The sequence below is a fragment of the Bradyrhizobium sp. 26S5 genome (genome assembly GCF_036923295.1).
Lineage (GTDB): Bacteria > Pseudomonadota > Alphaproteobacteria > Rhizobiales > Xanthobacteraceae > Bradyrhizobium > Bradyrhizobium septentrionale.
Genome location: NZ_CP145948.1, coordinates 8154419 through 8379036 on the forward strand (window position 1 = coordinate 8154419; position 224618 = coordinate 8379036).

Sequence of the window (224618 nt, forward strand, 5' to 3'; positions counted from 1 at the left end):
CCAGGCCCAGAACCGCTTCTACACCGACCTCGAGGACTGGCTCGCCACCACGGTGCGCGGCATTTCCGGCGACGAGACCGGCGTCACCGGCGACATGCAGGGCGCGATCGACCGTCTCCGCACTGCGCTGGAGGAAGGTGGCGGCGGCGGCGGCCGCAACACCACGGCCGCGATGGCCAATCTCGCCGAGGCGATCCAGGGGCTGGTTGCGCATATGCGCACCGAGCAGCAGATGATCCGCGAATGGGCCGACGGCCAGGGCGAGCAGAACCGCGAGATCAAGCGGCTGCTCGAGCGCCTCGCCCGCCAGCCCGAGAAGAGTTGAGGCGCGGAGGCCTGTGTGCTTGACCACGTGACCATCGGCATCAGCGATATCGAGCGATCCAAGGCGTTCTATGACGTAGCCTTGCGTTCGCTCGGCATCAGCCGCCTGTACGCCGAAGGAACGGAGTTCGCGGGTTATGGCGTTGGTCCGAAGGCGTTCTTCTGGATCGGCCGGCGCGACACGCCGCAGACCGGCGCCCACATCGCCTTCACCGCAAGCGATCGCGCCACTGTCGATCGCTTCTACGAGGACGCGATCAGGGCCGGTGGCAGGGACAATGGACGGCCCGGCATTCGACCGCACTATCATGCAAACTACTACGGCGCCTTCGTGCTCGATCCCGACGGCCACAACATCGAGGCCGTCTGTCATGCACCGCAGGACTGACCGCGTCAGAGCCTGTTCCGTTCCGATGAAGTCGGAACGGGGCTCTGGATTCTTGTTTTGACGCGTTTTCTTCACGCGAACCGGTATCCACTTCGCTTGAAAACGCTCTAGATAAAGGGAAACCGAATGGCCCTCGCCCGCTCGCGCCGCAGCGAATCCGGCTTCAACTACTGGCCCGGCTTTGTCGACGCGCTGTCGACGCTGGTGCTGTCGATCGTGTTCCTGCTGTCGGTGTTCCTCGTGGTGCAGTTCTTCCTGTCGCAGGAGGTCACCGGCAAGGACAAGGCGCTGGAGCAGCTCACCGCTAAGATCGCCCAGCTCAACGAGCTGTTGTCGCTGGAGAAGCTCTCCAAGCTGACGCTGGACGACCAGGTGTCGCAGCTCCGCGCCGGGCTCGCCTCCGCCGAAGGCGAGCGCGACCGCATGAAGGGGCTCTATGAGGGGCTCGCCAGTTCCGGCACCGACGCGCAGGGCCGCGCCAACGAGCTCAACAAGGCGCTGGAGTCCGAGAAGAGCGTGTCGTCGCGCGCGCTGGCGCAGATCGAGGTGCTGAACCAGCAGATCAGCGCGCTGCGCCGCCAGCTCGCCGCGCTCGAGGAAGCGCTCGACGCCTCCGAGAAGCGCGACAAGGAATCGCAGAGCCGGATCGCCGATCTCGGCTCGCGCCTCAACGTCGCGCTGGCGCAGCGGGTGCAGGAACTGTCGAAATACCGCTCGGAGTTCTTCGGCCGGCTGCGCGCGATCCTCGGCAACCGCCCCGACATCCGCATCGTCGGCGACCGCTTCGTGTTCCAGTCGGAAGTGTTCTTCGACACCGGCCAGGCGCTGCTGCTGCCGGAGGGCAAGACCGAGCTCGACACCGTGGCCAATGCGCTGATCGATCTGGACAAGCAGATCCCTGCCGAGATCGCCTGGGTGCTGCGGGTCGACGGCCATACGGACGTGCGGCCGATCAACAGCCCGCTGTTCAAGTCGAACTGGGAGCTGTCGTCGGCACGCGCGATCTCGGTGGTGCAATATCTGGTCTCGCTCGGCGTGCCCGCGCAGCGCCTGGTCGCCGCCGGCTTCGCCGAATTCCAGCCGCTCGACGCCGCGCAGACCGAAGACGCCTACAAGCGCAACCGCCGCATCGAGCTGAAGCTGACGGAGAGGTAGTTTGCTGGCGCCTGGCCAATCAGTCGTCATTGCCAGGCTTGACCCGGCAACCCATCGGAAAAGAGTCGTTCGAAGTAGCTGGATGCCCGGGTCAAGCCCGGGCATGACGTTCGTGTTTCGATGAGCCCTTCTTTCCATCTCCGCTCCTATCGCGCCGCGGATGAAGACGCCGCCATCGAGCTGTGGCGGCAGACCTGGCAGCAGGCCTATCCGTCGATCGACTTCGACGCACGCGTGGCATGGTGGCGCGAGCGCTGGCGCAACGAATTGGTGCGCGATGCCGCGATCGTCGTCGCGGAAGCGAGCGGCGCGCTGGCCGGCTTCGTTACCATCGACAAAACCGGCTATCTCGACCAGCTGGTGGTCGATCCCGCGCACTGGGGCTCGCCGCTGGCGAGGGCGCTGCTCGACGCAGCCAAGCGCCTTGCGCCTGAAGGCATCACGCTGCTGGTCAACAAGGACAACGCCCGCGCCATCCGCTTCTATGAACGCAACGGCTTTGTGCATGCCGGCGAGGACGTCAACCCGACCTCGGGGCGGCCGGTGCTGAAGATGGCGTGGAGATCGTAAAAAATCCTGCGCGCATCGCTGATCCATCCGTCGTCCTGGCGAAAGCCAGGACCCATAACCACCGCCTTCGGTGATGAACGGGATCGCGGCCCCAGCGTCGCGCAACAATTGAGATTTGGGGTAATGGGTCCTGGCTTTCGCCAGGACGACACCGAGAATGTTGCGCGACTTGTGAGTCATGCACTCGCATCCTCGCGGCGCGCTTCGCCCGAGTTTTGGATCTCGTTCCGCCCTCTCTTGAACAGAGGGCGCAGGGAAAGCCGGGTGCCGATCGCACCCATGGGCCCCGAGCAAAAGGTAGAAAGCTCGGGGGTAGGACCACAGGTGTAACCGGAAACACTCCGGCTTTCCCAGCGCGATGGGTTACGGCTTATTTCGTGCTCTCCCCGGCGAGACTGGGCTTGTTTGTCACCGCCTTCACAAAACGCAATTGCGTCTTACAAGGGGACACCGGCCACTAGGGCGTCAGGACCACACGACTTCACCGTCCGCTTCACATGCGTTCGTCGCTCGCATGATCAGCGTCCACCGCATCCCACACCGCGTTCGTGACGATCGCGAAGCGCCCCTCGATCGGGTGAGACCGGCGAACCATACACCGAGTTTCATTTCTGATAAAGCGAAATATTTTCGCTGAAGGGTCTTGCGCCGTCGGGCAACTCAGTGGCGCGCGCGCGTGAGGGACGCACGGGCGGCAGGGTTCCCTCTCCCCTTGCGGGAGAGGGTTAGGGAGAGGGGTGCCACACGACGAGTTCTCTCCGTATCGTCGCGGCGACAAGCGGAACAAGTTGCGAGAGCGATGCACTCATCGATCATCTCGCCCGGGGCCACCCCTCTCTCCACCCTCTCCCGCAAGGGGAGAGGGAGCCTGAGACAGTGCTCACCTCACTTTCACTCCGCGACATGCGAAGCGTGGCCTCGGACTGACAGACGAACTCCCCCTTAGCGTCCAACCATCTGTTGCAGATGCTCCGGATATCGCGCGCCCTGCACCTCGATCGCGGCCAGCGCCGTGCCGATCTCGGCGAGATCGGCGGACGTCAGCTCGATCCGCGCGGCGCCGATGTTCTCGCCGAGGCGATTAAGCTTGGTGGTGCCCGGGATCGGCACGATCCACGGCTTTTGCGCGAGCAGCCAGGCCAGCGCGATCTGGGCCGGCGTGGCGCCCTTGCCGGCGGCGATCCGGCCGAGCTGATCGACCAGCGCCTGGTTGGCGCGGCGGGCTTCCGGCGAAAAGCGCGGCACGAGGTTGCGGAAGTCGTCGCTTGCGAACGTGGTGGACGCGCTGATCGCGCCGGTGAGAAAACCTCGGCCGAGCGGGCTGTAGGGCACGAAGCCGATGCCGAGTTCCTCCAGCACCGGCAGGATCTCCGCTTCCGGCCCGCGCTCCCACAGCGAATATTCGCTCTGCAGCGCCGTGACCTTCTGCACCGCATGGGCGCGGCGGATGGTCTGTGCGCCGGCCTCCGAGAGGCCGAAATGCCGGACCTTGCCGGCGACGATCAGGTCCTTGACGGTGCCGGCGACATCCTCGATCGGCACCGCGGGATCGACCCGATGCTGATAGAACAGATCGATGACATCGGTCTTCAGCCGTTTCAGCGAGGCGTCCGCGACCGCCCTGATGTGCTCGGGCCGGCTGTTCAGCGAACGGTGCCGCTCCGCCATGGAGCCGATATCGAATCCGAATTTGGTCGCGATCACGACATCGTTGCGGAACGGCGCCAGCGCCTCGCCGACCAGTTCCTCGTTGACGAAGGGGCCGTAGACCTCCGCGGTATCGAAGAAGGTGACGCCGCGCTCGACGGCGCCACGGAGCAGCGCGATGCCGGTTGCGTGGTCGACCGCTGGACCATAGGCGAAGCTGAGGCCCATGCAGCCGAGCCCGATCGCCGATACCTCCAGATTGCTGTTACCGAGTTTACGTTTCTGCATGTCGTCTCTCCGCATCAAGGACTGGAACCTGCCGCTGCGGCATTTAGGGCGTGCACAGGCGCGCCATTAGACGTAAAAATCGGGATGGACTTATGAGCCGGATTCATCAATGCCGCGGCATGACGTCAACGACCTGATCGCCTTCCTCGCGGTCGCGCGCGACCGCAGCTTCACCCGCGCCGCGGCAAGGCTCGGCGTCTCGCAATCGGCGCTCAGCCACACCATGCGCGCGCTGGAGGAACGGCTCGGCGTGCGGCTTCTGACCCGCACCACGCGCAGCGTCGCGCCGACCGAGGCCGGAGAGCGGCTGCTGCAGGGCGTCGGTCCGCGCTTCGAGGAGATCGAGGCCGAACTCGCCGCGCTCAACGCACTGCGCGAGAAACCGGCCGGCACCATCCGCATCAACGCCGGCGAGCACGCGGCCGAGACGATCCTGTGGCCGGCGCTGGAAAAGTTTCTGCCGCGCTATCCCGACATCAAGGTCGAGCTGACTGTCGACAACGGGCTCGCCAACATCGTAGCCGAGCGTTTTGACGCCGGCGTCCGCCTCGGCGAACAGCTGGCCAAGGACATGATCGCGGTGCGGATCGCGCCGGACTTCCGCATGGTCGTGGTCGGTGCGCCCACTTACTTCAAGCGGCGGGAGCGACCGAAGCGGCCGCAGGACCTGACCCAGCACGCCTGCATCAACATTCGCCTGCCGACCCATGGCGGCATCTATGCCTGGGAATTCGAGAAACGCGGACGCCCGATCAAGGTCCGCGTCGACGGACAATTGGTCTTCAACAGCACCGCACTGCGGATCAAGGCGGCGTTGGCCGGACTTGGGCTTGCCTATATCGCCGAGGATCAGGTGCAGGCGCAATTGGCCAAGGGTCAGCTGGTCCAGGTGCTCGACGACTGGTGCGCGCCATTTCCCGGCTATCACCTCTATTATCCGAGCCGCCGGTAATCCTCACCGGCCTTCGCGCTGCTGGTCGACGCGCTGCGCTATCGGGGTTGATCGTGAATTGCAGCGCGCCGAGTGCGCTCGACACGGATAGTTTCTTCGCAGTTGACGCGGCTGCCGGGAACGCAACCAGCATGGCCGACGTTATTGACACGCAATCTTGAGAGCCTGCTTGACGGCTTGGCGGATGTCTCGTCTCCGTCACAGCTCTATATACAGTGCAGCCTCACCGCCTGATCTCGGAGTAGCGCATGCTCAGGAACAAATTCGCCATCATCATCGCCGCCGGCCTCGTGCTCGCGCCGGCCCAGCTTCTCGCGCAGAGCGCGGGCGGCAGCCCGCTGCCGCCCAGGCCCGGCGACCGGGCCGCGCCGTCGGGCGGTGTCGGTGGGAGCGCGCTTCCGACCCAGACCGGCCAGCGCGTTGCACCGTCGTCCGGCAGCAGCGCCGGCAGTGCGGCACCGGCCGTTCCGGGAGGCTCGATGGGCACGACCGGCAACGCATCAACGGGACGCTGAGGCGCGCTTGCGCGAGCCGCCGAGGTCGCGGCGATACGATCGGCGATTTGCTTCGCTGAGCCGGTCGAATACTGATCGATGAATGCTAGATAACGCCGGCCGGCTCCGCAGCCGGTTCGGCCGGCTCAGGCTCCGCCGTTACGAATTTGAGCCCGTAGGTCTTGCCGCGTCGCCACACCACCTCGCATGGATAGCGCTTGGCGTGATCGGCGAGCAATGTCAGCGCGAGGCGGTCCTTCACCTCGAACTCGACCTCGGTCGTGATCTTGGCGCCGCCGGGCGAGATGTCGACCACGGCGCAGGCGCTTTCGGTCGCGCCGTCATCGACCGTGATCCAGGCCGCACGATTGTTGAGCTGGCGCCGCGGCTCGCGACTGACCTTGATCCGTGCTCCATTGGTCGCCATCGTCGTCGTCCTCGAAGACATTGGGGACCGGGCGCGTCGATCGACACCCCCGGCACGCAACCGCACGGGCCACCATGCCGTCCCCCCGTAAAGTCCGGCTTAGCGCGATCGCTTGAACTTTACCGGAATCTTGACGTGGCTTTTAGGCAACCGGGATTCTGTAATTCCCTCAGCATGATACCGGCCGTATCGGCGGCCGTCGGCTTGACACGACGACTGCATAGTTGGTCAAGTGGCGGCCGTGGCTTTGGCCACATCCCTGCAACAAGAGCGCTTCAAGCCGCCCCCCTTTCTGACGGAAACACCCATGCTGATCCCCTTAGCCGACGTGCCGCGCTGGTATGCCGAACGCAAACCTGCAGATGCGATCGCCGTCAGTCACGGCGCTGAAGCGCTGACCTGGCGCGAGCTCGAGCGCCGCGCCAATGCGCGGGCGCGGGCGTTCGCCGCCAAGGGCGTCAAGCCCGGCGACTTCGTCGCGATCGGGCTGCCCAACAGCAACGCATTCTTCGAGACCTCCTTTGCGGTGTGGAAATGCGGCGCGACGCCGACCTCGCTGTCATGGCGGCTGCCGCGCGGCGAGGCCGCCGCGGTGCTCGAGATCCTGAAACCGTCATTGGTGGTCGGCGGCGAGGCCGACTGGAATGCGCCGAATTCGCTGCCGGTGAATTTCGTGCCGGAGGGATTTTCCGGGGAACCGCTCGATGCGCCGGTCGCGCGCTACTGGAAGGCGATGACGAGCGGCGGCTCGACCGGACGGCCGAAGGTGATCCTCGATCACAACCCCGCCGTGATCGACACCACGACGCCGCCGCTGCTCGGGATTCCGTTTGAGGCGTCGCTGCTCAATCCGGGGCCGCTCTATTACAACGCGCCGTTCATCCTGTCGCATTCCGCGCTGTTCGGCGGCGGGCGGCTGACCGGCATGGTGAAGTTCGACGCCGAGGAGACGCTGCGGCTGATCGAGCGCGAGCGCGTGCAATGGGTCAACTTCGTGCCGACCATGATGCACCGGATCTGGGCGCTGCCCGAGGAGGTGCGCAAGCGCTACGACGTCTCCAGCCTGCAGATCGTGTTTCACATGGCAGCTCCGATGCCGCCCTGGCTGAAGGAGAAGTGGATCGAGTGGCTCGGCCCGGAACGGGTCTGGGAGCTCTATGGCGGCACCGAGCGGCAGGGCGCCTGCGTGATCTCCGGCGTCGAGTGGATGGCGCACAAGGGTTCGGTCGGCAAGATCGGCGAGACCGCGAAGCTCCGCATCATCGGCGAGGACGGCAATGACGTCGCGCCCGGCGAGACCGGCGAAATCTACTTCCTGCCCAATGACGGTGCCGGCTCGACCTATCACTATCTCGGCGCGGCACCAAAGCGGCGGCCGGACGGCTGGGAATCGCTCGGCGACATCGGCCGGCTCGACGAAGAGGGCTATCTCTATCTCGGCGACCGGCTCGCCGACATGGTGCTGCGCGGCGGCGCCAACATCTATCCGGCCGAGGTCGAGGCCGCGGTCAGCGAACATCCCGAGGTGCGCTCCTGCGTCGTGGTCGGTCTGCCCGATCCGGAATTCGGCCAGCGCGTGCATGCGATCCTCGAACTCGCCGACAGCGCCGACGCGCAGCAGATCGCCGACGGCATGGCCGATTTCCTCAAGGACCGGCTCAGCCGCTACAAGCATCCGGAGAGTTTTGAGCGCGTCGGCACTGCGCCGCGCGACGATTCCGGCAAGGTCCGCCGCACCATGCTGCGCGACGAGCGCGCCGCCTGGATCAAGGAGAACCGCGCCTTCCGCATCATGCCGGCGCGCGCATCGGCGAGAACGGAGTAGCGCCTTGGCTTACCTCGCCCCGCTTGCGGGGAGAGGTCGGAACGCATCGTGAGATGCGTTCCGGGTGAGGGGGTACAGGTCTCACGGCGTTCACAGTGGCGGAAGCAGCCCCTCACCCCAACCCTCTCCCCGTGAAGAACGGGGAGAGGGAGTTTCAGCAAACTCGGTTTGAGAAACATTTCACTATACTACATTCTGAGGTAGTATCACGGATCGGCAGGCGCCGCTGACCGTGGCAGGTAGTCCCATGTCTTTTCGCAGTGACAACAAGGCGTTCGAGGCCTGGCTCGCCGGACAGTGCGACGTCGTCAGATCCGACATCGCCTACAAGCACGACCGGATGCGCAAGAGCGCGTTCATCTTCCTGCGTGCGACCTATTTCCGCTGGGCGCGCAAGATCGGCGACTGGTGCCCGGAGCTGATGGATGGGCCCGCGGTGCTCTCGGTCGGCGATCTGCATCTGGAGAATTTCGCACCTGGCGCGATGCCGACGGACGGCTGGTGTGGGGCGTCAACGATTTCGACGAGGCCGCCGTGATGCCCTATGTGCTCGACCTGGTGCGGCTTGCGACCAGCATCCGGCTCGCGCCGCGCCCGGCGATCAGCGCAAGTGAGGCGGCTGCCGCGCTGCTCGACGGCTACCGCGAAGGGCTCGACGATCCGCAACCAGCGCTGTTGTTCGAAGGCCAGACCTGGCTCAGGCCCTACGCCGAACCGGATGAGGCGAAGGTGAAGAAATTCTGGAAAGACGTCGCAGATTATCCGACCGCAGCGCCGCCGCCGAAGATCGCTGCAGCGCTGCGCGCGAGCCTGCCGCGCGATGTCGCGCGCAACAGCATCCGGCTGTGCCGCATCCTGCGCAAGGGCGGCGGCGGCCTCGGACGGCCGCGCTATGCGGCGATTGCCTATTGGCGCGGGGGCCAGATCGTTCGCGAGGCGAAGGCGCTGGTGCCGTCGGCATGGAGCTGGGCGCATGGCAGCCGCGCCCGCAGCGCGCCTCACTTCATGGCACTGGCAACCGGACGGTACCGGGCGCCGGATCCGTTCCTGCATCCTCGTCACGGCTTCATCCTGCGCCGCATCGCCGCCGATTCCCGCAAGATCGAGCTCGGCGAGGATGCCGGACGGAAGCTGCAACGCAAGCTGATCAAGGCGATGGCCTATGATCTTGCATCGATCCATGCAGCCGGCACATCCCGGGTCAGCCGGTTGCAGGAAGACCTCAAGCGGCGGCAGCGAAAACAGCGCAACTGGCTCGATGCCGCCGCCGAAATCGCCGAGGCCAAGGTGCAACGCGATTTCCGGGAGTGGCGCGGCTGAGCCGATGCTGAACGCGCGGGCAGCCGCGTGCCCGATCTGGCGTCTCGATCATCCGCCAATTGACTGTTATAAATCACGGAAGCGGACGACAGTCCGGACCGTGATCTTTTCGCCTCGCACGGCGTTATCGACGACGCATTTGCGACCCTGCGGAGACCTCCATGCCCTCCACCACCGAATGGAAAGTGCCACCGGCCTTTCAGCCTCGCCCCGAAGATTACCGCTTCGATCTCGATCGCGCGCTGATGAGTGTGGTCGGCCTGCATTCGATCATTCCGCCTGACGCCTTCAGCGCCGAGACGCTCGGCACCGAGCGCGCCGGCAACGGCGTGCTGATCGACGACGGGCTGGTGCTGACGATCGGTTACCTGATCACCGAGGCCGCAACGGTGTGGCTGCATCTCGGCGACGGCCGGGTCGTTGAGGGCCACGCGCTCGGTTTCGATTTCGAATCCGGCTTCGGTCTGGTGCAGGCGCTCGGCCGGCTCGATCTCGCTCCGCTGCCGATCGGCCGGTCCGCGGCAACGCGGGTCGGCGACAGTGTCGTGGTCGGCGGCGCCGGCGGCCGCACCCGCTCGGTCGCGAGCCAGATCGCGGCGAAGCAGGAATTCGCGGGCTATTGGGAGTACCTGCTTGACGAGGCGCTCTTCACCTACCCGTCGCATCCGAACTGGGGCGGCACCGGACTGATCAACACCTCCGGCGAGCTGATCGGCATCGGCTCGCTGCAGCTCGAACGCGAGCGCTCGGGCCGCGCCGAGCATGTCAACATGATCGTGCCGATCGACCTGCTCAATCCGGTGCTCGACGATTTGCGCAAGTTCGGCCGCGTCAACAAGCCGGCACGGCCGTGGCTCGGCATGTACACGACCGAGATCGACAACCGCCTGGTGGTGGTCGGCATCGCCAGCAAGGGTCCGGCGGCGCGCGCCGAGCTAAAGACCGGCGACGTCATCATCGCGGTCGACGGCGAGAACGTGACGAGCCAGACCGCGTTCTATCGCAAGCTCTGGTCGCTCGGCACGGCCGGCGTCGACGTGCCGCTGACCGTCTACCACGAAGGCGTCACCTTCGACGTGACGCTGACCTCGATCGACCGCATGAAGCTGTTGAAGGCGCCACGGCTGCACTAGAGCAATGAGGCCTGCATCATTATCACCGCGGGCTCGATCCACCTCTCCCGCTTGCGGGGGAGGTCACATCGCATCGAAGATGCGATGTGGGTGGGGGCTCTATCCACTCAAAGGCTCTCGCCCGCGGCGATACCCCCACCCCAACCCTCCCCCGCAGGCGGGAGAGGGGGCGCAGCTCCCGCGCGGCGACGGAATCTGATCTAGCAACCAAGAAGGACATCGGCGATGAGCGAGGCCGTGGTTGATAACATCGTGGCCGTGCTGCCGCCGCTGTTGCAGACGCTGGAATCGCTGTCCTTTGTCGCGCGCAATCTCAACCCGCCGGACTTCGATCGCGTGATGCAGATCGCGGGCGAGCCCGATGAGACCTTGCAGGCGGTGCGGCCGCTTCTCGCCGGATGGCCGGAGAAATTCGACCACATCAAGACCGCGCTTGAAGCTGCGATCGATGCGGCGCTCGCCGGCTATGCGGGCCTGCGCGCGGTGCAGAACGGCGAAGGCGATCTGGTCAGCGTGTTCCGCGCGCTGCGCTATCTGCCGCGGGCGCAGGAGGCGCTCTATCCCTTGACCGAGTTGCCGCCGGTAAGCCACTTCTTCCTCGCGCCCGACTTGCGCGAGGATGCCGGGCTGCAGGCCAGGCTCGCGGCCACGCCAAACGATAACACCGGCATTTTCCATGAGCGCAACGAACCGGGCAGCCGCGGCGGCTTCTCGATGTATGTGCCGGAATATTACACGCCTGATCGCGCCTGGCCGCTGGTGATGGCGCTGCATGGCGGCAGCGGCAACGGCCGCGGCTTCCTGTGGAGCTGGCTGCGCGACGCGCGCAGCCGCGGCGCCATCCTGGTGGCGCCGACCGCGACCGGCCAGACCTGGGCGCTGATGGGCGACGACACCGACACGCCGAACCTCAACCGCATCATCGACCAGGTGCGCGAACGCTGGCGCATCGACGAGACGCGCATGCTGCTGACCGGCATGAGTGACGGCGGCACCTTCAGCTATGTCAGCGGGCTCGACGGCGCGTCGCGCTTCACGCATCTTGCGCCGGTTGCGGCGACCTTCCATCCGCTGATGGCTGAGATGGCCGATGCTGACAGGTTGCGCGGCTTGCCGATCTTCATCACCCATGGCCGGCTTGACTGGATGTTCCCGATGCAGACCGCGCGGCAGACCCAGGGCTTGCTGTCGGCCGCCGGCGCCAAGGTCGTCTATCGCGAGATCGACGATCTCAGCCACACCTATCCGCGCGAGATCAATGCGGAGGTCTTCCGGTGGCTGAACGGCGAGCGCACCGACGGCGCTTGAGGGACTCTCTCCCCGTCACCCTGAGGAGCGCGAAGCGCGTCTCGAAGGGTGCACGGCCCGGCTGCGGCTGCGCGGCTCCATCGGGGCCGTGCATCCTTCGAGACGCGCGCAAGAGCGCGCTCCTCAGGATGACGGTGATGGACGGAGCCGCGCGGGCGCTATCCTGGATTCAGCGCGGACAACGTCACTGGTTATCTCGCGGCTTGAGCAGGTCGGAGAAGCCGACCCGGTGCAGCATCTCGTTGCGGACCCGGTCGATCACGCCGAAGGCAACCTCGGCACCGTCCTGGGTCGGATCGATGTGGACGCGGAACGGCCGCTTGCCGAACGGCGTGTCGACGACCTCGACGATCGCATCAGCAACCGACCCGGCGTCGGCATCCTCGGGCACGATCGCCGCGAACGCCTTCATGATCTCCTCGCCGAAGCCGGCATAGGGACCCGCTTCGTATTCGGCCACGCGCGCCTGGTCGGCGGGACGGCCGGAATGCGCGAAGTGGTTGGTGCCGCCGGTGAAGGCGCCGGGCACAATGATCGAGGTCTCGATGCCCCAGCGCGTGAGCTCACGAGCATAGATCACCGCCATTGCATCCATGCCGGCCTTCGCCGCGAAATACGGCGCGAGATAGGGCGGCGTGCCGCCGGCCGAGCTGCTGCTCGACACCCAGACCACAAGTCCCCTGCCCTGCTTGCGCAACTGCGGCAGCGCCGCGCGGTTGACGCGCTGGGTCGAGAGCACGTTGACGTCGTAGAGCTCGGCGATCTGTTCGGGCGTGAACGCCTCCGCCGGGCCGAACACCATGTGACCGGCATTGTGGATGACGACGTCGAGACGGCCTTCTTCAGCGACGATTTGCGCGATCGCCGCATCAACCGAGGCCTGCGAGCCGACATCGAGCTCGAGCGCGCGCAGATCGACATTGTTGTCCATGGCGAACTCCTCGATATCGGCGACCGCGGCGGCGTTGCGGCCGGTGGTGTGGCGCATCGAGGCGTAGACAATGTGGCCGGCCCTGGCGAGCGCGTTGGCGGTGAGGCGGCCGAAGCCGCTTGAGGCGCCGGTGATGATGATGACTTGTTTCATGACAAATATCCTTGTGAAGTCGATTGAGTGCGCGTTGGGTGAAGGTGTGCGAGCGTCAGACCAGGCCGCCATTGGCGCGCAGGGTCTGGCCGTTGATCCAGGAGCCGTCGGGACCGACCAGGAACGACACGGCGTTGGCGACGTCGTCGGGCGTACCGAGCCGCTCCAGCGGGACCATCTTGGCGAAGCGGTCGATCAGTTCGTCCGACTTGCCGTGCAGGAACAGGTCGGTCGCGGTCGGGCCGGGCGCGACTGCATTCACGGTGATGCCGCGGCCGCGCAATTCCTTGGACAGGATTGCGGTCAGTGACTCGATCGCCGCCTTGGTCGCGACATAGATGCCGTAGGTCTCGAGCCTGGTGCCGACGACGCTGGTCGAGAAGTTGACGATGCGCCCGCCGTCGCGCACTCGGCGCGCCGCCTCGCGCATGGTGTTGAAGCTGCCCTTCAGGTTCACCGCGACCTGCTGGTCGAACGCAGCATCGTCGCTGTCGGCGATCTTGCCGAGCTTCATGATGCCGGCATTGTTGACCAGCACGTCGACGCCGCCGAACGCCGCCTCTGCCGCGTCGAACATGCCGCGCACCGCATTGGCATCGCTGACATCGGCCTTCGCCGTCAGCGCCCGGCCGCCGGCGGCTTCGATCCTGTCGGCCACCGCCTGGGCGGGCTTGGCATCGCCGGAGTAGTTGATGACGACGGTGAAGCCGTCCCTGGCGAGGCGTTCGGCAACCGCAGCGCCGATCCCGCGCGAGGCACCCGTCACCAGAGCTACCTTGTTGGTTTGGTTCGTCATTTTCAGTCTCCCATTAGGTTGTGCGGCCGGGCCGCGTTCGATGGGAGGACGCTACGTATTGGCACTCACCGGATAATCATGCATCTTTCGGCATCACTATTCGTAAACTTCGGACAATAACATGGACCGCTTCGACGCCATGCGCGTGTTCACCCGGGTGGTGGAGCGGCGCAGCTTTTCGCTGGCCGCCGACGATCTCGGGCTACCGCGCTCGACGGTGACGGACGCGGTGAAGGGGCTGGAGGCGCGGCTCGGCGTCCGCCTGCTCGAACGCACCACGCGCACGGTGCGCCCGACGCTCGATGGCGAGGCGCATTACCGCCGCTGCCTGTCGCTGATCTCGGACCTCGAGGATGCCGAGGGCGCGTTCGGCGGCGCGCGGCCGAAGGGGCTGCTGCGGCTCGAAGTGCAGGGCACGCTGGCGCGGCACTTCCTGCTGCCGAACCTGCCGGGCTTCCTCGCCGAATATCCCGATATCGAAATCAACATGAGCGAGAGCGACCGCTGGGTCGATTTGATCCGCGAAGGCGTCGACTGCGTGCTGCGCTTCGGCCAATTGCCCGACAGCGACATGGTCGCGCGGCAGGTGACGATGCTGGAGCGGCTGACCTGCGCCACGCCGGATTACTTCGCGCGCTTCGGCATGCCGACCGATCCGTTCGCACTCGACGGCCATCGCATGATCGGCATCCGCTCGCTGACGACGGGACGCGTGCGGCCGATGGAGTTTCTGATCGACGGCGCGCTCAAGCAATTTCCGCTGGCCGCGCCGATGTCGGTGACCGGGCCCGAAAGTTATCTCGCGAGCGCCAGGCTCGGCCTCGGCCTCGTGCAGGTGCCGCGCTTCCACGCCGAGACCGATCTCGCCAACGGCACGCTGGTGCCGGTGCTGCAGCAATGCCCGCCGCCCTCGGTGCCGGTATCCCTGCTCTATCCGCGCAACCGCCAGCTCTCGCCGCGGGTTCGCGTGTTCATCGATTATGTGATGCGGGTGTTCGCGCGGGGCTGATGGGGAGCCACACGCCGTTTAACAGAGCCCGGTCTTCAGATGGAGTTCGGGCAACTCGCCTACGCGATCTCGCGCGTTCGAAAGGATATTGCGGTCGGCAACGGTCAATGAGTTCAGATCTCCATCGCCAAAGAATCCGATTGCCCGCAACACCTGCGCGGGCTCGCCGTGAAACATCTTCTTGAACCCGCTCAAGGCTGTCGGCAACGAAGCGCCCGCGGACAACATTGCAGCAATATCCCGGTAATCCTTGGCCTCGGCGCGGTCCAGCGTCGCCTTGAGCTTGGTCGCCATCAGATCGTCGAGCGACGCGACGAGCAGCACGCCATCGGAGGTCTGAAGCGGGTCGTTGATTCGGCCGAGCTTTAGGCCGCCAAAGAACGAAACCTTGACCGGGCCTGAAGGCGTCTCGGCCAGCACGACCAACGTGTCCGGCGCATCCTGCAGGATCGCAGCGCCGGCGACGAACGCGAATTCGGCGCGAAGTCGTCCTTTGTCGAGGTGCTCGGTGCAGAAGAAATCGAAGTCGAGCGATTCACGATGACCAAGCTGGAGTGCAACGGCCGTCCCCCCATACAGAACGAACTTCATTCGTTGCGCCGAAGTGAGGTCCGGCCATATCTCGCGTTGCGCGGCCGGAAGGATATCAAGTCGCGGCTCAAACTGCGGCATGGAATCCCCTGCGGGGAGCCCTGTCCGGAATTGCCGAGCGGGTGGCAAATGTCAGCCGGCCCCGCCAGAATTCCCACGAACGATCATTGATCCAGCCCGGCTCGGCGTGGCGCATGATCTCGACGAGACGGGCCTGGCCGACTGCCTCCTCAAGCAAAAGAATGTCGTCGTATGTTCCGAGATTCATCGTCTGGGCGATGACGCGTTCTTCGGAAAATGGCCGTCCGTCCACCGGCCTCCACCACAAATATTTGCGGCGAAATTGCTCCAACAGATCGCTCGGTAAGCCTGTTGCCGTCATGGCCTATCATAGCTGATTCAGGCGCCATTTTCCACGCAGAACGGCCTTTGTGGCGTACCGCAACGGAGATGAGGTTGATGATCTGCCGCGCCGGCATCCGGAACCACACCGAGCCCCGCGGCGTTATCCCGCCGACACCGGAGGGATTAAGCGATGCGGACGTTTTTCGGCATGATTTTGGGTGCGCTGCTGCTGGTTTGCGGCGTCTATGTCTACGATTCGATGCGGACGTCGAGCGTGGCCAATGGTGATGTCGCGCGGGACACGCGCACCATCGTCAATTGGGACGTCGCGGCGCATGACTGGAACCTGTTGAAGGAGCGCGCCCGCGAGCAGTGGACCAAGGTCGCCGAGAAGTAACGGTCGGTTTCAAGCCGAGACAAAAGCAAATGGCCTCTCCGGCGCCGGAGAGGCCGTGATTGTTTCTAGCGAACGTCTTACCGGATGAGGCGTTACAAGTTCTTCTCGTTGTTGCGGCCCATATTGGCCTTGCGGGCGTCGGCGATCACCTGCTCGAACTGATCCATGCTGAGCACACCCGGCACACGATATTTGCCGACGATGAACGAGGGCGTGCCGTTGAAGCCGAACGCCAGCGCCTGCTCGTTGTTGCGCGCCAGGATCGCGTCGATCGCCTTGGCGTTGGCGTCGAGATCCTTCTTGAGCCGGTCCATGTCGAGGCCGGCGCCCGAGAGCAATTCGGCGATGCGCGGCTCGGTGATGCGCGAATTGACCGAGATCATCGCTTCATGCGCGGCCTCGAACTTGTCCTGGTATTTTGCCGCCAGCGCCATCCGCGACGCGACTTTGGAGACCGGCCCGAGGATCGGCCAGTCCTTCAGCACGAGGCGGACCTTGCCGTCGTCCTGCACCACCTGACGCAGCTCCGGCGCGAGCTTGCGGCAATACGGGCAGTTGTAGTCGAACCATTCGACGATGGTGATGTCGCCCTTGGGGTTGCCGATCACCGGGATTTCCGGATCGCGCAGCACCTGGGCCTCGGTCAGGACGTTATCGTCCTCGGCGCGCGCGCCGCCTGCGGCCAGCAGCGCGATGCCGGCACCGAGCAGGCCGAGCGCGCCGCGGCGGGTCGCGCCGGCGTTGGTCAGAAGCGATTTCGTCAGATGGTTCATGGCTAGCTTTCGCAAGGGCACTTCGCCCTTCTACGTTCAGGACACATTGATGTTACGCAGCAGCATATAGATCGCCACCACGATAATCACAGTCGCAAACACAATATTGAGCGCGCCGCGCCGTTCCGACAGGTGCCGGGCGCTGCGTGTGCCCATCAGGCCGCCTGCGACGCCGCCGGCGACGAATAGCCCCGCCAGCCCCCACGACACCAGCCCGGACCACGCATAGCTCAACGCCGTGGTCATGCCGAAGGCGGTAACGGCGACCAGCGAGGAACTGACCGCGTTCATGATCGGCATGCCGGTCGCCAGCATCAGGGCCGGCACGATCAGGAAGCCGCCGCCGATGCCGAAGAAGCCGGACATGGTTCCGGTCGCAAGCCCGAGGCCGATGATCGCGGGCATGTTGGACATCGACATCTTGACGTCGGTCACCCCGACCCGCGCGCGGGTCTTCAGCATCAGGCCCGCAATCGCCAGCATCACCAGCGAGAACAGCGCGAGCAGCTTCTGCCCCTCCAGCATCTTGCCGAGGATCGAGCCGCCGAAGGCCCCGCAAATGCCTGACAGCGCGAACACCAGCGCGCAGGACCAGATCACGGTGCCGCCGCGGGCGTGGTTGGAGAGGTTGATCGCGGCATTGGCCGCGACCGCGATCGCCGAGGTGCCGATTGCGACATGCGGCTCGGGCACGCCGACCAGATAGACCATCAGCGGCACGGCAAGGATCGACCCGCCGCCGCCGACCAGGCCCAGCGAAAAGCCGACCAGCATGCCCGATGCCAGCCCAAGCACGCTTTGAGTTGCGGAAAACACCAAGGGGAACAGACTCACGTTTGAGGCCGCGACCCTAGAAGGATTTGCTGCAGAACGCCATACCAACAGCACAAAACTGCCCTGCAGCCGGAGTCAGCGCACCAGATAGGTCACGGCGAGCGGCACCAGCAGCGAGGTGACCAGCGCGTTCAGGCTCATCGCGATCCCGGCAAACACGCCGGCAACCTCGTCGACCTGGAAGGCGCGTGCGGTGCCGATGCCATGGGCGGCGATGCCGGCGGCAAAGCCGCGGCCGCGGAAGTCGGTGATCCCGGTGAAGTTCATCAGCGGCGTGACGATGATCGCCCCCATGATGCCGGTGAGGATCACCGACACCGCCGTCAGCGACGGATCGGCATGCAGGGATTCGCTGATTCCCATCGCGACGCCGGCGGTCACCGATTTCGGCGCCAGCGACAGGATGATGTCGCGCGGCAGCCCGAACGCCTGCGCCAGCAGCACCACCGAGACGATCGCGGTGAGCGAGCCGACCGCGAGCGCAACCAGCATCGGCAGGATCGCAGCCGCGACCCGCCTGCGGTTCTCATAGAGCGGCACGGCCAGCGCGACCGTCGCAGGTCCGAGCAGGAAGTGCACGAACTGCGCGCCGGCAAAATAGGTGGTGTAGGAGGTTTTCGTCACGAGCAGGAATGCGCCGATGATCCACAGCGAATGCAGCACGGGATTGGCGAGCGGATGCCGCCTTGTCTTCAGCGACACCGCATCGGTTGCGGCATAGGTCAGCAGCGTCACTGTCAGCCAGAGCAGCGGCGACTGCGAGAGATAGACCCAGAGCGAGAACGGATTATCGCTCACGGCCTGTCCTCCTCGCGCGGAAGCAGACTGCTCGCCGCAACGAAGGTGGCGACCGTCGCCAGCAGCGTCACGATGACCGAAACCGCGAGGATCACCAGGATCGCGATGCCGTGCTCGGCGAGCAGATCCAGCTTCTGCACCACGCCGACGCCGGCCGGTATGAACAGCAGCGAAAGATTGGCCAGCATGGCGCGGCTCGCGCTCTCGACACCGTCATCGCCGAGCGGCCCGCGCGCCAGCGCCGGAAAGCGGTCGCGCGCCAAGAGCAGCAACAGCAGGAGCACCAGCCCGACCACCGGCCCCGGCACCGGTACGCCAAGCGCCCGCACGCCGACCTCGCCGACCAGCTGACAGAGCAGGATCAGGCTGAGGCTGGCGATCATGACAAGACGCTCACGTGAAGCATCCGCGTATCAGGTCGTTGTGGCGGGAGCTTGTCAATGCGACGATCTCGGGAGGATGCGCAGATGCTGGGCACGACGGCTTCACAGTCCCGTCATCCCCGCGCAACGGCTTCGCTGTTGTCGCTGGACGTGCGCGCTCTTGCGCGCTTCGAAGGATGCACGGCCACCCGGGCCGTCGATGCTTCGAGACGCCGCTACGCGGCTCCTCAGCATGACGGGGATAGATTGCTCGTCACAATCTATTGCGCGCGCCGCTGCAGCGCCATCAGCGTGCCGCTCATGGTCGCGATCAGCGTTTCGACGCCGTCCTGTACTGCATAGGCGCGGCCGTCGCAGACGGTCAGCGTCCGGCCGGGCTTGACCACGACGCCGCGGAACACGAACCGCTCGCCGCGCGCCGGTGCCAAGAGATTGGTCTTGAACTCCACGGTGAGGATGTCGGCGCCTTCAGCCATCAGCGTGAAGGCGGCGATCCCGCAGGCATTGTCGAGCCCCGCCGTGATGATGCCGGCATGCACAAAGCCGTTCTGCTGGCAGAACTCCGGCGCATAGGGCATTGCGAGAACGACCTCGCCGGGCTCGATGCGCGCGATCGAGATGCCGAGCGTCTGCATCGCGCGCTGGCGCGCGAATGTCGCGGTCGCGACCGCGCGATAGTCGGGATTCTTCGGTACGAAACGCGGCATGGCGGTCACGCGATCACAGGTTCTGACGGCACGAGGTGCGGCATCGCGGCGTAGCGGATCGCCGGCGCGAACGGCACCGACTTGCGCGCCGCGCGGTCGATATGCACGGCCGCGACCTCACAGGTCGCGGCGACCTCGCCGGTCTCCGCGTTGCGCATCTCATGCAGGAAGCGGATCGACTTGTCGCGGAATTCGACCAGCCGGCTCTTGACCTCGATGATATCGCCGGCGAGCAGCTCGCGCTTGTAGGAGATGGTCTGTTGCACGGCGGCCATGCCGCAGCCGGATTCGCGGAGATAGGTCGGCGTCAGCCCGATCCGCGCGAACATGTTCCAGTTCGCCTCGTCGAACTTGCCGACATACCACATCACGTTCATGTGGCCGATGTGGTCACAGTGCCACGGATAGACCGTGCCGCGGTAGGTCGCCTCGCCCTCCATCGTACGCCTCCTCGATTTGTGATACGGTAGCGTATCAGGGACAAAGCGGGCTAGCAATACGGTACCGTATCAAAGCATGATCCGGAAAAGTGCGAAGCGGTTTTCCCTCGCGACAAACGCAACGCGTTTGCGCGGAGATCATGCTCAAACAAGAGATTAGTGCGCGATGACGCTCCCATCGCACATGAGGGTGCGCGGAGATCACATGACTGAAAGCAAGGGCGACGTCTGGGTCGCGGCCGGCTTTGCCGAACTCGCCCATACCGGCGTCGACGGCGTGCGGGTCGAGGTGCTGGCCAAGAATCTCGGCGTCACCAAAGGCGGCTTCTACCGCCGCTTCAGAGACCGCGCCGCGCTGCTCGAGGCCATGCTGACGCGCTGGCGCGACGGCCGCATCGCCGCGATCGAAAAGCAGACCGCGCTCGACGGTGCGAGCGCGCGCGAGCGGCTGAAGGCGATCATCACGCTCTATTCGGAGCGCATGAACACCGAGGCGATGGCGGTCGAGCTCGCGATCCGGCAATGGGCGCGCACCGACGAGGCCGCGGCCACTGCCGCCGCGAGCGTCGATGCCGCGCGGCTGAAGAATGTCGGCCAGCTCTATCGCGCCACCGGGCTGCCGGCCGAGGAGGCCGATGCGCAGGCCTTCCTGTTCTACTGCTTCATCTTCGGCCAGAGCCTGCTGTTTCTCGACCGCGGCCCGCGCAAGCGCGCGCAACTGCTGGCGCAGTCGGCGGACAAGCTGCTGGCGGAAGGCCAATAGAGCTCGCGCCCAAAGAAAAGCGGCCGGCTCGCGCCGGCCGCTCATCAAACTCGCTTCGGCTGACTCAGGCGCCCTTCAGGCGCTTGTTGCATTCGCTGTAATAGCCGCCGCCCTTCTGGATCCACTTCAGGCCGCCATTGCCGCCCGTGGTCTTGTTGGCGTTGTACTGGTCGACGCAGGTATGCATGCGTCCCTTGCCTTCGGACTCCTTGGCATATTTGGGATCGATGGCGTTCGGAAACACGGCGGGCCCTGCCGGCAGCGCCGGGGCTGCGGCCGGAGCGGCTTCCTTCTTGGCCTCCTTCGGCGCGGCCGGAGGGGGCGCAGCTGCAGCAGGCGGCGGAGCGGCGGGCGCCGCGGCCGGGGTCGCGTCGGCGCCGCATTGAGCCTTGCGGAAATCATTCCACTTCTGGCCGGCGAGGGTGCCGGCTGTCTTGGCCGCCTGGTACTTGGCGCTGCATTCCTGCGCGGTCAGGGCCTGCGCCGGTGCGCTCGCCGCAAAGGCTGCAAAGCCCGACACCGCAATCACACACAACAATCTGGTTTGAATGGTCATCCCTGGTCTCCCTTTGGGGGGCATTGGCATAAGACCATTATCCTAGCGCAACCCGGACTTGCGACAACGCGCGGACGCGCCTCCCCCTCAAAATATTGTGGCGGCGGGACCGCCGCACGTTCATCCACGGTTCAGCATCGCCGCGCAACGTTTCGGCCTCCTTTCCTCACGAGGTGCCTTCATGACGAAGATTTCCACGTTCGCGACCGCAACCGCCCTTGCCTCCCTGCTGCTGATGGGCGGCGCCTTCGCGCAAACTGCTGCGCCTGCCGCCAAGGACGCCGCTCCGAAGGCGGACACCAAGGCGCCGAAGGAAGCCAAGCCGCGCACCGCCGAGTCCCTGGAATGCTCGAAGCAGGCCGACGCCAAGGGCCTGCATGGCAAGGAGCGCAAGAAATTCCGCTCCGAGTGCAAGAAGGCGGGCGGTGCTGCCGCTGCGCCCGCGGCGACGAAGTAACGCTGAGGCATCTTTGATGCCCTTCACCCTCCCCCGCGGGGGAGGGTGAAAATCTGTGCGCCAGGCGAGTCGCCAGCGTTTTCCGGCGCAATGCTGCAATCGCGAGATGCATTTGTCCCGTGGTTGCGAATTTGCCATAAGGCGGCGTGACCCTGATCCGCGCTTCGATGGCAACGGCCATTCCCGACCGCAGCAAAGTTCTGAACGGGCTCGAGACACTCGTCATCGGCGCTGGCGGCGGCTTGCTGTTTTTGTGGGCAGAATTGCCGGGCGGCCTGATCTCGGGGGCGATGGCCGCGGTTGCGATCGCCGCGCTGATGGGGCGGCCGCTCGCGGTGCCGCCGGTGCTGACGCAGTCGGTGCTGCTGCTGCTCGGCATTTCGCTGGGCTCGCTGATGTCGCAGCAATTGCTGCAGCATATGAGCTCCTATCCGCTCACCATCGGCCTGCTGGCGCTGGCCACGTTCTGCTCGACCTTCGGCTCGAGCCTGTATCTGCAGCGCGTCCACGGCTGGGACCAGACCTCGGCCTTCCTCGCCGGCAGCCCCGGCGCGCTGTCGCAGATCACGATCCTGGCCGCGGAAAAGGGCGCCGACGTCGCGGCGATTGCCGTGGTGCAGACCATGCGCGTGATCATCCTGACCGCGGCGCTGCCGCTGGTGCTGGCGCTGACCGGGGTGACGCACGGCGCGCCGCCGGCATTGCCGACCTCGGTCGCCTCACCATTCGGCCTCATCGCCCTGATCGCCGGGTCGATCGGCGTTTCACTACTGCTGCGCTGGGTGAAATTCCCGGCGAGCTGGATGTTCGGCGCGATGCTCGCCTCCAGCCTGCTGCATGGCTCTGGGCTGGTCGATGGCGGCCTGCCGCCGTGGATCCGCAACGTCGCGCTGGTCGGCATCGGCGCGCTGATCGGCACCCGCTTCGCGCGGATGAAGACCTCGACCCTGCTGAGCCACGTCAATGCCGGACTCGGCTCGTTCGCGATCGCGATTCTGATCTCCGCCGTGTTCGTCGCGGTGATCGGCTTCACCACCCATGTGCGGCTCTCCGACGTCGTGGTCGCCTTCGCGCCCGGCGCGATGGATGCGATGCTGGCGCTGGCGCTGACGCTGCACATCGACCCGATCTTCGTCGGCGCGCACCATCTGTCGCGCTTCCTGTTCGTCACCATCTCGACGCCGGGCATCATCCATCTGTTCGGACGGCCGCAGGACGACGTCGACGATTAGGTTCAAAGCGTCGATTGGACCAACGCGTGGGATGGGTAGAGCCAATCCCGATCATGCCTCGGCCGTCGACTGGTTCGGCTGATCGCGGAACGATCGCGCCAACGCCGTCAGCTCCGCGGGATCGAACCACAGCTCTTCGTCCCGGTCGGTGTGCAGTTTCGCAACCGCTGCAGCGCGCCACAAGGGCCCGGTGATCCGGGCATAGACCGAATCGGGCTGTGCTTCGTTCCATTCCTCGAGCCGCTCCCTGGCGACTGCGCGCCACAACGCGGTCAGCCGGCAGCTCGCGCCATGTATCTCGGCGATCGCGTATCTCGGGCGCTGCTCGCTCATCAACGTGGCGATGAGGTTGCGCCGGCTCTTGAGACGCATCAGCGTCTCATTGGCCAACAGCAACAGCTCAACGGGGACGCGGCGCACGATGATCAGCATAGGCTCGTCTGTTGCGCAAAGTCGGGGACTGTGACGGCGGGATACACCTTGGAACACCTGACATGCATCAGGGCCTTCGCACAGGGAAGCCGCTATCTTTGCTTCCGGAAATCGATGCTGCGCAGGACGATCCCGGGCGGCGCTCCCTCGAATTCCTTCGCCTGGTACTTGCCGTCGGCGCAGGCTTCGATGCGCTCGCGCAGGCGCATGAACTGGGTCTCGCGGTGGCCCGCGCGCCCGAGCGCCCCACCTTCCAATTCATCCATGGCGGAGGTCGAGATCGCGCAATGGATCTCCTTCTGGTCGTCATGCATCGAAAACAGCACGACCATCCTGTCGTACTCGTAGCTGATGAAGCGACCCTGCCTAAGCGTCATGTGACCGGTTCCTTCAAAGCCGCGCAGTGGTCCTGGCTCATCGCGGCTCGGTGAGCCGGACAAAATCCTCGAGAATTGCCGTCACCAGATCGCGATGCCTTGTGTCCTCCGGAGGCAGGCTGGCTGCGTACAGATTCAGGACGTAGCGCGCCTTGGCGGCGACCTCCGGCCACGACGTCGCGGGTGCTGCCAGCAGGCCGGTTTCCAGCGCGGCCTGCCGTTCCCGCAGATCCCTCGCGTGGGTCTCGATTTCCGCCAGCGCGCGACGAATATCTGTGGCCTTCTGCGCCGCCATGCCGCGGTGGCGATCGAGGTCGAGCGGCTCGTCAGTCATGGGATGCGCTTGCGTCGATACGCTGGGCGTTCGCGAGATCGACCGAGCCGATCGACACCATCTCCGTAGCCAGTCCGCGCGAGCCCTGTGCCGGGACGATGATCATCGTGGCGACACGGCGGAACGCCGCGAACGAGAGCCCCTCGATCGCCTCTTCGTCGGTAATGACCTCATAGGCGCCTGCGGGCAATTCACGATCGATGCCTCTGATCCGGAATGGATGCCGGAAGGTGACGACTTCACGTTGTGAGCGGATGGTCATGGGCCAGCCTTTGCGAAACGTTTTGCGGCGGTGCGGCCCCGCGGCCAGCATGCGCCGCTTCGGCCGCAATAGCCACAGCTTTCTGGGCTTTTTGGGCTTTCCTGGCTCTATTGCCGAGACCGGAACGACGCCCCGCTTGCCCTTTGCATGCTGTGCGTCGTTGCCGCAGCACTGCCGGACACTTTCGCGCTCGCTATTTGGGGGACATCGGCCTACGCTCGACGATCATCGCGTGTCCCACGGCATCGGCCGGTGACTGAGGGCCGCGCGCTCTATCGCCGCAATGAACAGGAAGCATCTCTTGCGGCAATTTCAGCTGGCCGAATGGGTCGTGGCATCCATCGTCGTTGCGCTGTTGCCTGCTTTGGTGTGATCGCAGCGGCTCTCCTCCACACCTAACGCGTTTTCGCGAAGCCGCCATTGCTTCGCGCAGGCAAATCCACATCGACGTCAGAGCCTGCCGCCACGGCCAAGCTTTGGCGGATCGATCCGATCCTCTCGAGAAGCACAATGGAGACCGTCATGTCCAAAGGCGAGCGACGCAGCAACCGGGAAGCCAAGAAGCCCAAGAAGGAGAAGGTCAAGGTGATCGCCGCGGCTCCCAGCCTGAAGGGCGGCGGACAACCGAGCTTCGCACCGGGAAAGAAGAAATAGGTCGGTTGAGTCGGGCCTGTTCTGTCAGGCCTTCACGTCAGACCTTGGCCGCCTTCGCTACGCCCCAGCCGGCGATCGCGGCCATCAGCAGCGAGATCAGCACGTTGTAGCCGGCAAGCGAGATGCCGAGGAAGCGCCACTGCACCTCATCGCAGCGGATCACCTTGACCTTGTCGAGCTGGTCCAGCAGCGAGCCGGCCTTGCCGAAATCCACCAGCGGTCCGGTGCAATCGGTCGGCCCCGGCCAAAAACCCCATTCGACGCCGGCGTGATAGGCGCCGAGCCCGGCATTGGCGAGCGCGGCGAGGCCGAGGATCACGAGCCCTGCAAGCAGCAGCCACCGCGGCGCACCGCGGGCGGCAGCCAACGCGACCACGGCGCCGAGCGGGAGCGCGAGGTAATAGGCATAGCGCTGCTCAAGGCAGAGCGGACAGGGCATGATCTCCAGCACCAGCTGGAAGAACCAGGCGCCGGCCAGCGTCGCCGCCGCAATCACGGCAATCGCCAGGGCCGAGCTCAGCGCCGGATTGCCGGTGGCGGAAGCATGCGACGGATGGGCAGTGGCGGTCGTCACGGCATTCCTCCTGCGAGCATCGTCAGGGCGGGTCATAGCTCTGCCCATGCTCAATCCGGGTCGTATCGCGCGAAAATACCGCTGTCGAGGCGCAGGACAATCACATCCGCGCGGGTTGACCGTGACGGGCCGGCCGCTATAGTCCGCCGCGCTTCGCGACCCCCCGGCCGTTTCCCGGCCTGGAGCTGGCGAATGCCCCTGTGGCGGAACTGGTAGACGCGCTCGACTCAAAATCGAGTTCCGCAAGGAGTGCTGGTTCGATTCCGGCCAGGGGCACCAACTAGGCTGTTCAAGCCCGTTCCAAAGTGTCCGCAACCGTCCGCGCAGTGCTTGGAAACCCTTGAACAATAGGCACTTCTGCGTACATTCTTGTTCGTCACTGTTTGTTCTCCTCCGATCCCAGCCGACCGATTTGTTGGTATTTTTGCTGGTATCGTGTTGGTATCGGGAGAACAAACGTTCACGGCGACTTTCGCTTTTCCGAATGAAGGAATTGAGCAGATGGCCGGCAAGAACGACGGCGCATGCGCCAATCCCAAGCAGATCAGGACCGACGTCGACTGCCGCGCCGCCCGACCGAAATTCGACCATGGCGCGTGGAGCCCCGCTAAGATTTCCGACGTGACCGGCGGTGGCCTCTATCTCTTCGTCACGCCGGACCAGAGCCGGCCCGGCAACGCTGCTTCCAAGCTCTGGCGGATCGGCTACCGCTTCCACAGCCGTCAGAAAACCTACTCCATCGGCCCTTACGGCAACGGCAAGGATGGCACGTTCTCGCTCGCCGATGCGCGGCGCGAGCGCGATAAGGCGAAGGATCTGCTCAAGGAAGGCAAAGACCCGAGCACCGAGAAGCAGCTCGACAAGCACAGGCAGGCGGCAGTCCGGCCTTTCGAGCAATGGGCCGACGAGTGGCTCGCGAAGAAGAAAGTGGAGAAAGTCAGACGCGGCAGGATCGTCGCGGTGCGCGACCCTAAGACCATCGAGGTGCTCGAGCTGCGCGTCGCCTACGTCAAGGCTCGTTTCGGCAAGCTGTGCAGGAAGGACATCAAGCGTCCGGACGTGCTCGCTTTCATGCGTTCATACGAAGCCGAAGGAAAGCTGGAAACCCGCGACCGCGTGCGCAGCATCGGTGAGCAAATCTGCGACTATGCCGATATCGAAGGCGACGGCTACAATCCATTCCGCAACCTGAATGGGCAGATGATTGCCAACATTTCGACGCCGCGTCCCGGCGTCACGGAACCACGCGACGTGACGCGCGTGTTCAAGCTCATCAGCGCACCGTGGACGAGAGCGAGGTTTAGTGACGTTGTTGGCCTTGCCTTGCGCTTCGATGCGCTGACCATTCCCCGCCCCGGCATGGTCAATGAAATGGAGTGGAGCGAGGTAGATTGGGATGACGAACGCTGGACTATTCCAGCCGCCAAGATGAAGACCGGTTGGGACCACGTCGTGCCTTTGTCACGGCAGGCACTCGCAATCCTGCGCAGCGTTCAGAAGCTGACCGGCCATCGCCGGTACACGTTTTCCTGCTCGAAGGACGCGCCCCTATCAAACAACACGCTCAACAAGCGCTTGCGGCTGCTTGGCATTGACACCAAGACTGATCATTGTGCCCACGGATTCCGGACCACCTTCTCGACCCTGTCTCACCACGAAGAGATCAAGGACGCCAAGGCATGGGATGGCGATGTCGTCGAGCTGCAGCTCGCGCATCTCGATAACTCTACTGTGGAAGGTCTCTACAAGAAGCACGGACCGCTCGCGCTGATCGGCTCGCGCACGAAGCTGATGCAGCATTGGGCTGATCGGGTCGACCAATGGCTCGATCCCAAGAAGGTGATGCCGATCAAGTCGCGTAACTAACGGCAACGGCCTTTGTCGCACCCCTCATCTGTTTTGCTGTCGATTCGAACGATCGGATACAAGGGAGAACGGTGCTTCGGCGGAGAGAGTGTCAGTCAATCCCCGTTGATATGTATGACATTTCTGAGAAGCCGTTGGCCCGCGCCGCAGCGGTCACGGTAAGGAGCGGGCCTCCTTTGACGAGGAGCTTGCGGACCAACCACATGCGTTTCGATCGCAAATGTTGATGCAGGCTAACGCCACAGACGTGCTGCACGGCGGTCTGGAGCGTACAAACGGAAACGCCCAGCGTCAGCGCGAGGTTAGCGCTGTAGAGGTTGGCCTCTCCGACCGTGGCCACCAGCTCATCCAGGCGTTCAACCAGCTTCCGATGCCGGTCGAGCGAGCCCGGAGGCGCCCGCTTGACACTGTCCTCGACCAGGGCGCTGTCGAGCCCGGCGACAAGCGTTTCCTGCAGCCTTCCGCTCAACAGCTCGAATTCCCTGAGATCCGTGCAGTTGGAAGCCAGGCAAAACATGTCCAGAATTACCGATCGTATCGCCAGCATCTTCACCGGCGCCAGCCGGAACAGCTCGATTCCCTTGTCGAAGTCGGCCCACCCGCGATTGCTCATGTCGGAGCTGAAGCGCAGCATGAGATAGGTGTTTGCATGCCGTTCGACGACATCGACAGGCGCCCGGCCGCGAATGACGCCGATCGTGGAACCGCCGACCTCGGTCCCGTTCATCGTTGCGTGGAAGGCCAGAGGAATGACGACCCCACCCCCGCGATTTGCTCCGAGATCTCCCTCCATGCGCCGGGCGAAAGATCGCTGCAGCACGAGAAGGCAGTCGGGAAGCGCCAGAATGCTCCGCGAAGCCGAGATGGGCGACGAATCCAGCGGCGTACTTCTCATTCCGCCAATAACATCGTTGGGACGGAATTCGTCGAAACTGCTGAAGCGCTCGATACGCAGCACCGGCGATGGATCGAGCCAGCGGACGGGCATCGTAACCTCCTACGAAAGCGGATGATCCAGCAGGGCCTCGCGCGTGCGCGCAATTCCCTTCATCAGTTCGACCGCTGACCGGAAACTGCCTTCACCGAACCGTTCGGCCAGCTTCGCCTGTACCTCCCGCCATCGCGGCAGTGCGCGCGACAGGGTTTTCCTGCCCTTGGCGGAGATCGAGATGTCGCGCACGCGGCGATCTGCTCCCGGCGCAATCCTCACCAGACCGCGGCGCTCAAGAACTGTGACGTTGCGTGCGAGCGCGCTCGGGTCCATCGACATCCTCACCGCAAGTGCTCCCATCGTCACGGTTTCTTGCCGCGCACAGGCAACGAGCAGCATAAATTGCGCCCGACCGGCGCGAAGGCCTCGGCATAAAGCCGGGTGATCACGCGGCTTGCCTTCCGAACATTGAATGCGGCGCAGCAACTACCCACCACGGTCAGTTCCTCGGGTATTGGCGACACAACCTGCTTCATCGCTCACCTGCGTTATATGCATATACTGGTATTTTATCGGCATATGCCCGTTTTCAAAAGGTTAATCACGAAATTCCCGCAATTTGCCAGATTCCGATAATCGGATTGATCAAGCAATTAAGACGGCGCCCTCAATATCCCCCGAAAGGACATCGACACCGAGCACACGCCAAGGGAGAACCACCATGCCGGACATCGCGAACCTCGAGCGACGTAAGCGTCACCGCCCCGCGCCGTCGCTGGCATGCCGAGCAGCGCCGATCGATCCGTTTGAGCTTTGGAGTGTTCACCGGCGGAAAGCGCGCGAGGCGCTACAAGAGGCGGTCTTTGCTCTTCAGATCACTCATGCGCGAACATCGATCGCGATCGAAAAGATCGAAACTCTGGAGAACCGCAAACAATTACAGGCCCAATCCATGCGGATCGGTACGCTGATCGACCTCGCCCGGTGCAGACTCGGCGATATCTGAGCGCTGGCCGCCCGGTTCGGCTCGGAGGGCGTCGCACTCCCGCTGCTCATCCGATTGCAACCGCGATGCTGACGATCATTGGACATCTAAAAAGAAAACGCGCCATTCCGACGAGCGTCGAACGCGACGGCGATCACCGATCATTGAGCGGCCCGACCTGCCCTCGGGAACGCCGATGACGCAGCCTGGCAGGATACATCCTGCGTCGCTTACGTATCGTTCGAGTGCGTCGAGCGGAGAGGTTTCGCTTGCACTTCTACTCGACGCTCCAAAGAAGCTAACGGGCTCGCGCGCCTCGCTGGCTACCCGGACGCGAACATCAAGACGGCGGCGATTCCCATCACGAGCGTTGCAATCCATCCCAGGGCAAGGATCGGCCGGCCAGAGGTATATGGGCCCATGACGGACGACCTCGAGGCAAGGAGAAGAATCACGACCATCAGCGGGACGGCGACGACGCCGTTGATCACGGCACTCCAGAACAGCGCCTTCATGGGGCTGATCGGCAGTACTGGATGAGCAATCCCGTGACGACGCTGAGCGTGATGACGCCGTAGAACCCGCGCGCATCCTGCGGCGTTCTCTCGAGGCCTTCCTTCCATACCATCGCTTCAGCGAACGCGTAGGCCGCTGAACCCGCAAGAACCGGTACGCCGATCAGACCGACGCCAACGATCCCAATCGCAAACAATTCAAAGGCGAAATCCCCTGCGAGCGGCCGCAACGCCCCCGCTGCTTGGGCGGCCGTCTCGATGTTGGTGATTCCCGCCACATGTAGCGTGACCGCGGTCGCCAGGATGATGAAGTAGGCCGGTATGTCAGAGTAGAACATCCCGCTCCAGGGATCCCATTGAATCCGTCGCAACTCGCCGGATGCATTGTTCGGATCCTGCAGGAGAGGCGCGCTGCCTTGGGCGAGCATGTCCTCGACCTCTTCTGAGGCCTGCCAGAAGAAAAGGTATGGACTGATGGTCGTCCCGAATACGCCGACAACGACGGCGGCGGTATCCGAATCCAAGCGCAATTGTGGCCACAGCGTGCGCAGAGCCACCTCGCCCCAGCGAACGTGAACTGTAAACAGCACGGCAGCGTACGCCAGCAGCGAGAGAGTCAGCCACTTCAGGAAGAAGACATAGCGATGATATGGCACGAATATCTGGAGCAGGAGTGTAGCGACGGCAAAGATGATTGCCATCGCATGTCGATCTAATCCCGTGACGAGTTCGCCGACCTCCCCCATGGCCGCGACATCGGCTCCGATATTGAGTGTGTTCGCGATTAGCAGGAGCAGCACCACACCCTTCAGGACGACAGGCGGGAACGCAGTCCTGATATTCGCTGCCAGGCCACGACCGGTGACTCGCCCGATCCGCCCGCACATCGATTGAACGGCGGCCATGAGGGGAAACGCCAGCGGCATCGTCCACAGCATATTCAAGCCGAACTGGGCGCCCGCCTGCGAGTAGGTGGCAATGCCGCTGGGATCATCGTCGGCCACGCCGGTGATCAGTCCAGGCCCCAGTCGTGCCAACGGATGGTTCTTCAATCGCGCCCAGCGGGATCGAAACGTGCTTCCAGGCGCGGCAGTCTGCTCATCTGTCAGTTCGACCATGCGAGCTCCTGGCGCTCCTGTCTTGCGATGTCCATTGCGCTTTCACGCATGGCGCGGAGCCTCGCTTTTGTCGCTTGTCGTGCTCCATGGACAAACTGAATTCGCCAGGAGAGAAACATTTGGCTTGTCGAAGACGCTCCTGCCTGGCGCAGCATATCAAGAATATGCCGCTCTCCCGGTCACTGGATTGAGCTGAGTCAACCGAACCTTCTGCCGTTAGGCCCGCATGCCCGGATTGAGCGACGACAATCGCGCGAACCGCCGCACATGCGATAAATGGCAGCATCGACCGGAGGCGATGTTATATGCGCCATATATTCATCTCATGGCTTCGCCGGCTACCCCTTTTGGGATGGCGGGGTATCGCGTCGGCTCCGTTCGGCTGCGTGATCGAGCTTCGGTGATTGGTGACGAACGTCCGCCGCTTGGCATCCCCTGCGTCCGGCACGCCGAGGGATGGCTGGACGCCGCCACGATGCAGCCTATCGCAGTGTCGGCGACACACTGGCGCTACTGGCGCTACTGGCGGCCTGACGTGCTGCCGATGTGTTGCTGCTGACGACGATGCGGTTTGGCGCGATCAACCGACTGGTCGCAGTCCTGTTTCTCCGCTCGCGGGTGCCGCAATCGCGTCGAACGGATTGGACATTGGTGCTGGCGCTCGCCTGCACCGCGTTGACCATCGCATCGGCGGTCTCACTGGTGTATTTTCATTACTTGGACCCGCCCTGACCACTGACGGGCTCATCGTCGGCGATGGCGCGCCACGCCGCGCCATCGAGGTCGTCATACTGGCCGCTCTTGAGTGACCAGAGAAAGCCGAGCAGGCCGGCAAAGCCAAGCGCGAGCGCCAGCGGTACCAGAAAGACCAGAATTTCCATCAGACTGCCTCCCTCGCTCGGGCCCTCAGCGCGTTAAGCATCACAATCACCGAGGAGCCTGACATCGCAGCCGCCGCGATCAAAGGCGTGACCAGGCCGGCAATCGCGATCGGCACCGCCAGCACATTGTAGACGACGGCAAGCCAGAGATTTTGCCGCATCAGCCGCAGCGCCTTGCGGGACACCTTGACCGCGGTCAGCACCGGCGCAAGACGCTCGCCAAGGAAGACTGCATCGGCGACCGCCTGGCTCATATGCGTGGCCGTAACGGGCGACATTGAGGCATGCGCGGCGGCCAGCGCCGGAGCATCGTTCAGGCCGTCACCGACCATCAGCACCTTGCAACCCTGGCGCGCCAGCTCCTCGATCCGTGTGATCTTGTCGACCGGAGAGACCCCGGCACGCCATTCATGCACGCCAAGCATCTGGGCCGCCAGCCGGACCGCAGGCTCGCGGTCCCCCGACACGATCTCGACGGCGAGGCCGATCCGGGTCAACGCCGCCACCACATCGGCCGCGTCCGGCCGCAGCCGCTGCCGAACCGCGAAGGCATATCTGCACTCGCCAGACCTGAATGCGACGACGGACGCCTCCGGATCGCGGCACAGAAGCTCGTTGGCGAGGTCGTCCGCACCGCAGAATGACGGCCGGCCCAGTCGGATCGGACGACCTTCGTAAAAACCGTGGACGCCCTGGCCTGGTTCTTCCTGGATGTCCGGCAGGGGTGCGGCCGCCCCCGCCTTGCGCGCGACCGCGGCAGCGACCGGATGACGGCTCGAAAGTGCCAGACGGCCTGCGAGCTTAACGACCTCGTCCGGGATGTCCGCGAGATTGGCGACATCAAGCTCAGGTAGTGTCAACGTGCCCGTCTTGTCGAAGATCACCCGGTCGATCTCGGCGATACGCTCGATCGCGTCGCCAGCGTTGAGCAGCACGCCACAGCCAAACAGCGCACCGGATGCAACGGTCTGCACGGCAGGAATCGCAAGACCCAATGCGCAGGGACAGGTGATGATCAGGACTGCAATCGCTGTCACGATCGACTCATGAAAGCTCGCGCCATATGCCAGCCAGCCCAGCATCGTGAGCAACGCGGTCGCGTGCACCACCGGGGCATAGAGCCTTGATGCACGCTCCGCCAGTCGAAGATAGCGCGAGCGCGCCTGGAGCGCGCGATCGAGCAGCTGAGATATCTCATCCAGCAGCGTGCCACCCGAGGCCGCCGACGCGCGGACGCGCAATGTGCCGGAACGGATCAGCGTGCCCGCGAACACGGCGCTGCCAGGCGCCGCCATTGCCGGCAAGGTTTCGCCCGTAATCAGGCTCTGATCGACCTCCGAGCGGCCCTCGATCACATTGCCGTCGACCGCGCAGCGCTCGCCGGGCCGCAGCAGCACGATGTCGCCGGGGCGGATCGCAGCTGCCGGGACCGTTCTGATCTCGGTTGGGCTAATGAACTTCGTCGCGGTCTCCGCCTTCAGCGCTGCGAGGTTACCGGCAAACGCCCGAGTACGCCGTCGCATGTTCTGATCGAGATAGCGACCGGCGAGCAGGAACGCGATCAGCATGATCGCGGCATCGAAATAGGCGTGTTCGGCGTGATTTATCGTCTCGATCACCGAGATCGCCAGCGCAAGCACGATGCCGATGCTGATCGGCACGTCCATGTTGACACCGCGTGTCCGCAGCGCTGACAGCGCCGACGAAAAGAAGGGCTGCGCGGAATAGGCGGCGGCCGGTAACACGATCAGCGCCGACAGCCAGTGAAAGAAGTCGCGCTGTTCCGGCAGCATGTCGGAGACGTTGCCGGACCATACCGGAACCGACAGCATCATCACGTTCATCGCGGCAAAGGCCGCGACGCCCAGCCGGCGCAACAAGCCTTGCGCTCGCTGCGCTTCCAGCGTTTCGGCATCATTCCGCTCGAACGGATAGGCCTTGTAGCCGAGCTCGGCGAGCCGGCTTACGAACAGCGCCGGGTCAACTGCACCCGCCTTCCATTCCAGCGCTAGGCGACTGTCGGTCAGGTTTACGCGAGCCGAGGTGACGTCCGGTATGGTTGACAAATTGCGCTCGATCTTGGCCATGCAGCCCGCGCAATTGATGCCCTCGACTGCGAGATTGAGATGGACGAGCCCGGTGCCCGCGCTCTTCAGATAGTGAGAGAAATCGATATCCGCCTGCATGAGATTTCCCCTCAGTTCAGCAGGATTCGGTTCTTCGACAGGAACATGCGGCGGCCATCCGCGTCGCCCTCAATCACCAGGTCCCACTGCCCCGCGGCGACGCCCTCGGCTCGGCCACGATAAGTACCAACGCCCGCCTCACCGATCCCGATTTCCCGATCGGCACGACGATCGATTGGTCGTTCGAGCCGAGCGAGGAAACTCAATCCGGTCAGGGGTGCGGCGGCGTGATCGCGCACCTCGAGTGCTATTGCGGTGGTCCCGTCAGGCTGCCGATCAATATGCGCATGAACCTGCCAGTCGCGCTCGTTCTGTTGTCTTGCCGCGCCGATCTCGCGCTGATAGGCGAGGCCGGCGCTATAGTCGCTGTCGACCTCAGTGCCCGGAAGTGTCGTGATGGCAAGGCGCATCATGACCATGTTCACGCTGATCACGACAGCGAAGAACGCGATTGTCGTGACCAGGACGAAGCGTCCGGTGATGGGTCGTACGACTGAACTTGAGGCTGCCATGGCTGGATTCCATCGTTATGGAAGGACGAAGTGGTCGGTCGCGGAGGCGACCTCTCCGAGGCCGATATCAGTGACGCGGAACGTGACCGGCACCGACTTTTCCGCCTTTTCGTCGAACGCCGCCGTCACCAGCACGCGAAGCTCGGTGGTGGTGTCGCGGCCAAGGACGATCATCGGCCGGTCTGGCGTCACGGAGTCCGCACCGATGACATGCAGCTTCGCGTCGGCTGGCCCATCGACATCGATCGCGATCACGCGATCAAAGCCGCGCTTGTTGAGGAAGCGGAGCGTGTATCCATTGCGGATCGCGCCATCGCTGAGACGCACCGCGATCGGGTTGCGGTCGTGCAGCACGTTGACGTCGAGCAGGGTCCGCGACATCAACGCGTACAGCATGACCGCACAAACCACGGTGATCAGGCTGGCGTAGACGACGGTACGGGCTCGAACGGGCTTGAAAATCTCCTGCTTGCCGGCAACGCGCCGCTGAACGTTGATATCGTTGTCGTATCCGATCAGGCCGGTCTTGCGGCTGACCTTGGTCATGACTGCATCACAGGCATCGATGCACAGGCCGCACTGGATGCAGCCGAGCTGCGCGCCATCACGGATGTCGATCCCGGTCGGGCACACGGCAACGCACTGGTTGCAATCGATGCAGTCGCCGGCCTTCTCGCCGAGCGAGTGAATGTCGAACGCCTTCTTCACCGAGCAACGCGGCTCGCCGCGATCGTGTTTATAGGTGACGTTGAGCGCCCATTCGTCGGTCAGTGCGGCCTGGATCCGCGGCCACGGGCACATATAGACGCAGACCTGCTCGCGCATGTAGCCGGCCAGCAGATAGGTCGACGCGGTCAGCATCGCGATCCAGACATAGGCGATCCCCGGCGCCTGGAAGGTCGCTAGGTCGCGCACGAGGGTCGGCGCGTCGGCGAAGTAGAGCACCCATGCGCCACCGGTCCACCAGGCGATCATCAGCCAGATTGCGTGCTTCAACGCTCGGCGACCGGCGCGCTTTGCGGTCATTGGCCCGGCGTCGGCCTTCATCTGCGCGCGGCGGTCACCTTCGACCAGCCGCTCGACCGCATAGAACAGATCGGTCCATACCGTCTGCGGGCAGAGATAGCCGCACCAGATCCGGCCTCCGAGCGCATTCATCAGGAACAAGGCGAATGCCGCCAACACCAGAAGGCCTGTGAAGTAGTACACTTCCTGCGGCCACAGCTCGATGAAGAAGAAATAGAAGCGGCGGTTGGGAAAATCGATCAGGACCGCCTGATCGGGCGCGCCGAGGCCGCGATGCCAGCGCACGAAGGGCAGCAGATAGTAGACACCGAGGCAAATGGCCATCAGCCGCCATTTGATCGAGCGGAATCGGCCCGAGACGCTCTGCGGATATACCTTCTTGCGGGGCGCGTAGAGCGGCCCGTCTTCGTCGGTTATGAGTTCATCAGGCGACACGGGCTTGTTCATGGGTTGCTCGAGTGAGGCTCTGGTCGAAGCCTACATCCCTGCACCGTGTCCGGGTTTGACCTTGGTCAATGATCCCGGACGCCCTCGCGGTGGCGGCTACTTGCCGCCACCGAGCGAGTGAACATAGACCGCCAACGCCTTGACGGTGACCGGGTCGAGGCGGCCGACCCAGGCCGGCATGACACCGGCGCGGCCATTGGTGATGGTCTCGACCAGCGTCTCCTCGTCGGAGCCATAGAGCCAGATCTGGTCGGTCAGGTTCGGCGCGCCGAGTTCCGGGTTGCCCTTGCCGTTGTCGCCGTGGCAGCTGGTGCAGTTTTCGGTGAACAGCTTCTTCCCGGCGGCGGCGTCGAACTTCGGCGCGATGGAAAGGCCGGAAAGTGAGCGCACATAGTTGGCGACGGTCACGATCTCGTCCTTCTTGAGGACGCCGTCGCGGCCGAATGCCAGCATCTGCCCTTCATGAGTCTTTGCGTGTCCGGAACGTGCACCGAACTGGATGGTCTGCATGATCTGGTCAAGCGAACCGCCCCACAGCCAGTCGTCGTCGTTCAGATTCGGATAGCCCTTTGCACCCGCGCCGCCGCTGCCGTGGCAGGGCGAGCAATTGTCGGCGAATACGGTCTTGCCGCGAGCACGCGCCAGCGCCAGCAGGGCCGGATCCTTCTCGATGTCGGCCAGCGACGCGTTGCCGAGCACCGCCATCTTCTCGCCGCGCAGCTTCTCGAGATCCGCAAGGTCGGTCGCGACACTGGCGCGGGTGGAATACTGGAACAGACCGGTAGTGTAGCCCGAGACCAGCGGCCACGCCGGATAGACGACCCAGTAACCGATCGCCCAGATGATCGTTGCATAGAATGTCAGGACCCACCACCGCGGCAACGGCGTATTCAGTTCCTTGATGCCGTCCCACTCATGACCGGTCGTGCTGCGGCCGGAAACGCGGTCGATCTCATTGTGCTCGCTCATGATCGGTCAGTCCTCCCGCAGCGGCATCCGGGCTGCAGCATCGAAGAGAGATTTGTTGCGGGGCCAAAGCGCGTAGACGACGATGGCGATGAATATCCCGACAAAGACGGGGGTCCAAATTGAACCAACCAGGCTCGACGCAAAATTATCGACTTGAATGATCGCTTTCATGCTCGTGGCCTCCGCGCAGATTGGCATTTTCGTTGTAGAGTTTGAAGTCGACGAGCGTGCCGAGCATCTGCAAATAGGCGATCAGTGCGTCGAGCTCGGTCGGATTGCCGGCCTTGCCGTCGAAGTTACGGACCACTGCCTTCGGATAGCGCTTCTGGAACGCGTCGGAGCCGGGGCTGTCAGGGTCGACCTGTGCTTTCAGATCGGCGGCCGCGTTGGCGATCTGCTCGTCGGTATAGGGCACGCCGACCGCACGGTTGGTCCGCAGATGAGCCATGGCGTCGGACGGGTCGATCTCCGTCCTGGCGAGCGCCGGGTATCCGGGCATCACCGATTGCGGGACGATCGAGCGTGGATTGATCAGGTGCGTGACGTGCCAGTCGTCGGAGTACTTGCCGCCAACGCGCGCAAGCTCTGGTCCGGTGCGCTTGGAGCCCCACTGGAACGGATGGTCATACATGCTCTCGGCGGCCAGCGAGTAGTGGCCGTAGCGCTCGACCTCGTCGCGCAGCGGCCGGATCATCTGCGAGTGGCAGAGGTAGCAGCCCTCGCGGACATAGATGTTGCGGCCTGCGAGCTCGAGCGGCGTATAGGGCCGCACGCCGTCGATCGCCTCGATCGTGCTCTTCAGGTAGAACAGCGGCGTAATCTCGACCAGTCCGCCGATCGCAATGACGACGAGGATGCCGACGATCAGGATGATCGAGTTCTTCTCAAAGATCTTGTGTCGATTCCAAAGGGACATTGCGTGACCTATTCGGCAGGCTGGAGGGCCCCGGCGCCCTCGGTTTCGCTGGCCTGGCCGGCATTGACGGTCATCCAGAGGTTGACGGCCATGATCAGGGCGCCGACCAGGAACAGCGCGCCGCCGGCCGCGCGGATGATGTAGAAGGGGTGCATGGCCTCGACGGATTCGATGAAGGAGTATTCGAGGAAGCCGAGCGAGGTGTAGGCACGCCACATCAGGCCCTGCAGGATCCCCGACACCCACATCGCGGAAATGTAGAGCACGATGCCGATCGTCGCGATCCAGAAGTGCCAGTTAACGAGCTTCAGGCTGTAGAGCTGACGATTCCAGATCCAGGGGACAAGACAGTACAGCGCACCGAACGAGACGAAGCCGACCCAACCCAATGCGCCGGAATGTACATGGCCGATAGTCCAGTCGGTATAGTGGCTCAGCGAATTGACCACCTTGATCGACATCATCGGGCCTTCGAAGGTCGACATGCCGTAGAAGGCGACAGACACCACCATCATGCGCAGCACGGGATCGGTGCGCAGCTTGTCCCAGGCTCCCGACAGCGTCATCAGGCCGTTGATCATGCCGCCCCAAGACGGCATCCAGAGCATGATCGAGAACGTCATGCCGAGCGTCTGCGCCCAGTCCGGCAGCGCCGTGTAGTGCAGGTGATGTGGACCGGCCCAGATGTAGAGGAAGATCAGCGCCCAGAAATGGATGATCGAAAGCCGGTAGGAATAGATCGGACGCTCCGCCCGCTTCGGGATGAAGTAGTACATGATCGCGAGAAAGCCCGCAGTCAGGAAGAAGCCGACCGCATTATGCCCGTACCACCACTGGAACATCGCGTCCTGCACACCGCCCCAGGCGATATAGGACTTCGAGCCGAGGAAGGAGACCGGCAGCGCGGGGTTGTTGCCGAGATGGAGCACCGCGATCGTGATGATGAACGCCAGGTAGAACCAGTTGGCGACGAAGATATGCGGCTCCTTGCGCTTCACCAGCGTCATCAGGAACACGAGCAGATACGTCACCCAGACGATCGTCAGCCAGAGATCGGCGTACCATTCCGGCTCGGCGTATTCCTTCGACTGAGTCACGCCGAGCAGGTAGCCCGTGCCGGCGATCAGGATGAAGAAGTTGTAGCCGACCACGACGAACCAGGGCGACAGGTCGCCTGCAAGGCGCGTGCGGCAGGTCTTTTGCACGACATAGAACGACGTTGCGATCAGGACGTTGCCGCCGAACGCGAAAATCACGGCCGACGTATGCAGCGGCCGCAGGCGGCCGAATGTCGTCCAGGGCAAATCGAAATTAAGCGCCGGCCACGCTAACTGCGAGGCGATGATCAGACCCACGGCGAAACCCGCGATGCCCCAGAACATCGCCATGGCGGAAGCGAACTTGATCGGGCCGAGATTGTAATTGGGGCGGCCGCCGATCTCTGCCGGAGGCAGCTGAGCCGGACGGTCAAGGTAGCGATTCCCGATCATGATCACGGAGATCAGGCTGGCGGCGCAAGCAAGCGACGCGTGAAAACTGAACGCCGCATCGTGGCCCATCGCCGCGCCGAGAAAGCTAACGAAGGCAAAAACTGCGAGTGCCGACGCCAAGCCGGCCTCGCCCATCGTCATCGACTTTGAAACGGAAGATGGACCTGTCATGTGGAGGCTTTCTTTGGGTGCGACGGCGTCAGGGAAATCACAGTCTGGCTGCCAGCCGCTTGATCGGCGTCAATTCCGGCGCCATGCCACGTGCCGCCGGCACCGCGGCTCAGCGCAGTCAGGGTCATTTCATTCGGACAGTATTTTGCCGGATTGGCCCGCCGCTCCCGCGCCAGATCCTCGGCGCAGCGTGCCTTCTCGCGGCATAGACCGCACACCCGCTGCAGATCACGCAGCACATCGCAATGGGACGAAGCGAGCATCTGCTCGGACAAACCTGCATGCTCGAGACGCTTGCTGAGTAACTCCGGCGAGCCTTGCTCGCGGGCAAGCGCACGAAGGTCCGACGTCGAGAGGTTGAGCTCGTGAGCGATCTCGTCGACCTCTCGAGGCGTCATGAGATCGAATTCGTGTCGCCGAGCAAGAAATGCTCGCAAGCGGCCGAGTAGATTCTCGAATTGCGGCGAGCTATTGCCGGCTGATCGGTCGGTCATTTCTCAAGCCCCGTTCTGGTTCTCCACCTCTAGCGGAGAGATCCGATCTCCGATTTGATCTTGGTCAAATGCGCAATGTCACGGCAATCGATCGCGACCACCGCGCAAGACCATTGGCCGCCTCAGGCTGATGGCAATGCCGACGGCGTTCGAAGCTCCATGGAGTCGGCAAAGATCGTCCAGTCGCGGACACCCTTCTGTCTGCAGAAGTCGGCTTCGGCCAGTTGTGCAGCCGTGGAAAGCGAGGCGGCGTCCACCTTGAACGCTGCCTGGCAGGCGCGGTGTTCGTGGCCGGTATCGTCGCAAACCGTTTTGATGAAACGAACGTCGAATGATGGCATGGCACCCTCACGTGGGCTGATTCCTTGTTGCTGACGCTGCCATCAATGCGAGGCGCCCGTATTGATCTGTCGCAACGACGTGCTCTGCGTTGCGGGTGTCTTGTTGCGAAGAGTATCGAAAGCGAGCAGAGCTTGAACGATCTCGACCGCGCGGACCGCACGCATTTCGCGACGTGCGGCTCACGTGATCAGGAACGAAAACCGGACCGGACGAGGTACTATTCGTGGCGAGATTTCCAGTCTGCGGATGACGGCCGGACCGCCGGTATCGGCGTCGCCTTTCCGTTAACGGTCCATCCGGCGGCAACGACCGCGAAGCCCACGATCGCGCAGATCGCAAGCAGCGTTGCGGCGAATCCCCCGACATCGGCGCTGATCACTGCGGTCGCGATCAACGGGATCAGTATGATTGCGGGGCGAACGATCATCCTGCCGTCTCCCTCGCCGCTTTGGTGGCAGCCGCTCGTTCGTCTTCCGCGGATTGGATATAGAAGCCGGAATAGGTATCGACGTAGCACAGGTGATCGTGCACTTCCTTGACGCCGGCGACATTCTCCGCGGCGACAATCGCCGCCTGTCTCGCCCGCTCATCCTTGATGACTCCGCGGAGGTGCACCACGCCGTTGCGCACCGAGACTTGCAGCGCGAGCGGACACCAGTTTGCACCGTCGAGTGCCCGTACGATGCGATCGTGGATGTGCTGGTCATCCGCCGTGGGATCCGGAACCTGGTGTGCGATGGACGCTACTGCCCGCAGCAGGTCCGCGCGTGTCACGAGGCCAACGAGGCGCCCGTCGTTCATCACCGGCAGCCGCTTGACGCCCTTCTTCTCCATGAGATCGACCAGATCAGGCAGAGGCGTTTCCTCCGTCACGGTGACGGGATCGCACGACATGATCTCTCCGACCTTCCGCCCGCGCTCGTGGACGAAGTTCTCGGCTGCATAGCCGGAGCCGAGAAGGAACTGAAACCAGCGGCCACGCCGGCGTTGTGTACCGATCTCGCTTCGCCGCAGAAAATCGCTCTCCGACAGGATTCCGACCAATCTTCCAGCCGCATCGACCACCGGCAGGCCGCTGATATGGTGATCCATCATCAGCTTCGCTGCATCGAGAATGGATGCCTCGGTTCCAACGGTGATGACGTGTCTCGCCATGATCTGATGTGCGCGCATTGCCGCTCTCCTTCCATCGCCTGTCACCAAGGTCACACGCAATCGGCTCATCTGCTTTGATCTTCCTCAACGCCTGCGCTTGACGGAAATCAAGGCGACGGGACCGATGATCGACGATGCTGACGCCCTGTGGAGATCAGAATCATGTTGCAGAACCTGCTTGCCTCGATGGGAGTGCTGACGATTGTCGTCGTAACGTTCGCCAGGATGCGCTTGCCGCCAAGGCGGCCGCTCAGGCAGCCCGCCAAGTCGAGCACCCACCAGCTCCGTCGGCGCCGACCGTTCTAGGCCGCCGCCTGCCCCAATCCGACCACCCGACTGGAATTTTGACCTGCATCAAAACGGAGCGCCGCGCCACCGTTTAGGATGGTCATCCGTCAGGATCGTGCAAATGGCAAACATAAGGGCTTGGCGCCCCATCATCTTCTCGTGTCCAAATACCGGCGATCGAGTTCAAGGCCTGCTACCTGCCGACGCATCCGAGCCCCTGGCTGACGAACTGCACTCGATCTCCTGCGCTGCCTGCGACGGCGTCCACTTCATCAATCTGCGAACCGGTGCCGTCGTCAGTCCCACGGGCAGCTAGCCTGGTCACGAGAACCAGCGCGGGCCGGAAGCCACCATCAAGTTGACGCGCGTCAACGCGCAGGCGCGGCTGGCATGAGAAACAATACTTCCCTCAACGAAGGATGTTGGACATGACAGACCATAGCGAAACCCGTCCCGTCTCCGACGCCGTCCAGAGCTACGCGAAGCGGGCGATGGCGGTCCAGTCGGAATTCTCGGAGAAACTGATCGATGCAAACCAGCACTGGTTGGAGCAGATCCAGATCGAATCGAACGAAGCTTGGGAGCTTTTCCGCAGGTTCAATTCCACCGCCTCGGCGGCCGAGAAGATCACTGCTCTGCAGGACTGGGCCAAAGGCGTCACCGCGCGCGGGGCGAACGACGCGACATACGCGATCGAGACCGCACGTTCGCTGGGTACGATCGAGCTGAACCTGTTTGCACGAAAGACCAGCGGCGTCGACGAGGCTATTCAGGAGGCAGCCTGACGTGCCAACACGCGACGCTCCAGAACGCCAAGAGGCCGGCGTCAGCGCGACATGGGAGGGGGTCGCAACGGCCCCCTTCGGTCGAGATCTTGAACTCGCCGTGATCGAAGGCAACGCCATTCACAAGCTCGTCTTTCCATGCCGCCGCATCCCGGGCGGCTGGGTAAAGGCGGAGACCGCAGAACGCATCCTGGTGCAGCCGACGCATTGGCGTGTCTGGATCAGATAGACCTGTCCCCGCCGCCGTGGCCGGCTCGTGCCGAGCGGCCGGTGGCTTCGGCCGCCCGAACGTTGTAGTATCGATCCAGCTGAGGGCTTCGCCGGGGAAATATGTCCGATCGCATCTGGTACCGCTATGGCACTGCCGTGGCAGCGGCCGCGCTCGTATTCGCGGTCCGCGCGGGGCTTGATAGTTATTTCGAAGACCGGACCTTCACGATCATCTACGTGCCCGCCGTGCTGTTTGCCGCTTTCGCCGGCGGTCGCGGCCCAGCGATCGTCACCACCCTGCTCTGCCTCGTCATCAGCGCTAAATTCCTCGGGACAAGCTTGGTCACTGAACCTGCGAATCTGATGGATATCGCTTGCTTTGCGATCCTCGGCCCGATCCTCGGCTTCATGGGTGACCGGCTCTTGAGGGAAAGCGATCAGGCGCAAAATCGCCATGCCCATCTGCAATCGATTCTGGACACGGTCCCTGACGCGATGATCGTCATCGACGACCACGGCATCATTCGCTCCTTCAGCGCGGCAGCCGAGCGTTTGTTTGGCTGGAAAGCGGACCAAGTCGTCGGAAAGAACATCTCGAGCCTGATGCCCCAGCCCTATCGCGGCGAGCACGACCGGTATCTCGAACGTTACCTTACGACGGGCGAACGGCGCATCATCGGCATTGGCCGGATCGTGGTCGGAGAACGGAGCGACGGCTCGACCTTTCCGATGGAGCTCGCCGTCGGCGAGGCCAAGGTACGCGGAGAACGCTTTTTCACCGGCTTTATCCGCGATCTCACCGAGCGCCGTGCGCAGGAACGGCGGCTTCAGGAACTGCAGTCCGAGCTGGTCCATGTGTCGCGACTGACCGCCATGGGCGAGATGGCGTCCTCAATCGCGCATGAAATCAACCAGCCGCTATCAGCCATTACGAACTACATGCGCGGTGCGAGGACACTGCTGGCGTCGGAAACACCGGACGCTACCCGCATTCGGGACGCACTCGAGCGGGCCGCGCAGCAAGCGCTACGGGCCGGCGACATCATCAAGCGTCTGCGCGAATTCGTCGCCAAGGGCGAGACCCAACACTCCCTGGAGAGCCCGGCCACCCTGCTTGAAGAAGCTGTCGCATTAGCGCTGCTCGGCGCCAAGGAGCAGGGCGTCAGGTTCGCGATCCGCAGCGACCGGGACATGCCCTCGATCATCGTCGACAAGATCCAGATTCAGCAGGTCGTGCTCAACCTGATTCGCAATGCGATCGAGGCGATGGCCTCCAGCCCGCGCCGCGAATTGACCGTCGGCGTCACCAAGACTAACGGTGTAGCTACGTTCACCATTGCCGATACCGGTCCGGGCATCAGCCCTGACATCGCCGACCGCCTGTTTCAGCCCTTTATCACGACAAAGGAACATGGCATGGGCGTCGGCCTCTCGATCTGCCGGACCATCATCGAATCCCATGGTGGACGCATCGATGTGATGCCAAACTCCGGAGGCGGCACGGTTTTTCAGTTCATCCTCCCGTTCGCGGAGGACGGAGAAGAAGCATGACGACGCGGCGTACAATTCTTGTCATCGACGACGATCCGGCGATGCGGGACTCACTGGCATTCCTGCTCGATGTCAACGGCTTTGCCGTAACGACTTATGAGACGGCAACCAGTTTTCTCGACCATCTCAAGAGCAGTACGGTCGACTGCATCGTATCCGACATACGCATGCCCGGCATGAGCGGCCTCGAACTGGTCCGCAAACTCGAGGCTGGCGCAGCGGCATGCCCCGTCATTCTGATGACTGGCCATGGCGACGTCGCACTTGCGGTCGAGGCGATGAAGGCTGGCGCGGTTGACTTCATCGAAAAGCCGTTCGAGGACGACGCGCTGTTGCGTGCGATCCGCGAGGCCCTGCAAACACAGTCAGCAGCACCGGCCGACGAAACGGTCAAGCGCGACGCTGAAGCTCGTCTGGTGGACCTCTCGCCGCGCGAACGTGATGTATTGCGAGGGCTCGTGGCGGGCAAGATCAACAAGGTGATCGCCCATGACCTTGGCATCAGCCCGCGCACGGTCGAGGTTTACCGAGCGAACCTGATGGCCAAGACCAATGCGCGCAGCATGTCGGAGCTGATGCGGATCGCGATCGCTGCCGGCCTCTAGCCTTAAGCTGCTGCCGAACGCGCGCACTCGCTCGAGAGTACCGCAGCCAACTTCTGCTCGGTTTCGGGCGACAGATTCAGGTTAATCAATACCGAGCCGGGATCCATACGCGCGACGACACCGCCAAGTCGGAACGAGAGCCCATCAATCGCCAGTTCAACGGGCTCGCCTGTCGCTGCGTCCGGCAATGCGCACTCGATCGATACCGCCTCCATCGACACGTCGCGGACCTCGATACGCTTCGTCTCGCTGCGCCAGACCAAGGTACCGGATCGTCGAAGCGCAACGCGTGACGAGCGCCGACGATCAACATCGGTAATCGACGTACGAATGACACGGATAAGCGTCGTGCGCCGCTCGGCCACTTTCTCGGCAATTGCCGTTGATCCGTTGTGCATCTCCGACGCACGTCGGCCGGTTTCAACCGCTTCGGCAGACACCGAGGCAATTTGAGACGCCACCTCGCGGGCAGCGTGCGAGGTCTCTTCGACCGTCCGCGATATATCGGCCGTGACGACGTTTTGCTCCTCGACCGCGGCTGAGATTGCGGCTGATACGGATTCGACGCTGCGAATGACCTCACCAATGGTGCTCATGGACGCAACCGAAGCATGCGTTGCCTCCTGGATCTCGGTGATTTGCTGCGCGATCTCGTTTGTTGCCCTCGCGGTCTGTTCGGCCAGCGACTTCACCTCGGCCGCAACGACTGCGAAACCGCGACCAGCAGCTCCGGCCCGCGCGGCTTCGATCGTCGCGTTCAATGCCAGGAGATTTGTCTGGCCGGCAATTTCGCTGATCAGGCTCGTCACAGTTCCAACCTTCGAAGCAGCTTCCGACAGCTTGACGATTGTCGCCTGGGCTTGTGTCGATGCCGTCACAGCCTCCAGCGTCAACGAACGCGACGCTCCCACTTGATCGGCGATCTGCGATATCGAAGTAGCCAGCTGGGAAGATGCTCTTGCGACCGTCTGGGCGTTGGCGAGCGCCTCCTCGGCAGCCGCTGCAACGCTACTGCTGTTTCTCTCCAGCATCAGCGCCGTATCCCTCATCATGGACGCGTTTCTTGTCATGCGATCCGTGCCGGACGCAACTTCGCCGACAGCGACCTTGGTGGCATTTTCGACGTTCGCGGCCATCTGCTGCAGCGCCAATGCCCGGGCTTCCTCGGTAGCGCGCCGCCTTTCCTCGTCTTGCCTCGCCTCTTCGCGAACTTTCTCGGCAGCTCTGGCCCTGAACTGTTCGATCGAGCGTGCCATGTCGCCCAGCTCATCGGGCCGCCCGAGCCCAGGGAGTTTCATATCGAAGTCACCCCCGCTCAAACGGTTGAGGGCGCCCGTCATTGTAACCAGAGCTCTGGATATCCGTCGCGCAAGCAACAGAGTTATCAGCCCGACGGAAATAACGATTGCCGCAGCAACGATGACGATGCTTCGCGCCCGTTCCCAGAGCTGAGCCTGGAGATCGTCCATGTACACGCCTGTCCCGATGACCCAATTCCACGGTTGAAAGCCCGCGACAAACGACAGCTTCGGTTGCGGTGTATCCAAGCCCGGCTTAGGCCATTGATAGTCGACAAACCCCTCGCCCTTTTGCTTCACGGTTTCGACAAACTCCCCCACGATTGGCGGCGGCGTCATGTTCCTCCTGCGCGATGCTCAGGGCCAACTGAGTAAGGTGCTTCAATTCACCCTGCCGCTGCGCGCGCAACGCATCTGCCAGATTGCTTGCCTGGATAGCGGCCAGCCCGGTCAGCCCGCAAAAGCTCAGCCCAACAATTGCGTAGATGCGCTGCGCCAGAGAGATCCTGAAATTCATCGCTTTTCACCAACTGATTTAATGCAAACGGGTTACCCGATCTGACCTAGGCACGCGCAAGTCAATATGGGATCACCTGAGCCGGTGCGGACTATTGAGCCGCAAGATTTAACTCACGTAAAATCCCCTATCGGAATTCTGCAGCAGAGCTCATTTTTCGCATAGCGACGAACAGGGCGATCGATCGCCAACGATGTGAGCCGGCATCAATCGCCGATGAGCGCTCGCGCATGCTGTCGCGCGACCGCAAGGCGACCAAGCAGCCGGTCGTGCTGCTGCTGCAGCTTCGTCCTGGCCGCTCCGGCCGGATACCCGGCGACCAAGCCGCTGATCTGGAGCAGTTGCAGTTCGAGCATCAACAACACGCGGCGGACGGAATGGCGAATGTCCGCTCCCGACGCCACCTCTTCGTGGTTCGCCCGGCGCGATTCCGGAAAGTGCACGAGGTTTCCCATTGCCCTGACCAGCCCATATTCGAGACGAGGAAGCTCAATGGCAAGCAAGCCCCCCTTTCGAGGCCACCAACAGCAACGAAATGCGCCTATTCCGCCTTGATCCGGGTCAAACGAAATGAGCTGAAGCAGTTCAAGATAGCTGTCATCGCACAATGCTTTGCTGAGTGACGTCGACCGAACGAGAAAGGGGCATCAATGGACGGGATCACGCATTTCATTGCCCTGCCGTACGACCGGACCGATGGCGGGCTCGTTCCGGGCCAGCAGGCCAAGTGCGGCAGTCCTGCAGCGGCGATAGAGCATGCCAAGCACTTATGGAAGACATTCGGCCACGCTGGTGCCGCAGCTGTCGTCTGTACCGGCTATCCGGAGACGAGAACCACCGTGCTGAGGACATATGGAATGGTGCCAAACGACCTGGAGCAAGAGCAATCCGCCCCCCATTTGCGGTAATGAGCAATCTGAGATTCCTTGCGCTGGCTCAAATCGCCGCGGGCCGCTGCATGCTTACATAAAGTTACTAGGACGAGCACCCCATACTCCCGGGAGGTTGTCTCGATATTTAATGCCCGGCTCTCTTTTGCCGGGCATCTTTTTGTCCCGCCGGGTGAGCTGACGACAGAGCGCAGGCACGTCAGTGGGAACGTTGACGATCCGGTCCGAATTGGCGTGCATCTTTGAGCTGGCTCAAGCCATTCCCGTCATATTCGCCCTCTAACGTGGAACCGATAGCGGCGTCCGAGGTCATCCCTTACTCCCAGGAGAGCGACATGCAATCTGCGACCACTCCAAACGAGCAAGCACGCACGGATGATCTTGAGCTGCTCGATCGCTATTGGCGAGCCGCCAATTATCTCTCCGTTGGACAGATCTATCTGCTGGCGAATCCCCTCCTGAAGGAGCCGCTGAAGCCCGAGCACATCAAGCCGCGCCTACTTGGACATTGGGGCACCACGCCGGGGCTCAATTTCATCTATGCCCACCTCAATCGCGCGATCCGAGCCTCCGACCTCAACGTCATCTACGTCTGCGGTCCCGGCCATGGCGGTCCCGGCATGGTCGCGAACACCTATCTCGAAGGCACGTACACGGAAATTTACCCGGAGGTGACGCGCGACGCGGACGGCTTGCGCAAGCTGTTCCGCCAGTTCTCCTTCCCCGGCGGTATTCCGAGCCACGCGGCGCCGGAGACGCCCGGCTCGATCCACGAAGGCGGTGAGCTCGGCTATGCACTGGTTCACGCGTATGGCGCAGTGTTCGACAACCCCCATTTGATTGCCGTTTGCGTCGTCGGTGACGGCGAGGCGGAAACCGGCCCGCTCGCGGCGTCCTGGCATTCCAACAAGTTCTTGAACCCGGTGCATGACGGAGCAGTGCTGCCAATCCTGCACCTCAATGGCTACAAGATCGCCAATCCCACCTTGCTGGGGCGGATGGATGACGAGGAAGTCCACAACCTCTTCGCTGGCTATGGCTATGAGCCGCTATTCGTCGAAGGCGACGATCCGCATGCCATGCATCGGTTGATGGCCGACACGCTCGACACCGCGCTCGCCGGCATCCGCTCGATCCAGCAAGCCGCGCGCCAGCAGACCAGTGGCTTTAAGCGATCGCGATGGCCGATGATCGTGCTGCGCAGTCCGAAGGGCTGGACCGGACCGAAGGAAGTCGACGGGCTGAAGGTTGAAGGCTTCTGGCGTGCACATCAGGTGCCGATCGCCAACCCGCGCGGCAACCGTGAGCATCTGAAACTGCTCGAACATTGGATGAGCACCTACGAGCCCGACAAGCTGTTCGATTCGAACGGCCGGCTCGTACCTGAACTGCAAGCCCTTGCGCCCGCAGGCGACCGTCGGATGGGGGCCAACCCGCACGCCAACGGGGGCCTCCTGAAGCGGGAATTGAAGCTGCCGGATTTCCGTGCGCATGGGGTCGAGGTCACCGCTCCGGGCGACGCCGTCGCCGAAGCGACGCGAGAACTCGGCAAGTTCTTGCGGGAGGTCGTAGAGCTGAATGCGGAGGCCCGCAATTTCCGCATCATGGGTCCGGACGAAACCGCATCCAACCGGCTCGACGCGGTCTTCGGGGCCACCGACCGGGTCTGGATGGAGGGCATCGAACCTTATGACGTCCACCTCGCCCATGACGGCCGCGTGATGGAGGTCCTGAGCGAGCATCTCTGCCAAGGCTGGCTCGAGGGCTACCTGCTTACCGGCCGCCACGGCTTCTTCTCCTGCTATGAGGCCTTCATCCACATCGTGGATTCGATGTTCAACCAGCATGCCAAATGGCTGAAGGTCTCGCGGGCGCTACCCTGGCGGCGGCCGATCGCGTCGCTGAACTATCTCCTCACCTCGCATGTCTGGCGTCAGGACCACAATGGATTCAGTCATCAGGATCCCGGCTTCGTCGATCTCGTCACCAACAAGAAGGCCGACATCGTCCGTGTCTACTTCCCGCCTGATGCGAACACCCTGCTCTGGGTCGCAGACCACTGCCTGCGCACCTATGACCGCATCAATGTGATTGTCGCCGGCAAGCAACCCGCGCCGCAATGGCTCTCGATGCGCGACGCGATCACCCATTGCGAGGCGGGCATCGGCATCTGGAAATGGGCCGGAACCGAAGCAGTCGGCACCGAACCAGACGTGGTGATGGCCTGCGCCGGCGACGTTCCGACGCTGGAGACGCTCGCCGCCGTCGATCTGCTCCGCAAGGCGCTGCCGCAGTTGAAGATCCGCGTCGTCAACGTGGTCGACCTGATGACGCTGCAGCCGACGGAGCAGCATCCGCACGGCCTGTCCGAGCGCGACTTCGACAGCCTGTTCACCCGCGACAAGCCTGTCATCTTCGCCTATCACGGCTATCCCTATCTGATCCATCGCCTGACCTACAGCCGCACCAATCACGACGGAATGCACGTGCGGGGCTTTGCGGAGGAAGGCACCACCACGACGCCATTCGACATGGTGGTATTGAACGGCCTCGACCGCTTCCATCTCGCCATCGAAGCAATCGAACGCGTGCCCGGGCTCGACATCGCGGCCGCTCACGTCAAACAGCAGTTCCGTGACGCCCTGATCGGGCATACGCGCTACGTGCGCGAGCATGGCGAGGACATGCCGCAGATCCGTGACTGGGTCTGGCCCTACGGCACGACAGGCCATAAATCCGTTGACTGAGGCAGCGAATACGCGAGGGAGTCCGTCTATGTGCGACAGCGTCCTGGTTCTCAACGCCGGCTCGTCCAGCATCAAGTTCGGCCTGTTCGACGTCGCGCCGGCCGAGCCAAAGCTGCAATGCAAGGGCCTGCTTGACGAGCAGGAGAAGACCCCGCGCATCGTGGTGAGCGATGACTCGGGCAACCAGCTGTTCGAGAAGCGCCGCGCAAGCGGCACGTTGGAAGACAACGGTCTGTTCGGCGATATCTTTGCCTGGATCGAGGACTATCTCGACGGCGGCAGGCTCGCCGCGGTCGGCCATCGCATCGTCCATGGCGGGCGCGAGTTCTACGGGCCGGTCGTCATCGCAGGGCAGACTCTCGCTGCGCTGGAGGCGTTGACGCCGCTGGCGCCGCTGCACCAGCCGCGCTGTCTGGCGCCGGTCCGGGCCGTACTGTCGCTGCAGCCGGAGCTGACGCAGATCGCCTGCTTCGATACGGCTTTCCATCACCGCCTGGCGCCGCCAGTGAGCCGCTTTGCCATTCCGCGGCAATTTGAGGAGCGCGGCATCCGCCGCTACGGCTTCCACGGCCTCTCCTTCGAATACGTCGCCAGCCGGCTCGCCGCGATCGCGCCGCAATCGGCCGACAAGCGCGTCGTCGTGGCACACCTCGGCAATGGTGCGAGCCTCTGCGCCTTGCGAAAGGGCGACAGTGTCGACACCACAATGGGATTGACCCCACTCGACGGTCTCGTGATGGGGACCCGCTGTGGAACGATCGACCCCGGCGTGCTGCTTTATCTCATGCAGGAAGAGAAAATGTCGGTCGACGACGTGCAGCACCTGCTCTACGAACGTTCGGGTCTGCTCGGCGTCTCCGGGGTGTCAGCCGACATGCGCGCCCTGCTGGCGAGCCACGATCCTGCGGCTCGCGAAGCCGTCGATCTCTTCACATTTCGTGTCGCCGCAGAAGTCGCCGTGATGGCAAATACCCTCGCCGGTCTCGATGGCCTGGTATTCACCGGCGGCATCGGTGAGCACGCCCCGGAAATCCGTCAGAGCATCTGCGATCGCCTCTCCTGGCTCGGGGTCAGCATCGATGCAGCCGCAAATTCTCAGGGCGCGCAGCGTATCGCCGCGAAGGGCAGCCCGGTCGATGTTCTGGTCATTCCGACCAATGAGGAAGTCAGTATTGCCCGCCATTGCCACAGCCTGCTGGTCACAGCTCGCTAGGTCGCGACGACCTTGGCTTGGCAGCAGCCGCCGAGCAAATCTGATCCAGGACGTTCGTTGTGGGACCCTGCAACGATCTGGTTCAGTCCGTCGCCGCAACCCACATCACGAGCTCCCTTGCGAGGGCGCCGAAAGCCTTATCGAAGGCAGCGGCCGCCTCGGACGGTGTCAGCGAGCTAATTGCTTCGGATCCCTCGAGAAGCTTCGCAGCCTTTACCTGACCATTTCGATCCACGATCTTCGCGGACAGAGAGATCGTCGCGCGCGGTTGAGGCCCCTGCACAATTTCGAACCGGCGCAGGTCGATCAGCAGACGCGGCGCACCTTCTATGCCGCTGTCGGTGCGCAGTGGCGCATGCTCGACGTCATAATTCTCGAAGCTCTGCAGCAACCGCGCCTGCACCAGCACCGGGAGACTGTCGCTCCACTGCGCACCTTCGAATCCCTGGGTTTCCTCATCGGGCGTGAACAAAAAGCGCTGAGTCTGGAGGCGGGCGATCGCGGTCGGCTCCGCCATCACCAGCTGCACAGGCAGATTCGCATGGCGTTGCGCCCCGAATCCGTCCACCGCGTGAAGGTCGTACGCTACCTTGCGCGGCGCGGGCGCACCGCCGGTCATGCGCTCAAGTCCGGCCACGATTCCATCGAGCTTCGGCGTGTTTCGCGCGAGGCCTTCGGCGAGCGTGCTGAGATTGTCGATCGTGCTGTGCAGCGGCGCGGCGTTGTCGGACAGGACGGCATCGACCCTGCGTAGCGCATCGCGGGCGGCCTGCGTCATGCTCCGCCCGGCGCCCTTTTCGGCCACCAGCGGTTCGCGTGCCGGCGGCGCCTGGGAGTCATCTCCGCCTTCCAGCGCAATCACCGGAACACCGGTCAATCCCTGGAAATCGAGGCCGACACGCGTGTCGGTGTGCACGGGCGTGCGCTCGGCGACTGCGATCCTGGCGCGAACCTCGCGCGGGCGTTCCGGAACCAGTTCAAGGGCTGTGACCTCACCGACGCGGATGCCATTGAAGAGAACGCCTGCCCCGACGAGCAGACCCGGCACTGGGTCGGTAAAGACGAGCTGATATGTCTCCCGCTTTCCGATTCCACCGAAATTGTTCAGCCAGTAGACGAAGCCGAACACGGCGACGATTGCCGACAATACGAATGCACCGACGATAATGTAGGGCGCGCGGATTTCCATTTTGCGTCTCTCTCTGCCTAGTTGCCGAGGCCCAGCTTCTGCGCCCGAGCTCCATGAAAATAGGCCTGGACCCAGGGATGATCGGACTTGAGCACCGATGACAGCCGCCCGATTGCTGCGATCCTGCCGTCGGCAAGCGCGGCGACGCGGTCGCAGATGGCTTGCAGACTGTTCAAGTCGTGCGTCACCATGAACACGGTGAAACGCAGCGTCCGATGCAGCGTCCGGATCAAGGTATCGAATTCGCCCGCAGCGATGGGATCGAGACCGGACGTTGGCTCATCGAGAAACAACAGCGAGGGGTCGAGCGCCAGTGCCCGCGCGAGCGCAACCCGCTTGGTCATGCCGCCCGAGAGCTCGGACGGATACTTGTCCCCGTCTTCGCGCGTCAGGCCGACCATCTCGAGCTTGGCGTCCCCAATTTCGTCCAGCAGCCCTGGCGACAGCCGCGCGCACTCGCGCAGCGGAAACTGGATGTTCTGGCGAGCCGTCAAGGCCGAGAACAGCGCCCCCTGCTGGAACAGCACGCCCCAGCGGCGTTCGTCGTCGCTGGCGCCCGCGAAATCAATCTGCCCGCTCCGCTTCGGAAGCAAACCGACCAATGTCCGCATCAGCACCGACTTTCCGCCGCCGGACGCGCCCACGAGGCCGAGAATTTCGCCGTCGTTCACGTCGAGATCGAGATGATCGAGAATGATCTTCTCGCCGAAGCCGACCACGAGGTCGCGGATATGGATCGCTGGCGCGTCGACCATGGCTACATCCCGATCGAAGCGAAGAAGACCGCGAACAACCCGTCGAGCACGATCACCAGGAAGATCGATTTCACGACCGACGCCGTCGTCTGCTGCCCCAACGACTCCGCGCTGCCCTTGACGCTCAATCCCTCCACCGCCGCGACAAGCCCGATCACGAGTGCCATGAATGGCGCCTTGATGATGCCGACCTCGAAATGAGTGACCGAAACCGCGTCGTGAAGGCGTGCGATGAAGATCGCTGGACTCATGCCACCATAGAGCCAGGCGATGAGCCCGCCGCCATAGAGCGCTGCGAGCGAGCCGATAAAGGCGAGAATCGGCAGCGCCACCACCAGTGCCAGGATCCGCGGCAGGATCAGGACTGCGATAGGATCGAGCCCCATGGTGCTGAGGGCATCGATCTCCTCGCGCATCTTCATCGCACCGATCTCGGCGGTATAGGCACTGCCAGAGCGTCCGGCGACCATGATGGCCACGATCAGCACGCCAATCTCGCGCAGCACGAGGATGCCAACCATGTCGACGACGTAGGATTCCGCACCGAAGCGGCGAAAATGGAAGATGCCTTGCTGAGCAATGATGGCGCCGATCAGGAACGTGATCAGCACCATGATCGGCACCGCTTGCCAGCCCACCCGGCCGAACTGATAGACGGTCGACGTCAGTCGGAACGATCGCGGATGCCTGAGAATGCCGAGCAACGCTGCGCTGAAGGCGCCGAGCATATGCAGGAATGCCGCCGAATCGGACGCCAGCCGCCTGCTGCCGCGGCCAAGCTGATCGAGCCTCTGCAGCACGGGATTGACCGATCTGCGTTCGGCGGGGCCGGAACGGTTCAGTCCTCGTACCTCTTCCAGCAGGTCGCCATATGGACCATCGGCACCGGTGAGCGCTGCCCTGGTGCCACCGCCGCGGGCCAGCCTTTCGAGCAGCCAAGCCCCCACCGTGTCGAGCGCAGTGACGCGACGCAGATCAATCGCCCCAATGTCGGCGCGCGCCGCCCCCTCGCACAGCCGCTCCAGCCGCTCGACATTGGCAACGTTCCAGGCCCCACATGCGGTAAACACGCGCGGATCGTCCGCATTCGCTGAAAGTGCCGGGGCGTTGAGCAAGATTCGGACTCCAATTTACAGGTCACCTTAGGCTGCTGGAGACGGCTGTGTTTGACCCAGCGCAACCGGCCTCACCGTGTGCTCCCAGACATGCGCTTGACCCAAATCAACGGCTTGGCGAGCCGCAGGACTAGAATTGAATAGGTTGCCGGGCAGCCTCGGACATGTTCAGGGAGATTTCTGATGAATCGCGCCGCCTTCACGCCTCTCCAAAACACTGTGTTGCCGCACTCGTTCAGGCAGGATCGGCTCGAACGCGCGCGCGAGCACGATCACCCCGAGGGCGCGTCCGCGATCGGCTATATCATCGTCGCCCCGCTCGACACGGCGTCGCGGATCGATGTCGAAGCCTGGAAAGCCCACCGCGAGGCCTGCCGCGTCGTTCGCCAGCGCCCCGCGGAAGACGATCAGCTCGGTCACCTCGTTCATGGTCCGGGCAGCAACTGGCGCTTCCACTACGACGTGGCTGGTTCGACAGCCGATGAAGCCGGCCATCATTTCGGCAATGAGCGCTTCCGGCTCGGCGAGTATGTCTCCGTCCGCGAGGCGGATGGCATGCATCCCTATCGTGTCGTTGCCGTCACGCCGCTTTGATCGCGACTGCGCCGGATCAGAATGTCGGCCCCCAAGGCATCCACCACCGGAAGGGAGAGGTCGAGGACGACATTGACGATCCGGTGGTCGGTCGGCTCTGTCACGGCCGTGACCCCGAGCTCATGGCACATGTTCAGCATGGTGGTGTTCTCGGCCAGCACTTCACCTGACAGCCGCTTCAGCCCTTCCGACCGCGCATACTGAATCAGAAGCTGCATCAGCGCCCACCCAAATCCTCTGCCCTTGAGATCGGACTGCAACAGGATAGCGTACTCGGCATTCTCGTAGAGCGAGTCCGAATGAAGCTGGACTGCTCCCACCATAGCGCCGGTGCTCGGATCCAGCGCCGTAAAGGCCATCGCACGCGCGTAGTCGAGTTGGGTCAGCCGCGCAATGAACGCGTGCGAGAAATTCTTCATCGCCTGAAAGAAACGAAGCCTGAGATCTTCGGCGGTCACTCGCTTGAAGAAGCTCTCCACCATGGGCTCATCCTCCGGCCGCAACGGCCGCACCACGACGCGCGAGCCATCCCTCAGGGCAAGCTCACCCTCCCACTGCGACGGATAGGGCCGCACTGCGAGACGGGTCTGGCCGGCAAACAGCCGCGCGGGCTTACGGATTGCGACGCGCGCGTCGAGCGCCAGCACGCCGGTTTCATCCGCCAGCAGCGGATTGATATCGAGCTCTGCGACTTCCGGAATATCGGCCGCCATCTGCGCCAGCTTGACGAGGGTAAGCGGGACGAAATTTTCCGGAACGGCAGGTACGTCGCGGTAGGCGGCAAGCAGCCGCGAGACCCGGGTGCGGCCCATGAGGTCGCGTGCCAGGTTCATGTCGAGGGGTGGCAGCGCCAACGCCTTGTCGTCGATCACCTCGACCGCGGTCCCACCGCGGCCAAACACGATGACCGGACCGAAGGTCGGATCGTCGGCAATGCCGAGGATCAGCTCACGTGCCGCCCGCCGCTCGATCATGGGCTGGATCGTCACACCTTGCAGGGCAGCATCCGGCCGCGCGGCACGAGCGCGCGCCAGCACCGTTCTGGCCGCCTCTACGACGCTCTCGCGAGTCCGCAAGCCGAGAATGACACCGCCGATGTCCGACTTGTGCCTGATGTCGCGAGAGAACAGCTTCACCACTACGGCAAGCCCTTGCGCAAGAAAGGGCGAGGCCTTGTCCACGGCTTCGTCGGCATCACGGGCCACAACGGTTGGAACGATCGGAATCTCGTACGCCTTGAACAGGGCCACGATTTCAACAGGGTCAAGCCATCCTCGCCCCTCGGACAGCGCTTTCGCAATCATGCGCCGTGCTGCTACCGTCTCCGGCGCAAACGTCGCGGCGATACTGGGCGGAGTTGCGGCCAACGCGTTGGAGGCCTCGCGATATCTCACCAAGTACATGAAAGCGCGCACCGCGTCATCTTCAGTGGGAAAATGCGGGACGCGGGCAGCCTCGAAGGTTGTCGCGGTGCGCTCATCGGCACCATCCCACGATGCAAGCACCAGCGCGGCAACGTCAATCTTCCTGGTCCGACGTTCACGAACACATTGTGCCACCGCTTCGGCGATTCCTTCGGTCGGCGCGACCGCCGTTTCCACGTTCATGACCAGCACGGCGTCGCTGTTAGTGTCCTCGAGCAATGCGTCGAGCGCCGACACGTAGCGGGCAGCATCGGCGTCACCGGAGATATCGACGGGGTTGGCGCGAGACCAGCCTTGTGGCAGAACCCGATCGAGCGCCGCAATCGTCTCCGCCGACAAACTCGCCGGAACGCCCCCGAGCTCAACCAGCCGGTCGATCGCGAGGATGCCGAGCCCACCGCCATTGGTCAGGATCGACAGCCGGTTGCCGCGCGGAACGAAGCCGCGGCCAAGCAATTCGGCGCAGTCGAACAATTCCCGAAGGTCGTACACGCGCAGCATGCCGGCCCGGCGGAACGCCGCGTCATAGACTGCGTCCGAACCGGCCAGCGCGCCGGTATGGGTGGCCGCGGCCTTGGCGCCCTGCGCCATCCGGCCTGCTTTCACGACAATCAGCGGTTTGAGCCGCGCCGCGGCACGGGCGGCCGACATGAACTTACGCGCATCCTTGACGGCCTCGATGTAGAGCAGGATCGCGCTGGTGTGATCGTCCTGCGCGAAATAGTCGAGCAAATCAGCGACATCGACCATTGTATCGATCGGAGACCAGCTCGATGCGATAGTCCTTGTCCTTCTCCTTGCGCTCACTCTTCTTGTCACCCCGGATCGTGAGCGTATTGTCGGCGAGATTGAGCTGAACGTCCTTGGTCTCGAGGCCAGGCAGCTCGGCGGAGATCTCGACGGTCTTGTCGGTCTCGCTGACGTCCATGCGCAGCATCATCGCCTGCGGCGCGGCGAACGCCGGGAAATTGCGGCCGAATCCGTCGAACAGCCGGTCGATCTCCTGCTGCAGAAACGTGAAGGGGTTGTTTTCCCGCCGCGCCATGGCGCGCTCGGTTCTAACGGGGATCACTTCGTTAGCCATCAGGACCTCCTGCTTGAGTGTCGCTCGCGAAGCAAAGCTAGTCAGGAACAGCCACCCGGCCGTTGACCAGGATCAAAACCGGACCAATGTCATGTGATCAAAGGAGAGGCACATACCCAAGCGAGTTCCGTCATGCACGCCATGATCCTTCCCGCGCGCGGCGCGCGGCTGCAATATACCGAGCGACCCGATCCGATTCCCCGCCCGGGCGAGGTCCGCGTCAAGGTCGGCGCCTGTGGCGTTTGCCGCACCGACCTGCATGTCGTCGACGGAGAACTGCCCAACATCGCCTATCCGATCGTTCCGGGCCATGAGGTGGTTGGCCGTATCGATGCGATCGGTGACGGCGTAGACCATGCGCATCTCGGCACACGCGTCGGCGTTCCCTGGCTTGGATCGACCTGCGGGCATTGTCCCTACTGCCGGGAGGGCAAGGAAAACCTCTGCGACGCCCCCCTGTTCACCGGCTATACGCGGGACGGCGGCTTTGCCACCCACTTGGTGGCAGACGCGCGCTACTGCTTTCCGCTCGGTGAGGACGGCGAGGATACGGAGCTTGCACCGCTGCTCTGCGCCGGACTGATCGGCTGGCGCTCGCTGGTGATGGCTGGCGACGGCCGCAAACTCGGCATCTACGGTTTTGGCGCGGCGGGACATATCGTCGCGCAAGTGGCGCGTTGGCAAGGGCGGGATGTGTACGCTTTCACCCGTGCCGGCGACACTGAGGCCCAGCACCTGGCTTTATCGCTCGGCGCATGCTGGGCCGGCGCCTCGGGAGATCGGCCGCCGGCCGAGCTTGATGCCGCAATCATCTATGCCCCCACCGGGCCTCTTGTCCCGCTAGCGCTGCGCACGCTGCGTAAAGGCGGACGCGTGGTCTGTGCCGGCATTCACATGTCGGATATTCCGAGCTTTCCCTACGACATCCTTTGGGGCGAACGGCAGATCGTTTCCGTTGCCAACCTGACGCGACAGGATGGCGTCGACTTTCTCAAGACGGCGGCAAGCGCTGGAATCCGAACACACGTCACCGTCTTTCCTTTGGATCGGGCGAATGAAGCACTGGCGCGCCTGCGGGACGGCAAGCTCGTCGGCGCAGCCGTTTTGAAACCATGACGACGCCGACATCAGCACCCGACGCGGCCACAGGCGAGACTGGCCAAGCCGCTGTATTGTCGTTCCTGGCCAGACCTGGTCAACCGAACGCGCCGGTAAAGCGGATCGACACCCATTGTTCGATCGTCCTTCTCGAACCCTCGCGTGTCCTGAAGATCAAGCGAGCGGTCAAGCTGCCCTATCTCGACTTCTCGACATTGGAGAAGCAGCGGCGCGCTTGCGAAGATGAGATTGCGGTCAACAAGCGCCACGCCCCCGCCATCTATCGCAGGGTGGTTCCGATCACGCGCCAGCGCGATGGGCTTGTGGTCGGGGGACCGGTCCGGTTGTCGAATGGGCCGTCGAAATGGCTCGCTTCGACGAGAACAAGACACTCGATCATCTCGCAGAGCGGGATGAAATCCGCCCGGAGCTTGGCGAGAGACTGGCCGCCATCCTGCTCGAATCCCATCGAAGCGCAACTGGACGCGGAGGATCCTCATGGCTTGCCTCGCTGCCGATCATCATCGACCGAAATACGGAGCAGTTTTGCGCCGCGCCAGCTCTGTCCCGGGAGGAAATCGATCGATTGCACGAACTGAGCCATCGGGCCCTCGCGCGCAACCTCGAACTGTTGCGCCTCCGCGCCGCCGCTGGGCAGGTCCGGCACTGTCACGGCGATGCACATCTCGGCAACATTGTCCTGCTCGACGGCGAGCCCATTCTGTTCGATGCGATCGAGTTTGACCCCAATATAGCGACAACCGACGTCCTCTACGACCTCGCCTTTCCACTGATGGACCTGCTGTACTTCAGACAAGAGACCGTGGCCAACAGGCTATTGAATAGCTACACGCAAACCGCCTGGGACACGCAATCGCGCGCGTTGTGTTTGCTGCCGCTGTTCCTATCATTGCGCGCAGCGATCCGGGCCAACGTGCTCTTCACCAAGGCACGGCAGCATCAGCTCGATCAAGCGATCGACGCCCAAGCGAGGCGCTATTTCGAGCTTGCACGCCGGCTCATCGAACCGGAGCCGCCCCGCCTAATTGCAGTTGGCGGGAAGTCCGGTACCGGCAAGAGCGTGCTGACGCGCGACATGGCGCATTTGATCGCGCCGTCCCCGGGCGCCTTGGTTCTGCGATCGGATGTCATTCGCAAGCAGCTCTATCACGTCGCCGAGCACGCCACATTATCGGCGGAGACCTATACTCCCGAAGCATCGAACCGCGTCTACCAGACCATGCTCAAGCATGCCGCGCACACATTGGACCAGGGAGTTTCGGTAATACTCGATGCGGTCTTTCTGAAGCCGGTGGAACGTGGTGCCGCGGAAGCCGTTGCTCGCGACGCAAAAGTTAACTTTCGCGGCATTTTCTTGACCGCCGGGCGCGCCACACGGCTGCACCGCGTGGCATCGCGGCAGAACGACGCGTCGGACGCGACGTCCGACGTAGTCCTGATCCAAGACAACATTGAAACCGGAATGATCGATTGGCATATTGTAGACGCTTCCGGCACGCCCTCCACCACGCTTGAACGCAGTATTTCCCGCCTGCTGGCGCCCCCAACGGACGGGGCGAGCGGTACATCGCCTAAGGGGAACTCCTGAATTGGCCGATGCCGTCAGGTCTGGCAACATTCTCCCATTGACAGGAGGAGTTCCATGAAACGGCGATTAACCTTCGTCTTTGTCGGTAGTGCGATCCTCGCGGTCGTGCTCGCTCTATTCTGCAATTGGTACTTTCCGGATGTGGTACCGCTTGCCTCGACGGAGCCGGTACCCACAAGCTGGCGGCTTGACGCCGCCTTTGCCGTCTCCACCGTCAGATGGACCGCGGCATTTCTTGCTGCTGCATCTGCAATAGCCCTGATGTTCATGAACATCACCAAGGGCTCTTCCGGGCTCGAAGGACGATAGACGTTTCCATTCCGGACGCGTCGACGAAATCCGCCATCTGCTTTCCGAGGGCCGGCCTTGAACAGCCGGCCCTCGGCGCGCTCAGTCGTTTCAAGCCCTACTGCATCACCGATTCAGCGCGTACGTGAAGTGCAATATTAGCGGGGAATGGCGGATACCGGCGAACGATGGCGGACGCCCAAATCCTAAGGCCATCGACCGAGCTCGAGCTGTCACGTTTGCCGCCACAGGCTCCAGAGGCTACCGGCCAACAGGAGCCCGATCACCAGCAGGATAGCCACGAACATTTGCATGACATCAAAGTTCAGAGAATCGCGCGCGACGAACAGCGCGGTGATGGCTCCGCTAGTATGAAGAAAACGCGGAGGATCAGATTCATGGCTTCCTCGCTGCAACCTGGTGCGACCTTTTCATCGTAACGGCTCGCGGCGGTGAGGATTTGCGACAGATCAAGCCGGTGCGACGTTCAATGCTGGAGGACGTACTGTCCCGGCGCATCACCAAGCGACGATACGCCCTCGGGCGCGTGAAGCACCGATTGCGCCGGCACCCACACACCGGAATGCGCCGTGAGGAAGCGAACCCACTCCAGCCACCAGGATCCGTCGCGATTCACCGCCGTCCGCAGCCACTCGTCGGGGCCGACATAGGGTTGATCCGCCTTCTTCTCCAACAACTGATAGCTGTGCCCCTCCTCCGAGGGTGGAGCAACGATGCCGGCGTTGTGACCGCCGCTCGCCAGCACGAAGGTGATGTCGGTATCGGCCCAACAGGTGAATTTTGTGAACCGAGCGCCAGGGCGCGACGTGATCGCGGACAGTGCCGACCGCGAACATGGGGACACGAAGATCGGAAAGCGCCACCGGCTGTCCGTCCACCGAATAGCGGCCTTCGGCAAGGTCGTTGTTGAGAAACAACTTGCGCAGATAGTCCGAATGCATCCGGTAGGGCATGCGGGTCGCGTCCGCGTTCCATGACATCAAGTCGCTCGGCGCAGCGCGCTCGCCCATGAGATAATCGCGGACCAGGCGCGACCAGATCATGTCGTTCGACCGCAGCAACTACGCCCCGGCCATCTGATGAAGAGCGTCAGTTCGCCGGCGTCGGTGAAATCGACCTGGGCTGCCAAGAGCGTTACCGAGCGCAGGCAGCCGGGCCGCTCCTTCTGCAGCCGAGCTGCTGCGATTGCGAGCAGCGTCCCACCGAGGCAGTAGCCAGCGGCATGGATCGGACGTTCGGGAACAAGTTGATTGATCACGTCGATCGCAGCGTCGATCCCAAGCCTGCGATAGTGATCGAGACCAAGTTCGCGATCGGCCGGCTCCGGATTTCGCCACGAGATCATGAACACGGTGAAGCCGCGCTCGACCAGGAACCGTACGAGCGAATTCTGCGGCGAGAGATCGAGGATGTAATACTTCATGATCCAGGCCGGCACGATCAGCACCGGCTCGGGGCAAACGTCGGCTGTTGCGGGCGCGTATTGGATGAGCTCGATCAGCTCATTCCGGTAGACAACCTTGCCCTTGGTCGCGGCGACGTCCTTGCCGACCACAAATGGCGCCGGTCCGGACGGCCTGCCGCTCAACAAGTCCCTGCAATCCTCCAGCCAGTTATGCCACCCCGACACGAAGTTGCCGCCACCTGAATCCATTGCCCGCCGCAGTACCTCCGGGTTGCTGCACGCAAAATTGGACGGCGCAACAACATCGAGGCATTGCCGGACGGTGAAATCAACGACCGCTGCATTTGCTTTTGAGACGCCGTGCAGGCCCATGGTCGCCGAATGCCACCATTGCTCACCCAGCAGGAATGCCTGCGCCATGATGTTGAAGGCCGGCAATGTCCAGTCCTGGCCGGCAAATCGGTTGTCACCCGGTTGAGGCTTGACCATGAACCATGGCTGCCAGGCCGCATTCGGCGTCGACACCATGCGCGCGAAGCGCGCGCCGTCAGCTAGCGCATTCAGCGCCAGTTGAAGCCGTTTGCCGGGTGAGGCCGCAAGGTGGAGTCGCCAATCGGCGAAAGCGAGCGCGAGGCCGGCCGGTGAAAGCCCCCCGGTCCAGCGCGCCATCGCCGCGTGAACGAGTTGGTCGAGCGATTCGGCCCCCGTCAGTGACCCGACTTCGGGCTGTGCTAAAGCGGGCGTTCCGGCACCCGTCACATCGTCATTGGCAGGAGTCGTGGGCTGGTCGAGAACTGCTTGGACTGTCATCGCTCGTCTCCTTGCTCGAGCCGGATGGGCTCGGGCGCAATTTATCTTTCGGTCTGGCAGCTGCTCAGACGCCGGCCTTTGCCGCTCAGCCGAGGCGGAATCGCTTGCGACCCAGCGCCACGATCTCGGCGTCGGTGGGATGATCGCTCGGCTCGATATGCAAATTGAGGTCGGGCCGCTCCGCCTTGAGATACTGCGTCAGCTCGGTCTTCTCGGTACCTGGTCCGATGACGAGCAAATCGCTGCAACCGCTTACGGCCTCGCCCACCCTGGCAAGAAATGTCGCATCGGCCTGGACGCGACCATCGCCGATCGTATTCGCCTTGTGATGCAGATGCTGCGACAGCAGATGCGCATGGACGGCCGTTGCGCTGACGCCTGTCAACCCAATGCCGAAAACCTTCGCGATAAGGTGATCGATCCAAACGACGGCGTGTGAATGTGATTGCAGGGTCATCTCGCTCATGAAGTAACTCCGGTGCTTGCTTTCTCTGTTTCTCTCAACCGGCGCGCCAATGCCGCGAGCAGTTCCCTGCGACTGACAATACCGACGACCGTTCCGGCGCCGAGCACCGGGATCTGGGCGACATTGTAGATATCCATCTGCGCGACGACGTCCTCGATCGATGCTTCGAGATCGACGGTGATCGGCGAACTACTCATGAGCGAGCCCACCTGCAGGGTGCGCATGCGCTCGCGTTCAGGCGTATTCTCCGCGATGCCAAGCAGAGATTCCAGCCAGTTTCCTGACGGCGGGCTGATACCAAGCTCGTCGCGGTGGAGGAAATCGCCCTCGGACACCATGCCGACGAGGTCGCCGGCGTCGTCGATCACCGGCAGGCCGCGCTGATCGGTTTCAAGCAGCAGCTCGACGGCACTGAGCACTGTGGTGGTCGGCTTGATCGACGCGAATGAACTGTGCATCACATCGGTTGCGAGCATTGTCATCTCTCCCATTCAGCACATATGTTGGCCGCCATTGATCGACAGCGTCGACCCGGTGATGAACCCTGCTTCGTCGGCAGCAAGAAACGCAACGGCACGGGCGATTTCTTCCGGCTGTCCTAGCCGCCCGACCGGGATCTGCGGCAGGATGGAGTTCTGCATGACATCGGCCGGCACCGCGGCCAGCATCTCGGTATTGATGTAACCCGGGCAGATCGCATTGACCGTGACCCCAAACCGCGCGCTTTCGAGCGCGAGCGCCCGGGTGAAGCCGAGCTCAGCGGCTTTCGCCGCGGCATAATTGGTCTGGCCGATCTGGCCCTTCTGCCCGTTGATGGACGAAATGTTGATGATCCTGCCGAACTTGCGCGCCCGCATGCCCTCGATCAGCGGCCTGCACATGTTGAACAACGAGTCGAGATCGGTTCGGAGCACCGCGTCCCATTGCGGCTTCGTCATGCGGTGCAGCGTGGCGTCGCGCACGATGCCGGCGTTGTTGACCAGGATGTCGATTGGGCCCAGCGCCGCCTCCACCTCGCGGACACCGGCTGCGCAGGCCTGGAAGTTCGCGACATCCCACTGGAATACGGGAATTCCGGTCCGATCCTGAAACGACCATGCGGCCCCTGCGTTTCCGGCATAGCAAGCCGCAACCCGACATCCGGCAGCAGCGAGGGCCCGCGAGATCGCGGCGCCAATTCCCCTGCTTCCACCCGTAACCAATGCGACGCGCACCATGCCGGCTCCTCCAAGCTGGACGTAACGTTTGCGCGAAGTGCGCGTGCGATGAATTGATCTCGCTCAATCAGAATCCACGAACGCGCATGAGGCAGATCAAATTGGCCAGCCTCGACCCGTGCTCTGATGGCACTTGCTTTTCCACCCCTTTGGAGAACGGCCATGTTCAAGAACATTCTCGTCCACATTCCGACGGAGCTGTCGCCACGTCCAGCGGTCGACGGATCAGTCTCGCTCGCGCTCGGCACGGGAGCGCATCTCGACGCAATGGCGATCGGCTACGAAACTGCCAGCGTACCGTTCGTCGTCGAAGGGAGCGTGGCGGTAGCCTCGCTGTTCGAGGCTGAACATGCACAGGCCCTGGAACGCGCCGAGGCTGCGCTGCGCGTCTTCGAGATCGAGGCGCGAAATGCTGGGATATCCTACGCAACCCGCGCCGTAGGGGCGCTCCCCATCGATGCGCGCGAGATGATCTGCGCCAGCGCGCGACTGCATGACCTGACCGTGGCGGTGCAGCCGCTGGGCGAGTACAACAGCTACGACAACGTGATTCCACGGGAGCTATTATTCCAGGCCGGTGGTCCCGTCCTGTTCATGCCCTACACGTTCCATGGCGCATTCTCGGCGAAACGAATCGGGATCTGCTGGGACGGCAGCCGGCTTGCTGCCCGCGCCCTCCATGACGCGATGCCGCTGCTGCGCGCGGCTGATGCTCTCGCCATCATCACCATCGATGGCCCCGATCCGATCCCCTCAGAAAGCTCCACCGATCATCTGGTGCGCTATCTTGCGAAGGAAGGGCTTCCGGCCAAGATCACGTCGTTGGCGGCGTCCAGGTCAGAAGTTCAGTCGATCCTGCTGTCGATCGCGGCGGATGAGAGCCTCGACCTTCTGGTGATGGGCGGATACGGCCACTCCCGCCTGCAAGAAACCCTGCTCGGCGGCGTGACGCGCGACATGCTGCGTGCGATGACCGTCCCCGTCCTGATGTCCCACTAAGCGCGAGCCGTCTCGTGAAACATCCTTCCAGGACATTCGAGCGTCATGTCGCTCGCGGCCTCGCCATCATCGGCACGATCTGCGCCGCACTGACTCCGGCCGCTGCCGACCAGGAACAAGGTCGCCGCCTTGCGCAGCTCTACTGCGCCCGCTGCCATGCAATCGACAAGGTGAGCCCGAGCCCGCTGAGGATAGCACCTCCGTTCCGGACATTGCACGAACGCTATCCGGTCGAGATGCTTCAGGAATCGCTGGCGGAAGGGATCGTCACCGGCCATCCGACCATGCCCCAGTTCAGCTTCGAGCCGGACCAAGTGGGCGACTTCATGCTGTTCTTGAAATCTCTGGAGCGCGGCCCCGCGGACCGTTGAGCCAGGTCAACGTGCGGGGCACGCGAAGCTTTATGGTTCGTTTCTCAACACGGAGGTCCAAACATGCGCGCGCATCAGATCATGACCAAGCATATCATCGCCGTCAGCCCGCACACGAAGATCCTGGATGCGGCAAACATCATGCTGCGATGCCATCTCAGCGGTCTGCCGGTAATGGACGAAGACGGCACGCTCAGGGGCATGGTGTCCGAGGGAGATTTCCTGGAACGCAGCGAGATCGGCACAGGACACAAGCGCTCAGCATGGCTGGAACTGTTCACGGGCGCGGGTCGCGCCGCGACCGATTTCGTGCATGAGCGCGGCCGCAAGGTCGAGGATGTCATGACGTCGACCCCGATCACCGTAGAGGAGCAGACGCCGATTGAGGAGATCGTGCATCTGATGCACAAGCATGGCGTGAAGCGGGTACCGGTCGTGAACGGCAAGACCATGGTCGGAATCGTCACCCGGGCGGACATCCTGCAGGCTGTCGCATCGCTGGCGCGCGAAGTTCCCGACCCGACCGCCGATGACAGCCATATCCGCGAACGGATCCTGCGCGAAATCAACGCCACCGGCTGGCGCCCGGCCGGCTTCCAGGTCTGGGTGCGCAACGGCGTCGTGCATCTGAACGGTCTGATCTTCGATGACCGCGCGCGTCAGGCCGCGATCGTGCTCGCCGAGAACACCTCGGGCGTCAAGGAGGTCCATGATCACCTCTGCTTCGTCGACGGTTATTCCGGCTACTATGTGGAATCGCCGGAAGACATCAAGGCGGCCGGCTGATCAATCGAGGAGTCCAACATGGCAATGAGCACACTGCTTGTCGTCACGGCCGTCTGTCTCATCTTCTCGCTCTTTGCGCTCGTGCTCACCGTGACCGATCGCAGCACGACGCGCTGGCTTCGGGAAGAGGACGGGAATGGAGCCAGCACGCGCGCTGCCTATCCCGACAAGAACGGCCGCTAGCCTCTCCTCCTGAGCGACGCGCCGCGCGACCGATGTCTCGGCGCGCGGCTGCTTTGTCCGGCACCTACGTATAAGTACGTAAGTGGCTTCTACTTAGGGGAAATATCCAAATATCCCGATCCAGGAGATGCGATCAATCTGCCTCCATCGATCTTCGCATCCATGGAGTGCCGCCATGCAGACCCAGAACGCCATTTCTATCGAGAACAGCCGTCACCCGACCAGCATCCTCAGCCGGCAGGCGCGCGTTGAGGGGCCCTTCGGCACGATTGGGACGCCGATGCGGTTCGCACGCAACAGCGAGATCTACGGCGAGGACGAGGCCGCGGAATATCTCTACCAGGTCGTTTCCGGCGCCGTCCGAACCTACAAGGTTCTGGAGGACGGACGTCGCCAGATCGGCGCTTTTTATCTCCCCGGCGATATCTTCGGCTTCGAGGCCGGCGAGACGCATATCTCCTCGGCCGAGGCTGTCTCCGAGGCCCGGGTCATCTTGGTCAAGCGCGCCGCGCTCATGGTCCGTGCCGGCAACGAAAAGGACCTGGCTCGGCAGCTGTGGGATGCGACGGCCCAGGAGCTGCGCCGTTTCCAGGAGCATCTGATGCTCCTGATCTGCAGCGCCGAAGATCGTGTCGTCGGCTTCCTTCATGACATGGCGCGCCGCGCCTTCAAGAATGCCGCCATCGAGCTTCCGATGTCGCGCCAGGATATCGCGGACTATCTCGGTCTGACGATCGAAACGGTGTCGCGCACCTTTACCCAGCTCGAGCAGAACGGCGTGATCTCACTTCCGACCTCGCGACGGGTGGAACTGCGCAAGTGTGCGATGTCGAACCGGATCATGGCGGCGTGAGCGAAGGGTGCGCCAAGCTCCGATGACCGGCCGCGAGTGAAAGGCAAGGAATCGAATGCGGTCGAACCTGGCAATCACCTATGGGCAGGACAGGCTGCCGCGCTACACCAGCTATCCCACGGCTCCGCATTTTTCTGCGGAGGTCGGCGAGACTGATTACCGGACATGGCTCAGGTCGGTTCCAGCCCGCCGGCTGGCCTCAATCTACCTGCATGTACCGTTCTGCCGGTCAATGTGCTGGTACTGCGGGTGCCACACCTCCATCACCAATCGCGGCGAACCGGTCGCCATCTACGCCGCCGGCCTTCGCACCGAGGCGCACCTCGTCGCGGAAGCGATCGGCCAGCGACTGCCCGTCTCCCACATCCATTTCGGTGGCGGCACCCCGACGATCATGACGCCCGAAACCTTCGCTGATCTCGTCGGCGCGCTGCGTTACTCGTTCTTCGTGCAGCCCGACACGGAGATCGCCGTCGAGATCGATCCGCGCACCCTGACCGAGCCGATGGCGGAGGCATTGGGCTACAGCGGCGTCAACCGCGCGAGCCTTGGCGTCCAGAGCTTCGATCCTGTCGTTCAGCACGCCATCAATCGTTCGCAGAGCTTTGAGCAGACCGCGGAAGCGCTCGAGCGGCTGCGCCGCGCCGGCGTCAGCCGCATCAACTTCGACCTGCTCTACGGCCTGCCCTCTCAGACTGTCGCCTCCTGCCTGGATACTGTCGACAAATGCGTCGCGCTACGGCCTGACCGGTTTTCCGTGTTCGGATATGCCCATATTCCCTCCTTCAAGAAGCACCAGCGCACGATCGACGAAGCGTCGCTTCCGGATAGTCTCGAGCGGCATCGTCAGTCCGAAGCAATCGCGCAGGCTCTGACCGATGCCGGATACATCCGCATCGGCCTCGACCATTTCGCGCTCCCTGGCGACAATCTGACCATGGCAAAGCGCGAGGGCCGCCTGCGGCGTAACTTCCAAGGCTATACGGACGATTCTGCCGAGACCCTGATTGGTCTGGGCGCCAGCGCAATCGGCCGCATGCCGCAGGGCTTCGTGCAGAATGCTGTCGCGACACGCGACTACCTTGCGCGCATCGCCGAGGACCGGCTTGCCACCGTCAAGGGCTACATGCTGACCGCAGAGGACCGTTTCCGTGCCGACATCATCGAACGCATCATGTGCGACATGGCCGTCGACCTGCCGGGAATGTGCCGCCGGCACCGCTGGGATCTTGGTTCAGCCGTCGTCGATCGTTCCCGGCTCGACAGGCTGATCTCTGACGGCGCCGTGACGATGATGGGTGATCGCCTCTCGATTAACAATGACGCGGAATTCCTGGTCCGAACCGTCGCCTCGGCGTTCGACGCTCACCTTGGCCACGCCACGGCCCGGCATAGCCGAGCAGTCTAGGTTGTGACCATGGCGGAGGGTGCGCCCTTTAGAGCAGCTTTGGATGTTGCCTGCTTCGTTTGCCGATCCAGGTCATGCATGTCGCAAGCAGGACGAGCACCGAGATCCCTCCAGTACTTACCACGAACTGCGACGCGATGCCGTTGGACACTTCGGTGAGATACAAACCCGCCAGCAGCGATAGCACGACGGCCGCACAATAGGTTTCGAGCGAACGCTCGCCGCAACGAATAGCGCCCTTCAGGCCGCCCCTTTTAAATAGCTGCCAGTTCAGCGGCACGAACCTCGCAACGACGACCGCGATTGCCAGGAAATGCAGGAGCCGCAGCGGGTCCAGATCCGTCTTGTCGATCGGATAGATCACCCGCGCAACGTAGCTCGGGATCGCGGCCGCCAGTGGCTCGATCTCCCAGCTCAACGTGATCACGAGACTAAAACCGAGGTACGCTATCGCAAGCGCAACGACTGGCCACGGAGTGATGTTCCGCCAGAACATTCGATGGCCCCGGATCGCCCACCAAGCTCCTAGAACGACCAGGAACTGCCAGGCGAACGGGTTGAAGTACCACTGATTGATCGGCCACTCCGGCAGGTTCCAACCGAAACATTGAACCAGAGCATAGATGAACGCGGAGGTCAGTAGGGACGCGTTAGGAAACTTCAACACTCCCCAGAGGGCGGGCGCAAACGATAGATGAAGCAGCACGAAGGTCGGCAGGACATCCGTATTCACGGGGCGATACATCAGGATGGCCGCATGGGCCAGCGCTGCGCCTGGCTCTTGCAGCAGGATCTTCACGTTGGCTTGGTCCGCCAATTGGTCGCTACCCGAGCTATACACGACCACGGCAAGCGCCACGGTTAGGATGAGGAAAGCCGCATAGATCTCCCAGCCTCGCAGCAGGATATGCGCGAAGACTGAAGCCCACCCATCACGACGGCGGACACCGCTGTAGCTCAGCGTACAGGTCACACCGGACACGAACATGAAGACTTCGGTCGCATCGCTGAAGCCATAATGGCGCAGGGTCAACCAGCTGAAGACATTATTGGGAATGTGATCGAGGAAGATGCACCAGAGAGCAAGACCTCGGCACAGGTCGAGCCGGAGATCGCGGTCCAAGGGCACGCTGTCGTCCTTCCCCGGATGAACCGTCAGGGGCGCGGCGCTCCGGTGAACATTGCCGCCGTTCAGGCGGCCGGTCGAACAATCGGAAAGCATGGACCGTTACCAGCTGTCGGCGGCTTACCCAACTCGGTTGCCTGCCCAATGCCGGGCATATCAGCGCAATTGCACGATCGTCCGGTTGATAAGGATCAACACACGTTGCTCCTTCCAGGAGTTAGCTGGGCTTTATCAACTCATGTCGGAGGATCTACGCCGTGCGCGTAGGGGAGATCATGTCACGGAACGTCATCACAATCGATGCCGATGCATCGGTGATCGATGCCATCAGGACGATGCTTTCCCATCACATCAGCGGCCTTCCTGTCGTCGATCCGGACGGAGCGCTCGTCGGGATCCTGTCGGACGGAGATTTCATCCGGCGCGTGGAAGTTGGAACGGAGAAGCGCCGCGGCCGCTGGCTTGCGATGCTCGCGGGCACGAACCAGGTCGCGCTCGAGTTCGCCGACCAACACGGCCGCAAGGTCCACCAAATCATGTCGCCCAAGCCGATCACCGTTGAGGAGGACACACCGCTCGAGCAGATCGTCCAGCTCATGGAATCGCACAGCGTCACGCGATTTCCGGTCATGCGCGATAACAAGCTGGTCGGCATGGTCACGCGCACGGACTTCATGGCCGCCATCGCAAGGCTTCGCCTCGAATCGTCTTCCACTTCAGGCAGTGACGATCAGATCCGGACATCGGTCACTGCGGCACTTGCTCATGCGCCCTGGCGACCCGCTGCACTGAACGTCATGACGGGGTCGTCAGCCTGCGCGGCAGCGTCCGGAGCGGCAATGCGCACAAAGCAGCGATCGTGGCAGCGGAAAACGTCGCCGGCGTAAAGCGCGTTGAAGATCAACTAGTGAAGATTACTTACCCGCCGCCAGAGGACGACTATGGCGGGGGCGACTTCGTCTCGCTGGAGGAAGAACCATCGACAGAAGACGATCAACCCTTGTAGGCGCGCCAATGGCGCCTGGCGTCGCCAGAATGGGCGTCAGCTCGATTTTCAGGTGGGATAGATCGCCTCCCGGTGAATTTCCTTGCCCGACTCGTCGATGACCACAACATGACGATCGACATCGCCAGAGGGATTCTCGCGACGAATTTTGCTCGCCATTTGCTTGCTGTGCTTGATCGCGGTGGAGGCGTTCGCGAATTCAAGTCCGACCCGATCACGGACGGGGACACCGTCCTTCGTGTCGAAGTAGTAGGTTCTCATCAGGATCTACAGGCCTCCGACCAAACACCCCGCCCAAAGAAGCTGCCAGCTTACGCCTGCCGGCAGCTTCAGTGGGGCTGGCTGTGCGCAGTTAGGGGTGTATCTGCGCGACCCAAGCAAAGCGGATTCCGGGCGTGTCGGACTTGATCTCCATCAACCCGGCTTGCGATTTTCTGTCGCGCCTCGCAACGCAATCTGCCTCGATGCAGGCGGGAGCGGCCCGGCCCCGCAGCCGCCCAATAGACTACTCACTGCCGCGCCCATCATCGTGACCCGGTCCTTGTTCCGCGGCCTTAGGCCTTGGGTTTTGCTTGCGCCACTCGGCCTTGGCCTCTTCCTCAGCCAGCAGCCTGTGAAGCATTTCGATCTTCCGTGCGTCAGCCTCTGTGGCCAGCAGCTCCTTGTAGTGGGCGATGTTCGCCCTGAATACGAAATCAGCCATGGCTCATTCCCCTCGCACAGGAGCCAAAAACGACCTTGTCGAACTGACACGTGCATAACAACATACGTTACTGTGTACACCGTGGAGCTACGGTGTCCCTATCGAATTCGCTGTCGGACAAACGTCAGCAATTCCGCCCCACTGAGACCGCCCTGCCAAGTAATTCGAGCCATTGCGGTCGAAAACAGGCCAGAAACGACAAAGGGCACTTCGGGACGGTCAAGTCGCGAGCGGCGCTGCCAGATTCTGGCTTCGCCTCCATCGAATCGCGAGTTTCAATACTTAGCCAATGGATTACCGGCAAGGCGTGTCTTGGCCGGGCCGGCTTGAGCCACATCAATCCCGGACCCAACCGGCCGCACTAGGTTGGGTTGCCAATCCTTCCAGTACCGCGAGATCCTCATGCCGCTCAAGCCGTCTGCGTATGGCCCAGCCGTTGAAGCGTTCTGGCGGGAGCCAACCAATTCGCTCTTGCGCAGTCTCGACACCGAACGGTGCGGTCTGCGCCAACAGGAGGCCGAAAAGCGGCTCGCCCTGATCGGCCCGAACCTCGCAGAGCCATCGGGCACGCGATCGATCCTGCAGAAGATCGTACATCGTTTGGTCAATCCGCTGATTGCCATCCTGATCGTGGCGGCAGCCGTGTCGGGGTTCAGCGGCGACCTCGCGAGCTTTGTGATCATCACGCTCGTGGTGGGCCTGTCACTGACGCTGGATATCGTGCAGGAGCACCGCGCGGAGGTCGCCGCCGAAGCGTTGCGGCGCTCGGTTGCCATCCAGGCCGATGTCATTCGCGACGGCGCAATCGTCGCGTTGCCAGTGAGCGAGCTCGTCCCCGGCGACGTCGTGGAGCTGCGGACCGGTGACCTCGTACCAGCCGACGGGGTCGCGCTTATGGCCCGCGATTTCCAGCTGAACGAGGCCCTCATGACCGGTGAACCGTTTCCGGCCGCCAAGACCACCGAGCCATGCGCCACCAATCTGCCTGCGGAAGCGAGCAATACCCTGTTCGCCGGCACCAGCGTCGTTGGCGGTAGCGGGGTGATGCTTGTCGTCGAGACCGGGCATCGTACGCGCTTCGGCATGATCAGCGCCGAGCTGTTGGCGAACGATCCCCCAAGCGCCCTCGAGCAGGGCGTCCAGAAGCTTGGCCTGCTCATTCTCAAGCTGACGCTTTTCTTGACGCTGTTCGTGCTGCTCGCCCACCTCGTGGCGCATCGGCCGGCCGTGGAATCATTCTTGTTTGCCGTCGCGCTGGCCGTCGGCCTGACACCCGAGCTCTTGCCGATGGTGATGACGGTGACGCTGGCGCGCGGAGCGCAGCGGATGGCGAAGCGGCAGGTGATCGTCAAGAGACTGTCCGCGATCCACGATCTCGGTGCGATGGATACGCTATGCGTCGACAAGACCGGCACCCTGACCGAGGCCAAGATCACGCTCGCGGCACATCTGGATCCTGCGGGACGTCCCAGCGATCGGGTGCTCGAGCTGGCCCGATTGAACAGCGCGTTCCAGACCGGCATCCACAGCCCGCTGGATGAGGCGTTACTTGCCGAAGACAGCCCGCCGGGAAGCAGCGCCTGGACCCGGCTCGCCGAGATTCCCTTTGACTACGAGCGACGCTGCCTCTCGGTCCTTGCGGCGCGAGACAACGACCGATTTCTGATCGTCAAGGGCGCGCCGGAAGCGATCATGGCCCGCGCGGTCGCGGTCGAGGTCGATGGTTTGGCCCGACCGCTGGATGATAGCCACCGTGCTCAGCTCGTTCGTCTGGAGGATGACCATGCCCGGCAGGGCTTTCGGCTGCTCGGCGTCGCTATCCGAACCATGCCACCGGACCGCGTCAATGTCACGACCGAGGACGAAGCTGTCCTGACGGTGGTCGGTTTCTGCGCCTTCGCGGACCCTCCCAAGCGCGATGCGGCCGACTCGGTCCGGGATCTGAGGGCACGCGGCGTCGGCATCAAGGTGCTCTCGGGAGACCACGCTGCGGTGGTCGCGCATGTCGCGGATGCCGTCGGTCTCCCCTCCGGTCGCATCCTGACCGGCGGCGAGATCGCCGATTTGAGCGATCGGGCACTCGCCGCGCAGGTCGAGGATGTCGACTTGTTTGCCAGGATCGATCCCGAGCAGAAGAGACGGATTATCCGGGCCTTGCGTCAACGTGGTCACGTCGTCGGCTTCATGGGCGACGGCGTCAACGACGCTCCGGCGATTCACGCCGCCCATGTCGGAATTTCCGTCGCCGGCGCGACTGAAGTGGCACGCGCCGCCGCGGACATGATCCTGCTGGCCCCTGACCTCTCGGTGCTGGGTGCGGGCGTTATCGAGGGACGGCGAACGTTCGCAAACATCTCCAAATATGTGCGCATGGGAACCAGCTCGAATTTCGGCAATATGCTATCGATGGCGCTGGCATCCATTGTCCTGCCGTTCCTGCCGCTGTTGCCGCTGCAGATCCTCCTGAACAACCTGCTCTACGATCTCTCCGAGATCGGCATTCCATTCGATGAAATCGACGAGGAGGATGCCGAGAGACCCCAATCATGGAATATGGCGGATATCCTGCGGTTCACCTTCGTCATGGGCTCGATTTCATCGCTGTTCGACGTTGCGACTTTCACCATTCTCCTGAAGGTCTTCCACACCGATGCGGCCGCATTCCAAACCGGCTGGTTCCTGGAATCCATTGCTACGCAGATCCTCGTGATTTTTCTGATCCGCACGCGGCGGCCGCCATGGCGCGCCAGCCGCCCGCATCGCATCCTGGCGTTGGGCTCGCTGGGCGCACTTGCTTCCGGCATCTTCCTGGCGCTGGGACCGTTCGGTTCCTTGTTCGGTTTCGCGGACCTGCCGCCTGTACTCCTCGGCGCGATTGCTTTGATAACGATCAGCTACCTCGCCATGGCCGAGGCTGGAAAGCATCTTGCGCTCCCAGCCTCCGCACAGCCAAATCGCGCTATGCTGGCGCGACAGCATCCCGCCAGCGATGCCGCACTGAATGGATGACCCACAGACACGCCCCATTAGCGGGAGCGCGGATCAGAGTTGATCCGCATCAAGGCCATTCTTCCTCCCAAATGCGATCCTTGCACTGGTACGACAAATGGCTTTGACCACAAATGGATCGATCACGGCAACGGAACGCACAGAGACTTGACGACACGAGCGATAGCAATGCTCGGGCCGCTACAGCCTCTACACCGGCCCCAACATTCAACCAGCTGATCCGACGCCGCCAGCGTCGAAACGGCGCGACCGTCTCATGGTACGGCCGTCTGCTGATCGTTGGAGCATTGCTGGTCGCCGCCGGCTGGCAGATATTCCAGCTGCTTCTGACCATCATCACTCTCGACTGAAAGTTCGTTGAACGGATTGCGGGTTCAGCGGGACATCGGGGGCGCGTCCTGCACCAACTCGACCGAACGATACGCGTCGGAGTTCGATTTTCGGAAGTACACCGAGCCGTCTCCCGGAACGCTCACGCAATGGTGCTTCTTGGCAAATTGTGCGGACTTGGCGGCAGCGACCTCGTTGATCCCAAACAACCGCTCATAATCATGATCGGAGATTCTCAACACAGCGCCAGCGCCGAGACGATCGAGCCGCGATCGCAACTCGTCAAGGGTCAGGTCTTTATTCATACGCTATCTCTAGACCGAGCTGGACTTCTGCTGAGTGTTGATTCCCAGCAACGTGTAGAGCGGACAGTACGAGAAGAATGCTGTCGCGATCAGAACGAATCCGAGAGTGCCGGCGACCAGCCACCCCGCTCCAAGCGAGCCGTCCTTGAGCGTATATGCGATCACAGCCAGGCCGATGATGATCCGGGCAAACTGATCAATGAGTCCGACGTTGCGTGTCATGGCAATGTGCCTCCTTTGATACAGCTTCATTTTGAACGCATTCCGGCTCACGGCTCTTGGTCGTGATCAATTCACACGGTGCAGACCACCAACCAGCGCCAGACCGGGCGGACACAGCCAGTCTGGCAATTGACACCCTGCCGTTCGAGATAGCTCGCGACATCTCGCAAGCGGCGGGTGGCTGCGTCCCTGCTTGTCAGACGTCGGTCGCCCGCCTAATCTGGACCCCGCCCGATGCTGCGATCCGAGCACGCGAGCGCCTCATATCCGGCCGCAATCTTGATGAAGTGATCGCGGTCGCCTGGGCCTGATGTCGTGCAGCCGGGCGCTTCGTCCGCTCGGCGCGGGACACCCAGTATGAAGCGTCGTCCTGAGGCTTTCCGGTATGCGGATTCTTCTGCGCGACCTCAACAGCACTCTTCGCCGCCTGACGTGGGGGCTGCGCTTCGGTCCCGTGTTGCTGCGACGGCCGCTGCTTTGCATATCCAGAGCACATCACGCAAATCTCCCGGCTATCGAAGTACGAGAGCTCCGGTCCCTTCCGGTACTTCGCCGACCGCCTCGCCGCGCATGGCGTCGATTGGGATCAATCCATCGCCGGCTCGGCAACCCTCGCGCGCTCCTGAAACTGGTCGTACGCCCCCAGAGCGTCAGCGGCATACATCAAGGACGGCCTACCGCCCATGTAGACCGCAATTGCGAGCGCCTCCTCGATCTCCTTGCGGCTGACCCCAAACTTGACCAGGGCCTCGGCGTGGAAGCCGATGCAGCCGTCGCAGTGAGCGGCAACGCCCAGCGCAAGCGCTATCAATTCCTTTGTTCGTGCATCAAGCGCGCCATTTCTGGTTGCCGCCTGCGCCATGGCCGAGAACGCTCGCATGGTCTCCGGAATGCCCTTGCGGAGCTGGTCCAGATTGCTGGAGATGTGCTTGCAGACGTCGGCATAGTCCTTTTGCATGCGACCCTCGGTCTTCGAGATTGGAACGGTCCAGGAAAAGGGCGGCTCTACCGACGGGGATGCACCGGCGAACGCCGCCCTTCATCCAACGCAGTCCGGCAACACGATCTGGCCTTTCTGAAGGACGTGCGCATTCGGCCTGCAAGGACCCGCACTTTGTAACGCAGCGATCACGCGTGAAATTGCGCCAGATCAAACCGCGCGTAGTTTGCCGCTGCCTCAGATCAACACGTCCAACCATCAGAAATTAATCGCGGGCTGCCTAGAGATCGAACATGTCACCCAGACGCGGCAGCTCGACCCGCTGGCCCGGCAAAAGCGTTGCGAGCGCCTGCATTGCGGGCTCTTCGCCGTGGACCAGGAACGTTGCCTCGCATCCCTCGATCGCGCTTCGCCATGCGAGCAGCTCCTGCTGGTCCGCATGAGCCGAAAATCCGTTGATCGTGTAGATCGTGCTGCGAACCGCAATGTCTTCGCCGAACAGCCGCACGGAGTTGGCCCCGTCGATGATCTGTCGCGCAATCGTTCCCGAGGCGGCGTATCCGACAAATACGACCGCCGATTCCTTGCGCCAGATATTGTGCCGGAGATGATGGCGAATTCTGCCGCCCGTGCACATGCCGGACCCGGCCATGATGACGGCACCGCCGGTTACCCTGTTGATGGCGACTGAATCGGCGCTCTCGCGGACGAGATGCAGGTTTGCCGGTTGCAGTGGATCCCGCCCATCCCAAAACATGGAAGCGGCCTCGGAGCTGAGACATTCGGAATGCCGCTTGAATATCTCGGTCGCCGAGATCGCCATCGGCGAATCCAGGAAGATTTGCATCGCCGGCGGCAGCCTGCTGCGCTCCATGTCAATCGGCCTGCAAATTTGACCCCTCATCGGCGTCCAATTTTGACCCCTTCGTGCGGCGGGGTTTGCTGGTAGCGCTCGTCTCGTCGGAGCTGGCCGGGATAGCGGAGGCGAGACGAGCGCGGGTGGCGTGATCGTCGTCTCGGCTCTTGAATCGCCAGCTGTCGTTGCCGGTCTCGACGATGTCGCAGTGATGGGTCAATCGGTCGAGCAGCGCGGTGGTCATTTTGGCGTCGCCGAACACGCTCGGCCATTCGCCGAAGGCGAGATTGGTGGTCACGATGATGGAGGCCCGCTCATAGAGCCGGCTGACGAGGTGGAAGAGAAGCTGTCCACCGGACTGGGCGAAGGGCAAATAGCCGAGTTCATCCAGCACGATGAAGTCCATCCGGGTCAGATGCTCGGCGAGCCGTCCTTGCCGTCCGTTGCGGGTCTCGGTCTCGAGGCGATTGACGAGGTCGACTACGTTGAAGAAGCGGCCGCGGGCACCGGATCGGATGCAGCTTCTGGCGATGGCAATGGCCAGGTGGGTCTTGCCTGTGCCGGTTCCGCCAACCAGCACGACGTTGCGTTGTTGGGCGATGAAGCCGCCGCCAGCGAGATCATTGACGAGCGTCTGATTGATCGGCGTGCCGTCGAACTGGAAGTCGGCGATGTCCTTGGCAAGCGGCAGCTTGGCAATGGTGAGCTGGTATTTGATCGACCTTGCTTGCTTCTCGTTGATCTCGGCGTTGAGCAGGTCGCCGACAATGCGCTGAGGTTCGTGCTGGCGCTTGACGGCGGTTGCCATGATCTCGTCGAAGGCGGCCTTCATGCCGTAGAGCTTCAGTTCGCCCATGAGGTCGAAGATTTGGGTTCGTTCCATCAGATGGTCCTCCGGAGGTTGTCGTAGCGGGCACAATCGGCGATCGGTGCATGACGGAGCGTCAGTGCGGCCGGCGTCATGATGTTGGCCGGTGGGGCGGGTTCACGTTGACGGGCCAGGATATTGAGCACGACATCGGCGGAATGGACGCCATGACCGAGCGCTTCGGCACAGGCCGCTTCCACCGCGGGCAGACCGTCAGTCAGCACCGCGTTGAGGATGTCGACCATCTGCCGATTGCCATCGTCGGTGCTGGCAAGCTTGCGCCGGATCCGCTCGATCGCGGCCGGCAGCACCCAGTCTTTGAAGGGAGCACCGTTGCGCAAGGCGCCGGGTTTGCGGGCGAGCACCGGCACATAATGCCAGGGGTCGTAGACGGTATCGCCGCGGCCAAAGGATCGCGGGTGCTCGGCAACGATGCATCCATCCTGACGGATCACGATGCGATCGGCATAGGCTTGAACCTCGACCGGTCGTCCGACTGCGCTGGCTGCGACCGAGTACTTGTTGTTGTCGAAGCGCACCAGGCAGGTCTTCGAGACCGATGCCGTCACCGCATGGAAGCCGTCGAAGCGGCCGGCATAGGGAACGAGTTTGGGGCGTTCGGCTTCGAACACTTCCCAGATCGTCTGATCGACCAGCTCCGGATGGCGATGAGCCTTGGCGTAGGCGATGCATTTGTCGAGCAGCCAGGCGTTTAACTCGTCGAGGTTTTTGAACCGCAGCCGCGGCGTGAAGAAGCGTTCCCTGACCAGCCCGACCTGGTTCTCGACCTGCCCCTTCTCCCAGCCCGACGCTGGCGTGCAGGCGACCGGATCGACCAGATAGTGGCTGCACATCTGCAGGAAGCGGCGATTGTAGAGACGCCCTTTACCGACGAAGATCGTCTCTACGGCAGTCTTCATGTTGTCGTAGATGCCGCGGGTGCAGGTACCTTTGAACAGGGCGAACGCCCGGTCGTGGGCGTCGAACACCATCTCCTGCGTCTCCCGCGGATAGGCCCGCACGAACAGCATGCGGCTGTGGCAGAGCCGGACATGGGCGGCCTTCACCATTACCGTGGTGCCGCTCAGCAAGACCACCTCGTGGCTCCAGTCGAACTGATAGGCTTCGCCTGGGGCAAAGCTCAGCGGGACATAAGCGGCCGCGGTCGATTGCCCGCGTTCTTTGCTCCACCGCCTGGCGTAACGCCGCACCGCATCGTAACCGCCGTCATAGCCGCGGCCGCGCAGCTCTTCGAAGATCCGGATCAACGTCAGCTGTTCACGAGCCGATTTGGCCGCGTTCGCCGCCAGCAATCCGTCAAGCTCTACTGCCCATCGTCCCAGCTTTGGCCGCGGCTGCACCTGCCGCTCGTACTCGAAGGAGGTCTCTCCCGACCTCAGCACCTTCCGGACCGTGTTCCGCGACACCTTCAGGTCACGGGCGATCTCCTTGATTGTCTTGCCCTTGATGAAGTGCTCGCGCCGGATCCGGGCAATCGTCTCCACGATCAGCATCCCCCACCACCTGCTTCGTTCCAAAGCAGGCAGCGCAACAGACCAATCTGTAGGGGGTCAATTTTGGACGCCGATCCCCCGGCTTAGGGGGTCAATATTGCAGGCCGAATGACACCCGGCTGCGCGGCAGCTCGGCATAATAGGCCTCGAACAAAGGCAACAGCCAGCGTAGCAGACCATATTGATCGTCACGACGACGAGGATCGGCGACGACGTTAATCTCGGGCGAATAGCCGAAACGGCCGAGCGCTGCGGCATGCACGGAGGTATCCTCGCCAGCCATGGCAAGCAGCGTCAGGATGCGCGCATGAGGTTGGATTACCAGTTGGCGCTGCGCGACAATCGGCACGGCCTGGCCTCGCTGGAGTGCCCGCAAGCGGGCTGCTACATGGACAAGGTCAGCCATTCGCAGTCCGATCAAGTAAGAGGGCCGCGGCACGAAGCTCGGCTGCAAGAGCAGCCTCTGCGTAATTTTCGGGCGGCCGGCCACGCCCATCCAGCAAGTCGAGCGCGCGCGTGATTGAGCCCGCCGCGGCGAGCTGCTCGGCAGCAGCGTCGCCCAGGATGATCGGTTGCCCGGCAGCGAGCGCTTGAGCGCGGCAGTGCTCCCACAAGGCGCAATGCTCCTTGCAGTTAGACCGATAGTTATTCGGAATCTGGTCGATGACGTCGCGGCTCGCAAAATTGGCGCCCGCCGGCACCAGGCGTTCGACCTCATCGAGGTCGGCGGGGGGCGGCCGAGAGCGCTCGCACAAGCGAAGCCATTTCGGACTCGGCTCGCATGGAGGTAAACAGCCGCGGCACGAACGAGCCGGGAGCTCGAAGCACCATGTCGATACGATCACCGGCTCGATCCGGATCGTCGTTGCGGCTTTCAAGGTGCTGACGCAAGGCCAGCGTCCCAACCGACGCTTCCCGGCACGCCGATCGTATGTGGGCCTTGTCAGTCTTGCCGCCTCGATCTGCGTAGGACTTGATGACGCCGACCAGCGCGAGCGGCAGCCGAGGGTTCAGAATAAGATTCGGGGCAAGTGGATTCCCCGAATGCTTCAATAGGAGACGCTGGGTTTCGAGTTCACGCCGCTGGCGGGCAAGCACCGTGTCTCCAGGCGCATGATCGGCCACCGATGAGACCTTGACCTCAGTCGGCCCCAGGTGCCCCTTGTCACGATAGGCCGTCAGGAGCGAGGTCCCGCCGTTCTCCAGCAGGCGGCGTTCATAGGCTTGGCTGAGCGTCATCGCGAACGGCGACATGATGTCGGGCTCAGCGCGCAATACGTGTTTGACAATCTCGGTGGGCGTGAGCCCCGCAATGATGATCGCGCGCAGCCGGGTACAGCCGGCGTTGCGAGCCACGCTCTCAATGCCGCGCGCTCCAACCTCCACGGCCGGGATACCACCACGCAGTCGAGCAAGGCGCGCGTTAGCCGGAGTCACCTAATCGCCCTTTCGGCTGCCTTTGTGTCGACCATGACAGGACGACCCCAAAGTTTGAAAGAGGCGGCACTCGACGAGAGCCGAGCAGCAGCGGACTGTCGCTCGGCGAAATCGGCATCTTCGAGCATCTTCAGTTCGGCCTGCGCAGCGTCGGTCACACGCTTTGGATCGATCGGCTGCCCCGTATCACTCGCGCCCGGAATTGATCGCGCGAATGAGAACAGCAGCCGCTCAACGGCCTTTGCCTCGGCCGCCCCGACGTCGCGAAGATGAGCCAATCGACGCGCGAGGTTGCTTGCGATTCGCAGATTGTCAGTGCGCATGCTACGCGAGCCGATAATTCGGCGTTCCAGGGCCCAGGTGGAACTCGTGAGCAGCCTGGGAATGGCGGTAAGCTCGACGGCGCTGATTGCGGGCAGGATCCAGGCGGGGCGCGCAGCAAGGTTTCGCCGCGCGGCATTTTCCTCATCACGCCGAAGGCTGGCGAAGCGCGAAGGCGAAGGTCGATTGCCGGTGAGCGCCGCTGTCAAATCTGCAACGAGCGCTGGCGCGGCCGGAACACCCAAATCGTCGAGCGCATCAAGGGCAAGCTCGCGAAGAGGTTTGGCAGGTTTGCTCGATCGGGGCGTTGCGATATCGCGCGCTTCGAGTTCGCTAAAGCGCAGAGCGTCTGAGAGACGTTGATATTCCGCAGACAGCTCAGTGATTTTCGCTTGGGCACGCTCCCGGCCGGCTGCATCTCGCACGCCCAAAGCCTTGGTCAGCTCGGCATACGCCTCCTGCTGCCGATTGTTCTTGGCGCAGGAGAGCTGGTCAATCGACTTAACATCTCGCGTGGGACGCTCGATAACTGGCGAAAAGCGAACAAGATAATTGCTTTGCGGAAGGGGCTTCGCAACTTCCTGTACCCACTTCGGCAGTTTGAGCGGCGAAGGCCCGTTGAAGGTCTCGACGTGATCGCACCATTCTTCACGTCACCCGAAGAGACATGGGAATGGCTGGTTTCCCCCAACCGGATGACCAGCGGCAAGCCGCCGATCGACAAGCTACGTGATGGTGATCTCCCGCTTGTCGCCATCGCGCGAAAGCCCCCTTAGGTTCCTCCTGATCAGTTGCTCCCGGCTGAGGTACTGCTGACCTCGGCATGTTGATGGCCGGGACTGTGATATCCCATTCAAGGCCTTGAGAACCGAGTGCTGCATTCAGCGCCCCCGGCGCGCACGCGCTCAAGACCACCGTCAGTACATCAACAGTCATGCCAAAAGCATCGACCAATTGATCGGCATGATCTATGAATGTCTCGATGTTGATTGAGCTATACCAGATATCGCCGTTGACAAATTGTAGTTCGTCGATGGCCTGTTGCCGCCTAAATTCGGTCGCTAAATCGCCGTTCCTGAGCGGATGGCAGGTGTTCGCCGAGCCGTTCGTCTCGTCGGCCCATGCACAGACCGTCGACTGGCAGAAGGTCGATGACACGCTGGGCCGAAAGCCCGCCGTGTCGGGCGACGTGCATCGCTACGGCTTTCCGATCACTCAATCGAAACTCGCCGACGCGCTTGGACTGAGCGTCGTGCATGTCAACCGCGTCCTTCAAGCGTTCCGAGCCCAAGGCATCCTTGATTTAAAGCGCCAAATCGTCACGCTTGGCGACTTCGAAAAAATCGTCCAACTCGGGGGATTTGACAGCCTTGAGGACAATATTAGCGCTGAGTAGCGCATGCTGCGGTTACATGTTGAACAGGATTAGAAGGCCGAACATCGCCAGCAAACCGACGCGTATCCGGCGATGGCAATCCAGTCGTAGCGCATGGTCGCACGCTAAGTCCTGCATCATCCGGACGACCTTGATCTAGATCAAGAATACATGGGTCCTATGGGAAGTTATGGGTCCAGAGGCGCTCTCTGGAGGCTATTTTCTCGGAGCACACGCACAGTTATTCGGGCAAGCCCGCCTCTCGAAAGGCGACTAAGCCAAGCCACAAGGGTGCCTCAGCGATTCCCTGGCTTCTTCAGGTAAAGAAGCCAGGGTTGCTTCCACTCGGCGCCGCCCACGCGGAATAGGCGGCATCGTCAGGTTGCATCAAACCGCGGCTTCCCGCCACTAGCCATTGGGGTTAGCGACTTTTGTCGGCATGCCGCTGGATCTCCCCGCCAGCCCAGCCAAAGCCCCTCCCGGGGCGGGTTTCGCGCGCCCTTGGGTTGCATTAAGCTTGAAAGCCGATGTTTGAAGCAGTGTGGAAAATATCATGGAAGACGCGCTAGAACGGGCCTGCCGATGAAACCGCTAATCGGACTTATCGCGCTGCTCTTTACGACCGGCGCATTTGCACAAGCCGCTCCCCCGAAGGCGGCTAAAAGGCCGCCCGTTCAGGTCAGGCCGCAAGCGCCAATGGGTTGCAAACTGGTCGGCACGGTCAGGGGCACCAAGATCTGGGCGGGCGACTGCATTGCTGCGGCACCCGCCGCGGAAACTCCACCACCGCCATCACCCCCGCCTGCACCGCCTAGCGGCCTCAGCGCCCCTGCAGAGAAGCAGTGATTAGGCGACGTTCCGCCGGCCGGTTGAGAATCGGTTGAGGCAAGAAATGACAGTCGTCGACCTGGAGGAGCTAGCAGAAATGGCGGTGCAGCTAGAATCCACCGCGCGCAAACTTGCTCCGAGCCCGGAGCGCTATGAACTACTTCGAGACGTCGCCCGATTTCGCGCGCAGTTAGCCACGAGACTGTCGGAGCTGAAGGCGAAGAAAAAATGAACGATCTCGACTACCTTGGAGCGCGTCAGGTCCGCCCGCATTCCATTCAGAGTTCCGTTCACCACACCAACGCCGCGTAACGAACAAGGCAGAACCGCGATTTCATCGCAAACATGGCGGAGGATCTTGGCGTCTGGTTTGATGCAGAACAGCGGAGTTCAGCAATGGTGACGACCCACAAGGATAAGCCGCGCGGTAAGCCACGCCAGCGCAGCCGGAAGGCGGACCAGCGAAACCAGAAACCTGATGATCAACAGCAGAGCCCGAAGCTCGCCCAGCGGGATGAGGATCGAATCGGCGCAATGGTCGCGTCAATTGACACCGTCACGAACGGCGCAACTGCGCCGGCGGAGCCTCCCTCAAGCGGGGCACCCGCCCCGGCGGATGCGCCCTTGATCGGCGAAGTCGCACCGACGGATGCTCCCCCAATCGGCGCAGTCACACCGGCGGACAACTGGCCAGTCAGTATTCAAACTATCGGGAATGCCTACAGGGACTATACCAAGAGGTCGCTCGAGGAGACCGGGTCCTTTGTCGAGAAGCTCATGGCTGCGCGGTCGTTCGATAAGGCGATTGAGGTTCAGACCGAATTCGCAAGGCAGGCTTATGCAAACTTTGTCGCTGAGTCACAGAAGATTTGTGAACTCTACAGCGAACTTGCCAAGCAGTTCATCTTCAGGCCTTGGGAAGGCTTCGGGGCGAATGTGACCCAAACCCGGCGCTAGGATTTCGCAGTAGCAGTACGAAAAGCAAACCGGCGGCAAAAAGAACCCCCGATCGAGCCTCAGCGTTGAGCTTAGGATCTGCCATCAACAATTATCGACACCAGTTTGCCGACGATCGTTCCGCCTACAAGTGCGATTGAGTCTGCCAAACATCCTTGCTGCGAAAGCACGACGTTCAAAGGACGGCTTGTAAAATACATTTGTTCACTATATGTTCGCGCCTTGAAGTAGATGTCTCGCGAGCCCGTCGTGGTTGATCAGGTCGTCATCACGGAAAAATCCAGCCAGGCGAAAGACATCCGGGCTGCCGTTGGGTCGCGCTACGGTGATGTTCTCCCGGCCGAGGGTCATTTGTTCGACCTGGTTGAACCGGAAGATGTGGTGCCAGAATGGAAACGCTGGTCGCCGATCCTCCTGCGGCCGGAGGGTCTTTACGGTACTCGCCCGGCAGAGGGCGGCAACAAGGCCGCCAAGCTCAAAGCCATCCGAGAGGCCCTACGCACCGCCCGGCAGGTTTGGCTCGCCACCGACTGCGACCGTGAAGGCCAGCTCATCGGTCAGGAAATTCTCGAGCATTACAATTTCCGCGGCCGGGTGCTCCGGGTGCTATTCACCGCGCAGGACGCGCAGACCATCCGGGACGCGTTCGCGCGGGCAAAATCCAATGCCGAATATGCCAGGCTTTACGCCGCGGCCGTCGCCCGACGGCAGGCGGACCAGATCTACAACCTGTCGCTCACGCGCACCGCGACCGTCATCCTGGGGCAAGGTGCTCGGCGCGTGATTGGGGTTGGTCGCGTGAAGACGCCGACCTTGGCGATTGTCTGCACCCGCGAACTGGAAATCCGAAACTTCGTGCCGCTCTCATATTTTGAGGTTGTCGCGACCGCGAAGGTTGCCGGAGGGCAATTCCAGATGCGCCACGCTCCGCAGGAGCGGATTGTCCGGCGCGAGGTCGCCCATGATATCGTCAATGCAGCTCGGGGCTTCGAGGGCGCGCTTGCCGTGCGCGTCGAAGAAAAGCGGCATGGGCCACCCAAGCTGCACGATTTGCCGTCACTACAGAAACTGTGCGGCTCTCGCTTTGGCTGGCCGGCCAGCAAGACGCTCGAGGTGGCGCAGGAACTCTATGACGGCCAGGACAAGAAGATCATCACCTATCCGCGCGCGGAGGTACGCTACCTGCCGCAGAGCTTGATAGCGGACGTTCCGAAGATCGTGATCGGACTGCAGGTAGGCCAAGCGTTCAGCGCAATCCCCCTGCCAGAGCCACCGATGATCCGCAAAGGTGCAAGCGGCAGTTTCTACGATAAGGGACTGGAGGGCGCGAGCCATCACGCCGTCATTCCCAATGTCAACACGATCGATAAGCTGCGCGAGATCTGGCCTCGTCTGTCGTCCGATGAGAAGAAACTGTTCGACGTCGTCGCGCGGGCCTATCAGGCAGCGCTGATGCCCGACTTCCGCTATCGGCAGACAACCGCAACTCTCGACGTGCATGGCTTCGAGTTCCGCGCCTCCGGCCGCCAGCCCATCGATCTCGGCTGGCGCGCAGCATTCCCGGACTGGCGGCCCGTCGACGAAAAGGGCGATGAAGCACAATTGCTTCCGGCGCTGCGCAACGGTGAGACCGCACAACTGCAGGATTCCAAAATTGAAGACAAGGAAACTCGGCCGCCGCCGCGCTACAACGAAGGCACTCTCATCGATGCGATGCAAAATGCTTGGCGCTTCGTCGACGACGAAGCCCTTCGGCAACGCCTGAAGGAAGCCAAGGGTATCGGCACACCGGCGACCCGAGCCGAGATCATCAGTGGGCTCAAGAAGCAGAGCTTTCTGATGACCCAGGGGAAGCACATCCTGCCGACGGAGACCGGCCTCTCGCTATTCGGCGTTCTCAAACAGGCTGACCCTGCGCTGGTCGACCCTGGCGTAACTGCACAATTGGAATGCTTGCTCGACGATGTTGTTGTCGGCAAGCAGGAGATGCTCGGCGCGATCGACGCCGTGTGCGATGTAGCTCAACGCATCATCGGCAAGCTGAAGGAGGGCGCTGCGAACGGAGGGCTACCCTCGTTAGGTGCTGCAGTTGGCAACAACTCCGCAACCTATCCGCCCACACCTGCGATGAAACGTTTTGCCGACAGCATCAGCCGGCAGAAGGGCATCAAGCCCCCGCCCGGCTACACGACGTCAATATCGGTCTGCCGCAGATTTCTTAGTGAACACGCGCCCAAGACAGCAACTAGTGAAACGTCTGGAGAGCACAAGCCTGTCAGTCCGGCCCAGTTATCGTATGCGAAGAAAATCGCGCGGGGGAATGGCGTCGTCATTCCCGACGAGGCCAAAGCTAACTCCGCCGCTATGTCCGCCTGGATTGCCTCGAACCGTTCAACGAACCAGCACAAGCCCAATCGGAAGACCGCACACAAGCCCGCACGATCGGCTGCCCGCCAATCGACAGCTCCGAAGAAACCCTCCCGGAAGCGCAAAGCTAAGGCGGCTGCCGCTGCATCGACGATTGCTCAGGCAAATTCCGCAACCGGCACGCCACTGCGGATTCCTTATGGCAACAAGGACATAGCGCTGAAGCTGGGGGCCCGCTATCGCTCGGGCGGATGGTATGCCCCGCCGGGAGTTGATCTTACTGCATTCGGCGAACGCGGATGGCTATAACGATAGACAGCGAGCCCCTAAGGAATTAGGTGTTGCCAACCCAAGTGCTTAGCGACTTCCAGCATTCATTACAAAAAATTAACTCGCCATTCGACGATCCGCCACCACCCTTTGTCACCTAGCAGGGGCGCCGCACTACCCAAGGAGGTCACCAATGAACTCCAATGCACTATTTGTGGGTCTCGCGCTTACGACATTTATCGCGACTGCTTCGCCGGTATTTTCTCAGCAAGGTCCGCCTCCGTCAGAAAGGGCAAAACAAGTCGTAGCGCTGGTCACCAAAGCTGCGGCACTCATTGATAATAACGGTAAGGCAGCTTTCGAGGATTTCAGAAGGAAAGACGGCGACTGGTTCCACGGTGACACGTATCTCTTTGTCTACGATATGAATGCGAACGTATTGCTCAATCCGGCTTTTCCGAAGCGTGAAGGAACTAACGTGAGTGGTCAAAAGGATGCAAAGGGCAAGCTATTTCATAATGAAATTATGAGCGCAGCTGAAACAAAAGGATCAGGGTGGGTCGACTACATGTTTCCGAAGCCGGGACAGACAGAGCCTTCGCAGAAGTGGACCTTCGTGAAAAAGGTAACAATCGATGGCACTCCGGGCCTGGTCGCTTCAGGCTTCTATCCGGAATAGTCATTGAACTACGCGAAGTAAGAAGGGCACCTGAAAAACTTGGCTCAAGCACGCCGGAGACATCATGGTCGCTGCAGTGCTTGGCGTGCGAACTTGCGTTATCGTACTGGTCTTGTTCCTAACCACGGTCTCGGTCGCTTTAGCCGCGAATCAAACGATCACTCTGAGGCTGGGCACTCCGACGGTACTTGCGCTTGAAAGTCCTTACAAAACGGTGCTGATCGGCGATCCGAATATCGTCGATGTTCATGCGTTCAACGATCGCCGTGTCACACTAAAACCCCTGAACCTCGGAGCAACAAATCTTATTTTCGTGGACAACAGAAACATTGTGATCATCAACGTAAGAATCGTAGTCTTGGGTCCAAGCGAAATCTGAAATGGTATTCATCGTTCAACACCATTGCGAGCGCGTTCACGAAAAGGGTGGCTCCCAAGGGAGTACGTTCGTCGTATCGTTTCCGTGGATCGTCGGCAAAAGCTCGCATGCGCAAGCGCTAGCTAGGAGGTCGCCAAGGGGCCCTTCGGGCTGACAGCGAGAGCTTAGGGAAGCTCTCAATTCGTAATAATGTCTGTGTTGGTCAAACTCGGAAGCCGGTACGCGCAATCGTGACGTCCGCTTCACCCCCGGCACCGGACTATCGATAGCCAACGCGGCACTTCCGAGTTTGCCCGATTCTGTTGAAAAAAGGCGACTGTTGCGACGCAGAGGGATCAATGATTCAGCACGGGCCACCCTCAACCGAATGTTGCGGTAGCGGTGGTGATGTTTTCGATCGCCGCTTTATCTCTAGCCGTCCTGAGGCGCGCGGTAATTCAGCTTAGATCGGGCTCTCTGCGGCTGGATGAAACTGGCTTTGAGTTCGCGGGTTACCGTCGTGAGCGATATCTTTGGAGCGATGTGGGCGACTTTCGTGTTGAGCGAGGCGGTAAGTTTGAAAATGTCGGCTTTCGAGTAAGGCCACCAAAAGATGATCCCGATGCGCTGTTTGCTGGTATTTTTGCTGGTATCGAGGGGGCAAACGTTGACGACGAATTTCGCTATTCCCGAACGAGGGAATTGAGCAGAATGGCTCGCAAGAACGATCGCGCGAGCGCCAACCTGAGCACGTCGACGGCCGCGATAGCGTCGACCAAAGCCATTTGTCTCATGCAGAGTTGGTCCTGGCGTACGCGTAGCTGAAATGGCACCCGTGCCGCGTGAGCATAACGACGGCGAAGCCAGCATGCGATTGACGACAACACTGCCATCGATTTGCGGGCATTCACGAGCAGTTCGTGTTCAATACCCAGGCGCTGCATCCGAGCTTTGTCGAAGAGCCGCAGGCGCCTGAACTGCATTTGGCCCACTCACAGGACGCCTTCTATCTGGTTTAGTGGGCCATCGGATTTCCCATCGGACACCCGGCTCACAACGTTCTCTATGCGCGCTTGCGACGAGCACGTTGACTGGCAATCAGAGCCCTCAGCTCCTTGAGGGTTAGCGGGATTTCGCGCCGATGAACCATGCGGTGGCAATTGGCGCAGAGAACGTCAACGTCATGGACCGTCGAAACGCGGACCTCGCCGCCGGCGATCGGGCGTTTGTGATGGACCTCGACGTAGTCCTCGCCGATATCTCCGTAGACATCTGCGAAATTGAAACCGCATCCTTGGCAGGTGGTTCCGTGATGATGCTTTGCCGCCTTCACCAACCCTGCATTGCGGGCGAAGTACGACGCTTCACGCGATGCACGCTGGCCCTCCTGGAACGCCGTCTGATCCGTCTCGCCGGTCCCGTTGGGCTGTGCGCCCCTTCGGACTAGATCGAAGTTCTGTAGAAACCGTTCATAGTTCGGATTGCCTGCCGGATAGAAGATGTTGCGCTGACCGATGAACCCTCGATCGATCCGCCGGGTCTTTCTCGGTACCTCGAGATCGCGCTCCGTGGCCGGAACGAGATGAGCATCGACGGACGAGGCCTGAAAGTAGTATTCCCAATCGCCGCGAATTGAGCCCTTCTTCGCTGGTTGCAGCTCGCGAAAGACGATCGCGTTCTCGTACCAGCCAACGACTCTCAGATTCATACTGAGCTTATCCACGGCGCAGAATACGATGGTGACTCCATCTATGGATTCATCAGCCGGGTTGGCTCCCAGATTTTCAAGCTTGACGTTTTGGCCTCGGTTCTCGACGAAGCCGAACACCGAGCCTTTCTCATCGGCAAAATTGAGCTGCTCAACGGCGAACTCGTGCGTCGCCGGGTAGCTCATATTGCCCGCGAAGATCTTCTCCTTTTTCGATTTGTATTCTTCGGCCCAAACAAGCCGGCACAGCATTATCTTTTGAGGCATATCCACAAATATCCGGCAATCAACAGACTCGAGAAGGACCTCACGAGATCGCAACTACAACGTTTGATGGACTTTACCTACACGAAGCGCGCCGGTATGTCACCCCGCGCGCCGCATCGTGGCAGCCGATGCTACGTGGTTTGATACGGCGCGGGGCGAAGCCATCTATGTTGGCAATGCATTTTGCGAGAGGGTAAGCGCGTGGCCGACGGTCAACGAACTCATGCAGCTCACACGAGATGAACTTTGCGATCTCGCCGGCAGGATTGAGGGCACTCTCTCAAGCTTCGAACGCGGCACGGCCGAGCGCGTGAACGCCCTGACCAGCCTCGACAACATCCGGCGCGTGATGGTGAGCAGGGGTTTGCACCATTAGTTGCACATCCCTGCAATCCACCTGATGTTGTCCCCAGCAAACAGGATGCGCGCAGATCGTCGAGCGGCCAGAATTGGCATATCTTAGAGTGATTCACTGACATTCGGAACGATTTCACGCCTCGATGGACGGAGTGGGTTATGGCCGAAAGTGCAGAGGCCGTTTACGCATTGGCTAACGTCTTGGAGCACCTCGGCGCCCCTTGGGGCTTGCCGGAAGACTGGATCATCCTCTGCGACAACGATGATCTGCGCCATGTGCCACGGGCAGCAGCAAAAAGACTGCTCGCGAAGGCAAAGAAGGAAACAGCGCGCCGATGGCTATTCGGTCGCTTTGATCCAAGCGAAATGGACCTGGAGCTTTCGGAACAATCCGAAGGCGGTGACGGCACCGAGATATTTGACGATAGACTCTTGAAGCAGCGGGCCATCGACTCGATCGATGATGTCGTATCAACGGTCAAGTCACTGCGAGAGCTGTACACAAATCGTGCGATCGATCCGGGCCAGGCGACGGCTCACCAGGCTACGGTGGCGGCGCGCGTGGAGTTTGGGTACCCGAAGGAGCCGCCATCTCGAACGGATTGCTTCGATGAGGATGTGCCTCGCCAATGTCGCCGTATCATCAACGAAATTTACAGCCCCAAGGTGAGATCCTCCGAACCGTTGGTCTATTTGATCAGCACCGACAATCTTGAATTCGTAAAGATAGGATTTACGACCCGCCTTGAGCACCGATTGAAATCCCTGCGGACGGCTTCACATGTCGAGCCTACGGTTCATTTGACGATCCCAGGCACACGGACACTTGAAGGCGAGCTTCACACGCGGTTCGAGGCGGCGCGCTACAATCGCGAATGGTTTCGCATGACGGATGAAATCAAGACATTCATCGCCTCAGAAAGAGACGTCTGAAGCTCGAGGCACGACACGTCCTCACCGAGCAGGATGTGCGGACCAATTCTGGTCGCCTTGAAGTCGTGGATCACGGGCGATACAGGTCGAAGAGATGCCTTGCCGGGCTGCCTTGTGCCTGGTGCGCCCATACTTCAATAGCCGGGAGTTCTGCGACTTCGGCCGCCAGCCGATTGATCCGTTGGAAGAACCGATCGAGACTTCCGTGACCGTAAATCAGGTAAATGGCCCGCTCGTAACCCACCCTTCGGCGAAACAGGGAAAGGGTCCGAATATCCTTTGCGACCCCCTCCGCGTCGGCCATCCGCGACTTGACCTCAATGATCGCATGGTTGCGTCCCATGTCGCCTGGACCATGAACCACCAGGTCCGGCTTGGCATAGCTTGCATCCAGTCTGGACAGGACGGGATGCGCCGCCTTGTCGACCTCACCGTTCAGGCGAAAGGGCCCATCGTCAGGCCATCGCCGCCGCATCTGGTGGTAAAGCTCGTAACAGTAAACGCGCTCGCGATAGACGGGGCCGCCGCCGTGTATCGGCAATTGGAAATATTCGTGGCCAATGTCGGCCGTCGCCGAAGCCAGCAAATCGCCTAGATTGTTCATCACCGGCCCCAAAGTTCGTTTCGCTATGAGCCGAAGCTAGGCGCAGCTCAGGAATTTGCATAGGCCAATAGGCTAAACCAGGCTATCGAGACGCGGGGTCTTCAGGATCGTTTCGCAGCACTCTCGGGACAAATTGGTTCGAATGCATGCCGGTTGACCAGGCGACGATCGAGGCCGAAAGGGCCATTGACGAGGCTTTTGCATCTTCGTCGCTGCTTGCTCTTCCATCCAATCAGGCCATGTGGACGATTCTCGCCGTAAACGAGGACATCTTCCTCAAGATGCATACCGAGCGCCCGCATGAGGAGATGCATATGGTCTCCGACCGGCTGCTCAATTCCTTGACGCATCCCTTGCGGGCTTGCATGCGGCGGTGGAAGGACAGCCGCCGCCCCGTTCGTCGCTCCTACGTTTCGGACGACTACGGCCATGCGTGGCAGTGGTTAAAGCAGGCCGAAAATTACGATCAATTCTGTACGATCTTTCCTCTCTGGCACCGCAAGAAGTTGAAGCTGTCGGTCGAGGGCAAGCGCCTTCTGATCGAGCCCGCGCACGAAGACGACAAGACTTACGAAGCCTACAATCGCCTGATCCGCAAGGAAGGACGGGACGATCCGGTTCTCGAACAGCCACCTGCCGAGCTCTTCAAGCTTTTGCGGGATCGGACGAAACTGAAGGAAACCTGGTTTCGGCTCAAGTTCGATCGGGAGGTTGTGTCGCGCCTGGTCGATTTCCACCGCGAACCCACATCGCGCCGTTTCACCCTCCCCGACCATTGGCGCTTCTTGAACTTCTCACTCAAGGAATTCCGGACCGTCATGGTGACGCTGCAATCCATGATGCACGGCTGGTACTTGGTTCGTACCATGGTGGCGAACGGCCGCATGAAGGGCTTGGGCTATCCATCTTCAGTCTGGCTTCTGGAAAGAGATGACCTGACCAGCCAGCTTGCCGAATACACCGGCGTTTCGCACAAGTCCCTGAATGCTATTCTCGATCTCGTCACTTTCGGATCGAGCGGCATACTCAATCCCGATATTGCGACGCAACCGCTTATCGATCTCGGCAACAACCAGATCGCGCTCGCGCCGTTCGTTTTTCTCAATCTGAATGTCGAGCGCAACCTTTGCACGCTCCTCAATCAGATCAAGGAGGAACGTGATCACTACTCGCGCCTGGTCGATATGAAGGAAGATGCGCTTGTTGGCGAGATCCGAGATTTTCTGACCGACACAGGGTTCGAGGTTATCAGCGGAAGGCTTCAGAGCACCGACGTCGACTGCGCCATTATTGATCGACGGAACCGCTGCTGTCTCTGCCTTGAGCTGAAATGGTTCATTGAGCCGGCCGAGATCAGGGAGATTGGCGATCGTACGAAGGACCTCAAGAAGGGTGTTGAGCAGGCAAAGCATCTCAACGACCTCTTTCGAACACACGATCCGCGCCTGGAACAACTCTTCCGCATCGATGCAAGTTATGACTTTCTGAGCGCTGTCGGCTCGGTGAACTGGATTGGCATGGGGGATGTCCAGGACCCGGCCATTCCTATTGTGAAGGTCTGGCACCTGATGGGCGAGCTGAAGGAGAAAGGCTTGCCGTTCATCATGGACTGGCTGCGCCAACGCGACTATCTGCCGAAAGTCGGCCAAGACTTCAGTGTTGCGTCGCTTCCCATCAAAGTCGGCGATTGGAGTGCCGACTGGTACGGCATTATGGCACCGGATCCGGAGTCCTAACGAGGATAAGCGTTGATCAACAAGAAACCCCTGCCGGGGTTTTACCCGACAGGGGCCAATCATCTACTTGTCCTGACAGGCAAGCTTAGCTGCGGGACGCTTCCATGCGTCGCGATCCGCTGCGGCCACGCGCCGGGCGGCGCGCGGTCCTTTTCGGTGCCTTGGCCAGTTCTACCTTCGCGTCGAGGAGTTCGGCGATGACGGTTTCGGCCTCAGTCAGAAGAAGCTTGCTCTGCTCCCCGCCGGTCAGCTCCCGCCATTTGAGCCGTGTCTTGTAGGGCTTCGCTGGGTTGAAGCTCTCGGTCGGCTCGAAGGTCTCGATCCTGAACACGATGGCCCGATTGACGGCAACACTATCCTCGGTGAACAGGTGAAGCTCGTGTTCCGTCGCAAACTCCTGCGGCGTCTGTTCGGTAAGAACGATGTCCCGATTGAGCATGACGATACGTCCCTTGTAGTCCTTCTCGGGCTTGAACTCCGGATTGGCTGATGGATCGAGGGGCTCGACGAACGCGGCCTGCTCGACGGGCACCAGTTTTTTTCCGATGGTGATGACTTTCATGTGGATCTCCTGTGTGTGGGTGAAGGAGATTCAGGTGTAGCGAAAACGGACGCGATCCCGGATCGAAAGGATTGGGAATCGGGGCGAAACGGTTGGGAATGTTTGGCAACCTGTCGCGGACAGGGCTCTCCGTTGCCGTGACCGGCTCCCGCGTGTCTTCCTTGCATCAATCCGAAGGGTCGTCCTCGTCGGCCAGCGTCGCGGTGAGCGGGTCGTATTTCCAGAGAGGCAAGCCTTCCTCGACCAGCAAGTCGGCGCCATGGCTGTCGCACGGAGCCTCTTCATCAGTTCGTTTGTCACGCGTAGGGCGAAGCGCCGATCATCCCGTTCTTTCGCATCTCCAGGACGCTTCGGATCGTAGGGAATGGCTAGCGCGACAATACAAAGAACAGCCTCGCCTATCTCCATAAGACCGCAGAGATAGTGCTCCTCTTCGGACAGCCCCCTCGTGATTGATCGGTTTCGATTCATGCGCATGACCTTGGTCGCGCGCCAGTCGCGACGTGCCAAGCAATAGTCTGCTCGCGCGGCGCGAGGAAGTGGAATGTTTGATACTGGGTGGGAATCTTCGGTAGTGGCCGTCGAACTCGCAATCGTCGAACTCACTTCAGTCGGTTGATTGGCTCAATTGGATCGCTAAAATATGGTGCAGGCGGTGTGCAACTTCTCCTAGAATGACCGAATGCCAAGGCCCGCCCAAAACCGAGGGGCGAACGCAATGAGCGACCCGTGAACAGCCCACCGTTCGCCGCCAGCTTCATTTTCGCAGACGACGCCAGGCTTGCGGCGCAGCTCTCTTCGTTGCTCGCTATGCCGGGCCATTATGTGGCAGTTTGCGATGGTCCTCGCATGCAACGTCCGGATCGCAAGCTTGAAGTGCAGCGGCGGCACAATGCCATGGGGCGAACGCGCACGAAGACCGCGTTCATGGCGGGTTTGCCAGAAAGCGCCGTCCAGGCGCTCAGCCAATCGTTGACTGCGCGCAGGCAGGTTCCCTGCATTCGTATTTCATCCTCGGATGATATCGCTTCGGCAATTCCAAGAACGGGTGGTCGCGACATTCTGACCTGGGGTCGCGACCGTATTGGTATCGGCCTGCTGAAAGCCCTCCGCGGCGGGCAGGAAATCGTGTTCGAAGACAAACAGTTACCTTACGAGTGGATACCGTCTAAAAGCGGTCACATCGTTGTATGCGAGCAGGGCGAGGAGATCTCCGAAGTCATCGGCGAACTACGCTTACGCCCTGGACGCCGGATTATTCCTGATCCCGGAAGTGGACAGAGACCGGGCCCATGAAATTCTCGAGGCCTTCTACTCACTCAATGATCGGCCCGGCCTTACGCCCCAGGAAGCCCAAGCAGGCCTGACGCAGGAGCTCCTCAATCTTTGTGGCTCGATACCAGTGCCCGAATACGGTTCAATAACCTTCGTCGGCAGCCTGCCGTACGGCTTCGCTTATCCTGAATACCCCTCGACGCATCTGTTCAAGTATCCGGATTTGGGCTCTGCCGTTGTCAACGGGTTCGCGGCGGAGCAGCAGTTACAGCCGGGCACTGGCGTCGTGATGCTGGTCGATCCCGGCACGACGCCGGCGCCGGAGATTAAGTCCGCCGTCGATCTCCTGGAGCCCCGACGTGCCTTCATCCGCGTTTACGAAGACCGCGGCGCCAATGTGCGGCACGTCTCCGAAATGGTGGAGCACTTCCCCTATGATCTTCTGATTTTCGCGACGCATTGTGGCGATAGCTCGGGCTATCGGCAGACTTACGAGTATACGGATTCCGAGGGACTAAACCGCACAGTGGTGGACCTGGCCGTCGGCTTTCAGCGAACGGACGATCCCGAAATACTGAAGGTCGGCCACTTTTTCCGCTTTGTCTCTCTCGACGGTGTTGATTGGACCGATCGAACCGCGAAGGCCAAGTTGTATGTCGGCGAAGCCGTGCACGATTTCAATCGCCTGATGGATAGCGGTCCCAGCACATTCAAATACACCAAGAGAGAAACGATCGACCGTGTTGTTGGCTCGTCGGCGATGATGATGTCTGACAGCAACTTCATCTTCGCCCAGCATTCGATAGCTGGCATGGGGACACCGGTCATCATCAACAACGCTTGTGTCTCGTGGCACAGGCTGGCCGGGGACATGAACTTCGCTGGTGCACGCGCTTACATTGGAACGTTGTTTCCGGTGACTCCGATAGAGGCTTCGGAGGTGGTCACGCGAATACTGGATACACATTGGGGCAACGCGCTGGCGATCGCGCTTTGGGCAGCTCAACGCGACGTCTACGAGAGAAGCCAAAGGCGGCCCTATGTCGTGTCGGGCGTCTATCCTCACGCCTTCGCGTGGAGCGGCTTGATTACCCGGCGCGTATCCGAAAGCGCCTCGGCGGCAATCTTGCGGGCTGGAAGGATATGCTTGCAGGACTCAGCAAGAGTGATGCGAAACGGATCGAGGCCGTCGAGGAGATCATCCGGATGCACGAGCGTGAGCTACAACATTTCGAAGATGTACGGAACCGGAATGGCACGCAGTTATAAAGCAGTTGTAATAAAGAAGCGTTTGCGTCGTGCGGATGATCGCATGACATCACGCAATTTCCTGAATGGGATCGCTTGTCTATGCTAGATGCAATGAAGGAATACGGCAGGGCGGACTTCATTCAGCAACAACTCGGCCTAAGTGCGTCGATCGGCCCGAAGCTCGCCGCCATCATCACCTTTGCTGGCAGCATCGAGTATTATTTGGAGCGCGCGCTGTGGCGGCTCCGGCGTATCGATCCGAAGGGCGTCAAACCCGAGACAGATGCACGGGTGATCACCGATTTGATTTCAATGCTTGAACGTTTTGCAGCCGACCTTGCACCGGGGGATGAAAAGACACTGCTTGAAGGGTGGTGCAAGTCAGCACGTGACGGCTTCACGATCAGACACAACATCGCGCACGGCGTGGCCCTGCCGCGCGGTGGTACGCTGGTGTATGCGAGGAACCCCAGATGGCATGGCGAGACACGCAAGCGCGAGTTTGGTGACTTCTGGGCCGACGGACCCACGCTTGACCTTGTTCGCGAGGCGATGGCTGTTCTTCTGCGTCTCGCCATTCAACTCTCTCGAGAAGAGATTTTGCTGAAGGAGATAGCGAACCCACTAGCCCTTAAGGCGCTGCGCACGGCTCGCTCGGTGCTTGGGGAATTTGCCAGCCAAGTTTGAGAAGTATTGAATATGATGTCGCATGGCGCCGAAAATGTTCATTTGCGACGCTCCCCGAACCGCCAAGCATCGGCAAGATTTGAAGTCTCAATGTCTTCGAAGGTTACCGGCTTGCCCACGTCGAACAGGGCCTTGGCTTTCTGCATCGCCTCCTCGGAGAGTGGCCAGTAGCCAAAGTCGGTCACCAGCCGCGGGACGCGAACCCGCGTCACCAGCGACATCAGCTCCTTGTGGGCGATGGCCGACAAGGCTTCCTCAGAAGTCACCGGCTCCAGGGTAAGCGGCCCCTTGATCTCGTCGAACTTCGCCGCAATGTGCAGGCGCTCGACTTGCCCGGCCTCCACATTTCGCAGAACGCTCTGACTGAACGTGCCCGGTATGGACGCAATCAAACCGGTCACGGTTGTCGTGGCCATGACATGCCACATCGCTTCCTCCCGCTCCGGCTTCAGACTGATGATGTGCTCGCCAATGATCGAGGGAATTGCGCCTTTCATCCAAAGCCAGGCCATGCACGAAAGCAATTGCAGGCCGGAAGGCTCATCCGTCAGGTCCAAGGCTGCATTGATGAACTGCGGATTGTCGTCGAATCCCCCTTCGACGTAGGGGAACACGCTGAGCGAGGTTTGCGTTATCAGCAAGAAGACCATGGACTGCATCGCCGCGCTGATCTCTTGCTTGAGACGGTCCGCACTGAGACCTTCGAAGACAAGCGTCCTGATGCCGCGCGACTTCGCTGCATCTTGCGCGTCGGTCGTATATCCGTTGGCGCTGACAAGTATCCCTTGCTGCACGGGGATGCCGACTTCCTCAAGAATGCGAATCAAGCCATCTACAGCCGCAGTGCCGAGCGCTTTGGCCTCGTTCTTACAGCCGAAACCGAAGCGCACCGGATACCCCGCCACATTGGCTGTGATCAGAACATCGATTTCGCGGCGACGTTTTGTTTTGCTGTTCAAGACAGGCAGCTTCTTCCGCTTCTCGACGACAACTCCCGGCATCTCGTGCATCATCGCGACGAGATCTTCCAGTATGTCTCCCTTGCGCTTAGCAGTCATTCCTTTCCCTGCCGCATCGCGATTCTCGTCTCCGCTTTAGCGGAACACAGCATGCCGTTGCGGGCAAGACGAAGGACGGCGTTAAAATGGGATTTGACTTGCTCATGAACTCGCACGGATTGTTGTTTCATGTATTGACCGAGCTTGCGCTTTAGGTCGGCTGCGCCGGTCCATACATAAGCGTAAGGTAGGAGCTCTGTAAGCCGTCGGGCACATACAGTGTCGCCTGCGGCAGCCAGTCGCCGCCACTCCGGGCCACCTGCGATGCATGCGCATAGGGCTGGAGTTCGGACAGCAGACGATAATATTCATGAACGATGTCTGAAATGCCTTCGTGCCATTGATCTTCAAGAACGGAGATCCGCTGAAATATCGACGTAGCCGCCTGATCCCGCGCATCCTGGGTCATGCATTCCAATACATACCCGACGACCGCATAGTCGAGATCCGACCGCTGTATCGCGGTGCGCGAGCCATTGTCGCTGAACCGCCAAGCACGCCAACGCTCAAATGCGATTGTCCAGAGAACAGATCGCCGCTCGAGCGAGGCTCCGGCACAAAACGCTCTGAGGCAATTGGTGATGGACTGGCGCATCGGATTCGGCTGCACCGATCTGCTCCACAAACGAATTGCGTCGACATACGCTTTGAGGGCGGCATCCGGCACGTGGATCAAAGCTCTGCCGAGAGCCTCCTGTAATTCAGGCTGCTGCGCCAGCGCGAGCATCCATCCGTCCCAACACGACGGGTCCTTCGATACCTCGATGAGGAGGTCTGTGAGCAGGGCGGTTTCGCTAGAGGTTGGCGTCCGGTGCGATCGCCATTGATCCGTGAAAGAGCGGTAGACGGCAGCAAACTGAAAACGTCGACTTTCGCTTTCCAAAGCCAACTGAAGGCACTGCTCGGGTGTAAAGACCTGCGCGAGGATAAACGTGAGTGGCGTCTTCTGGATTTTGTTGAGGCACGCGAGAAGCTGTGGCCTCGCATAGCGAAGCAAGAAGCGCATCGTCTGCGTTTGGAGGGCGCTTGGAAATATCGGAGGGAATCTACGCCAGCCACCGATGATGTTGGCCCAGTCGCCTTCGGCGTCGGCTTTCAAGAAAGCTTCGACGATTTCGGTCTCCCGGATCGGCGGCGGTTGTCCGCCGGCACTGACGATCGTGAGATCGATCGATGCGGCAACGCGGCTCAATTGATTGACGAGGTTGCTGTTCGCACCGATGTCATCGGGCAGCAAGTTCCACAGCGCGTTCCCGGAATCGCAGGTTTGAGCGACAACGATCATGGCTGTCAGCCGTGCAAGCTTCGAATCCGACGCTGCATCCCATATGCGCATCCCGTCGATTAACCAGCGCAGTAGGGACGCATATCGGGTCAGATCGACAGCACCGTCAACCGACTGTTCCGGCGGCCAAGGCGGTCGAAAACTCAACCGGATAAAGTTGAACTGTTCATGAAAGGCGTGGAACAGCTGAGCCGCTTGATCAGCGTCCTCAAGGAGGCGCAGCGGCTGTTCGAAACCATCGATGAACGTTGCGAGCTTGTCGGGTGTCAGCTCTTCTCCGTCCTTCGCGGCGAGGCCGAGCGCTTGGGCAAGAAGCTCATTGCCGGAATTGTTCACGGCTTTTTCCATACGAGATGTTCGGGCTGATCAAGCTGACGCCAGAGATCTTCGAACGCATCGCAGATCAACTGGCCATCTTCGACTCTCTGGAGGATGTGATGTTGCTTACCGAGCCCGTTAACGGACGTTCCAAGGGACCATACCTGGGCTCCGGTGCGGGTCACCGGGAACAAGAGAAACCGATCATGAAAAGACCAACCCGCCATACCAATCCGCGCGCGGAATTCCAGGCGAAGGCTGCTCCAGTTTGACTTTATTCCGGTGAAGAAAGCGCGTTGCTGCTCAATGAACCTTGTCTTTGACGTCGACGTTGAGGACTGCTCAGCCTCGAATCCCTGTGCATCGGAGAGCGCGCGCAAATCTGCGTCGGCGTAGGGACAGTGGAACAGAGTCTTGATGATATCGTCGGCGCTGAGGTAAGGGTCCCAAAGCCACGTAGCGTCCTGTCCATTTTGGCGAATAAGAAATCTCACATCCTCGATGGCCTCTTCGTGCAACGCCTGTTGCTGACCTGACTGCGGAAGATACTGCTTGAAAGCGCGGCTTTGCCGCAATCGGCTTGCCTCCTCGCGATATATGCGGGACTGTCGCCACTCGCGAACGGGATTGGAAGACGCATCGCCCACGATGTTCTTGACCGGTCGCGGACTCACGCCAACGCGATAGTTGTCAAAGCCGCCCGTAGCGTTCGGGACAGAAAAGACGCGCGGCTCGCCTCCCACGATCTGCATGGCAAGTTCGATAGAGCGGATGAAACTCATTTCTCCGCTTGCCGCCAGCAAAAGGCCGTTTGGTTCGTCCCACAAAACCGCGCGGCGGAGTCCCTCTCCGTCTTGCATAGGCAACAGTATTTGCGGCTGATCAAGATTTCGGGAATTGAAGCCTGATATCGCGCCGTCATCCTCCGTCTCGCAAAGCACGCGCAGCGTCCGCGGTGGCGCCTTTGGATGCCAGGCGATATCGACGGTCAATTCGCCCGTCTCGCGCATCTCTCCAAACTTCGATTTGAGGACGGTAACTGGCAATTGCACCAAGATGTTGCCGACGCGATCCGACAGGCCAGCCAGTCCAATGGGCACATATTTGCGCACTGCCTCGGATAGCTCCTGTAGGGCGGGCGGATCGTCGAACAATGCCTTTAGTCTGGTTTTGGTCGTGTCGACCCATTCGAAGATATGCGAACCGGACCAGAAATTGTTCTTGAGGACTCGATTGATAGGGACACTGCCGGCGTTTTCGGCCGGAACGAATTGCGCTGGAATAGAGACCAGCTTGGCGACGCTTAGTGAATGTCCGGAAGCGTGCCAGATGCCGCTCGAGCAAAGATCGTCAAGGGAAGGGACCAGCTCGGCAATCGGTTTCAGATAACGCTTAATTCCAAATGACCATCCCTTGAGCGATCGCAGTACAATGCGTTCAGGATTCAGATATCTAGGCTGCTCCTGAGCATCCGTTAGTCTCTCTTCAGCGACCAGGATCGTGAAGATGTTGATGGGCTGAGCATGGTCAGGCAGCGAGGCGAAAACCTCGGTTACTTCAAAATGCGTGTAGAACCCAAGAAGGCCGGCTCGATGCACCGGGCTATTTCATTTTTGGCGATGGCGGGATTCCAACTTCGCGGGAGCATGGGCGGATGTCAGATGTGAGCCGATGACCGGCAGCAAGCCAAAATAGAACATTAAGGGAACAATCTCAACCCTTGGATGCAGCAATCCGCTTTGCCAAGACTCAATCCCTGCCGACCAAGACTGAATAATTTCAATAAGATATTTCTTATGATTTCAGGTCTTATTTATAAGCTATATCTTATTATGTTTTGCCTTTGTAATAAGGCATACCTTATAGATTTGGCAACTAACTATATGCTATACCCTATCGTATGAAAGACGCCATCCGCCATCTCGACAGCCGCTTTACCACGCTCCGCGCGCTTTCGCATACACAGCGCCCTCCCAAGGGCTGGATTCGCGCGATCCGGGACGCGCTCGGTATGACGACAGCCCAGTATGCAAAGAGACTGGGCGTATCGCAGCCACGCATCGTGGAACTTGAAAAATCCGAGCAAGGCGGCAGTGTAACCCTCAATACGCTTCAACGCGCGGCTGAGGCCCTCGGCTGCCGGCTGGTCTATGTGCTTGTACCCGAGCGTCCCCTCGCAGAAGTTGTAGCCAAGCGAGCTGCCGAGGTCGCTGAGCGGCAATCACGAGCTATCGAGCAGACGATGCGGCTCGAGGACCAAGCTGTGGAGGACAGTCAGGCTGCCCGCGCGCTTCGCGAGCAAGCGATCGAGGATTTGTTGAAACGCCCCGCGCGTCTCTGGGATGACGAATGACTGATAGTGATCTGCACGCCGCCGACGATCACGCGACACCGCTGTCACCGGCAGAGCGTGAGGATCTCATCCCGACGCACATCACTTTGCGCAGCGAACTGAACGAACTTGAGCAGCAGAACATTGCTACGGCAAACCGGTGGGCGTTTGGACGCCGCAAGGTTGCGACGCGGGAAAGTTTTCTCAAGAGCTTGCATCGGCGCATGTTCGAACGTGTCTGGCGCTGGGCAGGCAAATTTCGAACGACGGAGCGCAATCTCGGCGTCGCGCCACACCTGATCGAAGTTTCGCTGCGCCAGGTGCTCGATGACGCGAGATTTTGGGTCGAGAACAACACCTATCCACCCGACGAACTTGCCGTTCGCTTCCATCACCGCCTGGTATCCGTACATCCGTTTCCAAACGGCAACGGCCGCTGGTCACGATTGGCTGCTGATGTGTTGATCGTGCAGCTTGGCGGCCAACGCTTCACATGGGGAGGCGCCGACTTACAGAATGCTGGCACCGCCCGTGCGACCTATATCGCTGCGCTTCGGGCTGCCGACAACCATGATCTCGGACCGCTCGTTGCTTTTGCGCGATCGTAAGGCCGTCCCGCAGGCTAGGCCGACCAGGCCCTAAAGCTTTGGATTGCGGAGCGGTCTCGCACCCCAGTCAGGCTCAAGCTCGAAAACCAGTTGATCGTCGTCCTCGTCCAGCCCTCCTTTTTCCAAGCGGGCCGTTTGAATGGTGCAGCCAGCTTTGAGCTGCTGTTCGAAACAATTGTCGCCCCGGAACGCATAATTCTGAAATTGTTCCTGGGTTATGCGACCAGCCAGTAGTTCGAGCACCATACGCGACGAGATACTGATCGACATGTTGAAACCTCCTTTTGTTGTGAAGGTAGTCCCGAGATAAATCCCCTTACCCTGCGGATCGAAGAGACCTTGCCTGTGCCAGGAACGCGCTTGGTACCCTTCAAGCTGTGGCTGCGGCAATCCTAGCGCGATGCGGTTGAGCCTCTCGTATTCGGCGTCTCGCTGCGCGGACGGCTCGCGTTCAAAGAGAGTCACTTTCCATTCAGGAGAATGGAGCCTGCTGGCATAAACGATCCCCAATTTCTGTACGGGGAGAATACGCAAACAAGGTCCACTCTGGAGCGTTGAAGAAAATAATTGATCACCTGTTCGCCGCTGACCTGAAAACCGCCAAGAGTTTCAGCTCGCGAAGCATGTAGCAACCCGCGTCACCCAAGAAAATGCACTTGAGTACACCGGCCTCTGACTTAGAAAGCTGGCGCTCCTTGGAACGCAGAGCGCTATAAACGAGATTATCTTCAATGTGATCGGCAACCGGAGGCATTGAGCAGAAGACACGTCCTTCGGGATGGACAAATTTGCGCCACTCAATAACGACGTCTATTTGTTCGTCGGTAAGCTGAAGGGTTTGAGGATGTGGCCAATCGGGTGCCGTAACCCAATCTTTCAATTTTTTCTCGAGGACGGCGGTAAGCTCAAAATCCTTTGTGACGCGACGGACACGGCGCAATTGACCTCCCTCACGTCTCCGCGCCTCCATAAAGCGGTAGTAGAGGTGAGACCCGGATTTCTTTCGCTGGCGATTACAAAAATGTCCGATCTTGTCAGCCGCTCGATTCATCAAGTCCTTTCCAGAAAACGTGTCGTCGGACACCGTCCTGATTTCAACGAGCGCAGGACCACGCGGAAATAGTGTGCGCGTGAATGCATCTGGCCGAGCGCTGGAATTTGCCAGGACCGGATCTATTTCGAGATCAGCGACCTGCTGAATGCTCCAAAGGAGGCTCAACTCAACTTCTGCCGCGAGCGCGTCCTTCGCGTTCTTGTGCTCCAACCTCGCCAGGAGATCGGCGGCCTTTTCCACGGTCAGGAGGGGCGCAAGATCGTTGAGCATCGCCTGCAAACGGCGACGTGCATAAACTGGCATGTTGTGTTCGGATCGCCTCTATAAAGCGAAAGATGTTAAGTGAGTCCTGCGTTGCGGTGAATATGCCCTCAAGGCGAGACCACTAGCTTTCTTAATTGGTCAATGAGGCGATAGACCGCGGCAAGCGCCGCGAGCGCGGTTGCCTTGTTGCAGGCCTCGCCCGACCGCAGCGCTCGGCCGGGATGGACAAGATTGCGCGCGTCTTTGGCAAGGCCTGCCTGTTGTTCCGTCGCGGCATCGATCACACCATTTGACGTAGCAAGGCTGATCAGGTCAGCGAGATGCATCTGATCGAGCGGCCGTTTTGGCGTGTTCGTAAGTGTGACCTGTTTTAACGCCCAGAGAAGAAGCGCTTCCAGGGCCGCACCGGCAAAAACGGTTGCCCCCATCCATTCGCGGGCGTTGAAGTCGGTCCACGCGGCGCGAATGCGATCCTCGATGCCAAGGCGAACATCGGTGTCCGCAATAAAGGGCAGTTCAGGCTCTGGCGGGGGCAGCTCGTCATGACAGTGCATCATGAGCCGGCGGATTCGCTCGACAGCGTCCTTGCCGCCGACATCTCGTGCAGGCCGAGTATCGCCAACGTTCCAGAGTGCAAGCGAAGTCGCAAGCACTGCGCGACATCGCGAATACTCTAGATAGTCCATCGTCGCCAGATCGACCAATTCGCTTGGAACTTGGTCGAGAAGACCTAGCAGCGCGTGGACTTCGGCGCGGTAAACATATGTGACGGCGCCGGCATCGACTTCGATTCGGCTGGCGCCGAACATGCCGTCAATGGCGCTTACGATCTGGCTCGGGACAACTTTTGGCATTGATGATCTGGAGGAGATGATCGGTTCTGCCCAACACCGCGCGAAGAAACAACGACAATCGCGTGAGCGTGCAGCAGCGGGCTTTCTATGTTATTGGCTTTATAAAGGATTCGTCTCTTCTTGGCACGAGGCCGGAAAACGACCACTAGAGTTTTGGGCGGCACGTGCGCGACGACTTCACCAAGCAAACCGTTACCCAGATTGCCAAGGGCGTCGCTTACCGCTGCTCGAATCCCGACTGCCGGCGACCGACTCTCGGCACCAATGCAGCCCAGGATGGGACAATCATCATAGGCGTGGCGGCACACATCTGCGCGGCCTCTCCCGGCGGCCCTCGCTACAATGCCGCCCAGGCGCCGGAGGCGCGGCGGAGCAAGGAAAACGGACTATGGCTTTGTCAGAATTGCGGGAGGTTGGTCGACGCCGATCCCAACCAGTTTACCGTTGAGCAATTGGTCAAATGGAAGTATGACGCGCAAGCACAGGCTTTCCGCGAGCTTGTCGCACCAAATGCAGCCGTTGCCGAGGAGGCTGCACGCGTCAGCGCGGCGATCGCGGCAGATGATCGACCTGTTGATGCCGCGTTCGACACGATATTCGAGAAGGTTCATGCTACCGCAATAACCGACCTTGCAACGCATAAGCGCGGGCCACTTTGGTCAGGTGCGACAGTTGAGCTCACTCTAAGGATAGACGGCGACAGCGCCGCACCATCTTTCAGCATCGGAAAATTGCCGCTGGCTATCGAGGTCGCGCCTGACGTGACGATCGTAGCGCCGCCTGGCACGGGCAAGACCACGACGCTCCTACAACTGGCCGGGCATGCGCTCACGGCCTATTCGATCGTCCCGCTGTATTTCAGGCTGGGTGATTGGTCCGCGGGATCAGCAGGGCTGCTTGCCAGCTTGCATCAACGCGCTGCTTTCCGGACGACGAGCGCCGACGAGATTGGCGCACTTGCCCAGCGCGGCCGACTTCTGCTGTTGCTCGACGGTTGGAACGAGCTTGCTCCCGACGCCCACAAGCGACTGCGTATCGAGATCGGGCAGATCCGTCGCGACTGGCCCGATTTGCGCATTATCGTCACGACGCGGCGGCAAGCACTCGATGTTCCGATATCCGGGCCACGGGTCGAGATCGAACCGCTGTCCGAGGATCAGCAGATTTCGATTGCGGACGCGCTTGATGGCGCTGCTGGCAGGAAGATGGTCGATAACGCATGGCGGACGCCAGGCGTTCGCGCGTTGATCGCGACGCCTTTGTACCTGTCTGCCCTGGTTAGCGGCGGCGCACAAGGCGCCATGCCGGATACCAAGGAAGCCGTGCTGCGCTCGTTCGTCCAGCAGCATGAGAAGGCGGGTGATCATGCCGAGGCCTTGCATTCGGCGCTGCTGGGATGCCACACGGAGATTCTGACGGAGCTGGCGAGTCATCTCAATGCTGTCGGCCCAACCACAATGTCCGAGGCCGATGCGCGCCGGATTGTGACCACCACGGCCGCCAGTCTGCGTGAGCAAGGTCAGATTGCCGCGCCGCTGGAGCCGGCTTCAGTTCTTGAAGCGTTGACAAGCCATCACACCTTGATGCGCTCCGGCGGCGGCATCGCGTTTCAACATCAGCAATTCCAGGAATGGTATGCCAGCCACAGGGTCACGGAGTTGATGCAGGCGGCCGCCAAGGGCGACGCCGGCGCCCGCGTGCGGCTGCGCGCCGCGATACTGGACCAGCCAACCTGGGAGGAATCCGTCTGGTTCGCGGCAGAACGGCTCTCACGCGAGAAGGGCGATGCCGAGATTGTTGCACATGCCGTGCACCTGGCCTTGCCTATTGATCCTATGTTGGCGGCCGAGATGATCTATCGCGCGGCATCAGCAGTGTGGGATCTCGTAGGCAGCGATATCATGTCGTTCGTGGCACGTTGGCACAGAGCCGAAAGGGTGGATCGTGCCGTGCGTTTCATGATCATGACGGGCCGCCCCGAATTCGCGCCGCAGATTTGGCCGCTCGCGTCGAGCAGCGACAGGCAAACACTGATCCCGACTTTACGCATCGCGCCGCGCTTTCGTCCAGGAGTCCTCGGTCCCGATGTGCAGCCGAAGGTCGCCGAGCTTCCCGAGGACACGCGGAAAGACCTGCTCGGGTTGATCGCCGGCGAGAGCGGCGTGGACGGAATGGATCTGGCGGTCGAACTGGCGAAGGTCGATCCGAGCCCAAAGGTCCAGGCGGATGTCGTCCAACATCTTCAGTTTCGGCTGGCCGAGCGCCATGTCGCGGCCTTGCTGTCAGTTGCACACGAAGAGACGTGGGAACTGGTCGCCAGGCGCGCCTACGCGGACGATATCCAGGACGCAGAGATCGCTGAGAAACTAAGCATCATTCGAATGGTGGCTCTTGAACAGGCGACTGAACCAACGGAGCGGCTGCGCCTTCTTCTTCAACAGCCCGCCGATGACTCTGGGCGCGATGCGGCGATCGCGGCCGCGATTGCCGACCCGCGGTTTCGAGTCAACGACCGGCAAAGTGGCTCACTGTATTTCGCGCAACAGCGTGCGCCGCAGGCGGTCTCGCAAGGGCTCCGTCAACGCCTGGAGGCTGGTCTTGAACTGCCATACCGCGCGACCGAGCTTCTTCTGAACTTGGATGTGACCGACGAGAGACCGATCGCCGACTCCATTCTCGATGCAAGCTGCGAGAATCGCGACCTCAATGCCGCTGCGATTATGGCTGGCCCAAAGACCATCGACGCACTGATCGAGAAATTTCTGGTGTGCGCACAAGCTTTGCGCGCGGCACCGAACGATCGCCCGCTCAGTGAGGAGCGCCGTCGTCTCGAGGATAGAATCCGCGGCACGCGCGCTCCCATTTTCGCAGCGGCCATCCTGCGGAAGGCGGATTCAGACGATCTCGGCGTCATTTTATCTCTGGCTTCGCTGGTCGCTGACCATGGGGCCGAGCACGAGGATCGCAAGGTGGCGCTGGCGATCGATCCGGTAACTAAGAACGCATGGATTAACCGTCTGCGACGCTGGGTCGACACCGTGATTGCAGCGCCGGCCGGAAGAAGACATGACCTTAACGAGGTATCGAACGCGATCGGGCGCTTGGGTTTGCCGGAACTCGTGCCCGACCTAAAGCGGCTGCTGGACGAAGATCTGTTACGCCTAAGAGTGGCGCGCGCTGGCTACATGGAAGCCAGAAGACGCGGCAATATCGAGGCGGCATCTGACGCAAGCACGCTCTATGACAATCAATATCGAGCCGCTTTTATCCGCATCGGCGGCGATGAAGTGGCCGCCGTTGCCACCCAGTATCTTGAAGACAGGGCGTTTGGTTTTTCGGCCGCGGTCGTTCTGAAATCGATTTCGGACCGGCAACTCAATGTGCCTGAGCCAGGCTGGCATCGTCGGTGGCCGTGGTTCGATGAAGTAGAGGCAGCACGCAAGGCTCGCGCGATATCGCCGAGACCGAAGCCATCGGATGCGCTCGCCAAGCCGATCTTCGCCGCGATAGATCGGTTGGCGAAGTCGGAGGCGAAAGAGGACCAAACGCTCGCAATCAGCTTGGCTCGCGTTGCGCTAAGCATGCCGCACGAGGATCATGATGAGCGCTGATCGCTCGTGTCTTGGGCTTGCCGCAGCCCTTGGCGGCCAAACAAACCCTCCTTGCCGCTATGGTTCTGGATGGACAGATCATTGATGCCGACCTCGTCATGGGCGCAATCGATCAATGGCTGGCCGCGGCGGGGAGTGATCCGACGACAGCGTGGCACAAGCGGCAAAATACTTGGGAAATCGAGCCGTGGCTTGAGCTGCTGCCATTCACGACACGTCCAGATGCCGTGTTCGATGGCTTGACAAAGGTCAAGGCATTCTACGGCCGCGACTGGACGCAACGGTGGGAACGCGTGTTAACCGCGGTAGCCGCCGTGCCGGATGCAGCGGGTATAGCTCTGCTAACGAGCCTTGCACGCGCGCACAAGGATATCGCCGACGAGCATGCGTGGATGCAGGCGATCCTCAACCGAGGCACTCTCGAGTCCGTGCTCCTCTACGTCGATCTGTTTATCGAGCGCATCTTGGGGACTGAACCTCACGGTGCCGACGCGTGGCATGTCGGCCGCCAATTGGCGAAATATGCGCAAAGCCTTCCTGAGCTGAAGCCTCATTTGAGGAGGCGGTACGAGACGGTTGGCAACGGTCTAGGCCGGACGATGCTGGAGCATTTCTTTGGCGAAGCGGCAAGCGACGAAGATCTTCTTGCCATGGTCAAGAAGTACGCTGCGAACAGCCAGGCCTATGATGGGCAGATGGCGCGTGCCGTAGAAGCCGTGGCGGTTGACAAGGTGCCTGTCGCCGAAGGCTCGAATTCGTACAGCATCTATCCTGCTCCGGTAGGAAGTTTGCGCAAGGCGCTCTTCGATCTGCTCAACGGTTCGCCGACGGAAGCGACCATCGCGAAAAGATGCCTGGAGGCCATCGACAAGCTTCGGGATGAACATGGTATCGCAGCCAACGATACGCGGCACCCCGACGTGATGTCCGAGCGGCCATGGCCGCCCGATGTAGAGATTTCTTAGCGCCGCGCTGCGTGGAGCCGCCGTGGGTGCTGGCCAGCTCAACAGCGGCCCTGCCTGCCTTCGACTGCGGTCACCGAGACCTGGATGCTTGCCACTAGACCTGCGCCATTCTTCAAATCACCCGCAAAACGCTGTGGGTTGCCGGGATAGTAGCAATGACTGCGGCGAGTGGAAACGCCAGAGACTCAAGAGTCTCGCCTGAGACTGATTTCAGATCGACAACTGCCGTTTGTGAGCCGTTCTGAGTTCCTCCGCTCCCTGACCATGTCCATTCTGCGACGCAAGTGTCAGGTTTTTTCACGATTGTCGACGATCGAGACACTTACGGCGCGCATTGCTTCGAGCTCTACGGCGTTAGGACCTGGTTGGGGGGATTCTGGACCTACGTGATGGCGCACCAAGGTGCCCCGTCGTGGATGTCGCCGGTCGCCGTGAGCTTGGTACTCGCCGTCGTTTCCGTGCCCGCCAGCATTCTCGGCAACGAAGCCGCGCTGAAATTCGACCGCCACCGGGCCATCACGGCGGTGATGATCGCCTCCGCGTCGGGTGGCGGTGCTGATCGGTTTGAACGTCGGTGCGCCGGCGTGAGCTGTCGTTTCGAGAATGCGCTGACGTGCAGAAGTGCTTTTCCCCAGGTGGCAGCCTCGACCTGAGCCGCACTGCGATCACCGCACTGCCCGACAACCTGTCGGTCGGCGGCAACCTCTACCCGAACCAAATCGCGGTCACCTCAATTCCAAGCACGGCAAAGGTGAACGGCAAGGTCTACCGCATGAAAGCCGCCTAGCGAAATTGAAAGGCGCCTCCGGGCGCCTTTCTTCGTTGAGCAGCTTGCGGCGCAGCTAGCCGTGTCACTAGCCCGCCCAGCGGACTGACAGTCACGCACCGCGCCGCGAAGCGGGACGCAAGGCGATACGCGCCGCCCGGGCGGCTGGAGATGCTCCGGTCTTAGATTGACAAGTTAGGCGTGTACACCCATCTCCTGGAGCGACAATAGCCCTCAGGGAGCCGGGATGGCTTCGATCTATGCGCTATATTCCTGTCGTGACGGGGGAGTGCGGTACGTCGGATTGACGACCGGCACCACTGATCGGCGTTTCGACCAGCACCGCCGGGGGCCATACGACGGCATAGGCGTCGTGCGAAGCTGGATGCACGACGAATGGCGGGACGGCTTTCCGGTTCGCATCGCATTGCTGGAGCGGTGTGAATACAACGTCGTCGACGAACGCGAAACTCACTGGATCAACCTGTTCGACAATCTCTTGAACGAACGAAAATACTACCGGCCAAACCTGCCGGAGTCCTACAGAGCAAGGACGCCCAAAATCCCCAGCATCAATGCATACGTACGGAATCATAATTTCAACTCCGAGGGTAGACATGGTGTCCACTATCGGCACAGCATTGACATGTATTTTGTCCTCGTGCCGGATCGGCGCGAAGGCCTCCGCCCTTTGATTGGCGACGAGCTTCCCGGAGGGAGCCGACCGATGTGGTTTTCTGATCTGGCCCGGGCGCTCAACGCGCGCGACCGGTATCGCAGCTTTTTCCCAAAAGATCAGTGGCCGCGCGATCGACTATCCGTAGCAGCTTAGGCATTCTTAGCCGACCAAGGAACCTGTTCGCCGGTCGGCAGTAGCAGGGTTTGCTCGCCACCCAGCTCAATGTCGCGCTCATTCAACCCGGAAAACGGAGACCTTGCTTTCAGAGCTTCTATCGGCATTTGCAGTCGTGTCGTCATTAAGGAGCCCCATTTAGGTTCACGACCGCACTGTGATCGTCCTACTCTTCAGCTGCAATCGTCCAAAAGGGCAGCGCCGTCGCTACCTCTATCGCGCTTTGCCTGCGAGCCTTGTATTTTACCTTACCATCGACGAACTCGACCGGACCAAATACGGTGAACCAGTCCATGAGGGGGTGGGTGTCCATAATCGCAGGAACCGCGGCTATCAAACGATCAATGAGCCTGACATCGCCGTACTTCTCGACGTGCGCCAGCACAGAACACGCGACCTGATGCAGGTCCTGGCGCAACTCCATCAGCTCCGCGTTGAGCGCGCCAAAATCAAGCTTTTTGGGCAAGTCGCCGAGAGTGAACGGAGCGCCGAATTCCTGCTGCTGCACCCTCAGCAGACCCGTGTCTGTACGCCGGCGTTTGAAGTCGTCTATCAGCATCAGAATCGGTCGAGCATGGTTCATCTTTGTCACTTGGCTTCCCCCACCCTCACCAATCCGAGCCGGCCGCTGCTTTTTGGCGTAGTCATCGTAAAATCTTAAATGCGACAATGCGATTAACCCAGCTTTCGGAATCGATCGACCAATTGACCGTACCGAGCACCGTTTCCACCGGGAAAATGCTGACACCATGCAGCAAGGAATCGTTTTTCTAATTCCGGCCTCTTTTCACGCCGCAGAATGATGGCAATGCGCCAGGGATAGTACGGCGCGGGCACTTCACCCACCTTCAGATACCTGGCGAAGGACTCGGCAACGATGGCCGTCTGCTCGCCAAGATCGTTATCAATTGCTTTTAGATGATTTCGGAATTCGCCTTCATCCAGTGAAAGGAAGGCTGGTCCGGACGACGCTTGATTCCAGATTTCGCCGGTTGCAACCATTCGCTCGACCACAGCATGCTGGTTGGCGGACAAATCAGCGATCTCTTGACGGGACAGCGGAGGCATCTGCTCCATGCACTCGATCAGTACGAGCAGTGCATCGTAGTCGACTTCACTCGCCTTGGTTTCAGACACGATGGAAGGCCCCTTCTCTCCTCCCAACGAGGGCACCTCTATGCTTCAAGCGCATTGATGACCCTCAGCGTCCGGCGCACATAGCCCTTGAGTTCGGTGTCGTCGATCTGATCCGGCGTGGTGTCGTTGTTATCTTCGCCGTGATGATACTCCGCCGAATAACCATTGATTTGATCGAGCTCGTCATAAAGCGCCGCAGCCGGGTGGGTTGCGCCGCCCTCCCGTATCTTGCGCACCATGTCACCCAGCCAGTCATTATCCTGAAAAGAGCTGGGGAACGTGGTCCGGCAATAGGCCTCAAGCACCACCCGCATTTTGCGCACTATATCCAGCAGATTGCCCGATCCGTTCGACACGAAGCTGCGCAGGTCGTCGGTATCGGTGAGAGTTCGGCCCTGGCATGCCCTCTCTATGTCGACCTCCGCCAGCTTCGTTCCGAGCGCCCGGTGATCCGACAGCATGAAGCAGATGCGTTCGGACGAGGGCGCCCTCGCCCAGAGCTGTTTGAGAAAGGTGGGTCGTGCGAAAGGACAATCAGCTGCTTGCAGGCGCGCGCCACCCGCATGATTTCATGGCCTGTCTGCCGGCGCCGGTACACGTCCTGGCTGGTGAAGGGATCATCGAAGACGACGATCTTGTTAGCCAAGTCGGCATCCTGCTCCAGACCGGCCAGGAAGAACGATAGAGCCAGGGTCATCTTGTCCCCGGCACTCAGTGTATTCTTGAAGCTCGGCTGCGTTTCCGGGGTGCGGCTGCCACCAACATCAACGGGAGTACCGTTGATGACGAGCTGATACGAGGTGCTCGCTATCCCGCTTGGATAGCTATGGGTCGTTTGCGCGATCCTGAATCCGGCGTTGAACAGGTCGAGAAGCTCGTTGATGCGGTTCTGGTAAGGCGCAACGACAGTTCTTGTATGTTCGTTGAGTTCAGCCCGGATCGCGCCTCGTTCTTCATCAATGGCTGCCTTTTCCGCCACCAACCTGTTGTGTTCGTCGCACAGCGTCGAAACGGTCGGCGTATGGCGAGCCTTCACGGCCTGAAGATGACTTCGACGCTGCTTGGCCCCTTCGAGATCAGCCGTGCCGAGTTCCTGCTTCTTCGCGACGATCGTGGCATTCGCCCGCGCGATCTTTGCATTAAGTTCAGCCAGGTCCTCGAAAACCTTGCGATAGGCTTCAACGGCAGCTTCGCAAGTCGGCGGGACGTCAACCACCTCCAAGGGAGCGCGCGCCTTGCGATCAAGCAAGTCAAGCAGCTCTCGGCGAAGGTTTCGGACCGCGTCATCGAATGCCGGCGGCAGCTTGAGGCCGTCCCAGTCAAACGAAACGTATTCCTTCCAGAATTCGACGCCGGAATTGTTTCGCTCAGCCTTTGCGGCCTGGGTAGCGATGAAGCCTTCCCCAAAGTCCGACGTAATACGCTCGCGCAGAGCCGATACGTCGTTGTGCAGCCGAGCGTATTCGTCGCTGAAAACGGCGCGGAACGCTTTTACGAGCGGTAGCCCCGCGATCCCCTGCCCGCAAAAAGGACAGTCATCATTGGCTGTCATTCGGCCTGCAATATTGACCCCCTAAGCCGGGGGATCGGCGTCCAAAATTGACCCCCTACAGATTGGTCTGTTGCGCTGCCTGCTTTGGAACGAAGCAGGTGGTGGGGGATGCTGATCGTGGAGACGATTGCCCGGATCCGGCGCGAGCACTTCATCAAGGGCAAGACAATCAAGGAGATCGCCCGTGACCTGAAGGTGTCGCGGAACACGGTCCGGAAGGTGCTGAGGTCGGGAGAGACCTCCTTCGAGTACGAGCGGCAGGTGCAGCCGCGGCCAAAGCTGGGACGATGGGCAGTAGAGCTTGACGGATTGCTGGCGGCGAACGCGGCCAAATCGGCTCGTGAACAGCTGACGTTGATCCGGATCTTCGAAGAGCTGCGCGGCCGCGGCTATGACGGCGGTTACGATGCGGTGCGGCGTTACGCCAGGCGGTGGAGCAAAGAACGCGGGCAATCGACCGCGGCCGCTTATGTCCCGCTGAGCTTTGCCCCAGGCGAAGCCTATCAGTTCGACTGGAGCCACGAGGTGGTCTTGCTGAGCGGCACCACGGTAATGGTGAAGGCCGCCCATGTCCGGCTCTGCCACAGCCGCATGCTGTTCGTGCGGGCCTATCCGCGGGAGACGCAGGAGATGGTGTTCGACGCCCACGACCGGGCGTTCGCCCTGTTCAAAGGTACCTGCACCCGCGGCATCTACGACAACATGAAGACTGCCGTAGAGACGATCTTCGTCGGTAAAGGGCGTCTCTACAATCGCCGCTTCCTGCAGATGTGCAGCCACTATCTGGTCGATCCGGTCGCCTGCACGCCAGCGTCGGGCTGGGAGAAGGGGCAGGTCGAGAACCAGGTCGGGCTGGTCAGGGAACGCTTCTTCACGCCGCGGCTGCGGTTCAAAAACCTCGACGAGTTAAACGCCTGGCTGCTCGACAAATGCATCGCCTACGCCAAGGCTCATCGCCATCCGGAGCTGGTCGATCAGACGATCTGGGAAGTGTTCGAAGCCGAACGCCCCAAACTCGTTCCCTATGCCGGCCGCTTCGACGGCTTCCATGCGGTGACGGCATCGGTCTCGAAGACCTGCCTGGTGCGCTTCGACAACAACAAGTACTCGGTCGCAGCCAGCGCAGTCGGACGACCGGTCGAGGTTCAAGCCTATGCCGATCGCATCGTGATCCGTCAGGATGGATGCATCGTTGCCGAGCACCCGCGATCCTTTGGCCGCGGCGATACCGTCTACGACCCCTGGCATTATGTGCCGGTGCTCGCCCGCAAACCCGGCGCCTTGCGCAACGGTGCTCCCTTCAAAGACTGGGTGCTGCCGGCCGCGATCGAGCGGATCCGGCGCAAGCTTGCCAGCACCGACGATGGCAATCGGCAGATGGTCGACATCCTCAACGCGGTGCTGACTGACGGTCTGCCCGCGGTGGAAGCGGCCTGTGCCGAAGCGCTCGGTCATGGCGTCCATTCCGCCGATGTCGTGCTCAATATCCTGGCCCGTCAACGTGAACCCGCCCCACCGGCCAACATCATGACGCCGGCCGCACTGACGCTCCGTCATGCACCGATCGCCGATTGTGCCCGCTACGACAACCTCCGGAGGACCATCTGATGGAACGAACCCAAATCTTCGACCTCATGGGCGAACTGAAGCTCTACGGCATGAAGGCCGCCTTCGACGAGATCATGGCAACCGCCGTCAAGCGCCAGCACGAACCTCAGCGCATTGTCGGCGACCTGCTCAACGCCGAGATCAACGAGAAGCAAGCAAGGTCGATCAAATACCAGCTCACCATTGCCAAGCTGCCGCTTGCCAAGGACATCGCCGACTTCCAGTTCGACGGCACGCCGATCAATCAGACGCTCGTCAATGATCTCGCTGGCGGCGGCTTCATCGCCCAACAACGCAACGTCGTGCTGGTTGGCGGAACCGGCACAGGCAAGACCCACCTGGCCATTGCCATCGCCAGAAGCTGCATCCGATCCGGTGCCCGCGGCCGCTTCTTCAACGTAGTCGACCTCGTCAATCGCCTCGAGACCGAGACCCGCAACGGACGGCAAGGACGGCTCGCCGAGCATCTGACCCGGATGGACTTCATCGTGCTGGATGAACTCGGCTATTTGCCCTTCGCCCAGTCCGGTGGACAGCTTCTCTTCCACCTCGTCAGCCGGCTCTATGAGCGGGCCTCCATCATCGTGACCACCAATCTCGCCTTCGGCGAATGGCCGAGCGTGTTCGGCGACGCCAAAATGACCACCGCGCTGCTCGACCGATTGACCCATCACTGCGACATCGTCGAGACCGGCAACGACAGCTGGCGATTCAAGAGCCGAGACGACGATCACGCCACCCGCGCTCGTCTCGCCTCCGCTATCCCGGCCAGCTCCGACGAGACGAGCGCTACCAGCAAACCCCGCCGCACGAAGGGGTCAAAATTGGACGCCGATGAGGGGTCAAATTTGCAGGCCGATTGACACATTGGCGAAATTCAAGCCGGTCGACACCCAATTGCCGCCACCGTTCTTCATGTTGTGAGAGGCGAAGTGCTTTTCGATCATCCGCTCCGCATCATCAGCAATTCCATCAAGCGTTCGGCGCAGCGTTTCCCGTATTCCCGACGGAAACGTGTGAAGGTCGAACGTCGACAGTTCCGGGCGCGCAAGGATCGTGTCGATATGGGTAAGGGCTGCCACTTCGACTTCTTGCCTGTCAATCTCGGCGTCGATGTCCGCTTGAGGCTCCAGGTTCAGGAACGTCTCAAGTGACATTCCCGTGCCGAGATGAGGCTGCAAGCTCCTCGTTGAAGCAGAAATCTCGGTTCGTTCGGGCGCGACTGTCTGCGGCAAGCTCGGAATCACGTTCGGCCAGCCCGACCCCGGCGCTTCCTACGATGATCCGGTAGAGGTTGCGCTTCTGGGCGACATCGACGACTTCACCGGCGTGAACGTTCTCTGCGACAAAGACGCCATCAAAGATGCTGAAGGAGGGTTTGGCTTCGCTCCAGCGCCCCCCATCGAACCGGATGACCCCGGTATCAAACAGAAGCTCGACCTTGCTGGCCTCCGTGATCCCGAGCGATTTTCGGCCGATGAGTTGATCGGGCTGCCCGGTGTGAAGGGAGCGTAGGACGGCACACAGCGTGCTTTTGCCAAACCCGTTGGCGCCCGAAATGAACGTATGCTTGAACAATTGTGGGTTTGGTGAACCCGCGGAATTACGAAACCGCCCGATATTCTTGATGGAAATAAACTTCGTCAGCATTCATGCCCCCTTGAATGCCCTGACTCTAGGTTGTAGCCGGGCGCAAATAAAGCCGAGCTATAACCTGCTCAACAATTTCCTTGAAGAGGACGAAAGGCTGAGGCCCTGCAGATGGCGAGCGGCTGCTGAACTACGTCCGCGTTTCTCCACTCAAAGCTTCGAGGCTACCCTCGACAGCCTCAACCACCTTGGCTTTGGTCATCTCCTTCTGCGCCACGGCGATTCCCGCATTCATCATCGAAACCCCTAGCAGGCCCGCCGGAATGCCCTGGTTGACCATCATCGTGCCCTGCGCTGTCATGAACTGAGCGAGCACAGTCAGCGTTGCCGGATAAGCCGGGTGCCTCCGCCGCTCCTCGTCGATCAGCTGGAGCATGGCGTTCTCGGTGTAGTCTTGGATCGCTGCTCCCAACAGCGCGGCTATCAGGTTGTCGGTGGGAATCCCGCACTTTCTGAGTACATCAGCCATGTAGAGAAACTGCCGTTGCAGGGCTGCCGTCTTTTCCTGGCTGTCCAGGGCTTCCAGTTCCTTGATTGATGCAGACGTCGACATCACCGGAAACGGCACGTCTCTCAGTTCAAAATTGACACTCGGCATCGCTATCTCCTCGATGGAAACTGCAACTCGATGATCCTCGGCCAGTCCGTCATCTTTGGGCAACGCGTCTGTCCGCATACGAACGGCAGTGCCCTTTCGTCCACATGATCAAGCTCACCGAGGCGCGCAGCATCACGCCCTACAAGTGGTGGCTGCATCCGACCGAAGTACGCTAGGACTAAGCTCTTCAGAGCCGCCAGGATCTCCGCCGCCGAAAGGCTCGGCCCGACATGAAAAAAGGAGGCTGCATTATCCGCTCTTGCGCTGCTCGCAGGCGCTGGGCAAAGCCGGTCACGATATCTCGCGCAGGCAGCAATTGGGGCTGGCTGGAAGTCGCGAGCATAAAGTACTCGCGCGGCATTTGAACGACCACCGCATATCTTCCCGCGCGCCCGGGAAGCAAGCACCACAGTGCGTCTTTGGTGCCATCAGGAGCCACGTCTTCGCCGATCCCACGAAAATCGAAGATAACAGGAGCTGAGCTCTCAACCCAAAGCGGGGAAAAGCACTCTTCTGGGAAGTCCAGAAGGAAATACCCCTGATAGTCTGTGGTTCGCAGGTTGGCCTTGTTTTTCAGAAACCGGGAATAATCCCGTTGCAGGCGGGTGCCGTCGACGACCCAAACCATGTTGCCGTAAAAGCGCTCGCGCGCGGTCTGCTCTAGCGGGTTGAGGTGCGAATGTTGGAACTCGATGACCAGGCCATGCTCGGTCCGCACATCCGCGATGTGCTTCTCCCCAGATTGCCCGTCATGCTGGATGAACTCCTGCCACTCAGTGGGAAATTTGTTCTTCCAGGCCCGATGCCATTCGGTTTCGGGTTCTATCCAGGAATCGCAATTCCTAATGGCCTTATGCGCCCAATGAGGAATCCGTGCGAGGCGCACTTGGCTATCACGTAGCTTTCGCACCTTGGGCACGATCCAAGCCCTTGAGGAAAGGCCTCAACGCGTTGGCCATCTACCAGAGCGAATTTCATGTTTCACATCGCCTTTCAGTGATTGGTAGGGTGCACCTCACCGAACCTCTTTGGCTAGAGGAAACGATGACTGAAGACGGCGAAAGGCCGGAAACGAGCGAGCAATGACAGACATCTTCAAATTCTGGTCGATGATCGGCAAAGCCGACACGATCCATCCGCTGGACCGCCCGGTCTTTGCGCGCCTCAATGACTCGCACGGCTTTGATCTGAGGTGTCTGCCGGCCAAGTTCGGCGGGAAACTGCGGACGGCTCCGATTGTGCTGCTCTATCTGTCGCCCGGGTTCTCGGAAACCGACGTCAAGATCGCCAGATCGAAGGAAGGACAGGAGCGGTACGTCAAGCAGCGCACCGGTAGGCTCGGGTTCACCGACCATCACCCGGAAGCCGCCAGATGGCGCAGAGAGCGCCTGGCGTGGCTGGGCGAACCGGAAGTCATCAAGGACAAGGTCGCCATCGCCAACATCGGGGCTTACCACTCGCGCACCTTCACCGATCATCATGTTCTCGCCGCCCTTCCCTCCAGCCGGGCAATGCTCGACTGGGCGCAATCAATCCTGTTTCCACAGGCAGAGCGGGGTGAGCGCATGGTCGTCTGCCTGAGGGCCGCTAATTTCTGGGGACTTGAAGCCGGGCGTCGGTATGGCAAGGCGCTGTTCGCGCCGCAGACGACGCGCAGCGGTCATATGCGACGAGGAAAACTGCGCGACGACATCGAGCGGACGGCCAGGCGCTACGTCTAGGGCCGGCACATTTCGAGCTGTTGCGTGATGGGGTTGGCGCGGAACGTGTAGTAGTGCGCCGCGTCACATACTTCGTTGCCGGTATTGTTGAGTGCCAGCGTGCCAGAGATTCGTACCGTCCCGCTCGTCTGCTCGGCTATCATGTTGACGCTGCCGCTGACGATGCGGTCGCCGGCGCTACCGGCGCCCGTGATGCTCACGCCGTTCACCGACTAGTAGCGCTGATGGTGCCGGAGACCTCGAGTGGGGCAGTGGGGCTGTATGTATTATTGCCAAAGCCGATGGCCGTGTAGCTGCTTAGAATACTCGTCCCAGAAACAACGAGGGTCGCCGAAGGTGAGCTGCTCGTGGTTCCCACCTCCATGCCGCCCGCAAACATGCCCAGACCGTCTGCACGGATCTTTGCTCTCAGGCTTCCAGCCGCAATACCTTCAAAGAAGACATTCGCGCTGCCAGTGGGATTATCGGTTAGTGCCTGGAACATGGCGCTTCCGTAAGAGTACCCCGCGCCGGATTGGCGGGCGGTGAAGAATGGGCCCCCGTAGGAGGAGGCGATGTGAGCAAAGCCGATGGTTGACGAGGTTGAACTCCCCAGCAGCGTAATTTGCAGCGGCGCCGCAGGAGCGGCCGTGCCGATGCCGACGTAGCCGTTCGTGCCGTTGATATAGAAAGCTGGGTTGCTCACCGAGTTGGTGTTGCTGGCCGTCGTCACCATCACGCTGCCACTGACATGAAGAGTCGCGCTGGGAATTGTATTAGAAGCAGTCCCCACGCCGAGATTACCACCCCCCGCGTTAATAACGAAGTGAGAGTTGGTGGTGCGGTTGATGTGGAAGATGCCATTTAGTCGGTCAATCCAGCCACCTTGCGAGTCGATTTTCCATATCCGTGAGTTGGTTGTATTCGCGAGAATAATTTGCGGCACTGCCACTCCATTTAAGTAAATTCCGGTAGTGCTGATAGTCCCAGTTGTGCTTATGCCGATGGTGACGAGGCCGCGGGCCGGATCAAACCAACCGGTATTGATGCCGCTCTGCGTAAGCGACACATAACCTGTGTCGCTTACGGCTAGCATCGAGGTCGTACCGCTGATGATGCGGTCGGTGCTCGCGGCGCCGACGTTGGTTAGGCCAGAGCCATCGCCAATAAACTTGCTTGCTGACAGATTGCCGCTGACGCTGACATCTCCGGCCGTGGTCAGGCTCGGCGCCCAGGTCGGGCAGCCAATGTCGCCCGGTCGCGAGTGGTCGCCAATACAAAGCCGGTTGGTATTGTTGCCTAGCGTCGAGGAGATGGTGGCTATGTTGCCCCAGTCCGCCGCCACGGCAGAGCCAGCCACAGAGGCCAGCAACAAACCGAGCAACATAGAGCGCATGCTCCACAATACGGCGTGACCGGCCAGGCTGTATCGCCAGCCGTCTAGTGACGAAACGCTGCTTCGGGGAGCGAGCCGTCTGCCAATCCGTTCGTGAAGCGATGTTCGGTGTAGGCCCGCCACTCGGCGGATGCTTCTGTCTTTAGACGCTCGAAAAAACTCACGATCTTTTCGCCTCGCTTGCCCCTCCATGAACGTCTTTGGCTCGCCGATAGCGCATTGCGAACCGGGTCCATGCGACCTTTACAGGCCGCCGCGTTCAGCCGGGGGAATTCGCTTGCCGTCAGTCGCTGGGCTGTCGGGACTGACTCGCGCCCACGTTATCACCGCCACAAATCGCGTAGGCCTCGGGAGCAAATTCGTCAGGTTGAGTGATGTCGCAAACCTATGACCCCGTCATTACGAATTTAGAACCAGACTGCGTTTCCGTCACCGCGGTAGCTACATGGTAGCTAGCAATCATGGGCTTCGGGCGAAGGCTAGGATAAGTCATTGATTTCGCTGGTACAGTTGGGTGGGCTCGAACCACCGACCTCCTGTTCCACAGACAGGCGCTCTAACCAACTGAGCTACAACTGCATCCTGACGCAACGCCCCAACCCGAAGGGGGGCGGCGATTTCGGGCGGAAACTAGGTGCAACGCCGCGCTTTGGCAAGGCTTTAACGCGGGCTTTCGGCCCGCATTTCACGCCGTTGGATAACCGATTTTCAAGCAAAAAGGCCCGGACCGCCTTGGCCCGGGCCTTTCGCTGGTCTCTTGCAAGCTAAGATCAGGCAGCCGGCTTGTAGAACTTCGAGGCGTTGGCCTTGATCGGCTCGGCGGCCTCAGCGGCGACTTTCTGGCCGAGCTCGGCCAGTTCCTTGGCCTGCGCGGTGTAGGTCTCGAACTGCTTGCGGGCTTGCGACGTCCACAGCTCGACCGCTTCGGTCGGCGACTTCACGCTGAACAGCTCCTGGGCGAAGTCGAGCGACGAGGTGGTGTTGGCCTTGAAGAACTCGATCAGCTTGGCCGAATACTCGCTGGCGCCCTTGCTCACCGAGGTGAACACGGCCTCGACGGTCGAATTGTGGGTCTCGGCGGCGTCCTTGAATTTGGCGTAGCTGTCGCGGGCCTGCAGCACGCCCTTTTCAGCGAACGCACGCATCTGCTCGGGGACCTCGAACGGGATGATCGAGGCGGAAAACGGATCGGACGGGTTGGTCATACGTGTAATCCTTCGCAACGGGTGAGTAGATGTGACCATTGCGGACGCCCCGGAGCCAAAGAGGCCGGGAGCGCTGAAATGGATCACGCTGCCTTCGATTCACGGGAGTGCCCTTTTTGTTGGGCGCGCCTAATAAACACCCATATCATGTCAATTTTGTGCAACGCAACGTAAGATCGTGTGCGACGCGTTATTTTTATGTGGCGAAATATAGGGGTACCGCGGCCGACCGAGGCTGGGTGCACCAAGGTCGGCTGCGGTCCAGCCGCCGTCAGTTCTCCGTCAGTTCTTGGGCTTGACCGCATCCATCGCGGCGCGGCTGACGGCCTGCCCCATCTCGCTGGCCTGCTCGGCGAGCGAGCGCATCTGGCCCTGCACATATTCGCTGTGCAGCCTCATGACCTCGTTGAGGTCGTTGGCCTTGAGCAGCGACTGGGCGTAGTCCAGCGACGACTGCACGTTCCTTTCCGCATATGACAGCGCCTTGGCGGAAAGGTCCTTGGCGCCGGCCCGCATCTCCGCGTTGCGCTCCTCGATCTTGCCAGCGGTGTCCCTGGCGTTGGTCACGAACTGCTCGAACGCCTTGCGCGCCTGATCAAAGCTCGCCTCAGCCATCGATCGCATGTCCTTGGGGATTTCGAATTTGGGAATCTCGAAATGGTCACGCGCGTTGTCGCTCATGGTCGTTCTCCCTCGCTTGGTGATCGGCCCGCCGGTTGGCTCCGATGGCCTGCGGCAGGTTATATCGCGGACTGCAATCGCAGGTGTGACGCGGAGCCGCCCTGGTTCCGCAATCACGCGCCGCGCAGCAGCCTATGCTCGACAACGCCAAACGGCGGTGGATCGTTCAGCCAAGTTAACGTTATCCCGGCTTTGGCTGACGCAGGCTGGCTCGGGACATGGACCTGCCGCCCCCCAGTTGCGATACTAACCTTCTGTTAAGGCTGTCGTCCTGCGGCTGCCGGCCCCCTCGGCAAAGCTAAGGAAGAAAGCCCAACCCATGCGGTCAAATCTGGCGTGATGAGCGACGCGGAATTCCAGATCCAGGCACTCGGCGATGTGAGGCTGATGGATCATGCGACGAGCGCCCAGCCGGCATGGCTGTGGTCGGCTGACGGCGCACGGATCCTGTGGGCCAATCCGGTCGGGGTGCAGGTATTCGGTGCCGCCAATGGCGCCGAATTGGCAAAGCGCGCCTTCGGCCCGGCCGATCCGCATCGTCGTCAGGTCGCCCGCCTCGGCCGCAGCCTCGCCGCGACCGGCGCCATCAGGCTGGAGCGGCTGCCCGGGTTTGGCGCGGCACCCGGAATGCTCGGGACCTGCGGCTGCGCGCGGCTCGAGCTGTCAGACGGCAGCCACGGCATCCTGGTGTCTGCGCTCAATGCCGGCGGCCGCGGCATGACACTTGCCGAGCGATTGCTGCGGCTGGTGCAGGGGCTAGACCGGCCGGCGGCCGCCTTCAACGGCGACGGACTTTTGATCGCAGCCAATGAGGCGGCGCGGCCGCTGCCCGGCCTGCACGATCTCACCGAGGCCGGCCTCGATGCCGCGCGCGGCGAGGCGCTGGCGCAGGGCCGCGCGTCGGCCAGCACAGCTATCGGCCGCGTCGCGCTGCAGCGGATCGGCTGCGGCGCCGATCGCGCGCTGGTCGCGCTGATCAAGCCGGCGCCACATCTCGCCGCAAAACCGGCGGCGCCGATCGTGCCCGAGCCGGTTGCGCCGGTGACAGCAGCACCGGAAACGCCAGCGCCCGCGGCAGCGACGCCGCAAGAGGCAGCGGCAGTGGAGCCGCCGCCAGCGCCGGCCGTTGTCGAACAACCTGTTGCGCAGGACGAAGCCGCCGCGCCGGCCAGCGAAGCGCCGGCCACCATCACGCTGTTCGATGCGCTGGATCCGCAGCCCGGAGAAGCAGCCACAGCCGAGCCGATCATCAGCGTGGCCGAATCCGAGCCCGCGGACGCCGCTCTATCTCTCGCCGCGCCAGAACAGGCGCACGCAGAGACAGCGCCCGTCGAGGCCGCGGCCTTCGACACAACGCCTGCTGAAACTCCCGCCGTCGAGGAGCCGCTGTCGGAAGCGCTCATCGAGATGCCCGCTGAGGCGCAGGCCGAACAGCCCGCGGATGTTGCGACGTCTCCCGCGCCAGCAGAACAGGCGCACGCAGAGACAACGCCGGTCGAGACTGCGGCTTTCGGCACCGCGCCTGACGAAACTCCCGCCATCGAGGAGCCGCTGTCGGACGCGCTGATCGAGGTGCCCGCTGAGGCGCAGATCGAACAGCCTGCGGATGTTGCGACGTCTCCCGCGCCAGCAGAACAGACGCACGTCGAGCCGGCGCCGGTCGTCGAGCCCGCGCATCTCGACACCGCGTCAGCCGACACTTCCACCATCGAGGAGCCGCTGTCGGAAGCGCTGATCGAGGTGCCCGCTGAGGCGCAGGTCGAACCGCCTGCGCCTGCCCCCCCGCGCGATCTCGAGGGGACGGCAACCGCGCCGGCCGCCGCGATATCATCCCCGCCGGCCGATCACGCGCCCTCGCCCTACGCGATCGCGGATGCGCCCCTTCCGCCGCCCGCCGCCGAGCCGGAGCCCGCGACGCAGGCGGCGGTGAAGCCATCATGGCTCGACGAACCCTTGCCGGTACGGCGGCATCCGCTGCGCTTCATGTGGCAGATGGACCATGAGGCGCGCTTCTCGCTCGGCTCCGACGAATTCACCCGCCTGATCGGCCTGCACACTGCCGCCGGCTTCGGCCGGCTGTGGAGCGACATCGCCGCGAGCTTTGGCCTCGATCCCGAGGGCCGCGTCATGCAGGCGTTCGCCAGCCACGACACCTGGAGCGGCATCACGCTGCATTGGCCGGTCGACGGCGGCGGCCGGCTGCCGGTGGAACTGTCCGGCCTGCCGGTGTTCGACCGCAACCGGAATTTCGCCGGCTATCGCGGCTTTGGTGTGTGTCGCGACCTCGACGGGCTTGCGCGACTCGCAGCAATGCGCCGCTATGAGTTCTTCAGCGGCGCGATCGCGCCGCAATCCTTGTCGGCCGATGTCGCGCCTGCGCCGCGCACCGATGCGCCGCCCGGGCCCGCCGCCCCGCCGCATGACAATCCTCCGCCGCACGCGGAGCCGCCGCCCGACACGACCGCAGCCGCACCACTCGAGGAATTGACCGAGCCGACAGCAACAAAGACTTCACACCAAGCCGATCCGGATCACGCCGTGGAAACGAACGAGGAAACGCGCGAAGTGCGTCACGACCCGCCACCGAACGTGGTGCAGTTCCGCCCCGCCGGCGACACCCGGCCGCCGTCGCTGACGCCGGTCGAGAACAACGCCTTCAACGAGCTCGCCCGCCAATTGTCGGCGCGGCTCGAGAGCGAGGCGGGGCTCACCGCGACAACGAATGAGAGCGCCGCCGCGGAGCCGGTTCCCGAGGAGCCCGACCCGACCGAGCCGCCACAGGAGGCGACGCCGCAGCAAGAGACGGTCGCGCAGCAAGCGCCGCCGACCGACCCGCAAAAGGCCAGCTGGCTCGCTGCGGCCGAGCCGGCGCCGCGCGCCGACTCCCGGCGCGACCGCGCGCTGCTCGATCTTTTGCCGGTCGGCATCCTGATCTACCGGCTCGACCGCCTGCTCTATGCCAACCACGCCTTCCTCACCCGCGTGGGCTATGACAGCCTGCACGGGCTGGAAGCTGCTGGCGGGCTCGACGCGCTCTATGTCGAGCCAGGCGTCTCGCAGGCGAGCAGCACCTCCGGGACCGGCACGCCGGTCACGATCTCGGCGAACCAGAACGGCGGCAGCGACGCAGAGTCGGTATCTGCGGAAGCGCGGCTGCACACCATCACCTGGGACGATGATTCCGCGCTGGCGCTGATCTTCTCGCGCACACTTGAGGAAGATGCCGCGGTCGCCGCCGCGCTGCCCGATCCCGAGCCGGCAGCGATCGCGGAGCCGGTGCTGGCGCCGCCAGAGCCGCAGGCCGGCCACGCCGACGCCGAGGAGCTCGGCGCGATCCTCGACACCGCGGCCGAGGGCATCATCATGTTCGATGCCGAGGGCAACATCCATTCCTGCAACCGAAGCGCCGAGGCACTGTTCGGCTATGACGGCGACGAGTTCATCGCGCACAACCTCGCCGATTTGTTTGCGCCGGAGAGCCAGCACGGCATCCTCGACTATCTCGCCAGCGTGAAATCGGCCGGCGTCGCCAGCCTGCTCGACCACGGCCGTGAGACGCTCGGCCGCGTCCGCCAGGGCGGCATCATCCCGCTGTCGGTGACGATGGGCCGCACCCGCGCCGACGGGCCGAACTTCTTCGCCGTGTTCCGCGATCTCTCGCAGGCCAAGCGAAGCGAGGTCGAGCTGCGCGAGGCGCGACGGCTCGCCGAACGCGCGGGGAACGCCAAGACCGACATGCTGGCGCGGATCAGCCATGAGCTCCGCACCCCGCTCAACGCCATCATCGGCTTTTCCGAGGTGATGATCGGCGAACGGTTCGGAGCGCTCGGCAACGAGCGCTATGTCGAATACATGAAGGACATCCGCGCCTCCGGCGAGCGGGTGATCGCGATCGTCAACGACCTGCTCGACCTGTCGCGGATCGAGACCGGCAAGCTCGACCTCGCCTTCTCCAACCAGAACCTCAACGAGATGGTGGAGAGCTGCGTCGCGGTGATGCAGCCGCAGGCCAACCGCGAGCGCATCATCATCCGCACCTCGCTCGCGCACACGCTGCCGCCTGTGGTCGCCGACGCCCGCGCGCTGCGCCAGATCACGCTGAACCTGATCGGCAACTCGATCCATCTCGCCAATGCCGGCGGCCAGGTGATCGTCTCGACCGCGCTGTCGGATTTCGGCGAGGTGATGCTGCGCGTGCGCGACACCGGCCAAAGCCTCAACGACAACGAGGTCGCCGCCGCGCTCGAACCGTTCCGCGCGCCGACGCCGTCGGATCAGGCCGGCTCCGGCGGCGTCAGCCTGTCGCTGACCAAGGCGCTGGTCGAAGCGAACCGCGCCAAGTTCCAGATCAAGACCGGCGGCCGCACCGGCACGCTGATCGAGATCGTGTTCTCCCACGCCACCGCAAGGGCGTGAGGGGGGCAAGTGCGTGCAGCTGATGTCTTCAGCGCGCGTGTGACGCTTGTGTCTCTTGCCAGCTGCGTGAGGGACGCACCGACGGAAGGGTTCCCTCTCCCCTTGTGGGAGAGGGTTAGGGAGAGGGGTGCCACACGGCGTGCTCTCTCAGTTGGCAATTCAACGACACGAGCAGATTTGCGCGCGCGACGCTTCCGTCAAGCATCTCTCCCGGGGCCACCCCTCTCCCCATCCTCTCCCGCAAGGGGAGAGGGAGCCTGACAAGCGTGCCCTCCTTACTTGGCCGAGCGGCGCATCCGCGTGAATTCAAATCACGCTCCAGTTCGAGCCCCTCCACCCAAGTAGGACCAATGCACGACACTGCGAAGATCTGTCGCGCTTAATCCGCGCCGAACGGCATAAATCTTGCTGCAATTCAGATTGTTTGAAATTCATTGCCTTACCAATTCACCGCCGTTGTCCCCAAGCATTTGGATTTGCCGGATGCGCTGCCTCGTCGTCGCCGACTTGCATTACTCGTTGCCGCAGTTCGACTGGCTGCTGGCGGCCGCGCCGCAATTCGATCTGGTGATCTTCGCGGGCGATGCGCTCAACCTCGGCTCGGCGGTCGATTTCCGCGCTCAGATCGTGGTCGTCACGAAATACCTGTCGCGCCTCGCCGGCCTCACGCGCGTGATCTTCTGCTCGGGCAATCATGACCTCGACGAGCGCAACGCAGAGGGCGAGAAGATCGCGCGATGGGTCGCCGGCATCAGGGAATTCGGCGTCGCCTGCGACGGCGACAATTTGACCGTCGGCGACACGCTGTTCACGGTGTGCCCGTGGTGGGACGGCCCGCTGGTCAAGGCGCGGATCGACGACCAGCTGCGCGAGGCGGCCGCCATCCCGCACCGCCGCTGGGTCTGGGTGCATCACGCCCCGCCGGCGGATTCCCCGATCAGCTGGGGCGGCAAGCGCTTCTTCGGCGACGTCGAATTGCTGCGCTGGATCGAGCGCCACCACCCGGCGATGGTGATCTCCGGCCATGTGCATCAATCGCCGTTCATCCCGAGCGGCTCGTGGTTCGACCGCATCGGCACCACCTGGGTCTTCAATACCGGCCTGCAGCCCGGCCGGCCGCCGGTCTACATCGTGCTCGATCTCACCCAGGACAAGGCGTTCTGGCTCGCCGCCGGCGATGCGCAGATCGTCGATCTCAACGCCCCCCTGCATCGGCCGGCAACGCCGCTCAGCGAGGCGCCGGACTGGCTCACATCCTTGGATCGGATTGCCGATCCGAGCCTGGCGCGACCTGCATCGGCGGCAGGTTGATCATGCTCTGCAGCACCTCGCCGACCATCGCCAGATGGGTGCCGTGGTCGGCATATTGGTGCATCAGGTCGGCCAGATAGGTCGTGGCGACGTGCAGCCGTTGCGCCAGGAGCTGCGCGATCAGCAGCGCGACCGCAGGCTGCTCGCGCAGGAACGACGCCGCGTCGTCGAATTCATACAGCACGCAATCGGACGCCGTGCGCACCTTCGCGCTGTGCGGCCGGTCGAGCAGGACACTCATCTCGCCGAACACCGCGCCGGGCTCGTCGATCACGGCCACCAGACTGTCGCCCTTCACAACCTCCACCTTGCCCTCGAGCAGCACGAACAAATGACCTGTCTTGCCGCCCTCCTCGATGAAATCCGTGCCGGCCGGCAGGCTCCGTTGCGTTGCTCCGCTGCAGTGATCAAGGATCGCGCGCATCTGGCTTCGTCTCCGTGTCCGCCAGACTAGGCAGAGATGCCGTCGAGGTGAAACGGATTAGCTGGGCGTTCTGCCCAAATTGTCGGCAGGCCGCGGCGCGGGCGCGAGGGGCGGCGCCGTCACGCAGTGGGCGCGGCATGCTTGATCGACAGGAAATCGCCGATCGTATCGAGGAACAGTTTTGGCGATTGCAGCTGCGGGACGTGCGCACATCCCGGAATCACCCTGAGCTCGGCCCGCGGCAGTCCGGCGGCCAATTCGTATGACATCGGCGGCGGCGTCGCCTCGTCGTATTCGCCGACCACCACAAGTGCCGGGACGGTCACGCCGCCGAGCTCGGCACGAAGATCGAGGCTCGCCAGCGCATCGCAGGCCGCGCAGAACACGTCGGGATCGGTGCGCAGGAAAGCCTCGCGGCGATCCTGCATCAGCGCCGGATGCTGTGCCTGGAAATCCGGTGCGAACAGCCGGCGCATCGCAACGTCGGTGATCGCGGCGAGCCCCTTCTCGCGGGAGACCCTTGCCATGGAGAGAAACGCCTCGCGGCCCGGCTCGGAGAACGCAGCTCCGGTGTCGGCGAGGATCAGCCGGCTCGCGAGCGCCGGGTGGCGGATCGCCATCTGCAGCGCGACAAACCCGCCATAACCATTGCCAAGCACGATGGCCGGCATGCCATCAGCCGCATCATGCACCGCCTTCGCCATCCGGTCGGCGATGGCAGCAAGGCCGCCTTCGACGGCGGCCGATCGGCCAAATCCCGGGAGTTCCGGCACGATGGTCCGAAACGACCGGGCAAGCTCCGGCACGATCGCATCGAAGCTCGCGCGGTCCGACAGCAGGGAGTGAAACAGGAGCAGCGGCGGCCCCTCGCCCGACTGGGCTGCGTTGACGGTGCGGTTGGCGAAAAGCCTGTCCATTGCCGGTCTCTTTCCAAATCGGGCCGAGGGCTCCGAGGCCCCTTTCGCGACGATTGATAAATCAAATCGGGCTGATTTCAAGCATTTTGGACTTGACGTGATATTTCACAGCTGCAATTTAATAACAGGAGCTCTGAGCAAAATGATCCTTTTGCGCGACAATATCTATGAAAACCTGCGATCTGATATTTTATCATGCCACTTCGCGCCGGGTGATGAAATGCGGGAGCAGGAACTGGCGGAGCGCTACGCCGTCAGCCGCCAACCGGTCCGGGACGCCCTGCTGCGGCTCGAACGCGAGCATCTGGTGACGGTGCAGCCCCGCCAGGGCTACCGGGTCAATCCGATCTCGCTGTCCGACGCGCGAGACCTGCTGCGCTTTCGCCTGGCGCTCGAGCCGGCCTGCGTCGCCGAAGCGATCGAGAGTGCGCCAGACAGCATCCTGAAATCACTCGATGAATTCCGCCGCTTCTCAGGCAGCCATGAGGACTTCATCGCTTACAATCGCGGCTTCCACTCCGCGCTGGCGCACGCATCGGGCAACCGCCGGATGGCGGCGACGCTCTGCGACCTGATCGGTCAGGCCGACCGGCTGGTGCGCGTCAGCGTATCCAACCTGAAGGGCCACGATCCGGCGAAGCTCGTGGCCGAACACGTCGCCCTGATCGACGCCATGCAGCAGCGCGAGGGGCGCACCGCAGCCCGCATCATCAAGGCGCACATCGCCGCCACCGAAAAGCGGGTCCTGCCGGCGCTCAAGCGCAACGCCGTCATCGTCGAAGAGAGGTCATGATGAATATTCCGTCGAAGCCCGCGACGATCGAGGTCGAGATCCACGGCAACTTCATCGACGGACGCGAGGTCGAGGCCGGCAACGGCGAGCTGCTGGACGTCCGTAATCCCGCGACCGGCGACGTCATCGCCCGGATCCCGAATTCGACCGCTGAAGACATCGACCGCGCGATGAAGAGCGCGCGCGCGGCGTTCGAAGGCAAGGCATGGGGCGGAATGGATACCCGCGCGCGTGCCCGGCTCGTCAACAGGCTCGCCGACGCGTTCGAAGCCAATCTCGATACGCTGTACCGGCTGGAGACGTTGAACAACGGACGGCCCGTCAACGAGACCCGCGCGCAGCTGTCGCGGCTGCCGGATTTCTTCCGCTATTTCGCTGGCGTGGCGCTGTCGCGTCGCGATTCCGTCATCCCGGTCGAAGGCTCCTATCTGAACTACACGCTGCGCACGCCGATCGGAATCGTCGCCAACTGCACGCCGTTCAATCATCCGCTGATGATCCTGTGCAAGTCGCTTGCCGTGGTGCTGGCGACCGGCTGCGTCACCGTGGTCAAGCCGTCGGAATACACGCCGCTGACGACGCTGAAGCTCGCCCAGATCTTCAGCGAGGCGGGCCTGCCTCCCGGCGTCTTCAACATTGTGCTCGGCCTCGGCCAGAGCGCTGGCAAGATGCTGGCCGAGCACGGCGACATCAACAAGCTCGTGCTGACCGGCGGCACCGAAGCGGGCCGCATCGCGGGCAGCGCCGCGGCGAAGGTGTTCGCGCACCAGACCATGGAGCTCGGCGGCAAGACGCCGGTGATGATATTCGATGATTTCGACGTCGATCGCGCCGTCAACTACGCCGCATTCGGCGCCTTCATCGGCGCCGGACAGACCTGCGTTTGCGCGTCGCGCCACATCGTGCAGGCCTCGATTTACGACGAGTTCGTCGAGAAGCTGAAAGCCAAGACCCGCACCATCCGCATTGGCGATCCCTTCGATCCGAACACCCAGCTTGGGCCGGTGATCTCGGCGCGCCAGCGCGACCGCGTGCTCACCTATGCGCGCTATGGCCATGAAGACGGCGCGCGGCTCCTCACCGGCGGCGTCGCGGCCAAGGTCGCGGGTCACGACAACGGCTATTTCGTCGAGCCGACGGTGTTCGCCGACGTCAAATCCGACATGCGGATTTTCCAGGAGGAGGTGTTCGGTCCCTTCACCTCGGTGACACCGTTCAAGGACGAGGCCGATGCGTTGCGGCTCGCCAACGACTCGCCGTTTGGCCTCGCCGCCGCGATTCGCACCCGCGACGTCGCGCGCGCCCATCGCGTTGCCGCCGCGGTCAAGGCCGGCATCGTCTGGATCAACGACCACCACCGGCTCGATCCGGCCTCGCCCTGGGGCGGCGTCGACGATTCCGGCATCGGCCGCGAATGCGGCACCGAGAGCTTCGACGACCATTTCAACACCAAGAGCGTGATGGTCGCGACCCACGAACAGCCGTTCGATTGGTACCGCGACACGGCCAGCCAGCGCCGTTTGAACTAGCCACGACAGTCAAGAGCGGCAACCGCCCCACAGATGGCGGGCCGCATCCACGAGGAAACAGTCAAGGGGAGAGCGTACATGTCGACATCGGTCAACGCGGGGAGCCGTCTCGATCGGCTGCCGATCGGACCATTCCATCGCCGCATCATGATCCTGATCGGGATCGGGATGTTCTTCGACGGCTTCGACATCTACATCGCCGGCACCGTGCTCGGCGTGACGCTGAAGACCGGGTTCTCGACGCTCGCCGAGAACGCCGCATTCATCTCCGCAACCTTCGTCGGCATGATGCTCGGATCGTTCGGCACCGGATTCCTCGGCGACCGTTACGGGCGGCGCTTCACCTACCAGTTCAATTTGCTGCTTTTTGGCATCGCGTCCCTGGCGGCGGCGTTTGCCCCGAGCATGGCTTTCCTGATTGCCTGCCGTTTCGTGATGGGCGTCGGCCTCGGCGCCGAGAACGTCGTCGGCTATTCCACGATGACCGAGTTCGTGCCGGCGCGGAGCCGCGGCAAGTGGCTCGGCTTCACCGCCGTCTGCGTCGTGACCGGCCTGCCCGTGGCGCTGTTGGTGGCGTCCGTCGTCGTCCCGCTGTTCGGCTGGCGCGCGATGTTCGTGATGGGCGGCGTCGGCGCCCTGATCGTGTGGTATCTGCGCAAGTCGCTGCCGGAATCGCCGCGCTGGCTGGAGGCGGTGGGACGCACCGCCGAGGCCGAGGCGCTGATGCAGTCGATCGAGAAGGAGGCAGCCCAGGGCCGCCCCTTGCCGGCCCCGGCCGCGGCAACGAAGGCGCCGGTGTCGCCCGATCTTGCCACCCTGTTCACGGCGCCGCTGCTGTCGCGCATGATCGTCGGCGCGATCTGCCTGATCACCATCAATACGCTGCTCTACGGCTTCGTGACCTGGCTGCCGGTGTTCTTCATCAAGCAGGGCCTCTCGGTCGCGACGTCGTTCGGCTACTCGCTGCTGATGGCGCTCGGCGTGCCGATCGGCTCGGCGATCGGCGCCCTCACCGCCGACCGCTGGGGCCGCAAGCCCACGATCATCGGCGCATCGCTGGTCACAATCATCCTCGGCGTGATCTATCCGATGATCTCGAATCCGTTCCTGCTGCCGGCGGTCGGCTTCGCGCTGACCGTCCCGATCTACGTTTTGGTCGCGCTGTTGTTCGGCATCTATATTCCCGAACTGTTCCCGACCGAGGTGCGGCTGCGCGCGTCCGGCATCGTCAACACGCTCGGCCGCGGCGCCACCATCGTGACGCCGTTCCTGGTCGTGATGCTGTTCGAAGCGCGCGGCGTCGCCGGTGTGATGGCTCTGATGATCGGGCTGCTCGTCGTGCAGATCATCACGGTGTGGGCGCTCGGCATCGAGCCGCGGCACCGCAGCCTCGAGGAGCTCAAGGGCGAGGAAGCGCCATCCGCGGTCCCGCAGGAAGCGTCGTGAAACGGAGGGTGCTCCTGCAGCCCACCGCATGATCGTCAAGCATTCCGGCGCCAGACCATGATCCGGAAAAGTGCGAAGCGGTTTTCCGAGAAGATCATGCTCAGACAAAGAGCGAAAGCGCGATGACGATTCAACCCAATCTCATCGCGCTTTAGGCCGGAATGCTTGAACCGAGATTACGCGCGACGAGCAACGCCGTATCGCTCTACGGCTTGATCTCCAGCGTTTGGCGTTTGCCGGCAGCGACGGAGAACGGCTTTTCCACCTTCTGGCCGTCGGCATAGGTCGCGACCGCGACGTTATCGCCGGCGCCGAGCGCGACATTGACGGCTGCGTCATAGGTCACCGAGACGCGCTTGCGCTCGTCATTGATGTCACGCTCGGTCGCGAGAATGCGAAGTTGCGTCCTCATCAACACCTGTCATCGCCCGGTTCGACCGGGCGATCCAGTACGCCGCGGCCTCTCAGCTCATGCAGCGGCGTCTCTGGAATACTGGATCACCCGCTTTCGCGGGTGATGACACTGAACAGGCTGTTTGACATGTGAATCGGAATCCCATTGTCGTCCTGGCGAAAGCCAGGACGACGGCGGTGTGTGTGGCCGCGCGCCGCCCCTCACATCCCGCGCGCAAATCTGCGGAAGCCCGGCGCGCCGGTCAGTGCCTCGAATGCGGTGTCGCGCTTCTCTTCGGCGAAGGAAAAACCGGCCTGGGCGTAGCAGCGCTCGGCCGCTTCGTTGCCGATCACGAACGAGATCGACGCCTGCCCAAAGCCCGCGGCCTTGCCGTCGGCGAGTGCGCGCCCGATCAAGGCCTGCACCAGGCCGCCGCCACGATGCGACGCTTCGGTTGCGACATGCTCGATCAGCCAGTCGCCCTCGCCGCCCTGAACCCAGCAATTGCGGGCATAACCGCCGCGCGCGACGATGGCGGCCGGATCGGCCCCGATCTGTGGCGCCACCTCCTCGATCGCGGCGCGGGCTGCGACGACGGTGCCGGAGGCGGGCAGCGCGCACAGCGCGGCGGCCGGCACGCCATCGACCTCGGCGATCAGGAAATGGGCGACGTGGTACCATGACCGCACCCGCGCAATGGCGAGCCGCGCCATGAAGTCGAGGCATTCCGGTTCGGGACGATCCAGCGCGATGTCGGTCCAGCCGCGCGACAACGGGCCGCGCTGCGCGGCCAGCACGATACGGGCGATGAAGCCGGCGTCGGCGGATCGTGCGGGACGGATCGAGGATCGTCCCGCGCCGATCATCTCAGGTGTTCTTCAACGCGACGCGGAATTCGGCCTCGGTCTTGGCCTTGACCTCGTCGAGCGTGACGCCGTCGGCGAGCTCGATCAGCGCCATGCCGTCCTTGCCGTGCTTGTCGATGGTGAACACCGCAAGATCGGTGACCACCATGTCGACCACGCGCTCGCCGGTCAGCGGCAGGTTGCACTGCTTGAGCAGCTTCGCGCCGTCCTTGGCGGAATGCTCCATCACGACGACGACGCGCTTGACGCCGGCGACGAGGTCCATGGCACCGCCCATGCCCTTCACCATCTTGCCGGGGATCATCCAGTTGGCGAGGTCGCCATTCTGCGCCACCTGCATGGCGCCGAGGATCGACAGGTCGATATGGCCGCCGCGCACCATGCCGAAGGATTCGGCCGAGGAGAAATAGCTGGTCGAGGGCAGCTCGCTCACCGTCTGCTTGCCGGCGTTGATGAGGTCGGCGTCAACCTCGTCCTCATAGGGGAACGGGCCCATGCCGAGCATGCCGTTCTCGCTCTGCAGGCTGACGTCGATGCCGTCGGGGATGAAGTTCGAGACCAGCGTCGGAATGCCGATGCCGAGATTGACGTAATAGCCGTCGCGCAACTCCTTGGCGGCGCGGGCGGCCATCTGTTCACGGGTCCAGGCCATGAGGCTCTCCTGAAGAGTTATGTCTTAGTTGCGCATGATCTTGTCGGAAAACCGGTTCCCGCTTTTCCGGATCATGCGTTAGGCTGCGGGACGCGGGCGGGTGTTGCGGAATTCGATCCGCTTCTTGCCGGTCCCGACCTCGATGATGCGTTTGACGAAGATGCCGGGGGTGTGGATGTGGTCCGGGTCGATCTCGCCGGCCGGAACCAGATGCTCGACCTCGGCGACGGTGACCTTGGCGGCGGTCGCCATCATCGGGTTAAAGTTGCGCGCGGTCTTGCGGTAGACCAAATTGCCGGCGGTGTCGCCCTTCCAGGCGTGAACGATGGCGACGTCGGCGAACAGGCCGCGCTCCATGATGTACTTCTCGCCGTCGAATTCCTTCACTTCCTTGCCTTCGGCGATCAGCGTGCCGACGCCGGTCTTGGTGTAGAAGGCCGGGATGCCGGCGCCGCCGGCGCGGATGCGCTCGGCCAGCGTGCCCTGCGGATTGAACTCGAGCTCGAGCTCGCCGGCGAGATATTGCTGGGCGAACAGCTTGTTCTCGCCGACATAGGACGAGATCATCTTCTTGATCTGGCGTGTTTCCAGCAGCCGGCTGAGGCCGATGCCGTCGACGCCGGCATTGTTGGAGACGACCGTCAGCCCCTTCACGCCGGAGTCGCGGATCGCGTCCGACAGGGTTTCGGCAATGCCGCAGAGGCCGAAGCCCCCCGACATGATCATGATGCCGTCCTTGAGGAGACCATCGAGTGCCGATTTGGCGTCGGGATAAACCTTGTTCATGCAGCAAATACCTGATGGAGGGCGCGGAACGGCTGTGACCAGCGGATTATTAGGCGGAATCTTCGCAGCGCGTCAATCACGGCCCGTACGGCGACCGGCGGCCGCCCGCGGCAGCAACATGGCCTTGAAAGCGACAAGAAAACCCTTCAAGTTGCGTGGGTTGGCACCGGCTACCACTGCGCAGCCGGCAGTGTTCGACGGCGACCCGACAAAACTCAACCCGACCCGGATATGTCATTGACGATGGCCCAAGGAATTAAGCGCCTGGGGATGCCGATCGCGGCTCTTTTAGGCTTGGCGCTCGTCGGGCTGGTGGGAACGTCGTGGTTCCTCAACCGGGACGCGCTGCAGCGCGCGGTGGAAGCGCAGATTCGCGCCGTGACCGGGCTCGAACTGGTGGTCAACGGCCCGATCGATGTTTCGGTGTTTCCGGGCAGTTACGTCTCCTTTCATAATGTCGGACTGAAGGGCGCCGACACCATCGGTCCCGCCCTGCAGGTCGATGTGCTGACCGCCAATCTGCGCCTGCTGCCGCTGTTGCTGCGGCGGTTTGAGATTGCCGACGTCATGATGCTGCGCCCGCATATCCGTGTGGTCCGCGACGGCGCCGGCGAGAGCAACTGGACACCGTTCGTCGAGACCATCGCCAAGGCGATGACGCCCGGCGCCGAGAACCAGGTGTCGTTCTCCGAAATCCGGATCCAGGACGGCGAGCTGAATTACCAGGATGGGACCAACAACATCTCCGAGCAACTCGGCGATATCGATCTTTCGTTGGCTTGGCCCTCCATATCGCGATCCTTTGCCGCAACCGGCCAGTTCGACTGGCGCGGCGAGCGCGTCGACGGCTCGATCAGCGCCAGCGATTTCGTCGCGCTGCTGTCGGGCGACCGTTCCGGCCTCAAGGCCCGGCTCGCCAGCGCGCCGCTGAAGGTCGCATTCGACGGAACCGTTGCCAACCGCACCAGCCTGATGATGGAAGGCGTCGCCACCATGGACTCACCGTCGCTGCGCAACGCGTTGCGCTGGATGGGGCAGGCGCCGCCCGGCGGCGGTGGCGGGTTCGGCCGCTTCGCCCTGAAGGCCCGCGCCAATGTGGTCGGCGGCTCGGTCGCGCTCACCAATGTCAATGTCGAGCTCGACGGCAATGTCGCTGAGGGCGTGATGACCTATGCCAATAACGGCCGGCAGACGCTGCAGGCGACGCTTGCCGCCGGCAATCTCGATTTCACGCCCTACATTTCGACGTTCCGCCTTCTGGCCAGCGGCCAGCGCGACTGGAACAGGCAGCTGTTCGACCTGACCTCGCTGTCATCGACCGATCTCGACATGCGCCTGTCGGCCGCCAAGGTGACGGTCGGCCCGTCCAAGCTCGGCCGCACCGCGTTCGGCGCCAATCTGCGCGGCGGCGCGCTCGCACTCAGCGTCGGCGAGGCGCAGATGTATGGCGGCATCGCCAAGGGCTCGTTCGCGATCGCGCGCTCGGATGCGGTCGCCGACGTCAGGGCCCAGTTCCAGTTCACCGATGTCGACTTGCAGGCCTGCGCCAGCGAATTGTTCGGCATCAACAAGCTGTCCGGCCGCGGCAACCTCAACGTCTCGCTGACCGCCTCCGGCTCGAGCCCGTTCGGGCTTGCCTCATCGCTGGACGGCACCGCCACGCTGAACGGGCATGACGGCGCCATCGCCGGCTTCAATGTCGAGCAGCTGTTGAAGCGGCTGGAGAAGCGGCCGCTGTCCGGCGGCGGCAATTTCCGCTCCGGCTCGACGCCCTATGACAATCTCAGCATCTCGGTGAAATTCGCCGACGGCGTCGCCACCGCTGATGACATCCGGGTCGAGAGCCCCACCGCGAAGATCACGCTGACCGGCACCGCATCGGTGCCGTCGCGCGAATACGATCTCAAGGGCGTCGCCAGCCTGACCTCGACATCCGCCGGCGGCAACGCATTCGATCTGCCGTTCGTGATCCAGGGCCCGTGGGACGATCCGCTGATCTTCCCCGATCCGGAAAGCCTGATCCGCCGCTCGCCTGCATCCGCCCCGCTGCTCGATGCGGTGAAGGATCGCAAGACCCGCGACGCGGTGCGCTCGGTGATCGAGCGCTTCACTGGCGGAGCCGCGCGGCAGCCGGCGGCGGATGCTGCGACCGGCGCGCCCGCCAGCGCACCGGCGACGGCAGCCGACAATGCGAAGTCGAACTGATCGATCCATTCACTTTCCGCATCGATGCACCGGGACTGATCCACGCCCTGCCGCGAGCCCCCTACAGAAGTCGTCGATGCGACATCTTTATCAGGTCACGGGCATGCGCTAGTGTTTTATCCAACCGGTTAAAAAACCGGCGCCATGAGGGAGAACAACGTGAGATCCAAGGTTATCGGTGCGCTATCATTCGCGGTCGCTGCGGTCGGTCTGTTCGCGGCCACGGCACCTGCTTTGGCCCAGGGCAAGACCATCACGGTCTGGTGGGGCAAGGGATTCTACAAGTCCGAAGACGACGCGCTGCTCGAGACGATCAAGAAATTCGAAGCCAAGACCGGCATCAAGGTCGAACTGTCGCAGTACGCGATCCAGGACATGATTCCGAAGACGGTCGCCGCGCTCGATTCCGGCACCGTGCCCGACGTCGCCTATTCCGACACTTACGATGTGCAGGCGCAGGGCAAGTGGGCCTTCGAGGGCAAGCTCGAGGACCTCTCCGACATCATGCTGCCGATGAAGGACGCGTTCGCGCCGAACACGCTGGAAGCGGCCCTGCTCTACAATGACGTCACCAAGAAGAAATCCTATTACGGCTTCCCGCTGAAGCAGCAGAGCATGCACGTGCAGATCTGGGGCGACATGCTGGACAAGGCCGGCTTCAAGGCCGCCGACATCCCGACCAAGTGGGAGGATTACTGGACGTTCTGGTGCGACAAGGTGCAGCCGGCGATCCGCAAGGCGACCGGCCAGCGCACCTACGGCGTCGGCCAGCCGATGGGCGTGGAATCCACCGACTCGTTCCAGTCGTTCTACACCTTCATGGACGCCTATCACGTCAAGCTGGTCGACGACGATGGCAAGCTCCTGGTCGACGATCCCAAGGTGCGCGACGGTCTGATCCACGCGCTGAAGGATTACACCGACACCTACATCAAGGGCTGCACGCCACCCTCCTCGACGACCTGGAAGGACCCCGACAACAACGTCGCGTTCCACAACAAGACGATCGTGATGACCCACAATTTCACGATCTCGATCGCGGCGAAGTGGTTCGAGGACTCCACCAACCCGGCGCTGACCGACGCGCAGCGCGCCGCCGGCAAGCAGGCCTATGAGCAGGACATCATCACGGCGTCCTTCCCGAAGGCGCCGGACGGCTCGACCATCAAGTACCGCTCCGACGTCAAGACCGGGCTGATCTTCGCCAACGCCAAGAACAAGGCTGAGGGCAAGCAGTTCATCGCGTTCCTGATGCAGGAAGACAATGTGCGGCCCTATGTCGAGGGCGCGCTTGGCCGCTGGTTCCCGGTGACCAAGGCAAGCCAGGCCAGCCCGTTCTGGCAGGCCGACCGGCATCGCAAGGCGGTGTGGAATCAGTTCACCGGCGGCACCGCGCCGTTCGACTTTACCAAGAACTGGAAGTTCACCATCCTGAACAACGAGAACGTTTGGGCCAAGGCCATGAATCGCGTGGTCAGCGAGAAGGTGCCGGTCGACAAGGCCGTCGACGAACTGATCGCCCGCATCAAGCAGGTCGCGGGTTGAGGCAGTGACGCCAACCGCTACCAAGCTGTCTCCGCGTCGTCCCGGCGAAAGCCGGGACCCATACGCCGAGGCAGTCATTTGGGAGCAGGCTGGTCGACGGCTTTCGCGCAACGGCTGGGCCCTGTGATTATGGGTCCCGGCCTTCGCCGGGACGACGACGTAGGCGATATCTCGTTCTTCGAGTAACCATATGGCGATCACACTCTCCGCATCCGACGTCCCCTCGCCGCCACTGTCGGCGCGGCTGTCGCCGCCGCAGATCTGGGGCATCGCGCTGCTCGCGCCCTATCTGCTCGTCTTCCTCGCCTTCGTGGTCTATCCGGTCTGCTACGGCCTGTGGCTGGCGCGCCATCCGTCGAGCTATGTCGCGCTCTATCACGACCCGATCTTCGCGCGTGCCGCCGTCAATACGCTGATCTTCCTGGTCATCGGCATCAACATCAAGATGCTGATCGCGCTGTTCCTGTCCGGTTTCTTCGCCCAGCAGCGGCCGTGGATCAGGTGGCTGTCGGTGATCTTCATCCTGCCCTGGGCGGTGCCGTCGATCCCGACCATTCTCTCCGTGCGCTTCATGCTCAATCCGGAATGGGGCGTGGTCAACCAGCTGATCTTCAAGTTCACCGGCGACGACGGCCCGAACTGGCTGAACGATCCAGCGGTCGCGCTCGCGATGGCGATCGGGGTGCACATCTGGAAGTCGCTGCCGTTCTGGACGCTGATCCTGCTGACCGGCCGGCTCGCCATCTCGCACGATCTGTACGAGGCATCCGACGTCGACGGCGCCAATTGGTGGCAGAAATTCCGCTACATCACCTGGCCCTCGATGCAGACGCTCTACATCACCTGCACGCTCCTCTCGATGATCTGGACGCTGGGCGACTTCAACAGCGTTTATCTGCTCACCGGCGGCGGGCCCGCCGACCTCACCCACGTGCTGTCGACGCTCGGCATCCGCTATCTCAGGCTCGACCAGCTCTCGCTGGCGATGGCCTCGATCGTCTGCGCGATGCCGTTCGTGCTGCCGCTGGTCTATTACATGATGAAACGGTTGTCGCGATGAAGCTGCCCACCCTCCGCGAAGTCGGCACCGAGGCCAAGCTGCTGTTGATCGGCATCCCGGTCTTCATCTGGACCATGATCCCGATCTACCACATGTTCGTGTTCGCGATCTCGCCGAAGGAGGACGCGTTCGCCGGCAAGCTGTGGCCGGCGCATCCGACGTTCCACAATTTCTCGATCGTGTTCCACCAGCAGCATTACTTCCTGCGCGACTTCTGGATCCAGTTCTGGAATTCGACCGTGATTGCGCTCGCGGTCGGCGCACTGACGCTGTTCGTCGCCACCGCCGCCGCCTTCTCGATTTCGCGGCTGCGCGTGCCGGGCGGCCGCGCGGTGATGAACCTGGCGCTGTTCACCTATTTCATCCCGGCGGCGTTCCTCGCCGTGCCAATGTACCGCACCATGGGCACCTACGGCCTGCTCAACAATCACTGGTCGCTGATTCTGGCGATGGTGACGATCGCCGCGCCCTACGCGATCTGGGTCTTGAAACAGGCCTCCGACAAGCTGCCGGTCGAGCTCGACGAGGCCGCGACGATGGACGGCGCCACCACGCTGCAGCTGTTCCGTCTGGTCTACGTGCCCTTGATGATGCCCTCGCTGGTCGCGGTCGGCACCTATGCGATCCTGCTCGCCTGGAACGAATATCTCTACGCGTTCCTCTTGCTGTCGAAGGACACCGACATCACGCTGCCGGTCGCGCTCGGCAACTTCCTCGCCGCCGACGATTCGCCGTGGGAGCTTCTGATGACCACCGGCTTCATCTACGCGCTGCCGCCGGCCGCGGTCTATTACGCCTTCAAGCGCTACATGGTGGGCGGGCTGACGGCAGGCGCCGTCAAGTCGTGACGCCTCAAAGCGGCGCGGCGCTCTCGCCGCGCGCGCTCGACAGTTTCGAGGCGAACGAGGCGATCACGATGATCGCGGCAATCAGCGCGATCACCAGCGTGCAGATCGCGTTAATCTCGGGCTTCACGCCGAGCCGCACTTCCGAATAGATCCGGATCGGCAGCGTTGCCGAGCCGGGACCGGTGGTGAAGCTCGCGATCACGACGTCGTCGAGCGACAGCGTGAAGGCCAGCATCCAGCCGGCCACGATCGCCGGCACGATCAGCGGCAGCGTCACCAAGAGGAACGCGCGCACCGGATCGCAGCCGAGGTCCATCGCGGCTTCCTCCAGGCTGCGGTCGAGCGCGGTCAGGCGCGACTGTACCACGACGGTGACGAAGCACATCGTCAGCGTGGTATGGGCGATCGTGACGGTCCAGAAGCCGCGCTCGGCATTCAGCGCCACGAACAGCAGGAGCAGCGACAGGCCGGAGATCACCTCGGGCATGACCAGCGGCGAATACAGCATGCCGGAAAACAGCGCCCGGCCGCGGAACCGTTCGCCCCGCGCCAGCCCGATCGCCGCCAGCGTACCCAGCAATGTCGCAAGCGACGCCGACACCGCGGCGACCGACAGGCTCATCCATGCCGCCTCCAACATGGCGCGGTCGCTGAAGAACTCGTGGTACCAGCGCAGCGACCAGCCGCCCCACACCGTCACCAGCCGCGAGGCGTTGAACGAGTAGATCACGAGGATGACGATCGGCAGATAGAGGAACGCCAGCCCCAGCGCCAGCGACGTCATGTTGAACCGCGTCAGCCTGGTGACGGTGCCTGCCATCAGCGGTTGCTCTCGAGCTGGCGGCGCTGCAGGCGGTCGTAGAGCACGAGCGGTGGCACCAGCAAAAGCAGCAGCGCGACCGCAGCGGCGGAGGCCACCGGCCAGTCCTTGTTGGTGAAGAACTCGAGCCACAACGTCTGCCCGATCATCAGCGAGTTGGAGCCGGCGAGCAGATCGGGGATCACGAACTCGCCGACGATCGGAATGAAGCAGAGCAGCGCGCCGGCGCCGACGCCCGGCAGCGACAGCGGGAACGTCACCAGCCAGAACGCCTGCCGCGGCGAGGCGCCGAGATCACCCGCGGCCTCCAGGAGCGACGCATCCATCTTCGAGAGCGTGGCATAGAGCGGCAGGATCATGAACGGCAGATAGGAATAGACGATACCGAGATACATCGCGCTGTCGGTCGACAGCCAGACCACCGGCGCGGACACGACATGCAGCGCCAGCAGGATCTTGTTGAGCAGGCCGTCATGCTGCAGGATGTTGATCCAGGCATAGATGCGGATCAGGAACGAGGTCCAGAACGGCACGATCACCAGCATCATCGCCAGGCCCTCCCAGCGCTGCGGCAGCCGCGCCATGCCATACGCGACGGGGTAGCCGATCACGAGCAGGATCAGCGTCGAGGTCACTGCGACGACGAGGCTGCGCAGATAGGACAGGATGTACAGATTGTCCTGCAGCAGCAGGCGTAAATTGTCGAACGACAATTGCGCGAACGCCGCGGCCAGCGCCGCGGGGCCATCGGTGAAATCGAACACCGGCGTATAGGGCGGCTGCGCGATCGCGGTCTGCGACAGGCTGATCTTCAGCACGAAGCCGAACGGCACCAGGAAGAACAGCACCATCCAGAGATAGGGCGCGATCGCGGCAAGCCGCGCCGGCCGGGCGAAGATGCGGCGCGCGCTCATTGCTCCAGCACCAGGCAATCGTCGGCGGTGAACCACGCCACCACGCGCTGACCGGCGAGATAGCCATCGACATCGAGTCGCGCGGTATTGGCCATCGACGAGCGCACCACCGCGCCTGTCTCCAGCTTCACCCGGTAGCTCGTCACGCCGCCGAGATAATTGACGTCGGTGACGACGCCCTCCAGCCGGTTGATCGCGTGAGAGCCGCCCTCCTCCGTTGCCGGCGCGCGGCGCGACAGCTTCACCTTCTCGGGACGGATCGCGACGCTGACGGCCTCCTTGGTCACCGGCGGCCACAGCTCGCTGACCACGAGCCGGCCCGCCTCCGCGGTCGAGACCGTCAGGCGGCCATGCTCGCGGGCGGCGACCTGGCCGTCGAACAAATTGATGTCGCCGACGAACTCGGCGATCCAGCGTGAGGCCGGCGCCTCATAGAGATTACGCGGGGTCGCGACCTGGACCAGACGGCCGGCATCCATCACGCCGATCCGGCCAGCCATCGTCATCGCCTCCTCCTGGTCGTGGGTGACGATGATGAAGGTCATGCCGAGCCGGCGCTGCAGCTCCATCAGCTCTCCTTGCGTGCTTTCACGCAGCTTCTTGTCGAGTGCGGCGAGCGGCTCGTCGAGCAGCAACACCTGCGGACGCCGCGCCAGCGAGCGCGCCAGCGCGACGCGCTGCCGCTGTCCGCCGGAGAGCTGGTCGGGCTTGCGCCTCTCGAGCCCCTCGAGCTTGACGAGCGCCACCATCTCGGCGACACGGGCTGCGATGTCGCGACGCGCCATGCCGGCGCGCTTCAGCCCGAAGGCGATGTTGTCGCGCACCGACAGATGCGGGAACAGCGCATAGTTCTGGAACATCATGTTGACGGGCCGCTCATGCGGCAGCACCGGGGCGATGTCATTGCCGCCGAGCAGGATGCGGCCCTCGTCCGGCGTCTCGAAGCCCGCGAGCATGCGAAGCAGCGTGGTCTTGCCGCAGCCGCTCGGGCCGAGTAGCGCGAAGAATTCACCGGCACGGATATCGAGCGAGAGCTTGTCGACCGCACGGAAATTGCCGAACGATTTGGCGACGCCCTCGATCCGCAGCAGGGGCATGTCCGAGACGGCCGGTTCAGGCAACGGCTTTGCCGCCTCCGCACTCGCTTCGCCTGATGTCACGTCCGCCAGCCCCGATTCCCCGCAAGGTCCAATCCCGGCCGCAAGCTAGCGGCGGATCGCTGCCGGCTCAACCGCCTCACGGACATCTCCCGCAATATTGTCGGCTCCCATGCCTCTGCTAGACTTCGCAGTCAAATTCGGGAGGACAACCGATGATTCACGACCGTTACGGCTTGCCATTGACCACCGCTTCGGACCGCGCCGCCGCATATTATGTCGACGGCGTCGATCGCATGCTGGCGGCACTGCACGGCGCCGATGCGGCGTTCGATGCGGCGATCGCCGAGGACCCCGACTTCGCGATGGCCCATATCGGGCGCGCCCGCGTGCATCAGCTGAACATGGAGGGGACCGCGGCCCGCGCCAAGGCCGCCGATGCAAGGCAGCTGGCCGCGGCCGCGAGCCCGCGCGAGCGCCGGCATATCGACATCATCGCCTCCGTGATCGAGGGCCAGGGCAAGAAGGCGATGACATCAGCCGAGCAGCATCTCGCCGAATATCCGCGCGATGCGCAGGTGCTGTCTCTGCTGCTCGGCGCCTTCGGCCTCTATGCCTTCTCCGGCCGGCCCGACCACGACGCCGCGCGGCTTGCCATCTGCGAACGCTACGTGAGCGACTATGGCAATGACTGGTGGTTCCTGACCTATCTCGGCTGGTCGAAGACCGAGGCCGGCGATGTCGTCTCGGGCCGCGCCGTCACCGAGCGCGGCTATGCGCTGAAGCCGGAGAACGCCGGCGCCGCGCACGCCGTGGCCCATGCGCTGTTCGAACAGGGGGACGCGGCGGAAGGCCGTAGCTTCCTCTCCAGCTGGCTGCCGGCGAATGATCGCACCAGCTTCCTGCAGGGCCATCTCGCCTGGCACCTTGCCCTGATCGCGATCGAGGAAGGCGACGCCGACGGTGCGCTCGCCATCTACGAGCAGCACATCAAGCCGGCGGGCCGGCCCTATCCGCCGCTCAATATCTACACCGACACGGCCTCGCTGCTCTGGCGGCTGTCGGTCGCCGGCAAGACCGGCCTCGAGTCGCACTGGAAGGATGTCGCCGCCTATGGCGACGGCTATTTCCCGAAGGCCGGCGCGCATTTCGCCGATGTGCACCACGCGCTGGTCTCGGCCACGACCAACAATGACGCGCTCGAGGCGCGGCTGGCCGAGATGGCGGCGCGCGACGCCGACGGCAAACTGGCGCCCGGGCCTGCCGCGATCGGGCTCGGCCGGGGCGTTGCGGCCTTCGCCGCCGGCGACCACGAAAACGCCGTGCGCATCCTTGCCCCGCTGATGCCCGAGCTGGTGCGGATCGGCGGCAGCCATGCGCAACGCGAATTGTGGGAGGACACCTTCATCGTTGCGTGCCTGCGCGCCGGCCAGGGCCGGCAAGCGACAGGCCTGATCTCGGAGCGGCTGCATCGCCGTCCGTCCCGGCGCGACCTCGCCTGGTCGCAGGAGGCGGCAAGGCAATAGCCGCTGTTGCGGTTGGTAGCTGCCTCGTCGCCTGTTCCCGGATTTCGCTGCGCTCCATTCGAGCTACGCTGTCGCGCCGGCCGGGAGCTGTTCTCCTTCCGGCTGAAAGGACGCTGAAAGGGGGAAGGTCGGGATGGGGGTCGGCCACAAGCGACACCGGTTGTCATGGAGACAGGATCCCCACCCGCTTTGCTCTGGCGAGCAAAGCGACCTCCCCATTTGCAAGGGGAGGTTTGAGAGTTGCGCTCAATCCACCTTCGCCATGAACGCCGCGAGCGCGTCGCGATCGGCTGGCGCCATGGTCAGCCCGAGCTTCGAGCGCCGCCACAGCACATCGTCGGGAAAGCGCGCCCATTCCTTGCGCATGAGGTAGCGCACCTCCGCGCCGGTGAGCTCAGCACCGAAGGCCGGGCCGAGATCGGCCTTGTCCCTGGCATCTCCGAGAACGTCCTTGACGTTCAACCCATAGGCGGCCACCAGCCGCCGCGCCTGTGCCTCGCCGAGAAAGCGCCAGCGGTCGCGGGCGATGTCGACCTCGGTCTCAAAGCGTTGCCAGACGAATTCGCCGCCCGGCAGCGGCGCGGTCGCGGTCCAGCGCGGCGTCATCGGATAGAACCGCGTGAACTCGGAGACCGCCCGCTCGGCGCGGCGCCGCGAGGTGGTGACGTCGCCGCCAAAGATCGTGAGCAACGGCGCCTTGCCGCGCCTGAAATCGAGCAACGCGGCGCCGTCGCTCATGCGACGGTGCGCGGGCGCAGCGACGGAGTTGGCGCCGGAGATCGTTCGCAGCACATCGACCGGGGCGATCTGTTCGCGAAAGTAGCGATTGGCCGCGTCGCAGAGATAGGCCACCTCACGCACGCCCATCGCGACAATAGCCGGATCGCCCTTGAAGGGATGGCTGACGCTGCCGATCAGGGTGAAGTCGCGCTCATAGGGACTGGCGAAGATCAGTTGCCCGTCGCTGTTCTGGAACACATAGACGTTGTCGCAGTCGAACAGGCGGCGCACCACGATCTGGCTGATCTGCACCGTCGCAAGCGGCGGCGCCGGCACCCGCAACACGGTGTCGGCGACGGAAGCGATCCAGGCGCCAGTCGCGTTGACCAGCGACCGCGCCGTGATCACCCGGCGATAGCCGCGGTCGATCGCGACCAGCCGCCAGGTCTCGCCACGCTCGGCCCGGGTCACCCGCGCGCCGCTGCGGATATCGGCGCCGCGCGCCGCGGCATCGACGGCGGTAAGCACCACAAGCCGGGAATCGTCGACGATACAATCGGAATACTCGAACGCGGTTCCGAACGGCCGCTTCAGCGCGTTGCCAACCGGATGATGGGTGACGTCGAGCGTCGCCGAGCGCGGCAGGCCGCTGCGCGAGGCGAGACGCTCGTAGAGCAGCAGCAACGACCGCAATTGCCACGGCGGCCGCTCCTCGGCATGCGCCGGGATCGCGAAGCGCGCCGGCCGCACCAGATGCGGCGCAATGCGCAGCAACACGTCGCGTTCCCTGAGTGCGCGACGGACGCGGAAGAACTCGCGCCGCTCCAGCCCCGCGAGATCGCCGTGGACCAGGCGCGGCGACGCCTGCGACGCGCCGGAGCCGAGATCGCCCTGCTCCAGCAGGATCACGCGCAGGCCGCGGCCGGCCGCATCACGCGCAATGCTCGTGCCGTTCAGGCCACCGCCGACGATCGCGAGATCATAGTCCGCCATGCGCAACGCCCATCGCACTTCAATGCGAACGGAGTATGTGCTCGCACAAAAAAGGCGTCAGCTTGCGCCGACCGAGGCGAAGAAGTGTTCGGGGCGATCGACCTCGATCAGCTTCTTGCCTTCGATCACCCAGAACCGGTTGGCGACCGTCCGCACGAACTGGCGGTCGTGCGACACTAGGAGGCAGCTGGCCTGCTGTTCCATCAGTTCGTCCTCCAGCGTCTCCTGGCCCTCGATGTCGAGGTGGCTGGTCGGCTCGTCGAGCAGATAGAAGTTCGGCTGAGTGAGCCGCAGCACCAGCATGCCGAGGCGCGCCTTCTGCCCGCCCGACAGCCGCCCGATCGGACGGCTTTGCATCTCGATCGAGAGCCCGGCGCCGGCGAGCAGACCGCGTGCACGCTGGTCGCCAACCTCGAAGCGCCGCGTCAGCATGCGCATCGGCGTGTCGCTAACGACGAGATCGGCCAGCACCTGGTCGCAATAGCCGAGCACGAGCGACTCCGTGGCACGAATCTCGGCGATTGCCACCTCGGAGGTCTCGATCGCCAGCCGCAACGCCGCGACGAACCTGGTCTTGCCCGCGCCGTTCGGTCCGAGCAGCGCGATGCGATCGCCTTTGCAGATGAACCGCTGCCCGGTCCGGAACAGCGGCCTGCCGTCGGGCGTGGCGATCACGGCGTTATTCAGCCTGATCAGCACCTTGGCATGGCTGTCGCGGTTGGCAAGCCGGATCGTTCCGGCCGAGCGTTCCAGATGCGCCGGCTTCGCGGTCTCCTCCAGTCTCTCGGCGCGCTGCTTCAATTGCTTGGTCTTCGACAGTAAAAGGTCGCTGCCGGAATTGATGCCGAGGTTGTTCAGCTTCGCGGCCTGCTGCCGCAGCTGCCGCACGGTCTTCATGTCGCGCTGAAAGCGCCGCTCGTCCGAGGCATCGAATTCGTCGAGCGCCGCGCGCGCCGGCGTGTAGGGCATTGAGAACAGCTGCGAGCGCTCCGGGCGCAGGAACAGCGTCCGGTTGGTGGTCGCATCGAGAAAGGCGCGGTCGTGGCTTGCGATCACCACCGGCATCTCGCGCGGCAGCGTGTTCAGCCAGGCTTCAAGCCGGCCGATCTTGGCGAGGTCGAGATGGTTGGTCGGCTCGTCGAGCAGCAGCACATCGGGCTCGGTCACCAGCACGCGGGCGAGCAGCGCAAGCCGCAGCCAGCCGCCGCTCAGTTGCTTCAGCGGCCTCGCCCACAGCTCCTCGGGCACGTCGAGCGACTGCAAGGCGACATCGACCCGCCAGCCCTCGCCCGCGCGTTGCTCGGCGGGCAGCGCCCCAAGCACTGCGGCATGGAACGGCGCATCCAATAGCCTTGGCGGCGCATCCTGCTCGACATGGCCGACGGTCAGTCCGCGCGCGCGGGTGATATCGCCCTCGTTGGACTCCATCGTATCAGCGATGCAGCGCAGCAGCGTGGATTTGCCGCGGCCGTTGGCGGCCACCAGCCCGATCCGGTCACCGGCATTGACGACAAAATTCAGTTCGGAAAACAGCGGCGCGTTCAGCGTCACGCCGAGATTGCGTACATTGATGAGGGTCACGGTCAATTCTCTGGTCTTGCCGGCAATCACGACATCCGGAGGCATCCAGCCATCATCGGATGTGCGCGTCGAAGCGCGGCGAGGGATTCAAGTGCAGGCGCAAACGTTCAAACGTTCGACGCCGCACGGCCACGAAGGGCAGACCAGAGATTTTACGCGAGTTTCCGGTCAGCCCTGCAAACGCATTTGCAGGGCGTTGACGGGGCCACGCTTGAGGTGGGGATCGGTGAATCTCGCCACGACGCAGCCCTCTTTTCTCGGCTCGAGTGTTGTGATGGCCCAAGATGTAGCCGGGCATGCATCGGATGGCAAGCAGCGCCGGCCGGTCGGGTCCGACGGTTCAGGCCCGCCTACCCGGCCTTGCGCACGGATTCCGCAAGATGGTCGCCGCCGACCAGCGCGGCAAATTGGCCGATCGGGGCCGGCCTGCCGATCAGATAGCCCTGCACCGCGTCGCAGCCTTCTTCGGCGAGGAAGACGAGCTGCGCCTCGGTCTCGACGCCTTCGGCGACGATCGACATTTCAAGGCCGTGGCCGAGATCGATGACCGCGCGGACGATCGCGGCCGATTGCGGATTGCGGCCGAGATTGATGACGAAGGCGCGGTCGATCTTGATCTTGTCGAACGGAAACGCCTGCAGGTAGCTCAGCGAGGAATAGCCGCTGCCGAAATCGTCCATCGAGATGCGGACGCCGAGCGCCTTCAGCCGCCGCAGCAGCGACAGGCCGCGGTCGAAATCCTCGATCAGCACGCCTTCCGTGATTTCGAGCTCGAGCCGGTCGGGCGTCAGCCCGGTCTCGAGCAGGATCGAATGGACGAGGCCGACGAGGTCGCCATGGGTGAATTGTGCCGGCGACAGGTTGACCGCGACCTGCAGCGGAGCCGCCCAGGAGGCCGCTTCCCGGCAGGCTTCGCGCAGGATCCATTCGCCCATCTCGACGATCAGGCCGCTTTCTTCCGCGAGCGGAATGAAGTCGCTGGGCGGCACGAAGCCGCGCACCGGATGGTGCCAGCGCGCCAGCGCCTCAAAGCCGATGATCTCGCTGCCCGCAACGCTCGCGCCAGTAGCCGCTTGCGGCTGGTAGTAGAGCGACAATTCGCCGTTCTTGATCGCGACCGACAGCTCCTGGTGCAGCACCCGGCGATCGCGAATCTGCTGATCCATCTCGGGCTCGAAGATCGAGATCGTGCCGCGCGATTTCGCCTTGGCGCGGAACAGCGCCGCGCCGGAATTGGCCAGCAGCGAGGCAGCGTCGGATCCGTTGTGCGGAAACACCGCGATGCCGGTGGTGAGGCCGGTGCGCACCGACTTGCCATCGATCGCAAAATCCTCCGCGAGGGCATCGGCGGCCTGCTCGGCCAGCGCAATGCCGGCGGCAGGCTGCTTGCCGTCGATGATGAGGCCGAATTCGTCGCCGGACAGGCGTGCGACCACGCCGCCGCGCGCCGCGCTTTGCAGGCGTTGCGCGACCTCGATCAGCACCTTGTCGCCCATCGCATGGCCGTAGACGTCGTTGATCTCCTTCAGCCCGTCGAGATCGACGCAGAGCACCGCGAACTCCTCGTCGGTGCCGGCGCAGGCCTCGATCATCTGGGTCAGCGCCTGCAGGAAGGCGGCGCGGTTCGGCAGATCGGTCAGGCCGTCGTGGTAGGCCATGTGCGCCATGCGCGACTCGGTCTGGCGCCGGTCGGTGACGTCCTCATGGGTCTTGATCAGATATTGCGGCTCGCCGACATCGTCGAGCACAGTCATGCGGCGGGTCAGGAACAGCCGCAGGCCGTCCTTGGTCGAGATCGGGTGCTCCTCGGCGATCATGCTGCGCTTCCTGATCGCGGCCTCGTCGCGGGCGACGATCAGCTTGGCTTCGCGCGCGTTGAAGATGTCGGACGCGGTAAGGCCGGCGGCGTCCTCGCGGCGGCGATTGAGGATCGTTTCGGCGCTGCGGTTGGCCAAGAGATAGCGGCCGTCGCTGACGCGCTGGACGATCAGCGAGACCGGGATGTTGTCGACCACCAGCTCGAGGAATTTCTTGTTGTTCTCGAGCTCGCGCGACAGCGAGCGGCGGTCGGTGACGTCCTCGAACAGCGCGATCAGGAATTCCGGTTCGCCGGCCTCGTTGCGGGCGATCACCCGGTTCGAGGCCAGGATGCGCTTCTCCGAACCGCGTTCGACGAAGAATTCGCTGCGGTGATAGCCTTCCGGCGCGTTCAGCGCCGCCCGGTCGGCGACCTCGATGCTGACGGCGGTTTCGGGACGGAAGATCTCGTCGGCGCGCTTGCCCACGATGTGCTCGCGCGAGAAACGCGAGAAGCGCTCGAATGCGCGGTTGGCGAAGATGTAGCGGCCGTCCTCGATGTTCTTGGCCGCAACGCAGACCGGAACGTTGTCGAGCACCGATTCCAGGAATTGCGTGGTCGAGGCGAGCTTGCGCGACAGCTTGCGCTGGTCGGTGCAATCGAGATGGGTCGCGACCGAGCCGCCGTTCGGCAGCGGAAAATATCTCACCAGCACCGACCTGCCGCCGGGCAGTTCGGTGACCAGCCCCTCCGGTGCGGCGGCCCTGGCGAAGAAATCCCCGGCGCTGATGTCGAGCACGCCTCGGCTGCGGCGCAGCTCCAGCAGCTCGGTGCCGGTCATGTTGCGCCTGATATCGGCGCGCGACAGGCCATAGATCTCCAGATAGCGGTCGTTGCAGAACACGATGCGCGCGCGCGCATCCGTCATCACGACGCCCTGGTTCAAATGGTTGAGCGCCGACGAGACAAAGGCGTTGCGCCGCAGCTGAGCGCGCTTGGCCTTGCGCAGGGCCGAGAGGATCCACAGCCCGACCGCACCGAAGAAGGACGCGACCGCCACGCTGCCGATCAAAAGCTCCCAGACCACGCCGGGGTCGAGGTCACCGAGATAGGTCAACGGCGCGAATGCGCCGGTGCCGGCTCGGGCTGAAGCGCACGGCGCGACGGCGGCAATCAGGCAAAGCACGGCCGTTGCCGGAATCGAATTCTTCCCGCCCGCCTGCCACTTCCTGTGAGCCATCATTCACCCGCGGATTTCCGGTGCGAGTGTCCGGCTCCGGCGGTTTGGATCGGGTAAACGCGTAGGGATGCAACCGGAAAATGCGACTTAATATACGGCAATTGCCCTGACATGATTAATGCTCCACTAACAGGGCATGGCTCCCCAACTATTCGAGATGGCCCAAGCACTTGCCGAAATGCGCCGGATCGGCTGAACGATGCTGGCGCAGGGCGGCCAGCCTGCAATGCGTGGAAATATTCGGACCTGAAGGACGAGATGGACAGGGTTGATTGCGTGATTGTCGGTGCGGGGGTGATCGGCCTCGCCGTGGCGCGCCGGCTGGCACAGGCCGGCCGCGAAGTGATTGTGATCGAGGAGGCTGAGGCGATTGGCACGGTGACCTCGTCGCGAAACAGCGAGGTGATCCACGCCGGCATCTACTACCGCGCCGGCAGCCTGATGGCGCGGATGTGCGTCAGCGGCAAGCGGGCGCTCTACCGCTACTGCGCCGAGCACGGCGTCCCGCACAAGAATTGCGGCAAGCTGATCGTCGCCACCACAGCTGCGGAGACCGAGAAGCTGCAGTCGATCCGCTCGCATGCCGAGGCCAACGGCGTCGACGACATGCAGCTGTTGTCGGGCGAGGCGGCACGTGCGCTGGAGCCGGCGCTGAATTGCGACGCGGCGCTGCTCTCGCCCTCGACCGGGATCATCGACAGCCATGCCTATATGCTGGCGCTGCGCGGCGACGCCGAGGCCGCCGGCGCGGCATTCGCGTTCCACACGCCATTGCTGCACGCCCGGGCCACCGCCAACGGGTTCGAGATCGAGACCGGCGGCGCAGCGCCGATGACGCTCGCCTGCGACCTCCTGGTCAATGCCGCCGGCCTCGGCGCCACGGCGGTCGCCCGCAGTGTCGAGGGCATGCCGATCGAATTGATTCCAACGGCCTATTTGGCCAAGGGCAATTACTTCAGCTGCAGCGCCCGGGCGCCGTTCTCGCGGCTGATCTATCCGGTGCCGGAGCCCGGCGGGCTCGGCGTGCACCTGACGCTCGACATGGCCGGACAGGCAAGGTTCGGCCCTGACGTCGAATGGATCGATCACATCGACTACGCCGTCGATCCGGCGCGGGCCGAGCGGTTCTATCCGGCGATCCGGAAATACTGGCCGACGCTGCCGGATGGCGCGCTGATGCCGAGCTATTCCGGAATCCGGCCCAAGATCGTGCCGCCCGCGGTGGCGACCCAGGATTTCCTGATCCAGGGGCCGGCCGACCACGGCGTCGCTGGCCTGATCAACCTGTTCGGGATTGAATCGCCCGGACTGACGTCATCGCTCGCGGTCGCCGACCATGTTGGCGACCTGGCCGAGCTCTGAGCGCATGCAGCATAGCCTGCCGGGGGATGGTCGCACTCAAGCGTCCATCCGGCGGCAGATAAGCTTGGTTGATGTTGGTGGGGGAACTAGTGGACCGTATCGTCCGCGGAACTCTTCAACCGCTCGATTTGATCCTTGACCATCAACTTGCGGCGCTTCAGCTCGCAAATATGCAGGTCGTCGACTGAGGGGTGCACGAGCGCTTCGTGCAGTTCGTTTTCGAGTATTTTGTGCTTACGCTCCAACTCAACGAGATGGGCCTGTATTGCCATTGCGAACACTCCTCGGTGCGTTAAACCTCAGGTTCGATCCGGACTCCCGAGTGTACACAAGTGGACGGCGCTGTCGACGGGGAAAGCGAAATGCCGCATGCACGTGTTTCGGTTTATCTGTAACCAATCGTGACTATGGAACCGGTTCGGCTTGCGCGGCGCGCGCGCAGGGAGGATATTCCAGCAAGCGGCTGCTTCGGCCGCAGCAATCTCATCGTGCTTATCAGTTAATACACAACCATGAACGATCAGGATGAGCGCGAACTCCACGCCGAGCTCGCGCGTCTGCAACAAGAGCACCGCGACCTCGATGCCGCGATCGACGCGCTGCATCAGTCTCCGGCGCCGGATCTCCTGATGCTGCAACGCTTGAAGAAGCGGAAGCTGCAATTGCGCGATCGCATCGCCTTCATCGAAGACCAGATCACGCCCGACATCATCGCCTGATGCGCGCGGCGCGCGGTTCGGCGACCCGATTCAAAATCAGACGGCAGTTTTCCCCGTCATCCACAGTTCGCGTGCCGGCTTCACATTCGTGGCACCGGCGGGGAATGAGGCCACGTCAGGACGGGCCGCTTCGCGGTCGCTTCGGCCGTGGCACCACAAGACGCAGGATCGACTTGCACCCCGGGCACTGCAGGGCCATCGCCTCGTAGTCGCTGTTCAGCATCTCGGCGCCGATCCAGCGCCTCGTGAGATCGCAGGACTCGCAGCGTTGCTCTAAGTCGTCCATACGCCGTGCTTCCGAACTGTGCGGGCGGTGTGCACGCTATCGTGCATATGAAGTCTACATCGTTAAGAAGCGATTAGGAAAGCGGCTGTCCGGGCCGTTGCGGGTGATCACTCGCGAAGGCGGAAGCATGCTTGACTCCGTAAGAACAAAATAGGAACATCTTGGTCCAGCCGCCAGCCATGAGAGGGAGTTTCGCCATGTCCGCACCGCCTTCCGAGCCCGAGCACAGCCACTACGAGAAGGCCTGCGATCAGGCGATCGCGATGTGCGACGGCAACCTGCGCAGCACCATCAAGGCGCTGATCATGGCCAATGAATATCTGGAAGCCGAGCTCGAGGAATTGCAGGCTGCGATCACCGCCGGCTGCGTTCCGGCGCAGAGCCAGGCGGCGAGCGACGCCGCTTAACATCCGGAGCACAGCGATGACCGATGTCACCTACTACGTGGCGTTGCCCTTCATGCAGGACGACGACGGCACGCCGGTCGCCGGCAATGCCGAGGAATGCCAGAGCTCGGCGATCGCGCTGCGCCGTGCGGAGACGATGTCGCGAATGCCCGGCAGCATCGGCGCGGTCGCATTCAGCCGCACCGGAGATCCTGCGATCGGCGAATTCGGCGACGCCAAGCTGTTACGGGCCTACGGCAACGTGCCGGAGGATCTGAGCGCGCTCTAATCCCTAGGATTCGTGGCGCCGCTGCGCCTTGCGCACATACATCGCCCGGTCGGCCTCATCGAGGACGCGCTCGACATCCGAATGTGCGGTGAGGATCGCCACCCCTGCGGAGGCGCCAGCAGAAACGTGGTTGCCACGGAACATGAAAGTCAGGCGGTCGATCGCCTCCTCCAGCGCCGCGGCCTTGGCCCTTGCATCGGTCTCGCTGAGATTCCACAGCAGCACGGCAAACTCGTCGCCACCAAGACGGCCGACCACGTCGGACGCGCGCACCTGGTCCGATATCGCGGCAACGATCGCCTTCAGCACCTCGTCTCCCGCTGCATGTCCGAAGCTGTCGTTGATCGGCTTGAGCCGGTCGACGTCGAGCACGATCAGCGCGCCGGAGGCGTGATAGCGCTTGATGAAGGAGAGCGAACGGGCGAGCTCCCGCTCGAAGCCGCGCCGGTTCAGGATGTCGAGCAGGAAGTCGGTCTCGGACGACGCCTGCAGCTCCTCGATCCGGGCCTGGGCTCGCGCCAGCTGTGCCCGCAGCCTGCGGATCGTCGATTTGTCGCCGGATGCGACCGCCCCACGCGTGGACGCTTCGGTTCCAGCCCGTTTTGTTCCAGCCTGTTTGCTTCCAGCCTGCTTGCGCCCAGCCTTGCCAGGCCCGGATTTGCGCGCGGCCGTCGTGCCTTTGCGTCGTTTCGATGCCCCCGAGGCGGCCGCCGTCGTCTTCTTCTTCATGCGCATCCTTGTTGAGGCCTGCTTATGAAGGCTTGCCGGGATTCACCAAGACAGGATAGTCCATTCTAACTCCCTTGCCACGCCTTGGATGACGCCCGGGCCGCCCCTATAATCGGCCTATGCTTTTGGATTCCTGCACAGAATTGAAGAGATGACCGCTCCGATCGCCATCATCATGGGAAGTCAGTCCGACTGGGAGACCATGCGCCACGCCGCCGACACGCTGGCTGCGCTCGGTATTGCCTGCGAAACGCGCATTGTTTCGGCCCACCGCACCCCCGATCGGCTCTATGCCTTCGCCAAGGGCGCCAAGGCTGCCGGCCACAAGGTGATCATCGCCGGCGCCGGCGGCGCGGCCCATCTGCCGGGCATGGCGGCCGCGCTGACGGAGCTGCCTGTGTTCGGGGTTCCCGTCGAGTCGAAGGCGCTGTCCGGCGTCGATTCGCTCTATTCGATCGTGCAGATGCCGGCGGGGATCCCGGTCGGAACGCTCGCGATCGGCAAGGCCGGCGCGATCAATGCCGCCTTGCTCGCGGCAAGCGTGCTCGCGCTCAACGATGCTGCTTTGGCGGGCCGGCTTGCGGCCTGGCGCCAGCAGCAGACCGACGCGGTCAAGGACCATCCGGAGGGCACGGCGTGACGGCTTCTGATACAGTGAAGCTGAAGCCGGGCGACACCATTGGAATCCTCGGCGGCGGACAATTGGGCCGGATGCTGGCGATGGCCGCAGCGCGCCTCGGGCTCCGCTGCCAGGTGTTTTCGCCCGACCCGGACTCGCCCGCCTTCGACGTGGTGCAGAACGCGACCTGCGCGGAATATGCCGACGTCGAGGCGCTCGAACTGTTCGCCAACGACGTCGACGTCGTCACCTATGAGTTCGAGAACGTCCCGGCCGCGACCGCGATGGTGCTCGCCGCGCGACGCCCGGTGCTGCCGGCGCAGAAGATCCTCGAGACCACGCAGGACCGGCTGATCGAGAAGGATTTCGTCAGCAAGCTCGGCATCGGCACTGCTGATTATGCCGACGTCTCCTCGGTCGCGACGCTGCGCGCGGCGATCGAACGGATCGGCCTGCCCGCGGTGATCAAGACCCGCCGCTTCGGCTACGACGGCAAGGGCCAGGCGATCATCCGCGCCAGCGACGACCTCGAACAGGTCTGGCAGGACCTCGGCACCAAGTCGGCGATCCTCGAGGCCTTTGTGCCGTTCGAGCGCGAGATCTCGGTGATCGCGGCGCGCTCCGCGTCCGGCGAGGTCGAGTGCTTCGACGTCACCGAGAACGAGCATCGCGACCACATCCTGAAGATGTCTCGCGCGCCCGCCGCAATCCCCGAGGAGCTAGCCGCGCAGGCGCGGGCGATCGCCGAAAAGATCGCCACGGCGCTCGACTATGTCGGCGTGCTTGCAGTGGAGATGTTTGTCGTGCCCGGCAATGGCGCGGCGACGGTGCTGGTCAACGAGATCGCGCCACGCGTGCACAATTCCGGCCATTGGACGCTCGACGGCGCCTCGATCTCACAGTTCGAGCAGCACATCCGCGCGATCGCCGGCTGGCCGCTCGGCAAGCCGGTGCGCCATGGCGAGGTCACCATGACCAACCTGATCGGCGACGATATCCTGAGCTACGAGCAGTGGCTCACCGTCCCCGGCGCCACCGTGCATCTCTATGGCAAGGGCACGCCGCGCCCCGGCCGCAAGATGGGGCACGTCACCGAAGTGACGCCGCCCCGCAAGCCTTGATCCGCCACGCTTCGCAGCGGCATTCGCGACAGATCGATGGAAACGGGATCGTGGCAGCCACGATCCCGTTTTGCCGGTCAGGTCTTGACGCCGGCGACGACACCGGTCGGCTCGTCGCTGAGCCAGCGATAGATCACGCCGCCCAAGGCACCGCCGATCAGCGGTGCGACCCAGAACATCCAGAGCTGCGCCACCGCCCAGCCGCCGACGAACAGTGCCGGCCCGGTGCTGCGCGCCGGGTTCACCGAGGTGTTGGTGACGGGAATGCTGACCAGATGGATCATCACCAGCGCAAGGCCGATCGCGAGCGGCGCGAAGCCGGCAGGCGCCTTGCCATGGGTCGATCCCATGATGATGAACAGGAACATCATGGTCATCACCACTTCGGTGATGAAGCACACCACCATGCTGTACTGGCCGGGTGAATGCGCGTCATAGCCGTTGGAGGCGAAGCCCTTGCTGACATCGAAGCCGGGCGCGCCGCTGGCGATCACATAGAGCAGCCAGGCCGCGATGATGGCACCCACGACCTGCGCGATGATGTAGGGCAGCACCTGGCCGCCCGGAAAACGCCCGCCCGCAGCCAGCCCGACCGTGACGGCCGGGTTGAGGTGGCAGCCCGAGATATGGCCGATCGCATAGGCCATGGTCACAACGCTGAGCCCGAACGCCAGTGACACGCCGACCAGGCCGATGCCGACCTGCGGAAAGCCGGCCGCGATCACCGCGCTGCCGCAGCCGGCAAATGTGAGCCAGAACGTACCGATGGCCTCGGCCGCGTATTTCTTCATCGCCATGTGGCATCTCCCCTATTTCCAATGTCCGAAGTTCTCAAAACTCCGGGAACGGCCCCCATCCCGGCGCCAAATCACCCAAATCAGGGCCGCACAAAGGCATTTTCGCCCCATTTCGTGGCTTTACTAGGCCCGAAAGTCACTCGACCGGTGGACATCTGCGCGTTTGTCTGATACATGCGCGCGCCTAGGGTTAAGAGGCAGGCCTTTTGCCGCCCCTTCACCTCGCCAGAATTCCGAACCGATCAATTCAAAAGAGGATGCCGCGTGCAGGTTCTCGTCCGCGATAACAATGTCGACCAAGCTCTCAAGGCGCTGAAGAAGAAGATGCAGCGCGAGGGCATTTTCCGCGAGATGAAGCTCCGCGGTCACTACGAAAAGCCCTCTGAGAAGAAGGCTCGCGAAAAGGCCGAAGCCGTGCGCCGCGCACGCAAGCTGGCGCGCAAGAAGCTTCAGCGCGAAGGCCTGCTGCCGATGAAGCCGAAGCCGGTGTTTGGCGCTGGTCCGGGTGGCGATCGCGGTGGCCGTCCTGGTGGTCCGGGCGCTGGTCGCGGCCCTCGCTGAACCGTTTTTGCAGATATGGAAGTCTAACAGCGCGGGCCCCGGGCCCGCGTTGTCGTTTTGAAGCGAGCCTCGTTCCGGGGTACCAATGCAAAATTACCGGCAGGAGCGTTTTGCATAATGGTTGCTTCGGCGCTCCGCCCCCTTCCCCCAGGACCAGTGCATCCAGGGACTGCGCACCGCCGTCGCGCATCGCAACTCATCATCATTGCAGTGGCTCTCGGCCTGCCGCTGGGGGGCTGCTCCTTCGATCTCGGATCATGGGGCTCGGACGACAAGCCGAAACCGGCCGCCACCGCCGACAAGCCGGCTGCCGACACGATCACGCCGCAGGACATCAACAGCGCCAAGGATCACGCCACGCGCGGCCAGGTGCTGGCGCATTCCGGCAAGCTCGACGAGGCGCAGGCGGAATTTGAGCAAGCGCTGACGACCGATCCCTACAACATCCAGGCTCTGTACGGCCGTGGCCTGATCTATCAGGGCCGCGGGCAACATCAGCAGGCGATCGACGATTTCACGGCGGCCAGCGGGCTGTCGCCGCAGAAGGCCGAGCCTCTGGTCAGCCGCGCCACCAGCTATCTCGCGCTCGACAAGGCCAAGCAGGCCGTCGCCGATCTCGACGAGGCGGTGCAGGCTGATCCCAACAATGTTGCGGCGTGGAGCGCGCGCGGCCAGGCCTATGAGCGTCTCGGCGACAAGGCCAAGGCGGCGGCGTCCTATAATCGCGCGCTGGCGCTGCGGCCAAGGGACGAGACCGCGCGCAGCGGGCTGGCGCGCACCGGCGGGTAATTGTTCGGCTTACTTCGGCAAGACGGCGTGGAACATCGACTTCATACCGGAGAACACGTCGTCGGTCACCGAGGTGCGCTCACTGGTCCGCTCGTTCTTGGGCGTCGGCATGGCGGCGTCGGCACGCAGGTCAAGCGGGGCCTGCAGCACCGGAACCGGAATATCGGCCGGCGGCGTCAGCCGGTTAGCATCCCGGTTCGAATCTCGGTTGGAATCTTGGGCGCTGGCGGCGTAGGGCGGACGCGGCTGCGAGGATTGATCGGCATTTTCGCCGGACGGGTTCGACACCATGATCGGCGGCGGCAACGGCCGGATCGCCGACGCGGCGGCCGGACGCTGCTGATCAGGCAGCCGGGCAAGATCGGTGCGTGCAGCGTCCTGCGGACGCTCCTTGCGCAACCGCTCGATGGCGGCGCGGGCAAGATCGTTGGCGGCGCGGTTTTCCTCTGGCGTGACCGCGGCCTCAGCCGGCGCGGCTGACGTCGCAGGAGCGGAAGGCTGAGGCGCGGCAGCTGGCGCAGCCTTCGCGACCGCCTTCGGCGCCACTGGATGATGGCGCGAGTCGGCAGGGATGCTGGCGGTATCGGCCGGCCCATCAGGCTTTACGTCAGCAGCCTTGGGGTCAGCAGATTTGGGGTCAGCAGATTTGGGGTCGGCCTGCTTCTCGGTGACGGTGGCCTTCTCGGACGCGGAGCGCTCGATCAGCGTGCGCTCGGACATGCCCTTGGCCTTCACGCCGGCTTCCGGGAGGCTGCTGACCACGGTGGACTTTTCGGCGGGCTTGGCGGCGGCCTTCGGATCGGCTTTGGGATCCACGGCGGCGGTCACGGCTGCAGCCGCCGGCGCTTCCGGCCTGGCCACGATGTAGTGATTAACGATGTACGCCCCGATGATGGTCGCTGCCACCGAGGGTAAGATGTCCATCACGAATTTCTTCAGGTAACTCAGCATGACCTGCCACTCCCCGCCCCGGTATTTCATGCTGGAACTTTGAGGCACATTCAGGGATCAACTGCGACGGATCGGTGGCAAACCCCCGTTCCGCCGTCACCTTTGGTGTCATCTTGGTTTCAGCCGGAGGCGCCCCCTGCGCAGGCCGCATCCACCTGCTAGATCATCGTGCAGCCGTTAACGGGTTATGAATTTCCACAGCCCCGCAGGCTCGGACCTGCCATTCGGCGCGCGCAGGGTTAAGGCGCCGCGTCAGGGCTTGAGTTCGACCTCGAGGAACACGATCTCACTGGCCGTCTCGTTGAGCACGTCGTGCTGGACCCCGGCCTTGCGGAAATAGGACTTGCCGACGGCGAGCTGCGCCTTGGAGCGCTCGCCGTTCGGCGCCACGATCGTCATCTCGCCCGCCGTGATCGGAACGATGACGTAGTCCATCTCATGGGTGTGGTGGCCAGTGGCGCTGCCCGGCGCGAGCCGCCACTCGGTCACGCGGACCTCCACCGTATCCACCTGAACGTCCGATTTGGCGCTGAGCATCGTCATTCTCTCCACTACGGTACGAAAACCATGAACACGAACACCGCGAACACCACCATGTGAACGAGCCCGAACAGGATGTTGGTGCGGCCGGTTCCGAAGGTGAGCATGCTGACCATGAAGGTGAGCAGCAGGATCAGCATATGCTGGTTGCTGAGCCCGAGCACCAACTGCTTGTCGAGCGCATAGGCGGCAACGGCCACGGCGGGAACGGTGAGCCCGATGGTGGCGATCGACGAGCCGAGCGCGAGGTTGATGCTCTTCTGCAGGTCGTTCTTGCGCGCCGCCGCCACCGCGGCAACGCTTTCCGGCAACAGGATCAGCGCCGCCACGACCAGGCCGGCAAAGGCCGGCGGCGCCCCGATCTTGACGGTGACGACATCGACCACCAGCGAGAACTTCTTGGCCAGCAGCACCACCGCCAGCAGGGAAGCCAGCAGCAGGACAACGCTGATCACCGTCATGCGGTCCGACATCACCTCGCCATGCGCCGCCGCCTCATTGGCGCCGCTGACGAAGTAGTCGCGGTGACGGATGGTCTGGGTGTACAGGAACACCGCATAGAGCAGCAGGGTCACGACGCTGATGACGGCGAGCTGGGCCGTGGAATAGACCGGCCCCGGCGCAGTGAGCGTGAAGTTCGGCATATCCAGTGTGATGGTCGCGAGCACGAACAGCACGCTGAGGTAAAGGTTGGCGCCGGTGATCTGGAAATCCTGCTCGCGGTAGCGCAAGCCGCCGATGAAGATGCAGAGCCCGACCAGGCCGTTGCAGACGATCATCACGACCGCGAACACGGTGTCGCGCGCCAGGGTCGGGGCCGGCGTGTCGCCCAGCATGATGGTCGAGATCAGCGCCACCTCGATGATCGTCACCGCAAGCGTCAGCAGCAGCGTGCCGAACGGCTCGCCGATCCGTTCGGCAATCATCTCGGCGTGGTGGACGGCCGCAAACACGGTGCCGAACAGGATCACGAGCAGCACGGCCGCGAACAGCCAGCCAGCCGCGGACGGCGCGAAGGCGTAGCCCGACGCCGTGACCGCGACGAACAACAGCATCGCCAGAACGGGATACAGCCAGGACGACCGTGGCATCGGTGCGTGTGCGCTCATGTCGTCAGCCCCCTCAATTCGACCGGCCCGATTATGCGACAGACGATCGCCGCCGTCAGCCTTTTGCGGCGTCGATAAACCGCCTCGCCGTCTCCATCGCACCGAAATCGTCGAGATTGTCGTGCCCGCCCCCGGGCAAACGCACGAACTGCTTGGGCTCACGGGCGAGACCGAACAGGCGCTCGCCGAAGCGGATCGGGATCACCGGGTCGTTCGTACCGTGCATGATCAGGAGCGGCGCGGTGACGCCGGTGATTCGCCGGTCGGAATGGAATTGATCGCGCATCAACAGGCTGACCGGCACATACCAGAAGTGCGCGCCGGCGACGTCGGCGGTCGATGTGTAGGGCGCCTCCAGGATCAGGCTGCCGATCGGATGTTCGGCGGCGAGCGCGACCGCGACGCCGGTGCCGAGCGAGAATCCCCAGACCACGATCTGCTCGGCGCGGTAGCGCGCGGTGGTGAACGCGTAGGCCGCCGCGGCGTCCTGCAGCAACCCTTGCTCGCTCGGAGATCCGCTCGACCCGGCGTAGCCGCGAAACGACAGCGCCACCAGCCCGGTGCCGTCGGCCGTGACGGCCTTGAAGCGCGCCACGCGGCCGGCAAGGAAATCGCCATTGCCATGAAAGAACAGCACCACAGGCCGGCCCGGCTTCGCCGGCACATTCCAGACGATGACCTTCTCGCCGTCGGCCGTGGTCAGGACATGCTCTTCGGCCTCGGGAAACCCGGCGGCGGCCGGCGCAGTGCGCCCGACCGGCGGGATCGGAAACAGCAATTCGCGCTGCTTGACGAACAGCACCACGAGCCCGCCGAGATAGACGACGACCGCGGCGATCACGAGCCATTTCAGGATTGCGAGTGCCAGCGCCATCACCGGTGGCCGCTTCTATGTCTTGCCGCGGCGCTTGCGCAGCTTCTCGACGTCCGCCTTGATGCTGTCTGGCACCGGCCGGCATGAACACGCCGCCGCATGCACGACATGCCACTTGATGCGCTGCTCGCGCGTGGCCCGGGGCGGCATACGATGGGTTCGATGCCACTCCCGGTTCAGCACCATCGCGGGCCGCCCTACATCGCCTTGACGATGTTCTCGGTGACCTTCTTGGCGTCGCCGAGCAGCATCATGGTGTTGTCGCGGTAGAACAGCGGGTTGTCGATGCCGGCATAGCCTGACGCCAGCGAGCGCTTGATGAACATCACGGTGCCGGCCTTCCAGACCTGCAGCACCGGCATGCCGTAGATCGGCGAGGTCTTGTCCTCTTCCGCCGCCGGGTTGGTGACGTCGTTGGCGCCGATCACGAAGGCGATGTCGGCCTGGGCGAACTCGGAGTTGATGTCCTCGAGCTCGAACACCTCGTCATAGGGCACGTTGGCCTCGGCCAGCAGCACGTTCATGTGGCCGGGCATGCGCCCCGCCACCGGGTGAATGGCGTATTTCACCTCGACGCCTTCCTTCTTCAGGATGTCGCCCATCTCGCGCAGCGCGTGCTGGGCCTGCGCCACCGCCATGCCGTAGCCGGGCACGATGATGACCTTGGAGGCGTTCTTCATGATGAAGGCGGCATCGTCCGCCGAGCCGAGCTTGGCGGGCTTCTGCTCGCCCGAGCCGCCGCCCGCGGCCGCGGTCTCGCCGCCGAAGCCGCCGAGGATCACCGAGATGAACGAGCGGTTCATCGCGTGGCACATGATGTAGGACAGGATCGCGCCGGAGGAGCCGACCAGCGCGCCGGTGATGATCAGCGCCGAATTGCCGAGCGTGAAGCCGATGCCGGCCGCGGCCCAGCCGGAATAGGAGTTCAGCATCGAGATCACGACCGGCATGTCGGCGCCGCCGATCGGGATGATCATCAGCACGCCGAGCGCCAGCGCGATGATGGTGATCAGCCAGAAGTCGAGCGCGCTGCCCGACAACACGAGGCCGACGATGAAGAACACCAGCGCCAGCGCCAGCACGATGTTGATGACGTGGCGGAACGGCAGGATGATCGGCGCGCCGCTCATCCGGGCCGACAGCTTCAGGAATGCGATCACCGAGCCGGTGAAGGTCAGCGCGCCGATCGCGACGCCGAGCGACATCTCGACCAGGCTCTGCGGATGGATGTTGCCGGGCGTGCCGATGTCGAAGGCTTCAGGCGCATAGAACGCGCCGGCGGCGACCAGCACGGCGGCCATGCCGACCAGCGAGTGGAACGCGGCGACGAGCTCGGGCATCGAGGTCATCGGCACGCGGCGCGCGATTACCGCGCCGATGCCGCCGCCGATCGCGATCGCGACGATGACCAGCAGCCAGGCCACGCCGTCGGCCGGCGGATGGCTCGCCAGCGTGGTGGCGACCGCGATCGCCATGCCGATCATGCCGAACATGTTGCCCTGGCGCGACGACGCCGGGCTCGACAGGCCGCGCAGCGACAGGATGAACAGCACCCCCGCCACGAGATACAGAGCAGCAGCCAGATTGGCGTTCATCTCAGGTCCCCCTTTGTCTTCGTCACCCCGAGGTGCACGCCGCTCACTTTGCTTTCTTCTTGTACATCGCCAGCATGCGCTGGGTGACAAGGAAGCCGCCGAAGATGTTCACGCAGGCGAAGATCAGCGCGACGAAGCCGAAGCCGCGGGCCCAGCCCGAGCCGCTCGACACCATGCCGACGCCGACCGCGAGCAGCGCACCGACCACGATCACCGACGAGATCGCGTTGGTCACGCTCATCAGCGGCGTATGCAGCGCAGGGGTCACCGACCACACCACGAAATAGCCGACGAACACGGCGAGAACGAAAATCGACAGCCGGAACACGAACGGATCGACGGCCTGCGCGAGATGCTCCATGGCTTCTCTCCTTACTTCGGCTGGAAGTTGGGATGGATGACGGCGCCGTCCCTGGTCAGCGCGGTGGCCTTCACCAGCTCGTCGTCCCAATTGACCGCGAGCGCCTTGTTGGCCTTGTCGACCATCGTCTCGATGAACGAGAACAGATTGCGCGCATACAGGCTCGAGGCCGAAGCGGCGACGCGGCCGGCGACATTGGTGTAGCCGACGATCTTGATGCCATCGGTCTCGACGACCTCGCCGGGCCTGGCGCCCTCGACATTGCCGCCGCGCTCGACCGCGAGATCGACCAGCACCGAGCCGGGCTTCATCGATTTCACCATCTCACCGGTGACCAGCATCGGCGCCGGACGGCCCGGGATCAGCGCGGTCGTGATGACGATGTCCTGCTTCTTGATGTGCTCGGCGGTCAGCGCGGCCTGCTTGGCCTGATACTCCTTGGACATTTCCTTGGCGTAGCCGCCGGCGGTCTGCGCGTTCTTGAACTCCTCGTCCTCGACGGCGAGGAATTTGGCGCCGAGCGATTCCACCTGTTCCTTGGTGGCGGGGCGCACGTCGGTCGCGGTGACGACGGCACCGAGCCGCCGCGCGGTCGCGATCGCCTGCAGGCCGGCAACGCCGACGCCCATCACGAACACTTTCGCGGCCGGAATGGTGCCGGCGGCGGTCATCATCATCGGGAAGGCACGGCCGAAGGCTTCGGCGCCCTCGATCACAGCCCGGTAGCCGGCCAGATTGGCCTGCGAGGACAAGACGTCCATCACCTGGGCGCGGGTGATGCGCGGCATCAATTCCATCGCGAAGGCGGCAATGCCGGCATCGGCCATCGCCTTCAGCGCAGCATCATTGCCGTAGGGATCCATGATCGCGATGACCAGCGCACCGCGCCTGTACTTCGAGAGTTCGGAGGCCTCGGGCCGCTTCACCTTGATGATGATGTCGGCGTCCTTGAGCGCATCGGCGCTAACGGTGGCGCCAACCGCGGTGAACTCCGAATCGGGCAGGCCGGACTTGATGCCCGCGCCCGGCTCGACCGCGACCTCGGCGCCGATCGCCTTGAACTTCTTGATGGTGTCAGGCGAGACCGCAACCCGCGGCTCGGACGGATCAATTTCCTTGGCAACGGCAATCTTCATGGGCCCTCCGGCGGCGCGAGCCGCGCACGCGTCTTCAAACTAGCGTTATTTTCGCCAGATTGGATACCCGGTTTTTACATCCGGGTTCGATCAGGAATTCTGGCACCGCCGCGGGACGGTGATGCCGGTAGCCGATCAGGGATCAGACCAGGAAATACGCCATCAGGGCGAGAATGATGGCGACGGTGATGCTGCCGTATTTGACCAGGATGAGAAACCCCTCATAGGTCTGCTCATGCGCCACGTAGTCGTTGCCGTCGGCCGTCGTGTAGGCCACTTCGCTATGGTCTGCCATCGCTGTCCCCAGTCAGAAATTCGCGTTCTGCGAGCCATTACCGCAAACGGGTTGGCAGGGCAACGGCGCGGTCCCGATCGGGTGATTTGAAGCGCAAATCGTCCCCGGCCCGGACGGTCGAGCGACGGCCAGCGCCGCCGCGGGGGCAGGATTGATCTCCCAAACGCGGGCGTCATGGAAAGATCATGCCGTCAGGCGCAAAAACGCCGAATGACCCTGCCCGAAGCACGGCCAACCGTGCGGCGGAAGGCCGTTTGGCTTCATCCCATCGCCTCCAGCTCGTCGATCATGCCGGCGATGACGGACAGGCCGCCGTCCCAGAATTTGGGGTCCTTGGCGTCGAGCCCGAACGGCCTCAGCAGCTCGGAATAATGCTTGGTGCCGCCGGCCGCGAGCATGTCGAGATAGCGCTCGGCGAATCCGTCGGACGCATGCTCGTAGACCGCATAGAGCGAGTTCACCAGGCAATCGCCGAACGCGTAGGCATAGACGTAGAACGGCGAGTGGATGAAATGCGGGATGTACATCCAGAACGTCTCGTAGCCCGGCTTGATCTCGATCGCCGGCCCCAGGCTCTCGCCCTGCACGCTGAGCCAGATCTGGCCGATCCGCTCGGCGGTGAGCTCGCCGTTCTTGCGCTCGGTATGAACCGCGCGCTCGAATGAATAGAACGCGATCTGCCGCACCACCGTGTTGATCATGTCCTCGACCTTGCCCGCGAGCAGCGCCTGGCGCTGCTTCGCGTTCCTGGTCTGGGACAACAGCCGCCTGAAGGTCAGCATCTCGCCGAACACGCTCGCGGTTTCCGCCAGCGTCAGCGGCGTCGGCGCCATCAGCGCGCCGTTCTTCGCCGCCAGCACCTGATGCACGCCATGGCCGAGCTCATGCGCCAGCGTCATCACGTCGCGCGGCTTGCCCTGATAGTTCATCAGCACATAGGGATGCGCCGACGGCGTGGTCGGATGCGAGAACGCGCCGGGCGCCTTGCCGGGACGGACCGGCGCATCGATCCAGCGATCGGCGAAGAAGCGCTCCGCGATCTCGGCCATCCGGGGCGAGAAGCCGTTATAGGCCGACAGCACCATGTTGCGCGCCTCGGGCCAGGCGATGGTGCCGGTCGCGGCAAACGGCAGCGGCGCGTTGCGGTCCCAATGCGGCAGCTTCTTCTTTTTGAACCAGCCGGCCTTCAACGCGTAATAGCGGTGCGACAGTTTCGGATAGGCCGCGCGCACCGAGGCGACCAGCGCATCGACCACCTCGCGCTCGACGCGATTGTTGAGATGGCGGGAGTCCGCGACGTCCTGGAAGCCGCGCCAGCGGTCGGAAATTTCCTTGTCCTTGGCGAGCGTGTTGGTGATCAGCGCGAAGGTACGCTCATTGTCCTTGAAGGTCTTGGCGAGCGCCTGCGCGGCGGACTTGCGCTTGTCCCCCGCCTTATCCTGCAACAGGTTCAGCGTCGGCTCGATCGCGAGCTCCTTGCCTGAGACCTTGAAGCGCAGGCCGGAGATGGTCTGGTCGAACAGCCGGTTCCAGGCGGCGTAGCCGCTCTGCGCCTTTTCGTGGAACAGCTGCTCGACGCGATCCTCGAGCTGGTACGGCTTGTCCTTGCGCAGATCCTCGATCCACGGCCGGTAATGACCGAGCGCGGGTTCGGCCATTGCGCGCTCGATCACGTCATCGTCAACGCGATTGAGCTCCAGCGCGAAGAACAAGAGATGCACCGACGCCGCCGTCAGCCGCTCGGACACATCGCCATAGAATTTCGAAATCGCGGGATCGACGCTGTCGCCGGCATGGACGAGGCCGGCATAGGAGCCGAGACGGCCAGCCAGGTCGTCGATCGCCTCGTAGCGCCTGACTGCCTCGGCAAGCCACCTCCCGCCGCCCTCTTTGGCGGTATTTTCGGCAAGCTTGCCCTTGTAATCGGTCTCAAACGCGACGCAATCTGCATCCATTTTCTGCAGGTCGCGGGCGACTTCAGGCGCGTCGATACCGGAGTAGAGATCTGCCAGATTCCATTCCGGCAGCTTGCCGGTCTTGCCGGCCGGCTGTTTCGCCGCCGGTCCGGTTGCGGCCGGCTTGCGTTGCGCGACCGTCTTGCGCAACGCGGATTCCTTGCGGAGGGCTGCCTTGCTGAGAGCAGACTTGTTCGGAGCAGATTTGGAGCGCGAGGTCATCTTGTTCGAAACCTTAGTTCAGTCGGAAAGATGTCGGCGGCGGCGGCGGAATGAAAGCGGGTTTGCAACGTTTAAGAGTGCGTTAATCGGCATCGGCGACAGTGCCCCGATTCGAGACAAATAAACGTAGCGTGCGGGGAAAACCATGGCTGCCACCATTTTGATCGCCGATGATGACGCCGTACAGCGTCGTTTGGTAGAAAACATGGTGCAGAAGTGCGGCTATGAGCCCCTCGTCGTGGACAGTGGCGACGCGGCGATAGCGGCACTGACCGCATCCGAGACGCAGGCGATCGACGCCGTCGTGCTCGACCTCGTGATGCCGGGCCTTGACGGTCTCGGAGTCCTCGCAAAAATTCGTGAAGCTGGTTTGACCATCCCGGTCATCGTGCAGACCGCGCATGGCGGGATCGACAATGTGGTATCGGCGATGCGCGCCGGCGCCCAGGATTTCGTCGTCAAGCCGGTCGGCTTCGAGCGGCTGCAGGTATCCCTGCGCAACGCGCTCAACGCCTCCGCCCTGAAGGGCGAATTGCAGCGCATCCGCCACAGCCGCGAGGGCCGGCTGACCTTTTCCGACATCATCACCCGCAGCGAGGCCATGGCCGGGGTGCTGCGCACCGCGCAGAAGGCCGCCTCCTCGACGATCCCGGTGCTGATCGAGGGTGAGTCCGGCGTCGGCAAGGAACTGTTCGCGCGCGCCATCCACGGCAGCAGCGAACGCAAGGCCAGGCCGTTCGTCGCGGTGAACTGCGGTGCGATCCCGGACAATCTCGTCGAATCGATCCTGTTCGGCCATGAGAAGGGCGCCTTCACCGGCGCCACCGAGCGCCACCAGGGCAAGTTCGTCGAAGCCCATGGCGGCACGCTGTTCCTCGACGAGGTCGGCGAATTGCCGCTGGCGACGCAGGTGAAACTGCTGCGCGCGCTGCAGGAAGGCACCGTCGAGGCGGTCGGCGGCCGCAAGCCGGTCAAGGTCGATGTCCGCATCATCTCGGCGACCAACCGCAAGCTGCTCGATCTCGTGAAGGGCGGCCAGTTCCGCGAGGACCTGTTCTATCGGCTGCACGTGCTGCCGCTGACCATTCCCGCGCTGCGGCAGCGCCGCGAGGACATTCCGCATCTGCTGCGGCATTTCCTGGCGCGGTTCTGCGCCGAGGAAAACCGCAACATCACCGGCATCAGCGGCGAGGCGATGGCGCATCTCGCCCAGCTCGATTGGCCGGGCAACATCCGCCAGCTCGAGAACACGGTGTACCGCGCCGTGGTGATGAGCGATGCCGACCAGCTCGGGCTCGCCGATTTCCCGCAGGGGTCGGCGCATCCGGTACCGGAGGGCAAATCCTTGCAGGGCGAGCCGCTGGTGGTGTCGCCGTCCACGGCACCCGCCATGATATCCGGTAACGAAATACCGGTCGCACTCCCCCTCCCGACCGCGGGTGGCCTCCCGATGCTCAATGCCGCGGGCGAGGTGCGTCCCTTGGAAGATCTCGAGAACGAGATCATCCGCTTCGCGATTTCGCATTATCGCGGACAGATGTCGGAGGTCGCGCGCCGCCTCAAGATCGGCCGCTCGACCCTCTACCGCAAGCTCGACGAAGCCGCGGCCGGCACGCGCGCAAGCGACGTCACCTAGGCCTTGAGGCCGGCAGGGCCTTACCAGGGAACCTTTTGAACCGTGTCGTGGCGGTGACAGACAAAGGCTGTGCCGCGTGGCAAAAACGCACGGCCCGAGCGAAATCAGCTGCTTCGAGGTCAGTTTGTCGTGAGTTGCCCCGCATGGCGCTGGCTGCATAAGAGGGGCAAATGTATCGTCTGCGTCAATTGCGTTGCAGGCGTGCGAGTCGATCGAAGAGCCGGCGCTTTCGCGCAAGCTATGAAACCAAATACTGACTTGAACTGTTCCAGAGAGCGAGGGGCAGTTCCACCCAGGGGGTGCGATAATGCGTGACTGTTCGAACCACCGTCGAGGATTTGACCGCGTATTGATGGCCGTCGCGGCGACCTTCCTCACGGTGTCCGCGACCTCAGCCTTCGCGCAGGACACGCCTCGCTCCAGCGCCTCGGAACTCGCGATCGACGCCGCGATCCCGCGCCCCGAACCGGCCAATGTGCCGCCGCCCACCGCAAGCGATTTCAAGGCCGACACCACCGCCGCGCTGCCCGACGCAGCCAAGCCGGCAGATGTGAAACCGGCCGGCGTGCAGGCCACCGAGGCCAAACCTGCTGATGCCAAGCCAGTTGACGCCAAACCGGCAGAGCCCAGCACGGCCAAGGCCGCCGAGCCGAAGCCCGCCGATGTCGCCACGACGCCGGCAACGACGCCCGCCGAAGCGCCCAAGACGGATACTGCGAAGACCGATCCTGCGGTCGCGCCGCCTGCGGCAGCACCCGCCCCTGCAACCGCAACAGCGCCTTCGGCAAGCCCCGCGCCGGCGACGGCCGCGGCTCCGGCTGCCGAGCCCGCGAAGGCTGCGAGCAACGTTGCCGCCGAGGATCAGCCGGTTGCCGACAGACTGCGCGAACAGCTCGCCAGCAAGTCGCTGCGCACCTTCGATCGCAAGAACGAGCGCGCGGCGGCCGAGAAATTCTATTCGGCCCGCGACTACGCGCCGGTCTTCACCAAAGCCGGCAAGCTGACCGAAGCTGGCAAGGGCGTGATCGCTCGCCTCAAGGACGCGGCCGCCGACGGCCTCGATGTTTCAGACTATCCGGTGCCGGATTTGGCCGCGGCCACGACATCAGATGCGCTGGCCGACGCCGAGCTGAAGCTCGCGGCCAGCATGCTGGACTATGCACGCCAGGCCCAAAGCGGTCGCATGCACTGGTCGCAGGTGTCGGCTGATATCCTTTATCCGGAGCACCCGATCGATCCGGCGGAAGTTTTCGCGCATGTGACCTCCGCCAAGGACGCCTCCGCCGCGCTCGACAGCTACAATCCGCCGCAGAAGCTCTACAAGGAGCTGAAGCAGAAGCTCGCCGAGCTGCGCGGCCAGGGCGACGGCCCGGTCATCACGATCGCCGACGGCCCCGCGCTGAAGTACGTGCCGGCGCGCAAGAAGCAGGCCGCGGTCGAGGTGGACGATCCGCGCGTGCCTGACCTGCGCAGCAAGCTCGGCGTCACCGAGAATGCCGACAGCACCAAGTATGACGCGACGGTCGCGCGTGCCGTGGAGAAGTTCCAGAACAGCGTCGACCTCAAGCCATCAGGCGTGCTCGACGAGCGCACGGTCAAGGCGCTGAACAGTCCGAAGCGTGACCGCCAGATCGACACCGTGATCGTCAACATGGAGCGCTGGCGCTGGCTGCCGCGCCAGCTTGGCGCCGCCAATGTCGGCAACGCCTATGTGATCCTCAACATCCCCGACTACACGCTGAAGGTGATGCAGAACGGCGCGCAGGTCTGGACCACGCGCGTCGTGACCGGCAAGCCCGGCCAGCACGCCACGCCGCTTCTGACCGAGACGATGAAGTACATCACGGTCAACCCGACCTGGAACGTGCCGCCGTCGATCATCTACAACGAGTATCTGCCGGCCCTGCAGCAGGATCCGACGGTGCTGCAGCGCATGGGCCTGAAGCTCGAGCGCAACCGCGACGGCTCGATCCACATCTCGCAGCCGCCGGGTGAAGCCAACGCGCTCGGCCGCATCCGCTTCAACTTCCCGAACAAGTTCCTGGTCTATCAGCACGACACGCCGGACAAGAACCTGTTCGCCAGGGACGAGCGCGCCTTCAGCCACGGCTGCATGCGCGTGCAGAACCCGGATCAGTACGCTTCGGTGCTGCTCAACATCGCGATGCCGAACGACCATTACACGCCGGAGAAGATCCGCAGCATGTACGGCTCGAGCGAGATCGACCTGAAATTCGCGACGCCGATCCCGGTCAACATCACCTACCAGACCGCGTTCGTGGACGACGCCGGCAAGCTGCAAATCCGCCGGGACGTCTACGGCCGCGACGCCACCATGCTGTCGCTGCTCAAGAACAGCCGCGGCAAGGATCTCGAGACGGTGGTGGCGCACGCCCAGCCGAGCTATTCGCGTCCGCCGAGCAGCAGCCTGCCCCCGGGCGTCAATGTCGCCGGCGACAACAGCGGCTTTAATTCCTCTGGACCGAACTTCTTCGAGCGCCTGTTCGGGGGATTCGGACAGCCGGAGCCGCAGCCGGTCCGCCGCGGCCAGGCCCAGCAGCAGCGCCGGGTGATCACCCGCTAAGCTGTTTCTCTGGCCAGATTGAGATAAATTTTGAAGTAAAATCAACGATCTCGCTCAAAAAGCGGGATCGTTTATGTTAACCATTACCCACCTCTGCCGCGGAACTGGGCTATCTTTTGCCACAGTCGCCCAGTTAGTTAAGCCTAACTTGGGGGCGGGTCGGTAAACCTCGGTTAACCGTCCCGCTTTAAGAAAGCGTTCACCGTCTTTCGCGGGGGGTCTGCGAAAGGTGCCGACCGAACGCTCGTCGACTTGGGTGGGCTCATTAGTGCTGGCTGTCTTCGCACGCCGCTGCAATCTGCTGTCGCTGCCTAAGGCCGGGTATCAAGTCGGCCTGAGCGCGCTATTGCTATTGGCGGGCGCCGGATCGGTGCACGACGCGACGGCGCTGAACCAGACCCGCACCCTCTCCTTCCACCACACCCATTCCGGCGAAGACCTCACCGTCACTTTCAAGCGCGACGGCCGCTACGACGAAGCCGCGCTGAAGCAGCTCAATCACTTCCTGCGCGACTGGCGCTCCCAGGATGAGACGGTGATGGACCGTCACTTGTTCGACATCCTCTGGGAAGTCTATAGCGACGTCGGCGGCAAGCAGCCGATCCAGATCATCTCCGCCTATCGCGCCCCCGCCACCAACGCCATGCTCCGCCGCCGATCCTCGGGCGTTGCGCGCCACAGCCAGCACATGCTGGGCCATGCGATGGACTTCTTCATCCCGGGCGTACCGCTGGAGCAGATTCGCTTCGCCGGCCTCCGCCTTCAGCGCGGTGGCGTCGGCTTCTATCCGACCTCGGGCTCGCCGTTCGTCCATCTCGACACCGGCAGCATTCGCCACTGGCCGCGGATGACCCGCGAGCAGCTGGTCAGGGTGTTCCCCGACGGCCGCACCGTCCATGTCCCGACCGACGGCACGCCGCTGAAGGGCTATGAGCTCGCCAGGGCCGACATCGAGCGCCGCGGCGATGGTGACAATGCAGCTGCTATCAGCAAGCCGAACCTGTTCGCGAAACTGTTCGGCGTCGGCAAGTCGGGCGACGACGAGGACGAAGGTTCGTCTGCTGTGAACGACAAGCCCGCGGCCAATACCGTGGTCGCAGCCGCAGCGCCCGCCAAAGCCGCCGATCCCGTTCCGATGCCGCGCGCCAAGCCGCAGCAGTTCGCCGCCGCCATCCAGCTTGCCGCCGCCGACGCCCAGCTGGTCCCGATGCCGAAGGCCAAGCCCGCAGTGCAAGTGGTTCAGACGGCCGAGAGCACCGCGCCGCAATCGCCTGCCGATATCATCAATGCCCGCGGCTTCTGGGGTGACGATTCAGCGGCGCCGAAGCAGGCATCGGCGGCGCAGATCGCCGCGCTAAAGGCCCGTGAAGCCGTCGGCGCCGCCGATCCGCAGACCACCGCCAGCGCGACCGAGAACTTCAACAAGGCACTGGCCTACGTTCCGACCAGCTCGCCGGTCGATCGCGCCAACATCGTCGCGGCGACAGCGCCGATCCCGCGCAATGTGCGCCCGACCCGCAATGCGGCGGCGCCGGCCACCGAAATCAACACCGTCGTTGCGAAGGGCGCGCCCGGCCAAGGCGTGATCACCACGTCGGCGCGGATCTCGGCTGCCCGGGGCAACGACGTCTGGATGCGCGTAGTGATGCTGGCGCCGAGCGCGAGCACCGGCATGCTGACCACGGTGCTGGGCGACACCGATATGAGCCTGATGCGGGCGCACTTCGTGAAGCCGCAGGCCGCCGTCGCCATGACCTTCTCGGAAGATCCGATGATGGGCATGACCTGCGACCGCTTCTCGGGCTCGGCGACAAGTCTCCTGACAACCCAGTCGTTCGTGCTGCGCACCGCCTCGCTACGCTAGCTCTTCCCACAACATCCTTCATCGAGCCGGTCAGGCCGGCAGTCCTGCCTTGAGCAGGCCGGCCTCGTAGCGCGCCCGGTCGGGCTCGCGCTTGTAGTGCTGGGTCATCAGATGGGCAGCGACCGAGAAGGCCGGCTCGCGCTTCATCACCTCGGCGGCGTGCGCGGAGGCCGCCACCGGGTTGCCCATCTGCGCCAGGGTCGCCGCGAGGAAGGCGTGATGGGTGTGGTCGGGCCGCGTGATCCGCGAGAACGCCTCAGCCGCTTCGGCGTATTTCTCGGCGCAATAGCAGGCGCGGCCGAGATGGCTCCAGAAGCGCTCCGGATGGAACGGATTGAGGCGCATCGCCCGCTTGATCCAGTCAATGCCCTCCTCCGGCCGCCCGAGCCAGGTCAGCAGCTCGCCCTGCTGCACCACGACGAGGTCATAGTTCGGGTTGAGCGCGAGCGCGCGCTCCTGATGGAAAGTTGCCTTGTCATGGTCGTCGCGGTTGAGGTTCAGCGCGGCGAGGATGCGGTGCACGTCGCTGTCATTGTCGTCGAGCTTGAGCGCGATCTCGAGCTCGGCGGCCACCTGCGCGAAGGTCGCGTCGCGATCCTCGCACCAGTTGTAGACCCAGGTCTGCCCGAGCACGCAGGCCCGCCAGGCGTGCGCGTGCGCATAGTTGGGGTCCAGCACAATGGCCCGCTCGAGCAGGCGCTGCGCCTCCGCATTGTCGTCGCGCGCCGAGCGATGATGCAGCACCTTGGCGGCCAGCACGCACTCATAGGCCGCCATGTTGTCGGTCGGCTTGCGCTTGACGCGGTCATGCGCGGCGGCCTCGACGCGCCCGGGCAGCGTCGACACGATCGCGCGCGTCATCTCGTCCTGGATGGCGAAGATATCGGCCAGCTCGCGGTCGTAGCGCTCGGCCCAGACATGCCGGTCCGCCTCGGCATCGATCAGCTGCACCGTGACGCGGATCCGGCCGCCGGCCTTGCGCACGCTGCCCTCCAGCACATAGTCGACGGCGAATTCCTTCGCGACGTCCTGCACCTTCACGGCCTTGCCCTTGTACACAAAGGTCGAGTTGCGCGAGATCACCAGCAAATCGTGGAAGCGCGACAGCTCGGTGATGATGTCCTCGGTGAGCCCGTCGGCGAAGAATTCCTGCTCCGGATCGCCGCTCATGTTGACCAGCGGCAGCACCGCAATCGACGGTTTCCTGGCGACGACGGGCGCGGTCGCCGCCCCCTTCGACTGCTCGGCAACAGCCCTGGCATCCGCTCCGAGATGGACGCGGAAAACCCGGATCGGGCGCGCGATGTTCTTGACGGTCTGATCGCCGAGATCCTCGAAGCTCAGATCTTCCAGACGATCACCGACCTGATCGCGGACCGCGCCGGAAATGCAGATGCCGCCGGGCTCGGCCAGCACCTCGAGGCGCGACGCGACATTGACGCCGTCGCCGAAGATGTCGGCGCCGTCAACGATCACATCACCGAGATTGATGCCGATGCGAAACTGCATCCACCGCGCCGGCGCGACGTCGGTGTTGCGTTTGGCCATCCGGCGCTGCACCTCGGCCGCGCACAGCACCGCATCGACGACGCTGTGGAACTCGACCAGCAGGCCGTCGCCGGTGGTCTTGATGATGCGGCCGCGATTCTTGGTGATGGCCGGATCGATCAGTTCGATCCGATCGGTCTTGAGGCGCGCAAGGGTGCCCGTCTCGTCAGCCTCCATGAGCCGACTAAAGCCGACCATATCGGCGGCGAGCACCGCAGCCGGCGCTCTGGTCCTGGCACGTCCATTTGAACGATCTGCCCGGTTACCTCGCCGGGCACTCTAGCAGTTCACGGGATTTCGCCCAAGCCTTGTTCGCTGAAGCGCCTCGGGCGCCCGAAAGGCCGCCCGGCGCGCTTGCCGGCCGAGAACGCCGGCCGCCTCAGAGCATCCCGAGCGCCTGCATGTAGGTCTCCAGGATGGTCTCCTGCTCCTGGCGCTCGTTGGCGTCCTGCTTGCGCAGGCGCACGATGGTGCGCAGCGCCTTGACGTCGAAGCCGTTGCCCTTGGCCTCGGCATAGACGTCACGGATGTCGTCCGAGATCGTCTTCTTTTCTTCTTCCAGCCGCTCGATGCGCTCGATGATGGACTTGAGCTGGTCCTTGGCAAATCGCGTTGCGGGCTCATCCTGAACGGCGGCAGACGTGGTGGCCATCGCGTACTCCTGAAATGGCAATGAAATGTCGCGCGAATACGCGCCACGCGCACCGCTTGCTGCGGGCGACCCTCGATTTTGGCGCACGTTCCGTCAAGGAAACATCGCGCTCATCCACAGCGCGCCCACAGGAGATGCAGGCGGCCACGGAACTGACGTCACACAGGCTGAGATTTAATGCCCGCTTTGGGCCTTCTTCATCGCCGCGAGTTGCTCCGGCGTCGCGCTGCCCTGATGCTTCGCCTTCCATTCCTCATAGGGCATGCCGTAGACCGCTTCGCGGCTCTCGTCCTTGCTCACGGCAAGGCCCTTGGCGTCGGCTTCTTCCTTCATCCAGTTGGACAGGCAGTTGCGGCAGAAGCCGGCCAGGTTCATCAGGTCGATGTTCTGGACGTCGGTCCGGTTGCGCAGATGATCGACGAGGCGCCGGAAGACCGCGGCCTCGAGTTCTGTTCTGGTTTTGTCGTCAATGCTCATCTTCGTGATCCCGGTGTGTCGCGCGCTCACCATATTGATATCAAGTGGGAATTGTCACAGATTTTGCCATATCGGCGCGCAAAACGGACCTGTCCGGCCGGATTTGCCATGGTCCCGCAGCATGGCAAATGGGCGCCCGCCCGTTGACAGCGCCTGCCGGGCACGCGAAATCGATAATGATTTGATATAGCTTCGCCGCATGAGCCCAATAGATTCTCCCGCCTCAGCTCCCCGCACCATCCGCCTGATCCTGGCCGGCATCCTGCCGGTGCTGGCGCTTGTCGCGACATGCCTGTGGACGAGCCCGGCGGCCGCCGATTTCCGGCTCTGCAACAACACGTCGAGCCGGGTCGGGATCGCGCTCGGCTACAAGGACGCCGAGGGCTGGACCACCGAAGGCTGGTGGAACGTGTCCTCGCGGACCTGCGAGACCTTGCTGCGCGGCAACCTTGTGGCGCGCTACTACTACATCTACGCTCTCGACTATGATCGCGGCGGCGAATGGTCCGGCCAGGCCTTCATGTGCTCGCGCGACAAGGAATTCACCATCAAGGGTACCGAGAATTGCCTAGCGCGCGGCTTTGACCGCACCGGCTTCTTCGAGGTCGACACCGGCGAGCAGCGTGCATGGACCGTCCAACTGACCGAAGCCAACGAACAACAGCCGCAGAAAGTACCGGGAATGCCGGGCGGCGTGGGCCCAGGAAGCCCCGGAGCGATGCCGGGCCTGCCGAACCCGCCGCCGGGCGCAGCGCCTCCGGGCGCGTCTGGTCTGCCGCCAGCCGCACCACCCGGAAGCAAACAATGAGACGACTGCGTCGAATCAAGATCCTCGCAACGCTCGGCCCGGCCTCCTCAGACAGTGCGATGATCCGCAAGCTGTTCGAGGCGGGCGCCGACGTCTTCCGCATCAACATGAGCCATACCCCGCATGACAAGATGCGGGAGCTGGTCAAGACCATCCGCAATGTCGAATCGAGCTACGGCCGGCCGATCGGCATCCTGGTCGACCTGCAGGGGCCGAAGCTGCGGGTCGGCGCGTTCGCGGAAGGGTCGACCCAGCTGAAGAACGGCCAGAGCTTTATTCTGGATTCCGACAAGTCGCCGGGCGACAACAGCCGCGTCCAGCTCCCGCATCCGGAAATCCTCGCCGCGCTCCGGCCCGGGCACGCGCTGTTGCTCGACGATGGCAAGGTGCGGCTGATCGCCGAGGAAACCTCGCCCGACCGCGCGGTGACGCGCGTCGTGATCGGCGGCAAGATGTCGGACCGCAAGGGCGTCAGCCTGCCCGACACTGATCTGCCCGTCTCCGCGATGACCGCAAAGGACCGCGCCGATCTGGAGGCCGCGCTGCCGGAGGGGATCGACTGGGTCGCGCTGTCCTTCGTGCAGCGTGCCGAGGACGTGATCGAGGCCAAGAAGATGATCCGCGGCCGTGCCGCCGTGATGGCCAAGATCGAGAAGCCGCAGGCGATCGACCGCCTCGCCGACATCATCGATGCGGCGGACGCGCTGATGGTGGCGCGCGGCGATCTCGGTGTCGAGCTGCCGCTGGAGCGGGTGCCGAGCCTACAGAAGCAAATGATCCGGATGGCGCGGCGCGCCGGCCGGCCCGTGGTGGTCGCGACCCAGATGCTGGAATCGATGATCCAGGCGCCGGTGCCGACGCGCGCCGAGGTCTCCGACGTCGCCACCGCCGTCTACGAAGGCGCCGACGCCATCATGCTGTCGGCGGAATCGGCCGCCGGCAAATTCCCGGTCGAGGCGGTCTCGACCATGAACCGCATCGGCGAGGAAGTGGAGCGCGACCCGACCTATCGCAGCGTGCTCAACGCGCAGCGCGTCGATCCGGAGCCGACGGTGGGCGACGCCATTGCCGACGCCGCGCGGCAGATCGCCGAGACGCTCGATCTGTCGGCGATCATCTGCTGGACCTCTTCGGGTTCGACCGCGATCCGCGTGGCGCGCGAGCGGCCGAAGGTCCCGGTGGTCGCGATCACGCCGAACCTCGTCACCGGCCGAAAGCTGGCGGTGGTGTGGGGCGTGCATTGCGTGGTCGCCGAGGACGCCCATGATCTCGACGACATGGTCGACCGCGCCGGCTCGATTGCGTTCCGCGACGGTTTTGCCAAGGCCGGCCAGCGCGTCATCATCGTCGCCGGGGTGCCGCTGCGCGCGCCCGGCACCACCAACATGCTGCGCATCGCCTCGGTCGGCCCGAACGGCGACGCGCAGCTCTAACGTGCTCCGCCGTGCTTGGGGCGCGGCGCTCAGCCCTGCAACGACGCGTCGAGCGTGATCTTGGTGTTGAGCAGTTTCGACACCGGACATCCGGCCTTCGCCTTGCCGGCGAGTTCCTGGAACGCCGCGTTGTCGGCGCCCGGAATCTTCGCCGACAGCGTCAGGTGCACCGCGGTGATGGCAAAGCCGTCGCCGACCTTCTCCAGCGTCACATCGGCCCTGGTCTCCATGTGCTCGGCCGTGAGCTTGGCTTCGCCCAGGATCAGCGACAGCGCCATTGTGAAGCAGGCGGCGTGCGCCGCGCCGATCAGCTCCTCGGGGTTCGAACCGGGCTTGCCCTCGAAGCGGCTGGCGAAGCCATAGGGGTAATCCGAGAGCGCGCCGCTCTTGGTCGAGATCGCGCCCTTGCCGTCCTTGATGCCGCCCTGCCATTTGGCCGAGCCGTGGGTCGTCGTCATGCGTTGCTCCGTGAGGTGGTTGTGCCCAGCCCCGAAACTACAACGCCAATGCGACAGAAGCGTTCGCTGTGCTCCCGGCGCCAGAGCGTTTTCGAGCGAACTGGACGCCGGTTCGCGTGAAGAAAACGCGTCAAAATAACAATCCAGAGCTTCGGTTCGATCAGAACCGAAGTGCTAGGCGCCGACCAGCGCCTTCGCCGGGGTTGTCGCCTGCACCACGAGGCCGCGGGCGCGCGCATCCATGACGCCGACCGCGCGCAGCGCGAGCAGCGTCACGGTTTGCACCGCATCGCGCAGCTTGATCGGATCGTCGAGATTGGCCGGCGCCAGCGGGCCGAGCAGCGCTTCGTGCAGCGCGCCGAGCAAGGCCGTGGCGGCCAGCGCCGTATCCTGTGCCGGCAGATGCCCGGCACGCACGGCGGCGTCGATGCGCATGGCAAGCTCGCCGGAGATATCGCGGCGGCTGGCGAGGCGCGAGGCGGTGACGTCGACATCGACAGGCTCGGCCAGGATGCCCCAGGCGAGCTTGCGCTGCGACAGCACGTGGACCGCAATCGTCGTCACCGCGGTGGCCAGCGCCGACGACGGTCCGGGCGCGGCATCAGCGGCGCGCCGGATCGCGGACAATTCGTCGCGCGAGACTTCCGTGATCAATTCCGAGATCAGCTCGGCCTTGGACGGGAAATAGCGATAGACCGTCCCGGCCGCGACGTTAGCCCGCACCGCAACGGGTGCGATCTGGACCGCCGCCATGCCGCCCGCTGCCGCCGCGTCCCGCGCCGCCGACAGGATGGCGCTGCGCCGGGCGGCCAGCCGTTTCACGACCTGATGAGTTCGCCGGTAGACCATGGCGTTCCGTCCCCCACCGTGCGCCCCGGCCGGCGCCCACCGGCAGAACACACGCGTCTTCAATGTTTTGGACGATTGATCCCGCAATCGTCTGAAGAAGTGAACAACTATTCAGACTGGTTGACAAGCTGGAATTGTAGGGATTTTTTACAACCGCCGATGCCACCTCTGGTTGAGCCGGCGGCGCTTCGGCCAGCGTCGGCCACGGGATGTAGTGACCCGCTGCTCGCGGTTGGCGGCTGCGATCACGTCGGAGCATGATCGAGATAGTAAATCGCGCGCTAACATGATCGCTCGAAATCGAGACGTCTGATCTCGCGCTGGTCCACGATGTCGCGGCCGCATTTACCCGAATTTATCGGTAGCCATGGTCGAGTGCGCATAAGCGCCACGCGTGGCGTTGTCTCTCGATGCATCAGGCCGAAACCAGAAAGCGCATGTCACTCTCCGTCACCAGTAGCGTGATCACCCGCAGCGCGGCACGAGGATTGGTGCCGCTGTGCGCCGCCGTGGGCGCCTATCTGTTTTATCTCTCGGCCGGCGAGATCCTGCTGCGCGATTCCGACACGATGTGGCAGATCAGGATTGGGCAGTGGATCCTCGAACACGGCGTGATGCCGACCACTGACGTGTTCTCGTTCACCCGCTATGGCGAGGCCTGGATCTCAAGTTCGTGGCTGTCGCAAGTGGTGTTTGCGCTGGTGTACGGCGGAGATTGGGCCGGGCCAGTGATCCTGACGTCGATCGCGATCGGCGCGACGGTCGCGATCTTTCTCAATCTCCTGAGCCCGTATTTCGATCCGGCGCGTGCAGTCCTGATCACGGCGCTGGCGCTGCTGCTGTCGACGATCCACTTCTTCGCGCGGCCCCACGTGCTGGCGCTGCCGGTGCTGCTGGCGTTCATCGGCGGCCTGATGGCGGCCGCCGACCGCCGCACCTCACCGTCATGGTGGCTGCTGCCGCTGATGGCGCTGTGGGCCAATCTGCATGGCGGCTTCGTTCTCGGCCTGGCGCTGATCGGACCGATCGGGCTGGAGGCCATCTGGAACGTGGAGCCCAGCCGCCGCCGTCAGTTCATCGTGCGATGGGGACTGTTCGGCCTCGCCGCACTGGCCGCGAGCTGCGTGACGCCCTACGGCTGGAATAGCCTCCTGGGTGCGACGAAGATCCTCAGCCTCGGCAAGCTGCTGACGCTGATCGGGGAGTGGAAGCCCGCGGATTTCAGCAAGCCCAGCTTCTTCGAAGCCACGCTGCTCGGCCTGATCGGCCTGATCTGCTATCGCAGGCTGACCCTGTCGGTGCCGCGGATCCTGCTGCTGCTCGGCCTGATCTGGATGGCGCTGAGCCATGTCCGCAACATCGAGGCGTTCGCGTTCATCGCCCCATTGGTGCTCGCCAAGCCTATCGCCGAACAATGGGGAATGGCGCGCGCTGCAGCGTCCCGCTTCGAGGAGACCCGCGCGATCCCCGTCGTCACGATCCTGGCTGCGATCGCGATGGTGATCGGAGCGTGGGTGACGACGACGATGTTCGTCGCGCAGCATCAGTTCAAGTTCCTGCCGCAGTTCTCGCCCGTGGCCGCGGTCGATGTTCTGCAGCAGCACAAGGCGCAGCGCGTCTTCAGCACCGCGCCGTTCGGCGGCTACATGGTGAGCCGCGACATGAAGGTGTTCATCGACGGCCGCGCCGAGCTCTATGGCGAGCAATTCGTGCTCGACTATTACGATGCGCTGGACGCCCGCGACGTCGGCCAACTGCTCGGCCTGCTCGACAAATACCGGATCGACACCACGTTGCTGAGCTCGGACTCTCCCGCCGGAAACGCGCTGGACCATCTGAAGGGCTGGAAGCGGCTGTACAAGGACGACATCGCCGTCATCCATGTGCGATCGGACGAGACGAAGGCTGGCGCGGTCCCGGCAGGCGAGAGCGCGAAGTAGGCTGCGCTGTCGCGTTCTCCTGAAGCGCACTTCCGTCACCCTGAGGAGCGCGAAGCGCGTCTCGAAGGGTCGACGGCCACCGGCCGGGCCGTGCATCCTTCGAGACGGCGCTGCGCGCCTCCTCAGGATAACGGGATCGTGTAGAGCATGGACTCAGGCGCCGCTCAATTCCCCGTCTGAAGCTCGCCGAAGCGATCCCAGGTTTTGCCGTTGAAGCGCATCAGCTGCATCTGGTCGACCGGCACGTGGTCGGACGGCGAGGTGTTGACCTTGATGCCCGGCAACAGCATCGGCAATTCCAGGTCCTTGATCGCAAACGCCTGGCGCAGGATGTTCTCGGTCGAGAGATCGTCGCCGCAGGCCTTCAGCACCGCCTCCAGCACCATCGCGCTGTTGTAGGCGTTGACATAGTTGGTGTCGTGCTGATCGCCATCGGGCAAATATCTGGTCATGAATTCGCGCCAGCCCTTCACGCCGGAATCGTCCTTCCACGCCGGATCGTCCGGGTCCTTGACATAGGCCGTCGAGATAATGCCGGTGCCGGCTGCATCACGGTCGAAATCCACACCGCGGTGTTGGAGAGGAAGGTCATCGGCCGCCAGCCGATCTCATAGGCCTTGCGGATCGACTGCGCTGCGAATTTCGGCGTCGCGGCGATCACGAAGACATCGGCGTTGGTCGCCTTCAGCTGAACGATCTGCGAGTCGATGGTTGGCTCAGTGATCTCGTATTTCGCAACGGTGACGACGGAATCATATTTCTCGCCGAGCACGTCCTTCAGGCCGGCGAGATAGTCGCCGCCGTAATCGTCGTTCTGCGAGATCACCGCAAATCTCGCGTTCGGATTCATCGCCAGCGCATAGCGCGCGTAGAGCCGCGCCTCGTAGCGGAACGGCGCCTGCACGCCCATCGTCGCCTGCGGGAATTGCGTGATGTCGCCGAATTTCGAGGCGCCGGAGGCCAGGAACAGCTGCGGGATGTTCTTGCTCTGCAGGTACTTTGCGATCGCGGTGTTGTGCGCGGTGCCGATCGAGGAGAAGATCATCGCTACCTCGTCGCTCTCGACAAGGCGGCGGGTCTGCTCCACCGTCTTCGGCGTCGCGTAGGAATCGTCCAGCGAGATGAAGTTGATCTTGCGGCCATTGATGCCGCCGCGCTCGTTCAGCATCCTGAAATAGCCGGCCTCACCCTTGCCGAGCGCGCCGAACGCCGACACCGGCCCGCTATAGGGCATGGTCTGGCCGATCCTGATTTCGGTTGATGTGACACCGCGCATCTCGGCGGCGAATGAAACTGTGGGCAGCAGCAGGAACGAAATGGCGCCAAGCGCGCCGAATGCCTTGCGCATCGGCCTCCCCTCCCCTCTTTGTTGCCGCGCGTCTTGGAGGACGCGGCCGTGCCGTTGAATGGCTTGGCGCGAGGATGCCACGGCCCCCCGACGCAGGCCAAGCATATTCGCCGCGACGATCTCAGCGCTTGTCGCGCTCCTTGAGAGGGATCACGAATTTCAGTCCCGACCAAACCGCATCGACGGCGCAGACCTTGACGTCGACCAGGCCGGACGCGAGCCCGGCCTCGCGCACGACCGTGTCGTCGAGATCGGTCGCGACGCCGGACGTCTTCTTCGGCCACGACACCCAGATCATGCCGCGAGGTGCGATCGCCTCGCGGTAGCGCCGCAGTTTGGCGGCGAGCCCCTTGGCCTCGGCGGCGAACAGATGCACGGCATCGAGCGGCGCCCGCGCTGTCTTCGCGATCCGCAGATCGGCGGGCAGTTCGCCGATGATGTCAGGATAGGAAACAGACAGCCCGTCGACAAAAATACAAAAGCCCGGCTTGAGGCCGAGCTTTTGCACAATCGGTTTGCCGGAACTGCCGGCCATGGCAGGCGAGGCTTATGCCTGCGGCTGCGGCTCCATGCCGGTGTCCGGATCGGGACGCGGGCGCGGCTTGCCGGCGGGCGGCACTGCGGATGCGCGCGGCGTCGAGGGCTCCAGCACCGACTCGCGGTTGGGCTTCTTGCCCTTCAGCAGGTCGATGATTTCGTCGCCGGTCAGCGTCTCGAACTCGAGCAGGCCCTTGGCGAGCGCCTCGAGATCTTGCCGCTTCTCGGTGAGGATCTTGGTCGCCTCGTTGTAGCCTTCCTCGACCAGACGCCTGATCTCGGAGTCGATCTTCTGGACGGTCGCCTCGGACGCATTCTGGGTGCGCGAGACCGACATGCCCAGGAACACCTCGTCCTGGTTCTCGCCGTAGGAGACGGTGCCGAGCTCTTCCGACAGGCCCCAGCGCGTCACCATCATGCGGGCCAGGCGGGTCGCCTGCTCGATGTCGGAGGCGGCGCCCGAGGTCACCTTCTCGCGGCCGAAGATCAGCTCTTCCGCGACACGGCCACCCATCATGATGGCGAGGCGCGAGGTCATCTGCTCCAGCGACATCGACAGCTTGTCGCGCTCCGGCAGCTGCATCACCATGCCGAGCGCACGGCCGCGCGGAATGATGGTCGCCTTGTGGATCGGATCGGTCGCGACGACGTTGAGGCCGACGATGGCATGGCCGCCCTCGTGATAGGCCGTCAGCAACTTCTCTTCCTCGGTCATGACGAGCGACTTGCGCTCGGCACCCATCATCACCTTGTCCTTGGCCTCTTCGAACTCGGCCTGCGTCACCATCCGCTTGTTGCGGCGGGCGGCGGTCAGCGCAGCCTCGTTGACGAGGTTCATCAGGTCGGCGCCCGAGAAGCCCGGTGTGCCGCGCGCGATGGTCTTGAGGTTGATATCCGGCGCCAGCGGCACCTTGCGGACGTGAACCTTGAGGATCTGCTCGCGGCCGACGACGTCCGGATTCGGCACCACGACCTGGCGGTCGAAGCGGCCGGGACGCAGCAGCGCGGGATCGAGCACGTCGGGACGGTTGGTCGCCGCGATCAGGATCACGCCCTCGTTGGCCTCGAAGCCGTCCATCTCGACCAGCAACTGGTTCAGCGTCTGCTCGCGCTCGTCGTTGCCGCCGCCGAGGCCGGCGCCGCGATGACGGCCGACGGCGTCGATTTCGTCGATGAAGATGATGCAGGGCGCGTTCTTCTTGGCCTGCTCGAACATGTCGCGGACACGGCTCGCGCCGACGCCGACGAACATTTCGACGAAGTCAGAACCGGAGATGGTGAAGAACGGCACATTGGCCTCGCCTGCGACCGCGCGCGCGATCAGCGTCTTGCCGGTGCCGGGAGGGCCGACCAAGAGCACGCCGCGCGGAATGCGTCCGCCGAGCCGCTGGAACTTGCCGGGGTCGCGGAGGAATTCGACGATCTCCTGCAGATCCTGCTTGGCCTCGTCGACACCCGCGACGTCCTCGAAGGTGACGCGGCCATGCGCCTCGGTCAGCATCTTGGCGCGCGACTTGCCGAAGCCCATCGCCTTGCCGGCGCCGCCCTGCATCTGCCGCGACAGGAAGATCCAGACGCCGATCAGCGCGATGAACGGCAACCATGAGACGAGCAGCGAGACGAACCACGGCACGTTGTCGCCGGGCGCCTTCGCGGTGATCTGCACCTTGGCGTCATAGAGGCGCTTCACGAGCGTCGGATCGCTCGGCGCGTAGGTCTGGAAGCTCGTGCCATTGTTGAAGGTGCCGTGAATATCGGGCCCCTGGATCACGACATCACGGACATGGCCCTGATCGACTTCAGTCAGAAGTTGCGAGAACGAGATGTCCGAGGACGACGAGCGCTGGCCAGGATTCTGGAAAAGCGTGAACAACGCCAGCAACAGCAGGACAATGATGACCCAGAGGGCGAAATTCCGCAGATTGGCGTTCATGGTCTTCCTTCGTGGTCGCGCGGATCGCGGCCTCTCTCTATCCTTGGGCAGGCTCTGTTGGAATCCCCAGGGAATCCATCCCGTCGATGGCATACAATCTAGGTGCCGCTGGGGTCGATGCCAAGGGAACCACGCATGACTATTTACCGCATCCTAGCGCGATTCCCGGTCAAAAAATGGCGCTAAATCCCGTGTTTTCCGGGGGTGGTTAAGCCTCTTTGCCGGATTATGACAGCGATTGAAACAATCGAACCCGGCTCAGCGGGAACGCGCCCGGCGCGGCGGCGCCGGCCCGATCCTGATACGACCGCCGCCGACGCTGATAACGGCTCCGGCAAGCGTCTGTTTCAGCTTCGGTTCGCGCTTCCCGAGGGCCTCATCGACGGCGGCGAGCAGGGTTTCGACCTTGCCGAGTTCGGCCGGGCCCTCATGTCCGATCCGGTCGATCGCGCGCTTGAGAAGGCGAAGCCGGATTTCCTCAGGCATCGCCGCGAACAGTGCCGCCTCGAAGCCGTTGCGCGGGTTATCCTCGCTTTTCAATGCAAGATTGTGCTCGGCGCCGTCGACCAGCACCTCCAGGGCGGTGTTGGCGCGCGCGATCCGCGCGGCAAGCCGTGCCAGGTTCCGCGCATCGCCGCCCTCCTCCGCCAGCACCGGCATCAACGCGCGCAGCCGCGGACGCGTGAAAGCGGGATCGCGATTGGTCGGATCGTCGGCAAAGCCGATGCGCGCCTTCTTCAGCGTTGCGATCAGCTCTGCCTTGGAGATTTCGAGCAGTGGCCGCGTCAGCCAAACGCCGTCGCGAGCGGTCTCGCGCGCCATCGCCGAGAGGCCCGCGATGCCGCTGCCACGCAGCAGCCGCATCAACAGCGTCTCGGCCTGATCGTCGCGGGTGTGTGCGGTCAGGATGTGCGTGGCGCCATGCTTGCGCGCAGCCTGCGCGAGCAGGCGGTAGCGGGCCTCGCGCGCGGCCGCCGGCAGGCCGGTCCCGGGTTTGGGCCCGCTCCAGCGCAGCGTTTGATGTGGCAGGTCGAGGCTGTGCGCCAGCCGCTTGACGTCGCGCGCCTCGCGCGCCGCTTCAGGACGCAGGCCGTGATCGACCGTGACCGCCACCAGCCGTGGTCCGCGCGCGAGCGCGCGGCGCCAGCGCGCGGCCAGCCACATCAGCGCGACTGAATCGGGACCGCCGGACACCGCGAGCACGATCGCCGGCGCGGACGAAAGGCCTGCGAACAGGCGCTTGGCGTCCCTTGCCGGGATGGCGGATTGATCGTCGGGCATCGCAAAACCAGCATGTCACGAGGAGGCCGGACGTGGCCTCCCGCATCTGGTTTAGCACTTCACGCGCTTCTGCTCGCGGTCAACCGCGGCTTTGACCCCGCCGGACGCGCGCGGGTACTTTCGCGTGATCTCGCCGAACGCGGCGCAGGCGGCTTCCTTCTCCTTCAGCGCCGCCAGGGACTGCCCGAGCCGCAGCAGGGCGTCGGGCGCCTTCGCCGACTTGTCGAACTTGGTGGTCACGCCGAGGAAGGTTTCGGCAGCGTCGCGATACTGCTGGCGCTGGAAATAGCTTTCGCCGAGCCAGTATTGCGAGTCCGCCACCAAGGGATCGCTCGGATACTTCGTGGCGAAGTTCTTCATCGTCTCTTCGGCGAGCGCATAGTCCTTACGCTGCATGTAGCCGATGCCGAGGTCGAACTCGTCCTTCGACGTGGCCGACGGCGGCAATGTGGTCAGGGCCGCGCTCGCGCCGGGCGCCCGCGGTGGGCTGGTGTTGCCGAGATCGAGCGGCTCGCCCGCCCCGCGGCCGCCGGGAGCACCGACCGCCGCTTCGCCTTGCATTGGCATCTGACCACCGCCAAGCGCGCGCGGGGCGCCCGGGGCGTTCGGGTTCTGACTTGGATCAAAGGCGTCACCGCGACCGCGTCGGCCGGGCGCCGCCGACGGCGCCGGCTCCTGCACGATCGGCGCAGGCGCGGCGATCTGCTGCTGGTCGTAGCCGCCTTGCGGAGGCCGACCATAGCCAGGCTGAGCTTGCGGATAGGCCTGCGGCTGCTGCGCCGGCGGCACCGCCGCGACGCCGGGCTGGGCCGCCGGAGGCTGTCCGCCCGGGCCGGGCGGCTGGCCGCCGAGCTGGCGCAGCCGCTCCTCGAGCTGGCGGTTGCGGTACTGCAACTCCTCGTTCTGCCCGGTCAGCTGCCGCAGCTGATTCTCGAGCCGCTCGATCCGCATTTCGGCATCGGAATCGTCGGATTGGGCAAACACTGGCGAGGAAACGGCGAACAGCGCCGCGATCGCCGCGGCGGTGGAAAGGAAATGAAGCCTGGATGACATTTTGCCCTGACGACGAGATCGACGTGAAAAGCGAGCGACATTGAGGGACGGAGTACGCCAGAATTGTGACTGGCACTTCAAATCCGGGACAGCGCCGCGGACACCGGTTTAGTACGACGCCGGAACAAGCAAGCGGCCAATTGCGCGCAGCTTCGTTCATCAAGATGACGGCGCCTCAGTGTTTCCTGCGGCCAAAACAAAACCGGCGCCCGAAGGCGCCGGCTTGGAAGAATTCATTCAGGCTCGCGTCAGGAGCTGGCGTTCAGCACGGTGACAGCGCGGCGGTTCTGCGACCAGCAGGAGATGTCGTTGCAGACCGCGACCGGGCGTTCCTTGCCGTAGGAGATGGTGCGCATGCGACTCGGATCGATGCCGCGCGAAGCGAGATAGGAGCGGACCGATTGGGCCCGGCGGGCACCGAGCGCGATGTTGTATTCGCGCGTGCCGCGCTCGTCGGCGTGACCTTCGATGGTGAAGGAATAGCGGTTATAGGTCTGCAGCCACTGCGCCTGCTTGTCGAGGGTCGCGGTCGCCTGCGGGCTCAGATCGGTCTGATCGCTCTCGAAAAACACACGGTCGCCGACATTGACCACGAAATCCTGCTGGCTGCCCGGGGTCGCTGCGCCCCCAATTGCGCCATTGGCGTCCAGCGGGTTCTTGTTGGCGCAGGCACCCATCGACAGCGCCACCGCCAGAACCGCGGCCAGCTTCATACCCTGGAGGATACGCATCTGATATTTCATTCCGGAGCCTCCACGCTCACGCTCTTCGTACTGGTCCATTGGGTCTACAGGGCGATGGTTAAGCGAACGTTCCGTCAACCTTGACGAGACCTTGCTGGACCCCATCAAATGCCGCGCAATGCCGAAAAGCGCCCCCGATGGTTAATGGGTGGCAAATGTGGCGCGATGGTGAAGGGAAGGCAAGGTTCGCGGGAACCGGCCGCTTTTGCAGGACAATTTGGCCTGCGCGCAACAGTCGATGGACGCCAGATCGATCAGATCGCCGGTGTGCTCAGGGATTCGGCACGATCGAGGCGCGCTCGAACGGCCGGACGATACCATCGGGCTGCAACTGGCCTTCCCGGTCGAACAGCATCCGCCGCTCGAACGCGCTGGAGCGCAGGAACGGATAGCGGGCGAGCACACGCTCCCGCACCGACGGCAGATGCGAGGCCATCAAGCCGACCGGCTTCACGAGCCCGGGATAGAGCCGCGCCTCCGACCAGGTTTCGTGCAGGAACACCCGCCGGTAGAACGCCATGTGCTCGGGCCGGACCGGCGCCAGGCCGTAATCGGCATTGAAATGCACGCCGGCGGTCGAGCCGAGACGCACCGTGACATAGGGCAGTTCCGGATTGTTCCGCGCCTTGTCGGGATCGGCAACGAAGCGCGTTGAATCGATGAAGACCAGACCCTGATCGAGCTTCGGCTGCAATATATCGCCGAACACATCGAGCGTCGGCGAGGTGCGCCACTCCGGCGTCACCACGGTGATGCGAATCGAGCTGCAGAGTTCGCCGTGAAGATAGACGCCGAACACCCACGCGTTCGGTGCCTCATCGAACCGATCGACCACGCGCTCGTCCGCCGACGGCCGGATCGCGCCTTCGCGCAGATAGGCGCGATAGCGGAGGCGGTAGATCTCGTCTTTCTGTTCCGGGGTCTGAGCGAGACGGTAGTCGACTTGATCCAGAGGGTCCGCAAGCCTTCCTGTCGCGGGCTTGATGGCTTCGGCCGCGGACCTCATTTAGTACTCCCCTGAACAACCCAACAACTTCAACGCGAGCCAAAAGATTAACAGCTTCTTAATTTTCGTCAAAGCAATCGCGGCAATACAGTTAACCCCTGACCGCAAGGGTGCACTTCGAATCGTGCAGTCGAAGGTTCTCACAACTATCGATTGAAGGCCTTGGCGCCGGATCAAGCGATCGAGCGCGACGGAACCACGTGCAACTGCTCGTCGGGGCGGCGGCCGTGCGAAGCGTTGAGCAGCTGGCGGATGCGCACCGCGGGAACCGGCCGGCTGAACAGGTAGCCCTGTGCTTCGGTCACCGCGCCGTCGGCACTGATCAGTTCCAGCTGCTCGTTGGTCTCGATGCCCTCGACCACGACCGACATGCCGAGATCCGCCGACAGCCGCGCCACGCCGCGCAGCAAGGTGAGCGGGCGATCGCTGTCGATGCCTTCGAGGAAGGAGCGGTCGATCTTGACCTTCTGCAGCGGGAAATTGTGCAGGTAGCTGAGCGACGAGTAGCCGGTGCCGAAATCATCCAGCGAGATCCGCACGCCGAGCGAACGCAGCTGCGACAGCACGTCGTGGGTCAGCTCGGTGTTGTGCAGCAGCGAAGATTCGGTGATCTCGATCTCGAGACGGTGCGCCGGCAGGCCGGAGACCTCGAGCGCGTAGCGCACCTCGCTCAGCACATCGCGCTGATGGAACTGCTGCGGCGAGAAATTGACCGCGACGCTGACCGCCTCGGGCCACTTCATGCACTCCATGCAGGCCTTGCGCAGGATCCAGCGGCCGAGATCGACGATCAGGCCCATGTCCTCAGCGACCGGGATGATGTCGACGGGAGAGACGGTGCCGCGCGCCGGATGGTTCCAGCGCAACAGCGCCTCGCAGGTCGAGACCTTGCCGGACTTGAGGTTGATCAGCGGCTGGTAGAACAGCTCGAATTCCTCGTTGGCGAGCGCCTTGCGCAGATCGAGCTCGAGGATGCGGCGGGCCTCGACGGTTTGCGCCATCTCGTCGCGGAAGAAGCAGAAGGTGCCGCGGCCGTCGGCCTTGGCGCGGTAGAGCGCCATGTCGGCGTTCTTCAGCAGCGTATCGGCGCCGACGCCGGGCGCGGTCATCGCGATGCCGACGCTGGCGCCGATCTCGACCAGATGGTTGTCGATCTTGTAGCGCTCGCTGAGGCGGTCGACGATGCGCCGCGCCAATGCGGCGGCGTCCTCGTGCGAGTGGATGTTCTGCTGGAACACGACGAACTCGTCGCCGCCGAACCGCGCCACGAAATCCTCCGGCCGCAGCATCTCGCGCAGCCGTTCGGCAACCGCGCAGAGCAGCTGGTCGCCGCAGGGATGGCCGAGCGTATCGTTGACCTGCTTGAACTGGTCGAGGTCGACGAACAGCAGCGCGGAGCGGTGCTCGCCGTGCTGCATGGTGAGCAGCCGGCCGATCTCGTCGCGGAAATTGACGCGGTTGGGCAGTGCGGTCAGCTCGTCGTAGCGCGCGAGGTGGCTGATCCGGGCCTCGGCGTCCTTGCGCTCGGTGATGTCCTCGACCAGCACGACGGTGCCGCCGCCGGCCATCGGCTGGAAGGTCCAGTCCAGCGAGCGGTTCTTGGCGGAATCGGGGTCGCTGGTGACGATATCGCCGCGCTGCGAACTCTCGATCTCGTACAGGATCTGCTGCGCGGCCGCGGCCGAGATCGAGCCGGACAGGACGCAGGCATTGCAGATGTCGGTCGCGCTGGCGCCGCGCTGCACGAAGTCGTCCGACAGCTGCATCATCTCGATGAAGCGGTGGTTCATCACCGCAAGGCGGCCGTCGGCGCTGAACATGCACAGGCCGTGCGGCATGTTGTTCAGCGCGGTATCGAACTGGCCCGCCAGCGCGGCCTCGCGCTCCTTGGCGATCCAGGCGTTGACGTAGATCCGCTGCAGGCTGGTCGTGAGGTGGCGAATGGCGCTGAAGAACACCAGGCTGAGCAGCGCAAGCGCGATGTGATAGGGACCGCCGACATACATCAGCGCCGCGATCAGAGGACCGATCGACATCAATAGATGCAGGTGGAAGATCTGCGGCCGGCCAAAGGTCCGTCCGACCCCCGCCGAGGTGTAGGCGACCACCGTGGTCACGCACAGCATGTGGGCGGCGGCATCCTTGGTCGTGAGCAGCACGGCGGAGCCCCACAGGCCGAGCGCAATGCCGTAGGCTAGGCTGCCGATCCGGTAGCGCTTCTCCCACGCCTCGGACTCTTCGACGGTGAGCCGGGAATTGCGCTGCTGGTAGCGGTACATCTGCCACGCGCGCGCCAGACCGACCACGATGAACAGCGGCACGCACAGCCAGGACAAGAGATTGCCGGTGACAAACGCAATCACGGCGCCCGCAATGGCGGGGCCGAAGGCGCCGAAGATCATGGGCGCGGGGTTCATGAACAGGGAATCGACCAGCGCCGCGGAGATCGTCGGCGACATCGATCGGTCCGGTTCTCCCGTCTGACTTGCAAACTGCATTGTGAGAGCGCGCGTCCTTTTCAGCTCGCACTCTTACTGATCGCAGGTGAAGTCTTTCTGAGGGAATATCGTTAGCAAGTCCTTGCCGCGTCCCATTGACAGTCGAAATTCGGCATAAGATTCAGTGCGCTAGGTAAGAAGTGCCGACCGGCCCCTGGGTTCCGCGGAGCAGGTCTGCGCCGGCTCACGACAACAGCGGCGACCAGGCGGGATCGGAGGCAAATCCGGGCGTCGGCACCCGCAGCTCGTTGCGGCCGGAGACGTCGATGGTGTACAGCGACGGCCCACTGTTGCCGCCGGGATCGCGGAAGAACATCACGACGCGCCCGTTCGGCGCAAAGGTCGGGCCTTCATTGTGGAAGCCCGAGGTCAGGATGCGCTCGCCCGAGCCGTCCGGCTTCATGATGCCGATCGCGAACTGCCCGCCGCCCTGCTTGGTGAAGGCGATGTAGTCGCCGCGCGGCGACCACACCGGCGTCGAATAGGTGCCGTCGCCGAACGAGATGCGCTGGGCCGCGCCGCCGGTCGCCGGCATCACATAGATCTGTGGCTTGCCGCCGCGATCGGATTCGAAGCAGAGCCGCGTGCCATCTGGCGCATAAGACGGAGAAGTGTCGATCGCCGGCGTGTCGGTCAGCCGCGTCATCGACTTCGAGCGCAGATCCATCACGAACAGGTTGGAGTTGCCGCCCTGCTGCAGGCTCATGATGACGCGCTGGCCGTCGGGCGAGAAGCGCGGCGAGAACGACATGCCCGGGAAGTTGCCGACGATCTCGCGCTGGCCGGTCTCGATGTTGAGCAGATAGACCCGCGGGTCGCCCTGCCCGAACTCCATATAGGTGATTTCCTGGGTCGACGGCGAGAAACGCGGCGTCAGCACGAGATCCGTGCCGCGGGTCAGATAGCGCACATTGGCGCCGTCCTGATCCATCAGCGCCAGCCGCTTGACGCGGCGATCCGCCGAGCCGCTCTCGTCGACGAACACTACGCGGGTGTCGAAATAGCCCTTCTCGCCGGTCATCCGCTCATAGATCTGGTCGGAGATGATGTGGGCGATGCGGCGCCAGTATTCCGCCGAGGTGTCGTATGACTGGCCGGCGAGCTGCTGGCCGGTGCCGACGTCCCAGAGCCGGAATTCGGCTTTCACGCGGCCGTTGCCCTGGCGGGTCATGCGGCCGACCACCAGCGCCTGTGCCTTGATGCTCGTCCAGTTATTCAGGTTCGGCGGCGCGTCGATGTTGACCTGCTTCTCGAGAAAAGCCGCCTGGTCGATCGGCGCGAACAATCCGCTGCGCTTCAGGTTGTTGGTGATGACCTGCGCAACACCGACGCCGACTTCGGTATCGCCAGGCGTGCCGGCCGAAAAATTCGGAATCGCGATCGGCACCGGCGCGAACTCGCCGCCCGGGACGGGAATCTGCTTGCGGCCGCCTTCCTGCCCGATGGCTTGACGGAAGGGTGCACCCGCAAGCGCGCCAAAGGCGGCCATTCCGGAAATCATCTGTCGGCGGTTGAGGCGAAACATCATTTCACGCAAATCATTGTTGTCGGTCATTGTCGGTAGACTTTGTCTGCTATTGGCCAAACGTCGCAGCTGATCTCACGTATTATTTTCTTTGAACACCGGCGCGAATGCCTTCCATTCATCGAACCAGCCCACGGGCAGATTATAGGGCTGACATGCGATAATCGCGCGCAAGGCACTCTCCTGATAGACGCGCATGTAGGGCGTGCTTGGCGAGCCTTCCGCCACCGGCATGCGCGCGAGCGTGCCATCGCGCTTCAGATCGACATCGATCACCACCTGGGTCCGCTGCTCCTCGATGCTACCGTAGGGCTTGTTCTTCCAGCAGCGTTCGACTTGCTGCCTGAACATCGCGCCCCAGGTCGCGGAGTTGTCGGCGGCCTTGCCCTTCGCCGTGCCGAGTGCAGCGTTGGCGTTGAGCGTATCGCCGGTCGCCGCGGCGCGCGTCGGGTCTCGCTTGTCGAGCAGCGCTGCGATCTTGCTCTGGTCGAACACGCGATCCTTCGGCTTCTGCTCCGGCGGCGGCTTCGCGGCCTGCTCAACCGGCTTCTGCGGCTTCTTCTCTTCCTTCTTGATCGCTTCCGCGATCGGGTCGGGCTTCACCGGATCGGGTTTCTTTTCGACCGGCTTCGGCTCTTCCTTCGGCTTGTTCTCGACCTTCTTCGGCGGATCCGGCTTCTTGTCTTCCGGCTTCTCCACCTTCGGCGTCGGCTGCGGCGCGGTTTCCGTCACCACCGGCGGCTTCTTATCTTCGACCTTACCGACCATGTCGTCGACCGGCTTGGCTTCGGCGACCTTGTCGACCAGCGGCTTGGGATTTTCCTTCTTGCCGTCCTTCTGGCCGGTCATGACATGCGACAGCTGATCGGCCGAGATGACGTCAACAGCGACGGACTCTTCTTCCGGCATCACGTACGCCCTGGTCGAAAACGACACGAGGCCCCACCCGATCACGAGGACGTGCAGGACAATCGATGCCGCCAGAGTCTTGTCGACCTTGACCTTCAATTCAGGCTTCCTCGTGCCGCTTGCCGCACATGGACTCATCATGTTGGAGCATGATCTGGCCGGAAAACCGGTTTCCACTTTTCCGGATCATGCTCCTAGCCACCTTCAGGGATGATGACGATATTCGCCTTGAACCCCGCGGTCCGGATCTCCCCGAGCAATTTCATCATATCCGTGTAACAGACGTCCTTGTCGCCACGCAGATAGACCACTCTTTCGGCCTCCGACCGGGCCTCGCCGATGGCCTTGATCTTGGGCAGAAGATCGGCGGCCGCGATCGACGCGTCACCGAGATAGAGCTCGATGTTCGAGTTACAGCCGCCACCGGTGCGCTTGACCGACAGCGTCAAAGGCGGCGCATTGGACGACATCGACTTGCCGCCGCTGGCGACCGGCAGGTCGATGTCGATGTTCGACGTCATCAGCGGCGCCGCCACCATGAAGATGATCAAGAGCACCAGCATCACGTCGACCATCGGCGTGACGTTGATCTCGGCCATGACAGGCTTGCGCCCGCCGCGGCGACGCCCGCCGCCACCGGACCCTGCCATGCTCATCGCCATGATCGCACACTCGCCAAAGTGACCATCATATATCCCGAACATGATGCGAGCATTCGCATCATGTTCTCATCTCTCTGTCTGAGCATGATCTTTTCGGAAAACCGGTCTCCACTTTTCCGGATCATGCTCTAGCCCCGCTCGTCGATCTGACGCGACAGGATGGCGGAGAACTCGTCGGCGAACCCCTCCAGGCGCTGGGCCTGCCGGTTCACCTCCGAAGTGAACTTATTGTAGAAAATAGTCGCCGGAATTGCGGCAATCAGGCCGATTGCGGTGGCAAATAGCGCCTCCGCGATGCCCGGCGCCACCACCGCCAGCGAGGTGTTTTTCGAGGCCGCGATCGACTGGAAGCTCGACATGATGCCCCAGACGGTGCCGAACAGGCCGACAAAGGGGCCGGCCGAGCCGACCGTGGCGAGCACCAGAAGCCGCCGTTCCAGCCGCTCCACCTCCCGGGCGATCGAGACGTTCATGACCTTGTCGATCCGGGCCTGCAGGCCGGCAAAGGACCGCGACTGGCTCTCGAAGGAGCGCTTCCACTCCCGCATCGCCGCGACGAAACAGGCCGCCATCGACTGGGTCGGCTTGGCCGAAAGCGCCCGGTAGAGCTCCTCGATCGACTGGCCGGACCAGAACGCCTGCTCGAACTTGTCCATCGCCCGCTTGGTGCGGGCATAGAGCAGGATCTTGTCGATCGCGATCGCCCAGACCCAGACCGAGCAGGATAGAAGTCCCAACATCACGCATTTGACGACCCAATGGGCCTGCCAAAACAATGCGATCAGCGACACATCGCTCGATGCCAGTGGCAGCGTTGACTGAGCCACGTCGGCGGGATTCATCGGCAATATCCTCTCAACGCAAGTGTCCCTATCAGGCGGGCCGCCAGTCGGCACCGGTTCCACGGCCGCGTATCAGGCGCGGCAAAACTGCGCGAGAGCCTCTTACATCTGTCGCATGGGGGGCCCGTCCAAAAGCCGGGCCCTGCTTCCCCTGCCAACATGTCAAAACGAGGGCTTTTCGCGCGGCATTCCGACCCTAACCAAACGCTAATCATGGTTAAGGCGAGGTTACCAAAGGGAAATTTGGTGGCGGGAAATGCCGCCGGACGAGGCGGTTGGCGGGTTCCCGGGATGAACGGTTTCCGCCGGAGGGGATGACCCCTTCCCCATGTCGTCCCGGCGCAGGCCGGGACCCATAACCCCAGGATTGGGCTGGTGAGGAAAGCTGTGGCCCCAGCGTCGCGCAACAATCACCTTCAGTGGTTATGGGTCCCGGCCTGCGCCGGGACGACACTGAGTTTGTTGCGCCACTCGTGAGTCAGACATCCGCGTTCTCGCGACATGATCCGCCCGAGCTTTGCTCTTCGTTCCGCCCTCCTCGATCAGAGGGCGCAGGGAAAGCCGGGTGCCGATCGCACCCATGGGCCCCGTGCAAAGGTAGAAAGCACGGGGGTAGGACCACAGGTGTAACCGGAAACGCCGGCTTTCCCTGCGCGATGGGTTACGGCTTATTTCGTGCTCTCCCCGGCGAGACTGGGCTTGCTTGTCACCGCCTTCGCAAAACGCCTTCGCGTCTTGCGACGAGACACCTGCCGCTAGGGCGTCAGGACCACACGACTTCACCGTCCGCTTCGCGTGCTCTCGTCAGTTCCACGCTCGGCGTCCACCGCATCCCACACCGCGTTCGTGACGATCGCGAAGCGCCCCTCAATCGGGTGAGACGGACGAACCATACACTGAGTTGCCATTCCGATAAACCGAAATAGTTTTGCTCCTGGGGCTTGCGCCGTCGGGCAACTCAGCGGCACGCGCGCGTGAGGGAGCCACCGGCGGCAGGGTTCCCTCCCCCCTCTTGTCCGCCGAAGCCTCTTGGCGAAGGCGGATGCGGGGGAGGGAGCCTGAGAAGCGTGCTCACCTCACCGTCATTTCTGACTCACACTGTACGCGCCCCGGAATGACGGAGATATGCGCGCCTCAGCTCAAATGCCTGATGATCGCGAGGCCGGCGAACAGACCCGCGATCGACAACACGACCGAGCCCGCGACATACACCGCCGCAAGGCCGAGCTCGCCGCGTTCATAGAGCACCGCGGTGTCGAGCGAGAAGGCCGAGAAGGTGGTGTAGCCGCCGAGGATTCCGGTCATCAGGAACAGCCGCCAGGGCTGCGAGGCCTCGCCCTTGAAGGCGAGATAGCCGGCGATCAGGCCCATCACGGTCGAGCCCGTGATGTTGATGATGAAAGTGCCGTAGGGAAACGCGGTGCCGATGCAGCGCGCGCAGGTGACGTTGATCAGCTGGCGCAAGGTTGCGCCGAGACCGCCACCGAAGAAGACCAGGAGATAGCTTGCCGCGTTACCCACCAATGCCCCCGCTGGTGTGTGGTCAGGGTGGCGGCGCATTTACCGCACACTCGAATCACCCACCCTGATAGGGAGGGTCGACGCGAATGAAATGAGTGGCGGGGCGGGGTCACAGTCTCTCCGGTGAGAGACCGCGTGTTGAGAGAGTTGACCCCTCCCCGTTTCGCATTTCGCTTCGCTTCATGCGAAACGACCCTCCCCTTTCCGGGGAGGGTGACGAGTCGTGAGACGACCGAATCCGCGCTCAGCCGGCCTTGCCGAACAGCTCGTCGACGTAGTCCCAGTTGACCAGGCTGTCGACGAACGCCTTCAGATAGTCCGGACGGCGGTTGCGGTAGTCGATGTAGTAGGAGTGCTCCCAGACGTCGACGCCGAGGATCGGCACCGCGCCGTGGACCAGCGGGTTCTCGCCGTTCGGGGTCTTGGCGATCTCGAGCTTGCCGCCCTTGACCTGCAGCCAGGCCCAGCCGGAGCCGAACTGGCCGACGCCGGCGGCGGCGAAATCGGTCTTGAACTTCTCGAAGCCACCGAGGTCCTCGTTGATCTTCTTCTCGAGCCGGCCGGGCAGCTTGCTGCCGCCGCCATTCGGCTTCATCCACTTCCAGAAGTGGATGTGGTTGTAGTGCTGGCCGGCATTGTTGAAGACGGCCGCGTTCTTGCCGAACGAGCCCTTCACGATCTCCTCGAGGGACTTGCCTTCGAATTCGGTCCCCTTGATCGCGTTGTTGCCGTTGGTGACGTAGGCCTGGTGATGCTTGTCGTGGTGAAACTCCAGCGTTTCCTTGGACATGTAGGGCGCAAGGGCGTCGTGGGCGTAGGGCAGATCGGGTAGCGTGAAGGTCATGGGGTAATGTCCAACAGAGGGTGGGAGACTACACTTAACGGGTCCCCCTTATAGAAGGTTCCATCGCGGAGAAACACCGCATTTTCGGATCGTGTATGACAGATCGGCACAGCCGAGCACCCAAGGCCCAGGACCCCCGCGATGAGCATCGAAATCGACATTCTCAACGGAGATGCGTCATGGCGGCGCGCCGAGCCGCTGCTCCGGTCGGTGTGGAGCCCAGATATCGTCGAGAAACAGCCCTGGGCCGACATCAAATGGGCTCACGCGGATTTGCGCGTGCTGCTCGACGCGCCCGACGACAGCGGGCTGGCCTGCCATGTCGGTATCTACTTCCGGACCATCACCTGGAACGGCCACAAGGTGCATGTCGGCGGCATCGGCGGGGTCTCGACCCGCGAGGACTGCCGGCGGCGCGGCTATGCGTCGCTCGCGCTCGACGCCGCTGTGCACACCATTCGTGCCAATGATGCGGTGAAATTTGCAATCTTATTCTGCGAGCCGCACAATTTCGCGTTCTACCAGGCGCACGGCTGGCATCCCTTCACCGGCGAGGTCACTTGCGAACAGCCGTCGGGGCAGATCCGCTTCGAGGCGATGGCGCCGTTCGTCAACGACATCGTCCGCGCGCCGCGCCAAGGCAAGATCGACCTATGCGGCCTGCCGTGGTGACCCCTGCGCGCGCGGCGGTGGCGAGAGGTGCCTGCGCGCCTTAACATGTCACTCATCATTTATTGATTGCAGGCTTTCACAAGGTGACCTCGAACTACGGCCGCAAGCATACTGCGCCCCCTCTCCCGCTTGCGGGGGAGGGTTGGGGTGGGGGCTCTCTCCACGAGTCGCACCGTGGAGAGAACCCCCACCCGCCCCGCGCTGCGCGCGTGTCGGCCTCCCCCGCAAGCGGGAGAGGCGAAGCAAGGCAAAGCCTCTTCGCATGACCATTGACGCCTCGATCGACGACGTCAGGCCCGCCGCAGTCGCGCCTGCGGTACCGGTCGATCATTTACTGACGGCGCCGATCCTGCCGACGCTGCTGAAGCTCGCGATCCCCAACACCATCGCGATGTTCGGCTCGACCCTGGTTGCGGTTGCCGAGACCTCCTATATCGGCCGGCTCGGCACCGAGCCGCTGGCGGGCATCGCGCTGGTGTTTCCGTTCGCGATGCTGACGCAGATGATGTCGGCGGGCGCGATGGGCGGCGGCGTCTCGTCGGCGATCAGCCGCGCGCTCGGCGCCGGCGACCGCGACCGTGCCGCCGATCTGGCGCTGCATGCGGCGATCATCGGCGCCTGTGCCGGACTGTTCTTCACCGTGATGATGCTGGGCTTCGGCCAAAACTTCTACGCGCTGCTTGGCGGCCGCGGCGGCGTGCTCGAGCAATCCTTGCATTACTCGCAGGTGCTGTTCTCCGGCGCGATCTCGATCTGGCTGGTCAACACGCTCGCCTCCGTGGTGCGCGGCACCGGCGACATGCGGATTCCCTCGATGACGCTGATCACCGTCTCGATCATCCAGATCGCGGTCGGCGGCGTGTTCGGTCTCGGCCTGTTCGGCATGCCCGGTCTCGGCATGCGCGGCGTCGCCGCGGGCCAGCTCACCGCCTTCACGTGTGGTGCGATCTTCCTTGCCTGGTATCTCGCCAGCGGCCGCAGCCGGCTCAAACTCGACTTCGCCGCCTTCAGCTTCCAGCGCGCGATGTTCCTCGACATCCTCAAGGTCGGCGCGATCTCCTGCCTGTCGCCGCTGCAGAGCGTGCTGACCATCCTGATCTTCACCAAAATCCTGGCGGGCTTCGGCACCGAGACGCTGGCCGGATACGGCATGGGCTCGCGGCTGGAATTCCTGCTGATCCCGATCGCGTTCGCGGTCGGCGTCGCCTCGGTGCCGATGGTCGGCATGGCGATCGGCGCGGGCCTTGTGACGCGGGCGCGCAAGGTGGCGTGGACCGCCGGCACCGTCGCCGGTCTCGTCGTCGGGCTGGTCGGGCTTGTGGTCGCAGTCAAACCGACGCTGTGGATCGCTTTGTTCACCCGCGATCCCGGCGTGACCGCGGCCGCCTCGTCCTATTTCGCGCTGGCTGGACCTGCCTTCGGCTTCTTCGGCGTCGGCGTCTGCCTCTACTTCTCCTCGCAAGGAGCGGCCAAGGTCGGCGGCCCGGTGCTGGCCGGCACCATCCGCCTGCTGCTGGTCGGCATCGGCGGCTGGTGGTTCGCTACCGTGAGCGCGCCGGCGTGGACGCTGTTTGCGCTGGTCGGCGCTGCCATGGTGGCGTTCGGCCTCGCCACCATCGTCTCGATCAAGCTGACCCGCTGGGGATAGCATGATCCGGAAAAGTGCGAAGCGGTTTTCCGAAAAAGATCATGCTCAAACAAAGAGCTAAAGCGCGACAGCGCACCGCGACGCACCGGAGCGTTGCCTGAGCATGACCGTCCCGGAAAAGAGCAAGAAAATTTTCCAGACGGCGCGCGCCTGATCGCGCGAATATGACATTGCAGAAATCTTTCGACTTGTTATGCAGGCCGACCTTCTGGGGGATCAATCATGGCCTGCCGATTCGGATTCGTGATCGCAATCGTCGCGACGGCGCTTGCCGTGCCTGCCGCGCATGCGCAGAGCGCGCCTGAGCCGGCCGGCGTCTGGCAGACCCAGGCGGGCGATGCCCGCGTCAAGATCAGCAAATGCGGCGGCGGCATCTGCGGCGTCGTGGTGAGCCTGCGCGACCCGATCGATCCGATGACCGGCAAGCCGCAGGTCGACAACAAGAATCCCAATCCGTCGCTGGCCAACCGGCCGATCATCGGACTGCCGCTGTTCGCCGGCATGCATCCGGTCGCGGCGGGCAAATGGTCGGGCCAGATCTACAACGCCGACGATGGCGGCACCTATGCAAGCAGCGTCACGGTGACCGGCGAGAGCACGCTGCGCGTCGAAGGCTGCGTCGGCGCGCTGTGCGGCGGCGAGACCTGGACGCGCGTCGGACGGTAGAGTCTAGCTGAACAGCAACCGCAAAGGGATTGCGCCCCCTCTCCCGCTTGCGGGGGAGGGACGGGGTGGGGGCTCTCTCCACGAGTCATATTGTGGAGAGAGCCCCCACCCGTCGCGCTCCGCGCGCCGACCTCCCCCGCAAGCGGGAGAGGTGCACCGAATTCGCGGTCAGACCGAATCTACGCCGCCCGCGTCTTCAGCACGGTGGCCGCCGAGGCGTAGCCGCCGCGGGCGCCGTCGATGAAGTGGACGTGGTCGGCGCGCATCACCGACGGCGTGAAGCAGGTCATCATCGCGGCATCCTGTTCGTGCAGGCCGTAGCGCACGACGCCCTGCGCGGCCGCGGCGACCAGGCGCTGTTCGAGCTCGGCGGCGAGCTCCGGCGTGCAATCCAGGATCATGCGCAGGCCGTCGTCGAACTTGCGGAAGTCGGAATTCTCGACCACCTGCCGCACATAGTTTTTCGGCACGAATTTGCCGACCGGGATATTGAACCGCATCAGCGTGTAGGCCCACAGCGTGAACGCGAGCACCGCGGCACGGCGCAGCGCGAGCGAGCCGCCGCGCCGCGCGCGGGCCTCGTATTCAATCCCCTGCGGCGGCCAGCGCAGCGGCGGGCCGCTTGCAGGCACCGGCCGTCCGGCCTCCGGGCTCTTCTCGACCAGCACGACGATGTCCTCGATCACCTTGCGGAAGGCTGCGGGATCGGCGTCCGTCGCCGGCAGCACCAGGACCGAGAGGATGACGCCGCGCACTGAAGGCATCACCTCGAAGCGGCAGGACAGGCCGGACAGATCGGGCTGCGTGCCCGACGGCGCCGGATCGACCGCGAACTCGCCGCGCTTCATTGCGGCATCGGCGTAAGCCAACCCGCCGCCGGAGAACATCGCATAGGACAGATTGGCCGACGGCCCGAAGCGCGCGACGCGGACATCGGCGCCCGCGGCGCGAATCGCCGTCATCGGCACCAGCGCCACCCGCAGTACCAGATCGAGGTCGTCGCGCACCCAGCGCGCGGTCGCGGCCAGCGCCTCGCGCGCTTTGTCGAGATCGGCGGGGGAGATCGCGAAGCTCGCGCCGTCGCCGCCGAACACGAAGGGGAATTCGCGGCCATCGAGCGCATTGGTGACGGAGGCGACCACCGCGGCGCCGGCCATGTTGACCGCCTTGTAGCGCTGGGCCGCGATCGCCTTGGTCGACTCGACGATATCGGCGACGCCGACCGTCCAGTCATCGGGCAGCCGCGCATACAGCGCCGGATCCATCAGGCGCGCGAAGCCGCGAAAAACCGGAATGCTGCCGTAAAAGATCTCGCTGCCGCCCACCATCGCAACGCCGCGCCATTGTTCGCCACTGTAGGACTCTCTAGCAGATACGTGGCAGTTTGGGATCGGGTTTTGCCTCGCAGCCCCCCGCCCTCCGCGACCGTCACCCTGAGGAGCGCGCCTTGGCGCGCGTCTCGAAGGGTCGACGGCCCGGCTGTCCGCACGAGCGGATGGTGCCCCGTGAAAACATTCGGGGCCGATTCATCCTTCGAGGCTCGCCCAGCGGCGCAAGTGCGCCGCAAGGCTCGCACCTCCAGCGTCAAAGGCGGAGCCTTTGCGCGGGGATGACGGGGATAGAGGGCGCGTCCCTATCACTTCACGCCGCCTCGCCTGCCGTTCTCCACGGCGGAAACGGATCGCGGAGTTTTTTCCAGGCCTGCGGGTCCATGCCCGGCCGGCCGGTGACGAGGCAGGCATCGAGCCGGCGGCGAATGTCGTCCTCGTTCATGCCGGAGCCGATGAACACCAGCTCCTGGCGGCGATCGCCATAGAGATCGTTCCAGCTCCGCTGCATCATCAGCTGCCAATCTGGATGATCCGGCCAGCGCTCGCGCGGGATCGCCGCCCACCACGAGCCGAGGCCTTCAGTGCGGACGATCGCGCCGGCCTGGCTCATCTCGCCGCACCAATCCGGGCGCGTCGCGATCCAGAAATGGCCCTTGGCGCGGATCACGCCGCCCCAACTCTCGCGCAGGAAGCCGTGGAAGCGCGCCGGATCGAACGGCCGCCGCGCGCGATAGACGAAGCTCGTGATGCCGTATTCCTCGGTCTCCGGCACGTGCTCGGCAAAGCCGTAGAGCTCCTTGTGCCAGAGCGGATGCTGCTGCGCGCGCTCATAAGCAAAGCGGCCGGTGTCGAGCACGCGGTCGAACGGGACTTTTGCAAAGCTCGCCTCGACGAGGTCGGCGTCGGGATTGAGCGCGCGCACGATGGTGCGGGCTACCTCGCGCTCGGCCGGTGTCGCGGCATCGATCTTGTTCAGCACGACGACATCGGCGAACTCGATCTGCTCGACCAGCAAATCGACCAGCGTGCGCTTGTCGCCGTCGAGCGCCTCGCCGCGCTGGCTCAGGAAATCGGTCGAGGCGTAGTCCTTCAGCAAATTGGCGGCGTCGACCACCGTGACCATGGTGTCGAGCCGCGCGACGTCGGAGAGGCTTTGGCCATCTGCATCGCGAAACTCGAAGGTCGCGGCGACCGGAAGCGGCTCGGAAATGCCGGTCGATTCGATCAGCAGATAGTCGAAGCGGCCGCTCTCGGCCAGCGCGCGCACCTCCTTCAGGAGATCGTCGCGCAGGGTGCAGCAGATGCAGCCATTGCTCATCTCGACCAGTTTCTCGTCAGTCCGGGACAGGTTCGCACCGCCATCGCGAACCAGGTCGGCATCGATGTTCACCTCGCTCATGTCGTTCACAATCACCGCAACCTTCAGGCCGTGGCGATTGTTCAGCACGTGGTTCAGCAAAGTGGTCTTTCCAGCCCCGAGGAAGCCGGACAAGATGGTGACGGGGAGTTTTTGCATCGAGATCAAACAGTTGCTGGAGGGATGGGCGACGGCGGGACATGGGTCATTGGATATGTAATGTTATAACATAACATCATTGAGGCGACGACCTGTCAAGCGCCGGGATGCGGGGCAGTCGGTTTATGTCTCCATGAAAGCGTAGATGGGGTAACGGGCCGGCCGCCCGCTCGCTACGGCGCGATTTGGAAGCGCGCTCGCGAGCGGCCTGTTGGTTGGAAGGCGGTCGTCCCTCAAACTGATGGTGTCAATAAACGGAGTCGGGCAAGCCCGCTCCAAGCATCATTAAGGGACGACCATGTACCACTATGCAGGAATCGACGTGTCTTTGGAATGCTCGAGCGTCTGCCTTGTCGATGGGACAGGTAAGATTTTGCGCGAGGCGAGGGTTGCGAGTGAGCCGGAGGCCTTGATCACCTGGTTGCGGTCGCTGGGGTTGGTGCTGGAACGGATCGGGCTGGAGGCTGGTCCGCTGTCGCAATGGCTCTACGCAGCGATGCGGGATGCGGGCCTGGCAGTCGAACTGTTGGAGACGCGGCACGTCCGCGATGCCTTCAAGGCGATGCCGGTGAAGTCGGACCGCAACGATGCCCGCGGGATCGCGCAACTGATGCGGCTGGGCTGGTTCCGGCCGGTGCACTGCAAGTCGATCGAAGCGCAGGAGACGCGGGCGGTTCTGACGGCACGCAAGCTGCTGCAGTCCAAGCTGCGCGACATCGAGAACAGCCTGCGCGGCGTGCTCCGCGGCTTCGGTCTGAAGGTCGGCACGACCACCGAGCGCACGTTCGCCGAACGCATCCGGGAGCTCGTAGCGGGCCATCCCGGACTTGAGATCGTGGCACAGGCGCTGCTCGAAGCCCACGCCGTGCTGCGGCGCGAGTTCAATGGCCTGGATAAGCACACCCAAAAGCTCGCCAGGTCGCACCCTCAAGCCCGCCTCCTGATGACGACACCGTCCGTCGGCCCGATCGTGGCGCTTACCTACGCCTCGGCGGTCGACGACCCGAAGCGCTTCCGGTCCTCGAAGGCGACGGGAGCGCATTTTGGCCTCACCCCGAAGAAGTACCAATCGGGCGAAACCGACTATACCGGCCGCATCAGCAAGATCGGCGATGCCTCCGTGCGCGAGGCGCTCTATCAGGCGGCTCACGTCATGCTGACCAAGCCGGTCAGGAACTGCTCGGCGCTGAAAGGCTGGGCGATGCGGATCGCCCGGCGCGCAGGCCTGCGCAAGGCCAAGGTGGCGCTCGCACGCAAGCTCGCCGTCGTTCTGCATCGCATGCTCGCCGACGCCAAACCGTTCAACCCGATGGCCAAGGCCTCGGCAACCTAAGCAAGGAGCAGCAATCGGTTCTGGGCGGGCCACGACACCAGGCTCTCCCTGAGCGAGGTCCCTGCGCCGGGACGATGGATCCGGTCAGGCCGCCATCCGGGAAGTGGCTCACAACCACGCTTCCGTAGATTGGCCGGCCGGCTCCTCAATGCACCCCATCAGGCGACGGCCTTCGCGCCGATCCCGTACAGAAGCAAGTGCCCGGCGAGTGGATCACGCAAAAAGGGATTGACTTACAAAGGCCCGTTACAGAAGCCCGGATGAACGGAGCGATATCCGGGGGTCAACTCGCGCCTACGGCGATGCTCCTGGTCCCGTCATGCTGAGGAGCCGCGAAGCGGCGTCTCGAAGCACGACGGCCCGGCTCTTTCCGCGTTGATGCATCGAGGCCGTGCATCCTTCGAGACGCGCGCAAGTGCGCGCTCCTCAGGATGACGGGGATAGAGAGCTACGAACCTTCCCTACTTCGCCACACCGCGCAGCACGAGCTGGTTCATGCGGCCGGCGAAGGCGGCGGGGTCGTCGGGTATCTCGCCGTCGAGGATCTGCGCCTGCTCGAACAGCAACAGCGACAGGTCCTTGGCCTGCGCGGTGTCGGTCGCGAGCGCTGCGACCAATGGGTGGCGCAGATTGATCTCGAGGATCGGTTTAGTGATCGCGCCGCGGTTCTGCTGGGCGAGCAGCCGCTCCAGCGCGCGGTCGCGCGCGTCACCGCCGGCGACCAGACACGACGCGCTCGCGGTCAGCCGCTGCGAGGCGCGGACGTCAGAGACGCGCTCGCCGAGCGCATCCTTGATGACAGCGATCGTGGTCGCGGCATCGGCTGCGGGCTCGTCCTTGTTGTCGTCCGTGTCATCGGCCAGCGGAATCAGGCCGAAATCGACGTCGCCCTGGCTCAGCGACTTCAGCGGCTTGCCGCCGAAATCGAGCGGTGCCGAGGTCCAGAACGCGTCAACCGGATCGGTCAAAAGCAGCACCTCGATGCCGCGGGCGCGCGCCGATTCCAGCTTCGGGTTCGACTTCAGGCGCTCGACGCTGTCGCCGACCAGATAATAGATCTCGGTCTGGTTCGGCTTGAGATCGTCGACATACTGCTTCAGCGAGCGGTTCTCGCCCGACGTCGTAGTGAAGCGCGCCAGCGCCAGCAGTTTTTCGCGGCGCTCGAAATCCTCGTACAGGCCTTCCTTGATGACCGGGCCGAACGCATCCCAGATCTTGGCAAACGTCTCCGGCTCCTTCTCGCCTATCGTTTCCAACTCGCCGATCACGCGGCTGGTGACGGCTTTGCGGATTTGCGCGAGCTGCGGATTGTTCTGCAGCATCTCGCGCGAGATGTTGAGCGGCAGGTCCTCGCTGTCGATCACGCCGCGGATGAAGCGGAGATAAGCCGGCAACAGCTCGGCATCGTCGGCGATGAAGACGCGGCGGACATAGAGCTTGACCTTGCCCTTGCGCTCGACCTGGAACAGGTCGAACGGCTTTGTCGATGGCGCAAACAGCAGCACGGCGTAGGACTGCCGGCCTTCGGCACGGTAGTGCAGCGTCATCGCCGGCTCGTCGAAGGCGCCTGCGATCTGCTTGTAGGCCTGCGCATAGTCTTCCGGCGAAAGCTCCGACTTCGAGCGCTGCCACAGCGCGCTCGCCGAGTTGATCTGGCGCGGCTCGCCCTCCTCCGGCACCAAAAGAATCGGAAACTGGATGTTGTCGGAATATTCGCGGACGATGCGCTCGATCTCGTAAGCCTCGAGATATTTGGCGGCGTCCTTTTTCAGATGCAGCACGATCTCGGTGCCGCGCACGACGCGCTTTGCCGCCTCCTCGCTGGCCGGCGCGATCTCGAAGCCGCTGCCGCCTTCCGACGACCACACCCACACTTCATCCGAGCCGGCGCGGCGGCTGGTGACGACGATCTTGTCGGCGACCATGAAGGCGGCGTAGAAGCCGACGCCGAACTGGCCGATCAGATTGGCGCCGTCCTTGGCCTCGGTCAGCTTCGACAGGAACGATTTGGTGCCGGAGCGCGCGATGGTGCCGAGATTGTCGATCAGTTCCTGACGCTCCATGCCGATGCCGGTATCGACCACGGCGAGCGTATCGGCCGCCTTGTTCGGGATAATTTTGATCTCCGGCGGCGTGCCGTCGGTGATCAGGCCGGGATTGGCGATCGCCTCGTAGCGCAGCTTGTCGCAGGCGTCAGATGCGTTCGAGATCAGTTCGCGCAGGAAGATGTCGGTCTCGGAATAGACCGAATGCACCATCAGGTGCAGCAATTCGGCAACCTCGGCCTGGAACGGCTGGGATTCGGCGGCGGCAGTTGATGTCATGCGGAAACTCGGACAATCGCAGGTGGCGGGAAAGCCCTGATATAGCGCGATCGCACCGCCTGGCAAGCCAAGCGGCGGGAACCGTCAGTCCGAGATCGCCGCGAGATAGCGCTCGACCGAACGGTCGAACGCCGCTTTGGCGTCGGAGGCGATGTTCTTGCCCCACCAGGCGCCATAGATCCGCTCAAAGGCCAGCGGCGCGACCGCGTGCGCGACGCGGCGGACCGCGGATGCATTGAGCGGGATGTAGTTCGGGTAGGAATACATGAAGCTGACCGAGCGGCGGTCCATCGCGACCATCGCGATGTCGCCGGTCAGCAGCGCACCGCGCCCGTCGGCACCCTTGCGCCAATGCAGCATGGTGGCGCCGGCAAAATGGCCGCCCGCCCGCACCAAAAGGATATCGTCGGAGATGCGATGGCTGTCGCCCTGCCACGGCACGATCGACGGATGAGGCCGCGTCACCCATTGCGCATCGTCGCCATGCAGATAGACCGGCGCATTGTCGAACGCCGCGCTCCAGTCGGCGACCGCGCCATAGTAATGCGGATGCGAGATCGCGATCGCCTTCAGCCCGCCGAGCGACCTGACATGTGCGATCGCCTCGTCCGTCGCCAGCGGCACGCAATCCCACATCACGCAGCCGCCGCGGTCAGGCACCAGGAGCGCGCGCTGCCCGATCGCAAATGCCGGCTCGAGCGCGATCCCGACCAGATCGAGATCGTCGCGCCAGACCAGCCGATGCCGCGCGGCGAACTCCGCGCGCGTCAGCCACGTCTGCCCCTTCCAGTTCACATATTGCCGCTCGTCCTCACAGATCGGGCAGGACGGCGGCGGCGCCGCGGTTTCAGGAAATTGCGCGCCGCATTGTTCGCAGGTCCAGATAGGCATTGGGAGAAGCCACGCGTTGGAATGAAGCCGGTCCCGCTCTACGTCAGCAGCGCGCCGCGTTCAATGCCTGCGCCCCAGTTCCATCTGCATCTCCGCCGGAGCTGTGCCGAACTTCCGGCGGAACGAGCGATGGAAATAGGACAGGTCGTTGAAGCCGGCCGTATAGGCGATGTCGCTGACCTTGCGGCCGGCGCCCTGCTCCTGCAGCAGCAGCCGGCGCGCCAATAGCAGACGCTGCTCGAGCACGAATTCCGAGAACGTGGTCCCGGCGGAGGCAAACAGGCGCTGCGCCTGCCGCGTGCTCAGCGCATTCGCCCGCGCGACCACCTGGATCGTGAGGTTGCCGTTGTCGAGATTCTTCAGCACGTCGGCCTTCATCAGATCGAGCCGCGTCTTCGCCACGCCGTCGCCTGCAGCCAGTTCCTTCGCCTCGGCACTGCTGCCGAGCACGAGACCGACCAGATCGGCCAAATGATGCGCCGCCGCCTGCTGGCCCGGCACGTCCAGATCGCCGGCAAGGTCGGTGCAGAGCGCAGAATAGCGTTCGATCATCGCGCTCAAGGCCGGGTCGCGCCCGAGCGCGCGCGCCAATTGCGTCTCGACGGATGGCGCCACCTGAAGCAGCAGGCGCCGCGGAAACCGCGTCGTCATAAAGCTGCCGGACTGGGTGAGATCGGCGGTGCCGACGATATTCATTTCGGTCAGGCACATCTGGCCGCGCGCCAGCTCGATCGCCTTGCTGCCCTGTGTGACCTGCACCTTGCCGCGCGTCGCGAAGATCAGGACGAGGTCGTCACAGCCGTCGTCCAGCAGGGCGCGGGTGCGGGCAAAGCGGGCCGAACCGCCGCGTGGCGTCGCGATCGCGACCGTATGCAGCAGCGTGAACTCGTTGTGGCAATCGATGCGATTGTCGTCGGTCGGTCCGACATCGAGCCGGCAGAAGCCGCGGCAAATGCCCTCGCGCCACGCCTCATAGGCCGGCCCCCTGGCCAGCCCGTGATGGAAAATCGAGAACCGGTTGGGCACCTGCGTCTCGGACATGATCCGTGCTCCGAAAGCGCGATCGATCGAAACGAGGCGATGAACGATCGCGTTCTACCAGATATGCGCAGGTCGGGTGCGCTTGTCGTTCCTGTCCCTACGCTTGGCGCGACGGTCCACGACTCCGGCGGGGAGCCTGATACCACTCCGCCGATTGCTGGTAAAGCTATTCACGAGATGCAACCCTATGATGCGAAGTGCGGAAGCCGGGAATAAAACCGCGCAGCAGTTTCGTGACGCGGCACTGCCGTGCCTCGACGATGCCTATGCGTTCGCCCAGGTCCTGATGCGAACCCCGGCGGAGGCCGAACAGGCCGTGCAGGAATGCTATCAGCGCGCACTGCGCCAGTTCGACGGCTTGCGTGGACCGGCCGTGCGGCCGTGGCTGCTCGCGATCCTCAAAGCTGTCTGTCAGGAGAAGCTCGGCGAGAAACCCGGCCGCCGCGGCACGCCGGCGGATGCTGCCGGCACGAATGGAACTCCCGCCCCGCGTGGCACCCCGACCATCCAACAACTCGTCGACGAACTGCCCGCGCCGCTCGGCGAGGTCATCGCGCTGCGCGAAGTTATCGATCTCTCCTACAAGGAGATAGCCGAGGTCACCGGCGTTCCGGTGACCACCGTGATGTCGCGCCTCGCAGAGGCCCGCGCACGGCTGCTCGCGGCGCGCCGCGCCGCAAAGGCAGCGCCGGAGGCGAGACCCGCAGGCGGCGCGTCAAAGCTGACGGTCTACCGCGCGAACGCCTGTTGAACCGCCGAGGACTCAGTGACGCCGTTGGCGATCAGGAGCTGAAGCAGTACGCGGGCCTTCTGCGGATTGAGATCGAGCGCGACCGCAAAGCCGAGCTTGTCGTCCTCGACCTCGACGTTGCGGTTCACGAAGCCGGAGCCGACGCGGCTCGAGCGCACGACCACGACGCCCTGCTTCGCCGCGGCCGCCAGCGCATCGATCGCGCCCTTCGATGAATTGCCGTCGCCGACGCCGGCGAGCACGATGCCCTTGGCGCCGCGCTTGACCGCGTCCTCGATCTCGGCGGCATCCATGTTGGCATGCGAATAGATGATGTCGACCCGCGGCAGCGGCGGCGCATCCGGCAGCTTCAGCTTGGCACCCTTGGCTGGAACGGCCGGCTGCAGGAAGCGCAGCGAGCCGGTGTCGACATAGCCGACCGGCCCGGCATCGGGCGAGCGGAACGTCTCGACGCTGGTCGTGTTGGTCTTCTGCACCCAGCGCGCCGCATGGACGGTGTCGTTGAGCACCACGAGCACGCCGCGGCCGCGGGATTCCGGCGCCGAGGCGACCCGCATCGCCTCATAGAGATTGGCCGGACCGTCGGCACCGATCGCAGTCGAGGGCCGCATCGACCCGACCAGCACAACCGGGATGTCGGTGTCCAGCACGTTCTGCAGGAAGAACGCCGTCTCCTCCATCGTGTCGGTACCATGCGTGATGACGACGCCATCGACCTCCTTGTTGTCGATCGCGGCGCGGATCCGCTTGACCAGATCGAACCAGACCTTGTCGTTCATGTCCTGCGAGCCGATCGACGAAATCTGCTCGGCCGAGATCTGGGCAAGATTCTCGATGCCCGGAATGGCCGCGACCAGATTCGCCGAGCTGACCTTGCCCGAGTCGTAGGCATTGCCGGCGCGTGCGCTGGCCTGGCCCGCGATGGTGCCGCCGGTGCCGAGCACGAGCACGCGGGCAAGCGTGGTGTCGGTGGCCCTTTGAGCGACCGCCGGCGCCGTAAGCCCGATGACAAGGGCGGCGGCAAGGCCGGCGATCCATCGCGCGGAATAGCTTGATTGAACCGAGTGCAGCATCATTTTCTTTCCCCAGTGACAACTTTCCTGCCCACAACTCGTGGTTTATCCCGCAACAAATCGACGAAGTTGCGGCGGAAAATGTCGTGGACGAAATCCCGGCTCTCGCCGTGTTTCTCCGCCACTCCCGCAAAATCTTGACATCTCCTGGATGACGGCGCACATTTTTCGAAGATTATTCGAATTTTGGTGAGGCCATGCATTTCGAGCTTCCCGACGATCTCCGCGTTCTGCAGAGCCGCCTGCGCGAATTCGTGCGCAGCGAGCTTAAGCCCCACGATGCCGCGATCGAGGCGACCGGCGAGGTGCCCGAGAGCGCCATGGCCGGCCTGCGCAGGATGGGATTGTTCGGAACCAACACGCCAAAACAATTCGGCGGCCTCGGCCTCTCGATGCTGGGCAGCTGCATCGCGACCGAGGAGCTCGCGAAGGCCCACACCGCCTTCTACTATCTGAGCGGGGTGAACGTTCATATCGGCTCGAAGGCGATCGAGTTCTACGCACAGCCCGCCGTTCGCGACCGATGGTTGCCCGAGCTTGCCAGCGGACGCGTGATCGGCGCCTTCGCGCTGACCGAGCCGAACGCCGGATCCGACGCCGCCCGCATCCAGACCCGGGCGCGGCGGGACGGCGATCATTACGTGCTCGACGGAAGCAAGACCTACATCACCAATGCGCCGGTCGCCGGCGTCTTCACCGTGTTCGCCACGCTCGACCCGTCCGCCGGCGCGAAGGGCATCGCTGCCTTTGTCGTCGATGCGAGGACGCCGGGCCTGAGCATCGGCCGCCTGGTCGAGATGGCCGCCGGGCGCGGCTCTGATCATGCCGAGGTGATCTTCGAGGGCTGCCGCGTGCCGCGCGAGAATCTGCTTGGCCAGGAGGGCGAAGGCTTTGCCATCGCGATGCGGTGCCTGGATGCCGGACGCACGCATTGGGGCGCCTATTGCGTCGGCGCGGCGAGCCAGCTGCTGGACTATGCGCTCGATCATGTTTCCGAGCGGGAAACATTCGGACGCAAACTGCGCGACCATCAGGGCATCGAGTGGCAGATCGCCGACATGGCGAGTTCGCTGCACGCCGCGCGCCTCGTCGCCTATGAGGCGGCCTGGCGTTACGACCAGGGCGACGCGGCCGCGCGCACCGCCGCCGCGGCGCTCTCCAAATATACCGGCGCCGACATGGTGCAGCGCGTCGCCGACACAACCATGCAGCTGTTCGGCGGTGCCGGTTATTCCAAGGACCTGCCGCTCGAACGTATCTGGCGGGAAACACGGGTGGTGCGGATTCTGGATGGCACATCCGAGATCATGCGCCAGATCATCGCCCGCAATGCGTTCCGCAGCCATGAACGGCGCAACACAACCATCTGACAACGGCCTCTTCCACTTTATGTTGCAATTGTCCTTGGTGATCCGCTTCCGCTGTCTTAGTGTTTTGCGGGGATGGGAGATTCTTGTTCTGACGCGTTTTCTTTGCGCGAACCGGTATCCATCCCGGATCAAGTCCGGGACAGGCTTCGCTCGAAAGCGCTCTTGGAGAAGGAAGTGGCTTCAGGGACGACACTCAAGCTCAAGCAACAACGCAGCCGCGACCGGCGCGAGCAGATTCTCTCGGCAGCCACCAGGCTGTTTGGCGAGAGAGGCATTGACGGCACCTCGCTCACCGACATCGCCGCGGCGGCCAAGGTGCCGCTCTCCAGCCTCTATGATTATTTCGAGGACAAGCGCGCGCTGGTGCTCGATGTGCCCGCGGGCAATTTCGAGGCGCTGTATCAGAAGACCGAACCGCTGCTGGTCAAGGGTGGCGACCCGGTCGAGCAGCTCCGCATCATCTTCCTGACCAACTTCCAGTACATCAAGGACAACCCGGGCTGGGGCCGCGTGTTCTTCCTGGAGATATGGCCGAGCGTGCTTGCCGCCGAGCCGCGGGTGAAGAAGGCCGTCGACAAATACGCGCTGCTCTATGTGCAGCTGCTGAAGCAGGCGAGCCGCGCCGGCACCTATCGCAGGAATCTCGACCCCTACACGGCGATGTCGCTGATGATGGGCGGGATGTGCCACCTCACCGCGGTCTGGCTGCTCTACGGCCACAAATACGATCTGGTGAAGAAGGGCAAGGCACTGTTCACCACGCTGCACAACGGGTTCGTTCGGCGTTAGCGGCTGCCCTGTCCCGGCTCTCGTAGGATGAGTGGAGCGAAGCGATACCCATCGAACTGGTGGCGAAATGATGGGTATCGCTGCGCTCCACCCATCCTACGCGCTACGCACAGAACGAACCGGCATGGCGGTTCTCATCCGAGCATGATCTTTCTAAAACCGTTACACAACTATGCTGATCCTGCTCTACTATGACGCTGTGTGCGCGCGCTGTGCGGAATGCGCGGGGTTGGGGAAGGGAACGAACCGATGGACGTCAAGGCTGTCCTGCCGCCGCGTGGCCGCGACTATCGCCTGGATCTCTTGCGTGGCTTCGCCAACTGGGCGATCTATCTCGATCATATCCCGAACAACGCGGTGAACTGGGTGACCCAGAAGAATTTCGGCTTCAGCGACGCCGCCGACCTGTTCGTGTTCATCTCTGGCTACACCGCATCATTCGTCTATGCGCGGATGATGCTCGAGCGCGGCACCGTGATCGGCGCCACCCGCCTGATCAAGCGGGCCTGGCAGATCTACGTCGCGCACGTCCTCTTGTTCGTGATCTATATCGCCGAGTGTCCGTCGTCAGATAATTTGAGACTAATCAGGCTTTTCGAGAAGGGAGGCTCTGGCTCATCTGTTGTTGGAGTTTAAGCGGCCTGCAGTTGGTGCTGCAAGCGGCGGTTTGCGATGGTCTCACGCTTGATGCGCTGTCGTTCGGTTAGGATGGTCTCGGCTCTGCCGAAGTAGACGTCAGCCGGGGTCAGGTTTTTGATGCTCTCATGATAGCGGACGTGGTTGTAATGCTCGACGAAGGCGCCGATCCGCCGTTCGAGGTGGTGAGGTAGATAATAGTTCTCGAGCAGAATGCGGTTCTTCAGGGTCTGATGCCAGCGCTCGATCTTTCCCTGGGTTTGGGGATGATACGGAGCGCCGCGCACGTGCTGCATGCCCTTGTATTCGAGCCACCTGGCCAGATCGTCCGCGACGTAACTCGAACCATTGTCGCTGAGAAGCCTCGGCCGGTGCGCGACGGTGATGTGGTCAAGGCCGGAGGCCGCGAGTGCCTGGTCGAGTGTGGCCGTGACGTCGGAGGCACACATCGTGGGACCAAGCCTCCAGGCGACGATGTAACGCGAGAAGTCATCGAGCACGGTCGACAGGTAGTACCAGCCCCAGCCGGTGATCTTGAGGTAGGTAAAGTCGGTCTGCCAGAGCTGGTTGATGGCGGTGGTCTTGTCCTTGAACTCGTTCGCCGCCTTGATCACCACATAGGCGGGGCTGGTGATGAGGTCATGCGCCTTCAGCAGCCGATAGACCGATGCCTCGGAGACAAAATACTTCCGTTCGTCGGTGAACCGCACGGCCAGCTCGCGCGGCGACAGCTCGGGCAGCTCCAGCGCCAGGTCGATGATCTGGCCCCGCACATCGTCGGGGATGCGATTCCATATCCGGTCAGGTCGAGACCGGTGGTCAGCCAGCGCCTCGACGCCGCCATCACGATAGCGATCATACCATCTATAAAACGTGGCGCGTGGGATCCCGAGCTTGTCCAGCGTGCGCTTGGCCGGCAGGTGCGACTGCTCGACCAACTGGATGATCTCGGCCTTCTCGGACGCAGGATATCTCATGCCTCGTCCTCCCCATCCCCGTTCATGCTTTTTTTGAGTAGGCGGTTCTCAAGGGTGAGGTCGGCCACGACTTCCTTCAATGCGGCCGTCTCACGACGGAGATCCGTCACCTCGCCGGAGGTCGCCGCACGCGCCGTATCGCCCGCCAGGCGGCGCTTACCGGCTTCGAGGAACTCCTTCGACCAGCCGTAATACATTGAGGCGGCAATGCCCTCACGCCGGCAGAGCTCGGAGATGTTCTCCTCGCCCCGCAGTCCTTCCAGCACGATGCGGATCTTCTCTTCCGCCGAATACTGCCGGCGGGTCTGGCGCCGAATGTCCCTTAGTACCTGTTCTGCCGGCGCTTTGCCCGGTCCGGATTTCTGCTTCATCTTCGCTCCTGGTGGCTACGATGAACCAGAAATCCTCCCTCCGCAAAATCCTTCAATTTGTCTCACACGCCCTGACGGCAAACACTCCTGTCCAACTGACCAAGAAGGAGATCGCACGAGAGATTGAAGAGCTCTCGCGCGAACGCGGCGGCGCACCGGAGTCAACGGAGTGGACTAACGATGGTCAATCCGTAATCGTAAAATGGGGAGATCTGAAGTTCGAGCAACTCACGCTTGCCTCTCTTGAATACGGCGCGCTGGGAGAAGGACGAGACATACACTCCGGCGTACTCGTCGACCCTCTCGGCGACGCTCAGGCGTCTGCAAACAAGGGCCTATCTGTCTATCGTGCGGGCGGCGGCAAAGGCTATGTTTATACGGCGAGCTTCGACAAGAAGGGACAAGGACACCGGCAATATATCGCGATCAACGGCACGGAAATCAGCCAAAGGCTGCTGGAAACAGCCGTATCTTCGGCGCTCGACAAGGACCGGCGCCTATCAGGCAACGACTATTCTCTTTGGCCTGAGGTCGCGTTGGCATTCCGACGATTTGCGCGGGATACTTCGGTCGAAACAGCCATTGCGAGCGTCGACACCGTTTTCGATCGATATCCGTCAAAAAAGTATCGCACGCACGTTTGGCCGATGCTTCCGTCCGGTGCCATCGGGCACCTTGCCGATCATATGCACTATGCGTTGGACATCTACGGACCGAAAACCGATTTCCCGGAAGTCCGGAAATCGATCGAAGCCTTTCTTGCGAAAAATCCTTCAGATCGCTTCGTCGAGTGTCTTCACTATGTGGTCGGCGATCTCGACGAAGCACTCAAGAAGAGCTCCGACGACTCTCCGATAAGAGCGGTTTTGCACTATGCAATCGGCTTGAGAGAATTGGGCAATGTACTGCACGATGTTTATGCGACCCTGAAGAAAAAGCAGACCGATATTGAGGAGCCGGATACGGTGGTCGAGCGGGTAAGCGATCTGATACGAGATACCGATCTCATGAACGGCAAGTACATAGTCGACGTAATACCTGACTACTCCGCGCGCGTCAGCCGGATCTACCCCCATTTTGAAGCCGTTCTCGCCGATCCAAAAACACCTCACGCCGATGATTCCGCCTTCATGCTGGGTTGGCTGAAAATCAACGAAGGGAAGCTCGATCAAGCACTGCCCTATCTATCCAAGGCGATGATTGTCGGAAACGGAGACTATAAGGATCCGGGCGCAAGGAGGGCGGTCCTTCGCGCCGTCTCGGGTCTTCCAACGACCGAAATGCGATCAATCGTCGACAAGGATGCCAACTTCCCGAAGCAGCCGATCCTCGCTTACGTCGCCGCCAGATCGGCATATCGAGAGTTCAATTACTCGCTCGCCATTACGCTGGCCAACCGATACCTGAAGCTGATGGGCATCACGCCTGAAAGCTTGCCGTCAACGACGAGCCCGGAACGGATAGACGCGGCCCTTCAGAAGTTCGACGCCGAGGAGCGAGACGATCCGAATCTTGTTGAATTGCCATACTTACTTCAGGCGTCGAGAGAATTTATCGACTTCATCAATTTCACCACGACGATTCAGAGCAAGCAACCGGCCGAGGTAATACAGCGGACCCGAACCATAGTCATAAAGTACTCAACGATCATCGACGACGAGAATCCCAAGCGGAAGAATCTGAAGAAGTATGGCTTGTTGGAATTCACGCATCGCGACCTGCGGCAAGCAATCCATATGGCCGATATTGCTCTCTCCATCACACCGAAGGCTCCTTCATACAACAAGCTGCGCGAATGGCTTTACTATCGGAAGGTGCGCTTGTCGGCCACTTTTGCCCCGGACAGCGTCGCGGCGACCGTTAATAGCATGCAGGCCGAATTCCCGAACTCCAACCTGTTGGACGATGCGTTAGCGGAGCAGCTTTATGCCGAGGGTCTTGGCAAGAAGGACTTGGCGGCGGCGCAAGCGACCTTCAAGCGACTCCTCGAAGTCTCACCGAATGGAAACGCCGTCGACAACGCCTACTCGATCATGGCCCAAACACTTGCATGCGCCGGCAAGGGTGAGGAAGCAAAGAAGATGGACCAGGAAATCGTCAGGCGATTTACTTTCACACGCCACGCGGACGATGCGCGAGGACGGTTAGCGGGAGACTACAGCGTGCGCACCTGCGACGATGACGAATGACAGGACGCATCGAAAGCAGAAGACATACGCTTCAATCGGCCAGATCACGCGCGACACGCATCCCGCGATCGTCATCGAATGTATCGATCCCTGCGGAATCACGTGCCGCCGACCTTAGCGCAAACGGTCCGTAGCGCCAGGATCCTCCGCGTATCACCCGCTTGCCACAATTCGCCGCCACCCATGGCGAGCCGTCCCGCTCTTTCGTGGAGTATTCATAGAAGGCACAATCCTCGACCCATTCGGCGACATTTCCATGCATGTCGTGCAGGCCGAAGGCATTGGCCTTTTTGCTGCCCACGGGATTGGTGCGCCCATCCGAATTGGCATCGTACCAGGCATATAGCTTCAGAAGCGCGTCATCGTCGTTGCCAAAGGAAAAGAGGCCTTGCCCCCCGGCGCGCGCGCTGTATTCCCATTCGGCCTCCGAGAGCAGTCGATATCGCTGCCTGGTAACCCGCGAAAGCCAGCTCACGTATCGTTTTGCGTCATTCCAGGTGATGTTGATGACCGGCCGGTTGCCGTCCTCCCATGCGCCATGACGCGGCTCGCAGTCGCCATTCGCAACACAGAGATTCCATTCATCAAAGCTGATCTCGTTTCTGGAGACGGCGAACGGCCTTGTAAGGGATACCTTGTGCTGGGGATGCTCGCGAGCAAGGCCTTGCGTTCCGGGCGCCCCCATCAAGAATGACTCGACCGGTATCGCGACCATCTCCGGACAACCGGCACAGTCCGCAAATGGCTGCCCTCGGTCCAGTGAGAGGACTTGCTGATCGGTCTTTGCTGATGCCTTCGTAAATCGAAAGTAAGCCTCCCTTATGGTCGTCAGGTATTCGCTCCTGCCGTATTCCCACAAGCCAACGGCCGAAAGTATCAGCGCCACCGTCCCGACGAGTGCCGCTTGCGCACGAAGCCTTCGTGATCTCAGGGAGTTTCGGCTGCGCGTGATGAACTCGCGATCCTTGACGGGAATATCCTCCGAGCGGCTAGCCAACCAGGTGAGAGCCTGCTTCAGCGCCAGGCCAAGGAGCAAAGCCTCATCCTTGGAGTCGGAAGGCGCGGAATCCCACGCGCGACGCGCCAGCTCAAGTCCCGTCCGCCATGTCAAGAACTCTCGTTCCGATGAAATCCACGAGCGAAGCTTGTCCCATCTCCGAAAGATCGCTTCGTGAGCGACCTCGGCGTAGAAACTTCTGCCGAGAACGCGCTCCCCGTCCTGCGGCTCGGACGCAGTGGTCGTCATTTCCGGGGTAAAGGTACTCAACAGCCGATATGGATCGTTTGCAAGTTGAGTAACCAGGCGCCATTCGGCATCCGAGAATTCCGAGCGGGACGCGCGCCTGCGCGTCGGCTCGCCGTCTTCGCGAACCGTTGCAAGCCGGAGTGTAAAGATTCGACGGAGGTCGTCTTCCGACCCCGGATTGGACGAAATGAACAGATTGGCTCGATCCACCAAGACACGTCCCAGATCGATCGACTGGTGCGGAAGCCGGAGGATCCCGTCGCCGCGCTCAACCATCTGCTTCCACATTCCGTCGAGCAGGTATGACAGGAGCGGCAAGGCGCCGGCATCCTTTATCGAATCATCGGCAGCGCGCTTTGCAAGATCATCAGGCAGGGTATCGCTCTCGAAGCGGGCGGAGAGCAATTTGGCCGGCCCGCCGACCACCTGAAGAAGCTGATCTTCCCGAAGAGGAGGAACGTTGATCTGAATATGAGCCCGATACAGAGAAGCGTCGCTCTGCAGTTCGCCCAGGAAATCCGATCTCATGCTCATGAGGGCACGGATACGTCCGTCGACAACTCCCCTTTCCAGCAATTTCGAGAAACATTGACGTTGCTTGGGGTCCGAACGCAAATACAACTCTTCACCTTGATCGACGTAGAGAAAGAAGGACGCAGGTGGGGCCTGGTTCAATTCGACATATCGACGGCAGGTCTGGTCGATCAGGTCTTGCAGATCGAGCTTCTCCTCAAGCAGCTTCTCGATCCATAGCTTCCGACGATCGGGCCAATCGGTCGTTGTGCCATCCAGTTGCCAGGTCGCCAGGAATGCTTCGACCAGCGATTTGATCGGCGTGGCGCCCGGCCGAAGCGACAAGACGCACCAGCGCCGGCTGTTGTTGAAGCTGGCTGGCCATGCTTCAGCGCTCTCTTCCGGCCACCGCTGCCTGACCATCGCAGCGAGCACCCCCGCCTGGGCTACAGACGACTTTCCAACTCCAGAGTTACCGAGCAGAATTGGCACCTTGTCCGGATGATTGTGCAAGGATCGAAGGACCTGAGTTGTTTCCTTGGCACGGCCAAAGAAATAGTCGCTGTCCTTTTGCTCCATCGCGGAAAGGCCTCGATATGGAGACGTGTAGCGCCAGAGGGCTTCCGGGGTTTCGGCGGAGTTTGCGGCTGCTCCAAACAACAGTGCTATGGTGGCTTGCGACGATAGATCCGCACTCACAATCCAATGCAGTCTTCGCAGGAACGGCAGTCCCGGCGCGGTCTGTCCCTCCTGCAACAGAACGATAATCGGCAAATCGTCATGCGTTACCTTTCTATCGAGCGCTTCACCGTATTCCAGCACTTGCCATGGCCCGATTCCGCACTCTCCCAAGACCAGAACAAAAGCGGTTGCAGTAGCGATTTCCTGCGCAAGCTGGTTGGTCCAGAATCCTCCGGCCCGCATACTTGCCGGGGCAAAAAAAATGCTGGCACTCGCATCGTGCCTTTCAATCCTCTCCTTGATGCGTTCGGCAAGCGGGCGTTCCGGTGAGTGATAACTGATGAACCAGCGCTGCACCTGCACCTCCCTTGGAGCGACTGCTCTGGGTGTATTCGCTATATAGTTGTACCTCTAAAACAGTGTGCGTAAAGACTGTGATTTCCCCGATCAGTGGCGACGTCTGAGGCTCCCTGTTGTCTCGCCGACCGACAAAGGTGCCTGCGTACAATTGATTTCGGACTTCTGCTCGCGACCTGCGAGCTCATATCGTCGGCTTCGACCTGGCGGCGGCATCCGAGCGCAACCCTTTCGAAGATGGGTCGACGTCCCGGCCGCGCCTGGGGATGATGTCGCGGTTCGCTCGACGGGGCGCGATCGGCTTGTTAAGCCGCGTCTCCGCAAGGATGATTTGAGTCGGGGCAGATGACCGTAGCGATCGAGATGGGACAAACGACGGCCGGCGCTTCGGCGGCCATCGACCTCGAGGAGCTGTTGGCCACGCGCCTCCTGGTGCAGGGCAATTCGGGTTCCGGCAAATCCCATCTGCTGCGCCGGCTGCTGGAACAGAGCGCGCCCTGGGTGCAGCAGACCATCATCGACCCCGAAGGCGACTTCGTCACCTTGGCCGAGCGCTTCGGCCACCTCGTCATCGACGCCGAAGACCATACCGAGCGCAGCCTGCAGGTCGCCGGCGAGCGCGTGCGCATCCACCGCGTCTCCACCGTGCTCAATCTCGAAGGGCTCGACGCCGAGAACCAGATGCGGCGGGCGGCAGCTTTCCTCGGCGGAATGTTCGAGGTCCCCCGCGACCACTGGTATCCGATGCTGGTGGTGGTGGACGAGGCGCAGCTGTTCGCGCCGGCGGTTGCGGGCGAAGTGACCGACGAGGCGCGCAAGCTCTCGCTCGGCGCGATGACCAACCTGATGTGCCGCGGCCGCAAGCGCGGCCTTGCCGGAATCATCGCAACCCAGCGGCTCGCCAAGCTCGCCAAGAATGTCGCGGCCGAGGCGTCCAACTTCCTGATGGGCCGCACC

The 224618-nt window shown here is 63.0% G+C and carries 220 protein-coding genes, 2 tRNA genes and 9 pseudogenes (2 of these 231 running past the window's edge); 99 read left to right on the forward strand and 132 right to left on the reverse strand.

The features are described 5' to 3' along the window. The 4 genes from V5279_RS38545 to V5279_RS38560 form a co-directional block, all read left to right on the forward strand. Nucleotides 1-325: the end of a flagellar motor protein MotA gene (locus V5279_RS38545; RefSeq protein WP_166298977.1), read on the forward strand. The gene continues 668 nt to the left of window position 1, outside the view; 325 of the gene's 993 nt are visible here — the last part of the coding sequence; its start codon lies off the left edge, out of view; its stop codon occupies nt 323-325. Between the two features lie 15 nt (nt 326-340). Further along, nucleotides 341-712 (forward strand): VOC family protein, encoded by a 372-nt coding sequence (locus tag V5279_RS38550; RefSeq protein ID WP_338692123.1) that lies wholly within the window; start codon nt 341-343, stop codon nt 710-712. Nucleotides 713-838: 126 nt separating this feature from the next. Continuing rightward, nucleotides 839-1867, forward strand: a complete 1029-nt coding sequence (locus V5279_RS38555; RefSeq protein ID WP_338692124.1) for a peptidoglycan -binding protein — start codon at nt 839-841, stop codon at nt 1865-1867. Between the two features lie 120 nt (nt 1868-1987). Continuing rightward, nucleotides 1988-2437 carry a GNAT family N-acetyltransferase gene (locus tag V5279_RS38560; RefSeq protein WP_338692125.1) on the forward strand — a complete coding sequence of 150 codons (450 nt, stop codon included), beginning with the start codon at nt 1988-1990 and terminating at the stop codon, nt 2435-2437. 942 nt (nt 2438-3379) lie between these two features. On the opposite strand, the gene V5279_RS38565 is transcribed toward V5279_RS38560, so the two are convergent. Continuing rightward, nucleotides 3380-4372, reverse strand: a complete 993-nt coding sequence (locus tag V5279_RS38565) for an aldo/keto reductase (RefSeq protein ID WP_338692126.1) — start codon at nt 4370-4372, stop codon at nt 3380-3382. Between the two features lie 109 nt (nt 4373-4481). Here V5279_RS38565 and V5279_RS38570 point away from each other — a divergent pair, with 109 nt between their 5' ends. Both V5279_RS38570 and V5279_RS38575 read left to right on the forward strand, forming a co-directional pair. Then, entirely contained in the window at nt 4482-5324 is an 843-nt protein-coding gene (locus V5279_RS38570) for a LysR family transcriptional regulator (protein ID WP_338692127.1), read from the forward strand. A 248-nt stretch (nt 5325-5572) separates the two neighbouring features. Next, nucleotides 5573-5839 carry a hypothetical protein gene (locus V5279_RS38575; RefSeq protein ID WP_166298983.1) on the forward strand — a complete coding sequence of 89 codons (267 nt, stop codon included), beginning with the start codon at nt 5573-5575 and terminating at the stop codon, nt 5837-5839. Between the two features lie 85 nt (nt 5840-5924). Here the strand turns inward: V5279_RS38575 and V5279_RS38580 are convergent, their stop codons facing one another. Next, nucleotides 5925-6245 (reverse strand): PilZ domain-containing protein, encoded by a 321-nt coding sequence (locus tag V5279_RS38580; RefSeq protein WP_338692128.1) that lies wholly within the window; start codon nt 6243-6245, stop codon nt 5925-5927. 307 nt (nt 6246-6552) lie between these two features. Here V5279_RS38580 and V5279_RS38585 point away from each other — a divergent pair, with 307 nt between their 5' ends. The 4 genes and pseudogenes from V5279_RS38585 to V5279_RS38600 all read left to right on the forward strand — a co-directional run bounded on the left by V5279_RS38585 (nt 6553) and on the right by V5279_RS38600 (nt 11831). Then, nucleotides 6553-8070, forward strand: a complete 1518-nt coding sequence (locus V5279_RS38585; protein ID WP_338692129.1) for an AMP-binding protein — start codon at nt 6553-6555, stop codon at nt 8068-8070. A gap of 340 nt (nt 8071-8410) precedes the next feature. Further along, a pseudogene (locus V5279_RS38590) lies at nt 8411-9390 on the forward strand (DUF2252 family protein). A gap of 161 nt (nt 9391-9551) precedes the next feature. After that, a complete protein-coding gene (locus V5279_RS38595) occupies nt 9552-10523 on the forward strand; it encodes a S1C family serine protease (RefSeq protein ID WP_338692130.1) in 972 nt (323 codons plus the stop codon). 225 nt (nt 10524-10748) lie between these two features. Continuing rightward, nucleotides 10749-11831 (forward strand): phospholipase, encoded by a 1083-nt coding sequence (locus V5279_RS38600; protein ID WP_338692131.1) that lies wholly within the window; start codon nt 10749-10751, stop codon nt 11829-11831. A gap of 184 nt (nt 11832-12015) precedes the next feature. On the opposite strand, the gene V5279_RS38605 is transcribed toward V5279_RS38600, so the two are convergent. Together V5279_RS38605 and V5279_RS38610 are read right to left on the reverse strand one after the other, a co-directional pair. After that, nucleotides 12016-12915 carry an SDR family oxidoreductase gene (locus tag V5279_RS38605; protein ID WP_338692132.1) on the reverse strand — a complete coding sequence of 300 codons (900 nt, stop codon included), beginning with the start codon at nt 12913-12915 and terminating at the stop codon, nt 12016-12018. A 55-nt stretch (nt 12916-12970) separates the two neighbouring features. Continuing rightward, nucleotides 12971-13711: an SDR family oxidoreductase gene (locus tag V5279_RS38610; protein WP_338692133.1), complete on the reverse strand. Its 741-nt coding sequence runs from the start codon at nt 13709-13711 to the stop codon at nt 12971-12973. Between the two features lie 121 nt (nt 13712-13832). On the opposite strand from V5279_RS38610, the gene V5279_RS38615 reads away from it, so the two are divergent. Further along, entirely contained in the window at nt 13833-14720 is an 888-nt protein-coding gene (locus V5279_RS38615) for a LysR family transcriptional regulator (RefSeq protein ID WP_338692134.1), read from the forward strand. Nucleotides 14721-14738: 18 nt separating this feature from the next. Here V5279_RS38615 and V5279_RS38620 read toward each other — a convergent pair whose 3' ends face one another. Both V5279_RS38620 and V5279_RS38625 read right to left on the reverse strand, forming a co-directional pair. After that, nucleotides 14739-15392 carry a nucleotidyl transferase AbiEii/AbiGii toxin family protein gene (locus V5279_RS38620; RefSeq protein WP_166298991.1) on the reverse strand — a complete coding sequence of 218 codons (654 nt, stop codon included), beginning with the start codon at nt 15390-15392 and terminating at the stop codon, nt 14739-14741. Beyond that, on the reverse strand, nt 15379-15693 hold the full coding sequence (locus V5279_RS38625) for a hypothetical protein (protein WP_338692135.1): 315 nt from the start codon (nt 15691-15693) through the stop codon (nt 15379-15381). The genes V5279_RS38620 and V5279_RS38625 overlap by 14 nt, the downstream gene beginning before the upstream one ends. Nucleotides 15694-15846: 153 nt before the next feature. On the opposite strand from V5279_RS38625, the gene V5279_RS38630 reads away from it, so the two are divergent. Then, nucleotides 15847-16053, forward strand: a complete 207-nt coding sequence (locus tag V5279_RS38630) for a hypothetical protein (protein ID WP_166298993.1) — start codon at nt 15847-15849, stop codon at nt 16051-16053. Nucleotides 16054-16145: 92 nt separating this feature from the next. Here the strand turns inward: V5279_RS38630 and V5279_RS38635 are convergent, their stop codons facing one another. The 6 genes from V5279_RS38635 to V5279_RS38660 all read right to left on the reverse strand — a co-directional run bounded on the left by V5279_RS38635 (nt 16146) and on the right by V5279_RS38660 (nt 19988). After that, the gene (locus V5279_RS38635) at nt 16146-16826 is read right to left on the reverse strand and encodes a DsbA family protein (protein WP_338692136.1); all 681 of its coding nucleotides are present in this window, start codon (nt 16824-16826) and stop codon (nt 16146-16148) included. Nucleotides 16827-16862: 36 nt separating this feature from the next. Further along, the gene (locus V5279_RS38640; protein WP_166307445.1) at nt 16863-17642 is read right to left on the reverse strand and encodes a sulfite exporter TauE/SafE family protein; all 780 of its coding nucleotides are present in this window, start codon (nt 17640-17642) and stop codon (nt 16863-16865) included. 93 nt (nt 17643-17735) lie between these two features. Beyond that, a complete protein-coding gene (locus V5279_RS38645) occupies nt 17736-18458 on the reverse strand; it encodes an LrgB family protein (RefSeq protein ID WP_166298995.1) in 723 nt (240 codons plus the stop codon). After that, nucleotides 18455-18841, reverse strand: a complete 387-nt coding sequence (locus tag V5279_RS38650; protein WP_338692137.1) for a CidA/LrgA family protein — start codon at nt 18839-18841, stop codon at nt 18455-18457. Before V5279_RS38650 ends, V5279_RS38645 begins: the two co-directional genes overlap by 4 nt. 260 nt (nt 18842-19101) lie before the next feature. Beyond that, entirely contained in the window at nt 19102-19548 is a 447-nt protein-coding gene (locus V5279_RS38655) for a PaaI family thioesterase (protein ID WP_338692138.1), read from the reverse strand. Nucleotides 19549-19553: 5 nt separating this feature from the next. After that, entirely contained in the window at nt 19554-19988 is a 435-nt protein-coding gene (locus V5279_RS38660) for a thioesterase family protein (protein ID WP_338692139.1), read from the reverse strand. A 205-nt stretch (nt 19989-20193) separates the two neighbouring features. Here V5279_RS38660 and V5279_RS38665 point away from each other — a divergent pair, with 205 nt between their 5' ends. Next, nucleotides 20194-20751 carry a TetR/AcrR family transcriptional regulator gene (locus V5279_RS38665; RefSeq protein ID WP_338692140.1) on the forward strand — a complete coding sequence of 186 codons (558 nt, stop codon included), beginning with the start codon at nt 20194-20196 and terminating at the stop codon, nt 20749-20751. Nucleotides 20752-20815: 64 nt separating this feature from the next. Here V5279_RS38665 and V5279_RS38670 read toward each other — a convergent pair whose 3' ends face one another. Beyond that, nucleotides 20816-21307, reverse strand: a complete 492-nt coding sequence (locus tag V5279_RS38670) for a hypothetical protein (RefSeq protein WP_166210739.1) — start codon at nt 21305-21307, stop codon at nt 20816-20818. A 181-nt stretch (nt 21308-21488) separates the two neighbouring features. On the opposite strand from V5279_RS38670, the gene V5279_RS38675 reads away from it, so the two are divergent. Both V5279_RS38675 and V5279_RS38680 read left to right on the forward strand, forming a co-directional pair. Then, nucleotides 21489-21764, forward strand: coding sequence for a PsiF family protein (locus V5279_RS38675; protein ID WP_029077629.1), 276 nt, complete (start codon nt 21489-21491; stop codon nt 21762-21764). Nucleotides 21765-21910: 146 nt separating this feature from the next. Next, nucleotides 21911-22996, forward strand: a complete 1086-nt coding sequence (locus V5279_RS38680; protein ID WP_414645649.1) for an AbrB family transcriptional regulator — start codon at nt 21911-21913, stop codon at nt 22994-22996. A gap of 51 nt (nt 22997-23047) precedes the next feature. Here V5279_RS38680 and V5279_RS38685 read toward each other — a convergent pair whose 3' ends face one another. From V5279_RS38685 to V5279_RS38700, 4 genes are all read right to left on the reverse strand, one after another. After that, on the reverse strand, nt 23048-23428 hold the full coding sequence (locus tag V5279_RS38685) for a hypothetical protein (RefSeq protein WP_338692141.1): 381 nt from the start codon (nt 23426-23428) through the stop codon (nt 23048-23050). Between the two features lie 92 nt (nt 23429-23520). After that, on the reverse strand, nt 23521-23805 hold the full coding sequence (locus V5279_RS38690; RefSeq protein WP_029077632.1) for a DUF1488 family protein: 285 nt from the start codon (nt 23803-23805) through the stop codon (nt 23521-23523). Nucleotides 23806-23842: 37 nt separating this feature from the next. Beyond that, nucleotides 23843-24139, reverse strand: a complete 297-nt coding sequence (locus tag V5279_RS38695) for a hypothetical protein (protein ID WP_029077633.1) — start codon at nt 24137-24139, stop codon at nt 23843-23845. Further along, complete coding sequence (locus V5279_RS38700) at nt 24132-24401, reverse strand: hypothetical protein (RefSeq protein WP_166307451.1); 270 nt, start codon at nt 24399-24401, stop codon at nt 24132-24134. The genes V5279_RS38695 and V5279_RS38700 overlap by 8 nt, the downstream gene beginning before the upstream one ends. Nucleotides 24402-24923: 522 nt before the next feature. Between V5279_RS38700 and V5279_RS38705 the strand changes: the two genes are divergently transcribed. Beyond that, on the forward strand, nt 24924-25055 hold the full coding sequence (locus V5279_RS38705; RefSeq protein ID WP_256434592.1) for a hypothetical protein: 132 nt from the start codon (nt 24924-24926) through the stop codon (nt 25053-25055). A 37-nt stretch (nt 25056-25092) separates the two neighbouring features. Here V5279_RS38705 and V5279_RS38710 read toward each other — a convergent pair whose 3' ends face one another. Next, on the reverse strand, nt 25093-25665 hold the full coding sequence (locus V5279_RS38710) for a disulfide bond formation protein B (RefSeq protein WP_338692142.1): 573 nt from the start codon (nt 25663-25665) through the stop codon (nt 25093-25095). Between the two features lie 158 nt (nt 25666-25823). Between V5279_RS38710 and V5279_RS38715 the strand changes: the two genes are divergently transcribed. Then, nucleotides 25824-25908, forward strand: a tRNA-Leu gene (locus V5279_RS38715). Nucleotides 25909-25998: 90 nt separating this feature from the next. Then, nucleotides 25999-27495 carry a tyrosine-type recombinase/integrase gene (locus V5279_RS38720; protein ID WP_338692143.1) on the forward strand — a complete coding sequence of 499 codons (1497 nt, stop codon included), beginning with the start codon at nt 25999-26001 and terminating at the stop codon, nt 27493-27495. A gap of 91 nt (nt 27496-27586) precedes the next feature. Here the strand turns inward: V5279_RS38720 and V5279_RS38725 are convergent, their stop codons facing one another. Both V5279_RS38725 and V5279_RS38730 read right to left on the reverse strand, forming a co-directional pair. Then, nucleotides 27587-28483: a helix-turn-helix domain-containing protein gene (locus V5279_RS38725; protein ID WP_338692144.1), complete on the reverse strand. Its 897-nt coding sequence runs from the start codon at nt 28481-28483 to the stop codon at nt 27587-27589. A gap of 9 nt (nt 28484-28492) precedes the next feature. Further along, the gene (locus tag V5279_RS38730; protein ID WP_338692145.1) at nt 28493-28825 is read right to left on the reverse strand and encodes a MarR family winged helix-turn-helix transcriptional regulator; all 333 of its coding nucleotides are present in this window, start codon (nt 28823-28825) and stop codon (nt 28493-28495) included. Between the two features lie 322 nt (nt 28826-29147). Here V5279_RS38730 and V5279_RS38735 point away from each other — a divergent pair, with 322 nt between their 5' ends. Next, nucleotides 29148-29432, forward strand: a complete 285-nt coding sequence (locus V5279_RS38735) for a hypothetical protein (RefSeq protein ID WP_338692146.1) — start codon at nt 29148-29150, stop codon at nt 29430-29432. 302 nt (nt 29433-29734) lie between these two features. On the opposite strand, the gene V5279_RS38740 is transcribed toward V5279_RS38735, so the two are convergent. The 14 genes from V5279_RS38740 to V5279_RS38805 all read right to left on the reverse strand — a co-directional run bounded on the left by V5279_RS38740 (nt 29735) and on the right by V5279_RS38805 (nt 41651). Next, nucleotides 29735-29926, reverse strand: a complete 192-nt coding sequence (locus V5279_RS38740; RefSeq protein WP_338692147.1) for a hypothetical protein — start codon at nt 29924-29926, stop codon at nt 29735-29737. Then, entirely contained in the window at nt 29923-31044 is a 1122-nt protein-coding gene (locus V5279_RS38745) for a divalent metal cation transporter (RefSeq protein WP_338692148.1), read from the reverse strand. Before V5279_RS38745 ends, V5279_RS38740 begins: the two co-directional genes overlap by 4 nt. A 713-nt stretch (nt 31045-31757) precedes the next feature. Beyond that, nucleotides 31758-31925: a cbb3-type cytochrome oxidase assembly protein CcoS gene (ccoS, locus tag V5279_RS38750; protein WP_106320054.1), complete on the reverse strand. Its 168-nt coding sequence runs from the start codon at nt 31923-31925 to the stop codon at nt 31758-31760. Continuing rightward, a complete protein-coding gene (locus V5279_RS38755) occupies nt 31925-34111 on the reverse strand; it encodes a heavy metal translocating P-type ATPase (RefSeq protein WP_338692149.1) in 2187 nt (728 codons plus the stop codon). Before V5279_RS38755 ends, ccoS begins: the two co-directional genes overlap by 1 nt. An 11-nt stretch (nt 34112-34122) precedes the next feature. Further along, on the reverse strand, nt 34123-34623 hold the full coding sequence (locus V5279_RS38760; RefSeq protein WP_338692150.1) for a FixH family protein: 501 nt from the start codon (nt 34621-34623) through the stop codon (nt 34123-34125). A gap of 15 nt (nt 34624-34638) precedes the next feature. Continuing rightward, nucleotides 34639-36096 (reverse strand): cytochrome c oxidase accessory protein CcoG, encoded by a 1458-nt coding sequence (gene ccoG, locus V5279_RS38765; protein ID WP_338692151.1) that lies wholly within the window; start codon nt 36094-36096, stop codon nt 34639-34641. A gap of 96 nt (nt 36097-36192) precedes the next feature. Then, nucleotides 36193-37065, reverse strand: a complete 873-nt coding sequence (ccoP, locus tag V5279_RS38770; protein ID WP_338692152.1) for a cytochrome-c oxidase, cbb3-type subunit III — start codon at nt 37063-37065, stop codon at nt 36193-36195. Between the two features lie 6 nt (nt 37066-37071). Further along, the gene (locus V5279_RS38775) at nt 37072-37236 is read right to left on the reverse strand and encodes a cbb3-type cytochrome c oxidase subunit 3 (protein ID WP_338692153.1); all 165 of its coding nucleotides are present in this window, start codon (nt 37234-37236) and stop codon (nt 37072-37074) included. Then, nucleotides 37211-37981, reverse strand: coding sequence for a cytochrome-c oxidase, cbb3-type subunit II (gene ccoO / locus V5279_RS38780; protein ID WP_338692154.1), 771 nt, complete (start codon nt 37979-37981; stop codon nt 37211-37213). Before ccoO ends, V5279_RS38775 begins: the two co-directional genes overlap by 26 nt. An 8-nt stretch (nt 37982-37989) precedes the next feature. Beyond that, nucleotides 37990-39612, reverse strand: a complete 1623-nt coding sequence (gene ccoN / locus V5279_RS38785; RefSeq protein ID WP_414645970.1) for a cytochrome-c oxidase, cbb3-type subunit I — start codon at nt 39610-39612, stop codon at nt 37990-37992. Between the two features lie 26 nt (nt 39613-39638). Then, nucleotides 39639-40040 (reverse strand): hypothetical protein, encoded by a 402-nt coding sequence (locus V5279_RS38790; RefSeq protein ID WP_338692156.1) that lies wholly within the window; start codon nt 40038-40040, stop codon nt 39639-39641. A 218-nt stretch (nt 40041-40258) separates the two neighbouring features. After that, a complete protein-coding gene (locus V5279_RS38795; RefSeq protein WP_338692157.1) occupies nt 40259-40477 on the reverse strand; it encodes a hypothetical protein in 219 nt (72 codons plus the stop codon). Nucleotides 40478-40695: 218 nt separating this feature from the next. Beyond that, a complete protein-coding gene (locus V5279_RS38800) occupies nt 40696-40905 on the reverse strand; it encodes a hypothetical protein (protein ID WP_338692158.1) in 210 nt (69 codons plus the stop codon). Continuing rightward, nucleotides 40902-41651 (reverse strand): CBS domain-containing protein, encoded by a 750-nt coding sequence (locus tag V5279_RS38805; protein WP_338692159.1) that lies wholly within the window; start codon nt 41649-41651, stop codon nt 40902-40904. Before V5279_RS38805 ends, V5279_RS38800 begins: the two co-directional genes overlap by 4 nt. 698 nt (nt 41652-42349) lie before the next feature. Between V5279_RS38805 and V5279_RS38810 the strand changes: the two genes are divergently transcribed. From V5279_RS38810 to fixJ, 3 genes are all read left to right on the forward strand, one after another. Next, nucleotides 42350-42706: a hypothetical protein gene (locus V5279_RS38810; protein WP_338701623.1), complete on the forward strand. Its 357-nt coding sequence runs from the start codon at nt 42350-42352 to the stop codon at nt 42704-42706. Between the two features lie 330 nt (nt 42707-43036). Continuing rightward, nucleotides 43037-44467, forward strand: a complete 1431-nt coding sequence (locus tag V5279_RS38815; RefSeq protein WP_338692160.1) for a PAS domain S-box protein — start codon at nt 43037-43039, stop codon at nt 44465-44467. After that, a complete protein-coding gene (gene fixJ, locus V5279_RS38820) occupies nt 44464-45072 on the forward strand; it encodes a response regulator FixJ (RefSeq protein ID WP_338692161.1) in 609 nt (202 codons plus the stop codon). The genes V5279_RS38815 and fixJ overlap by 4 nt, the downstream gene beginning before the upstream one ends. 2 nt (nt 45073-45074) lie before the next feature. Here fixJ and V5279_RS38825 read toward each other — a convergent pair whose 3' ends face one another. Continuing rightward, nucleotides 45075-46709 (reverse strand): methyl-accepting chemotaxis protein, encoded by a 1635-nt coding sequence (locus V5279_RS38825; protein ID WP_338692162.1) that lies wholly within the window; start codon nt 46707-46709, stop codon nt 45075-45077. Between V5279_RS38825 and V5279_RS38830 the strand changes: the two genes are divergently transcribed. From V5279_RS38830 to V5279_RS38850, 5 genes are all read left to right on the forward strand, one after another. Continuing rightward, nucleotides 46708-46932: a hypothetical protein gene (locus V5279_RS38830; protein WP_338692163.1), complete on the forward strand. Its 225-nt coding sequence runs from the start codon at nt 46708-46710 to the stop codon at nt 46930-46932. The genes V5279_RS38825 and V5279_RS38830 overlap by 2 nt on opposite strands. 185 nt (nt 46933-47117) lie before the next feature. Then, complete coding sequence (locus V5279_RS38835) at nt 47118-47510, forward strand: hypothetical protein (protein WP_338692164.1); 393 nt, start codon at nt 47118-47120, stop codon at nt 47508-47510. Nucleotides 47511-47537: 27 nt separating this feature from the next. Beyond that, nucleotides 47538-47795 (forward strand): hypothetical protein, encoded by a 258-nt coding sequence (locus V5279_RS38840; protein ID WP_338692165.1) that lies wholly within the window; start codon nt 47538-47540, stop codon nt 47793-47795. Between the two features lie 317 nt (nt 47796-48112). Continuing rightward, a complete protein-coding gene (locus V5279_RS38845; protein ID WP_338692166.1) occupies nt 48113-50524 on the forward strand; it encodes a phosphoketolase family protein in 2412 nt (803 codons plus the stop codon). A gap of 28 nt (nt 50525-50552) precedes the next feature. Next, entirely contained in the window at nt 50553-51737 is a 1185-nt protein-coding gene (locus V5279_RS38850; protein WP_338692167.1) for an acetate/propionate family kinase, read from the forward strand. An 82-nt stretch (nt 51738-51819) separates the two neighbouring features. Here V5279_RS38850 and V5279_RS38855 read toward each other — a convergent pair whose 3' ends face one another. The 3 genes from V5279_RS38855 to V5279_RS38865 are packed head-to-tail and all read right to left on the reverse strand — an operon-like array spanning nt 51820 to nt 54796. Further along, nucleotides 51820-52926, reverse strand: a complete 1107-nt coding sequence (locus V5279_RS38855; RefSeq protein ID WP_338692168.1) for an ABC-type transport auxiliary lipoprotein family protein — start codon at nt 52924-52926, stop codon at nt 51820-51822. A 17-nt stretch (nt 52927-52943) separates the two neighbouring features. Then, on the reverse strand, nt 52944-53681 hold the full coding sequence (locus tag V5279_RS38860; RefSeq protein WP_338692169.1) for an ABC transporter ATP-binding protein: 738 nt from the start codon (nt 53679-53681) through the stop codon (nt 52944-52946). A gap of 2 nt (nt 53682-53683) precedes the next feature. After that, complete coding sequence (locus V5279_RS38865) at nt 53684-54796, reverse strand: ABC transporter permease (protein WP_338692170.1); 1113 nt, start codon at nt 54794-54796, stop codon at nt 53684-53686. Nucleotides 54797-54979: 183 nt separating this feature from the next. Here V5279_RS38865 and V5279_RS38870 point away from each other — a divergent pair, with 183 nt between their 5' ends. Next, on the forward strand, nt 54980-55390 hold the full coding sequence (locus V5279_RS38870; protein ID WP_338692171.1) for a hypothetical protein: 411 nt from the start codon (nt 54980-54982) through the stop codon (nt 55388-55390). Here V5279_RS38870 and V5279_RS38875 read toward each other — a convergent pair. Both V5279_RS38875 and V5279_RS38880 read right to left on the reverse strand, forming a co-directional pair. Then, nucleotides 55360-57564 carry a bifunctional acetate--CoA ligase family protein/GNAT family N-acetyltransferase gene (locus V5279_RS38875; RefSeq protein ID WP_414645875.1) on the reverse strand — a complete coding sequence of 735 codons (2205 nt, stop codon included), beginning with the start codon at nt 57562-57564 and terminating at the stop codon, nt 55360-55362. The two genes, V5279_RS38870 and V5279_RS38875, sit on opposite strands and share 31 nt — an antisense overlap. Next, complete coding sequence (locus V5279_RS38880) at nt 57548-57898, reverse strand: Hsp20/alpha crystallin family protein (RefSeq protein ID WP_338692172.1); 351 nt, start codon at nt 57896-57898, stop codon at nt 57548-57550. Before V5279_RS38880 ends, V5279_RS38875 begins: the two co-directional genes overlap by 17 nt. 132 nt (nt 57899-58030) lie before the next feature. Here V5279_RS38880 and V5279_RS38885 point away from each other — a divergent pair, with 132 nt between their 5' ends. The 3 genes from V5279_RS38885 to V5279_RS38895 all read left to right on the forward strand — a co-directional run bounded on the left by V5279_RS38885 (nt 58031) and on the right by V5279_RS38895 (nt 60914). Beyond that, entirely contained in the window at nt 58031-59014 is a 984-nt protein-coding gene (locus V5279_RS38885) for a zinc-dependent alcohol dehydrogenase family protein (RefSeq protein ID WP_338692173.1), read from the forward strand. Between the two features lie 346 nt (nt 59015-59360). Further along, nucleotides 59361-60605, forward strand: coding sequence for a bifunctional aminoglycoside phosphotransferase/ATP-binding protein (locus tag V5279_RS38890; protein ID WP_338692174.1), 1245 nt, complete (start codon nt 59361-59363; stop codon nt 60603-60605). 54 nt (nt 60606-60659) lie between these two features. Continuing rightward, nucleotides 60660-60914, forward strand: coding sequence for a hypothetical protein (locus V5279_RS38895; protein WP_338692175.1), 255 nt, complete (start codon nt 60660-60662; stop codon nt 60912-60914). A gap of 466 nt (nt 60915-61380) precedes the next feature. On the opposite strand, the pseudogene V5279_RS38900 reads toward V5279_RS38895, so the two are convergent. The 4 genes and pseudogenes from V5279_RS38900 to phbB form a co-directional block, all read right to left on the reverse strand. Then, a pseudogene (locus tag V5279_RS38900) lies at nt 61381-63129 on the reverse strand (PHA/PHB synthase family protein). 85 nt (nt 63130-63214) lie between these two features. Then, nucleotides 63215-63595, reverse strand: coding sequence for a hypothetical protein (locus V5279_RS38905; RefSeq protein WP_338692176.1), 381 nt, complete (start codon nt 63593-63595; stop codon nt 63215-63217). After that, on the reverse strand, nt 63592-64071 hold the full coding sequence (locus V5279_RS38910) for a CBS domain-containing protein (RefSeq protein WP_338692177.1): 480 nt from the start codon (nt 64069-64071) through the stop codon (nt 63592-63594). Before V5279_RS38910 ends, V5279_RS38905 begins: the two co-directional genes overlap by 4 nt. Before the next feature lie 15 nt (nt 64072-64086). Further along, nucleotides 64087-64812 (reverse strand): acetoacetyl-CoA reductase, encoded by a 726-nt coding sequence (gene phbB / locus V5279_RS38915; protein ID WP_338692178.1) that lies wholly within the window; start codon nt 64810-64812, stop codon nt 64087-64089. 162 nt (nt 64813-64974) lie between these two features. Here phbB and V5279_RS38920 point away from each other — a divergent pair, with 162 nt between their 5' ends. The 6 genes from V5279_RS38920 to hemN all read left to right on the forward strand — a co-directional run bounded on the left by V5279_RS38920 (nt 64975) and on the right by hemN (nt 69412). Continuing rightward, nucleotides 64975-65811, forward strand: coding sequence for a universal stress protein (locus V5279_RS38920; protein WP_338692179.1), 837 nt, complete (start codon nt 64975-64977; stop codon nt 65809-65811). 14 nt (nt 65812-65825) lie between these two features. Then, complete coding sequence (locus V5279_RS38925) at nt 65826-66182, forward strand: c-type cytochrome (protein WP_414645876.1); 357 nt, start codon at nt 65826-65828, stop codon at nt 66180-66182. 63 nt (nt 66183-66245) lie between these two features. Continuing rightward, entirely contained in the window at nt 66246-66968 is a 723-nt protein-coding gene (locus V5279_RS38930) for a CBS domain-containing protein (RefSeq protein WP_338692180.1), read from the forward strand. A gap of 18 nt (nt 66969-66986) precedes the next feature. Then, a complete protein-coding gene (locus tag V5279_RS38935) occupies nt 66987-67151 on the forward strand; it encodes a hypothetical protein (RefSeq protein WP_338692181.1) in 165 nt (54 codons plus the stop codon). A 175-nt stretch (nt 67152-67326) separates the two neighbouring features. Continuing rightward, a complete protein-coding gene (locus tag V5279_RS38940) occupies nt 67327-68004 on the forward strand; it encodes a helix-turn-helix domain-containing protein (RefSeq protein ID WP_338692182.1) in 678 nt (225 codons plus the stop codon). A 55-nt stretch (nt 68005-68059) separates the two neighbouring features. Beyond that, nucleotides 68060-69412 (forward strand): oxygen-independent coproporphyrinogen III oxidase, encoded by a 1353-nt coding sequence (gene hemN, locus V5279_RS38945; protein WP_338692183.1) that lies wholly within the window; start codon nt 68060-68062, stop codon nt 69410-69412. Between the two features lie 28 nt (nt 69413-69440). Here the strand turns inward: hemN and V5279_RS38950 are convergent, their stop codons facing one another. After that, nucleotides 69441-70634: an OpgC domain-containing protein gene (locus V5279_RS38950; RefSeq protein ID WP_338692184.1), complete on the reverse strand. Its 1194-nt coding sequence runs from the start codon at nt 70632-70634 to the stop codon at nt 69441-69443. 179 nt (nt 70635-70813) lie between these two features. Between V5279_RS38950 and V5279_RS38955 the strand changes: the two genes are divergently transcribed. Then, entirely contained in the window at nt 70814-71425 is a 612-nt protein-coding gene (locus tag V5279_RS38955; protein WP_338692185.1) for a CBS domain-containing protein, read from the forward strand. Further along, complete coding sequence (locus tag V5279_RS38960; RefSeq protein WP_338701627.1) at nt 71353-71544, forward strand: BON domain-containing protein; 192 nt, start codon at nt 71353-71355, stop codon at nt 71542-71544. The genes V5279_RS38955 and V5279_RS38960 overlap by 73 nt, the downstream gene beginning before the upstream one ends. A gap of 48 nt (nt 71545-71592) precedes the next feature. Here the strand turns inward: V5279_RS38960 and V5279_RS38965 are convergent, their stop codons facing one another. Both V5279_RS38965 and V5279_RS38970 read right to left on the reverse strand, forming a co-directional pair. Continuing rightward, nucleotides 71593-71805: a DUF6894 family protein gene (locus V5279_RS38965; RefSeq protein ID WP_338692186.1), complete on the reverse strand. Its 213-nt coding sequence runs from the start codon at nt 71803-71805 to the stop codon at nt 71593-71595. A gap of 244 nt (nt 71806-72049) precedes the next feature. Further along, on the reverse strand, nt 72050-72247 hold the full coding sequence (locus V5279_RS38970) for a hypothetical protein (RefSeq protein ID WP_338692187.1): 198 nt from the start codon (nt 72245-72247) through the stop codon (nt 72050-72052). A 402-nt stretch (nt 72248-72649) separates the two neighbouring features. On the opposite strand from V5279_RS38970, the gene mgtA reads away from it, so the two are divergent. Beyond that, nucleotides 72650-75256 (forward strand): magnesium-translocating P-type ATPase, encoded by a 2607-nt coding sequence (gene mgtA, locus V5279_RS38975; RefSeq protein ID WP_338692188.1) that lies wholly within the window; start codon nt 72650-72652, stop codon nt 75254-75256. Between the two features lie 374 nt (nt 75257-75630). On the opposite strand, the gene V5279_RS38980 is transcribed toward mgtA, so the two are convergent. The 10 genes and pseudogenes from V5279_RS38980 to V5279_RS39025 form a co-directional block, all read right to left on the reverse strand. Beyond that, nucleotides 75631-75891 carry a hypothetical protein gene (locus tag V5279_RS38980; RefSeq protein WP_338692189.1) on the reverse strand — a complete coding sequence of 87 codons (261 nt, stop codon included), beginning with the start codon at nt 75889-75891 and terminating at the stop codon, nt 75631-75633. Nucleotides 75892-75900: 9 nt separating this feature from the next. Then, on the reverse strand, nt 75901-76113 hold the full coding sequence (locus V5279_RS38985; protein WP_338692190.1) for a DUF2892 domain-containing protein: 213 nt from the start codon (nt 76111-76113) through the stop codon (nt 75901-75903). Between the two features lie 586 nt (nt 76114-76699). Next, on the reverse strand, nt 76700-77071 hold the full coding sequence (locus V5279_RS38990) for a carboxymuconolactone decarboxylase family protein (RefSeq protein ID WP_338692191.1): 372 nt from the start codon (nt 77069-77071) through the stop codon (nt 76700-76702). 262 nt (nt 77072-77333) lie between these two features. Then, the gene (locus tag V5279_RS38995) at nt 77334-77876 is read right to left on the reverse strand and encodes an MBL fold metallo-hydrolase RNA specificity domain-containing protein (protein ID WP_338692192.1); all 543 of its coding nucleotides are present in this window, start codon (nt 77874-77876) and stop codon (nt 77334-77336) included. Between the two features lie 52 nt (nt 77877-77928). Further along, complete coding sequence (istB, locus tag V5279_RS39000) at nt 77929-78792, reverse strand: IS21-like element helper ATPase IstB (RefSeq protein WP_338687724.1); 864 nt, start codon at nt 78790-78792, stop codon at nt 77929-77931. A gap of 8 nt (nt 78793-78800) precedes the next feature. Further along, nucleotides 78801-80291, reverse strand: a pseudogene (gene istA, locus V5279_RS39005) (IS21 family transposase); the annotation flags it as partial. Nucleotides 80292-80382: 91 nt separating this feature from the next. Continuing rightward, complete coding sequence (locus V5279_RS39010) at nt 80383-80697, reverse strand: hypothetical protein (RefSeq protein ID WP_338692193.1); 315 nt, start codon at nt 80695-80697, stop codon at nt 80383-80385. Next, nucleotides 80690-80992, reverse strand: coding sequence for a hypothetical protein (locus tag V5279_RS39015; RefSeq protein ID WP_338692194.1), 303 nt, complete (start codon nt 80990-80992; stop codon nt 80690-80692). The genes V5279_RS39010 and V5279_RS39015 overlap by 8 nt, the downstream gene beginning before the upstream one ends. 13 nt (nt 80993-81005) lie before the next feature. Beyond that, nucleotides 81006-81647: a hypothetical protein gene (locus V5279_RS39020; protein ID WP_338692195.1), complete on the reverse strand. Its 642-nt coding sequence runs from the start codon at nt 81645-81647 to the stop codon at nt 81006-81008. Nucleotides 81648-81724: 77 nt separating this feature from the next. Next, nucleotides 81725-82474, reverse strand: coding sequence for a hypothetical protein (locus V5279_RS39025; RefSeq protein ID WP_338692196.1), 750 nt, complete (start codon nt 82472-82474; stop codon nt 81725-81727). Here V5279_RS39025 and V5279_RS39030 point away from each other — a divergent pair. The 9 genes and pseudogenes from V5279_RS39030 (at nt 82442) to V5279_RS39070 (ending at nt 89708) form a co-directional block, all read left to right on the forward strand. Next, complete coding sequence (locus V5279_RS39030; RefSeq protein ID WP_338692197.1) at nt 82442-82825, forward strand: hypothetical protein; 384 nt, start codon at nt 82442-82444, stop codon at nt 82823-82825. The genes V5279_RS39025 and V5279_RS39030 overlap by 33 nt on opposite strands. A gap of 257 nt (nt 82826-83082) precedes the next feature. Continuing rightward, nucleotides 83083-83265, forward strand: a pseudogene (locus V5279_RS39035) (peptidase M23); the annotation flags it as partial. A gap of 36 nt (nt 83266-83301) precedes the next feature. Then, complete coding sequence (locus V5279_RS39040; protein ID WP_338701629.1) at nt 83302-83445, forward strand: hypothetical protein; 144 nt, start codon at nt 83302-83304, stop codon at nt 83443-83445. Between the two features lie 871 nt (nt 83446-84316). Next, nucleotides 84317-84484, forward strand: a complete 168-nt coding sequence (locus tag V5279_RS39045) for a hypothetical protein (protein WP_338692198.1) — start codon at nt 84317-84319, stop codon at nt 84482-84484. Nucleotides 84485-84648: 164 nt separating this feature from the next. After that, nucleotides 84649-85209 (forward strand): phasin family protein, encoded by a 561-nt coding sequence (locus V5279_RS47135; protein WP_414645650.1) that lies wholly within the window; start codon nt 84649-84651, stop codon nt 85207-85209. Nucleotides 85210-85458: 249 nt separating this feature from the next. Then, nucleotides 85459-87885, forward strand: a complete 2427-nt coding sequence (locus tag V5279_RS39055; RefSeq protein ID WP_338692199.1) for a type IA DNA topoisomerase — start codon at nt 85459-85461, stop codon at nt 87883-87885. A gap of 154 nt (nt 87886-88039) precedes the next feature. Continuing rightward, nucleotides 88040-88525, forward strand: coding sequence for a cache domain-containing protein (locus V5279_RS39060; RefSeq protein WP_338692200.1), 486 nt, complete (start codon nt 88040-88042; stop codon nt 88523-88525). Between the two features lie 64 nt (nt 88526-88589). Next, the gene (locus V5279_RS39065) at nt 88590-88904 is read left to right on the forward strand and encodes a pilus assembly protein N-terminal domain-containing protein (protein ID WP_338692201.1); all 315 of its coding nucleotides are present in this window, start codon (nt 88590-88592) and stop codon (nt 88902-88904) included. A 387-nt stretch (nt 88905-89291) separates the two neighbouring features. Further along, nucleotides 89292-89708: a hypothetical protein gene (locus V5279_RS39070; protein ID WP_338692202.1), complete on the forward strand. Its 417-nt coding sequence runs from the start codon at nt 89292-89294 to the stop codon at nt 89706-89708. A gap of 238 nt (nt 89709-89946) precedes the next feature. Here the strand turns inward: V5279_RS39070 and V5279_RS39075 are convergent, their stop codons facing one another. After that, nucleotides 89947-90858: an HNH endonuclease gene (locus V5279_RS39075; protein WP_338692203.1), complete on the reverse strand. Its 912-nt coding sequence runs from the start codon at nt 90856-90858 to the stop codon at nt 89947-89949. Between the two features lie 118 nt (nt 90859-90976). Here V5279_RS39075 and V5279_RS39080 point away from each other — a divergent pair, with 118 nt between their 5' ends. Together V5279_RS39080 and V5279_RS39085 are read left to right on the forward strand one after the other, a co-directional pair. Next, nucleotides 90977-91234, forward strand: coding sequence for a hypothetical protein (locus V5279_RS39080; RefSeq protein ID WP_338692204.1), 258 nt, complete (start codon nt 90977-90979; stop codon nt 91232-91234). 140 nt (nt 91235-91374) lie between these two features. After that, entirely contained in the window at nt 91375-92148 is a 774-nt protein-coding gene (locus tag V5279_RS39085) for a GIY-YIG nuclease family protein (protein WP_232674512.1), read from the forward strand. Nucleotides 92149-92218: 70 nt separating this feature from the next. Here the strand turns inward: V5279_RS39085 and V5279_RS39090 are convergent, their stop codons facing one another. Beyond that, on the reverse strand, nt 92219-92752 hold the full coding sequence (locus V5279_RS39090; protein WP_338692205.1) for a methionyl-tRNA formyltransferase-like protein: 534 nt from the start codon (nt 92750-92752) through the stop codon (nt 92219-92221). A 146-nt stretch (nt 92753-92898) separates the two neighbouring features. Between V5279_RS39090 and V5279_RS39095 the strand changes: the two genes are divergently transcribed. Beyond that, nucleotides 92899-94488 carry a hypothetical protein gene (locus tag V5279_RS39095; protein ID WP_338692206.1) on the forward strand — a complete coding sequence of 530 codons (1590 nt, stop codon included), beginning with the start codon at nt 92899-92901 and terminating at the stop codon, nt 94486-94488. Nucleotides 94489-94573: 85 nt separating this feature from the next. On the opposite strand, the gene V5279_RS39100 is transcribed toward V5279_RS39095, so the two are convergent. Beyond that, nucleotides 94574-95050: a hypothetical protein gene (locus tag V5279_RS39100; protein ID WP_338692207.1), complete on the reverse strand. Its 477-nt coding sequence runs from the start codon at nt 95048-95050 to the stop codon at nt 94574-94576. Nucleotides 95051-95779: 729 nt separating this feature from the next. Here V5279_RS39100 and V5279_RS39105 point away from each other — a divergent pair. From V5279_RS39105 to V5279_RS39115, 3 genes are read left to right on the forward strand one after another with little or no spacing between them, the layout of a single operon-like run. Continuing rightward, complete coding sequence (locus V5279_RS39105; protein ID WP_338692208.1) at nt 95780-96346, forward strand: hypothetical protein; 567 nt, start codon at nt 95780-95782, stop codon at nt 96344-96346. Continuing rightward, nucleotides 96324-97682 carry a hypothetical protein gene (locus tag V5279_RS39110; RefSeq protein ID WP_338692209.1) on the forward strand — a complete coding sequence of 453 codons (1359 nt, stop codon included), beginning with the start codon at nt 96324-96326 and terminating at the stop codon, nt 97680-97682. Before V5279_RS39105 ends, V5279_RS39110 begins: the two co-directional genes overlap by 23 nt. 5 nt (nt 97683-97687) lie before the next feature. Beyond that, complete coding sequence (locus tag V5279_RS39115; RefSeq protein ID WP_338692210.1) at nt 97688-98263, forward strand: hypothetical protein; 576 nt, start codon at nt 97688-97690, stop codon at nt 98261-98263. Between the two features lie 38 nt (nt 98264-98301). Here V5279_RS39115 and V5279_RS39120 read toward each other — a convergent pair whose 3' ends face one another. The 3 genes from V5279_RS39120 to V5279_RS39130 all read right to left on the reverse strand — a co-directional run bounded on the left by V5279_RS39120 (nt 98302) and on the right by V5279_RS39130 (nt 102522). Further along, the gene (locus V5279_RS39120) at nt 98302-99321 is read right to left on the reverse strand and encodes a restriction endonuclease (RefSeq protein ID WP_338692211.1); all 1020 of its coding nucleotides are present in this window, start codon (nt 99319-99321) and stop codon (nt 98302-98304) included. 151 nt (nt 99322-99472) lie between these two features. Beyond that, nucleotides 99473-100954 carry a hypothetical protein gene (locus V5279_RS39125; protein ID WP_338692212.1) on the reverse strand — a complete coding sequence of 494 codons (1482 nt, stop codon included), beginning with the start codon at nt 100952-100954 and terminating at the stop codon, nt 99473-99475. Continuing rightward, nucleotides 100939-102522, reverse strand: coding sequence for a VPA1262 family N-terminal domain-containing protein (locus V5279_RS39130; protein WP_338692213.1), 1584 nt, complete (start codon nt 102520-102522; stop codon nt 100939-100941). Before V5279_RS39130 ends, V5279_RS39125 begins: the two co-directional genes overlap by 16 nt. Before the next feature lie 302 nt (nt 102523-102824). On the opposite strand from V5279_RS39130, the gene V5279_RS39135 reads away from it, so the two are divergent. Both V5279_RS39135 and V5279_RS39140 read left to right on the forward strand, forming a co-directional pair. After that, the gene (locus V5279_RS39135; protein ID WP_338692214.1) at nt 102825-103277 is read left to right on the forward strand and encodes a mobile mystery protein A; all 453 of its coding nucleotides are present in this window, start codon (nt 102825-102827) and stop codon (nt 103275-103277) included. Next, nucleotides 103274-103864, forward strand: coding sequence for a mobile mystery protein B (locus V5279_RS39140; protein ID WP_338692215.1), 591 nt, complete (start codon nt 103274-103276; stop codon nt 103862-103864). Before V5279_RS39135 ends, V5279_RS39140 begins: the two co-directional genes overlap by 4 nt. 30 nt (nt 103865-103894) lie before the next feature. Here the strand turns inward: V5279_RS39140 and V5279_RS39145 are convergent, their stop codons facing one another. From V5279_RS39145 to V5279_RS39155, 3 genes are all read right to left on the reverse strand, one after another. Beyond that, nucleotides 103895-104329: a hypothetical protein gene (locus tag V5279_RS39145; protein ID WP_338692216.1), complete on the reverse strand. Its 435-nt coding sequence runs from the start codon at nt 104327-104329 to the stop codon at nt 103895-103897. Between the two features lie 106 nt (nt 104330-104435). Beyond that, nucleotides 104436-105221: a hypothetical protein gene (locus V5279_RS39150; protein WP_338692217.1), complete on the reverse strand. Its 786-nt coding sequence runs from the start codon at nt 105219-105221 to the stop codon at nt 104436-104438. A gap of 68 nt (nt 105222-105289) precedes the next feature. After that, on the reverse strand, nt 105290-106036 hold the full coding sequence (locus V5279_RS39155; RefSeq protein ID WP_338692218.1) for a hypothetical protein: 747 nt from the start codon (nt 106034-106036) through the stop codon (nt 105290-105292). Between the two features lie 413 nt (nt 106037-106449). Here V5279_RS39155 and V5279_RS39160 point away from each other — a divergent pair, with 413 nt between their 5' ends. The 5 genes and pseudogenes from V5279_RS39160 (at nt 106450) to V5279_RS39180 (ending at nt 112210) form a co-directional block, all read left to right on the forward strand. After that, complete coding sequence (locus V5279_RS39160; protein WP_338692219.1) at nt 106450-109647, forward strand: hypothetical protein; 3198 nt, start codon at nt 106450-106452, stop codon at nt 109645-109647. Between the two features lie 29 nt (nt 109648-109676). Then, a complete protein-coding gene (locus tag V5279_RS39165; protein WP_338692220.1) occupies nt 109677-110612 on the forward strand; it encodes a hypothetical protein in 936 nt (311 codons plus the stop codon). Nucleotides 110613-110935: 323 nt separating this feature from the next. Continuing rightward, nucleotides 110936-111197: pseudogene (locus V5279_RS39170) on the forward strand (MFS transporter); the annotation flags it as partial. Nucleotides 111198-111225: 28 nt separating this feature from the next. Further along, nucleotides 111226-111399 (forward strand): hypothetical protein, encoded by a 174-nt coding sequence (locus V5279_RS39175; RefSeq protein WP_338692221.1) that lies wholly within the window; start codon nt 111226-111228, stop codon nt 111397-111399. Nucleotides 111400-111625: 226 nt separating this feature from the next. Further along, nucleotides 111626-112210 (forward strand): GIY-YIG nuclease family protein, encoded by a 585-nt coding sequence (locus V5279_RS39180; protein WP_338692222.1) that lies wholly within the window; start codon nt 111626-111628, stop codon nt 112208-112210. Between the two features lie 187 nt (nt 112211-112397). Here V5279_RS39180 and V5279_RS39185 read toward each other — a convergent pair whose 3' ends face one another. The 4 genes from V5279_RS39185 to V5279_RS39200 all read right to left on the reverse strand — a co-directional run bounded on the left by V5279_RS39185 (nt 112398) and on the right by V5279_RS39200 (nt 114920). Beyond that, entirely contained in the window at nt 112398-112823 is a 426-nt protein-coding gene (locus tag V5279_RS39185; protein ID WP_338692223.1) for a hypothetical protein, read from the reverse strand. Nucleotides 112824-112906: 83 nt separating this feature from the next. Continuing rightward, nucleotides 112907-113368, reverse strand: a complete 462-nt coding sequence (locus V5279_RS39190; protein WP_338692224.1) for a hypothetical protein — start codon at nt 113366-113368, stop codon at nt 112907-112909. A gap of 38 nt (nt 113369-113406) precedes the next feature. Continuing rightward, nucleotides 113407-113829, reverse strand: coding sequence for a hypothetical protein (locus V5279_RS39195; protein ID WP_338692225.1), 423 nt, complete (start codon nt 113827-113829; stop codon nt 113407-113409). Continuing rightward, nucleotides 113778-114920, reverse strand: coding sequence for an AAA family ATPase (locus V5279_RS39200; RefSeq protein WP_338692226.1), 1143 nt, complete (start codon nt 114918-114920; stop codon nt 113778-113780). The genes V5279_RS39195 and V5279_RS39200 overlap by 52 nt, the downstream gene beginning before the upstream one ends. A gap of 108 nt (nt 114921-115028) precedes the next feature. On the opposite strand from V5279_RS39200, the pseudogene istA (V5279_RS39205) reads away from it, so the two are divergent. Together istA (V5279_RS39205) and istB (V5279_RS39210) are read left to right on the forward strand one after the other, a co-directional pair. After that, nucleotides 115029-116519: pseudogene (istA, locus tag V5279_RS39205) on the forward strand (IS21 family transposase); the annotation flags it as partial. A gap of 8 nt (nt 116520-116527) precedes the next feature. After that, nucleotides 116528-117391: an IS21-like element helper ATPase IstB gene (gene istB / locus V5279_RS39210; RefSeq protein ID WP_338687724.1), complete on the forward strand. Its 864-nt coding sequence runs from the start codon at nt 116528-116530 to the stop codon at nt 117389-117391. Here the strand turns inward: istB (V5279_RS39210) and V5279_RS39215 are convergent. From V5279_RS39215 to V5279_RS39230, 4 genes are all read right to left on the reverse strand, one after another. Continuing rightward, on the reverse strand, nt 117371-117685 hold the full coding sequence (locus V5279_RS39215) for a hypothetical protein (protein WP_338692227.1): 315 nt from the start codon (nt 117683-117685) through the stop codon (nt 117371-117373). The two genes, istB (V5279_RS39210) and V5279_RS39215, sit on opposite strands and share 21 nt — an antisense overlap. Next, nucleotides 117675-118178, reverse strand: a complete 504-nt coding sequence (locus V5279_RS39220; RefSeq protein WP_338692228.1) for a hypothetical protein — start codon at nt 118176-118178, stop codon at nt 117675-117677. The genes V5279_RS39215 and V5279_RS39220 overlap by 11 nt, the downstream gene beginning before the upstream one ends. A gap of 130 nt (nt 118179-118308) precedes the next feature. Beyond that, a complete protein-coding gene (locus V5279_RS39225; RefSeq protein ID WP_338692229.1) occupies nt 118309-118839 on the reverse strand; it encodes a hypothetical protein in 531 nt (176 codons plus the stop codon). A 124-nt stretch (nt 118840-118963) separates the two neighbouring features. Next, nucleotides 118964-119695: a competence protein gene (locus V5279_RS39230; protein ID WP_338692230.1), complete on the reverse strand. Its 732-nt coding sequence runs from the start codon at nt 119693-119695 to the stop codon at nt 118964-118966. Between the two features lie 163 nt (nt 119696-119858). Here V5279_RS39230 and V5279_RS39235 point away from each other — a divergent pair, with 163 nt between their 5' ends. Continuing rightward, nucleotides 119859-120497 carry a hypothetical protein gene (locus V5279_RS39235; protein WP_338692231.1) on the forward strand — a complete coding sequence of 213 codons (639 nt, stop codon included), beginning with the start codon at nt 119859-119861 and terminating at the stop codon, nt 120495-120497. On the opposite strand, the gene V5279_RS39240 is transcribed toward V5279_RS39235, so the two are convergent. From V5279_RS39240 to V5279_RS39265, 6 genes and pseudogenes are all read right to left on the reverse strand, one after another. After that, nucleotides 120494-120697, reverse strand: coding sequence for a hypothetical protein (locus V5279_RS39240; protein WP_338692232.1), 204 nt, complete (start codon nt 120695-120697; stop codon nt 120494-120496). The two genes, V5279_RS39235 and V5279_RS39240, sit on opposite strands and share 4 nt — an antisense overlap. A 5-nt stretch (nt 120698-120702) precedes the next feature. Then, the gene (locus V5279_RS39245) at nt 120703-121863 is read right to left on the reverse strand and encodes a hypothetical protein (RefSeq protein ID WP_338692233.1); all 1161 of its coding nucleotides are present in this window, start codon (nt 121861-121863) and stop codon (nt 120703-120705) included. Between the two features lie 56 nt (nt 121864-121919). Then, nucleotides 121920-122036 (reverse strand): annotated as a pseudogene (locus V5279_RS39250) (thiaminase II); the annotation flags it as partial. Nucleotides 122037-122374: 338 nt separating this feature from the next. Beyond that, a tRNA-His gene (locus V5279_RS39255) sits at nt 122375-122451 on the reverse strand. Between the two features lie 191 nt (nt 122452-122642). Continuing rightward, on the reverse strand, nt 122643-123077 hold the full coding sequence (locus tag V5279_RS39260) for a phasin (RefSeq protein WP_029085550.1): 435 nt from the start codon (nt 123075-123077) through the stop codon (nt 122643-122645). 282 nt (nt 123078-123359) lie between these two features. Further along, complete coding sequence (locus V5279_RS39265) at nt 123360-123758, reverse strand: phasin family protein (RefSeq protein WP_166302807.1); 399 nt, start codon at nt 123756-123758, stop codon at nt 123360-123362. Nucleotides 123759-124097: 339 nt separating this feature from the next. On the opposite strand from V5279_RS39265, the gene V5279_RS39270 reads away from it, so the two are divergent. Beyond that, nucleotides 124098-128174: a PAS domain-containing protein gene (locus V5279_RS39270; protein WP_338692234.1), complete on the forward strand. Its 4077-nt coding sequence runs from the start codon at nt 124098-124100 to the stop codon at nt 128172-128174. A gap of 483 nt (nt 128175-128657) precedes the next feature. Further along, a complete protein-coding gene (locus V5279_RS39275; RefSeq protein WP_338692236.1) occupies nt 128658-129485 on the forward strand; it encodes a metallophosphoesterase family protein in 828 nt (275 codons plus the stop codon). Here the strand turns inward: V5279_RS39275 and V5279_RS39280 are convergent. Continuing rightward, nucleotides 129424-129909: a Crp/Fnr family transcriptional regulator gene (locus V5279_RS39280; protein ID WP_166214038.1), complete on the reverse strand. Its 486-nt coding sequence runs from the start codon at nt 129907-129909 to the stop codon at nt 129424-129426. The two genes, V5279_RS39275 and V5279_RS39280, sit on opposite strands and share 62 nt — an antisense overlap. 119 nt (nt 129910-130028) lie before the next feature. Continuing rightward, a complete protein-coding gene (locus V5279_RS39285) occupies nt 130029-130826 on the reverse strand; it encodes an alpha/beta fold hydrolase (RefSeq protein WP_338692237.1) in 798 nt (265 codons plus the stop codon). 142 nt (nt 130827-130968) lie between these two features. Between V5279_RS39285 and V5279_RS39290 the strand changes: the two genes are divergently transcribed. From V5279_RS39290 to V5279_RS39300, 3 genes are all read left to right on the forward strand, one after another. Further along, nucleotides 130969-131619 (forward strand): GntR family transcriptional regulator, encoded by a 651-nt coding sequence (locus V5279_RS39290; RefSeq protein WP_338692238.1) that lies wholly within the window; start codon nt 130969-130971, stop codon nt 131617-131619. Continuing rightward, entirely contained in the window at nt 131619-133148 is a 1530-nt protein-coding gene (locus V5279_RS39295) for an aldehyde dehydrogenase (RefSeq protein WP_338701633.1), read from the forward strand. The genes V5279_RS39290 and V5279_RS39295 overlap by 1 nt, the downstream gene beginning before the upstream one ends. A gap of 78 nt (nt 133149-133226) precedes the next feature. Continuing rightward, nucleotides 133227-134594 carry an MFS transporter gene (locus V5279_RS39300; RefSeq protein WP_338692239.1) on the forward strand — a complete coding sequence of 456 codons (1368 nt, stop codon included), beginning with the start codon at nt 133227-133229 and terminating at the stop codon, nt 134592-134594. Between the two features lie 205 nt (nt 134595-134799). Here V5279_RS39300 and V5279_RS39305 read toward each other — a convergent pair whose 3' ends face one another. The 4 genes from V5279_RS39305 to V5279_RS39320 form a co-directional block, all read right to left on the reverse strand. Then, nucleotides 134800-135006, reverse strand: a complete 207-nt coding sequence (locus V5279_RS39305) for a hypothetical protein (protein WP_338692240.1) — start codon at nt 135004-135006, stop codon at nt 134800-134802. A gap of 203 nt (nt 135007-135209) precedes the next feature. Beyond that, a complete protein-coding gene (locus tag V5279_RS39310) occupies nt 135210-135854 on the reverse strand; it encodes a GNAT family N-acetyltransferase (RefSeq protein WP_166302783.1) in 645 nt (214 codons plus the stop codon). 1 nt (nt 135855) lies between these two features. Then, on the reverse strand, nt 135856-136506 hold the full coding sequence (locus V5279_RS39315; protein ID WP_029085538.1) for a 3-oxoacid CoA-transferase subunit B: 651 nt from the start codon (nt 136504-136506) through the stop codon (nt 135856-135858). A 78-nt stretch (nt 136507-136584) separates the two neighbouring features. Continuing rightward, entirely contained in the window at nt 136585-137292 is a 708-nt protein-coding gene (locus V5279_RS39320) for a CoA transferase subunit A (RefSeq protein ID WP_021078522.1), read from the reverse strand. Between the two features lie 243 nt (nt 137293-137535). On the opposite strand from V5279_RS39320, the gene V5279_RS39325 reads away from it, so the two are divergent. From V5279_RS39325 to V5279_RS39340, 4 genes are all read left to right on the forward strand, one after another. Then, nucleotides 137536-139497, forward strand: coding sequence for an AsmA family protein (locus tag V5279_RS39325; RefSeq protein ID WP_338692241.1), 1962 nt, complete (start codon nt 137536-137538; stop codon nt 139495-139497). A gap of 159 nt (nt 139498-139656) precedes the next feature. Further along, nucleotides 139657-141042: an ABC transporter substrate-binding protein gene (locus V5279_RS39330; RefSeq protein WP_338692243.1), complete on the forward strand. Its 1386-nt coding sequence runs from the start codon at nt 139657-139659 to the stop codon at nt 141040-141042. A gap of 190 nt (nt 141043-141232) precedes the next feature. Beyond that, nucleotides 141233-142102 (forward strand): sugar ABC transporter permease, encoded by an 870-nt coding sequence (locus V5279_RS39335; RefSeq protein WP_338692244.1) that lies wholly within the window; start codon nt 141233-141235, stop codon nt 142100-142102. Then, nucleotides 142099-142950 (forward strand): carbohydrate ABC transporter permease, encoded by an 852-nt coding sequence (locus V5279_RS39340; RefSeq protein ID WP_029085533.1) that lies wholly within the window; start codon nt 142099-142101, stop codon nt 142948-142950. Before V5279_RS39335 ends, V5279_RS39340 begins: the two co-directional genes overlap by 4 nt. Before the next feature lie 4 nt (nt 142951-142954). On the opposite strand, the gene V5279_RS39345 is transcribed toward V5279_RS39340, so the two are convergent. From V5279_RS39345 to V5279_RS39355, 3 genes are read right to left on the reverse strand one after another with little or no spacing between them, the layout of a single operon-like run. Beyond that, nucleotides 142955-143770 carry an ABC transporter permease gene (locus V5279_RS39345; RefSeq protein WP_338692245.1) on the reverse strand — a complete coding sequence of 272 codons (816 nt, stop codon included), beginning with the start codon at nt 143768-143770 and terminating at the stop codon, nt 142955-142957. Then, the gene (locus V5279_RS39350; protein WP_338692246.1) at nt 143770-144684 is read right to left on the reverse strand and encodes an ABC transporter permease; all 915 of its coding nucleotides are present in this window, start codon (nt 144682-144684) and stop codon (nt 143770-143772) included. The genes V5279_RS39345 and V5279_RS39350 overlap by 1 nt, the downstream gene beginning before the upstream one ends. Beyond that, nucleotides 144681-145781 carry an ABC transporter ATP-binding protein gene (locus V5279_RS39355; RefSeq protein ID WP_414645971.1) on the reverse strand — a complete coding sequence of 367 codons (1101 nt, stop codon included), beginning with the start codon at nt 145779-145781 and terminating at the stop codon, nt 144681-144683. The genes V5279_RS39350 and V5279_RS39355 overlap by 4 nt, the downstream gene beginning before the upstream one ends. 296 nt (nt 145782-146077) lie before the next feature. Between V5279_RS39355 and V5279_RS39360 the strand changes: the two genes are divergently transcribed. Continuing rightward, nucleotides 146078-147307, forward strand: coding sequence for a tetratricopeptide repeat protein (locus V5279_RS39360; RefSeq protein ID WP_338701637.1), 1230 nt, complete (start codon nt 146078-146080; stop codon nt 147305-147307). A 246-nt stretch (nt 147308-147553) separates the two neighbouring features. Here V5279_RS39360 and V5279_RS39365 read toward each other — a convergent pair whose 3' ends face one another. The 3 genes from V5279_RS39365 to V5279_RS39375 form a co-directional block, all read right to left on the reverse strand. Then, entirely contained in the window at nt 147554-149020 is a 1467-nt protein-coding gene (locus tag V5279_RS39365) for a glycerol-3-phosphate dehydrogenase (RefSeq protein ID WP_338692247.1), read from the reverse strand. Between the two features lie 57 nt (nt 149021-149077). Next, complete coding sequence (locus tag V5279_RS39370) at nt 149078-150646, reverse strand: ABC-F family ATP-binding cassette domain-containing protein (protein ID WP_338692248.1); 1569 nt, start codon at nt 150644-150646, stop codon at nt 149078-149080. Between the two features lie 305 nt (nt 150647-150951). Further along, nucleotides 150952-153639: a sensor domain-containing protein gene (locus V5279_RS39375; protein ID WP_338701639.1), complete on the reverse strand. Its 2688-nt coding sequence runs from the start codon at nt 153637-153639 to the stop codon at nt 150952-150954. A 258-nt stretch (nt 153640-153897) separates the two neighbouring features. Here V5279_RS39375 and V5279_RS39380 point away from each other — a divergent pair, with 258 nt between their 5' ends. Beyond that, entirely contained in the window at nt 153898-155001 is a 1104-nt protein-coding gene (locus V5279_RS39380) for an NAD(P)/FAD-dependent oxidoreductase (RefSeq protein ID WP_338692249.1), read from the forward strand. 86 nt (nt 155002-155087) lie between these two features. On the opposite strand, the gene V5279_RS39385 is transcribed toward V5279_RS39380, so the two are convergent. After that, nucleotides 155088-155273 carry a YdcH family protein gene (locus V5279_RS39385; protein ID WP_029085524.1) on the reverse strand — a complete coding sequence of 62 codons (186 nt, stop codon included), beginning with the start codon at nt 155271-155273 and terminating at the stop codon, nt 155088-155090. 240 nt (nt 155274-155513) lie between these two features. Between V5279_RS39385 and V5279_RS39390 the strand changes: the two genes are divergently transcribed. The 3 genes from V5279_RS39390 to V5279_RS39400 all read left to right on the forward strand — a co-directional run bounded on the left by V5279_RS39390 (nt 155514) and on the right by V5279_RS39400 (nt 156681). Further along, complete coding sequence (locus V5279_RS39390; protein WP_029085523.1) at nt 155514-155720, forward strand: YdcH family protein; 207 nt, start codon at nt 155514-155516, stop codon at nt 155718-155720. 483 nt (nt 155721-156203) lie between these two features. Next, nucleotides 156204-156413: a hypothetical protein gene (locus tag V5279_RS39395; protein WP_338692250.1), complete on the forward strand. Its 210-nt coding sequence runs from the start codon at nt 156204-156206 to the stop codon at nt 156411-156413. 16 nt (nt 156414-156429) lie between these two features. Continuing rightward, nucleotides 156430-156681, forward strand: a complete 252-nt coding sequence (locus V5279_RS39400; protein ID WP_166214019.1) for a hypothetical protein — start codon at nt 156430-156432, stop codon at nt 156679-156681. 3 nt (nt 156682-156684) lie between these two features. Here V5279_RS39400 and V5279_RS39405 read toward each other — a convergent pair whose 3' ends face one another. Then, on the reverse strand, nt 156685-157416 hold the full coding sequence (locus V5279_RS39405) for a GGDEF domain-containing protein (RefSeq protein ID WP_338692251.1): 732 nt from the start codon (nt 157414-157416) through the stop codon (nt 156685-156687). A 145-nt stretch (nt 157417-157561) separates the two neighbouring features. Here V5279_RS39405 and purE point away from each other — a divergent pair, with 145 nt between their 5' ends. Together purE and V5279_RS39415 are read left to right on the forward strand one after the other, a co-directional pair. Further along, the gene (gene purE, locus V5279_RS39410) at nt 157562-158050 is read left to right on the forward strand and encodes a 5-(carboxyamino)imidazole ribonucleotide mutase (protein ID WP_029085519.1); all 489 of its coding nucleotides are present in this window, start codon (nt 157562-157564) and stop codon (nt 158048-158050) included. Beyond that, the gene (locus V5279_RS39415; RefSeq protein WP_338692253.1) at nt 158047-159150 is read left to right on the forward strand and encodes a 5-(carboxyamino)imidazole ribonucleotide synthase; all 1104 of its coding nucleotides are present in this window, start codon (nt 158047-158049) and stop codon (nt 159148-159150) included. Before purE ends, V5279_RS39415 begins: the two co-directional genes overlap by 4 nt. A 77-nt stretch (nt 159151-159227) precedes the next feature. On the opposite strand, the gene aqpZ is transcribed toward V5279_RS39415, so the two are convergent. After that, a complete protein-coding gene (gene aqpZ, locus V5279_RS39420) occupies nt 159228-159947 on the reverse strand; it encodes an aquaporin Z (protein WP_166214015.1) in 720 nt (239 codons plus the stop codon). 264 nt (nt 159948-160211) lie between these two features. Here aqpZ and rpsU point away from each other — a divergent pair, with 264 nt between their 5' ends. Further along, entirely contained in the window at nt 160212-160508 is a 297-nt protein-coding gene (rpsU, locus tag V5279_RS39425) for a 30S ribosomal protein S21 (RefSeq protein WP_029085516.1), read from the forward strand. 210 nt (nt 160509-160718) lie between these two features. Beyond that, nucleotides 160719-161297, forward strand: a complete 579-nt coding sequence (locus V5279_RS39430; RefSeq protein WP_338692254.1) for a tetratricopeptide repeat protein — start codon at nt 160719-160721, stop codon at nt 161295-161297. Nucleotides 161298-161306: 9 nt separating this feature from the next. Here the strand turns inward: V5279_RS39430 and V5279_RS39435 are convergent, their stop codons facing one another. From V5279_RS39435 to V5279_RS39480, 10 genes are all read right to left on the reverse strand, one after another. Continuing rightward, nucleotides 161307-162278, reverse strand: coding sequence for a hypothetical protein (locus V5279_RS39435; RefSeq protein ID WP_338692255.1), 972 nt, complete (start codon nt 162276-162278; stop codon nt 161307-161309). 222 nt (nt 162279-162500) lie between these two features. After that, nucleotides 162501-162785: a cupin domain-containing protein gene (locus V5279_RS39440; RefSeq protein ID WP_338701641.1), complete on the reverse strand. Its 285-nt coding sequence runs from the start codon at nt 162783-162785 to the stop codon at nt 162501-162503. A gap of 14 nt (nt 162786-162799) precedes the next feature. After that, nucleotides 162800-163897: a calcium:proton antiporter gene (locus V5279_RS39445; RefSeq protein ID WP_166302743.1), complete on the reverse strand. Its 1098-nt coding sequence runs from the start codon at nt 163895-163897 to the stop codon at nt 162800-162802. 55 nt (nt 163898-163952) lie between these two features. Beyond that, nucleotides 163953-164771, reverse strand: coding sequence for an alpha/beta hydrolase (locus V5279_RS39450; protein ID WP_338692256.1), 819 nt, complete (start codon nt 164769-164771; stop codon nt 163953-163955). Between the two features lie 15 nt (nt 164772-164786). After that, on the reverse strand, nt 164787-164957 hold the full coding sequence (locus V5279_RS39455) for a hypothetical protein (protein WP_338692257.1): 171 nt from the start codon (nt 164955-164957) through the stop codon (nt 164787-164789). Between the two features lie 11 nt (nt 164958-164968). Then, nucleotides 164969-166366, reverse strand: a complete 1398-nt coding sequence (locus V5279_RS39460) for an NAD(P)(+) transhydrogenase (Re/Si-specific) subunit beta (RefSeq protein ID WP_166214012.1) — start codon at nt 166364-166366, stop codon at nt 164969-164971. 43 nt (nt 166367-166409) lie between these two features. Then, on the reverse strand, nt 166410-166727 hold the full coding sequence (locus V5279_RS39465) for a proton-translocating transhydrogenase family protein (protein ID WP_016841609.1): 318 nt from the start codon (nt 166725-166727) through the stop codon (nt 166410-166412). A gap of 11 nt (nt 166728-166738) precedes the next feature. Continuing rightward, nucleotides 166739-167863: a Re/Si-specific NAD(P)(+) transhydrogenase subunit alpha gene (locus tag V5279_RS39470; RefSeq protein WP_338692260.1), complete on the reverse strand. Its 1125-nt coding sequence runs from the start codon at nt 167861-167863 to the stop codon at nt 166739-166741. A gap of 142 nt (nt 167864-168005) precedes the next feature. After that, on the reverse strand, nt 168006-168158 hold the full coding sequence (locus tag V5279_RS39475; protein WP_029085508.1) for an aa3-type cytochrome c oxidase subunit IV: 153 nt from the start codon (nt 168156-168158) through the stop codon (nt 168006-168008). A gap of 260 nt (nt 168159-168418) precedes the next feature. Continuing rightward, nucleotides 168419-170335 carry a M3 family oligoendopeptidase gene (locus V5279_RS39480; protein ID WP_166302740.1) on the reverse strand — a complete coding sequence of 639 codons (1917 nt, stop codon included), beginning with the start codon at nt 170333-170335 and terminating at the stop codon, nt 168419-168421. A gap of 145 nt (nt 170336-170480) precedes the next feature. On the opposite strand from V5279_RS39480, the gene V5279_RS39485 reads away from it, so the two are divergent. The 3 genes from V5279_RS39485 (at nt 170481) to V5279_RS39495 (ending at nt 176419) form a co-directional block, all read left to right on the forward strand. Further along, nucleotides 170481-171971 (forward strand): sigma-54 dependent transcriptional regulator, encoded by a 1491-nt coding sequence (locus tag V5279_RS39485; RefSeq protein WP_338692261.1) that lies wholly within the window; start codon nt 170481-170483, stop codon nt 171969-171971. A 307-nt stretch (nt 171972-172278) separates the two neighbouring features. Next, on the forward strand, nt 172279-174555 hold the full coding sequence (locus V5279_RS39490) for a L,D-transpeptidase family protein (RefSeq protein ID WP_338692262.1): 2277 nt from the start codon (nt 172279-172281) through the stop codon (nt 174553-174555). A 268-nt stretch (nt 174556-174823) separates the two neighbouring features. Further along, nucleotides 174824-176419 (forward strand): DUF882 domain-containing protein, encoded by a 1596-nt coding sequence (locus V5279_RS39495; protein ID WP_338692263.1) that lies wholly within the window; start codon nt 174824-174826, stop codon nt 176417-176419. Nucleotides 176420-176449: 30 nt separating this feature from the next. On the opposite strand, the gene V5279_RS39500 is transcribed toward V5279_RS39495, so the two are convergent. The 3 genes from V5279_RS39500 to V5279_RS39510 all read right to left on the reverse strand — a co-directional run bounded on the left by V5279_RS39500 (nt 176450) and on the right by V5279_RS39510 (nt 179096). Further along, a complete protein-coding gene (locus tag V5279_RS39500) occupies nt 176450-178165 on the reverse strand; it encodes an adenylate/guanylate cyclase domain-containing protein (RefSeq protein WP_338701643.1) in 1716 nt (571 codons plus the stop codon). Nucleotides 178166-178346: 181 nt separating this feature from the next. Further along, nucleotides 178347-178619 carry a DUF2312 domain-containing protein gene (locus V5279_RS39505; RefSeq protein ID WP_029085502.1) on the reverse strand — a complete coding sequence of 91 codons (273 nt, stop codon included), beginning with the start codon at nt 178617-178619 and terminating at the stop codon, nt 178347-178349. 174 nt (nt 178620-178793) lie between these two features. After that, nucleotides 178794-179096, reverse strand: a complete 303-nt coding sequence (locus V5279_RS39510) for a DUF1244 domain-containing protein (RefSeq protein WP_029085501.1) — start codon at nt 179094-179096, stop codon at nt 178794-178796. Nucleotides 179097-179295: 199 nt separating this feature from the next. Here V5279_RS39510 and V5279_RS39515 point away from each other — a divergent pair, with 199 nt between their 5' ends. Both V5279_RS39515 and pyk read left to right on the forward strand, forming a co-directional pair. Further along, complete coding sequence (locus V5279_RS39515) at nt 179296-179904, forward strand: DUF1036 domain-containing protein (protein ID WP_035978686.1); 609 nt, start codon at nt 179296-179298, stop codon at nt 179902-179904. Then, complete coding sequence (gene pyk, locus V5279_RS39520) at nt 179901-181337, forward strand: pyruvate kinase (protein ID WP_166302720.1); 1437 nt, start codon at nt 179901-179903, stop codon at nt 181335-181337. The genes V5279_RS39515 and pyk overlap by 4 nt, the downstream gene beginning before the upstream one ends. A 29-nt stretch (nt 181338-181366) precedes the next feature. On the opposite strand, the gene V5279_RS39525 is transcribed toward pyk, so the two are convergent. Beyond that, nucleotides 181367-181795 carry an OsmC family protein gene (locus tag V5279_RS39525; protein WP_029085498.1) on the reverse strand — a complete coding sequence of 143 codons (429 nt, stop codon included), beginning with the start codon at nt 181793-181795 and terminating at the stop codon, nt 181367-181369. A 174-nt stretch (nt 181796-181969) separates the two neighbouring features. Beyond that, nucleotides 181970-182644, reverse strand: a complete 675-nt coding sequence (locus V5279_RS39530; protein ID WP_029085497.1) for a TetR/AcrR family transcriptional regulator — start codon at nt 182642-182644, stop codon at nt 181970-181972. Nucleotides 182645-183081: 437 nt separating this feature from the next. Between V5279_RS39530 and V5279_RS39535 the strand changes: the two genes are divergently transcribed. Next, entirely contained in the window at nt 183082-184584 is a 1503-nt protein-coding gene (locus tag V5279_RS39535; protein ID WP_338692265.1) for a hypothetical protein, read from the forward strand. Nucleotides 184585-184748: 164 nt separating this feature from the next. On the opposite strand, the pseudogene V5279_RS39540 reads toward V5279_RS39535, so the two are convergent. The 14 genes and pseudogenes from V5279_RS39540 to V5279_RS39605 all read right to left on the reverse strand — a co-directional run bounded on the left by V5279_RS39540 (nt 184749) and on the right by V5279_RS39605 (nt 201286). Then, nucleotides 184749-185932 (reverse strand): annotated as a pseudogene (locus tag V5279_RS39540) (ABC transporter substrate-binding protein). A 121-nt stretch (nt 185933-186053) separates the two neighbouring features. Then, entirely contained in the window at nt 186054-186467 is a 414-nt protein-coding gene (locus V5279_RS39545; RefSeq protein WP_338692266.1) for a DUF3052 domain-containing protein, read from the reverse strand. Between the two features lie 12 nt (nt 186468-186479). Continuing rightward, a complete protein-coding gene (gene ftsH / locus V5279_RS39550; protein WP_029085493.1) occupies nt 186480-188402 on the reverse strand; it encodes an ATP-dependent zinc metalloprotease FtsH in 1923 nt (640 codons plus the stop codon). 258 nt (nt 188403-188660) lie between these two features. After that, the gene (gene tilS / locus V5279_RS39555) at nt 188661-189683 is read right to left on the reverse strand and encodes a tRNA lysidine(34) synthetase TilS (RefSeq protein WP_338692267.1); all 1023 of its coding nucleotides are present in this window, start codon (nt 189681-189683) and stop codon (nt 188661-188663) included. 51 nt (nt 189684-189734) lie between these two features. Continuing rightward, a complete protein-coding gene (gene ybgF, locus V5279_RS39560; RefSeq protein ID WP_338692268.1) occupies nt 189735-190736 on the reverse strand; it encodes a tol-pal system protein YbgF in 1002 nt (333 codons plus the stop codon). Between the two features lie 248 nt (nt 190737-190984). After that, nucleotides 190985-191479, reverse strand: coding sequence for a peptidoglycan-associated lipoprotein Pal (gene pal / locus V5279_RS39565; protein WP_029085490.1), 495 nt, complete (start codon nt 191477-191479; stop codon nt 190985-190987). Nucleotides 191480-191750: 271 nt separating this feature from the next. Then, a complete protein-coding gene (locus tag V5279_RS39570) occupies nt 191751-192485 on the reverse strand; it encodes an N-acyl amino acid synthase FeeM domain-containing protein (RefSeq protein WP_338692269.1) in 735 nt (244 codons plus the stop codon). A gap of 173 nt (nt 192486-192658) precedes the next feature. Then, nucleotides 192659-194983 carry an EAL domain-containing protein gene (locus V5279_RS39575; protein ID WP_338692270.1) on the reverse strand — a complete coding sequence of 775 codons (2325 nt, stop codon included), beginning with the start codon at nt 194981-194983 and terminating at the stop codon, nt 192659-192661. Between the two features lie 184 nt (nt 194984-195167). Further along, nucleotides 195168-196511 (reverse strand): Tol-Pal system beta propeller repeat protein TolB, encoded by a 1344-nt coding sequence (gene tolB / locus V5279_RS39580; protein WP_029085487.1) that lies wholly within the window; start codon nt 196509-196511, stop codon nt 195168-195170. Nucleotides 196512-196583: 72 nt separating this feature from the next. Beyond that, nucleotides 196584-197516, reverse strand: coding sequence for a cell envelope integrity protein TolA (locus tag V5279_RS39585; protein ID WP_338692271.1), 933 nt, complete (start codon nt 197514-197516; stop codon nt 196584-196586). Nucleotides 197517-197611: 95 nt separating this feature from the next. Beyond that, nucleotides 197612-198079, reverse strand: a complete 468-nt coding sequence (locus V5279_RS39590) for a biopolymer transporter ExbD (RefSeq protein WP_338692272.1) — start codon at nt 198077-198079, stop codon at nt 197612-197614. Nucleotides 198080-198207: 128 nt separating this feature from the next. Continuing rightward, entirely contained in the window at nt 198208-198921 is a 714-nt protein-coding gene (tolQ, locus tag V5279_RS39595; RefSeq protein ID WP_029085484.1) for a protein TolQ, read from the reverse strand. A 1134-nt stretch (nt 198922-200055) separates the two neighbouring features. After that, the gene (gene crcB, locus V5279_RS39600; RefSeq protein ID WP_338692273.1) at nt 200056-200442 is read right to left on the reverse strand and encodes a fluoride efflux transporter CrcB; all 387 of its coding nucleotides are present in this window, start codon (nt 200440-200442) and stop codon (nt 200056-200058) included. Nucleotides 200443-200686: 244 nt separating this feature from the next. Further along, a complete protein-coding gene (locus tag V5279_RS39605; RefSeq protein WP_021078629.1) occupies nt 200687-201286 on the reverse strand; it encodes a superoxide dismutase in 600 nt (199 codons plus the stop codon). A gap of 141 nt (nt 201287-201427) precedes the next feature. Between V5279_RS39605 and V5279_RS39610 the strand changes: the two genes are divergently transcribed. The 3 genes from V5279_RS39610 (at nt 201428) to V5279_RS39620 (ending at nt 204272) form a co-directional block, all read left to right on the forward strand. Beyond that, on the forward strand, nt 201428-201958 hold the full coding sequence (locus tag V5279_RS39610; protein WP_338692274.1) for a GNAT family N-acetyltransferase: 531 nt from the start codon (nt 201428-201430) through the stop codon (nt 201956-201958). 262 nt (nt 201959-202220) lie between these two features. After that, the gene (locus V5279_RS39615; protein ID WP_338692275.1) at nt 202221-203606 is read left to right on the forward strand and encodes an MATE family efflux transporter; all 1386 of its coding nucleotides are present in this window, start codon (nt 202221-202223) and stop codon (nt 203604-203606) included. Nucleotides 203607-203828: 222 nt separating this feature from the next. Beyond that, complete coding sequence (locus V5279_RS39620) at nt 203829-204272, forward strand: DUF2147 domain-containing protein (protein ID WP_338692276.1); 444 nt, start codon at nt 203829-203831, stop codon at nt 204270-204272. A gap of 179 nt (nt 204273-204451) precedes the next feature. On the opposite strand, the gene V5279_RS39625 is transcribed toward V5279_RS39620, so the two are convergent. Further along, nucleotides 204452-205600 carry a DUF3095 domain-containing protein gene (locus V5279_RS39625; protein ID WP_338692277.1) on the reverse strand — a complete coding sequence of 383 codons (1149 nt, stop codon included), beginning with the start codon at nt 205598-205600 and terminating at the stop codon, nt 204452-204454. A 313-nt stretch (nt 205601-205913) separates the two neighbouring features. Then, complete coding sequence (gene zigA / locus V5279_RS39630; protein WP_338692278.1) at nt 205914-207119, reverse strand: zinc metallochaperone GTPase ZigA; 1206 nt, start codon at nt 207117-207119, stop codon at nt 205914-205916. A gap of 298 nt (nt 207120-207417) precedes the next feature. Here zigA and V5279_RS39635 point away from each other — a divergent pair, with 298 nt between their 5' ends. Beyond that, nucleotides 207418-208452, forward strand: a complete 1035-nt coding sequence (locus tag V5279_RS39635; protein ID WP_166294930.1) for an IS110 family transposase — start codon at nt 207418-207420, stop codon at nt 208450-208452. Nucleotides 208453-208913: 461 nt separating this feature from the next. On the opposite strand, the gene htpG is transcribed toward V5279_RS39635, so the two are convergent. From htpG to V5279_RS39650, 3 genes are all read right to left on the reverse strand, one after another. Further along, nucleotides 208914-210776 carry a molecular chaperone HtpG gene (gene htpG / locus V5279_RS39640; RefSeq protein ID WP_338692279.1) on the reverse strand — a complete coding sequence of 621 codons (1863 nt, stop codon included), beginning with the start codon at nt 210774-210776 and terminating at the stop codon, nt 208914-208916. A gap of 84 nt (nt 210777-210860) precedes the next feature. After that, the gene (locus V5279_RS39645; RefSeq protein ID WP_338692280.1) at nt 210861-211667 is read right to left on the reverse strand and encodes an MBL fold metallo-hydrolase; all 807 of its coding nucleotides are present in this window, start codon (nt 211665-211667) and stop codon (nt 210861-210863) included. A 60-nt stretch (nt 211668-211727) separates the two neighbouring features. Continuing rightward, complete coding sequence (locus V5279_RS39650; RefSeq protein WP_338692281.1) at nt 211728-212708, reverse strand: AraC family transcriptional regulator; 981 nt, start codon at nt 212706-212708, stop codon at nt 211728-211730. 187 nt (nt 212709-212895) lie between these two features. Between V5279_RS39650 and V5279_RS39655 the strand changes: the two genes are divergently transcribed. Then, nucleotides 212896-213459 carry a sigma factor-like helix-turn-helix DNA-binding protein gene (locus V5279_RS39655; RefSeq protein WP_166302673.1) on the forward strand — a complete coding sequence of 188 codons (564 nt, stop codon included), beginning with the start codon at nt 212896-212898 and terminating at the stop codon, nt 213457-213459. Here V5279_RS39655 and V5279_RS39660 read toward each other — a convergent pair. Then, a complete protein-coding gene (locus V5279_RS39660) occupies nt 213438-214535 on the reverse strand; it encodes an asparaginase (protein WP_338692282.1) in 1098 nt (365 codons plus the stop codon). The two genes, V5279_RS39655 and V5279_RS39660, sit on opposite strands and share 22 nt — an antisense overlap. Nucleotides 214536-214729: 194 nt before the next feature. On the opposite strand from V5279_RS39660, the gene V5279_RS39665 reads away from it, so the two are divergent. From V5279_RS39665 to opgC, 3 genes and pseudogenes are all read left to right on the forward strand, one after another. After that, a complete protein-coding gene (locus V5279_RS39665) occupies nt 214730-215902 on the forward strand; it encodes an acyl-CoA dehydrogenase family protein (RefSeq protein WP_338692283.1) in 1173 nt (390 codons plus the stop codon). Between the two features lie 174 nt (nt 215903-216076). Next, nucleotides 216077-216691, forward strand: coding sequence for a TetR/AcrR family transcriptional regulator (locus tag V5279_RS39670; RefSeq protein WP_166302664.1), 615 nt, complete (start codon nt 216077-216079; stop codon nt 216689-216691). 249 nt (nt 216692-216940) lie between these two features. Then, a pseudogene (gene opgC, locus V5279_RS39675) lies at nt 216941-217246 on the forward strand (OpgC domain-containing protein); the annotation flags it as partial. A gap of 77 nt (nt 217247-217323) precedes the next feature. Here opgC and V5279_RS39680 read toward each other — a convergent pair. Beyond that, a protein-coding gene (locus V5279_RS39680; RefSeq protein ID WP_338692284.1) for an IS3 family transposase occupies nt 217324-218675 on the reverse strand; the annotation gives its coding sequence in 2 pieces (ribosomal slippage) (nt 217324-218339 and nt 218339-218675; 1353 coding nt in all). Nucleotides 218676-218695: 20 nt separating this feature from the next. Here V5279_RS39680 and V5279_RS39685 point away from each other — a divergent pair. Beyond that, nucleotides 218696-220864, forward strand: coding sequence for a hypothetical protein (locus tag V5279_RS39685; protein WP_338692285.1), 2169 nt, complete (start codon nt 218696-218698; stop codon nt 220862-220864). Between the two features lie 31 nt (nt 220865-220895). Here the strand turns inward: V5279_RS39685 and V5279_RS39690 are convergent, their stop codons facing one another. After that, nucleotides 220896-223661, reverse strand: a complete 2766-nt coding sequence (locus V5279_RS39690) for an SUMF1/EgtB/PvdO family nonheme iron enzyme (protein WP_338692286.1) — start codon at nt 223659-223661, stop codon at nt 220896-220898. 345 nt (nt 223662-224006) lie between these two features. Between V5279_RS39690 and V5279_RS39695 the strand changes: the two genes are divergently transcribed. After that, a protein-coding gene (locus V5279_RS39695; RefSeq protein ID WP_166302651.1) for an ATP-binding protein crosses the window boundary here: on the forward strand, nt 224007-224618 show its beginning. The gene runs 903 nt beyond the window's last position; 612 of the gene's 1515 nt are visible here — the first part of the coding sequence; the start codon lies at nt 224007-224009; its stop codon lies beyond the right edge, outside the window.

Excerpts from the sequence above, each read along its gene's own strand:
- V5279_RS38555 (WP_338692124.1), top strand. The coding sequence starts at position 839 with ATGGCCCTCGCCCGCTCGCGCCGCAGCGAATCCGGCTTCAACTACTGG.
- V5279_RS38560 (WP_338692125.1), top strand. The coding sequence starts at position 1,988 with ATGAGCCCTTCTTTCCATCTCCGCTCCTATCGCGCCGCGGATGAAGAC.
- V5279_RS38565 (WP_338692126.1), bottom strand. The coding sequence starts at position 4,372 with ATGCAGAAACGTAAACTCGGTAACAGCAATCTGGAGGTATCGGCGATC.
- V5279_RS38570 (WP_338692127.1), top strand. The coding sequence starts at position 4,482 with ATGCCGCGGCATGACGTCAACGACCTGATCGCCTTCCTCGCGGTCGCG.
- V5279_RS38575 (WP_166298983.1), top strand. The coding sequence starts at position 5,573 with ATGCTCAGGAACAAATTCGCCATCATCATCGCCGCCGGCCTCGTGCTC.
- V5279_RS38580 (WP_338692128.1), bottom strand. The coding sequence starts at position 6,245 with ATGGCGACCAATGGAGCACGGATCAAGGTCAGTCGCGAGCCGCGGCGC.
- V5279_RS38585 (WP_338692129.1), top strand. The coding sequence starts at position 6,553 with ATGCTGATCCCCTTAGCCGACGTGCCGCGCTGGTATGCCGAACGCAAA.
- V5279_RS38595 (WP_338692130.1), top strand. The coding sequence starts at position 9,552 with ATGCCCTCCACCACCGAATGGAAAGTGCCACCGGCCTTTCAGCCTCGC.
- V5279_RS38600 (WP_338692131.1), top strand. The coding sequence starts at position 10,749 with ATGAGCGAGGCCGTGGTTGATAACATCGTGGCCGTGCTGCCGCCGCTG.
- V5279_RS38605 (WP_338692132.1), bottom strand. The coding sequence starts at position 12,915 with ATGAAACAAGTCATCATCATCACCGGCGCCTCAAGCGGCTTCGGCCGC.
- V5279_RS38610 (WP_338692133.1), bottom strand. The coding sequence starts at position 13,711 with ATGACGAACCAAACCAACAAGGTAGCTCTGGTGACGGGTGCCTCGCGC.
- V5279_RS38615 (WP_338692134.1), top strand. The coding sequence starts at position 13,833 with ATGGACCGCTTCGACGCCATGCGCGTGTTCACCCGGGTGGTGGAGCGG.
- V5279_RS38620 (WP_166298991.1), bottom strand. The coding sequence starts at position 15,392 with ATGCCGCAGTTTGAGCCGCGACTTGATATCCTTCCGGCCGCGCAACGC.
- V5279_RS38625 (WP_338692135.1), bottom strand. The coding sequence starts at position 15,693 with ATGACGGCAACAGGCTTACCGAGCGATCTGTTGGAGCAATTTCGCCGC.
- V5279_RS38630 (WP_166298993.1), top strand. The coding sequence starts at position 15,847 with ATGCGGACGTTTTTCGGCATGATTTTGGGTGCGCTGCTGCTGGTTTGC.
- V5279_RS38635 (WP_338692136.1), bottom strand. The coding sequence starts at position 16,826 with ATGAACCATCTGACGAAATCGCTTCTGACCAACGCCGGCGCGACCCGC.
- V5279_RS38650 (WP_338692137.1), bottom strand. The coding sequence starts at position 18,841 with ATGATCGCCAGCCTCAGCCTGATCCTGCTCTGTCAGCTGGTCGGCGAG.
- V5279_RS38655 (WP_338692138.1), bottom strand. The coding sequence starts at position 19,548 with ATGCCGCGTTTCGTACCGAAGAATCCCGACTATCGCGCGGTCGCGACC.
- V5279_RS38660 (WP_338692139.1), bottom strand. The coding sequence starts at position 19,988 with ATGGAGGGCGAGGCGACCTACCGCGGCACGGTCTATCCGTGGCACTGT.
- V5279_RS38665 (WP_338692140.1), top strand. The coding sequence starts at position 20,194 with ATGACTGAAAGCAAGGGCGACGTCTGGGTCGCGGCCGGCTTTGCCGAA.
- V5279_RS38670 (WP_166210739.1), bottom strand. The coding sequence starts at position 21,307 with ATGACCATTCAAACCAGATTGTTGTGTGTGATTGCGGTGTCGGGCTTT.
- V5279_RS38675 (WP_029077629.1), top strand. The coding sequence starts at position 21,489 with ATGACGAAGATTTCCACGTTCGCGACCGCAACCGCCCTTGCCTCCCTG.
- V5279_RS38685 (WP_338692141.1), bottom strand. The coding sequence starts at position 23,428 with ATGCTGATCATCGTGCGCCGCGTCCCCGTTGAGCTGTTGCTGTTGGCC.
- V5279_RS38690 (WP_029077632.1), bottom strand. The coding sequence starts at position 23,805 with ATGACGCTTAGGCAGGGTCGCTTCATCAGCTACGAGTACGACAGGATG.
- V5279_RS38695 (WP_029077633.1), bottom strand. The coding sequence starts at position 24,139 with ATGACTGACGAGCCGCTCGACCTCGATCGCCACCGCGGCATGGCGGCG.
- V5279_RS38700 (WP_166307451.1), bottom strand. The coding sequence starts at position 24,401 with ATGACCATCCGCTCACAACGTGAAGTCGTCACCTTCCGGCATCCATTC.
- V5279_RS38705 (WP_256434592.1), top strand. The coding sequence starts at position 24,924 with ATGTCCAAAGGCGAGCGACGCAGCAACCGGGAAGCCAAGAAGCCCAAG.
- V5279_RS38710 (WP_338692142.1), bottom strand. The coding sequence starts at position 25,665 with ATGACCCGCCCTGACGATGCTCGCAGGAGGAATGCCGTGACGACCGCC.
- V5279_RS38725 (WP_338692144.1), bottom strand. The coding sequence starts at position 28,483 with ATGCCCGTCCGCTGGCTCGATCCATCGCCGGTGCTGCGTATCGAGCGC.
- V5279_RS38730 (WP_338692145.1), bottom strand. The coding sequence starts at position 28,825 with ATGCTGCTCGTTGCCTGTGCGCGGCAAGAAACCGTGACGATGGGAGCA.
- V5279_RS38735 (WP_338692146.1), top strand. The coding sequence starts at position 29,148 with ATGCCGGACATCGCGAACCTCGAGCGACGTAAGCGTCACCGCCCCGCG.
- V5279_RS38740 (WP_338692147.1), bottom strand. The coding sequence starts at position 29,926 with ATGAAGGCGCTGTTCTGGAGTGCCGTGATCAACGGCGTCGTCGCCGTC.
- V5279_RS38745 (WP_338692148.1), bottom strand. The coding sequence starts at position 31,044 with ATGGTCGAACTGACAGATGAGCAGACTGCCGCGCCTGGAAGCACGTTT.
- ccoS (WP_106320054.1), bottom strand. The coding sequence starts at position 31,925 with ATGGAAATTCTGGTCTTTCTGGTACCGCTGGCGCTCGCGCTTGGCTTT.
- V5279_RS38755 (WP_338692149.1), bottom strand. The coding sequence starts at position 34,111 with ATGCAGGCGGATATCGATTTCTCTCACTATCTGAAGAGCGCGGGCACC.
- V5279_RS38760 (WP_338692150.1), bottom strand. The coding sequence starts at position 34,623 with ATGGCAGCCTCAAGTTCAGTCGTACGACCCATCACCGGACGCTTCGTC.
- ccoG (WP_338692151.1), bottom strand. The coding sequence starts at position 36,096 with ATGAACAAGCCCGTGTCGCCTGATGAACTCATAACCGACGAAGACGGG.
- ccoP (WP_338692152.1), bottom strand. The coding sequence starts at position 37,065 with ATGAGCGAGCACAATGAGATCGACCGCGTTTCCGGCCGCAGCACGACC.
- V5279_RS38775 (WP_338692153.1), bottom strand. The coding sequence starts at position 37,236 with ATGAAAGCGATCATTCAAGTCGATAATTTTGCGTCGAGCCTGGTTGGT.
- ccoO (WP_338692154.1), bottom strand. The coding sequence starts at position 37,981 with ATGTCCCTTTGGAATCGACACAAGATCTTTGAGAAGAACTCGATCATC.
- ccoN (WP_414645970.1), bottom strand. The coding sequence starts at position 39,612 with ATGACGATGGGCGAGGCCGGCTTGGCGTCGGCACTCGCAGTTTTTGCC.
- V5279_RS38790 (WP_338692156.1), bottom strand. The coding sequence starts at position 40,040 with ATGACGCCTCGAGAGGTCGACGAGATCGCTCACGAGCTCAACCTCTCG.
- V5279_RS38795 (WP_338692157.1), bottom strand. The coding sequence starts at position 40,477 with ATGCCATCATTCGACGTTCGTTTCATCAAAACGGTTTGCGACGATACC.
- V5279_RS38800 (WP_338692158.1), bottom strand. The coding sequence starts at position 40,905 with ATGATCGTTCGCCCCGCAATCATACTGATCCCGTTGATCGCGACCGCA.
- V5279_RS38805 (WP_338692159.1), bottom strand. The coding sequence starts at position 41,651 with ATGCGCGCACATCAGATCATGGCGAGACACGTCATCACCGTTGGAACC.
- V5279_RS38810 (WP_338701623.1), top strand. The coding sequence starts at position 42,350 with ATGACAGACCATAGCGAAACCCGTCCCGTCTCCGACGCCGTCCAGAGC.
- V5279_RS38815 (WP_338692160.1), top strand. The coding sequence starts at position 43,037 with ATGTCCGATCGCATCTGGTACCGCTATGGCACTGCCGTGGCAGCGGCC.
- fixJ (WP_338692161.1), top strand. The coding sequence starts at position 44,464 with ATGACGACGCGGCGTACAATTCTTGTCATCGACGACGATCCGGCGATG.
- V5279_RS38830 (WP_338692163.1), top strand. The coding sequence starts at position 46,708 with ATGTTCCTCCTGCGCGATGCTCAGGGCCAACTGAGTAAGGTGCTTCAA.
- V5279_RS38825 (WP_338692162.1), bottom strand. The coding sequence starts at position 46,709 with ATGACGCCGCCGCCAATCGTGGGGGAGTTTGTCGAAACCGTGAAGCAA.
- V5279_RS38835 (WP_338692164.1), top strand. The coding sequence starts at position 47,118 with ATGCTGTCGCGCGACCGCAAGGCGACCAAGCAGCCGGTCGTGCTGCTG.
- V5279_RS38840 (WP_338692165.1), top strand. The coding sequence starts at position 47,538 with ATGGACGGGATCACGCATTTCATTGCCCTGCCGTACGACCGGACCGAT.
- V5279_RS38845 (WP_338692166.1), top strand. The coding sequence starts at position 48,113 with ATGCAATCTGCGACCACTCCAAACGAGCAAGCACGCACGGATGATCTT.
- V5279_RS38850 (WP_338692167.1), top strand. The coding sequence starts at position 50,553 with ATGTGCGACAGCGTCCTGGTTCTCAACGCCGGCTCGTCCAGCATCAAG.
- V5279_RS38855 (WP_338692168.1), bottom strand. The coding sequence starts at position 52,926 with ATGGAAATCCGCGCGCCCTACATTATCGTCGGTGCATTCGTATTGTCG.
- V5279_RS38860 (WP_338692169.1), bottom strand. The coding sequence starts at position 53,681 with ATGGTCGACGCGCCAGCGATCCATATCCGCGACCTCGTGGTCGGCTTC.
- V5279_RS38870 (WP_338692171.1), top strand. The coding sequence starts at position 54,980 with ATGAATCGCGCCGCCTTCACGCCTCTCCAAAACACTGTGTTGCCGCAC.
- V5279_RS38875 (WP_414645875.1), bottom strand. The coding sequence starts at position 57,564 with ATGGTCGATGTCGCTGATTTGCTCGACTATTTCGCGCAGGACGATCAC.
- V5279_RS38880 (WP_338692172.1), bottom strand. The coding sequence starts at position 57,898 with ATGGCTAACGAAGTGATCCCCGTTAGAACCGAGCGCGCCATGGCGCGG.
- V5279_RS38885 (WP_338692173.1), top strand. The coding sequence starts at position 58,031 with ATGCACGCCATGATCCTTCCCGCGCGCGGCGCGCGGCTGCAATATACC.
- V5279_RS38890 (WP_338692174.1), top strand. The coding sequence starts at position 59,361 with ATGGCTCGCTTCGACGAGAACAAGACACTCGATCATCTCGCAGAGCGG.
- V5279_RS38895 (WP_338692175.1), top strand. The coding sequence starts at position 60,660 with ATGAAACGGCGATTAACCTTCGTCTTTGTCGGTAGTGCGATCCTCGCG.
- V5279_RS38905 (WP_338692176.1), bottom strand. The coding sequence starts at position 63,595 with ATGAGCGAGATGACCCTGCAATCACATTCACACGCCGTCGTTTGGATC.
- V5279_RS38910 (WP_338692177.1), bottom strand. The coding sequence starts at position 64,071 with ATGCTCGCAACCGATGTGATGCACAGTTCATTCGCGTCGATCAAGCCG.
- phbB (WP_338692178.1), bottom strand. The coding sequence starts at position 64,812 with ATGGTGCGCGTCGCATTGGTTACGGGTGGAAGCAGGGGAATTGGCGCC.
- V5279_RS38920 (WP_338692179.1), top strand. The coding sequence starts at position 64,975 with ATGTTCAAGAACATTCTCGTCCACATTCCGACGGAGCTGTCGCCACGT.
- V5279_RS38930 (WP_338692180.1), top strand. The coding sequence starts at position 66,246 with ATGCGCGCGCATCAGATCATGACCAAGCATATCATCGCCGTCAGCCCG.
- V5279_RS38935 (WP_338692181.1), top strand. The coding sequence starts at position 66,987 with ATGGCAATGAGCACACTGCTTGTCGTCACGGCCGTCTGTCTCATCTTC.
- V5279_RS38940 (WP_338692182.1), top strand. The coding sequence starts at position 67,327 with ATGCAGACCCAGAACGCCATTTCTATCGAGAACAGCCGTCACCCGACC.
- hemN (WP_338692183.1), top strand. The coding sequence starts at position 68,060 with ATGCGGTCGAACCTGGCAATCACCTATGGGCAGGACAGGCTGCCGCGC.
- V5279_RS38950 (WP_338692184.1), bottom strand. The coding sequence starts at position 70,634 with ATGCTTTCCGATTGTTCGACCGGCCGCCTGAACGGCGGCAATGTTCAC.
- V5279_RS38955 (WP_338692185.1), top strand. The coding sequence starts at position 70,814 with ATGTCACGGAACGTCATCACAATCGATGCCGATGCATCGGTGATCGAT.
- V5279_RS38965 (WP_338692186.1), bottom strand. The coding sequence starts at position 71,805 with ATGAGAACCTACTACTTCGACACGAAGGACGGTGTCCCCGTCCGTGAT.
- V5279_RS38970 (WP_338692187.1), bottom strand. The coding sequence starts at position 72,247 with ATGGCTGATTTCGTATTCAGGGCGAACATCGCCCACTACAAGGAGCTG.
- mgtA (WP_338692188.1), top strand. The coding sequence starts at position 72,650 with ATGCCGCTCAAGCCGTCTGCGTATGGCCCAGCCGTTGAAGCGTTCTGG.
- V5279_RS38980 (WP_338692189.1), bottom strand. The coding sequence starts at position 75,891 with ATGAATAAAGACCTGACCCTTGACGAGTTGCGATCGCGGCTCGATCGT.
- V5279_RS38985 (WP_338692190.1), bottom strand. The coding sequence starts at position 76,113 with ATGACACGCAACGTCGGACTCATTGATCAGTTTGCCCGGATCATCATC.
- V5279_RS38990 (WP_338692191.1), bottom strand. The coding sequence starts at position 77,071 with ATGCAAAAGGACTATGCCGACGTCTGCAAGCACATCTCCAGCAATCTG.
- V5279_RS38995 (WP_338692192.1), bottom strand. The coding sequence starts at position 77,876 with ATGGCGATCTCGGCGACCGAGATATTCAAGCGGCATTCCGAATGTCTC.
- istB (WP_338687724.1), bottom strand. The coding sequence starts at position 78,792 with ATGGAACGAACCCAAATCTTCGACCTCATGGGCGAACTGAAGCTCTAC.
- V5279_RS39010 (WP_338692193.1), bottom strand. The coding sequence starts at position 80,697 with ATGGCTGACCTTGTCCATGTAGCAGCCCGCTTGCGGGCACTCCAGCGA.
- V5279_RS39045 (WP_338692198.1), top strand. The coding sequence starts at position 84,317 with ATGACAGTCGTCGACCTGGAGGAGCTAGCAGAAATGGCGGTGCAGCTA.
- V5279_RS47135 (WP_414645650.1), top strand. The coding sequence starts at position 84,649 with ATGGTGACGACCCACAAGGATAAGCCGCGCGGTAAGCCACGCCAGCGC.
- V5279_RS39060 (WP_338692200.1), top strand. The coding sequence starts at position 88,040 with ATGAACTCCAATGCACTATTTGTGGGTCTCGCGCTTACGACATTTATC.
- V5279_RS39065 (WP_338692201.1), top strand. The coding sequence starts at position 88,590 with ATGGTCGCTGCAGTGCTTGGCGTGCGAACTTGCGTTATCGTACTGGTC.
- V5279_RS39070 (WP_338692202.1), top strand. The coding sequence starts at position 89,292 with ATGTTTTCGATCGCCGCTTTATCTCTAGCCGTCCTGAGGCGCGCGGTA.
- V5279_RS39075 (WP_338692203.1), bottom strand. The coding sequence starts at position 90,858 with ATGCCTCAAAAGATAATGCTGTGCCGGCTTGTTTGGGCCGAAGAATAC.
- V5279_RS39085 (WP_232674512.1), top strand. The coding sequence starts at position 91,375 with ATGGCCGAAAGTGCAGAGGCCGTTTACGCATTGGCTAACGTCTTGGAG.
- V5279_RS39090 (WP_338692205.1), bottom strand. The coding sequence starts at position 92,752 with ATGAACAATCTAGGCGATTTGCTGGCTTCGGCGACGGCCGACATTGGC.
- V5279_RS39095 (WP_338692206.1), top strand. The coding sequence starts at position 92,899 with ATGCCGGTTGACCAGGCGACGATCGAGGCCGAAAGGGCCATTGACGAG.
- V5279_RS39100 (WP_338692207.1), bottom strand. The coding sequence starts at position 95,050 with ATGAAAGTCATCACCATCGGAAAAAAACTGGTGCCCGTCGAGCAGGCC.
- V5279_RS39115 (WP_338692210.1), top strand. The coding sequence starts at position 97,688 with ATGAAGGAATACGGCAGGGCGGACTTCATTCAGCAACAACTCGGCCTA.
- V5279_RS39120 (WP_338692211.1), bottom strand. The coding sequence starts at position 99,321 with ATGACTGCTAAGCGCAAGGGAGACATACTGGAAGATCTCGTCGCGATG.
- V5279_RS39125 (WP_338692212.1), bottom strand. The coding sequence starts at position 100,954 with ATGGAAAAAGCCGTGAACAATTCCGGCAATGAGCTTCTTGCCCAAGCG.
- V5279_RS39135 (WP_338692214.1), top strand. The coding sequence starts at position 102,825 with ATGAAAGACGCCATCCGCCATCTCGACAGCCGCTTTACCACGCTCCGC.
- V5279_RS39140 (WP_338692215.1), top strand. The coding sequence starts at position 103,274 with ATGACTGATAGTGATCTGCACGCCGCCGACGATCACGCGACACCGCTG.
- V5279_RS39150 (WP_338692217.1), bottom strand. The coding sequence starts at position 105,221 with ATGCCAGTTTATGCACGTCGCCGTTTGCAGGCGATGCTCAACGATCTT.
- V5279_RS39155 (WP_338692218.1), bottom strand. The coding sequence starts at position 106,036 with ATGCCAAAAGTTGTCCCGAGCCAGATCGTAAGCGCCATTGACGGCATG.
- V5279_RS39180 (WP_338692222.1), top strand. The coding sequence starts at position 111,626 with ATGGCTTCGATCTATGCGCTATATTCCTGTCGTGACGGGGGAGTGCGG.
- V5279_RS39195 (WP_338692225.1), bottom strand. The coding sequence starts at position 113,829 with ATGCTGTCGGATCACCGGGCGCTCGGAACGAAGCTGGCGGAGGTCGAC.
- V5279_RS39200 (WP_338692226.1), bottom strand. The coding sequence starts at position 114,920 with ATGACAGCCAATGATGACTGTCCTTTTTGCGGGCAGGGGATCGCGGGG.
- istB (WP_338687724.1), top strand. The coding sequence starts at position 116,528 with ATGGAACGAACCCAAATCTTCGACCTCATGGGCGAACTGAAGCTCTAC.
- V5279_RS39215 (WP_338692227.1), bottom strand. The coding sequence starts at position 117,685 with ATGTCACTTGAGACGTTCCTGAACCTGGAGCCTCAAGCGGACATCGAC.
- V5279_RS39220 (WP_338692228.1), bottom strand. The coding sequence starts at position 118,178 with ATGCTGACGAAGTTTATTTCCATCAAGAATATCGGGCGGTTTCGTAAT.
- V5279_RS39235 (WP_338692231.1), top strand. The coding sequence starts at position 119,859 with ATGACAGACATCTTCAAATTCTGGTCGATGATCGGCAAAGCCGACACG.
- V5279_RS39245 (WP_338692233.1), bottom strand. The coding sequence starts at position 121,863 with ATGTTGCTCGGTTTGTTGCTGGCCTCTGTGGCTGGCTCTGCCGTGGCG.
- V5279_RS39260 (WP_029085550.1), bottom strand. The coding sequence starts at position 123,077 with ATGACCAACCCGTCCGATCCGTTTTCCGCCTCGATCATCCCGTTCGAG.
- V5279_RS39265 (WP_166302807.1), bottom strand. The coding sequence starts at position 123,758 with ATGAGCGACAACGCGCGTGACCATTTCGAGATTCCCAAATTCGAAATC.
- V5279_RS39270 (WP_338692234.1), top strand. The coding sequence starts at position 124,098 with ATGAGCGACGCGGAATTCCAGATCCAGGCACTCGGCGATGTGAGGCTG.
- V5279_RS39275 (WP_338692236.1), top strand. The coding sequence starts at position 128,658 with ATGCGCTGCCTCGTCGTCGCCGACTTGCATTACTCGTTGCCGCAGTTC.
- V5279_RS39280 (WP_166214038.1), bottom strand. The coding sequence starts at position 129,909 with ATGCGCGCGATCCTTGATCACTGCAGCGGAGCAACGCAACGGAGCCTG.
- V5279_RS39285 (WP_338692237.1), bottom strand. The coding sequence starts at position 130,826 with ATGGACAGGCTTTTCGCCAACCGCACCGTCAACGCAGCCCAGTCGGGC.
- V5279_RS39290 (WP_338692238.1), top strand. The coding sequence starts at position 130,969 with ATGATCCTTTTGCGCGACAATATCTATGAAAACCTGCGATCTGATATT.
- V5279_RS39295 (WP_338701633.1), top strand. The coding sequence starts at position 131,619 with ATGAATATTCCGTCGAAGCCCGCGACGATCGAGGTCGAGATCCACGGC.
- V5279_RS39300 (WP_338692239.1), top strand. The coding sequence starts at position 133,227 with ATGTCGACATCGGTCAACGCGGGGAGCCGTCTCGATCGGCTGCCGATC.
- V5279_RS39305 (WP_338692240.1), bottom strand. The coding sequence starts at position 135,006 with ATGAGGACGCAACTTCGCATTCTCGCGACCGAGCGTGACATCAATGAC.
- V5279_RS39310 (WP_166302783.1), bottom strand. The coding sequence starts at position 135,854 with ATGATCGGCGCGGGACGATCCTCGATCCGTCCCGCACGATCCGCCGAC.
- V5279_RS39315 (WP_029085538.1), bottom strand. The coding sequence starts at position 136,506 with ATGGCCTGGACCCGTGAACAGATGGCCGCCCGCGCCGCCAAGGAGTTG.
- V5279_RS39320 (WP_021078522.1), bottom strand. The coding sequence starts at position 137,292 with ATGAACAAGGTTTATCCCGACGCCAAATCGGCACTCGATGGTCTCCTC.
- V5279_RS39325 (WP_338692241.1), top strand. The coding sequence starts at position 137,536 with ATGGCCCAAGGAATTAAGCGCCTGGGGATGCCGATCGCGGCTCTTTTA.
- V5279_RS39335 (WP_338692244.1), top strand. The coding sequence starts at position 141,233 with ATGGCGATCACACTCTCCGCATCCGACGTCCCCTCGCCGCCACTGTCG.
- V5279_RS39340 (WP_029085533.1), top strand. The coding sequence starts at position 142,099 with ATGAAGCTGCCCACCCTCCGCGAAGTCGGCACCGAGGCCAAGCTGCTG.
- V5279_RS39345 (WP_338692245.1), bottom strand. The coding sequence starts at position 143,770 with ATGGCAGGCACCGTCACCAGGCTGACGCGGTTCAACATGACGTCGCTG.
- V5279_RS39350 (WP_338692246.1), bottom strand. The coding sequence starts at position 144,684 with ATGAGCGCGCGCCGCATCTTCGCCCGGCCGGCGCGGCTTGCCGCGATC.
- V5279_RS39355 (WP_414645971.1), bottom strand. The coding sequence starts at position 145,781 with ATGCCCCTGCTGCGGATCGAGGGCGTCGCCAAATCGTTCGGCAATTTC.
- V5279_RS39360 (WP_338701637.1), top strand. The coding sequence starts at position 146,078 with ATGCTGGCGGCACTGCACGGCGCCGATGCGGCGTTCGATGCGGCGATC.
- V5279_RS39365 (WP_338692247.1), bottom strand. The coding sequence starts at position 149,020 with ATGGCGGACTATGATCTCGCGATCGTCGGCGGTGGCCTGAACGGCACG.
- V5279_RS39370 (WP_338692248.1), bottom strand. The coding sequence starts at position 150,646 with ATGCCTCCGGATGTCGTGATTGCCGGCAAGACCAGAGAATTGACCGTG.
- V5279_RS39375 (WP_338701639.1), bottom strand. The coding sequence starts at position 153,639 with ATGGCTCACAGGAAGTGGCAGGCGGGCGGGAAGAATTCGATTCCGGCA.
- V5279_RS39380 (WP_338692249.1), top strand. The coding sequence starts at position 153,898 with ATGGACAGGGTTGATTGCGTGATTGTCGGTGCGGGGGTGATCGGCCTC.
- V5279_RS39385 (WP_029085524.1), bottom strand. The coding sequence starts at position 155,273 with ATGGCAATACAGGCCCATCTCGTTGAGTTGGAGCGTAAGCACAAAATA.
- V5279_RS39390 (WP_029085523.1), top strand. The coding sequence starts at position 155,514 with ATGAACGATCAGGATGAGCGCGAACTCCACGCCGAGCTCGCGCGTCTG.
- V5279_RS39395 (WP_338692250.1), top strand. The coding sequence starts at position 156,204 with ATGTCCGCACCGCCTTCCGAGCCCGAGCACAGCCACTACGAGAAGGCC.
- V5279_RS39400 (WP_166214019.1), top strand. The coding sequence starts at position 156,430 with ATGACCGATGTCACCTACTACGTGGCGTTGCCCTTCATGCAGGACGAC.
- V5279_RS39405 (WP_338692251.1), bottom strand. The coding sequence starts at position 157,416 with ATGCGCATGAAGAAGAAGACGACGGCGGCCGCCTCGGGGGCATCGAAA.
- purE (WP_029085519.1), top strand. The coding sequence starts at position 157,562 with ATGACCGCTCCGATCGCCATCATCATGGGAAGTCAGTCCGACTGGGAG.
- aqpZ (WP_166214015.1), bottom strand. The coding sequence starts at position 159,947 with ATGGCGATGAAGAAATACGCGGCCGAGGCCATCGGTACGTTCTGGCTC.
- V5279_RS39435 (WP_338692255.1), bottom strand. The coding sequence starts at position 162,278 with ATGAAATACCGGGGCGGGGAGTGGCAGGTCATGCTGAGTTACCTGAAG.
- V5279_RS39440 (WP_338701641.1), bottom strand. The coding sequence starts at position 162,785 with ATGCTCAGCGCCAAATCGGACGTTCAGGTGGATACGGTGGAGGTCCGC.
- V5279_RS39445 (WP_166302743.1), bottom strand. The coding sequence starts at position 163,897 with ATGAGCGCACACGCACCGATGCCACGGTCGTCCTGGCTGTATCCCGTT.
- V5279_RS39450 (WP_338692256.1), bottom strand. The coding sequence starts at position 164,771 with ATGGCGCTGGCACTCGCAATCCTGAAATGGCTCGTGATCGCCGCGGTC.
- V5279_RS39455 (WP_338692257.1), bottom strand. The coding sequence starts at position 164,957 with ATGGTGCTGAACCGGGAGTGGCATCGAACCCATCGTATGCCGCCCCGG.
- V5279_RS39460 (WP_166214012.1), bottom strand. The coding sequence starts at position 166,366 with ATGAACGCCAATCTGGCTGCTGCTCTGTATCTCGTGGCGGGGGTGCTG.
- V5279_RS39465 (WP_016841609.1), bottom strand. The coding sequence starts at position 166,727 with ATGGAGCATCTCGCGCAGGCCGTCGATCCGTTCGTGTTCCGGCTGTCG.
- V5279_RS39470 (WP_338692260.1), bottom strand. The coding sequence starts at position 167,863 with ATGAAGATTGCCGTTGCCAAGGAAATTGATCCGTCCGAGCCGCGGGTT.
- V5279_RS39475 (WP_029085508.1), bottom strand. The coding sequence starts at position 168,158 with ATGGCAGACCATAGCGAAGTGGCCTACACGACGGCCGACGGCAACGAC.
- V5279_RS39480 (WP_166302740.1), bottom strand. The coding sequence starts at position 170,335 with ATGACCTCGCGCTCCAAATCTGCTCCGAACAAGTCTGCTCTCAGCAAG.
- V5279_RS39485 (WP_338692261.1), top strand. The coding sequence starts at position 170,481 with ATGGCTGCCACCATTTTGATCGCCGATGATGACGCCGTACAGCGTCGT.
- V5279_RS39490 (WP_338692262.1), top strand. The coding sequence starts at position 172,279 with ATGCGTGACTGTTCGAACCACCGTCGAGGATTTGACCGCGTATTGATG.
- V5279_RS39500 (WP_338701643.1), bottom strand. The coding sequence starts at position 178,165 with ATGGTCGGCTTTAGTCGGCTCATGGAGGCTGACGAGACGGGCACCCTT.
- V5279_RS39505 (WP_029085502.1), bottom strand. The coding sequence starts at position 178,619 with ATGGCCACCACGTCTGCCGCCGTTCAGGATGAGCCCGCAACGCGATTT.
- V5279_RS39510 (WP_029085501.1), bottom strand. The coding sequence starts at position 179,096 with ATGAGCATTGACGACAAAACCAGAACAGAACTCGAGGCCGCGGTCTTC.
- V5279_RS39515 (WP_035978686.1), top strand. The coding sequence starts at position 179,296 with ATGAGCCCAATAGATTCTCCCGCCTCAGCTCCCCGCACCATCCGCCTG.
- pyk (WP_166302720.1), top strand. The coding sequence starts at position 179,901 with ATGAGACGACTGCGTCGAATCAAGATCCTCGCAACGCTCGGCCCGGCC.
- V5279_RS39525 (WP_029085498.1), bottom strand. The coding sequence starts at position 181,795 with ATGACGACGACCCACGGCTCGGCCAAATGGCAGGGCGGCATCAAGGAC.
- V5279_RS39530 (WP_029085497.1), bottom strand. The coding sequence starts at position 182,644 with ATGGTCTACCGGCGAACTCATCAGGTCGTGAAACGGCTGGCCGCCCGG.
- V5279_RS39535 (WP_338692265.1), top strand. The coding sequence starts at position 183,082 with ATGTCACTCTCCGTCACCAGTAGCGTGATCACCCGCAGCGCGGCACGA.
- V5279_RS39545 (WP_338692266.1), bottom strand. The coding sequence starts at position 186,467 with ATGGCCGGCAGTTCCGGCAAACCGATTGTGCAAAAGCTCGGCCTCAAG.
- ftsH (WP_029085493.1), bottom strand. The coding sequence starts at position 188,402 with ATGAACGCCAATCTGCGGAATTTCGCCCTCTGGGTCATCATTGTCCTG.
- tilS (WP_338692267.1), bottom strand. The coding sequence starts at position 189,683 with ATGCCCGACGATCAATCCGCCATCCCGGCAAGGGACGCCAAGCGCCTG.
- ybgF (WP_338692268.1), bottom strand. The coding sequence starts at position 190,736 with ATGTCATCCAGGCTTCATTTCCTTTCCACCGCCGCGGCGATCGCGGCG.
- pal (WP_029085490.1), bottom strand. The coding sequence starts at position 191,479 with ATGAAATATCAGATGCGTATCCTCCAGGGTATGAAGCTGGCCGCGGTT.
- V5279_RS39570 (WP_338692269.1), bottom strand. The coding sequence starts at position 192,485 with ATGAGGTCCGCGGCCGAAGCCATCAAGCCCGCGACAGGAAGGCTTGCG.
- V5279_RS39575 (WP_338692270.1), bottom strand. The coding sequence starts at position 194,983 with ATGCAGTTTGCAAGTCAGACGGGAGAACCGGACCGATCGATGTCGCCG.
- tolB (WP_029085487.1), bottom strand. The coding sequence starts at position 196,511 with ATGATGTTTCGCCTCAACCGCCGACAGATGATTTCCGGAATGGCCGCC.
- V5279_RS39590 (WP_338692272.1), bottom strand. The coding sequence starts at position 198,079 with ATGGCGATGAGCATGGCAGGGTCCGGTGGCGGCGGGCGTCGCCGCGGC.
- tolQ (WP_029085484.1), bottom strand. The coding sequence starts at position 198,921 with ATGAATCCCGCCGACGTGGCTCAGTCAACGCTGCCACTGGCATCGAGC.
- V5279_RS39605 (WP_021078629.1), bottom strand. The coding sequence starts at position 201,286 with ATGACCTTCACGCTACCCGATCTGCCCTACGCCCACGACGCCCTTGCG.
- V5279_RS39610 (WP_338692274.1), top strand. The coding sequence starts at position 201,428 with ATGAGCATCGAAATCGACATTCTCAACGGAGATGCGTCATGGCGGCGC.
- V5279_RS39615 (WP_338692275.1), top strand. The coding sequence starts at position 202,221 with ATGACCATTGACGCCTCGATCGACGACGTCAGGCCCGCCGCAGTCGCG.
- V5279_RS39620 (WP_338692276.1), top strand. The coding sequence starts at position 203,829 with ATGGCCTGCCGATTCGGATTCGTGATCGCAATCGTCGCGACGGCGCTT.
- V5279_RS39625 (WP_338692277.1), bottom strand. The coding sequence starts at position 205,600 with ATGGTGGGCGGCAGCGAGATCTTTTACGGCAGCATTCCGGTTTTTCGC.
- zigA (WP_338692278.1), bottom strand. The coding sequence starts at position 207,119 with ATGCAAAAACTCCCCGTCACCATCTTGTCCGGCTTCCTCGGGGCTGGA.
- V5279_RS39635 (WP_166294930.1), top strand. The coding sequence starts at position 207,418 with ATGTACCACTATGCAGGAATCGACGTGTCTTTGGAATGCTCGAGCGTC.
- htpG (WP_338692279.1), bottom strand. The coding sequence starts at position 210,776 with ATGACATCAACTGCCGCCGCCGAATCCCAGCCGTTCCAGGCCGAGGTT.
- V5279_RS39645 (WP_338692280.1), bottom strand. The coding sequence starts at position 211,667 with ATGCCTATCTGGACCTGCGAACAATGCGGCGCGCAATTTCCTGAAACC.
- V5279_RS39650 (WP_338692281.1), bottom strand. The coding sequence starts at position 212,708 with ATGTCCGAGACGCAGGTGCCCAACCGGTTCTCGATTTTCCATCACGGG.
- V5279_RS39655 (WP_166302673.1), top strand. The coding sequence starts at position 212,896 with ATGATGCGAAGTGCGGAAGCCGGGAATAAAACCGCGCAGCAGTTTCGT.
- V5279_RS39660 (WP_338692282.1), bottom strand. The coding sequence starts at position 214,535 with ATGATGCTGCACTCGGTTCAATCAAGCTATTCCGCGCGATGGATCGCC.
- V5279_RS39665 (WP_338692283.1), top strand. The coding sequence starts at position 214,730 with ATGCATTTCGAGCTTCCCGACGATCTCCGCGTTCTGCAGAGCCGCCTG.
- V5279_RS39685 (WP_338692285.1), top strand. The coding sequence starts at position 218,696 with ATGAACCAGAAATCCTCCCTCCGCAAAATCCTTCAATTTGTCTCACAC.